Annotated in this window: 210 protein-coding genes and 2 tRNA genes (2 of these 212 cut by a window edge); 112 read left to right on the top strand and 100 right to left on the bottom strand. The window is 62.8% G+C overall.

Features of this window, described 5'->3' with window-relative positions; all coding sequences use genetic code 11:
- The 14 genes from AC19YX_RS12595 to AC19YX_RS12530 form a co-directional block, all read left to right on the top strand.
- Window positions 1-83: the 3' end of an efflux transporter outer membrane subunit gene (locus AC19YX_RS12595; RefSeq protein WP_201128856.1), read on the top strand. Its footprint begins 1,366 nt before the window's first position; 83 of the gene's 1,449 nt are visible here — the last part of the coding sequence; its start codon lies beyond the left edge, outside the window; it ends in the stop codon at window positions 81-83.
- Window positions 84-176: 93 nt separating this feature from the next.
- Complete coding sequence (locus tag AC19YX_RS12590) at window positions 177-809, top strand: NADH:ubiquinone oxidoreductase subunit N (RefSeq protein WP_078469191.1); 633 nt, start codon at window positions 177-179, stop codon at window positions 807-809.
- Between the two features lie 261 nt (window positions 810-1,070).
- Entirely contained in the window at window positions 1,071-2,573 is a 1,503-nt protein-coding gene (locus AC19YX_RS12585; RefSeq protein ID WP_201128857.1) for a YdgA family protein, read from the top strand.
- Window positions 2,574-2,922: 349 nt separating this feature from the next.
- On the top strand, window positions 2,923-5,400 hold the full coding sequence (gene pgaA / locus AC19YX_RS12580; RefSeq protein ID WP_078469193.1) for a poly-beta-1,6 N-acetyl-D-glucosamine export porin PgaA: 2,478 nt from the start codon (window positions 2,923-2,925) through the stop codon (window positions 5,398-5,400).
- A gap of 12 nt (window positions 5,401-5,412) precedes the next feature.
- Window positions 5,413-7,410: a poly-beta-1,6-N-acetyl-D-glucosamine N-deacetylase PgaB gene (gene pgaB / locus AC19YX_RS12575; RefSeq protein ID WP_421549357.1), complete on the top strand. Its 1,998-nt coding sequence runs from the start codon at window positions 5,413-5,415 to the stop codon at window positions 7,408-7,410.
- Between the two features lie 3 nt (window positions 7,411-7,413).
- On the top strand, window positions 7,414-8,760 hold the full coding sequence (gene pgaC, locus AC19YX_RS12570; RefSeq protein WP_421549356.1) for a poly-beta-1,6-N-acetyl-D-glucosamine synthase: 1,347 nt from the start codon (window positions 7,414-7,416) through the stop codon (window positions 8,758-8,760).
- A complete protein-coding gene (gene pgaD / locus AC19YX_RS12565; protein WP_078469196.1) occupies window positions 8,760-9,281 on the top strand; it encodes a poly-beta-1,6-N-acetyl-D-glucosamine biosynthesis protein PgaD in 522 nt (173 codons plus the stop codon). The genes pgaC and pgaD overlap by 1 nt, the downstream gene beginning before the upstream one ends.
- Before the next feature lie 84 nt (window positions 9,282-9,365).
- A complete protein-coding gene (locus tag AC19YX_RS12560; protein ID WP_500606355.1) occupies window positions 9,366-9,896 on the top strand; it encodes a hypothetical protein in 531 nt (176 codons plus the stop codon).
- Between the two features lie 6 nt (window positions 9,897-9,902).
- Window positions 9,903-10,370 (top strand): hypothetical protein, encoded by a 468-nt coding sequence (locus AC19YX_RS12555; protein WP_500606354.1) that lies wholly within the window; start codon window positions 9,903-9,905, stop codon window positions 10,368-10,370.
- A gap of 159 nt (window positions 10,371-10,529) precedes the next feature.
- Window positions 10,530-11,090 carry a YbhB/YbcL family Raf kinase inhibitor-like protein gene (locus tag AC19YX_RS12550; protein WP_020297015.1) on the top strand — a complete coding sequence of 187 codons (561 nt, stop codon included), beginning with the start codon at window positions 10,530-10,532 and terminating at the stop codon, window positions 11,088-11,090.
- 87 nt (window positions 11,091-11,177) lie between these two features.
- Window positions 11,178-12,944: a vWA domain-containing protein gene (locus tag AC19YX_RS12545; RefSeq protein ID WP_500606353.1), complete on the top strand. Its 1,767-nt coding sequence runs from the start codon at window positions 11,178-11,180 to the stop codon at window positions 12,942-12,944.
- A 37-nt stretch (window positions 12,945-12,981) separates the two neighbouring features.
- Window positions 12,982-13,563 carry an RNA polymerase sigma factor gene (locus AC19YX_RS12540; RefSeq protein ID WP_078469682.1) on the top strand — a complete coding sequence of 194 codons (582 nt, stop codon included), beginning with the start codon at window positions 12,982-12,984 and terminating at the stop codon, window positions 13,561-13,563.
- Complete coding sequence (locus AC19YX_RS12535) at window positions 13,560-14,285, top strand: hypothetical protein (protein ID WP_500606352.1); 726 nt, start codon at window positions 13,560-13,562, stop codon at window positions 14,283-14,285. The genes AC19YX_RS12540 and AC19YX_RS12535 overlap by 4 nt, the downstream gene beginning before the upstream one ends.
- Before the next feature lie 82 nt (window positions 14,286-14,367).
- Window positions 14,368-14,556: a hypothetical protein gene (locus tag AC19YX_RS12530; RefSeq protein WP_500606351.1), complete on the top strand. Its 189-nt coding sequence runs from the start codon at window positions 14,368-14,370 to the stop codon at window positions 14,554-14,556.
- Window positions 14,557-14,616: 60 nt separating this feature from the next.
- On the opposite strand, the gene AC19YX_RS12525 is transcribed toward AC19YX_RS12530, so the two are convergent.
- The 9 genes from AC19YX_RS12525 to AC19YX_RS12485 all read right to left on the bottom strand — a co-directional run bounded on the left by AC19YX_RS12525 (window position 14,617) and on the right by AC19YX_RS12485 (window position 23,059).
- Window positions 14,617-15,081: a hypothetical protein gene (locus tag AC19YX_RS12525; protein WP_500606350.1), complete on the bottom strand. Its 465-nt coding sequence runs from the start codon at window positions 15,079-15,081 to the stop codon at window positions 14,617-14,619.
- Complete coding sequence (locus AC19YX_RS12520) at window positions 15,078-15,932, bottom strand: hypothetical protein (RefSeq protein WP_500606349.1); 855 nt, start codon at window positions 15,930-15,932, stop codon at window positions 15,078-15,080. Before AC19YX_RS12520 ends, AC19YX_RS12525 begins: the two co-directional genes overlap by 4 nt.
- Before the next feature lie 155 nt (window positions 15,933-16,087).
- Window positions 16,088-17,419: a carbohydrate porin gene (locus AC19YX_RS12515; protein WP_201128875.1), complete on the bottom strand. Its 1,332-nt coding sequence runs from the start codon at window positions 17,417-17,419 to the stop codon at window positions 16,088-16,090.
- A 146-nt stretch (window positions 17,420-17,565) separates the two neighbouring features.
- Window positions 17,566-18,372 (bottom strand): HpcH/HpaI aldolase family protein, encoded by an 807-nt coding sequence (locus AC19YX_RS12510; RefSeq protein WP_078469205.1) that lies wholly within the window; start codon window positions 18,370-18,372, stop codon window positions 17,566-17,568.
- A gap of 15 nt (window positions 18,373-18,387) precedes the next feature.
- Window positions 18,388-19,158 carry an L-rhamnose 1-dehydrogenase Lra1 gene (gene lra1 / locus AC19YX_RS12505; protein ID WP_078469206.1) on the bottom strand — a complete coding sequence of 257 codons (771 nt, stop codon included), beginning with the start codon at window positions 19,156-19,158 and terminating at the stop codon, window positions 18,388-18,390.
- A 24-nt stretch (window positions 19,159-19,182) separates the two neighbouring features.
- Entirely contained in the window at window positions 19,183-20,241 is a 1,059-nt protein-coding gene (gene rhaT, locus AC19YX_RS12500) for an L-rhamnose/proton symporter RhaT (RefSeq protein WP_500606348.1), read from the bottom strand.
- Window positions 20,242-20,302: 61 nt separating this feature from the next.
- Window positions 20,303-20,623, bottom strand: a complete 321-nt coding sequence (gene rhaM, locus AC19YX_RS12495; RefSeq protein WP_201128879.1) for an L-rhamnose mutarotase — start codon at window positions 20,621-20,623, stop codon at window positions 20,303-20,305.
- Window positions 20,624-20,638: 15 nt separating this feature from the next.
- Window positions 20,639-21,823 (bottom strand): L-rhamnonate dehydratase, encoded by a 1,185-nt coding sequence (gene rhmD, locus AC19YX_RS12490; RefSeq protein ID WP_500606347.1) that lies wholly within the window; start codon window positions 21,821-21,823, stop codon window positions 20,639-20,641.
- 360 nt (window positions 21,824-22,183) lie between these two features.
- On the bottom strand, window positions 22,184-23,059 hold the full coding sequence (locus tag AC19YX_RS12485) for an amidohydrolase family protein (protein WP_500606346.1): 876 nt from the start codon (window positions 23,057-23,059) through the stop codon (window positions 22,184-22,186).
- A 120-nt stretch (window positions 23,060-23,179) separates the two neighbouring features.
- On the opposite strand from AC19YX_RS12485, the gene AC19YX_RS12480 reads away from it, so the two are divergent.
- Window positions 23,180-24,124, top strand: a complete 945-nt coding sequence (locus AC19YX_RS12480) for a LysR family transcriptional regulator (RefSeq protein ID WP_500606345.1) — start codon at window positions 23,180-23,182, stop codon at window positions 24,122-24,124.
- 193 nt (window positions 24,125-24,317) lie between these two features.
- Here the strand turns inward: AC19YX_RS12480 and AC19YX_RS12475 are convergent.
- Window positions 24,318-24,394: transfer RNA gene (locus AC19YX_RS12475), tRNA-Arg, on the bottom strand.
- A gap of 244 nt (window positions 24,395-24,638) precedes the next feature.
- Between AC19YX_RS12475 and AC19YX_RS12470 the strand changes: the two genes are divergently transcribed.
- The 5 genes from AC19YX_RS12470 to AC19YX_RS12450 all read left to right on the top strand — a co-directional run bounded on the left by AC19YX_RS12470 (window position 24,639) and on the right by AC19YX_RS12450 (window position 29,959).
- A complete protein-coding gene (locus AC19YX_RS12470) occupies window positions 24,639-24,878 on the top strand; it encodes a hypothetical protein (protein ID WP_500606344.1) in 240 nt (79 codons plus the stop codon).
- A 50-nt stretch (window positions 24,879-24,928) separates the two neighbouring features.
- Window positions 24,929-25,363, top strand: a complete 435-nt coding sequence (locus AC19YX_RS12465) for a hypothetical protein (RefSeq protein WP_500606343.1) — start codon at window positions 24,929-24,931, stop codon at window positions 25,361-25,363.
- A 348-nt stretch (window positions 25,364-25,711) separates the two neighbouring features.
- Window positions 25,712-27,154, top strand: a complete 1,443-nt coding sequence (gene gabD, locus AC19YX_RS12460; protein WP_500606342.1) for an NADP-dependent succinate-semialdehyde dehydrogenase — start codon at window positions 25,712-25,714, stop codon at window positions 27,152-27,154.
- A gap of 176 nt (window positions 27,155-27,330) precedes the next feature.
- A complete protein-coding gene (gene gabT / locus AC19YX_RS12455) occupies window positions 27,331-28,608 on the top strand; it encodes a 4-aminobutyrate--2-oxoglutarate transaminase (protein ID WP_020296990.1) in 1,278 nt (425 codons plus the stop codon).
- Between the two features lie 136 nt (window positions 28,609-28,744).
- Complete coding sequence (locus tag AC19YX_RS12450) at window positions 28,745-29,959, top strand: HDOD domain-containing protein (RefSeq protein WP_421549343.1); 1,215 nt, start codon at window positions 28,745-28,747, stop codon at window positions 29,957-29,959.
- A 28-nt stretch (window positions 29,960-29,987) separates the two neighbouring features.
- On the opposite strand, the gene AC19YX_RS12445 is transcribed toward AC19YX_RS12450, so the two are convergent.
- From AC19YX_RS12445 to desA, 3 genes are all read right to left on the bottom strand, one after another.
- Window positions 29,988-30,236 carry a hypothetical protein gene (locus AC19YX_RS12445; RefSeq protein WP_078469214.1) on the bottom strand — a complete coding sequence of 83 codons (249 nt, stop codon included), beginning with the start codon at window positions 30,234-30,236 and terminating at the stop codon, window positions 29,988-29,990.
- Window positions 30,237-30,324: 88 nt separating this feature from the next.
- Window positions 30,325-31,314, bottom strand: coding sequence for a GGDEF domain-containing protein (locus AC19YX_RS12440; protein WP_078469215.1), 990 nt, complete (start codon window positions 31,312-31,314; stop codon window positions 30,325-30,327).
- Window positions 31,315-31,642: 328 nt separating this feature from the next.
- Window positions 31,643-32,827 (bottom strand): delta-9 fatty acid desaturase DesA, encoded by a 1,185-nt coding sequence (desA, locus tag AC19YX_RS12435; RefSeq protein WP_020296986.1) that lies wholly within the window; start codon window positions 32,825-32,827, stop codon window positions 31,643-31,645.
- Between the two features lie 146 nt (window positions 32,828-32,973).
- Here desA and dibA point away from each other — a divergent pair, with 146 nt between their 5' ends.
- From dibA to AC19YX_RS12405, 6 genes are all read left to right on the top strand, one after another.
- Window positions 32,974-34,893: a phosphodiesterase DibA gene (dibA, locus tag AC19YX_RS12430; RefSeq protein WP_078469216.1), complete on the top strand. Its 1,920-nt coding sequence runs from the start codon at window positions 32,974-32,976 to the stop codon at window positions 34,891-34,893.
- A gap of 266 nt (window positions 34,894-35,159) precedes the next feature.
- Window positions 35,160-35,342, top strand: a complete 183-nt coding sequence (gene oscA, locus AC19YX_RS12425) for a sulfur starvation response protein OscA (protein WP_007941032.1) — start codon at window positions 35,160-35,162, stop codon at window positions 35,340-35,342.
- 157 nt (window positions 35,343-35,499) lie between these two features.
- A complete protein-coding gene (locus AC19YX_RS12420; protein WP_020296984.1) occupies window positions 35,500-36,510 on the top strand; it encodes a sulfate ABC transporter substrate-binding protein in 1,011 nt (336 codons plus the stop codon).
- Window positions 36,511-36,617: 107 nt separating this feature from the next.
- Complete coding sequence (gene cysT / locus AC19YX_RS12415) at window positions 36,618-37,436, top strand: sulfate ABC transporter permease subunit CysT (protein WP_020296983.1); 819 nt, start codon at window positions 36,618-36,620, stop codon at window positions 37,434-37,436.
- 13 nt (window positions 37,437-37,449) lie between these two features.
- A complete protein-coding gene (gene cysW / locus AC19YX_RS12410) occupies window positions 37,450-38,322 on the top strand; it encodes a sulfate ABC transporter permease subunit CysW (RefSeq protein ID WP_078469217.1) in 873 nt (290 codons plus the stop codon).
- A gap of 3 nt (window positions 38,323-38,325) precedes the next feature.
- Window positions 38,326-39,315: a sulfate/molybdate ABC transporter ATP-binding protein gene (locus AC19YX_RS12405; protein ID WP_078469218.1), complete on the top strand. Its 990-nt coding sequence runs from the start codon at window positions 38,326-38,328 to the stop codon at window positions 39,313-39,315.
- Between the two features lie 64 nt (window positions 39,316-39,379).
- On the opposite strand, the gene AC19YX_RS12400 is transcribed toward AC19YX_RS12405, so the two are convergent.
- Window positions 39,380-39,910: an Mpo1 family 2-hydroxy fatty acid dioxygenase gene (locus AC19YX_RS12400; RefSeq protein ID WP_078469219.1), complete on the bottom strand. Its 531-nt coding sequence runs from the start codon at window positions 39,908-39,910 to the stop codon at window positions 39,380-39,382.
- A 99-nt stretch (window positions 39,911-40,009) separates the two neighbouring features.
- On the opposite strand from AC19YX_RS12400, the gene AC19YX_RS12395 reads away from it, so the two are divergent.
- The gene (locus AC19YX_RS12395) at window positions 40,010-40,696 is read left to right on the top strand and encodes a Crp/Fnr family transcriptional regulator (protein ID WP_500606341.1); all 687 of its coding nucleotides are present in this window, start codon (window positions 40,010-40,012) and stop codon (window positions 40,694-40,696) included.
- A gap of 3 nt (window positions 40,697-40,699) precedes the next feature.
- Here AC19YX_RS12395 and uraH read toward each other — a convergent pair whose 3' ends face one another.
- Together uraH and AC19YX_RS12385 are read right to left on the bottom strand one after the other, a co-directional pair.
- Entirely contained in the window at window positions 40,700-41,110 is a 411-nt protein-coding gene (gene uraH, locus AC19YX_RS12390; protein WP_201128894.1) for a hydroxyisourate hydrolase, read from the bottom strand.
- Between the two features lie 140 nt (window positions 41,111-41,250).
- On the bottom strand, window positions 41,251-41,730 hold the full coding sequence (locus tag AC19YX_RS12385; protein WP_078469222.1) for a GlcG/HbpS family heme-binding protein: 480 nt from the start codon (window positions 41,728-41,730) through the stop codon (window positions 41,251-41,253).
- 136 nt (window positions 41,731-41,866) lie between these two features.
- On the opposite strand from AC19YX_RS12385, the gene AC19YX_RS12380 reads away from it, so the two are divergent.
- From AC19YX_RS12380 to AC19YX_RS12370, 3 genes are all read left to right on the top strand, one after another.
- Window positions 41,867-42,547, top strand: coding sequence for a heavy metal response regulator transcription factor (locus AC19YX_RS12380; RefSeq protein WP_078469223.1), 681 nt, complete (start codon window positions 41,867-41,869; stop codon window positions 42,545-42,547).
- On the top strand, window positions 42,537-43,925 hold the full coding sequence (locus tag AC19YX_RS12375; RefSeq protein ID WP_500606340.1) for a heavy metal sensor histidine kinase: 1,389 nt from the start codon (window positions 42,537-42,539) through the stop codon (window positions 43,923-43,925). The genes AC19YX_RS12380 and AC19YX_RS12375 overlap by 11 nt, the downstream gene beginning before the upstream one ends.
- An 80-nt stretch (window positions 43,926-44,005) precedes the next feature.
- Window positions 44,006-44,254, top strand: coding sequence for a helix-turn-helix domain-containing protein (locus AC19YX_RS12370; RefSeq protein ID WP_078469684.1), 249 nt, complete (start codon window positions 44,006-44,008; stop codon window positions 44,252-44,254).
- A gap of 210 nt (window positions 44,255-44,464) precedes the next feature.
- Here AC19YX_RS12370 and AC19YX_RS12365 read toward each other — a convergent pair whose 3' ends face one another.
- Window positions 44,465-45,469 (bottom strand): AraC family transcriptional regulator, encoded by a 1,005-nt coding sequence (locus AC19YX_RS12365; RefSeq protein ID WP_500606339.1) that lies wholly within the window; start codon window positions 45,467-45,469, stop codon window positions 44,465-44,467.
- Window positions 45,470-45,799: 330 nt separating this feature from the next.
- On the opposite strand from AC19YX_RS12365, the gene AC19YX_RS12360 reads away from it, so the two are divergent.
- Window positions 45,800-46,726: an alpha/beta hydrolase gene (locus AC19YX_RS12360; RefSeq protein WP_500606338.1), complete on the top strand. Its 927-nt coding sequence runs from the start codon at window positions 45,800-45,802 to the stop codon at window positions 46,724-46,726.
- On the opposite strand, the gene AC19YX_RS12355 is transcribed toward AC19YX_RS12360, so the two are convergent.
- Both AC19YX_RS12355 and AC19YX_RS12350 read right to left on the bottom strand, forming a co-directional pair.
- Window positions 46,720-47,535, bottom strand: coding sequence for an ABC transporter ATP-binding protein (locus tag AC19YX_RS12355; protein WP_078469227.1), 816 nt, complete (start codon window positions 47,533-47,535; stop codon window positions 46,720-46,722). The genes AC19YX_RS12360 and AC19YX_RS12355 overlap by 7 nt on opposite strands.
- Window positions 47,532-49,130 (bottom strand): ABC transporter permease, encoded by a 1,599-nt coding sequence (locus tag AC19YX_RS12350; RefSeq protein ID WP_500606337.1) that lies wholly within the window; start codon window positions 49,128-49,130, stop codon window positions 47,532-47,534. Before AC19YX_RS12350 ends, AC19YX_RS12355 begins: the two co-directional genes overlap by 4 nt.
- A gap of 293 nt (window positions 49,131-49,423) precedes the next feature.
- Between AC19YX_RS12350 and AC19YX_RS12345 the strand changes: the two genes are divergently transcribed.
- Complete coding sequence (locus AC19YX_RS12345; RefSeq protein WP_078469229.1) at window positions 49,424-50,446, top strand: ABC transporter substrate-binding protein; 1,023 nt, start codon at window positions 49,424-49,426, stop codon at window positions 50,444-50,446.
- Window positions 50,447-50,570: 124 nt separating this feature from the next.
- Here AC19YX_RS12345 and AC19YX_RS12340 read toward each other — a convergent pair whose 3' ends face one another.
- Window positions 50,571-51,491 carry a LysR family transcriptional regulator gene (locus tag AC19YX_RS12340; protein ID WP_020296968.1) on the bottom strand — a complete coding sequence of 307 codons (921 nt, stop codon included), beginning with the start codon at window positions 51,489-51,491 and terminating at the stop codon, window positions 50,571-50,573.
- A 184-nt stretch (window positions 51,492-51,675) separates the two neighbouring features.
- On the opposite strand from AC19YX_RS12340, the gene AC19YX_RS12335 reads away from it, so the two are divergent.
- Entirely contained in the window at window positions 51,676-52,581 is a 906-nt protein-coding gene (locus AC19YX_RS12335) for a TauD/TfdA dioxygenase family protein (RefSeq protein WP_078469230.1), read from the top strand.
- 252 nt (window positions 52,582-52,833) lie between these two features.
- Here the strand turns inward: AC19YX_RS12335 and AC19YX_RS12330 are convergent, their stop codons facing one another.
- Both AC19YX_RS12330 and AC19YX_RS12325 read right to left on the bottom strand, forming a co-directional pair.
- Window positions 52,834-54,450: an alkaline phosphatase family protein gene (locus tag AC19YX_RS12330; RefSeq protein WP_078469685.1), complete on the bottom strand. Its 1,617-nt coding sequence runs from the start codon at window positions 54,448-54,450 to the stop codon at window positions 52,834-52,836.
- 129 nt (window positions 54,451-54,579) lie between these two features.
- Window positions 54,580-55,524 (bottom strand): LysR family transcriptional regulator, encoded by a 945-nt coding sequence (locus AC19YX_RS12325; RefSeq protein WP_078469231.1) that lies wholly within the window; start codon window positions 55,522-55,524, stop codon window positions 54,580-54,582.
- Between the two features lie 154 nt (window positions 55,525-55,678).
- On the opposite strand from AC19YX_RS12325, the gene AC19YX_RS12320 reads away from it, so the two are divergent.
- Together AC19YX_RS12320 and AC19YX_RS12315 are read left to right on the top strand one after the other, a co-directional pair.
- Window positions 55,679-58,063, top strand: coding sequence for a TonB-dependent receptor (locus AC19YX_RS12320; protein WP_421549334.1), 2,385 nt, complete (start codon window positions 55,679-55,681; stop codon window positions 58,061-58,063).
- Between the two features lie 66 nt (window positions 58,064-58,129).
- A complete protein-coding gene (locus tag AC19YX_RS12315) occupies window positions 58,130-59,437 on the top strand; it encodes an aryl-sulfate sulfotransferase (RefSeq protein WP_078469233.1) in 1,308 nt (435 codons plus the stop codon).
- Between the two features lie 59 nt (window positions 59,438-59,496).
- On the opposite strand, the gene AC19YX_RS12310 is transcribed toward AC19YX_RS12315, so the two are convergent.
- The 6 genes from AC19YX_RS12310 to AC19YX_RS12285 all read right to left on the bottom strand — a co-directional run bounded on the left by AC19YX_RS12310 (window position 59,497) and on the right by AC19YX_RS12285 (window position 63,554).
- Window positions 59,497-59,886 (bottom strand): Imm50 family immunity protein, encoded by a 390-nt coding sequence (locus AC19YX_RS12310; RefSeq protein WP_078469234.1) that lies wholly within the window; start codon window positions 59,884-59,886, stop codon window positions 59,497-59,499.
- A 45-nt stretch (window positions 59,887-59,931) separates the two neighbouring features.
- Window positions 59,932-60,630: a hypothetical protein gene (locus tag AC19YX_RS12305; RefSeq protein WP_500606336.1), complete on the bottom strand. Its 699-nt coding sequence runs from the start codon at window positions 60,628-60,630 to the stop codon at window positions 59,932-59,934.
- 39 nt (window positions 60,631-60,669) lie between these two features.
- A complete protein-coding gene (locus tag AC19YX_RS12300; RefSeq protein ID WP_238596123.1) occupies window positions 60,670-61,086 on the bottom strand; it encodes an SMI1/KNR4 family protein in 417 nt (138 codons plus the stop codon).
- A 124-nt stretch (window positions 61,087-61,210) separates the two neighbouring features.
- Complete coding sequence (locus AC19YX_RS12295) at window positions 61,211-62,422, bottom strand: CynX/NimT family MFS transporter (RefSeq protein WP_421549332.1); 1,212 nt, start codon at window positions 62,420-62,422, stop codon at window positions 61,211-61,213.
- Entirely contained in the window at window positions 62,409-62,870 is a 462-nt protein-coding gene (locus AC19YX_RS12290; protein WP_421549331.1) for a nucleoside deaminase, read from the bottom strand. The genes AC19YX_RS12295 and AC19YX_RS12290 overlap by 14 nt, the downstream gene beginning before the upstream one ends.
- Before the next feature lie 21 nt (window positions 62,871-62,891).
- Window positions 62,892-63,554, bottom strand: a complete 663-nt coding sequence (locus AC19YX_RS12285; RefSeq protein ID WP_500606335.1) for an ankyrin repeat domain-containing protein — start codon at window positions 63,552-63,554, stop codon at window positions 62,892-62,894.
- Between the two features lie 107 nt (window positions 63,555-63,661).
- Here AC19YX_RS12285 and AC19YX_RS12280 point away from each other — a divergent pair, with 107 nt between their 5' ends.
- The 7 genes from AC19YX_RS12280 to AC19YX_RS12250 all read left to right on the top strand — a co-directional run bounded on the left by AC19YX_RS12280 (window position 63,662) and on the right by AC19YX_RS12250 (window position 69,725).
- The gene (locus tag AC19YX_RS12280; protein ID WP_078469241.1) at window positions 63,662-64,519 is read left to right on the top strand and encodes a LysR family transcriptional regulator; all 858 of its coding nucleotides are present in this window, start codon (window positions 63,662-63,664) and stop codon (window positions 64,517-64,519) included.
- 282 nt (window positions 64,520-64,801) lie between these two features.
- Complete coding sequence (locus tag AC19YX_RS12275) at window positions 64,802-65,617, top strand: energy transducer TonB (RefSeq protein ID WP_078469242.1); 816 nt, start codon at window positions 64,802-64,804, stop codon at window positions 65,615-65,617.
- A gap of 81 nt (window positions 65,618-65,698) precedes the next feature.
- On the top strand, window positions 65,699-66,424 hold the full coding sequence (locus AC19YX_RS12270; protein ID WP_078469243.1) for a MotA/TolQ/ExbB proton channel family protein: 726 nt from the start codon (window positions 65,699-65,701) through the stop codon (window positions 66,422-66,424).
- 1 nt (window position 66,425) lies between these two features.
- Window positions 66,426-66,827 (top strand): ExbD/TolR family protein, encoded by a 402-nt coding sequence (locus tag AC19YX_RS12265; protein WP_078469244.1) that lies wholly within the window; start codon window positions 66,426-66,428, stop codon window positions 66,825-66,827.
- A gap of 354 nt (window positions 66,828-67,181) precedes the next feature.
- The gene (locus tag AC19YX_RS12260) at window positions 67,182-67,763 is read left to right on the top strand and encodes an alpha/beta hydrolase (protein WP_078469245.1); all 582 of its coding nucleotides are present in this window, start codon (window positions 67,182-67,184) and stop codon (window positions 67,761-67,763) included.
- A 57-nt stretch (window positions 67,764-67,820) separates the two neighbouring features.
- Window positions 67,821-68,741 carry a sigma 54-interacting transcriptional regulator gene (locus AC19YX_RS12255; protein ID WP_500606334.1) on the top strand — a complete coding sequence of 307 codons (921 nt, stop codon included), beginning with the start codon at window positions 67,821-67,823 and terminating at the stop codon, window positions 68,739-68,741.
- A 201-nt stretch (window positions 68,742-68,942) separates the two neighbouring features.
- A complete protein-coding gene (locus AC19YX_RS12250; protein ID WP_010464830.1) occupies window positions 68,943-69,725 on the top strand; it encodes a MetQ/NlpA family ABC transporter substrate-binding protein in 783 nt (260 codons plus the stop codon).
- Between the two features lie 72 nt (window positions 69,726-69,797).
- On the opposite strand, the gene AC19YX_RS12245 is transcribed toward AC19YX_RS12250, so the two are convergent.
- Window positions 69,798-69,947, bottom strand: a complete 150-nt coding sequence (locus AC19YX_RS12245) for a hypothetical protein (protein WP_178102911.1) — start codon at window positions 69,945-69,947, stop codon at window positions 69,798-69,800.
- 274 nt (window positions 69,948-70,221) lie between these two features.
- On the opposite strand from AC19YX_RS12245, the gene AC19YX_RS12240 reads away from it, so the two are divergent.
- Genes AC19YX_RS12240 through AC19YX_RS12225 form a run of 4 tightly spaced genes read left to right on the top strand, consistent with a single transcriptional unit; the run spans window position 70,222 to window position 73,187 of the window.
- Window positions 70,222-70,887 carry an amino acid ABC transporter permease gene (locus tag AC19YX_RS12240; RefSeq protein ID WP_078469247.1) on the top strand — a complete coding sequence of 222 codons (666 nt, stop codon included), beginning with the start codon at window positions 70,222-70,224 and terminating at the stop codon, window positions 70,885-70,887.
- Window positions 70,868-71,527, top strand: coding sequence for an amino acid ABC transporter permease (locus AC19YX_RS12235; protein WP_078469248.1), 660 nt, complete (start codon window positions 70,868-70,870; stop codon window positions 71,525-71,527). Before AC19YX_RS12240 ends, AC19YX_RS12235 begins: the two co-directional genes overlap by 20 nt.
- Window positions 71,524-72,306 (top strand): amino acid ABC transporter ATP-binding protein, encoded by a 783-nt coding sequence (locus AC19YX_RS12230; RefSeq protein WP_078469249.1) that lies wholly within the window; start codon window positions 71,524-71,526, stop codon window positions 72,304-72,306. Before AC19YX_RS12235 ends, AC19YX_RS12230 begins: the two co-directional genes overlap by 4 nt.
- Window positions 72,303-73,187: a transporter substrate-binding domain-containing protein gene (locus tag AC19YX_RS12225; RefSeq protein WP_078469250.1), complete on the top strand. Its 885-nt coding sequence runs from the start codon at window positions 72,303-72,305 to the stop codon at window positions 73,185-73,187. The genes AC19YX_RS12230 and AC19YX_RS12225 overlap by 4 nt, the downstream gene beginning before the upstream one ends.
- A 159-nt stretch (window positions 73,188-73,346) precedes the next feature.
- Here the strand turns inward: AC19YX_RS12225 and AC19YX_RS12220 are convergent, their stop codons facing one another.
- Window positions 73,347-74,522 (bottom strand): AAA family ATPase, encoded by a 1,176-nt coding sequence (locus AC19YX_RS12220; protein ID WP_500606333.1) that lies wholly within the window; start codon window positions 74,520-74,522, stop codon window positions 73,347-73,349.
- 244 nt (window positions 74,523-74,766) lie between these two features.
- On the opposite strand from AC19YX_RS12220, the gene AC19YX_RS12215 reads away from it, so the two are divergent.
- Genes AC19YX_RS12215 through AC19YX_RS12205 form a run of 3 tightly spaced genes read left to right on the top strand, consistent with a single transcriptional unit; the run spans window position 74,767 to window position 79,987 of the window.
- Window positions 74,767-75,861, top strand: a complete 1,095-nt coding sequence (locus AC19YX_RS12215) for an efflux RND transporter periplasmic adaptor subunit (protein WP_078469252.1) — start codon at window positions 74,767-74,769, stop codon at window positions 75,859-75,861.
- The gene (locus tag AC19YX_RS12210; protein ID WP_078469253.1) at window positions 75,858-76,940 is read left to right on the top strand and encodes an efflux RND transporter periplasmic adaptor subunit; all 1,083 of its coding nucleotides are present in this window, start codon (window positions 75,858-75,860) and stop codon (window positions 76,938-76,940) included. The genes AC19YX_RS12215 and AC19YX_RS12210 overlap by 4 nt, the downstream gene beginning before the upstream one ends.
- Window positions 76,937-79,987, top strand: coding sequence for an efflux RND transporter permease subunit (locus AC19YX_RS12205; RefSeq protein WP_078469254.1), 3,051 nt, complete (start codon window positions 76,937-76,939; stop codon window positions 79,985-79,987). Before AC19YX_RS12210 ends, AC19YX_RS12205 begins: the two co-directional genes overlap by 4 nt.
- A 13-nt stretch (window positions 79,988-80,000) precedes the next feature.
- On the opposite strand, the gene AC19YX_RS12200 is transcribed toward AC19YX_RS12205, so the two are convergent.
- The 12 genes from AC19YX_RS12200 to AC19YX_RS12145 all read right to left on the bottom strand — a co-directional run bounded on the left by AC19YX_RS12200 (window position 80,001) and on the right by AC19YX_RS12145 (window position 91,655).
- Entirely contained in the window at window positions 80,001-80,627 is a 627-nt protein-coding gene (locus AC19YX_RS12200; protein WP_500606332.1) for a class I SAM-dependent methyltransferase, read from the bottom strand.
- A 139-nt stretch (window positions 80,628-80,766) separates the two neighbouring features.
- Window positions 80,767-81,411, bottom strand: a complete 645-nt coding sequence (locus AC19YX_RS12195) for a methionine ABC transporter permease (protein ID WP_078469256.1) — start codon at window positions 81,409-81,411, stop codon at window positions 80,767-80,769.
- Complete coding sequence (locus AC19YX_RS12190; protein ID WP_500606331.1) at window positions 81,401-82,525, bottom strand: methionine ABC transporter ATP-binding protein; 1,125 nt, start codon at window positions 82,523-82,525, stop codon at window positions 81,401-81,403. The genes AC19YX_RS12195 and AC19YX_RS12190 overlap by 11 nt, the downstream gene beginning before the upstream one ends.
- A gap of 1 nt (window position 82,526) precedes the next feature.
- Entirely contained in the window at window positions 82,527-83,336 is an 810-nt protein-coding gene (locus tag AC19YX_RS12185) for a MetQ/NlpA family ABC transporter substrate-binding protein (protein WP_078469258.1), read from the bottom strand.
- Between the two features lie 206 nt (window positions 83,337-83,542).
- Window positions 83,543-84,898 carry an LLM class flavin-dependent oxidoreductase gene (locus AC19YX_RS12180; protein ID WP_078469259.1) on the bottom strand — a complete coding sequence of 452 codons (1,356 nt, stop codon included), beginning with the start codon at window positions 84,896-84,898 and terminating at the stop codon, window positions 83,543-83,545.
- A complete protein-coding gene (locus AC19YX_RS12175; protein ID WP_500606330.1) occupies window positions 84,898-86,091 on the bottom strand; it encodes an SfnB family sulfur acquisition oxidoreductase in 1,194 nt (397 codons plus the stop codon). The genes AC19YX_RS12180 and AC19YX_RS12175 overlap by 1 nt, the downstream gene beginning before the upstream one ends.
- A gap of 23 nt (window positions 86,092-86,114) precedes the next feature.
- Entirely contained in the window at window positions 86,115-87,356 is a 1,242-nt protein-coding gene (locus AC19YX_RS12170; RefSeq protein WP_500606329.1) for an SfnB family sulfur acquisition oxidoreductase, read from the bottom strand.
- Between the two features lie 374 nt (window positions 87,357-87,730).
- Window positions 87,731-88,111, bottom strand: a complete 381-nt coding sequence (locus AC19YX_RS12165; protein WP_500606328.1) for a DUF2750 domain-containing protein — start codon at window positions 88,109-88,111, stop codon at window positions 87,731-87,733.
- A 55-nt stretch (window positions 88,112-88,166) separates the two neighbouring features.
- Window positions 88,167-88,919: an L-cystine ABC transporter ATP-binding protein TcyN gene (gene tcyN / locus AC19YX_RS12160; RefSeq protein WP_078469263.1), complete on the bottom strand. Its 753-nt coding sequence runs from the start codon at window positions 88,917-88,919 to the stop codon at window positions 88,167-88,169.
- Between the two features lie 4 nt (window positions 88,920-88,923).
- Window positions 88,924-89,589 (bottom strand): cystine ABC transporter permease, encoded by a 666-nt coding sequence (tcyL, locus tag AC19YX_RS12155; RefSeq protein ID WP_020299787.1) that lies wholly within the window; start codon window positions 89,587-89,589, stop codon window positions 88,924-88,926.
- On the bottom strand, window positions 89,589-90,386 hold the full coding sequence (gene tcyJ, locus AC19YX_RS12150; RefSeq protein ID WP_043230463.1) for a cystine ABC transporter substrate-binding protein: 798 nt from the start codon (window positions 90,384-90,386) through the stop codon (window positions 89,589-89,591). Before tcyJ ends, tcyL begins: the two co-directional genes overlap by 1 nt.
- 273 nt (window positions 90,387-90,659) lie before the next feature.
- Window positions 90,660-91,655, bottom strand: coding sequence for a D-cysteine desulfhydrase (locus AC19YX_RS12145; protein WP_421549326.1), 996 nt, complete (start codon window positions 91,653-91,655; stop codon window positions 90,660-90,662).
- 191 nt (window positions 91,656-91,846) lie between these two features.
- Here AC19YX_RS12145 and epsC point away from each other — a divergent pair, with 191 nt between their 5' ends.
- Together epsC and betT are read left to right on the top strand one after the other, a co-directional pair.
- Complete coding sequence (gene epsC / locus AC19YX_RS12140; RefSeq protein WP_020299790.1) at window positions 91,847-92,773, top strand: serine O-acetyltransferase EpsC; 927 nt, start codon at window positions 91,847-91,849, stop codon at window positions 92,771-92,773.
- A gap of 409 nt (window positions 92,774-93,182) precedes the next feature.
- On the top strand, window positions 93,183-95,147 hold the full coding sequence (gene betT, locus AC19YX_RS12135) for a choline transporter BetT (RefSeq protein ID WP_020299791.1): 1,965 nt from the start codon (window positions 93,183-93,185) through the stop codon (window positions 95,145-95,147).
- A gap of 43 nt (window positions 95,148-95,190) precedes the next feature.
- Here the strand turns inward: betT and AC19YX_RS12130 are convergent, their stop codons facing one another.
- Together AC19YX_RS12130 and AC19YX_RS12125 are read right to left on the bottom strand one after the other, a co-directional pair.
- The gene (locus AC19YX_RS12130) at window positions 95,191-95,448 is read right to left on the bottom strand and encodes a hypothetical protein (protein WP_500606327.1); all 258 of its coding nucleotides are present in this window, start codon (window positions 95,446-95,448) and stop codon (window positions 95,191-95,193) included.
- A 95-nt stretch (window positions 95,449-95,543) separates the two neighbouring features.
- Window positions 95,544-96,284, bottom strand: a complete 741-nt coding sequence (locus tag AC19YX_RS12125; protein WP_421549324.1) for an SDR family oxidoreductase — start codon at window positions 96,282-96,284, stop codon at window positions 95,544-95,546.
- Window positions 96,285-96,416: 132 nt separating this feature from the next.
- Between AC19YX_RS12125 and AC19YX_RS12120 the strand changes: the two genes are divergently transcribed.
- The 3 genes from AC19YX_RS12120 to AC19YX_RS12110 all read left to right on the top strand — a co-directional run bounded on the left by AC19YX_RS12120 (window position 96,417) and on the right by AC19YX_RS12110 (window position 98,026).
- Window positions 96,417-97,307: a LysR family transcriptional regulator gene (locus tag AC19YX_RS12120; RefSeq protein ID WP_500606326.1), complete on the top strand. Its 891-nt coding sequence runs from the start codon at window positions 96,417-96,419 to the stop codon at window positions 97,305-97,307.
- 105 nt (window positions 97,308-97,412) lie between these two features.
- Entirely contained in the window at window positions 97,413-97,595 is a 183-nt protein-coding gene (locus tag AC19YX_RS12115) for a type II toxin-antitoxin system HicA family toxin (protein WP_201128931.1), read from the top strand.
- A gap of 29 nt (window positions 97,596-97,624) precedes the next feature.
- Complete coding sequence (locus AC19YX_RS12110) at window positions 97,625-98,026, top strand: type II toxin-antitoxin system HicB family antitoxin (RefSeq protein WP_500606325.1); 402 nt, start codon at window positions 97,625-97,627, stop codon at window positions 98,024-98,026.
- A gap of 126 nt (window positions 98,027-98,152) precedes the next feature.
- On the opposite strand, the gene AC19YX_RS12105 is transcribed toward AC19YX_RS12110, so the two are convergent.
- Window positions 98,153-99,199, bottom strand: a complete 1,047-nt coding sequence (locus tag AC19YX_RS12105) for a LacI family DNA-binding transcriptional regulator (RefSeq protein ID WP_500606324.1) — start codon at window positions 99,197-99,199, stop codon at window positions 98,153-98,155.
- A gap of 207 nt (window positions 99,200-99,406) precedes the next feature.
- On the opposite strand from AC19YX_RS12105, the gene AC19YX_RS12100 reads away from it, so the two are divergent.
- The 3 genes from AC19YX_RS12100 to mgrA all read left to right on the top strand — a co-directional run bounded on the left by AC19YX_RS12100 (window position 99,407) and on the right by mgrA (window position 104,195).
- A complete protein-coding gene (locus tag AC19YX_RS12100; RefSeq protein ID WP_201128935.1) occupies window positions 99,407-101,665 on the top strand; it encodes a TonB-dependent receptor in 2,259 nt (752 codons plus the stop codon).
- 85 nt (window positions 101,666-101,750) lie between these two features.
- The gene (locus AC19YX_RS12095; RefSeq protein ID WP_500606323.1) at window positions 101,751-103,085 is read left to right on the top strand and encodes an LLM class flavin-dependent oxidoreductase; all 1,335 of its coding nucleotides are present in this window, start codon (window positions 101,751-101,753) and stop codon (window positions 103,083-103,085) included.
- A gap of 72 nt (window positions 103,086-103,157) precedes the next feature.
- A complete protein-coding gene (gene mgrA / locus AC19YX_RS12090; protein ID WP_078469273.1) occupies window positions 103,158-104,195 on the top strand; it encodes an L-glyceraldehyde 3-phosphate reductase in 1,038 nt (345 codons plus the stop codon).
- Between the two features lie 57 nt (window positions 104,196-104,252).
- Here mgrA and AC19YX_RS12085 read toward each other — a convergent pair whose 3' ends face one another.
- From AC19YX_RS12085 to AC19YX_RS12045, 9 genes are all read right to left on the bottom strand, one after another.
- The gene (locus tag AC19YX_RS12085) at window positions 104,253-104,681 is read right to left on the bottom strand and encodes a type II toxin-antitoxin system VapC family toxin (protein WP_201128940.1); all 429 of its coding nucleotides are present in this window, start codon (window positions 104,679-104,681) and stop codon (window positions 104,253-104,255) included.
- On the bottom strand, window positions 104,678-104,923 hold the full coding sequence (locus AC19YX_RS12080; protein ID WP_500606322.1) for a FitA-like ribbon-helix-helix domain-containing protein: 246 nt from the start codon (window positions 104,921-104,923) through the stop codon (window positions 104,678-104,680). Before AC19YX_RS12080 ends, AC19YX_RS12085 begins: the two co-directional genes overlap by 4 nt.
- Window positions 104,924-105,019: 96 nt before the next feature.
- Entirely contained in the window at window positions 105,020-105,853 is an 834-nt protein-coding gene (gene tauD / locus AC19YX_RS12075) for a taurine dioxygenase (RefSeq protein ID WP_020299803.1), read from the bottom strand.
- A gap of 180 nt (window positions 105,854-106,033) precedes the next feature.
- Window positions 106,034-106,873 (bottom strand): taurine ABC transporter permease TauC, encoded by an 840-nt coding sequence (gene tauC, locus AC19YX_RS12070; protein ID WP_500606321.1) that lies wholly within the window; start codon window positions 106,871-106,873, stop codon window positions 106,034-106,036.
- The gene (tauB, locus tag AC19YX_RS12065; protein ID WP_078469277.1) at window positions 106,870-107,664 is read right to left on the bottom strand and encodes a taurine ABC transporter ATP-binding subunit; all 795 of its coding nucleotides are present in this window, start codon (window positions 107,662-107,664) and stop codon (window positions 106,870-106,872) included. The genes tauC and tauB overlap by 4 nt, the downstream gene beginning before the upstream one ends.
- A 27-nt stretch (window positions 107,665-107,691) precedes the next feature.
- A complete protein-coding gene (tauA, locus tag AC19YX_RS12060) occupies window positions 107,692-108,669 on the bottom strand; it encodes a taurine ABC transporter substrate-binding protein (protein WP_020299806.1) in 978 nt (325 codons plus the stop codon).
- Window positions 108,670-108,830: 161 nt separating this feature from the next.
- Window positions 108,831-110,414 (bottom strand): glutamate--cysteine ligase, encoded by a 1,584-nt coding sequence (gene gshA / locus AC19YX_RS12055; RefSeq protein WP_078469279.1) that lies wholly within the window; start codon window positions 110,412-110,414, stop codon window positions 108,831-108,833.
- A gap of 214 nt (window positions 110,415-110,628) precedes the next feature.
- Window positions 110,629-111,012: a PaaI family thioesterase gene (locus AC19YX_RS12050; protein WP_020299808.1), complete on the bottom strand. Its 384-nt coding sequence runs from the start codon at window positions 111,010-111,012 to the stop codon at window positions 110,629-110,631.
- Window positions 111,012-113,336, bottom strand: coding sequence for a Tex family protein (locus tag AC19YX_RS12045; RefSeq protein ID WP_201128945.1), 2,325 nt, complete (start codon window positions 113,334-113,336; stop codon window positions 111,012-111,014). The genes AC19YX_RS12050 and AC19YX_RS12045 overlap by 1 nt, the downstream gene beginning before the upstream one ends.
- A 358-nt stretch (window positions 113,337-113,694) precedes the next feature.
- Between AC19YX_RS12045 and ompR the strand changes: the two genes are divergently transcribed.
- Together ompR and AC19YX_RS12035 are read left to right on the top strand one after the other, a co-directional pair.
- Window positions 113,695-114,435 (top strand): osmolarity response regulator transcription factor OmpR, encoded by a 741-nt coding sequence (ompR, locus tag AC19YX_RS12040; RefSeq protein ID WP_078469282.1) that lies wholly within the window; start codon window positions 113,695-113,697, stop codon window positions 114,433-114,435.
- 104 nt (window positions 114,436-114,539) lie between these two features.
- Complete coding sequence (locus AC19YX_RS12035) at window positions 114,540-115,853, top strand: ATP-binding protein (protein ID WP_201128946.1); 1,314 nt, start codon at window positions 114,540-114,542, stop codon at window positions 115,851-115,853.
- Window positions 115,854-115,916: 63 nt separating this feature from the next.
- On the opposite strand, the gene rimK is transcribed toward AC19YX_RS12035, so the two are convergent.
- The 3 genes from rimK to rimA are packed head-to-tail and all read right to left on the bottom strand — an operon-like array spanning window position 115,917 to window position 118,096.
- Complete coding sequence (gene rimK, locus AC19YX_RS12030) at window positions 115,917-116,822, bottom strand: 30S ribosomal protein S6--L-glutamate ligase (RefSeq protein WP_007972871.1); 906 nt, start codon at window positions 116,820-116,822, stop codon at window positions 115,917-115,919.
- A complete protein-coding gene (gene rimB, locus AC19YX_RS12025; RefSeq protein ID WP_500606320.1) occupies window positions 116,819-117,301 on the bottom strand; it encodes a retropepsin-like aspartic endopeptidase RimB in 483 nt (160 codons plus the stop codon). Before rimB ends, rimK begins: the two co-directional genes overlap by 4 nt.
- Window positions 117,302-117,316: 15 nt before the next feature.
- Window positions 117,317-118,096, bottom strand: coding sequence for a S6 modification regulatory phosphodiesterase RimA (rimA, locus tag AC19YX_RS12020; protein WP_500606319.1), 780 nt, complete (start codon window positions 118,094-118,096; stop codon window positions 117,317-117,319).
- A gap of 115 nt (window positions 118,097-118,211) precedes the next feature.
- Here rimA and AC19YX_RS12015 point away from each other — a divergent pair, with 115 nt between their 5' ends.
- On the top strand, window positions 118,212-118,616 hold the full coding sequence (locus tag AC19YX_RS12015) for an RNA-binding S4 domain-containing protein (protein WP_020299814.1): 405 nt from the start codon (window positions 118,212-118,214) through the stop codon (window positions 118,614-118,616).
- A gap of 72 nt (window positions 118,617-118,688) precedes the next feature.
- Here the strand turns inward: AC19YX_RS12015 and AC19YX_RS12010 are convergent, their stop codons facing one another.
- A complete protein-coding gene (locus AC19YX_RS12010) occupies window positions 118,689-119,489 on the bottom strand; it encodes a phosphatase PAP2 family protein (protein WP_078469286.1) in 801 nt (266 codons plus the stop codon).
- Between the two features lie 102 nt (window positions 119,490-119,591).
- On the opposite strand from AC19YX_RS12010, the gene hslO reads away from it, so the two are divergent.
- Both hslO and AC19YX_RS12000 read left to right on the top strand, forming a co-directional pair.
- Complete coding sequence (gene hslO, locus AC19YX_RS12005; RefSeq protein ID WP_078469287.1) at window positions 119,592-120,494, top strand: Hsp33 family molecular chaperone HslO; 903 nt, start codon at window positions 119,592-119,594, stop codon at window positions 120,492-120,494.
- 179 nt (window positions 120,495-120,673) lie between these two features.
- The gene (locus AC19YX_RS12000; RefSeq protein ID WP_020299817.1) at window positions 120,674-122,215 is read left to right on the top strand and encodes a phosphoenolpyruvate carboxykinase; all 1,542 of its coding nucleotides are present in this window, start codon (window positions 120,674-120,676) and stop codon (window positions 122,213-122,215) included.
- 159 nt (window positions 122,216-122,374) lie between these two features.
- On the opposite strand, the gene AC19YX_RS11995 is transcribed toward AC19YX_RS12000, so the two are convergent.
- The gene (locus AC19YX_RS11995) at window positions 122,375-122,734 is read right to left on the bottom strand and encodes a DUF1493 family protein (RefSeq protein WP_078469288.1); all 360 of its coding nucleotides are present in this window, start codon (window positions 122,732-122,734) and stop codon (window positions 122,375-122,377) included.
- Between the two features lie 2 nt (window positions 122,735-122,736).
- Entirely contained in the window at window positions 122,737-123,021 is a 285-nt protein-coding gene (locus AC19YX_RS11990) for a hypothetical protein (protein WP_201128952.1), read from the bottom strand.
- Between the two features lie 207 nt (window positions 123,022-123,228).
- Here AC19YX_RS11990 and AC19YX_RS11985 point away from each other — a divergent pair, with 207 nt between their 5' ends.
- The 5 genes from AC19YX_RS11985 (at window position 123,229) to AC19YX_RS11965 (ending at window position 129,743) form a co-directional block, all read left to right on the top strand.
- Complete coding sequence (locus tag AC19YX_RS11985; protein WP_500606318.1) at window positions 123,229-124,404, top strand: tetratricopeptide repeat protein; 1,176 nt, start codon at window positions 123,229-123,231, stop codon at window positions 124,402-124,404.
- Window positions 124,405-124,470: 66 nt separating this feature from the next.
- On the top strand, window positions 124,471-125,601 hold the full coding sequence (locus tag AC19YX_RS11980; protein WP_500606317.1) for a polysaccharide deacetylase family protein: 1,131 nt from the start codon (window positions 124,471-124,473) through the stop codon (window positions 125,599-125,601).
- A gap of 240 nt (window positions 125,602-125,841) precedes the next feature.
- The gene (locus tag AC19YX_RS11975) at window positions 125,842-127,776 is read left to right on the top strand and encodes a RecQ family ATP-dependent DNA helicase (protein WP_500606316.1); all 1,935 of its coding nucleotides are present in this window, start codon (window positions 125,842-125,844) and stop codon (window positions 127,774-127,776) included.
- Window positions 127,777-127,905: 129 nt separating this feature from the next.
- Window positions 127,906-129,132 carry a 3-hydroxyacyl-CoA dehydrogenase gene (locus AC19YX_RS11970; RefSeq protein ID WP_500606315.1) on the top strand — a complete coding sequence of 409 codons (1,227 nt, stop codon included), beginning with the start codon at window positions 127,906-127,908 and terminating at the stop codon, window positions 129,130-129,132.
- Between the two features lie 167 nt (window positions 129,133-129,299).
- Window positions 129,300-129,743 (top strand): acyl-CoA thioesterase, encoded by a 444-nt coding sequence (locus tag AC19YX_RS11965; RefSeq protein WP_078469294.1) that lies wholly within the window; start codon window positions 129,300-129,302, stop codon window positions 129,741-129,743.
- Window positions 129,744-129,810: 67 nt separating this feature from the next.
- On the opposite strand, the gene AC19YX_RS11960 is transcribed toward AC19YX_RS11965, so the two are convergent.
- The 4 genes from AC19YX_RS11960 to AC19YX_RS11945 form a co-directional block, all read right to left on the bottom strand.
- Window positions 129,811-130,284 carry a glycine zipper domain-containing protein gene (locus AC19YX_RS11960; RefSeq protein ID WP_020299825.1) on the bottom strand — a complete coding sequence of 158 codons (474 nt, stop codon included), beginning with the start codon at window positions 130,282-130,284 and terminating at the stop codon, window positions 129,811-129,813.
- Window positions 130,285-130,538: 254 nt separating this feature from the next.
- The gene (locus AC19YX_RS11955; protein WP_201128970.1) at window positions 130,539-132,887 is read right to left on the bottom strand and encodes an FdhF/YdeP family oxidoreductase; all 2,349 of its coding nucleotides are present in this window, start codon (window positions 132,885-132,887) and stop codon (window positions 130,539-130,541) included.
- Window positions 132,884-133,723 carry a formate dehydrogenase accessory sulfurtransferase FdhD gene (gene fdhD, locus AC19YX_RS11950; RefSeq protein ID WP_078469296.1) on the bottom strand — a complete coding sequence of 280 codons (840 nt, stop codon included), beginning with the start codon at window positions 133,721-133,723 and terminating at the stop codon, window positions 132,884-132,886. Before fdhD ends, AC19YX_RS11955 begins: the two co-directional genes overlap by 4 nt.
- A gap of 94 nt (window positions 133,724-133,817) precedes the next feature.
- Complete coding sequence (locus AC19YX_RS11945) at window positions 133,818-134,705, bottom strand: LysR family transcriptional regulator (RefSeq protein WP_201128972.1); 888 nt, start codon at window positions 134,703-134,705, stop codon at window positions 133,818-133,820.
- Between the two features lie 138 nt (window positions 134,706-134,843).
- On the opposite strand from AC19YX_RS11945, the gene lysM reads away from it, so the two are divergent.
- The gene (gene lysM, locus AC19YX_RS11940; protein WP_020299829.1) at window positions 134,844-135,284 is read left to right on the top strand and encodes a peptidoglycan-binding protein LysM; all 441 of its coding nucleotides are present in this window, start codon (window positions 134,844-134,846) and stop codon (window positions 135,282-135,284) included.
- A gap of 108 nt (window positions 135,285-135,392) precedes the next feature.
- Here lysM and yrfG read toward each other — a convergent pair whose 3' ends face one another.
- The gene (gene yrfG / locus AC19YX_RS11935; protein ID WP_020299830.1) at window positions 135,393-136,055 is read right to left on the bottom strand and encodes a GMP/IMP nucleotidase; all 663 of its coding nucleotides are present in this window, start codon (window positions 136,053-136,055) and stop codon (window positions 135,393-135,395) included.
- 89 nt (window positions 136,056-136,144) lie between these two features.
- On the opposite strand from yrfG, the gene nudE reads away from it, so the two are divergent.
- Both nudE and cysQ read left to right on the top strand, forming a co-directional pair.
- The gene (gene nudE, locus AC19YX_RS11930) at window positions 136,145-136,711 is read left to right on the top strand and encodes an ADP compounds hydrolase NudE (RefSeq protein WP_020299831.1); all 567 of its coding nucleotides are present in this window, start codon (window positions 136,145-136,147) and stop codon (window positions 136,709-136,711) included.
- Between the two features lie 11 nt (window positions 136,712-136,722).
- On the top strand, window positions 136,723-137,550 hold the full coding sequence (gene cysQ, locus AC19YX_RS11925) for a 3'(2'),5'-bisphosphate nucleotidase CysQ (protein ID WP_500606380.1): 828 nt from the start codon (window positions 136,723-136,725) through the stop codon (window positions 137,548-137,550).
- An 18-nt stretch (window positions 137,551-137,568) separates the two neighbouring features.
- Here cysQ and AC19YX_RS11920 read toward each other — a convergent pair whose 3' ends face one another.
- The 7 genes from AC19YX_RS11920 to rfbB are packed head-to-tail and all read right to left on the bottom strand — an operon-like array spanning window position 137,569 to window position 144,684.
- Window positions 137,569-138,024, bottom strand: coding sequence for a thioesterase domain-containing protein (locus tag AC19YX_RS11920; protein ID WP_500606314.1), 456 nt, complete (start codon window positions 138,022-138,024; stop codon window positions 137,569-137,571).
- A 44-nt stretch (window positions 138,025-138,068) separates the two neighbouring features.
- Window positions 138,069-139,469 (bottom strand): sigma-54-dependent transcriptional regulator, encoded by a 1,401-nt coding sequence (locus tag AC19YX_RS11915; protein WP_020299834.1) that lies wholly within the window; start codon window positions 139,467-139,469, stop codon window positions 138,069-138,071.
- On the bottom strand, window positions 139,466-141,274 hold the full coding sequence (locus AC19YX_RS11910) for a sensor histidine kinase (RefSeq protein ID WP_078469301.1): 1,809 nt from the start codon (window positions 141,272-141,274) through the stop codon (window positions 139,466-139,468). Before AC19YX_RS11910 ends, AC19YX_RS11915 begins: the two co-directional genes overlap by 4 nt.
- A 35-nt stretch (window positions 141,275-141,309) precedes the next feature.
- Window positions 141,310-142,191, bottom strand: coding sequence for a dTDP-4-dehydrorhamnose reductase (gene rfbD / locus AC19YX_RS11905; protein WP_500606313.1), 882 nt, complete (start codon window positions 142,189-142,191; stop codon window positions 141,310-141,312).
- Window positions 142,188-142,733 (bottom strand): dTDP-4-dehydrorhamnose 3,5-epimerase, encoded by a 546-nt coding sequence (gene rfbC, locus AC19YX_RS11900; protein ID WP_078469303.1) that lies wholly within the window; start codon window positions 142,731-142,733, stop codon window positions 142,188-142,190. The genes rfbD and rfbC overlap by 4 nt, the downstream gene beginning before the upstream one ends.
- Entirely contained in the window at window positions 142,730-143,605 is an 876-nt protein-coding gene (gene rfbA / locus AC19YX_RS11895) for a glucose-1-phosphate thymidylyltransferase RfbA (protein WP_500606312.1), read from the bottom strand. The genes rfbC and rfbA overlap by 4 nt, the downstream gene beginning before the upstream one ends.
- A complete protein-coding gene (gene rfbB / locus AC19YX_RS11890; protein WP_500606311.1) occupies window positions 143,602-144,684 on the bottom strand; it encodes a dTDP-glucose 4,6-dehydratase in 1,083 nt (360 codons plus the stop codon). Before rfbB ends, rfbA begins: the two co-directional genes overlap by 4 nt.
- Before the next feature lie 241 nt (window positions 144,685-144,925).
- Between rfbB and AC19YX_RS11885 the strand changes: the two genes are divergently transcribed.
- From AC19YX_RS11885 to AC19YX_RS11870, 4 genes are all read left to right on the top strand, one after another.
- Complete coding sequence (locus tag AC19YX_RS11885) at window positions 144,926-147,838, top strand: aminotransferase (RefSeq protein WP_500606310.1); 2,913 nt, start codon at window positions 144,926-144,928, stop codon at window positions 147,836-147,838.
- 198 nt (window positions 147,839-148,036) lie between these two features.
- Window positions 148,037-148,915 carry an N-carbamoylputrescine amidase gene (gene aguB / locus AC19YX_RS11880; protein WP_500606309.1) on the top strand — a complete coding sequence of 293 codons (879 nt, stop codon included), beginning with the start codon at window positions 148,037-148,039 and terminating at the stop codon, window positions 148,913-148,915.
- Between the two features lie 5 nt (window positions 148,916-148,920).
- Window positions 148,921-150,027 carry an agmatine deiminase gene (gene aguA, locus AC19YX_RS11875; RefSeq protein ID WP_078469308.1) on the top strand — a complete coding sequence of 369 codons (1,107 nt, stop codon included), beginning with the start codon at window positions 148,921-148,923 and terminating at the stop codon, window positions 150,025-150,027.
- 245 nt (window positions 150,028-150,272) lie between these two features.
- A complete protein-coding gene (locus AC19YX_RS11870) occupies window positions 150,273-150,473 on the top strand; it encodes a hypothetical protein (protein WP_020299843.1) in 201 nt (66 codons plus the stop codon).
- A gap of 91 nt (window positions 150,474-150,564) precedes the next feature.
- Here the strand turns inward: AC19YX_RS11870 and AC19YX_RS11865 are convergent, their stop codons facing one another.
- The gene (locus AC19YX_RS11865; RefSeq protein WP_500606308.1) at window positions 150,565-152,661 is read right to left on the bottom strand and encodes a TonB-dependent receptor; all 2,097 of its coding nucleotides are present in this window, start codon (window positions 152,659-152,661) and stop codon (window positions 150,565-150,567) included.
- Between the two features lie 261 nt (window positions 152,662-152,922).
- On the opposite strand from AC19YX_RS11865, the gene AC19YX_RS11860 reads away from it, so the two are divergent.
- The 3 genes from AC19YX_RS11860 to AC19YX_RS11850 all read left to right on the top strand — a co-directional run bounded on the left by AC19YX_RS11860 (window position 152,923) and on the right by AC19YX_RS11850 (window position 155,658).
- The gene (locus AC19YX_RS11860; protein ID WP_500606307.1) at window positions 152,923-153,618 is read left to right on the top strand and encodes a DsbA family protein; all 696 of its coding nucleotides are present in this window, start codon (window positions 152,923-152,925) and stop codon (window positions 153,616-153,618) included.
- Between the two features lie 29 nt (window positions 153,619-153,647).
- Window positions 153,648-154,052 (top strand): nuclear transport factor 2 family protein, encoded by a 405-nt coding sequence (locus AC19YX_RS11855; protein WP_201128992.1) that lies wholly within the window; start codon window positions 153,648-153,650, stop codon window positions 154,050-154,052.
- Between the two features lie 301 nt (window positions 154,053-154,353).
- Window positions 154,354-155,658: an OprD family porin gene (locus AC19YX_RS11850; RefSeq protein WP_078469312.1), complete on the top strand. Its 1,305-nt coding sequence runs from the start codon at window positions 154,354-154,356 to the stop codon at window positions 155,656-155,658.
- Between the two features lie 78 nt (window positions 155,659-155,736).
- Here the strand turns inward: AC19YX_RS11850 and AC19YX_RS11845 are convergent, their stop codons facing one another.
- Window positions 155,737-156,123 (bottom strand): c-type cytochrome, encoded by a 387-nt coding sequence (locus AC19YX_RS11845; RefSeq protein ID WP_201128994.1) that lies wholly within the window; start codon window positions 156,121-156,123, stop codon window positions 155,737-155,739.
- A 230-nt stretch (window positions 156,124-156,353) separates the two neighbouring features.
- On the opposite strand from AC19YX_RS11845, the gene AC19YX_RS11840 reads away from it, so the two are divergent.
- The 4 genes from AC19YX_RS11840 to AC19YX_RS11825 all read left to right on the top strand — a co-directional run bounded on the left by AC19YX_RS11840 (window position 156,354) and on the right by AC19YX_RS11825 (window position 158,294).
- Window positions 156,354-156,791 (top strand): SMI1/KNR4 family protein, encoded by a 438-nt coding sequence (locus AC19YX_RS11840; protein WP_201128996.1) that lies wholly within the window; start codon window positions 156,354-156,356, stop codon window positions 156,789-156,791.
- Between the two features lie 2 nt (window positions 156,792-156,793).
- A complete protein-coding gene (locus AC19YX_RS11835; protein WP_500606306.1) occupies window positions 156,794-156,982 on the top strand; it encodes a DUF6360 family protein in 189 nt (62 codons plus the stop codon).
- Between the two features lie 20 nt (window positions 156,983-157,002).
- Complete coding sequence (locus tag AC19YX_RS11830) at window positions 157,003-157,371, top strand: hypothetical protein (protein ID WP_500606305.1); 369 nt, start codon at window positions 157,003-157,005, stop codon at window positions 157,369-157,371.
- Window positions 157,372-157,535: 164 nt separating this feature from the next.
- A complete protein-coding gene (locus AC19YX_RS11825; protein WP_078469316.1) occupies window positions 157,536-158,294 on the top strand; it encodes a FadR/GntR family transcriptional regulator in 759 nt (252 codons plus the stop codon).
- 33 nt (window positions 158,295-158,327) lie between these two features.
- On the opposite strand, the gene AC19YX_RS11820 is transcribed toward AC19YX_RS11825, so the two are convergent.
- The 3 genes from AC19YX_RS11820 to AC19YX_RS11810 all read right to left on the bottom strand — a co-directional run bounded on the left by AC19YX_RS11820 (window position 158,328) and on the right by AC19YX_RS11810 (window position 160,928).
- Window positions 158,328-159,221, bottom strand: a complete 894-nt coding sequence (locus tag AC19YX_RS11820) for an SMP-30/gluconolactonase/LRE family protein (RefSeq protein ID WP_500606304.1) — start codon at window positions 159,219-159,221, stop codon at window positions 158,328-158,330.
- 66 nt (window positions 159,222-159,287) lie between these two features.
- Complete coding sequence (locus AC19YX_RS11815) at window positions 159,288-160,112, bottom strand: NAD-dependent epimerase/dehydratase family protein (RefSeq protein WP_078469318.1); 825 nt, start codon at window positions 160,110-160,112, stop codon at window positions 159,288-159,290.
- A gap of 90 nt (window positions 160,113-160,202) precedes the next feature.
- Window positions 160,203-160,928 (bottom strand): oligogalacturonate-specific porin KdgM family protein, encoded by a 726-nt coding sequence (locus tag AC19YX_RS11810; protein ID WP_078469319.1) that lies wholly within the window; start codon window positions 160,926-160,928, stop codon window positions 160,203-160,205.
- 358 nt (window positions 160,929-161,286) lie between these two features.
- On the opposite strand from AC19YX_RS11810, the gene AC19YX_RS11805 reads away from it, so the two are divergent.
- The 13 genes from AC19YX_RS11805 to AC19YX_RS11745 all read left to right on the top strand — a co-directional run bounded on the left by AC19YX_RS11805 (window position 161,287) and on the right by AC19YX_RS11745 (window position 175,354).
- Entirely contained in the window at window positions 161,287-162,441 is a 1,155-nt protein-coding gene (locus AC19YX_RS11805) for a mandelate racemase family protein (protein WP_078469320.1), read from the top strand.
- A 75-nt stretch (window positions 162,442-162,516) separates the two neighbouring features.
- Window positions 162,517-164,127: an ABC transporter substrate-binding protein gene (locus AC19YX_RS11800; protein WP_201129004.1), complete on the top strand. Its 1,611-nt coding sequence runs from the start codon at window positions 162,517-162,519 to the stop codon at window positions 164,125-164,127.
- A gap of 64 nt (window positions 164,128-164,191) precedes the next feature.
- Window positions 164,192-165,229, top strand: coding sequence for an ABC transporter permease (locus tag AC19YX_RS11795; RefSeq protein WP_078469322.1), 1,038 nt, complete (start codon window positions 164,192-164,194; stop codon window positions 165,227-165,229).
- A gap of 50 nt (window positions 165,230-165,279) precedes the next feature.
- Window positions 165,280-166,890 carry an ABC transporter substrate-binding protein gene (locus tag AC19YX_RS11790; protein ID WP_500606303.1) on the top strand — a complete coding sequence of 537 codons (1,611 nt, stop codon included), beginning with the start codon at window positions 165,280-165,282 and terminating at the stop codon, window positions 166,888-166,890.
- Window positions 166,891-166,952: 62 nt separating this feature from the next.
- The gene (locus AC19YX_RS11785; RefSeq protein WP_020299860.1) at window positions 166,953-167,870 is read left to right on the top strand and encodes an ABC transporter permease; all 918 of its coding nucleotides are present in this window, start codon (window positions 166,953-166,955) and stop codon (window positions 167,868-167,870) included.
- A gap of 11 nt (window positions 167,871-167,881) precedes the next feature.
- A complete protein-coding gene (locus tag AC19YX_RS11780; protein ID WP_078469324.1) occupies window positions 167,882-168,721 on the top strand; it encodes an ABC transporter ATP-binding protein in 840 nt (279 codons plus the stop codon).
- 10 nt (window positions 168,722-168,731) lie between these two features.
- Entirely contained in the window at window positions 168,732-169,508 is a 777-nt protein-coding gene (locus tag AC19YX_RS11775; RefSeq protein ID WP_043230485.1) for an ABC transporter ATP-binding protein, read from the top strand.
- Window positions 169,509-169,725: 217 nt separating this feature from the next.
- Entirely contained in the window at window positions 169,726-170,637 is a 912-nt protein-coding gene (kdgD, locus tag AC19YX_RS11770; RefSeq protein ID WP_078469325.1) for a 5-dehydro-4-deoxyglucarate dehydratase, read from the top strand.
- A gap of 85 nt (window positions 170,638-170,722) precedes the next feature.
- Window positions 170,723-172,336, top strand: coding sequence for a methyl-accepting chemotaxis protein (locus AC19YX_RS11765; protein WP_500606302.1), 1,614 nt, complete (start codon window positions 170,723-170,725; stop codon window positions 172,334-172,336).
- Window positions 172,337-172,366: 30 nt separating this feature from the next.
- Window positions 172,367-172,735 carry a 5-carboxymethyl-2-hydroxymuconate Delta-isomerase gene (locus AC19YX_RS11760; RefSeq protein WP_421547688.1) on the top strand — a complete coding sequence of 123 codons (369 nt, stop codon included), beginning with the start codon at window positions 172,367-172,369 and terminating at the stop codon, window positions 172,733-172,735.
- 54 nt (window positions 172,736-172,789) lie between these two features.
- Window positions 172,790-174,607, top strand: coding sequence for a glycosyl hydrolase family 28 protein (locus AC19YX_RS11755; RefSeq protein WP_078469687.1), 1,818 nt, complete (start codon window positions 172,790-172,792; stop codon window positions 174,605-174,607).
- A 154-nt stretch (window positions 174,608-174,761) separates the two neighbouring features.
- Window positions 174,762-175,040, top strand: coding sequence for a ribbon-helix-helix domain-containing protein (locus AC19YX_RS11750; RefSeq protein WP_078469328.1), 279 nt, complete (start codon window positions 174,762-174,764; stop codon window positions 175,038-175,040).
- Window positions 175,040-175,354: a type II toxin-antitoxin system RelE/ParE family toxin gene (locus AC19YX_RS11745; protein WP_078469329.1), complete on the top strand. Its 315-nt coding sequence runs from the start codon at window positions 175,040-175,042 to the stop codon at window positions 175,352-175,354. The genes AC19YX_RS11750 and AC19YX_RS11745 overlap by 1 nt, the downstream gene beginning before the upstream one ends.
- A gap of 128 nt (window positions 175,355-175,482) precedes the next feature.
- On the opposite strand, the gene AC19YX_RS11740 is transcribed toward AC19YX_RS11745, so the two are convergent.
- The 4 genes from AC19YX_RS11740 to AC19YX_RS11725 form a co-directional block, all read right to left on the bottom strand.
- A complete protein-coding gene (locus AC19YX_RS11740; protein WP_421547684.1) occupies window positions 175,483-177,894 on the bottom strand; it encodes a TonB-dependent siderophore receptor in 2,412 nt (803 codons plus the stop codon).
- Between the two features lie 112 nt (window positions 177,895-178,006).
- Entirely contained in the window at window positions 178,007-178,954 is a 948-nt protein-coding gene (locus tag AC19YX_RS11735; protein ID WP_500606301.1) for a FecR domain-containing protein, read from the bottom strand.
- Window positions 178,954-179,454 (bottom strand): sigma-70 family RNA polymerase sigma factor, encoded by a 501-nt coding sequence (locus tag AC19YX_RS11730; RefSeq protein ID WP_078469332.1) that lies wholly within the window; start codon window positions 179,452-179,454, stop codon window positions 178,954-178,956. Before AC19YX_RS11730 ends, AC19YX_RS11735 begins: the two co-directional genes overlap by 1 nt.
- A 210-nt stretch (window positions 179,455-179,664) precedes the next feature.
- Window positions 179,665-180,102, bottom strand: coding sequence for an Lrp/AsnC family transcriptional regulator (locus tag AC19YX_RS11725; protein WP_020299869.1), 438 nt, complete (start codon window positions 180,100-180,102; stop codon window positions 179,665-179,667).
- Between the two features lie 140 nt (window positions 180,103-180,242).
- Here AC19YX_RS11725 and AC19YX_RS11720 point away from each other — a divergent pair, with 140 nt between their 5' ends.
- The 5 genes from AC19YX_RS11720 (at window position 180,243) to AC19YX_RS11700 (ending at window position 186,483) form a co-directional block, all read left to right on the top strand.
- Window positions 180,243-183,290, top strand: a complete 3,048-nt coding sequence (locus AC19YX_RS11720; protein ID WP_500606300.1) for an aminotransferase class III-fold pyridoxal phosphate-dependent enzyme — start codon at window positions 180,243-180,245, stop codon at window positions 183,288-183,290.
- A gap of 260 nt (window positions 183,291-183,550) precedes the next feature.
- Entirely contained in the window at window positions 183,551-184,339 is a 789-nt protein-coding gene (locus AC19YX_RS11715; protein WP_201129011.1) for an ABC transporter substrate-binding protein, read from the top strand.
- 63 nt (window positions 184,340-184,402) lie between these two features.
- A complete protein-coding gene (locus AC19YX_RS11710) occupies window positions 184,403-185,050 on the top strand; it encodes an amino acid ABC transporter permease (RefSeq protein ID WP_078469335.1) in 648 nt (215 codons plus the stop codon).
- Between the two features lie 9 nt (window positions 185,051-185,059).
- A complete protein-coding gene (locus AC19YX_RS11705) occupies window positions 185,060-185,719 on the top strand; it encodes an amino acid ABC transporter permease (protein WP_201129015.1) in 660 nt (219 codons plus the stop codon).
- Window positions 185,716-186,483, top strand: a complete 768-nt coding sequence (locus tag AC19YX_RS11700) for an amino acid ABC transporter ATP-binding protein (RefSeq protein ID WP_500606299.1) — start codon at window positions 185,716-185,718, stop codon at window positions 186,481-186,483. Before AC19YX_RS11705 ends, AC19YX_RS11700 begins: the two co-directional genes overlap by 4 nt.
- Window positions 186,484-186,818: 335 nt before the next feature.
- Here the strand turns inward: AC19YX_RS11700 and AC19YX_RS11695 are convergent.
- Window positions 186,819-186,894: transfer RNA gene (locus tag AC19YX_RS11695), tRNA-Thr, on the bottom strand.
- A gap of 255 nt (window positions 186,895-187,149) precedes the next feature.
- Here AC19YX_RS11695 and AC19YX_RS11690 point away from each other — a divergent pair.
- Window positions 187,150-187,737 (top strand): amidase, encoded by a 588-nt coding sequence (locus tag AC19YX_RS11690; RefSeq protein WP_500606298.1) that lies wholly within the window; start codon window positions 187,150-187,152, stop codon window positions 187,735-187,737.
- A 103-nt stretch (window positions 187,738-187,840) separates the two neighbouring features.
- On the opposite strand, the gene AC19YX_RS11685 is transcribed toward AC19YX_RS11690, so the two are convergent.
- The 13 genes from AC19YX_RS11685 to AC19YX_RS11625 form a co-directional block, all read right to left on the bottom strand.
- Window positions 187,841-188,062: a formate dehydrogenase subunit delta gene (locus AC19YX_RS11685; RefSeq protein WP_020299883.1), complete on the bottom strand. Its 222-nt coding sequence runs from the start codon at window positions 188,060-188,062 to the stop codon at window positions 187,841-187,843.
- A complete protein-coding gene (fdhF, locus tag AC19YX_RS11680) occupies window positions 188,059-190,947 on the bottom strand; it encodes a formate dehydrogenase subunit alpha (protein WP_500606297.1) in 2,889 nt (962 codons plus the stop codon). Before fdhF ends, AC19YX_RS11685 begins: the two co-directional genes overlap by 4 nt.
- Complete coding sequence (locus AC19YX_RS11675) at window positions 190,944-192,503, bottom strand: formate dehydrogenase beta subunit (protein ID WP_500606296.1); 1,560 nt, start codon at window positions 192,501-192,503, stop codon at window positions 190,944-190,946. The genes fdhF and AC19YX_RS11675 overlap by 4 nt, the downstream gene beginning before the upstream one ends.
- On the bottom strand, window positions 192,500-192,979 hold the full coding sequence (locus tag AC19YX_RS11670; protein WP_500606295.1) for a formate dehydrogenase subunit gamma: 480 nt from the start codon (window positions 192,977-192,979) through the stop codon (window positions 192,500-192,502). Before AC19YX_RS11670 ends, AC19YX_RS11675 begins: the two co-directional genes overlap by 4 nt.
- A gap of 521 nt (window positions 192,980-193,500) precedes the next feature.
- The gene (locus tag AC19YX_RS11665) at window positions 193,501-194,316 is read right to left on the bottom strand and encodes an ABC transporter permease (RefSeq protein ID WP_078469352.1); all 816 of its coding nucleotides are present in this window, start codon (window positions 194,314-194,316) and stop codon (window positions 193,501-193,503) included.
- A gap of 7 nt (window positions 194,317-194,323) precedes the next feature.
- Window positions 194,324-195,160: an ABC transporter permease gene (locus AC19YX_RS11660; RefSeq protein WP_078469353.1), complete on the bottom strand. Its 837-nt coding sequence runs from the start codon at window positions 195,158-195,160 to the stop codon at window positions 194,324-194,326.
- A 10-nt stretch (window positions 195,161-195,170) separates the two neighbouring features.
- A complete protein-coding gene (locus tag AC19YX_RS11655) occupies window positions 195,171-196,283 on the bottom strand; it encodes an ABC transporter substrate-binding protein (protein WP_500606294.1) in 1,113 nt (370 codons plus the stop codon).
- 101 nt (window positions 196,284-196,384) lie between these two features.
- Entirely contained in the window at window positions 196,385-197,476 is a 1,092-nt protein-coding gene (locus AC19YX_RS11650) for an ABC transporter ATP-binding protein (RefSeq protein WP_500606293.1), read from the bottom strand.
- A 471-nt stretch (window positions 197,477-197,947) separates the two neighbouring features.
- On the bottom strand, window positions 197,948-199,159 hold the full coding sequence (locus AC19YX_RS11645) for a methyltransferase (protein ID WP_500606292.1): 1,212 nt from the start codon (window positions 199,157-199,159) through the stop codon (window positions 197,948-197,950).
- A gap of 71 nt (window positions 199,160-199,230) precedes the next feature.
- Window positions 199,231-199,920: an ABC transporter permease gene (locus tag AC19YX_RS11640; protein ID WP_078469357.1), complete on the bottom strand. Its 690-nt coding sequence runs from the start codon at window positions 199,918-199,920 to the stop codon at window positions 199,231-199,233.
- Complete coding sequence (locus AC19YX_RS11635; RefSeq protein ID WP_078469358.1) at window positions 199,920-200,612, bottom strand: ABC transporter permease; 693 nt, start codon at window positions 200,610-200,612, stop codon at window positions 199,920-199,922. The genes AC19YX_RS11640 and AC19YX_RS11635 overlap by 1 nt, the downstream gene beginning before the upstream one ends.
- 65 nt (window positions 200,613-200,677) lie before the next feature.
- Window positions 200,678-201,430 carry an ABC transporter substrate-binding protein gene (locus AC19YX_RS11630; protein WP_020299576.1) on the bottom strand — a complete coding sequence of 251 codons (753 nt, stop codon included), beginning with the start codon at window positions 201,428-201,430 and terminating at the stop codon, window positions 200,678-200,680.
- A gap of 13 nt (window positions 201,431-201,443) precedes the next feature.
- Entirely contained in the window at window positions 201,444-202,217 is a 774-nt protein-coding gene (locus AC19YX_RS11625; RefSeq protein ID WP_020299575.1) for an ABC transporter ATP-binding protein, read from the bottom strand.
- A gap of 555 nt (window positions 202,218-202,772) precedes the next feature.
- On the opposite strand from AC19YX_RS11625, the gene gabP reads away from it, so the two are divergent.
- From gabP to AC19YX_RS11610, 3 genes are all read left to right on the top strand, one after another.
- Window positions 202,773-204,164, top strand: coding sequence for a GABA permease (gene gabP, locus AC19YX_RS11620; RefSeq protein WP_500606291.1), 1,392 nt, complete (start codon window positions 202,773-202,775; stop codon window positions 204,162-204,164).
- A gap of 168 nt (window positions 204,165-204,332) precedes the next feature.
- Window positions 204,333-206,354, top strand: coding sequence for a DKNYY domain-containing protein (locus AC19YX_RS11615; RefSeq protein WP_500606290.1), 2,022 nt, complete (start codon window positions 204,333-204,335; stop codon window positions 206,352-206,354).
- Window positions 206,355-206,722: 368 nt separating this feature from the next.
- On the top strand, window positions 206,723-207,043 hold the full coding sequence (locus AC19YX_RS11610) for a hypothetical protein (RefSeq protein ID WP_020299573.1): 321 nt from the start codon (window positions 206,723-206,725) through the stop codon (window positions 207,041-207,043).
- A gap of 79 nt (window positions 207,044-207,122) precedes the next feature.
- Here the strand turns inward: AC19YX_RS11610 and AC19YX_RS11605 are convergent, their stop codons facing one another.
- Window positions 207,123-207,533, bottom strand: coding sequence for a hypothetical protein (locus tag AC19YX_RS11605; RefSeq protein ID WP_078469361.1), 411 nt, complete (start codon window positions 207,531-207,533; stop codon window positions 207,123-207,125).
- Between the two features lie 109 nt (window positions 207,534-207,642).
- Window positions 207,643-208,599: an alpha/beta hydrolase family protein gene (locus tag AC19YX_RS11600; protein WP_421547641.1), complete on the bottom strand. Its 957-nt coding sequence runs from the start codon at window positions 208,597-208,599 to the stop codon at window positions 207,643-207,645.
- Window positions 208,600-208,773: 174 nt separating this feature from the next.
- On the opposite strand from AC19YX_RS11600, the gene AC19YX_RS11595 reads away from it, so the two are divergent.
- From AC19YX_RS11595 to AC19YX_RS11560, 8 genes are all read left to right on the top strand, one after another.
- On the top strand, window positions 208,774-210,798 hold the full coding sequence (locus AC19YX_RS11595) for a DKNYY domain-containing protein (RefSeq protein WP_500606289.1): 2,025 nt from the start codon (window positions 208,774-208,776) through the stop codon (window positions 210,796-210,798).
- Between the two features lie 23 nt (window positions 210,799-210,821).
- Window positions 210,822-211,142, top strand: coding sequence for an isochorismate lyase (locus tag AC19YX_RS11590; RefSeq protein ID WP_078469364.1), 321 nt, complete (start codon window positions 210,822-210,824; stop codon window positions 211,140-211,142).
- A 335-nt stretch (window positions 211,143-211,477) separates the two neighbouring features.
- The gene (locus AC19YX_RS11585) at window positions 211,478-213,196 is read left to right on the top strand and encodes a ShlB/FhaC/HecB family hemolysin secretion/activation protein (protein ID WP_500606288.1); all 1,719 of its coding nucleotides are present in this window, start codon (window positions 211,478-211,480) and stop codon (window positions 213,194-213,196) included.
- Between the two features lie 24 nt (window positions 213,197-213,220).
- Entirely contained in the window at window positions 213,221-220,348 is a 7,128-nt protein-coding gene (locus AC19YX_RS11580; RefSeq protein ID WP_500606287.1) for a two-partner secretion domain-containing protein, read from the top strand.
- Complete coding sequence (locus AC19YX_RS11575; protein WP_500606286.1) at window positions 220,345-220,818, top strand: hypothetical protein; 474 nt, start codon at window positions 220,345-220,347, stop codon at window positions 220,816-220,818. The genes AC19YX_RS11580 and AC19YX_RS11575 overlap by 4 nt, the downstream gene beginning before the upstream one ends.
- A 541-nt stretch (window positions 220,819-221,359) precedes the next feature.
- Entirely contained in the window at window positions 221,360-221,722 is a 363-nt protein-coding gene (locus tag AC19YX_RS11570; protein ID WP_500606285.1) for a hypothetical protein, read from the top strand.
- Window positions 221,715-222,038: a hypothetical protein gene (locus AC19YX_RS11565; RefSeq protein WP_500606284.1), complete on the top strand. Its 324-nt coding sequence runs from the start codon at window positions 221,715-221,717 to the stop codon at window positions 222,036-222,038. The genes AC19YX_RS11570 and AC19YX_RS11565 overlap by 8 nt, the downstream gene beginning before the upstream one ends.
- 767 nt (window positions 222,039-222,805) lie before the next feature.
- Window positions 222,806-223,123, top strand: a complete 318-nt coding sequence (locus AC19YX_RS11560; protein WP_500606283.1) for a hypothetical protein — start codon at window positions 222,806-222,808, stop codon at window positions 223,121-223,123.
- A gap of 368 nt (window positions 223,124-223,491) precedes the next feature.
- Here AC19YX_RS11560 and AC19YX_RS11555 read toward each other — a convergent pair whose 3' ends face one another.
- The 3 genes from AC19YX_RS11555 to AC19YX_RS11545 all read right to left on the bottom strand — a co-directional run bounded on the left by AC19YX_RS11555 (window position 223,492) and on the right by AC19YX_RS11545 (window position 225,000).
- Window positions 223,492-223,734, bottom strand: a complete 243-nt coding sequence (locus AC19YX_RS11555) for a hypothetical protein (protein WP_500606282.1) — start codon at window positions 223,732-223,734, stop codon at window positions 223,492-223,494.
- 65 nt (window positions 223,735-223,799) lie between these two features.
- Window positions 223,800-224,363, bottom strand: coding sequence for a DUF4272 domain-containing protein (locus AC19YX_RS11550; RefSeq protein ID WP_078469375.1), 564 nt, complete (start codon window positions 224,361-224,363; stop codon window positions 223,800-223,802).
- A 70-nt stretch (window positions 224,364-224,433) separates the two neighbouring features.
- Window positions 224,434-225,000, bottom strand: coding sequence for a hypothetical protein (locus tag AC19YX_RS11545; RefSeq protein ID WP_500606281.1), 567 nt, complete (start codon window positions 224,998-225,000; stop codon window positions 224,434-224,436).
- A gap of 125 nt (window positions 225,001-225,125) precedes the next feature.
- On the opposite strand from AC19YX_RS11545, the gene AC19YX_RS11540 reads away from it, so the two are divergent.
- Window positions 225,126-225,276 carry the 5' end (the start) of a hypothetical protein gene (locus AC19YX_RS11540; protein ID WP_500606280.1) on the top strand. Its footprint extends 410 nt past the window's final position, so only the first 151 of its 561 coding nucleotides appear in the window; the start codon lies at window positions 225,126-225,128; its stop codon lies beyond the right edge, outside the window.

The following is a 225,276-nucleotide window of genomic DNA, read 5'->3' as shown; positions in this document are numbered from 1 at the left end:
TGAGCCAGATCGATCTGTTCCTGGCCCTGGGCGGTGGTTGGGAAAGCGGACGAACGCAAGGCTCGCCGCCCAGCAAACCCTGAGCCCGTTGCTATGCTTTGAGCTGTTGGGCGAGCGCCTTTCAAGAGCGCCCCCGTCCACGGCTCAAGCACGTGATGGTCATGGGGATTCCAATAATGAAAAACCCTTATGCTCCCGGCTTCTGGTGCGTTCTGTGCGCGCTGTTGCTGCTCTCTGCGACTTACTTCTACGGCATCATGCTGGCCCACCAGATCGACAAGGCGATGGTCTTCCTCGACAGCGCCAGTGCGCTGATCGCGGTACTGGCAATCGTGGTGGTGGCCTGGGCTTCGCTCGGCAGCCTGCGGCTCAAGAAAAAACAACTGGAACAGAGCAAGACCCTGGTGGTGATCTGGGACACCAAGGTCGCGCTGCGTCGGGTCGAAACCGTGTTCGATCGCTATTTCTGGGGCAGCTACTGGCAGCCGGGGCGCAGTTTCCAGGAAGTCATGGGCGAACTCACCGGCACCCCCCTGGAAAAAAGCCTCGAAGCCCTGAAGAAACAGTGTGTGGTCCTCGACCGCCAATCCTCCGACGGCCGGCACTGGCTGAATAACGCCCGGGAACTCTCCGACGTCGCCGCCGCCATGGCCCGCCAGCGCTACCAATTGGACTTCTGCGACCCGCGAGGGGATTCCCCGGGCGGCGCGGTGATCGATCGCGACTTCGAAGTGCTGGTGTACACCTGGAGCGCCCGCCTCAAAAGCTTCGACCACCAGCTCGACGCCCTGGAAATCGAATACTCCTGAGCCGTTGTAGCCGCCGCCAGGCTGCGCTGGCCTTTGCAGGCCCACAAAAAACCAAGCCAAACCGCCGTGGATGGCCACGCCCGTTCGTCCCATGAATGCGCCCTGGCTCACGGATTAACGAGTTTTCACACGCAAAGGCTGGGTCGCCGGACGCCGCCAATGCTAATCTTCGCCCGCTTTACGCGAAGTCGAGCCGCAACCCGTCATGGGTTCAGGGAAGACGACCACACCTTCAAACAACGGATATTGATCGGGTCAGACATGAATAAATCAGCAGGCGTACTGTTAGGAATCGTCGTCGCAGTAGGTGCAATCAGTGCCGGCGGCGCCTGGTACACCGGCACCAAGCTCGAAGGTGTACTGCAAACCTCGATCGCCGATGCCAACAAGGAACTGCAGGCCGCAATGGTCGGTTCCAACGGCAGCGCGACCCTGGAGCTGGTATCCCTTGATCGCAAGCTGTTCACCAGCACCGCCCATTACCGCCTCAAGGGCGAAGGCGAGCTGTTCAACGGCAACGCCGAGCTGCTGTTCGTCGACCATATCGAACACGGTCCGCTGCCGTTCTCGCGCCTGATCAGCCTGAAGTGGCTGCCGGTCATGGCCACCAGTCACTACGAGCTGGAAAAGAACCCGCAGACCGAAAAATGGTTTGCCGCCGCCAATGGCCAGTCGCCGCTCAAAGGCCTGGTCAACATGGGTTACGACCGCTCCGCCAACGGCACCCTCGAGCTGCTGCCGCTGGATATCGCCCTGGATGACAACACCAAGTTCAAATTTTCCGGCCTGAACCTGAATGTCGACAGTTCTTCCGAGGCCCAGAAGGTCAAGGTCGACGGCTACATGGACAGCCTCACGCTGCTCCTGAGCCCGGCGGACAAGCCACCGGTACTGGTCGAGCTGAACGGCCTGACCCTGGCCAGCAACCTCAACAAAAGCAGTTTCGGTTTCTACCTGGGCCAGAACACCCTGGAGCTGACCAGCACCAAGGCCACCTTTGGCGACAAGAAATCGGTCCTGACCCTGAAGAACTTCGAACAGAAGACCTCCAGCGAAGAAACCGGCACCACCCTGGGCGGCCGCGCCGATTACAAGGTGGGTGAGATCAACTTCGACGGCAAGAACATCGGTTCGGCGCAGATGGCCTGGAGCATGAAGAACCTCGACACCCAGTCCCTGATGGACCTGGTGCAGGTTTATCAGACCAAGCTGCAACCCTACGAAGCTGCTTCCACCGCCGCCGCCGAAAATGGCGAACCGGCACCGGAGCTGCAAATGACCGAGGCCGAAGAGGCCAAGGTGCGCAGCGCGGTGAACAAGGTGCTGGAATCCAAGCCGCAGCTCGCCCTGGAAAACTTCTCGTTCAAGACCGCCAACGGTGAGAGCCGCTTCAACCTCAGCCTGCACCTGGCCAAGCCGCAGAACCTTGAGTTGCCGCCTGCTGAACTGGGCAAGCAATTGATCAGCCTGCTGGACGCCAACCTGCAACTGTCCAAGCCGATGATTGCCGATGTGGCGGCGCTGCAGGCGCAACTGGATGGCCAGACCGACGCCAAGCTGATCGCCGATCAGAGCAACATGGCGGCTGAAATGGTCAGCGGCATGGCCCTGGGGACGCAACTGGCGAAGCTGGAAGGCACCGATATCGTCTCCAAGCTGCACTACGCCGATAACCAGGTGGACTTCAACGGCCAGAAGATGAGCGTTGAGCAGTTCATCGGTTTTGTCATGAGCAAAGCCGGTGGTGCCGGCGCCCTTCGCTAAGCCCGCTTCGGTCGGTCACCGCCGGCCGACAACGTTGTAGCAACCTGACGCCCGACGCCTGTTTTCTAACAGGATCGGGCGTTTTGCTGTGCGCGCGAAAAATGTCTGGAGCCTGATGGCGATCCGCAAACTCCGGGCTTGAGCTCTTGGGGAAAACCCAACGGGTTCAAATTTCCGAAACCTTGGGCGGGAAATGAATCTGAATAAATATTGCGCTGCAAATTCTCGTCTAACCTTGCGTGAAAGAATCCACTCGAAAAGATTTAGCCGGATCTTCTGATTCCGGCTTTCCGGCGCGTAACCAGCAGGGGGCGCAAGACCTCGGCTAGCCATTAAGGATGCTGACGAAATGCCGTTTATTGTTCATCCCGTTCGCCTCTATGGTTTGCGACCGCTGTTTCGCCTGGCGTTGTGCAGCCAGTTGCTCTGGCCGACCCTGGCGTTTGCCGACGCGGCCTATGACCAACTGATTATCCAGGCGCGGGCCGGTACTTTCGCTCCGGCCCTGACCCATCTGCGCGCCGTACCGCCCGATCAGTTGACCAATGGGCTGGTCAGCGACCACCTGCAAATCGCCAGTTGGGCCGGCCTCGATTCAGAGGTGGTAGACGTCTATGAGCATCAGGCGCGCAACCGGGTATTGCCGGTGCAGGCGTTGACCGCCACGGCTCGCGCCTATCGCAACCTCAAACGCTGGGATTCGGCGACCCAGGTCTACCGTAAGGCCCTGGAGCGCGACCCGCAAAACGCCGACCTGCAACTGGGCCTGGCCATGACCCAGGCCGATGCCGGCCAGCCCGCCGAGGCGGTTGCCCGGGCCCGAGCCCTGGTGGCGGCCAAGCCCGATGACCCGGCGCGCCGTCTGGCACTGGGTTACGCGCTGACCCGTTCGGGCGCGCCCTATGATGCTTTGTTCGAATACGACCAGGCGTTTGTCCGCGCCGGCAACAAGCCTGAAGTCGCCCGTGAATACATTGTCGCCCTGCAGCGGGCACGCTTGCCGGAGCCGGCCCTGCGCCTGGCTCGCCAGCGCCCCGGGCTGCTCGATCCGGTGACCCAGCGCCGCCTGGAAGGCGACGTGGCGGCCGAGCGCGTGCGCCTGGCCGAGTTTGCCACCCGCAGTGAAAAAGAACGCTTCGTCATCGCCGACCGTGCCCTGGCCGATTACGACCAGTTGCTCGGCACCTGGACTCCGGACCCGCAAGCCAAGGAAGACGTGACCCGCTGGCGCATCGATCGCCTGGGCGCGCTGCGGTATCGCTCGCGCACCGACGAAGTGATCCGCCAATACCACCAGTTGGTGGCCGAGGGCGTGACCATTCCAACCTACGCCATGCGTTGGGTCGCCGCGTCCTTCCTTGATCAGCGCGAGCCGGAAATCGCCAGCGACCTGTATCGCGAGGTCCTGGCGGCGCCGGATGCCGACAGTGCGAACAAGGTCGAAGACAGCACCGCCTTGTACTACGCGCTGCTGGAAAGCGACCGCCCGGAAGAAGCGCAAAAGGTCGCCAGCGACCTGGCGCAAAGCCAGCGGCCACGGGTTGAGCTCAAGGGGCTGCCGATCGGCAACCCCAACGATGACTGGATGGACGCGCAGCAATTGCTGGCCCAGTCCGGCACCTACAGCGCTGACCTGCCTGACAGTGAACAGCGGCTTGCGGCCCTGGTCGACCAGGCGCCGGGCAACACCGGCCTGCGTCTGGCCCAGGCCGATCTGTACCTGGCCCGGGACTGGCCGCGCCGCGCGGAAAGCCTGCTCAAGGAAACCGAGAGCTTGGTGCCGCGCGATATCGGCCTTGAGGTCGCCCAGGGCCACACCGCGATGGATCTGCAGGAATGGCGGCAGATGGACGCGCTCACCGATGACACCCTGGAGCGCTTCCCGGACAACCGCCAGGTCCAGCGTCTGGCGCGCCAGCGGGACGTCCACGACATGGCCGAACTGCGGGTCGAGACCTACGGCGGCAAGAGCTACGGCGGTGGCAACAATGGTGCCGGGGCCGTGTCCGGGAGCCGGGATTTCGGCATCGAAAGCGTGCTCTACAGCCCGCCCATCAATGAAGACTGGCGCCTGTTCGGCGGCGTCGGTTACGCCACCGGGGATTTCCAGGAAGGCACCGGCCACCATCGCTGGCAGCGCCTGGGCGTAGAGCAACGCACCCGGGACATGACCCTGGAGGCCGAGGTCTCCAACCATTCCTACGGCTACGGCGACAAGCTCGGGGCCCGAGTTTCGCTGGCGCGGGATATCGACGATCACTGGCAATACGGCGGTAGCCTCGAATACCTGTCGGCCAACACCCCACTACGGGCGCTGAACAGCGATGTCACGTCCAACGGCGGCAGTGCATTCCTGCGCTGGCGCGCCAACGAAAGCCGCGAATGGAAGTTGGCCTTGAGCCCCTCGCACTTCAGCGATGGCAACAACCGCCTTGAAGCCTTGCTCACCGGTCGCGAGGGCGTGTACGCCTCGCCCCACGTGCAGGTCGATCTGGGACTGGAAGTCGGCGCCAGCCACAACACCAAGGAAGACACGCCGTACTTCAACCCCAAGTCGGACTTCAGCGTGTTGCCGACGGTCAACGTCAACCACGTGCTCTACCACCGTTACGAAACCTCGTGGAGCCAGCAGTTCCAGGCCGGGGCCGGTACCTACAGCCAGCGTGACTACTCCACTGGTGGCGTCTGGCTGCTGGGTTACGGCCAGCGCGTGACCTGGAATGACGTGTTCGAAGCAGGGGCCAACTTGAGTGTGATCAACCGGCCTTACGACGGCGATCGGGAAACCGACCTGCGGCTGCTTCTCGACCTTACCTATCGCTTCTAGAAGAGTTTGACGATGCCTCTGATCACCCGTTGCATCCTCCTGCTGGGAGTCCTGATTCTCAGCGCCTGCGCCCAAAAAGCCCCGGAGTTCGTGCCGCCGGCCCAACGCCCGCTGCCGGACAATGAGGCCCCATGGCCGAAAAACCATGTCCTGGGCATCGCCTATCACGACGTCGAAGACCGCGACCCCGATCAGGCGGTGGTGGCGGTGCGCACCGAGCGCATGATCGAACAGCTGGCCTGGTTGCGTGAAAACAACTATCGGCCGGTGACCATCGACCAGATCCTGGCGGCGCGCAAAGGCGGCCCCGAGCTGCCGCCCAAGGCCATCCTGCTGAGCTTCGACGACGGCTATGCCAGCTTCTATACCCGGGTGCTGCCGGTACTGCGCAGCTACAACTGGCACGCGTTGCTGGCGCCGGTGGGTGTATGGATCGACACCCCGGCCGACCAGAAGGTGGACTTTGCCGGTGAAATGCGTCCGCGTTCGCAGTTTCTGACCTGGGCGCAAATCCGCGAAATTTCCCAGTCCGGGCTGGTGGAAATCGCCGCCCACACCGACGCCAGCCACAAAGGCGTGCTGGCCAACCCGCAAGGCAACCTGCAACCGGCAGCCGCCACCCGGCGCTACGATGCAACCACCGGCCGCTATGAAAGCGAGGCCGACTTCCAGGCACGCCTGCGCAACGACGTAGCGACCATCTCCAAGAAAATTCGCGCAGTCACCGGCTACAACCCACGGGTCTGGGTCTGGCCCTATGGGGTGGCTGACGGCACGGCGCTGCAAGTCATCGGCGACCAGGGTTACCAGATGGCCCTGACCCTCGACGACGGGCTCGATGCCCTCGACAACCTGATGAGCAGCCCGCGTTTCCTGGTGGCATCCGACCCGGATGGCATGCACTTCTCCAACAGCATCACCGGCGTTCAGGCCGACGCGCCGATGCGCGTGGTGCACGTGGACCTGGATAACGTCTACGACCCCGACCCGGCGCAGCAGGAGATCAACCTCGGCAAGCTGGTGCAGCGCATGTCGGACATGGGGGCCAACACCGTGTTCCTGCAAGCCTTCGCCGACCCCAAGGGTGACGGCCTGGTGCACTCGCTGTACTTCCCCAACCGCCACCTGCCAGTGCGTGCCGACATCTTCGACCGCGTGGCCTGGCAACTGCGGACCCGGGCCCACGTCAAAGTCTTCGCCTGGATGCCGGTGCTGAGCTTTGCCCTGGACTCCAAGCTGCCACGGGTGACCCGCTGGGACCCGGCCACCGGGCAGGTGTCCACCGATCCCAAGCAATACCAGCGGCTGTCGCCGTTCGACCCCGAGGTACGGCGAGTCATTGGCGAGATCTACCAGGACGTGGCGCGCCTGACTTCGGTCGACGGCATCCTCTACCACGACGACGCGGTGCTTTCCGATTTCGAAGACGCCAGCCCCGCCGCCCTGCGGGTGTATACCGCCAACGGCTTGCCCGGCTCGATCGCGGCCCTGCGCGCCGACCCGGCCACGTTGCAGCGCTGGACTCAGTTCAAGACCCGCTACCTGACCGATTTCACCCATGAGCTGACCGCCAAGGTTCGCGCCATTCGCGGTCCGCAGGTGCAGACCGCACGCAACCTGTTCGCCGAGCCGATGCTCAACCCCGACAGTGAGGCCTGGTTCGCGCAGAACCTCGACAACTTCCTGGCCAACTACGACTGGACCGCGCCCATGGCCATGCCGCTGATGGAGGGCAAAAACGTGCACCAGTCGGGGGCCTGGCTCGAAGACCTGGTGGCCACGGTCAAGGCACGGCCGGGCGCCCTCAAGCGCACGGTGTTTGAATTGCAGGCCCGGGATTGGGCGGCAAAACCGGCGGCGGATATCTCCGCTGAACAGATGGCTGACTGGATGGGCCGTCTCAAGCGTCAGGGCGCAACCAGCTTTGGTTACTACCCGGACAACTTCCTTGAGAACTCGCCGGACCTGAAAACAGTTCGGCCCGCGCTCTCCAACAAATGGAACCCTTGAATCATGATCGATCGACTCTTAGCCCTATTGGTGCTGGCGATTGTCCTCGGGGTGCCGCTGGGCCTTATTTTCCTGGTCACGGGCCAGTTCCTGATGGACTTCGTGTTCTTCTACCCGTTGTTCATGTCGGGGCTGTGGATCGCCGGCGGCCTGTACTACTGGCTGCACTGGGAGCGCCACTGGCCGTGGAAGGAAGACACCCTGCCGCCGGTGCTGGAAGGCGAGCCGCTGATCACCATCCTGATCCCTTGCTACAACGAAGGGGATAACGCCGCCGACACCATCCATGCCGCGCTGGGCCAGCACTACCCGAACATCGAAGTGATCGCCATCAACGATGGCTCCAAGGACAACACCGCCCAGGTCCTCGATGCCCTGGCCCTGCAGGACCCACGCCTGCGTGTGCTGCACCTGGCGGAAAACCAAGGCAAGGCCGTGGCCCTGCGCATGGGCGCCGTGGCTGCGCGCAGCGAATACCTGGTGTGCATCGACGGCGATGCGTTGCTGGCGCCCAATACCGCGGCGTACCTGGTGGCGCCGATGCTGCACAACACCCGTCTCGGGGCAGTGACCGGCAACCCACGGATCCGCACCCGTTCGACCCTGGTCGGTCGGGTGCAGGTCGGCGAGTTCTCCTCGATCATCGGCCTGATCAAGCGCACCCAGCGGGTGTTCGGCAAAGTCTTCACCGTCTCCGGGGTGATCGTCGCCTTCCGTCGCACCGCGTTGCACCGGGTGGGCTACTGGAGCCCGGACATGATCACCGAAGACATCGACATCAGCTGGAAGCTGCAACTGGACCACTGGACGATCTTCTACGAGCCCCGGGCGCTGTGCTGGATCCTGATGCCGGAAACCCTGGGCGGCCTGTGGAAGCAGCGCCTGCGCTGGGCCCAGGGCGGCGCCGAGGTGCTGTTCAAGAACATTCGCGGCATCTGGGAATGGCGCCACCGCTACCTGTGGACCCTGCTGTTCGATTACTGCCTGTCCACCGGCTGGGCCTTCACCTTCCTGTTGTCGGTGATCTTCTGGGCCGTGGGCAAATTCATCGAGATGCCCGAGGCCATCGCCGTGCACCACCTGTTGCCGCCGGCCTTTACCGGCCTGGTGCTGGCAATGGTGTGCCTGATGCAGTTCGCGGTCAGCATCCTGATCGACCGACGATATGAAAAGGACCTGTGGAAGACCATGTTCTGGGTGGTCTGGTACCCCCTGGTGTTCTGGTTCATCAGCTTGCTCACCACACTGGTCAGTTTTCCCAAGGTGCTGTTCGGGAGACATCAGAAACGGGCGCGCTGGGTCAGCCCCGACCGCGGCATCAAGCCGATAGATGATGAGGAGGTGAACTGATGAAAATCATCAGAACCCGTCAACGCCCGTTCCTGGTGGTCGTCGATGTGTTTTTCACCGTACTGGCATGGATTGGCCTGCTGTACCTGTTGGTGCGTGGCCTGTTGCCGCTGGTCGGTTCCCATGAAGGCGGGCCGCGCATCGATGTCAGCCTGCTCGACGCCTTGAGCACCCTGGAGATCTACCTCTGGGTCGCGCTGGTCAACGCCGCATTGCTGATCGGCTGGGCGCGCTACCGACAACTGCGAAGCCGCAATTATCCGCCCCGCCTGCCGGCACCGGTGGTGGATGATCAGCGCCTGAGTGAAACCTTCAACCTCAGCGAAGACAATTTCACCCGCATCCGCCTGCCGGGCACCATGGTCGTGCACAACGACGAAGAGGGCGGCATCAGCCACGTTGCCACCCAGTTCTATCGCATCGAGCCGCAGGACCAATTGCATCCGCCGCTGGCCGCCGTTACGCCGACCCGGGTCATCCACCTGCCGGATGAAGACGGCAAGGGCAAAGACAAGGCCTGAGCCCCTTTGGCACAATGCACCGAACGCTGAAAAGCCCCGTTCCCCGGGGCTTTTTATTGCCCGCTAAAACCAGGGATGAAGCAGATGCACGATGAGTTACCGGCGGCCCTTGCGACCCTTGTCAGCCAGTTGCCGTTGCCCTGGATCACCGTTGCGCCGCAAGCCGGCCCGGCCCTGGATTGGTTGCCCATCTTCGCGTTTGCCCAAGGGCGAGTCGGCATCGGCCTTTCGTCTCAGGGGGCCTGGGTGCAAGTGCATGACCAGCGGGTTATGCCCTGCATCGAGGGTGCGGCGCTGGTGGCGCTGCTGCCGCTGCTGGAGATGCCCCTGGAGCAGGTCCGCGCGCTGCTCAGCGAGGGCCTGGATCGGCATGGATTGCCCCAAGCCATTGGCGAACACTTTCCCTTTGCCCGGGTGGTCGCCACCGGCTTGCTAAGTGCGAGCGAATACTGGACGACCCTGGCCCTGCAATGGGCGGCGGACGGCGTCCGCTGCGCCACGGTGCAGGCAGCCCTGCACACCCTGAGCGAGAACGGACCGACACAGAACGTGCGACACCGGGCTCGGAAACTGGCCCGGCATTTACCGGTCAATGCACTCAGGTCAGGAGAGTAATCAGCGATGACAGATCTGTTTATAAGCGAAGCCGATAGCGCGCTGTTGGCCCGCAGGCTGGCGGAGTTTGCCGTATTCAAGGCGGAGCGTTTGCCGGTGCTGCATCAGTTTGTCGAGGCCATTGGCGGTGAGAATGCCTACGAGGTATTGATTGCACCGGCGAAATTCCTGCCGCTGCTGGAACGCTCCTTCAACCACCTGGAGGTGGAAGAACACAATCGGATCTGGTTGATCACGCGCATTGGCTACTTTATCGGCGAATACCTGCTGACGGCCTATGACGGCTGCTGGCAGGTGGATGAGGATCCCCGGTCGACGGCCTTTGCCCGCTATGTGGTCGGTGAGTTCTCCTACCCGCCGCGGCCAGGCTTGAGTGTCGACCCTTTTGATATCGCCCAGCGCTATGTCGATGGAGCGCTTCCCAGGAGCCTGGCCGGGGAGATTGAGCGGGGTGTGCAGGCGCACCAGGGCTGATCGCCCGGCCGCGTTGATGAAATCCCGTGCTTGCCCATTTACAAGCACCCCCCACCTCAAGCTCAATCACCCCCCGTGCGCTGCACGAACGGTCATGGCCGGTCGTGCAAGCTATAGTCTTCAGCTCACCGACCCTCCGCGTAATAAAGGTGCTTGTGTATGTCTCGCTTTGCTTCTCGCACTACTTGGCTGACCGCCAGTGCCCTGTTGCTGTGCCTGCAACTGCCGGTTCAGGCCCAGGAGCGTTTTACCCTGAATATCCCCGGTGTCACCGATGACCGTCTCTTCACCTCTGGCAGTGCCAGCGATGCCAAGGGCTGTGGCGGGCACAACAATTCGCCGGCGCTGAGCTGGACCGCCGGGCCGGAAGGGACCTTGAGCTATGCGATCGTCATGCACGACCCGGATGGCGCCAAAGGCCAGGGCGTGGATCATTGGGTGCATTACGGAATCAAGCCGACTACCCGGCAGATCGCCGCCGGTGCCGGGAGCAAGTCGACCCTGGAAGGTGTGGGCGGTACCAACAGCAAGAAGACCACCACCTATGTCGGCCCTTGCCCTCCGATTGGCGACAGCGCGCACCACTATGTGATCCAGATCTATGCCCTGGACCTGGCGCCCGACGCGTTGCCGGCCGGCCTGACCCGGGCCCAGTTGCTGGAGAAAATCAACGGCCATGTACTGCGCAACAGCAGCGTGGTGCGGCGCTACGTGCGCTGAAAAAATTTTCACGGGGCTTAACCCGAATTGCACAGGGGCTTCGTCTGAAGGGGGGAATGGATCACTTTTCTCCCGAGGTCAGCCCCCATGTCCCTTCCTCTGCACTACCTTCGTCCGGCCGCACAGGGTTTCGCCGCCGGATTGTTGTTGGCGATCGCCGGTTGCGGCGTTTCTTCCAAGCCGGATGTCACCGCGGCCGAACCAGCCTCGCCGAGCGGGGTATTGATCCCGGCTCCGGCCCCGATCCCGGTTGCGCCGCAGGTGCAGAGCGAAGCGTTGAGGGCCGATGCGGTGGTCAGCAAGCGCAGCATGAGCCGGCCGATGATGACGGCGCCGATGATGGCCGCCGATCAGCAGCCTGCCGGCTATCGCGATGAATCGCGCGAGCAGTACCAGACCCTGCCTGACAACCCGATCCACAGCGTGGCGCAGGCACCGGTCTCGACTTTCAGCGCCGACGTCGACACCGGCGGTTATGCCAATGTGCGGCGCCTGCTGAACCAGGGCAGCCTGCCCCCCGAAGGTGCGGTGCGCCTGGAGGAGATGGTCAATTACTTCCCCTACGATTACGCGCTGCCCAGCGATGGCTCGCCCTTTGGCGTGACCACCGAGCTGGCGCCGTCGCCGTGGAACCCCCACACCCGTCTGCTGCGTATCGGCATCAAGGCTTCGGACCGCGCGGTGGCCGAACTGGCGCCGGCCAACCTGGTGTTTTTGGTTGACGTGTCCGGCTCCATGGACCGCCGCGAAGGCCTGCCTCTGGTAAAAAGCACCCTCAAATTGCTGGTGGACCAACTGCGCGACCAGGACCGCGTGTCGCTGGTGGTGTACGCCGGTGAGTCGCGGGTGGTGCTGGAACCGACTTCCGGGCGCGACAAGGCGAAAATCCGCAATGCCATCGAGCAGCTCACCGCCGGCGGCTCCACGGCGGGTGCTTCGGGTATCGAGCTGGCCTACCAGATGGCGCGCCAGGGGTTTATCAAGGACGGCATCAACCGCATCCTGCTGGCCACCGATGGCGACTTCAACGTCGGTATCAGCGACTTCGACAGCCTCAAGCAGATGGCTGCCGATAAGCGCAAAACCGGGGTCTCGCTGACCACCCTGGGCTTTGGTGTGGATAACTACAACGAGCACCTGATGGAGCAACTGGCCGATGCCGGCGATGGCAACTATGCCTACATCGACAACCTGCGCGAGGCCCGCAAGGTGCTGGTGGATCAACTCAGCTCGACCCTGGCGGTGGTGGCCAAGGACGTGAAGCTGCAGGTGGAATTCAACCCGGCCCAGGTCAGCGAGTATCGCTTGCTGGGCTACGAGAACCGCGCGCTCAAGCGTGAGGACTTCAACAACGACAAGGTCGATGCCGGGGAAATTGGCGCCGGGCACACGGTGACTGCGCTCTATGAAATCGTGCCCAAGGGCGAGAAGGGCTGGCTCGAACCCCTGCGCTATGCCTCGGGCAAGGCGGCAGGCGAGAGCAGCAACAACCCGGAACTGGCGATGTTGCGCGTGCGCTACAAGGCGCCCGAAGGCGGTAGCAGCCGCTTGATCGAGCGCCCGATCATGTCGCAGTCCCAGCCTGCCACGCTGGCGGCGGCCAGCACCGACCTGCGTTTTGCCGCGGCCGTGGCGGCGTTCTCGCAGCTGCTCAAGGACGGGCGCTACACCGGCAGTTTCAGCCTCGACGACACCCTGAAGCTGGCGCGTGGCGCCCGGGGCGATGACCATTACGGCCTGCGCGGCGAGTTCGTGCAGCTGGTTGAACTGGCGCAAAGCCTGCAAACTCAGGCCCCACAACCCGGCCTGGCCGCGCAGCGCGACGACAGCCAGATCCAGAGCCGACTTGAATGACACCATGATCCGCAGCGAACAGGAGTTGATCAGCACTATGGCGGCTGCGAACCCACCCTCCGCCGCCAGCAGCGATGAAGCGCTGCTGGCGCGCTACCGCGCCGGTGATCCGGCGGCCTTCGAGGTGCTGTATCAGCGCCATCGCCAGGGGCTGTACCGCTTTCTCCTGGGCCTGTGCAACAAGCCCGAGCTGGCCGAAGAGGTGTACCAGGACACCTGGCTGAGCCTGATCCGCAGCACCAGCCAGCCCCAGGGCCGGGCGACCTTTCGCACCTGGCTGTACCAGATCGCCCGTAACCGGCTGATCGATCACTGGCGCAAGCACGGGCAGCGCAACCCGTTGCACGACAGCTACGACGAGCAAATGCACGGTGAGGTCGATGACGCGCCGGGCCCGGAGCAACAGTTGAGCCTGAGCCGTGACCAGCAGCGCATCGACGCGGCCCTCGAAGACTTGCCGGCCGACCAGCGCGAAGTGTTCCTGCTGCGTGCCCATGGCGACCTGGACTTGCCGGAGATCGCCAGCCTCACCCAAACCCCGCTGGAAACCGTAAAGAGCCGTTTCCGTTATGCGTTGAAAAAACTGCGTCGGCTCCTGGCCGAGGAGGTACTCACATGACTGACGCCCGACAAACGCCACCTTCTGTCGAAGAACAGATGCTCAAGCACATCCGCCAGCACAGCGTGGGCGAGCCCCCGGCCAGCCTCGATGCACTGATTCTGGCCAGCGCCCGGCGTGAACTGCCAAAACCCGCGCCGAGCCTGTGGCAGCGCTGGTTGCAGGCCTGTCAGAAACCGCGCCTGCAGATGGCGTTCGCCAGCCTGTTTGGCGTGGCCTTGATCCTGGTGCTGGTCCAGCGTTCGCCGGATCATTACCCGACGCCGACCATGGCACCCGCGCCGGCTCCCGCTCCCGCCTCCGCGCCCATTGCGCCCATGGCCCGGCAAATGGCCGAGCCAGCCCCCGCCGAGCTGGCCGAGCGCGTGCCGGAGCCGATGGTGCAGGGCGCGATGTCTGCGCCTGCTCCACGCCCGGCGGCGTCCATGGGCGGTTTGTCGGCCAGCCCCGCCGCCCGGGAGTACAGCGACCAAACCCAGATGCTCAGCGACGAGGCCTCGGCCCAGGTAGCCAAGCCCATGGCCGATCAGGCCAAGGGCAAGCCCATGCTCAGCAAGCGGGCGGCGGTCCCGTTGCGGTCGGTGGACGACGAGTTGCGGGAGGTGTTGCGCCTGCGTGAAGCGGGGCAGGTGAAGGAGGCTGACCAGCGTCTGGAGGCTTTGCACAAGCGTTATCCACAGCTGGACGTGCAGGCTCGGTTGCAGGACTTGCAGCGGCCATGATGCAAAAGGCTGCGCAAAAATTGGTCTGCGGCGCTGAAAGCGAGCACTATCGAGCCCAGGTCCGCAAAGTGGGAGATTGGCCATGGCGCCACGTATCGACGGCATCGCCAAACTATTGAATTGCCCGACCAAGGGCAATGACATACGCCAGGCGATCAAGCAGAGCCGCAAGGATTTCGGTCTGGAAGCTGAGGCAGAAGATGACGAAGGGGAGCCATTGCCGGCTCCCGGTAGCGCGGAGCCCCCGGTCCCCGATACCGACACGAAATAACGCCGCGAGCACGCTCGCGGCGTTTTGGTTTGACAGCCCCGCCTGTACTGCCCTCGATGCTTAGTGGTAGGGCGAACTCTTCAAGTCGAGAAACTCGGGCGGGCAGCCGGCCTCCCGCATGCGCTGGCCACGGTTGGGGTACAGCTGCCATTGGGTTTCCAGCTGCCAGCGATACCACGTCAGGTGCTGGACTATCCGCCGCCGGCAAAGCGGCGACAGTTCCGCCAGCCAGTCGGGACCGTCCGGTGCCCGGCGCAGGCGCGTCGCGTAATAACCGAAGAGGTTTTCCCGCAGGCTGAAGCCATCGTCCAGGGTTTCTTCGAGGCTGTGCACATACAGTTCGAAACTCTCGCGCAGTTGCTGCTCGCCTTCGGCATGGTCGCGAACGTAGAGAAAAATATCCGTCCAGTTGATGCTGAACAGGTGGTCGCCCCAGTCGGGATCACGGGTGAAGTACGGGCCCTGTCCGCGAAAGAACTGCGGGATTTCCTGGCGCTGCAGGGCATCTTCGAAATTGTTGCTCATGGGCGGGGTTCCTCGCGTGAACCTTGGACGTTGCTGATGCTGACCGACAGCGCCACGCATTCGATCAGGCAGTCGAAACCGATCTGCAGTTGTAGAAAATACCCGCCCGGCACTGCGGTGATTCGGGTCCGGGCGCGGCCATCGAAGCGGGTGCCGCTGACCGCCAGGTCGCTGATCCCTTGCACCCTCAGGTCCAGGGCGCAATGGCTCGGCGCCTGGCTGTCCGGCCAGGTGGAAGGTCGTGATGTCAGGCGCGTCAGAGCGCCCGCCAGGTGCAGGCTCAGTTGCTCGTCTTGAAACACCGGGCCCCGGGTGGCCAGGTCATAGGGGCTGGCCGCCATGCCGAATACGGCTTTCCAGGCTGCGGGGTTATCGACGGCGAACAGCCAGTCGTAAGTGCCCAGGTCGCGCTCGGGGAGGGTCCGGCAGTGCGCCAGGGACGGCAGGCTGGCGCGGCTCAGATCATCGCGCCAGAGCTCCTGGGCAGCGCTCAGCAGGCGCTGGAAAAAATCCCGGCTGTTTTCGATCCTGGCCGGCCAGGTGGAGGGCCACTGACTGTCTTCGTAGTCGTCTTCGTCGTCCTCCCACACGTGCTGGAAGTCATAGCCAGGGTCGGCCAGGGCTTCTTGCAGCACTTCCACCAACAGCCGCCGATGGCGAAAATTTTCCTCGCCGTGGGTGCGGGCCAGACAATGCTGGCGGATCAGGTAGTCGCGGTCTTCGTCGGCGTTGGGGTTGTAGCGGCTGAGTTCGGCGTCGAGGGCGGGGGGCATGTCATAGCGCATAAAGCAGCTGACCCAATGCCGCAGGCTCGGCTGGTAAGGCTGGTTGGAACCGGGGTGGCACAGCATCGGGACCTCCTGTCCGGGCTCGGCGCGAGGCGCCGCGAACCTGGCCGGGACGCTGGTCATGCAGCGCCCTCTGGCGAAAGGCGCGAATGTAGCAAGTTGCGCCCCGCCACGACAGCTTCGGCAACCGGCTGCCGGCAGGGCGCGATCACTGCACCTCAGAAATCGGCGATAAATTGCACGCCGCCCACCACGGCCGAGTCGGTCTGGGTCACGCCGCCGGGGTATTTCACGTATTGCAGGTTGGGCCGCACCATCAGCCAGCGGGTGGCCTGGTAGCCGTAGTTGATCTCGTAGCTGTATTCGCGCTTTTGCTCCGGCACATAGAGTGCGTCGTCGATGGACGTCACCCCGTGGTCGGCATTGAGCACCTGAGCGTTACGGCTGTAGCGGTCGTTGACCTTGAGCCGCGAGGCGCCCAGACCAATGGTGTCATCCGGGCGCGAGGCGAACGGGCCGCGATAGATCAGGCCGACCTGGATCAGGTTCTCGATCATGCTGCTGTCCGGATCGTTGAAGGTCATGTTGGTGAACACATTCAACCCGCGTTTGTTGTTGCCCTCCACCGTGGTCAACTGCTGCTGGGCCGAGAGCCACCAACCGCTGTTGTCGCGGTACTTTTTGTAGGGCTGGCCGCTGCGGGCGGCATCGTTGCCGTCGGCGTCCTTGAGCATGTCGCGACCGTCGACATCGCTGTAGTAGTAACCCAGGTGGTACTCGGACGAGAGGTCGTTGATCCGGCCTTTCCACACCGCTTCCAGCGGGAAGCTGGTGCCCACCGAACCTGCGATAAACGGCTTGAAGCCATTGCTCAGCTCGGCGTTGCCGGGGTTTTTGTCATAGGCGCCGGCCTGCACGTAGAACTCGGGGGTGAAGTGGTAGCGCACGCGGATCGCCCACTGGCTGATGGGGAAGCTGTTCCAGGTGCCGTTCCAGTTGCCTTCCTGGGAGCCGCACAGGGTCACGTTCTGGAATTCGCAGGGGAACTGGTCGAAGTCTTCGCCATGGCCGAAGCGCCCCAGTTTCACTGCCAGCCTGCGCTCGAAGAACTTCTGCTCGTACCACAGCTGCGACAGGCGCCAGGCATTGCCGCCGCCGTAGACCTCCATGGTCGACGTCATGCCGGTGGCGTCGGGGTGGTGCACCCGGTCATTGGTGATGTCCTTGCCATGGCGTTCGCCGATGCCGATGCGCAAGGTCGCGTCCTGCCAGCCCAGGAGCTTCTGCAGGTCCATGTCGACACCGAGAATGATCTGGTCGCTGAGCCGCGCCGTGGTGCTGCTGTCATAACCGCCGGCGAGGTTGGAGCCCAGCTCGGCGACGTATTTGAGGGTGAAGTCAAAACCCTGCTGCGCCAGTTTTTGCCGCTGGCCGTTCCAGTCTCCCAGCAGCCACGGCGACTCGGCGTCGAGGGCATCGTAGGCGAAGGCACCAGCGGAAAAACCACTGGCCAGCAAGCACAGTACAGCCCCGGATAAGTGTTTGTTCATGAGCGGATTTACCTGTTGTTATTGTTGTGGGCACAGCCCTGCGCGAGGATTTCCGGGCGCAGTGATCCGCGACGTGGTGGCCACGCCGTTCGCGGAATGTTTAAAAAAAGCCCGGGCCTGCTCAGGCAGACCCGTAAAGGTTCGGCTCAGTAAGTGCGGGAGGGGCCTGTCGCCGGGGCGCCGTCCGGCTCGCGATAGCGCGCCAGATTGTTCAGCGCGGCCTGGCGGAACAGGCTGATATCGATGCCCACGGCAATGAACTGGCAACCCCATTCGCGATAGCGGCGGGCGTCCTCTTCAAAGGGCGCGAGGATCCCGGCGATCTTGCCGGCGGCCAGGGTGGCATCGATGGCGGTGCGGATCTGCGCCTGCACCTCGGGGTGTCCGGGGTTGCCAGGAAAGCCCAGACCTGAAGACAGGTCCGCCGGGCCGACAAACACCGCGTGCACGCCTTCGACGGCGGCGATATCGGCGACGTTTTCCACCCCCAGTTTCGATTCCACCTGGACGATCAGGCACAGCTCTTCATGGGCCGTGGCCAGGTAGTCGGGCACCCCGTCCCAGCGCGTTGCCCGGGCCAGGCCGCCACCGACGCCGCGAATGCCGTGGGGCGGATAACGCATGGCGCGCACCAGTTGCCGCGCCTGCTCGGCGGTTTCGACCATGGGCACCATCAGGCTCTGTACACCGATATCCAGCAGTTGCTTGATCAGGCTGCTGTCGCCATTGACCGCCCGTACCACCGGCGCGCTGGCGTAGGGCGCCACTGCCTGGAGCTGGGCGAGGATGCTGGGCACGGTGTTGGGCGCGTGTTCGCCATCGATCAGCAGCCAGTCGTAGCCGGTGCTGGCGGCGATTTCCGCGGCGTAGCCGGTGGCAAAACCGGCCCACAAGCCGTATTGGGTGGTACTGCCGGCCAGGGCAGCCTTGAAGCGGTTAGGGGGCATCTGCATGGCGAGGCTCCTGGGTTATTGCAGGTTGACGAACAGACCGCCGTCCACCAACAGGGCGGCGCCGGTGACGTAGCGGGCCATGTCGGACGCGAGAAATACGATCGGCCCAGCGATGTCATGGGGTTCGCCGAGGCGGCCCAGGGGCGTGCGCTTGACCATGTACTCGCGTTTTTCCGGATCGGCGAAGTCGTCCTTGTTGATGTCGGTGGCGATCGACCCCGGCAGCACCGAGTTGCAGCGAATGCCATAGGGCCCCAGGGCAATGGCGCAGGACTGCATCAGCGAATGCAGGCCGGCCTTGGTCGGCGTGTAGTGGGTTTGCATGCCGCCGCCCACCAGGGCGCTGATGGAGCTGACGGCGATGATCGCGCCGCCGCTGCCCTGGCGTTTCATCTGGTTGGCTGCGGCCTGCACTGCGAAGTAGGCGCCATTGAGGTTGGTGTTCACCGTCTTCAGGTACACCTCCTTGGGCATGTCGAGGAAGGAGTGGAAGGGGCAGATGCCGGCGTTGTTGACGAACACATCGACACTGCCGAAGGCCTCGACGGCGGCATCCACCAGGCGCTCGCCGGTGTCGAGGTCGGCGGCGTCGCTGCCGATCTGGATCGCCTGGCCGCCGAAGGCCTCGATCTCCTTGAGCAGGGACGCGGCGGACTCGTGGCCCTGGGCGCTGCCGCTGTGGGCGACCACCACCCGGCCACCTTGGCGGGCGCATTCGAGGGCCGCAGCGCGGCCGATGCCACGGGAGGCGCCGGTGATGATGACAGTCTTGTCTTTGAGCAACATAAAGAGACTCCTTTGGAAGTGGGATCAGCCCAGGTAATTGTCGTAGCCAACCATGGCGATGGACGCCAGGATCACCGCGATGCCCAGTAGCAGCACCTGTTTGGTTCGAGCGCTGGTGCCCTGCCATTCACGGAAGTACAGGCCCCAGAAGTTGGACACGATGATGATGAACGACATGTGCAACACCCAGGAGCTGGCGTCGTTGTGCATGCGGCTGGCGCCCATGCCGTAGAAGAAAAACTGCAGGAACCACAGGGTGCCGGCCGTGGCCACCAACAGGTAGTTGCGCAGCAGCGGGGTCGAGCGGTCGGTGTAGTTGTGGAAGGTGCGGTTGCGGTAGTTCAGCCACAGGCACCAGAGGCCGTTGGTGGTCAGGCCGCCCCACATGATCACCATAAAGGTCACGTTGTTCTGGAACAGGCTGTTGGCGCCGTGGGCGATGGCGGCTTCGGCCAGGGGTTGGCCGGCAGCGATACCGTAGCTGAAGCAGGCACTGAGCACCCCGGAGATCAGCGCCACCAGGGCGCCCTTGGCCAGGGAGAACTCTTTGACGCTTTCGAACTTGGTGCTGTCCGGTACTTCCCGCTCCTTGACCAGCCCGGCGCGGCCGCACAGGGCGATGCCCAGCAGCGACACCAGAACGCCGATCAGTACCCAATGGCCACCGGGGTTGCCGAGCATTTCGCTGAAGGTGCCGGCCTGGGCATCGGTGAACAGATCGCGGTAGATCGGTGGCATCAGCGCGCCCAGGGCCGAGGTCAGGCCCATGATCAGCGACATGCCCAGGGACAGCCCGAGGTAGCGCATGGTCAGGCCGAACGTCAGCCCGCCGATGCCCCAGAGCACGCCGAAAAAGTAGGTCCAGAACAGGGTGACGCCGTCGGCGTTGCGCAGGATCTCGACAAAGCCCGGCACCGTGAGTTGCGCGGCAATCAGCGGCACCACCAGCCAGGACACCAGGCCGCCGGTGATCCAGTAGCTTTCCCAGGCCCAGCCACCCACTTTCTTGTAGGGGATATAGAAACTGCCGGAGGCGAAGCCGCCGATAAAGTGCAGGATCACTCCCAGAAAAATGATTTCCACGTTGCGCTTTCCTTCTTATTTTTATCAGCGATAAGGGCCGACACCGAGGCGCCGGCACGGTTCAAGGGCGTGGCAGGTCGAACATCGGTTGCAGCTCCACGCTCAGCGGCGAGCCGTCGGGGTGGCTGGGCATGATGTCTTGCATGTATTGCCACCAGCGTTGCATCACCGGGTGTCGGGGCAAGTCGTCCAGGCCGTGGGCGTCCTGGTGGGTCATCACCGCGAACAGGGCGTGGCTCTGGGGGTCGAGGAAGATTCGGTAATCCTCGATCCCGGCCCCGTGCAGCAAGGCCACCAGCTCCGGCCAGATTTGATCGTGGCGGCGCAGGTATTCCTGCGCCTGACCGGGGTTGAGGTTCATCCGAAAAGCACGGGTCTGCATGGCGTGGCTCCTCGATCAGCGTGGGTAAGGGCGGTTCAGCACGCACTCGGGGTTGAGCTCGACGCCGAAGCCGGGCTTGTCCAATGCCGAGGCGCGCATGCGGCCGTTGACCGGCACCGGTTCGCCCAGCAGTTGCGGGGAAAACATCGGCACGATCTGGTCGGCCTTGGGCGACATGTTGAGGAACTCGGCGAACGGGCTGTTGGTGCGAGTGATCACGAAGTGGTAGCTGTACACCGACGAGCCGTGGGGCACGACCATGGCGTTGTGGGCATCGGCCAGGGCCGAGATCTTGATCAGCTCGGTGATCCCGCCGCACCAGCCGACGTCCGGCTGGATGATGTCGCAGCAGCCCATTTCCAGCAGCATGCGAAAGCCCCAGCGCGTGGCCTCATGTTCGCCGGTGGTGACCAGCATGCCGCTCGGCACGTTTTTGCGCAGGGCGGCGTAGCCCCAGTAATCGTCCGGCGGCAGAGCCTCTTCGATCCACTTCAGGCCGAATTCGGCGGCGCCCTTGGCCAGGCGCGTGGCGTAGTTCAGGTCCAGGCTCATCCAGCAGTCGAACATCAGCCAGAAATCATCGCCGACTTTTTCGCGCATATGGGCCAGGTGCTCAAGGTTCTTGCGCAGGCCCTCTTCGCCTTCGGCAGGGCCGTATTGCAGGGGCATCTTGCCGCCGATAAAGCCCATCTCCTTGGCCAGGTCCGGGCGGGCGCCGGTGCAGTAGAACTGCAACTCATCGCGCACCGCCCCGCCCAGCAGTTGGTGCACCGGCTCTTTACGGATCTTGCCGAGCAAGTCCCAGAGCGCCAGGTCGACCCCGGAAATGGTGTTGAGGACGATGCCCTTGCGGCCGTAGTAGAGGGTCGCGTGGTACATCTGGTCCCAGATTTTTTCGATGTCGGTGACCTTGGCCCCTTCAAGGAAGCGCGCCAGGTGCTTCTCGACAATAAAGGCGCCGATCTCACCGCCGGTGGTCACCGCAAAACCGACGGTGCCGTCGCTGGCCTCGATCTCCACCACCAGTGTGCCGAGCACGTTGATGCCGAAGCTCTGGCGGCTCTGGCGATATTCCGGGTAGCGGCCCATGGGGGTGCAGATGTGATCGTCGATCCAGTGGCCGGCCGCCTGGTCGTGGTAGTCGGCGCCGCCTCCGGTGAGGGTGAAGGCGCGAACCTGCTTGATGGTCGGTGTGCTCATAAAGCTCTCCTGCAAGGCAAAGGGGCAAACAGCGGGCGAGTCGAAGACCCGGGCTGAAGGTGTCAGCCGTGGCGGCGTGGAAGTCGGTGGGGGCAAGGCGGACGCGTCTGCAGCGACGGCGCAGCGAAATGTGGGCAAGACCATGTAGGGCTGTTCATCACGCCGGTTTCCTTATTGGAGTTATCGGGGCGTAAAGGGTGGGCAGCGCCTGCGGGGAGCAGGCCGTGCCGAAGTGCATGGGAGGGAGCTTACGGAGGCGGATTGATGCTGACTAATTCAAATAAACTTAATACTGATGCCCTCAAGGTATCGATTGCGCCACCCGCCACCCGCCACCTGTAGCCGCTGCCTCGGCAGCGGCTACAGCTTCAAGCCATACGCCTGCGCCGCATTGCGATAAAAAAACTTCTCCTGGGCCGCCAGGGAGTACTGCGCGATGCAGCGTTTCACCAAGCCAAGGGTGGTGTCGAAATCCGCCACCTGCTCACTGTTCGGCCAGTCGCTGCCAAAGAAACACCGGTCCTCGCCAAATGCCTGCCACAGGCCATCGATCCGCTCCCGGTAAAACCCCGGGTCGAGCCGCAATTGCCCTTCGCGAACCTGCGGAATCTCCGCCAGCTTGGCGAACACATTGGGGCGCTGCGCCAGCTCCTCGATCCGCCGCATAAAAGCTCGCTCCTCGCCGGGCTCGATCGTGGCGTTGGGCAGGTGATCGATGACGATCCGCAGTTGCGGCAGGCGCTCGCTGAGCTTCAACAGGCCATCCAGCAGGCGCCCGTCGGGGTTGGCACTGTCCAGGCTGCGCCCGCTGGCGGCGAGGGCCCGCAGGTTGTCGATAAACCTGGGTTGGTCCTGATCCGCCAACAGGTCGTGGTCCCACAGGTTGCCGTAGCGCAAGCCGAGAAACAGCGGCTCCTGCTCCAGCCATTCCAGCTCCTGGCGAAACTGGCCGTGGGCCGGGTCCAGGTTGCCGACGAAACCCAGCATCCGCGGATCGCCACGCAAGGTTTCGAGCAGCCAGCGGTTGTCCCCGACCCAGGGGCTGGCCTCCACCGCGATCGCGCCGGTGATGCCATGGGCCGGGGCCAGGGTCCAGTAATGTTCGGGCAGATGAGGCGCGTAAATGCTGTCGGCCGGGGTCGGCCACGGGATGCCTTCGGCACGGCGCGGATCGAACAGGTGGATGTGGCAGTCGATGATCGGGCCGGCATAGACGGCGGGGGCGAGGGCGCTCACAGGCGATCTCCATTGTTATTGTCGGGGGCTTCGGAATAACAAACCCGACCCGCAAAAGCTAATAGGGGATTGGGGCATTGCGATACCCTGCGGGTATCAGAACAACAATAGGGTGCCTTTATGTCGACGCCGATCACCGCCCGCAGCCTGTTCAACCGTCTGCGCTACAAGCACCTGCTGATGCTGGTGACCCTGGGCAACAGCCAGAACCTGCACCGCGCCGCCGAAGCCTTGAACATGTCGCAACCGGCCACCACGCGCATGCTCCAGGAAATCGAAGAAGCCTTCGGCTGCACCCTGTTCGAACGCCAATCCCGGGGTATGCGCGCCACGGTCCTCGGCGAAGAATTGCTGCGCTTCGCCCGTGCCGCCCTCAACGGCCTGGAGCGTTGCGCCGAAGACCTCACCGACCGCCAGGCCGGCGGTTACGGTTACTTGTCGGTGGGCGCGATCATGGGCGCGGTGCCGGACCTGGTGGTGCAATCCATCGCCGAGATGAAAGCCAGCCACCCGCTGCTGCGCCTGCGGATCATGGGCGACACCAGCGACCAGCTCAGCGAGTTGCTGGACCAGCGCCGTATCGATGTGGCCGTGGCGCGCCTGTCCCACGCCCAGGACCGTCAGCGCTTCGCCTTCGAACCCCTGGGCAACGAACACCTGGCCGTGGTCGTGCGCGCCGGCCACCCGCTGACCCAGGTCACCGCCCCCAACCTCGCGGAAATGGTCGAAGCCTGGCCCTGGATCCTGCAACCCGACACCAGCCCCGCCCGCGTCGCCCTGGAAAACGCCTTCGCCCGCCTCGACGTCGCCTCCCCCAGTGACGTCATCGAATGCACCTCGGTGTTCGCCATGCTGCAACTGGTGCAAATCACCGACGCGATCCTGGTCCTCACCGACACCGTGGTCCGCGATCACGTGCACACCGGTTTGCTGACGGCCCTGGACCTGGAGATAGAAGAGCAGTTGAGCCCGTTCGGGGTGATGCTGAGGAAGGACGAGCCGCTGAGTCGGGAGTTGGAGATTTTCTTGAACATGCTGCGCGAGAGGGCGCAGCGCAGAGCTTGAAAAGAGGGGGCGGCAAGCGGTTCGGCCTGTTCGCGCAGGCTTTGCTTGAACGATGGCTGGCGCAGCCCAGATGCTCGGTCAAACACGTGCGGTGCAGAGCGAGCGGTAAAAAGACGGCTATCCGTATGCCGCTGGTTTTCCCTGGCCACAAAAAAGCCCCAGGCCATAAGACCTGGGGCTTTTTCGATGTATCTGGTGCACCCGGCGGGATTCGAACCCACGACCCCTGCCTTCGGAGGGCAGTACTCTATCCAGCTGAGCTACGGATGCAGTGCGGGCGACATCATACCCATGTCCGCCCGGGGCGTCCACGCCGGTTTTTGTTTCGCTCGCGGGGCGTGGGGGCGGGGTGTGCAGGCGCTGCTGTTCATCACCTATTGGGCCGACGACCAGCGGTAAAGGCAGATAGCCATCACCGCTTTGACTTTGCGCTAAAGTCGTTGGGCGACTTTTAACCGGCTGTTGCCATTGTGTCTTGGCGCTGTCGCACAGTCCCTTTATCAAGGAGAGAAATATGCCCGATTCCCTGGTCAATCCGCAGGCCGCTGACGTGCTGACCCAGACCACCCACCAGGCCCATGGGCTGGCCTCGCCGTCGCCCGCCGCTTACTTCGATGGCGACAGCAAGCTGGCGCTGGCGGCCCAGGCGGTGTTGCTCAAGCAGATGCCTGGAGGCCCTGGCCAAGAAGCGCCGCTCGCACCCACAGAGGACGCCTTGGTGATCGTGAGCAGCGACGTGCCGCTGGGCGCCTGATTCTTGCGAGTCTTTGTTTCTTTGCACCCCACCCTGGGAGGGAGTATTCGATGGCAGACACCCCTGAAAATGATATGGCCGCCTTCCTGCAAGTTGCCGAAAGGTATCTGAAGCGCCCATTGCAGAGTTATGAACAGGAGCTGTTGGAGCGGTACAGATGGGCGCTGGCGGCCAGTGGCCGGCCATCGCTAAACGCCATACAGGTGATGGAGATGATTATGCAGGGCGTTGACCCGCATGCGTGGCGTAAGGCGAACGAGGCAAACCTCGCACCACTCTTGGCCAGCAAGGAGGTGCCACGGCCACTTCAAGCGACGAACCTCGACGCTCAGTTGTCGGCTCGCACTGCGGCTGTGCAGCCGCTGACGTCGATGGATGATCTGGTGGGTCGACCCGGCGCGGAAGGCACCGAGAAAGTGGCCCAGGCCGGGGCGCCCGACGACCTCAAGAGCCTGCTGGCGCTGCTCAAGTCGTTTCAATCCTAGGGGCCTGGATCTCCAGCGCCGGGCGTCCGGCTTGCCGCCCCTGGGGACTTGTCGGGTCGCAGGGGCATTTTGGCATCAGTGCTGGGAATCACGCTGATCTGAAATTTTCGGCAAATGCGCCGTTTTCGTTCTTTTTTTCGAACGGACTATTGTCCTTTACCCGTGTTGACCCTAGGATCGTTTGAGATTTCAAACGCTCTCGCTTGGGTGCTGCGCTGCGCGCGTTTCTTTTGTGCGCTTTTTCTGTCATCACCCGGTGATTGAATTCCCTGACGGCAGCCACCTGTTGGCGCCTTTCAACAATCACAATTCGCCCCGCGCCTGCGCGGTGCTGTTAAGGAAGCCGACATGCAGCTCAAAGACACCCAATTGTTCCGCCAACAAGCCTTTATCAATGGGGCCTGGGTCGACGCGGACAATGGTCAGACGATCAAAGTGAACAACCCGGCCACCGGTGAAATCATCGGCAGCGTGCCGAAAATGGGCGCCGCTGAAACCCGTCGCGCCATCGAAGCTGCCGACAACGCTCTGCCAGCCTGGCGTGCACTGACCGCCAAGGAGCGCGCCAACAAGCTGCGCCGCTGGTACGAGCTGCTGATCGAAAACCAGGACGACCTCGCGCGCCTGATGACCCTGGAACAGGGCAAGCCACTGGCCGAAGCCAAGGGCGAAATCGTTTACGCCGCCTCGTTCATCGAGTGGTTCGCCGAAGAAGCCAAGCGCATCTACGGTGACGTGATTCCTGGCCACCAGCCCGACAAACGCCTGATCGTGATCAAGCAGCCGATCGGCGTGACCGCTGCCATCACCCCGTGGAACTTCCCGGCGGCGATGATCACCCGTAAAGCCGGCCCGGCCCTGGCCGCCGGTTGCACCATGGTCATCAAACCGGCGTCGCAAACCCCATTCTCGGCCCTGGCCCTGGTTGAACTGGCGCACCGCGCCGGTATCCCGAAAGGCGTACTCAGCGTGGTTACCGGCAGCGCCGGCGACATCGGCGGCGAGCTGACCAGCAACCCGATCGTGCGCAAGCTATCCTTCACCGGCTCCACCGAAATCGGTCGCCAGCTGATGGCCGAATGCGCCAAGGACATCAAGAAAGTCTCCCTGGAACTGGGCGGTAACGCGCCGTTCATCGTGTTCGACGACGCGGACCTGGATAAGGCCGTCGAAGGCGCGATCATTTCCAAGTACCGCAACAACGGCCAGACCTGCGTCTGCGCCAACCGCCTGTACATCCAGGACTCGGTCTACGACGCGTTCGCCGAAAAACTCAAAGTGGCCGTGGCCAAGCTGAAGATCGGCAACGGTCTGGAAGAAGGCACCACCACCGGTCCGCTGATCGATGAAAAGGCCGTGGCCAAGGTTCAGGAACACATCGCCGATGCCCTGAGCAAAGGCGCGACCCTGCTGGCTGGCGGCAAGGTGATGGAAGGCAACTTCTTCGAGCCGACCATCCTCACCAACGTGCCGAAAAACGCGGCCGTGGCCAAGGAAGAAACCTTCGGTCCATTGGCGCCGCTGTTCCGCTTCAAAGACGAAGCCGAAGTCATCGCCATGTCCAACGACACCGAATTCGGCCTGGCGTCCTACTTCTACGCCCGTGACCTGGGCCGTGTGTTCCGTGTGGCTGAAGCCCTGGAATACGGCATGGTCGGTGTCAACACCGGTTTGATCTCCAACGAAGTCGCGCCTTTCGGCGGCATCAAGGCTTCGGGCCTGGGCCGTGAGGGCTCCAAGTACGGGATCGAGGATTACCTGGAAATCAAATACCTCTGCCTGGGTATCTGATCCGGTTTCAAGCGCAAAGGGCACGAGAGCGCTGACCCTTTGCGCAGCTGTAAAAACGCACTTTTCAAGGTGGCCCGGGACCGCTCCGGCAGTCGATCATCGCATGCTGTCGCAGGCGCTTCCCCGCCCCGCAACCCTTGAACCACACCGTTTTAAAGACGGTGAATGAGGACACTATGAGCAAGACCAACGCATCCCTGATGAAACGCCGCGAAGCTGCCGTACCACGCGGTGTTGGCCAGATTCACCCGATCTTCGCCGAGTCGGCGAAGAACGCCACCGTGACCGACGTTGAAGGTCGCGAGTTCATCGATTTCGCCGGCGGTATCGCCGTGCTCAACACCGGTCACGTGCACCCGAAAATCATCGCCGCGGTGACCGAGCAGCTGAACAAGCTGACCCACACCTGCTTCCAGGTCCTGGCCTACGAGCCTTACGTGGAGCTGTGCGAGAAAATCAACGCCAAGGTGCCAGGTGATTTCGCCAAGAAAACCCTGCTGGTGACCACCGGTTCCGAAGCCGTCGAGAACGCCGTGAAAATCGCCCGTGCCGCCACTGGCCGCGCTGGCGTGATCGCCTTCACCGGCGCCTACCACGGTCGCACCATGATGACCCTGGGCCTGACCGGCAAGGTCGTGCCTTACTCGGCCGGCATGGGCCTGATGCCAGGCGGCGTGTTCCGCGCGCTGTTCCCGAACGAATTGCACGGTGTGAGCGATGACGATTCCATCGCCAGCATCGAACGCATCTTCAAGAACGATGCCGAGCCGCGTGATATCGCTGCCATCATCATCGAGCCGGTGCAGGGCGAAGGCGGTTTCTACGTCGCGCCTAAATCCTTTATGAAGCGTCTGCGTGAACTGTGCGACAAGCACGGCATTCTGTTGATCGCCGACGAAGTGCAGACCGGCGCTGGCCGTACCGGCACCTTCTTCGCCATGGAACAGATGGGCGTTACCGCCGACCTGACCACCTTCGCCAAATCCATCGCTGGCGGCTTCCCGCTGGCCGGTGTCTGCGGCAAGGCCGAGTACATGGACGCCATCGCTCCAGGCGGCCTGGGCGGCACCTACGCCGGTAGCCCGATCGCTTGCGCAGCGGCCCTGGCGGTCATGGAAGTGTTCGAGGAAGAGCACCTGCTGGACCGCTGCAAGGCAGTGGGCGAGCGTCTGGTAACCGGTCTGAAAGCCATCCAGGCCAAGTACCCGGTCATCGGTGAAGTGCGTGCCCTGGGCGCGATGATCGCGGTCGAGCTGTTCGAAAACGGCGACAGCCACAAGCCGAACGCTGCAGCGGTGGCATCGGTGGTGGCCAAGGCTCGCGACAAGGGTCTGATCCTGCTGTCGTGCGGCACCTACGGCAACGTGCTGCGGGTTCTGGTACCCCTGACTTCGCCGGACGAGCAACTGGATAAAGGCCTGGCCATCATTGAAGAGTGCTTCTCGGAACTCTGATTGGTTGTGACCTGATCGACAAAAAACCCGCTTCGGCGGGTTTTTTTATGGGTTGAGGGCCGACGGACGGTATTTACGCTGTATGGATGGCGTCCCATTGACTAAGGTGCAAAGGATTGCTTTGGGAGCGTGCTGCATGACTGCTGTGGATTTACCCGCTGTACCGCGTGTGCTGATTGCCGAGGCAGACCCGTGGTCGCGTGATTTGTTGAAGCAGGTTTTATTGAATGTGCGCTGCGACGCTCGGCTGGATGTGTGTGCCAACGGCCAGGAAGCGTTGCAGCTGTTGAGTGAAAAAGCCTACGACCTGGTGATCGCCGACTGGGAGTTGCCCGGTGTCGATGGCCTGAGTGTTTTGCGCAGCGTGCGCCAGCGCCGGCGCAACCCGGTACTGCCGTTCATCCTGCTGAGCAGTCGCAGCGACAGCGCCAGCGTACGTGAAGCCCTGCCCCTGGCGCCCACGGCCTACCTGACCAAACCCCTGAACATGGACGGCCTGACCCAGCGCCTGCAGGACCTGCTGCTCGATGCCGGTCAGGAAGTCTCCTGCGAGGTGCCGGCGCTGGCGCCGGGCATGACCCTGTGGAATTTCCTTGAGCGGCGCCGCGAGATCGCCGATGGCGCGCCCTTGTTGGCCGATGTGCAGTTGGCGGTCAAGCGCAGCCTCAACCCCGGTGGCCTGGACCTGAAGCTGCTGGAAGAAGAGGTCCGCACTGATCCGCAAATCACCGCAGTCTTGATCGCGGCGGCCAACAGCGCCGCGCAGCATCACGGCAGCGCGGTGCAAACCTTGTCCCAGGCCCTGCACCGCCTGGGGACCGGGCAAAGCATGAACCTGATTCTGGGCCTGGCGCTCAAGCGCAGTGCACGGTTGAGCTCCCCGGCCCTGGCCGACTACGCCGAACGTTACTGGGATTTGTCGCTGCACACGGCGGAATACGGCCGGACCCTGGCGCGCCTGCTGGACCTGGACCAGGAGCGCTGCTATTGCGCCGGCATGTTGCATCGCCTCGGCGACCTGGCGTTGCTGCGCTGCCTGCAGGAGTGGAAACAGGCTGGCGGCGAGTTGGACGATCAGGAAGAAATCGGCGACGCCCTGGATGAGTTCGGTGCCAGCTACGGTTCGGCGTTGCGCACTCGCTGGCGCCTGCCCCTTGAGTTGCGTGAGCTGATCGCCTCGGTCTATCAGCTCGGTGGCGGGGTTTATTCCCGTGAAGCCCTGGTGATGAACCTGGCGGCCCAACTGGCCCGTCTGCGGCCGTCAGAAGGCGTCGAAGACATCGCCAAAAGCAAGACCGCGCGCCTGCTGAAGATCGGCCTGCCGGAGTTGATGCGCCTGCGCAAAGGCTGATCAGCACCAGGGTCTGCTGCTGGAGCGCTCAGCGAAAGATTTCGAGAACGCTGAACCAGCTATCGACCGTGTCGTCCGCCGCCAGAATCGCCAGGTACAGCGGCGGCAGCGACAGGATGATCAGCAGTGGCACCGCCAGTTCGAAGCCATTCCTGAACCAGAGCATGACGCCCATCCCCAGTAGAAACGCCCCGAAGCCGAACGCCAGGAAACGCTGCAGGAAGCAGCCGCCGCGTTGCTTGCCGTTGATGCGCTTGAGTAGCTGCTTTTCGTTCATGGGCACAGGGAGGCGGAAGGGGCCGCTACTTTAGCAAATCCCCCGACGCATCGGCGCGAGGCACCGCAAGTCGGGGGCGGCTTGGGCATCAGCCCGAGACAATCCGATTCTTGCCTTCACGCTTGGCCTGGTACATGGCGGCGTCGGCGCGGGCGAACAGGCTGTCGAGGTTTTCATCGTCGTCGCTGAGGTTGCTCAGGCCCTGGCTGACGGTAATGCCGAACGTCTGGCCTTCATGCTCGAAGCTCAGGCGCTGGATTTCCCGTTGCAGGCGTTCCGCGACTTGCCGGGCAATATCCGGCGTGCAGCCCGGAAACACCGCAGCAAATTCCTCGCCGCCGATGCGCCCGAACAGGTCGCCCCGTCGCAGGGCCGCGCGGCCGCTTTCGGCAATGTGCTGCAGGACGATATCGCCCGCCGGATGGCCGTAGGTGTCGTTGATCACCTTGAAGTCATCGATGTCCAGCAACAGAAAGGCCATCTGCGAGCCCTGGCTGCGGGCCTGGTCGAACTCGCGGTTGGCGCATTCGAAGAAGTGCCGGCGGTTGCTGCTCTGGGTCAGGACGTCAGTGGTGGCCAGGCGTTGCAGTTCGTTTTCCAGGTGCTTCTTTTCGGTGATGTCTTCGGCAATGCCGACAATGATCACTCGCTGCCCGGCCTCGGGGTTGCGGTTGATGAAGCACTTGTCGCTGAGCCAGCGAATCTGGCCTTCGGCATCGATGATGCGGTATTCGCGGTCTTCCACCGCGCCCTTTTCCAGCACCTGGGCCAGGCTGCGCTCGGCGTATTCCAGGTCGTCGGGGTAGATGCTGTCGCGCCATTCATTGAAGTCGGCGAGCAACAGGCCGGCAGAGCGTCCGAAAATCCTTTCATAGGCCGGGCTGACGTAAAGCATCTGGCGGCTTTCCCAGTCAAAGGCCCACAGCACGGCATTGACGCTGACCAGCAACGAGCTGAACAGCTGTTCGCGTTCGGTCAGGCGCGCCACTTCACCTTGGGCATGAATCAACGCCATCAGGGTTTGCGCGGCTTCTGGCCATTGCGGGAGGGATGAGTCTTGTAGATTTTTATTGACCATCGGCACAACTCTCAAAGGGCGTGCGCCGCTCGACATTCGAACACGGCCACTGCGTGGGGCCCCTTATCAATTATTTCTTGTGCCACAGCAGGCGCTCACGCTTTGGTGTGGGAATTAATTGATAAAAGGTCTCGGCCCGCCTGGATGGCGAAGTGTCTTTGAGATAGGGGAAACGGAGCTAAGTTCCCGCCGCGTGTGGCGAGGCGGCGTGTGCCCGCCCGGCGGTACGCGGGGGATTTTTCAGTTGAAGCCGGTCGCCAGGGAGGCTATCGACCTGTCCGCGAGGAGAGCGCCTTGCCACAGCAGGTGCTGTGGCAAGGGCCGGGGGTCAGGCCGTGGTGGGGCGCAGCGAGTAGGTTTTCAGCTGGTTGGCGAAGTCGCGCAGCGATTGAATCCCGCTGGCCTCGGCTTCGTGTACCCAGTCCTTGATCGCCGCCAGCATGTCGTGGCCGTTGGAACTGGTCTTGAGCCAGATCTGCTGCAGGGCCAGGCGTTTTTCGTAGATCACCTTCAGTGCCTGGCTGTGTTCGAGCATGTTCTGGATGCGCAGGTGATGGCGGTCGTCCAGCAGGCTGGTTTCCCGCGACAGCAGGCGCTTGGCGCGGTGGAATTGATGACGCACCGAATGATCGACCTTTTCCAGCTCCTGCTTGACCAGGGGCGCAATCACCAACTTGCGGTACTGGGCCATGATCTGGAACCGGTTATTGAGGATCGCCATGGCGGTGTCCATGTCCAGGTGGCCCTTGCCTTCGACCCGGTGGGCGATCGGCGCGACCCGCTGGACCTTGGCCAGGCGCAGGAAGCTGAAGACCTTGATCCAGGCCCAGCCCAGGTCGAACTCCCATTTTTTCACCGAGAGCTTGGCCGAATTGGGGTAGGTGTGGTGGTTGTTGTGCAGTTCTTCGCCGCCAATCAGGATGCCCCAGGGCACCAGGTTGGTCGCGGCATCGCGGCACTCGAAGTTGCGATAGCCGACGGCATGACCCAGGCCGTTGATGACCCCGGCGGCCCAGAATGGGATCCACATCATCTGCACGGCCCAGATGGTGATGCCGGCGGTGCCGAACAGCAGCAGGTCGATAGCAGCCATGAAGGCCACGCCCAGCAGCGGATAACGTGAATAAAGTTTGCGCTCGATCCAGTCATCCGGGCAATTTTTGCCATAAATGCGCAGGGTTTCAGGATTTTCCGCTTCTGCGCGGTATAGTTCCGCGCCTTTACGTAATACGGTGGACAAGCCTTTGATCACCGGGCTGTGCGGGTCATCGACGGTTTCGCATTTTGCGTGGTGCTTGCGGTGGATGGCGGTCCACTCGCGGGTGTTCTGGGCCGTGGTCAGCCACAGCCAGAAGCGGAAGAAATGTTTCAGGCCGGCGTTGAGCTCAAGGGAGCGGTGGGCTGAATAACGATGCAGGTAGACTGTAACCCCGACAATGGTTACGTGGGTCATCAATAGGGTGACTGCCACCAGTTGCCAGGCCGACAAGCCAAGTAAACCTTCGTACCACATAGGCTATAGGGACCTCGATAAAGAAAAAAACAGCCGTCGCATTATCACTCAGCGTGCACAGAAAACCAGTCGCCCTTTCAGATAAGAGTGGCGGGATGTTTCTTCCTCTATAATTCCAAGCTTTTCGTAAGGACATTGACGACCTTATGCCGGTTTCTTATCGCGATGCGATGCGTGCAGCACTGCTCTATCTGTTGCTGTCTGTAGTGTGGCTACAGCTCAGTGGTCATTTATTGAGCAGTTTCTTCGATGAGTCGGCCGATCTCGCTCGATGGCAACGGATCAACGGTTACGCCTGGGTGCTGATCAGCACCGCGCTGATTTTTTTCTCTCGTTCGCGCCTGCTGCGCCTGTTGGGTGCGGACACCTGGCTGCGTCACCAGCAGGAGGATCGCGAGCGCCTGCGCCAGGCGGCGGCGGTGTTCGACTGCACCCGGGAAGGGGTGCTGGTCAGCGACCGCAAGGGCCTGATCGTGCACGTCAATCGGGCCTTTATCGAAATTACCGGCTATCAGCAGGATGAAGTGCTGGGGCACATGCCGAGCATGTTCAAGTCCGGGCACCATTCGGCGGACTTCTACCAGGCGATGTTCGAGTCCCTGAAGAACACCGGCGAGTGGAGCGGCGAGATCTGGAACCGGCGCAAGTGCGGCGAAATCTACCCGCAATGGCAGACCATCCGCGCAATCCACGATGACCATGGCCAGCTCAGCCATTATGTCGCGGTGTTTTCCGACATCAGCGCGATCAAGGATTCCGAGCACGAACTGGCGCACCTGGCCCATCACGACCCCCTCACCGACCTGCCGAACCGCCTGCTGTTCACCGACCGTGCGGAACAGGCCCTGGCTTCGGCGCAGATCCACAAGCGCGGCTGCGCCATGCTGATGATCGATCTGGATCACTTCAAGATGATCAACGACAGCCTGGGCCACAACATCGGCGATCAGTTGCTCAAGGCCGTGTCCACGCGTTTGCTGGACATGTTCGGTCCGGGCATCACCCTGGCGCGCCTGGGGGGCGACGAGTTTGCCGTGCTCGCCGAAAGTTGCCCGCAGCCCGGGCAGGCTGCGGCGCTGGCGCAACGCATCATCGACGGCCTGAAAGAGCCCTTCGAGTTGGCCGATCATCAGTTGTTTATCAATGCCAGCATCGGCATCAGCCTGTTCCCCAGCGACGCCTTGAGCGCCGAACAGCTGCTGCGCAATGCCGACTCGGCCTTGTTCAAGGCCAAAAGTACCGGGCGCGACGGGTATGCCCTGTACACCGAGGAACTGACGGCCCACGCCCAGCAGCGGGTGGAAATCGCCTTCGAACTGCGCCGCGCCCTGGAGCAGCAGGAGCTGCGGGTGTATTACCAGCCGGTGCACGACCTCAAAAGCAGCCGCCTGATCGGGGTCGAGGCGCTGGTGCGCTGGGAGCATCCCCAGCGCGGCCTGGTGTCGCCCGCCGAGTTCATTCCGATTGCCGAGCGTACCGGGCTGATTTCCGAGATCGATGCCTGGGTGATGCAGCAGGCCTGTCGGCAGATGTGCGAATGGCAGGCTGCCGGGGTGGTGCTGTCGTTTATCGCGGTGAACGTTTCGACCCGTTTGTTTGCCCGCCGCGAGTTGTATCAGCAGGTGGCGCAGGTGCTGCACGACACCGGGCTGGATCCGGCCTTTCTGGAGCTGGAAGTCACTGAGAGCGCGGTGATGGATGATCCGGAGGTCGCCCTTGAGCAGATGCATCGCCTGCGCGAGTTGGGCGTGCGCTTGGCCATCGATGACTTCGGCACCGGTTATTCGTCACTGCTGAGGCTCAAGCGCCTGCCGGTGCAAAAGCTCAAGATCGACCAGGGTTTTGTCGCCGGCCTGCCGTGGGATGAGGACGATGCGGCGATCTCGCGGGTGATCATCGCCCTGGCCCAGAGCATGGGCATGCAGGTGCACGCCGAAGGCATCGAGCAGGAGGAGCAGGCGCGTTTCCTGCTCGACCATGGTTGCGACCTGGGCCAGGGCTACTGGTTCGGCCGGCCGGTGCCGGCGGTGCAGCTGGATTGGAACTGCGCCCCTCAAATTCACTGACCCACTCCCTCGCCCTGGTGCCCCGGCCAGCAGCTACACCTCTGTAGCCGCTGCCGCCAGGCGGCGCTGGTGGGCGCGTTGGTGCGGGAGGCCAACGCGGCGTTCGGCAGTGGCCACGGTAAACCCGCGTCGCCACAGGTAATTTCTTTTCGTTATATAAACATTCTTAAATAGTATTTTTAAGAATATCCGCGCCTATCTACTATTGCCCTCACGCCACAAGCAGTGCCGCCACTGCGAGGCACATCCCATTCAGGAGCAGCACCATGAGCGCATCTCTACGTAGCGTTGACGGCCAGGACGAAGCAACCATCTTGCGCGAGATCCAGAGCGCCTTGCGCGACCTGCGCTTTGGTGCGGTGGAAATCACCGTGCATAACGCCCAGGTCGTGCAGATCGAACGCAAAGAAAAATTCCGCCTGCAAAACCCCGGCAACAAACCCAGCTGAACCCCGCGTCACCCTCTCTCCCGATAGAGAGGCCCGACTGGTCAACCGGAGGGCGTCAGCCATGACCCCCAGCAGAATCAAGAGCGTTCAGTCACGAATGCGGGCCTGAAGCGCCAATAAGAAAAGCCAACACACACAAAATTTCAGGAGCTTGATCATGTCGTCAATTCGCCGTTACGCGCTGGCCGCCCTCGCCAGTGCCATTTTTGCCGGTTCCGCAGTCGCCAAGGATTACGAGTTGTTGAACGTGTCTTACGACCCGACTCGTGAGCTGTATCAGGATTACAACGCCGAATTCGTCAGCTTCTGGAAGAAAGAGCACCCAGGCGACAACGTCAAGATCCAGCAATCCCACGGTGGATCGGGCAAACAGGGGCGCGCCGTGATCGATGGCCTGCGTGCCGACGTGGTGACCCTGGCCCTGGCCGGCGACATCGATGAAATCGCCAAGCTCGGCAAGACCCTGCCGGCCGATTGGCAGAAACGCCTGCCGGACGCCAGCACCCCGTACACCTCGACCATCGTGTTCCTGGTGCGCAAGGGCAACCCCAAGGGCATCAAGGACTGGGGCGACCTGATCAAGAAAGACGTATCGGTCATCACCCCCAACCCGAAAACCTCCGGCGGCGCTCGCTGGAACTTCCTCGCCGCCTGGGCCTATGGCCTGAAAGCCGGCGGCAGCGAAGCTAAGGCCCAGGAATACATCACCGAACTGTTCAAGCACGTGCCGGTTCTCGACACCGGTGCCCGTGGCTCGACCATTACCTTCGTCAACAACGGTCAGGGCGACGTGCTGCTGGCCTGGGAGAACGAAGCGTTCCTGGCACTGAAGGAAGACGGCGGCGCCGACAAGTTCGACATCGTGGTGCCTTCGCTGTCCATCCTTGCCGAGCCGCCAGTGGCGGTGGTCGACAAAAATGCCGAGAAAAAGGGCAACACCGAAATCGCCGAGGCCTACCTCAAGCATCTGTACAGCCCGGCTGGCCAGGAAATCGCGGCGAAGAACTTCTACCGCCCGCGTGACGAGAAGGTTGCAGCCAAATATGGCCAGCAGTTCCCTAAACTCGACCTGGTGACTATCGACAAGGACTTCGGCGGCTGGAAAACTGCGCAACCGAAATTCTTTAATGACGGTGGTGTGTTCGACCAGATCTACCAGGCGCAGTAACCTTCAGCGGCGAGCCCTGGCACTGCAAGATGTTCAGGGATCGCTCAATAGCTAGAGCAATGAGCCCGGATCCGTTTCCGGGCTTTGCGCGTAAACCAAGGACTTTTATGTCGCGTCGTATCTCCCCCGTCATACCCGGCTTCGGGCTGACGCTGGGTTACACCTTGGTGTACCTCAGCCTGATTGTGCTCATACCACTGGCGGCGATGTTCGTGCATGCCGCTCAACTCACCTGGGATCAGTTCTGGGCCATCATCTCGGCGCCCCGGGTGCTCGCGGCGTTGAAGCTGAGCTTCAGTACGGCGCTGTATGCCGCGATCATCAACGGCATTATCGGCACGCTGCTGGCCTGGGTGCTGGTGCGCTACACCTTCCCCGGGCGCAAGATCATCGACGCGATGATCGACCTGCCGTTCGCCCTGCCCACGGCCGTCGCCGGTATCGCCCTGACCGCGCTCTACGCGCCGACCGGCCTGGTTGGCCAGTTCGCCACCTACCTGGGCTTCAAGATCGCCTACACCCCGCTCGGCATTACCCTGGCGTTGACCTTCGTCACCCTGCCGTTCGTGGTGCGTACGGTGCAGCCGGTACTGGCCGACATCCCGCGGGAAGTCGAAGAAGCCGCCGCCTGCCTCGGTGCCAAGCCGCTGCAAGTGTTCCGCCATATCCTGGTGCCGGCGCTGCTGCCGGCCTGGCTCACCGGTTTTGCCCTGGCGTTTGCCCGGGGCGTCGGCGAATACGGCTCGGTGATCTTCATCGCCGGCAACATGCCGATGAAAACCGAGATCCTGCCGCTGCTGATCATGGTCAAGCTCGACCAGTACGATTACACCGGCGCCACTTCCATCGGCGTGCTGATGCTGGTGGTTTCCTTTGTCCTGCTGCTGCTGATCAACCTGCTGCAGCGGCGCATCGAACGACCATAAGGAGGCGCGAACCATGTCCCAATCGTCTATTTCCGCTGCCTCTTCTGCCAACGCCGCACGCCGTGGCAGCGCGTCTTCACGGCTGGTGCTGATCGGCCTCGGCTGGCTGATCTTCGCCCTGTTCCTGCTGCTGCCGCTGTTGATCGTGGTGTCCCAGGGCCTGAAGCTGGGCCTGGGGGCGTTCTTCACCGCGATCTTCGAGCCTGACGCCTTGTCCGCCCTGAAACTCACGGTGATCGCCGTGCTGATCTCGGTGCCGCTGAACCTGGTGTTCGGGGTCAGCGCCGCCTGGTGCGTGAGCAAGTACTCGTTCCGTGGCAAGAGCATCCTGGTGACCCTGATCGACCTGCCGTTCTCGGTATCGCCGGTGATCGCGGGCCTGGTCTACGTGCTGATGTTCGGCGCCCAGGGCCTGTTCGGGCCATGGCTGCAGGATCACGACATCCAGATCGTCTTCGCCTTGCCCGGCATCGTCCTGGCCACCATCTTCGTCACCGTGCCCTTCGTCGCCCGGGAACTGATCCCGCTGATGCAGGAGCAGGGGACCCAGGAAGAAGAGGCGGCGCGGTTGCTGGGCGCCAACGGCTGGCAGATGTTCTGGCACGTCACCGTGCCCAATATCAAGTGGGGCCTGATCTACGGCGTGGTGCTGTGTACCGCGCGGGCGATGGGCGAGTTTGGTGCGGTGTCGGTGGTGTCCGGGCACATTCGCGGGGTGACCAACACCCTGCCGTTGCACGTGGAGATCCTCTACAACGAATACAACCACGTCGCCGCGTTTGCCGTTGCGAGCCTGTTGCTGATCATGGCGCTCTTCATCCTGCTGCTTAAGCAGTGGAGCGAAAATCGTATTAACCGCCTGCGCGCCAGCGCCGCGGAGGAATGACACATGTCGATCGAAGTCCGTAATGTCAGCAAGAACTTCAACGCCTTCAAGGCCCTGAACAGCATCAACCTGGATATCCAGAGCGGTGAGCTGGTGGCCCTGCTGGGCCCGTCCGGCTGCGGCAAGACCACCTTGCTGCGGATCATCGCCGGCCTGGAAACCCCGGACGCCGGCAGCATCGTGTTCCACGGTGAAGACGTCTCGGGCCACGACGTGCGTGATCGCAACGTCGGTTTCGTGTTCCAGCACTACGCGCTGTTCCGCCACATGAGCGTGTTCGACAACGTTGCCTTCGGCCTGCGCATGAAGCCGAAGAACCAGCGCCCGAGCGAAAGCAAGATTGCAGAGAAGGTCCATGAACTGCTGAACATGGTGCAGCTCGACTGGCTCTCCGACCGCTACCCCGAGCAACTGTCCGGCGGCCAGCGCCAGCGGATCGCCCTGGCCCGCGCCCTGGCGGTGGAGCCCAAGGTGTTGCTGCTGGACGAACCCTTCGGCGCCCTCGATGCCAAGGTGCGCAAGGAGTTGCGGCGCTGGCTGGCACGGCTGCACGAAGACATCAACCTGACTTCGGTGTTCGTGACCCACGACCAGGAAGAGGCCATGGAAGTCGCCGACCGTATCGTGGTGATGAACAAGGGCGTGATCGAGCAGATCGGCTCGCCGGGCGAGGTCTACGAGAACCCGGCCAGCGACTTCGTCTACCACTTCCTCGGTGATTCCAACCGCCTGCACCTGGGGGACGACAACCACGTGCTGTTCCGCCCGCACGAAGTGTCGCTGTCGCGCTCGGAGCTCGAAGATCACCACGCCGCCGAAGTGCGTGACATTCGTCCGCTGGGCGCGACCACCCGGGTCACGCTCAAGGTCGAAGGCCAGAGTGAACTGATCGAGGCCGAAGTGGTGAAGGACCACGACAGCCTGGTCGGCCTGGCCCGGGGCGAGACGCTGTTCTTCAAGCCCAAGGTCTGGCAGAAAGTCGCCAACGTCTGAACCCGTCAGCGCTACACCGGCCCAGGCGGCGATGTCGCTGCCGGGCCGGTGTGATGAGCGAACGTCAGGCGTGCCCGGAGCCACCGGCAGCCAGGCGGCGTACCGGGCCCGCCCGTTGTTCGATTTCGCGTTTGAGGGGCTGGCGCAGCCCCAGCAGGAACGCCAGCTCAGCCACCACAAACAACGGCCCGACGATCAGCCCCGACAGGTCATCGACGAACGCCGGTTTGCGCCCCTCGTAGTAATGGCCGACAAACTGGATCACCCAGCCCAGCACGAACATCCCCAGGCCGCTGGCCAGCCAGACCAGGGTCTGTTGCGCCGCCAGGGCATGACCCAGCCACACCGACAGGCCCATCAACAGGCTCATCAACAGGCCCAGGCGCCATTCCAGGCGCAGGTAGAACCAGGCCGAAGCCAACGCCAGCAGCACCGCCGGCGACAGGGTGATGCCGGCCACTGCCCATTGCGGCCGCGACAGCAGCACCGCGACCGCCACCACAATCAGCGGAATCCCGATAAAGTGGCTGGCAATGTTGCGCGGGTCGCGATGGTAGGCGGCGTATTGACTGAGATGGTCGACGAGGCTTTTCATTGTTGTTCCTCCTGAAGGTTGCCTGATCATGCCCGGCCCGTGCGCCGGGCTCTGTCGGCTAGGCGACACTCCTCTGCGGTTTTGCCGGATAAGGTGTTCATGGATAAGCAGGCCTGGCGCGAACGCCTCCTGAGTGGCCAGTGGTTCAGTCACTTGCCCCTTGAGTTACAGAGTAGTGTGCTCGACGCCGCGCGCCTGCGCCGTCTGGCACCGGGGCAGGCGTTGTTTCTGCGGGGTGATCCACCTTGTGGGCTGTATGCGGTGCTGGAAGGTTCGGTGCGTATCGGTGCGGTCAGCGAGCAGGGCAAGGAGGCGCTGCTGAGCCTGGTGGAAGCGCCGCACTGGTTTGGCGAAATCTGCCTGTTCGATGGCCAGCCACGCACCCACGATGCCTATGGCCTCGGCCCGTGCACCCTGTTGCAGGTGCCGCAGGCGGCGCTGTTGGCCTTGCTCGACCAGCAGCCGCAGTACTGGCGTCAGTTCGCCCTGCTGATGAGCCACAAGTTGCGCCTGGCCTTTATCAACCTCGAACAATTGAGCCTGCTGCCCGCCCCGGCCCGGGTCGCCCACCGTCTGTTGGCCATGGCCAGCGGCTACGGCGAAATCGAGCAGGCCCGGGCCGTGCTGCAACTGCCCCAGGAGCAGTTGGCGCTGATGCTTTCGCTATCGCGGCAGACCACCAACCAGATCCTCAAGGATTTGCAGAGCCTGGGGATCCTGCGCCTGGGCTACGGCGAGATCGAGATTCTCGACGCCGAGGCTCTGCGCGCCCAGGCCGGGCTCTAGCGGCTACGAACCGCGGTAGGTGGAGAAGCCGTAGGGGCTGAGCAGCAGGGGAATGTGATAGTGCTGATCGGTCTGCTTGACCTCGAAGATCACCGGAATCTCCGGAAAAAACGTCTCGCGCCTGGCCTGCTTGAAATACTCCCCGGTCTTGAACACGACCCGGTATTCACCGGCCGTCAGTGCCTGTCCGGCCGGGAACAACTCGGCGATGCGACCCTGTTCGTTGGTGGTGCCTTCGGCCAGTGGCTTCCAGTCATGGCCCACCTGTTGTTCCAGGGTGACCTTGACCCCGGGCGACGGCAGGCCGTTCTCCAGGTTGAGCACATGCACGCTCAACGGATTCCCCGCCGCCAAGGCCAGGCCCGAAACACCGCAAAGCGCTGCGGCGACTAATGCATTACGCAAAATATTCATTCAAAAATTCCTCATTGGATAAAAAATCAAATTTGTAGCCGCTGCCGAAGGCTGCGCTGGCCCTCACAATCGCCGCGCCGTATCAGCAGTACCCCCGGCGTTGCCTATGGTCAGCGCAGCCTCGCGTTGCTCGGAAGCGGCTACAGGCTGCTGCTCAACCCCACTTTCTGCGCTGCCTGGAGCGCGCAGCTTTCGTCCTGGGCGGCGCCACCGGCGCCGGCGATGCCCATCGCCCCCACCAACTCACTGCCCGCGAACAACGGGATACCGCCCCCGAGCAACAACAGCTCAGGCAAGGTATTGAGGTTGGCTGCCTCCGGGTTGTTGCGGGCGCGCTCGGCGAACAGCCGGGTCGGGGTCTTGGTCGACAGCGCGGTATAGGCCTTGCGCTGGCTGGCGACGGTGTTGTGCGGGCCGACGCCATCGGCGCGCAGGGTCAGCAGCAGGTTGCCGCCACGGTCGAGCACCGAGACCACCGCGTTGCACTGCGCCAGGCTGGCGTCGGCCAATTGCCGTGCAGTGCGCAGGTCGAGGTCGGCGTGTCGGGGCAGTTCCGGGGCGGCCACAGCCAGGCCGCAGAGGCCCAGGCCAAGGCTCAAGACAAGGGGTTTGCAGATCATGGGTAAGGCTCCGAAAGCGAAGGCCGTCACCTTAACAAGCGTCCTTCGTCAGAACCTCGTCAGTTGCATTACAAGTTTGTAATGGGCAAGCGCGAACAACGCGCCTAGCCTGTGCCCATCCATATTGAGGTGTGCCATGCGTTTGCTGGTTGTTGAAGACGAAGCCAAGACCGCCAACTTCCTGGCCAAAGGCCTGGGTGAATCGGGTTTTGCAGTGGATGTGGCGCTCAATGGCCTGGACGGGCGGCACTTTATCGAGCAGCAGGAATACGACCTGATCATCCTCGACGTGATGCTGCCAGGGCTCAACGGCTGGCAGTTGCTGCAACTGATCCGTCAGCGCGGCGCCACGCCGGTGCTGTTCCTGACTGCCAAGGACGCCATCGAAGACCGCGTGCGCGGCCTGGAACTGGGCGCCGACGATTACCTGCTCAAACCCTTCGCCTTTGCCGAACTCCTGGCCCGGGTCCGCACCTTGCTGCGTCGTGGACCGATGCGCGAGGCCGAGTCCTACAGCATTGCCGACCTGGAGATCGACGTGCTGCGGCGCCGGGTCAGCCGAGGAGGCCAGCGCATCGCCCTGACCAACAAGGAGTTCGCCCTGCTGCAATTGCTCGCCAGTCGCCAGGGCGAAGTGCTGTCGCGGACCCTGATCGCCTCCCAGGTGTGGAACCTGAATTTCGACAGCGACACCAACATGGTGGAAGTCGCCGTGCGCCGCTTGCGCTCCAAGGTCGACGACCCCTACATGCCCAAACTGATCCACACCGTGCGCGGCGTCGGTTACCAGCTGGATGCCCCGGACGATGCGCTCTAGGTCGATTGCCTGGCGCCTGGCGCTGGCGTTTGCCGCCGTCTGCGCCCTGGTGCTGAGCGTGATCGGGGTATTCCTGTATCGCTCCCTGGCCTCTGAAATCGCCTTGCGCGACGACCAGGCCCTGCTGGGACGCCTGGAGCAGGTCAGGGCCCTGCTGCAAGACAGCGACAGCCTGGACGCCCTGCAAGCCCGTCCCCGGCTGTACCAGAACATGCTCGGCAACCAGGACAGCCTGCTGCTGGTGGAAGCGGCCGATGGCACGCCGGTGATCCGCATCAACCCGCGCCAGCAGAACCTGCCGACCCTGGCGGCGATCCCTGCGCAACAGCGCCCGCAACGCAGCGACGTGCAGACCTGGCAAGCCACCGACGGCGCCGCCGTGGCCCTGCTCGCCGGTGCTGCCGTGGGCCCGCGCGGCGAAGCGCTGACCGTGATTGCGGGCAAGGTCCTCAGCGAGCGCGAACAGATGCTCGCCAGCTACCGACTGCGCCTGTACCTGGCGGTCGGGTTGGGCGCCGCCCTGGCCTTCGCCCTGGGCCTGTTGCTGCTGCGCCGGGGCCTGTTGCCGCTGCGTCAGTTGAGTGAGTCGGTGCGCGGCATCGATTTGCGCAGCCTGGACAAACGCCTCGAAACCCGCGGCATCCCCGCCGAATTCCACGAACCGGTGCAGGCCCTGAATGCCATGCTGGCGCGCCTCGAAGAAAGCTTTCAGCGCCTGTCGCAGTTTTCCGCCGACCTGGCCCATGAAATCCGCACCCCGCTGCACAACCTCCTGGGCAGCAACGGCCTGGCGCTCAACCAGCCGCGTAGCACGGCGGAGTATCAGGAGGTCCTGGCGTCGAACATGGAAGAGTTCGAGCGCCTGACGCGCATGGCGGAAAACCTGATGTTCCTGGCCCGCGCCGAGCAGGCCGAACGCGCCCTTCAGCTGCGCCAGCTGGAGCTGGCGAGCGTGGGGGAGGAGCTGTGCGACTACTTCGAGGCCCTGGCCGACGACCGCGAGATCCGCCTGGAAAACGCCCTGTGCGGCCAGTTGCTGGCCGATCAGCAACTGCTGCAGCGGGCCCTGGGCAACCTGCTGGCCAACGCGGTGCGTCATGCCGACCCCGGCTCGCCCATCAGCCTGCGGCGGGTGGATACGCCTGGCCTGTGCTGGCTGCAAGTGCACAACCAGGGCCCGCCCATTGCATCCCAGCACCTGGGCAAACTCTTCGACCGCTTCTACCGCGTCGACCCCTCACGGGCCGAACCCGGCGACTCCGGCGGGCTGGGCCTGGCCATCGTGCGCTCGATCATGCTGCTGCACGGCGGGCAGGTGCGGGTCAGCAGCGATGAGGGCGGGACGGTGTTCGAGTTGGGATTCAAACAGGTGCAATAGTCTAAATTTTTGCATCAAATACAGTGCATATTGGCCTTTAATCATAAAATGCACTGTATGCGATGCAATTTGGGGGCGAAATGTACAGACTCGGCGAGCTGATCAAACAGTTGCGTAAAGAGCACAAACTGTCGCAGCAGGCCTTGGCCCAGCAATATGGCATGAGCCGGGCGACCATCTCGGGCATTGAAAACGATACGGTTTCCGAGATCGGAATCCGTAAGGTTGAAGCCATCCTCAATGGCTTCGGTTACGAACTGACGGCTGTGCCCAGATCTCGGCAGCGGCCGACCCTGGATAACCTGAAAGAGCGCGGTTTCCATGACTGATCCCCAGCTCCTGTCGATCGGTGTAGCCCAGGCCACGGTTGGCACGCTCGGCCGTGGTCAAGCCGATGCGGGCTCGGTTTTCGCCTACGCCCCGCAGGCTTTCAGCGCATGGGCTAGGCGATGCTGGCTGCCTGGTCTGCCGGTGTGGCGCGCAGCCTGAACCCGGGTTGATCCGGCACCGACCGCTTTGAACCGTTAAGCCTGGGGTTGTCAGCGCACTCCATCGCGAAACTGCCCCGGGGTCAGCCCGGTCCAGCGTTTGAAGGCGCGGCTGAAGCTGCTGGCGTCGGTGAAACCGAGCAGGCAGCTGATTTCGCTCAGGGAGCATTGCGGGTCGCGCAGGTGGAGCAGGGCGAGGTTTTCCCGGCATTCGTTGAGCAGGGTGTCGAAACGGCAACCCTCGTCCGCCAGGTGCCGTTGCAGGCTGCGCAGGCTCAGGTGCAAGGCCTGGGCGACGCGTTCGGCGGAGGGCTCGCCTTCGGGTAGTTGGGCCTCGATGGCCCCGAGTACCTTGCGCTCCCAGGTCAGGGGTTGCAGTTGCGCCAGGGTGGGTTGGGGCGTGGCCTGGCTGGAGGTGGCCAGTTCCGGTTGGGTGTCGTCGAGGTGGCGCTCGAAATCGTGCAGGCCGAACTCCAGGCAGTCATCTGCGGCGTCGAACACCAGGTCGCAGCGAAACACCTTGTGCCACGGCCCGCAGTCGACGGGCGCCGGACGCCGCAGGTGCACGGCCAATGGCGCATAGTCGCGGCCCAGGCGGTTGCGGCAGGTGCGCACGTAGATCGCGGCAAAGGCGTCGATGGCCTCCACCGCCGGTTGCGGGCTGCCGGGCGGAACCTTGAGTACAAAGCGATAGCGGTCGGCGTTGCGCGTCAGCTCCAGCACCAGGGCGTCGCTGACCATCTGGTGGTAGCGCACGATGCGTTCGAACACCTCGCGCAGGCTGCCGCTGGCCACCAGCGCATAGCCAAGGGCGTGGAAGGTCGTCGGGCTGACAAACCGCGACACCCGCAGGCCGATGGCCGGATCGCCGCTGGCCGTGACCGCCAGCCCCCACAAACGGGTGGTGGCCGACAGCGGATAGCGGGCGTTGGGGTCATCCATCCATTGCGGGTCGAGCCCTGCCTCGCGGCACAAAGCGTTGCCGTCGAGGCCCAGGGCATCGAGTTGTCTGCGCAAGGCGCGGGTCCAGCTGGCAAGGGAGGTGGGTTCACTCATGCTGACGGCGCGTCCGGTCGACTGGTTGGCGTTCGCGGCGAAAGCCCGGGGCAATGGCCCAGGGCAGGAAGCGGGCCGGGATAACCAGAGAATGGAATCAGGCACGCTCTTTGTGCAAGCCCCAGCCGACTGAATACCCGGCCACTGCCGAGCCCTCGAGGCCCTGGAGACCGTCGAGGGGCGTCAGGTGAATGGACGGTGCCCGATGCGGCCAGCGCAGCCTTCGGCAGCGGCTACAGTGGCGCGTTTGCGGTGTCTTCCGGCTCGCAAACTCAAGCACAATGCCGGGCTGCCGTTATTTCTCGACGAGCCTGTATGAGCGCCGCACCTATGTCTCCACCTTGGATTTTCCCGCTTCGCCCCTCGCTGATGGCCTGTGGGCGCGGGTTGCTGGCTGTGCTGGTGCTGGCCTGGCTCAGCGGTTGTGCGCAACTGCCGAGTAACGCCGAGCTGAATCGGCACGCCGACGACATGGCCCGGGCCGCCGGCCTGCAGCGGGCCCAGGTGCAGACCGAGGGTTTTGTGCTGACCAGTTTCTACCGCATTACCCGCCCCGATCAGCCGCTGACGGTGTACATCGAGGGCGATGGGTTTGCCTGGCGTACACGCAGCCAGCCCTCCCTTGACCCTACGCCGCGCAAAGCCCTCGGGTTGGCCCTGGCGACGGCCGACCCGGCGCCCAACGTGCTGTACCTCGCTCGCCCCTGCCAGTTCACCCAGGCCTCGGCCAACCCGCGGTGTGCGGTGGCCTACTGGACCGGCAAGCGCTTCGCCGAAGAGGTGATCGCGGCCATGAACCAGGCCGTGACCCAGTACGCCGTGCGCGTGCCGGGGCAGCCGATCCAACTGGTGGGTTATTCGGGGGGCGGGACCGTTGCCGCGCTGATTGCCGCCCGGCGCGATGATGTTGCCTGGATGCGCAGCGTCGCCGGCAACCTGGACATGGCCGAGGTCAATCGCCTGCACCGGGTCTCGGCCATGCCGGATTCGCTGAATGCCATCGACATCGCTCCGCTGCTCGCAACCCTGGGGCAAATCCACTACGCAGGCCGCGAAGACAAGGTCGTGCCCGCGCCGATTGCCCAACGCTTTGCCAACGCCACCGGTGGCCGCTGCACCCAGGTGCGCATCATCCCCGGCATGAGCCATGACGGTGACTGGGCGCGGCTGTGGCCCGGGCTGCTGGCCGAGCCCGTGCACTGTTCGGCAAGCCCTGGCAGCCGGGGTGAAGGCCTGCCGCAGGCGGTTACTCAGTAGGCAATCGATGCCAGGGGCAGGTCGCGGATCTGTATCGGCGTCGGCGCCTGGTAGTGGTCGTCGCTGGTCAGCTCGTGCAGCAGCTCTTCGCGCAGTTGGTGGAAGTCGAAACTGCTGCGCTGGCGCGGGTGGGGCAGGGCGATCTGCACCACGCGCTTGATGCGCCCGGGGCGCGGTTCCATGACCACCACGCGGTCGGCGAGGAAGATCGCCTCTTCCACATCGTGGGTGACCAGGACAGTGGTGATTTTCGCCCGCTCGCGGATCGCCAGCAGTTCATCCTGCATCTGCTGGCGGGTCAGGGCATCGAGGGCCCCGAAGGGCTCATCCAGCAGCAGAATGCGCGGGCTGGCCACCAACCCCCGGGCGATGGCCACCCGTTGCGCCATGCCCCCCGACAGCTGGTGTGGAAAGGCATGGGTGAAGTCGCGCAGGCCCACCAGTTCGATGAAATCGGCGATGCGTTTTTTGCGCTGGGCCTCGCTCAGAGGCTCGTTGACCAGGCCCAGGCCGATGTTGTCCTCGACGTTGAGCCAGGGAAACAGACGGTGCTCCTGGAACACGATGCCGCGCTCGCTGCCAATGCCGCGGATGGCGTGGTCATCGACCCGGATCTCGCCGCGAAACTCGGTGTCCAGGCCGATCAGCAAGCGCAACAGGGTGGATTTGCCGCAGCCGCTGGAGCCGACGATGGCGACGAATTCGCCTTCGGCGATTTCCAGGTTGAAGTCGCGAATCGCCTCGAACTCGCCGCCGGCGACCTCGAAGGACTTGCCCACATGGTTGAAGCTGACAAGGGGTGCGTTCATGCGTGTCTCCAGCGGGTGGCGCGAATTTCGATCTGTTGGCCAATGAGGTTGAGCAGGGCGCCGGTCAGGCCCACCAGCAGCATGCCGGCCATGATCAGGTCCATGCGCAGCAGCTGTTGCGCGCCGATCATCTGGCTGCCGATGCCGCCGTTGGAGGGCATGAAGTATTCGGCGCCGATGGTGCCGAGCCAGGCGTAGATCAGGCTCAGGCGCAGGCCGGCGAAAATCCCCGGTGCAGCCCCCGGCAATACCAGCCGCCGCAGGCGCTGCCAGAGGCTCAGGCGCAACACCTGGGCGGCTTCGGCCAGTTGCGGTGACAGGTTGGCGACGCTGCGCTGGGTGGCGATAAACAGCGGGAAGAACGCGGCAAGGGCGACGAACACCCACTTGGCCAATTCACCGAGGCCGAACCAGGCGGTCAGCAGCGGCACCCAGGCAAAAATCGCGATCTGACGGATAGCGGCCAGGGTCGGGCCGAGGATGCGTTCGCTGATCCGCGACAGCCCCAGGAGCAAGCCCAGGGCAAACCCCAGGCCGCCGCCCAGGGCCAGGCCGCCAACGGTGCGTCCCAGGCTCAGGCCCATGCCGCCGAGCAGGGTGCCATCGAGCAGCCCGCTGAGGGTGGTTTGCAGCACCGTCAGCGGGCTGACCAGGATTGCCGGGTCGACCCACTGGCGCCAGCACGCGGTTTGCCAGACACCGAACAGGGCCAGCGGCAACAGCCAGGGTTGCAGCCGCTGCCAGCCCTGATAGCGCGGGCCACGGCGAATTTCTGCAGTGGCCGGGTGTGGCCAGTACAGGAGTTTTCGGTCCAGGGCGCCGATGCCGCGATCCATGGCCACGCCGATCACGCCGATCACCAGGATGCAGACGAAGACGATGTCGAGCATGAACAACTGCCGTGCCCAGACCATCAGGTAGCCGATGCCTTCACTGGACGCCAGCAGTTCCACCGCCAGCAGCGAGGTCCAGCCGGCGGCCAGCGCCAGGCGCACCCCGGCCATGAAGGCCGGCAGCGCCGCCGGCAGCACCAGGCGGCGAATCAGCAGGTGCGGCGGCAGGCGCAGGACGGCGGCGGCTTCGCGCAATTTGGGCTGGGCGTCGCGCACCCCGACCAGGGTGTGCAGGGTGACCGGGACCACGATGGCCTTGACCAGCACCACCAGCTTCAGCACTTCGCCGATGCCGAAAAACACCATGAACAGGGGAATCCAGGCCAGGGTCGGGATCTGGGACAGGGCGCTGAAGGTGGGGAACACCAGGCGTTCCAGGCGCTGGCTGAAACCCAACGCGCCCCCCAGGATCGCGCCTGCGCTAATACCGGCCAGCAGGCCCCAGCACAATCGCTGCAGGCTGATCGCCAGATGGCTCCAGAGCTCGCCGCCGGCCAGCTCCACGGCGCTGCTCCAGACCAGAGACGGAGCAGGCAGGATCTGCTCGCTCATCCACTGATTGCGGCTGGCCAGCCACCACAGCAGGAACAGGCCCAGTGGCACGATCCAGGGCAACAGGCGCTGGCTGAGGGTGGGCCAGATCTTCCGCGCGCTGGCGCCGGGTGCCGCGAGCGGCAGACTGAGAAGGGAAACACGGGCCATGGATGACCTCCGTTGTCGGGTTCTGCACGGGCCGAATATTCTTTTGCGATCTATTAAAAAACTTATCAATGCTATTGGGAGATAAGAGGAGCCATTTAAGGCTTCTCGTTGTTCAGCATCCAATGCATTTGAGGAATATTTTCGATGCTGTTCATGCATAAGCCGCGCAGACAGGCGTTCTAAACGAGTTATTCGATTTTGTTATTAAAATGTGAATTTATAGTATTTAAGCGTTGATCCCCTCAGGGCCTACCTTCTGCTCCTCAATGCCCGTGCAACCAGGAGCCGCACCCATGAACCTTCCCTTTAAACGCGTTATCAGTCTGTTCGCCGCGCCGGCCCTGGCGGGGCTCCTGGGGTGCCTGCCGCTGATGGCCCAGGCCGCCGCCGTCACCGAGATCCGCATTGCCGTGCCCGACCTCAGCGCCGGCACCCAGCACAGCGGCGGCGGGGTGGTGGACGTATTGCGCGAGCAGCAGATCTACGAAAAAGCCTTCGCTGACCAGGGCATCAAGATCCAGTGGAATTTCTTCAAGGGCGCCGGGCCGGTGATCAACGAAGCATTCGCCAACGGCCAGGTGGATTTCGCCTACCTGGGTGACCTGGCGGCGATCATCGGCCGCTCCAACGGCCTCGACACCCGGCTGCTCAGCGCCTCGGCGCGCGGGGTCAAACACTACCTGGGGGTGCAGCCGGGCTCCGGGATCAAGACCCTGCAAGACCTCAAAGGCAAGCGCGTGGCGGTGTTTCGTGGCACGGCTACTCAGCTTTCGTTCGACGCCGCCCTGGCCAGCCAGGGCCTGAGCGAGAAGGACCTGAAGGTGATCAACCTCGATTTCAGCGCTGCCGTGGCGGCCCTGGCGGCCAAGCAGATCGACGCCTCGTGGGGCAGCACCGGGCTCTCGGCCCTGCGCATCAAGGGACTCGCCGAGTTGCCGCTGAACACCAAGGACCTGGGCGGCGCCGGCAGCGTGCAGAGCGTGCTGGTGGGGTCCGGCAAGTTTGTCGACGAACACCCGGAAGTGGTGGCCAAGCTGCTCAAGGCGCAACAGCAGGCCGTGCAGTGGCTGACCGACGACAACAACAAGGAAGCCTATATCCAGTTGGTATCGGGCCTGGCCAGCTACCCGCCGGTGATCCTGCAAGAGGACTTGCATGACCAGAAACTCAGCGAACTCTTCCCCTCCAACCTGGATCCGGCGTTCCTCGCCAAATTGCAGGGCTCGGTGGACCTGGCGGCCAAGGAACGTTTGATCCGCAAACCGTTCCAGGTCACCGAATGGGTCGCGCCGCAACTGACGGCTGCAGGCTTGTAATCGCGGCCGAAGGCTCGGGCCGCGTTCGGACGCTGGCCCTTGTGTGCGCCGTGATGTTCCCGATGGATGTGCGGTGCTGCTGAGGGCCAGCCCAGCCTCGCGTTGCTCGGCAGCGGCTACGGGGTCAGACGGCGATGCTGTGTTCCTGTTTGTCCACCGCCACCAGCACTTCGATCAGTTTGCGTGCGGCCGGTGACAGGCGGAACCCGGTGCGGCTGACGATGCCGCAACGCGCGTTCAGCACTTCGATGTTCTGCGGCAGGTTGCGCCAGTGCAGCAGCGCCAGGGAGCCCTGCTCGATGTCCTCGATAAACGACTCCGCCGTGCCGATGCCAATGGCATTGGATTGGCGGACGATTTTCACCAGCGCCGGAAAATGCTCGGTCTGGATGGTCGGCGAAAAATCCATGCGGCCGCTGAGGTTGGCCAGCAGTTTGCGAATCCCTGGCGGAATCAGTGTGGTCGCCAGCGGGTAGTCGAACATGTCGTTGGTCGACAGGCTTTCCTTGGCCAGCAACGGGTGCCCCGGCCGGCAGAAAAACACCCCGCGCTTGGGGGTCAGGGCCTGGGTCTGGAAGTTCGGGTCGGCCTCGAAATGACGGATGTCGGCGATAAAGAATTCGATCTCTTCACGGCTCAGGCTGCGGCTGAGTTTTTCCCAGTTATCCACTTCCAGGCAGATCCGCACCTTGGGGTGCGCCGAGGTGAATTGGGCCAGCGCATCGGGCACCAGTTTCACCGCCGGTGCCGGGCCGCAGCCGAAGCGCAATTCGCCGGCGTCGAGCTTGGTCATCTGGGTCACTTCACTGCTCAACAGCGCCGCACCCTGGACCAGGCTCAGGGCATGTTGCAGCACCACCTGGCCTTCGGGTGTGGGTCGCAGATCCTTGTTGCCACGGTCCACCAGCACGCAGCCGAACTCCTGCTCCAGCCCCTGGATACTGCGGCTGAAGGCCGGTTGAGTGATGCCCATGGCGTCCGCCGCGCGGACAAAACTGCGGTGCTCGTTGAGGGCGATGAAGTAGCGCAGCTGGCGTAGATCCATATGCTTTTGCGGCATCCTAAAAATAGCTCGAAGGCATTTGCGACGAGTGAGGAATGAGGTTTTAAATGCAAGCTCTTATTCCGTCAACGAAGCATGTAGATATCTATTAGATCTAAATTGAATATAGATAGAGCGTTGTTTCGCTGCGGCTCAAACCGTAAGCAGTCAGATGAGGGTGTACCCGATGAGCAATGCCGCATTAGCCGTTAAACCCGCTGTTCATGCGCTTGAGATTCACCCGGTGGCCGGTCGCATCGGCGCCGAGATCCGTGGTGTACAACTTTCCGGCAACCTTGACCCCGCCACCGTGGACGCCATTCAGCAGGCCCTGCTGCAGTACAAGGTGGTGTTCTTCCGCGGCCAGGGTCACCTCGACGACCAGAGCCAGGAGGCCTTCTCCCACCTGCTGGGCGAACCGGTGGCGCACCCGACGGTGCCGGTGCGCGATGGCACCCGTTACCTGCTGGAACTGGACGGCGCCGAGGGCCAGCGCGCCAACTCCTGGCACACCGACGTGACCTTCGTCGAGGCCTACCCCAAGGCGTCGATCCTGCGCTCGGTGATCGCTCCGGCTGCCGGTGGCGACACGGTCTGGGCCAACACTGCCACGGCCTACAACGAGCTCCCGGCGGAACTGCGCGAGCTGGCGGACAAGCTCTGGGCGGTGCACAGCAACGAATACGACTACGCCTCGGCCAAACCGGATGTCTCGGCGGAGAAGCTGGAGCGCTACCGCAAGGTGTTCACCTCCACCGTCTACGAGACCGAACACCCGATCGTGCGCGTGCACCCGGAGAGCGGCGAGAAGAGCCTGGTGCTGGGGCATTTCGTGAAGCGCATCAAGGGTTATTCCCAGGCCGACTCGGCGCACCTGTTCGGTTTGCTGCAAAGCCACGTGACCCGCCTGGAAAACACCGTGCGCTGGCGCTGGACCGCTGGGGACGTGGCGATCTGGGACAACCGCTCGACCCAGCACTACGCCGTGGACGACTACGGTACCCAGGACCGCATCGTGCGCCGCGTGACCCTCAAGGGCGACGTGCCGGTGGGCGTGCATGGACAGCGCAGCCAGACCACCAGAGGGGCGTGACAGGACTGCTCGGCAGCAGCCGGTCCCGTGGCGAGGGAGCTTGCTCCCGCTCGGTCGGCCGGCGCCCCGAGGCGCAGCAGCCGCAACCCTGCTACCCGGTGCTGCCTGACGGGATGCGGTGCCGGTTTTAGGGCCGCTTCGCGGCCCAGCGGGAGCAAGCTCCCTCACCACAGGGGCCAGCCGCTGTGGTGAGGCTGCGCTGGCCTTTAGCGACACCATGATTTCTCAGCCCCCCCTTGGCGCCCCCCGGGTTTACCACACGCCGATCTGCACCAGTTTTTCCGTTTCCGGCTCGCCGTAGCGGAAGCGTTGGCCGCGCAGGTCGATTTCTTCGTGGCTGATGGTGGTGCGGCGTTTCAGGCCGCGCAGCCAGTCGAACAGGTAACCCAAGTGCTCTTCGCGCACAGCAGCGTAGGCCGGGTCGGCGCCGAGGTCGTGCAGCTCCTGCGGGTCGTTCTGCAGGTCGAACAGTTGCGGGCGGAAGCCATCGTAGGCCAGGTATTTCCAGCGCTCGCTGCGAACCATGGTCATCCGGCAGCGGTCGATGGGCTGGGCCAGACGTTCCCGTGCCGGGGCCTGGAAGGCGTAGTCATATTCGCTGATGGCGTAGCGCCGCCAATCCGTCGGCGTGCCGTGCAGCAGCGGGATCAGCGAGCGACCTTCAAGGCGATGTTCGGCGCCGGGCAAGCCCAGGGCCTCGAGGAACGTCGGCAGCGCATCGATGGTTTCCACCAGGCGCTGATCCACGCTGCCCCGGGTGCTGTCCGCCGCCGCGCGCGGGTCACGCACAATCAGCGGCACACCGACCGCCGGCTCCAGCAGAAACTCTTTCTCCCCCAGATAGTGATCGCCCAGGAAGTCGCCATGGTCGCTGGTGAACACGATCAGCGTGTCATCCCAGCGGCCGTTGCTCTGCAGGAAGTCAAACAGCCGCCCGAGTTGATCATCCACTTGCTTGATCAGCCCCATGTAGGTCGGCACCACGTTCAGGCGCACCTCGTCGCGGGAGAAATTGAGGCTCTCTTCATGCTGGCGAAACGCGGCGTACACCGGGTGGTCGCTGGCCTCGCCCGCTGCTGGGCGCACCGCCGGGATCACCTGCTCGGCGCCGTACAGCGCGTGGTAGGGCGCCGGAGCGATATAGGGCCAATGGGGCTTGATGTAGGACAGGTGCAGGCACCAGGGCTGCTCGCCCTGTTCGGCGATAAAGTCGATGGCGCGGTCGGTGGTGTAGACCGTTTCCGAGTGCTGCTCCGGCACCCGCGCCGGGAGATGGGCGTTGCGCATTTTCCAGCCGCTGAGGATCTCGCCGTTCGCGCCTTCGGCCGCATTGGCCCAGTCGTGCCAGGGGTTGCGGCCGTCAAAACCCTGCTCGCGCAGGTAGTGGGTGTAGGGCGCGGATTCGCGCTTGTCGTCGAACAGCGGGTCGTCGGGGAAGATCCCGTCATGCCGGAAATACGCCTCGAAACCGACCTCGTTCAAGGCATCGGCCTGGACGCTTTGCTGTTCGATGGCCAGGCGCTGCAAGGCATCGATATTGGGCGTGGCGTGGGTCTTGCCCACCAGCGCGGTGCGGATGCCGTGGGGCCGCAGGTAGTCGCCGATGGTCAGTTCTTCCAGGGGCAGCGGCACCGCATTCCACGCCACCTGGTGGCTGCTGACGTAGCGCCCGGTGTAGGCCGACATGCGTGACGGGCCGCAGATGGTGCCCTGGGTGTAGGCGCGGCTGAAACGCACCCCGGCGGCGGCCAGGCGGTCGATGTTCGGCGTGTGCAAATGGGGGTGGCCGTAGCACGACAGGTAATCGCGACGCAGTTGGTCGCACATGATGTACAGCACGTTGCGCAAGGGCTGGGCAGGGTTGGACATGGGGTTCACCGAAGGGAAGACAGGCGTCGATTTTTCACCGTTGCGGGGGGCTTTCAGCAAGCGCATTTGCTGAATAGTTTTGATGCACAAACTGCATGCGCCAGTGCCCCATAGCGCCTGGCGGCGGGATCAGACCGCGACGTTGTCCAGGCTGTACACGTCCTCGTCCAGTTCATCGGTGCGCTTGATCTCCTCGATCATCGCCTCGGCCAGGGGCGACAGGCGATAGCCGGCGCGGCTGACGATGCCGTAGCGGGTGTAGAGCTCTTCCAGGTCATCGGCCAGGCCGTCGATTTTCAAGCGCACCAGTTCGCCCTTGGCGTTGTGCAACGCGTCGCTGTAGGAGCCGACGATGCCGATCGCATCCGAACGCAGGACCACGCCGAGCAGGCTGTAGCTGTTTTCGCACTCGACATTGGGCGTGTAGTCCGGCCGGCCGCTCAGGTCGACGATGACCTTGCGCAGGTTCGGCGGGCGGATGGTCACGGCCAGCGGGTAGCTCATCAGTTCGGCGGCGCTGACGCTGTCCCGGCCCGCCAGCGGATGCCCGGCGCGGCAGCAGAAATGCCATTTGCGCGGGCGCAGGCGTTGGGTCAGGTAGTCCGGGTTGGCTTCGAAATGCCGGGTGTCGGCGACAAAAAATTCGAACTCTTCGCTGAGCAGGCGCTTGCTCAGGCTTTGCCAGTCATCGACCTGGAAATGCACCCGGGCCTTGGCGTAGCGCCCGATAAAACTGCCAATCGCCCGGGGTATGAGGCCGGACGCCGGCGCCGGACCACAGCCGAAACGGATCTCGCCGGCCTCCAGGCCATTGAACTGTTCGATCTCATTGGCCAGTTGCTGCGCGCCGCTGACCAGGCGCCGCGCATGTTCCAGCAGGACCTGGCCCTGCTTGGTCGGCGCCAGGTCCTTGCGTCCACGGTCCACCAACTGGCACCCGACGCTGTGTTCCAGGGCCTGGATGCTGCGGCTGAACGCCGATTGCGAGAGGTTCACCGCCGCCGCAGCCGCGACAAAGCTGCGCTGTTCGGCGAGGGCGATGAAGTGGCGGAGCTGGCGCAAGTCGATATGCATTTTTCACATAAAAAATATCGGGGAAATGCATTGGCTATGCATTAGGTCGACTCCTTATAAAGGCAATCTCTTATGCAGTAAATCTTTGTAAAAACATAAATAAATAACTTAAAAGAATATGCAGGCCTGTATATTTTTTCACCAGGAGCCGCCCATGAGCCCGTCGTACCTCGCTTCACCCACTTCGCCCCGGCGGCTCAAGCGCTTGCCGCTGGCCCTGTTGCTGGCCGGCAGCGCCAGTTGGTCCCAGGGCTGGGCGGCCGAGACCCAGGCCCCTGCCGAGAGCCCGGTACAGGCCGTGGACAAGAGCGCCGGCGGCAAGGCCAAGGCCGGCAGCGGCCAGCTGGAAACCGTCACCGTGACTGCGCGCCGCCGTGAAGAAAGCTCGCAAAGCGTGCCCACGCCCATGAGCGTGATCGGGGGCCAGGCCCTGGAGAGCCAGCGGGTGTATCGCATCCAGGATCTGCAGCAACTGGTGCCCAGCGTCAACGTCGCCTATATGCATGCGCGCCAGTCCAGCGTGTCGATCCGCGGCCTGGGCAACAACCCGGCCAGCGATGGCCTGGAAGGCAGCGTCGGGCTGTACATCGATAACGTCTACCTCGGGCGCCCGGGCATGGCGGTGTTCGACCTGATGGACATCGAGCAGCTGGAAGTCCTGCGCGGTCCGCAAGGCACGTTGTTCGGCAAGAACACCACCGCCGGGGTGATCAACATCAGCACCCGCGCGCCGAGTTTCACCCCGGAGCGCAGCATCGAGAGCTCCCTTGGCGAGGACGGCTACTTCCAGACCAAGGGCACGATTTCCGGGCCGCTGACGGATGAGCTGGCGGGGCGTTTTTCCGCTTACCGCACCCGCAGCGACGGCGACATCAAGAACGAACACGACGGCCACGACTTGAACGGTGGATCGCGCCAGGGCTTTCGCGGGCAACTGCTGTACAAGCCCAGCGAGACCTTCAACCTGCGCTGGATCGGTGACTACAACGAAGAGGATTCCAGCGCCGGCACCCGGGTCCTGTACAGCACCGGGCCGACCATCAACGGCACCAATATCTACGAGTCGCGGGCCGCTGCGGCAGGCGCGACCCTGGTCAACGGCTCGCACCGCAAGGTCAACCTGGACAACGACCAGCACGTCACGGTGTTCCAGGGCGGGACCTCGCTGGAAGCCAACTGGACCCTGCCCAGCGACTTCACCCTGACCTCGGTCAGCTCCTACCGCTGGTGGAATTTCACCCCGCGCAACGACGATGGGCTCAACGTTCCGGCCAGCTACAACGCCGGGGTTTCGGTGGAAGACAAACAGTGGTCCCAGGAATTTCGCCTGGCCTCGCCCAGCGGCGGGTTCTTCGACTACGTGCTCGGCGCCTACTACTTCGGTTCCGACCTGGATAACAAATCCTTCAGCTACTACGGGCCTCAGGCGGACATCTGGAACGGCACCGCCAACGGTGCGTTGAGCAACGTCACCAGCATCGGCAACGGGCATATCCAGACCGACAGTTTTGCGTTGTTCGCCCAGGGCACCTGGCACCTCACCGAGCGCCTGGACTTCACCGCCGGTCTGCGGGGCACCTATGAAGAAAAAAGCGCCTGGGTCAGCCGCAATGCGCCGCTCGGCGGTGCCGCCGTCACCGGGGCCGCAGCCACGGCCCGACGCGGACGGGCCGGGGCCTACGACTCGGGCGACTTGAGCCAGTACAGCACCAGCCCCTCGGGGCTGCTCAATCTGAGCTACCGCTTCACCGATGATGTGCTGGGCTACGCCACCCTGTCCCACGGCGAGAAATCCGGCGGAGTCAACCTGGCGGTGGGCTCGGCGCCGACCGCCGGTGCCGACTCGCTGCTGATCGGCACCGAGCGTGCGAACAACGCCGAACTGGGTTTCAAAAGCACACTCTGGGAGCGTCGCCTGCAACTCAACGCCAACCTGTTCTGGACCCAGGTCAACGGCTACCAGACCAACGCCTACGACTATGGCAACCGCGTGCAATACCTGACCAACGCCGGTTCGGTGCGCTCGCGTGGGGTGGAAGTCGAAAGCACGCTGATTCCGGTGCGGGGCCTGACCCTCAACCTCAACGGCTCTTACAACGATGTGCGGTACCTGTCCTACAAGGATGCGCCGTGCCCGCCTGAAGTCAGCCTGCGCCCGGGCGCCCCGGCCTCATGCGACCTCAGCGGCCACCAGGTGGTCGGCGCCTCGAAATGGATCGGCAACGCCAACGGCGAATACAAATGGAACCTGGATAACGGCCTCGAAGAGTACGTCACCGCCAGTTATGCGTTCCGTTCCAAGGCGGTAGGCACCGTCGAGGATTCCGAGTACGGGCAGATCCCCAGTTACGCAGTGGTCAACCTTTCCACCGGCCTGCGCGGCAACTACGAGCAGGGCCAGTGGGACGTTTCACTGTGGCTGAAAAACGCCTTCGACAAGACCTACTACACCACCCTCTGGACCGGCGGTAACGGCGGTTACGAAGGCCTGCTGGGGACGCCGCGGACCTTGGGCGTGACCGGTCGCTACGACTTCTGATTGCCGATTTTCCGCTACGCCGCGCCGGGTGTTCCGGCGCCCATGAACTTGAACAGGAGTTCCACCATGTTGCGTGCCACCGTCGCTTTGCCGCTGTTGTTGATGTTCAGTGCCGGCGCCTTCGCCACCCCCAGCGTCTACCCCACCGGGGTTACTCGCTACGACCCGGCCAAGGCCTATAACCAGTACGTGATTTTCAGCGGCGCCGACAAGCAGACGCACCTGATCGACATGAACGGCAATCAGGTCAAGACCTGGCCCCAGGCCGGCTTTCCCTCGGCGATCATCGACCCGCACCTGGTGGGTGGCGAGCGTGGCCGGGTGCTGCTGCAACTGAGTGACAAGGCTCCGGGCCCGCTCGGCTCGGCCGGCAATGGCCTGGGTAACCAGAGCGTCGGCGAGCTGGACTGGGACGGCAAGGTGGTCTGGCAATGGGGCGACAAGGCGCCCGGCGGCGCGGCCCAGCAGCATCACGATCAGCGGCGGTTGAGCAATGGCAACACCCTGGTGCTGGCGAACAAGGTGCACAAGGTGGCGGGGTTCAAGGTGCCCGAGGTGATCGACGATGTGATCTATGAAGTCAGCCCCGACGGCCAGGTCAAATGGCAGTGGCTGGCTTCCGAACACCTCAAGGAATTTGGCTTCACGCCCGAGCAGTTGAAGCTGGTGCGGGCCAGTAAAGACCCGGACTACCTGCATATCAACAACCTCAGCGTGGTCGGGCCCAATCGCTGGTTCGATGCCGGGGATAAACGCTTTGCTCCGGACAACCTGCTGCTGGATTCTCGCAACGCCAATTTCATCGCCATTATCGACAAGCACAGCGGCAAGGTGGTGTGGCGCCTGGGACCGAACCTGCCGACCCTGAGCCCGAAAACCGCCGGGCAAGTGCCGCGTCCGGTGGACCAGTTTGTCGGCCAGCATGACGCCCATATCATCCCCGCCGGTTTGCCGGGAGCGGGCAACCTGCTGGTGTTCGACAACCAGGGCACGGCCGGTTACCCCTCGGTGCCCCTGGGGCTGATCTCCGGGTCACGGGTGCTGGAGATCGATCCGCTGACGCAGCAGATCGTCTGGCAGTACAGCGCGGCCAGTTCCAGGCAGCCGGGCTGGGCGTTCTACAGCTCGTTCATCAGCAGCGCCCGGCGTTTGCCCAACGGCAATACCTTGATCGATGAGGGCATGAACGGTCGTTTCTTCCAGGTCACCCGCAGCGGGGAAAACGTCTGGGAGTACGTCAGCCCTTACCTGGGCAAGGCCCCGGGCAGCGACGCCGTGAGCAACTGGGTGTACCGCGCATTGCCGGTCAGCTACGACTGGGTGCCCAAGGACACCCCGCGCTCTGAAACCGCCGTCATCGCCCCCACTCTGTAGCCGTTGCCGCTAAGCTCGGGCCGCGTTCCGACGCAGCCCGTCATGGGCGCGGGGATGTTTCAGACAGCGCCGTCGTCGTGGTAGGCCTTGATGTTGATGACCTCCAGGCTTCGGGCGCGGCAGTTGAGTTTGCAGTGGGGGCCGATCTCCAGCTGGACGTAGTGATAGCTATCGTGCCGGGTCACCGTGATGTTCAGTGCGCCGTAGAAGTTGAAGTCGATCATTTCAACGTCGCTGACGGCGCTTAACAACAGGTCGAAGCCGTAGGCGTTGTACTGCCTTTCGTGCCATTTGCTCGGGTAACCGTCGCCGATGATCTGGCCGATCACTTTGATCCAGACCCCGTTGTCCCTGAACATCACGTAGTCCACGCTCAGGTGGCGAAGGGTGTTGGGGTCGGTAAACACGGCTTGCCACTGAGGGTGGTTGGCCAGAAAAGCAGTCCACATGGATGAAGCCTCACAGCGATTGAAGGGGGCAGCGCGCGTCCGCGCTCACCAGGGCCAGGGCTCTTCGCGATAGAACACCGGCGGCGTCAAGAGCGGGCGCACCTGGCCGAGGCAGTGTTCGAGCGCATGCTGGTCCGGGAAGCGCAGCACCAGGCCGATGACGGGTTGGTCCTGGAAAGAAAGCACCAGCATGTGCTGCTTTTGATCGTGGATCACCAGGTTGAACCCACTCCAGGGTGAAACATTGCGTTTGACTTCGTTTTTCCAGCTCAGCAACCGCAACGCTGCCATCGCAGCCATGGCCGCCGGCCCGAGCAGGAACAGCAACGAGCCTGTGAACACGGCGACCGCGAAAAACAACAACAGAACGACCAGTGCCGTGCCACGAAACATCGGCGCCGCCCAGTCCGGGAAGTACAGGTACTGTTCGACCTCGACACCGTCGGTGGTCAGGCGGTAATTGAATACGGTCTTTTGCCGGACCATCATCAGCATCGCGAAAAACAGGCCGTACACGATGCAATAAATCGCGATCAGGCTGTCCAGATTCTCGCGAATGCTGCCCCACATGCTCCAGGTCACGCCCAGGCAGATGGCACTGGCGATGACCATCAGCACGATGGGCCCCAGGACAATGTCTCTCCTGGGTTGTTTGATGGCCTTGATCGACCAGGCTGCCAGCTCACGCCCGGTCAGTACCGGGGGAGCGGGATCAGGTGTTGCTTCGGGTTGGGTCGAGACCATGGACAGTGCTCTTGCGGTGAAAAGGGCGCAGGCCGTGGACTATTCGCGCCACAACTGAACGAACCCCGGAAAATGCGCAGCCACCCAGTGGCTGCGTCGGGCGTCGGTGTCGAACAGCGCGACCGCGACCGAAGGGCTGTTGAAGTCCAGGCAGATCAACCAGCCACCGGCATCGCGAGCGATGGGCAGGTAGCCGGCAGGGAGCCCGGGCACGCGTTGGGCGTACCAGAGGAGGGAGTAGGGCTGGGCTTGGGCGCTGAAGGTGAAGAATTCACTGATGCAGGTTTCGCCGAGGTCGTAACTGAAGCAGGAGACCTCGGGCGAGGCCGCGTCGGCGTACCTGACCAGGTCCAGATACAGCGCCGGCAACAGCACGCCCAACTGCTGTTGCACCTGGGCGATCACCGCGTCGGTGACGGTCGATCCGGGTTCGATCGCAAAACTATTCCAATCCATGGTCAGCACTGGCATCCGCTATTTGATAGGTCGACAGTGCCCGTGCGCTGCGAGCGCGGCGGGTTGCCGGGCGCGGATTGTAGGCGGGGCGCGGGGACTTGGGAAAGCCTCGCGCCTGATCGGGTCAGCGCACGGCGTGCAGTGCCGGCGCCGGTGCCTGCTGCGGCTCCCGGTAGCTCGCGGGGCTGAAGACTCGGGTCAGCAGCAACATGCCGAGCACGGTGGCGGTCAGCACCCACCAGGCGCTGACAAAGCTGCCGGTCAGCTCCCGCAGCCAGCCGGTCATCCACGGCGAGACGGCGTTGATCAGAAAGCCCACGCCCTGGACGAAGGCCGCCAGTTGCCCGGCGGCGCGCGGGTCGCGGCGGTGATCGAGGGTGAGGATCAGGCTCAGGGCAAAACACGCCCCCAGGCCGAAGCCGATCAGGGCCACCCACACCTGTGGCGCCTGCTGCGGCCACAGCACCAAGCCGACGTAGCCCACGGCCTGGGCGCTGAGGCTGATGCCCAACAGCGGACGACGGTCGCTGCTGCGTTGGGCCAGGGCCGGCATCAACAGCGCGGCGAGCACCTGGAAGATCGTCATGAACGCCAGCAATGAACCGCTTTGGGTGGCGCTCCAGCCTTGTTGCAGGTAGTAGGCCGGAAGCCAGGCCACCATGCTCATGTAGCCGCAGTTGATCAGGCCGAAATACAGCGCCAGCAGCCAGGCTCGACGGTTGCCCCAGAGGCGGCTGGCGCTGGCCGCCAACTGCGGATTGCGCGCGGCGCCCAGGGGTACGCACAACCACAGCAGCAACGCGGCCATGGCCGGCAGCAACCACACGCCGAGTCCGGCCTGCCAATGGGCAAAGTGCCCGGCCACCACCGGGCTGAGCAGGGCCGCCAGGCCGCCGCCACCCATCAGCGACGCCGAATACACGCCCATGGCCAGGGCCACCCGCTGCTGGAACTGGCGCTTGATCAGCGCCGGCACCAGGGCCTGGATCAAGGCCACGCCGGCTCCGCCCAACAGCGCGGTGGCCAGGAGCGCCGGCGCCTGACCGATCAACAGCCGGGCCAGGCATGCCAGCAGAATCAGCATCAATCCCAGCGCGACCCCTCGACGTTCCCCCAGGCGTGCTTCGAGGCGGACCCCGAGCAGCGCCACCAGGCCCATGCAAATCACCGGCAGGCTGGTGAGCCAGGCGCTGCTCTGGAAGCTCATGCCGGTGGCTGCGCGGATCTCGCCCAGCAGCGGGCTGATGGAGCTGAGGATCGGCCGCAGGTTCAGGCCCAGGGCGACCAGCAGCGCCCAGCCGCCCAGTTGGTTCAGGCGCGGTTTACTGAGGGTCATGGCGCGCTTTCCAGTCCTGATAAATACCGGCCATCGCGGCCTGTGGCAGGTGCTCGACGGGCAGGCGCTGCTCACTCAAGGGCAGGGCCAGTTCGGCGTAGAGGGCGGCGGTGGACAGGCCAAACGCTTCGGCCTGCTCGTTGGCCGCCGCGAACACCGCCCGCGATACCCCGCACAGGTACATGGCGCTCAGGCACATAGGGCAGGGCTGGCCGCTGGCGTAGATCACGCATCCCTCCAGACGCGGGCCGAGCTGGCGGCTGGCGCTGCGGATGGCCAGGAGTTCGGCGTGGGCGGTGGGGTCCTGGTCGAGGTGGATCCGGTTCACCGTTTCTGCCAGTACCTGGCCGTCGCGCACCAGCACCGCGCCGAACGGCCGGCCGCCTTGTTCGACGTTGCGCCGAGCCAGTTCGACGGCGCGTTGCAGGTAGTGCTGATCGTTATTCATGGTTCGATTCCTTGTGCGGTTTCACGATGCGCCGGCGTCGCGCAGCAGTTTGACGATAGCGCTCTGGCCCCGTTGTTCGGCCAGGCGCAACGGGCGGATGCCGGAGCGGTCCGGCAGGTCAAGGTCGGCGCCGGCGGCGATCAATTGCGCGACGATGTCCTGGTGCGCCGGCCCGCCGTCGGCCAGCACGATGGCTTCGATCAGGCAGGTCCAGCCCAGGCGGTTGACGTGGTTGAGGTCGGTCCCGGCCTTGATCAGCAAGGCCACGGTGGCGGCATGCCCGCGCTCGCAGGCCGGGATAAGGGCGGTGCCGCCGTAGCGGTTGGTGCTCTGCAGGTCGGCGCCGTGGGCCAGGGTCAGTTGCAGGATTTCATTGCGGCCGCTGGCGCCGGCCAACAGGTAGGCGCTGTCCTGGATCAGGTTTTTCTGGTTCACGTCGGCCCCGGCTTCGATCAGGGCCCGGGCGATGTCGATCTGGTTGGCCTGGGTCGCCAGCAGCAGCGCATTGCTGCCGTCCAGTGCCCGGGCGTTGACGTTCACGCCTTGCTCGATCAGGTCCTGCACAGCGTGCAGTTGCCCGCCGCGCACCGCGTCGAGCAGGGCCTGGTCGTTGCCCTGGGCATACCCGGCCAGCAACAGGCCGCCCGCCAGGATGCCGCGCTTGAGCGATACCTTGAGTGCCATGTGAACCTCCGTTGAAGGTCAATAGAGGGGGGAGTATGGTCAGCGCCCAAGGTATTCTGAAATTAAATATAACCATGCCAAGCAGTGGCATCAGGAATGGTTTGGCCATGTTCGATCCCGTGTTGTTGCGCAGTTTTGTCGCGGTTGCTGATTGCCAGAACTTCACCCGCGCTGCCGAACGCCTACACCTGACCCAGTCCACCGTCAGCCAGCAAGTACGGCGGCTGGAGGAGGGCCTGGGTTGCCAGCTGCTCGACCGTGACCAGCGCCGGGTGGTGGCGACTGCCGAAGGTGAGCGGCTGCTGGCCTACGCCCGGCGCATCCTGGCCCTGCATGCGGAAGCCGCCGATGTCTTGATCCATCAACAAAGCGAGGGCGTGTTGCGCCTCGGGGTGCCCGAGGATTTCGCCGCCGAACGCCTGATGCCGCTGTTGTCGAGCTTTGGCCGCGACTATCCGGGGGTGCGCCTGGAGGTGACCAGCGGCCTGGGCCCCGAGTTGCGCCGGCAATACCAGCGCGGCGAGTTCGACCTGTTGCTGGTCAAGCAGATGGGCCACAGCGACGACTGCCTGGCCTCGTGGCCGGAGCCTTTGTGCTGGGTTGACAGCCTCGCCAGCCCGGCGTTCGGTCGCGACCCGCTGCCGCTGGTGGCGTTTCCGGTGGGCGGTTTGTATCGCCAGGAAATGCTCCAGCACCTGGAAGCGGGCGGTTGGCGTTGGCGCATTGGTTATTCCAGCGCGAGCCTGGCCAGTGTCTGTGCGGCGGTGGCCGCCGGTCTTGGCATCAGCCTGCTGCCGGTACGGGTGGTGGGCGCCGGGCATCGGGTTCTGGAAGCGGCCAGCGGCTTGCCGAATATCCAGGGCGTGCGCCTGGCGCTGTATGGCAACAGCGGCCTGAGTCGCGCCGGCAAGGCCCTGCAAAGCCAGTTGCGGGACCTGTGCGAGAGCCACCAGTTGCAGCCCTGAAGGGCTTGGCGCGTCATTCTGGCGCGTGAAAACCATGCCTTTAGCGAATATTTTTCATGCCTGTAAAGCATCGGGTTTTTGCCCCTGGGCGCAAACCCTTGCTGCACGGGGCTTTGCCGAGGGTGGTCGGTTCTTATATTCCTGTTCGGTCTATTCATAACCTTAAAGATTACTTTAAGAGATAAGCCTCAAGCGCCAATCATTCAGCCCTCGACGCCGCCGCGCGGGGGAAACAAGGCGCGGCTGTCGGGTTATTCGCAAAAGACCGTAGGGAGTAAATCAATGGGCAATGTCCAGACCGCCGCCAGTGCTCAAGAGGTGCTTTGGCGCCAGGCACCGAGCGGTGAGTTGGTCGACCTCGGCCGGCCGCACCGCCTGCCCTTGGGCCAACTGCGTCTGCAGAAGACGCCCAAGGGTGTGCTGCGCCGGCGTGAGGCGATCCTGCTCGGGATCTTCGCCCTGGCGCTGCACGGTGCGGTGATCTACTGGGTGAGCCAGAAGCCGACCCCGGTGTTGCCGATCGTGCCGCCGGAAATTCCGCCGATGACCATCGAATTTTCACGCCCGGCACCGCCGGTGGTCGAGCCGCCGCCACCGCAGCCGGTGCAGCCCGTGGTTGAGCCGCCGCCTCCGGTAGAGGACGAATTGGCGGTCAAGCCGCCACCGCCCAAGCCGGTGCCCAAACCCAAGCCGAAACCGGTGCCCAAGCCTGAACCCAAGCCGGCTCCGAAACCGGTCCAGCAACCGCCAGCGCCGGCCCAGCCTGCGGCCCCGGTTGCCGCTCCGGCACCGCCCGCGCCACCGGCTCCGGCCCCCGTGACGCCCGCGTCGGCCAACGCCGCGTACTTGAAGAACCCGGCGCCGGAATACCCGTCGCTGGCCCAGCGTCGCGGTTGGGAAGGCACGGTGTTGCTGCGAGTGCATGTACTGGCCAGCGGCAAGCCGGGGGAAATCCAGATTCAGAAAAGCAGCGGTCGCCAGCAACTCGACGATGCGGCGCTGACCGCGGTGAAGCGCTGGAGCTTCGTCCCGGCCAAGCAGGGTGATGTCGCCCAGGACGGCTGGGTCAGCGTGCCCATCGACTTCAAGATTCATTGATCCGGTGTGCCGCGCACACCGCTATCGCCGGCCAGCCGGCTCCAACATTCGCGCTAAACGCTTACACAGAGGGACTACATCATGACGTTACTGGCATCTCCACTCGAATCCATCGAAAGCGCGGTGATCTGGCTGTTGGTGGTTTTTTCCGTCGCCACCTGGGGCCTGGCTTTGCTCAAGGGCGTGCAGTTCGCCCGCCTCAAGGCCCAGGATCGCAAGTTCCACAAACAGTTCTGGGCCGCCTCCAGCCTGGACTCGGCGGCTGAACTGGCAGAAACCCAGCCCGGCGCGGCGGCCCGCGTGGCCCAGGCCGGTTATGCGGCGATCCAGGTGGGCGAGGCGCCACAGGCCACCGACCTGAGCCAGGCGATCAACCACCAGGACCGCCTGGAACGTGCCTTGCGCCAGCAGATCGTGCGTGAGCGCCGTTCCCTGGAAACCGGCCTGGCCGTGGTTGCCAGTATCGGCAGCACCTCGCCTTTCATCGGCTTGTTCGGCACCGTGTGGGGCATCATGGAAGCCCTCAAAGGCATCAGTGCCGCCGGCTCCGCCAGCCTGGAAACCGTGGCCGGTCCGATCGGCGCGGCACTGGTCGCCACCGGCGTGGGGATCGCGGTCGCGGTGCCTGCGGTGCTGGTCTACAACTACTTCCTGCGCCGCCTGAAACTGACTGCCGCCGACCTCGACGACTTCGCCCATGACTTCTACAGCCTGGCGCAGAAGAGCTCGTTCCGCGTGCTGATCCACCCGGCCGCGCACAAGTCCGTGGCCCAGGGCAGCGCACAGAAAGTGAAGGAGGCGTCCTGATATGGCCTTTTCCACCCAAGACAGCGATGAGGTCCTGAGCGAGATCAACGTCACGCCGCTGGTCGACGTGATGCTGGTGCTGCTGGTGGTGTTTATCGTCACCGCGCCGCTGCTGACTAACGCGATCCCGATCAACCTGCCCAAGACCGAGGCCGTGGCCCCGGTCGAGCAGAAAGACCCGCTGGTGGTGAGCATCGATGGCAGCGGCAAACTCTTTATCAACAAGGATGAGATCCAGCCCGATCTGCTGGAATTCAACCTCCAGGCAGCCAAAGCCAAAGACCCGGAAGTGCGCGTGCAACTGCAGGCGGACGACGGGGTGAACTACGGCGAAGTGGCGCGAGCCATGGCCTCCATCGAGCGTGCGGGCATCACCAAGCTGTCGGTGATCACCGCGCGCTGAACCCGAGCAACACACCACGACTTTTCAGGCCGTCTCCTTGGCAGGGTGCGGCCTTTTTTTATGCCTGGGGGTTTTGGTTGTGAGTCTGGCAGATGCTGCGCGGCGTCCCTGCTGGCCAGCGCAGCCTGCGGCAGCGGCTACAACGCCGGTAGCCGCTGCCGAGCCTGCGCTGGCCCTGTGCGGCACCCATCTTCCACCTGGCTACTGGCCATTCCCCACCCCCGTCACCCGCGGCAATGAATCGGATTTCTCATATTCTTTATAGGTCTTAATAAATAGCTTCTTATTCCTTAACGAATATAAAACTCCTCCCTATACTCGTTCGGGAACAGACACGCAGCAGGAGAGTTCCCCATGCGCAACGAATCAATTCGCTACCTGATTGTGCCGGGCTGGCAAGGATCGCCAGAAGATCATTGGCAAAGCCATTGGCAGAACAGTCTGCCGAACAGTGCGCGGGTGGAGCAGGCCGATTGGCTGACGCCGCGCCGTGAAGATTGGGTCGCGGCCCTGGCCGAGGCGATTGCTGCCGACAGCACGCCGGTGATCCTGATTGCCCACAGCCTGGGTTGCATCACCGTGGCCCACTGGGCGGCCCATGCGCCGGTGGCGGCGCTGCGCCAGGTGCGTGGTGCGCTGCTGGTGGCGCCCGCGGATGTGGAGCGCCCGGCGTGCGCGCCGGCGCTGCGTAATTTTTCACCGATCCCGACCGACCTGCTGCCGTTCCCGAGCCAGGTGGTCAGCTCCGACAACGACAGCGCCGTGAGTGCCCCGCGTGCCCTCGAACTGGCCCGCAACTGGGGCGCCGAGGCCGGGATTTTGTCCGGTGCCGGGCATATCAACGTCAAGTCCGGTCATCTGCGCTGGGAGCAGGGTTTCGCTTACCTGTATCGCCTGCAAAACCGCATGGAACAGCACGCCCTGCGTCGCGCCTGAATTCTTTCTTTTTGTTAAACGCCCCCGCCCCATGGCGGTTTTGGGCGGGAGCCTGCCATGAGTTTGCATGAGTCTTTCGGTCAGCCCCTGCTGACCTTTCCCGACGCTGAAAAGAGCCCGCTGAGCATTCGCGCCAAGGCCCTGGTGTTTGTCGATCCGCGTTCGCGGCAATTGCGTCATGAGCTGGAGCAACTGGCGCCGCGTTCGGTCTCGGTGCTGATCCGGGGTGAAACCGGCAGCGGCAAGGAGCTGCTGGCTCGACACATCCACCGTGCCAGTGATCGCGGTGGCCTGTTTGTGTCGGTCAACTGCGGCGCCATCAGCCCGACCTACGCCGATGCCGAGCTGTTCGGTTATGCCGGCGGCAGTTTCAGCGGATCGGCCAGCAGCCGCGCCGGCTGGTTCGGCTCGGCCAACGGCGGAACCCTGTACCTGGACGAGATCGGCGATTTGCCGCTGCCGATCCAGATCAAGCTGCTGGCGGCCCTGGAGAACCACGAGGTGACCCGGGTGGGCGCCCATCAACCGAGCCCGGTGGATGTTCGCCTGGTGGCGGCCACCAGCATCGACCTGGCCCAGGCAGTGGCGGCCGGCAAGTTCCACGAGCGGCTGTACCGCTACCTCGGCGAAGGCCAGCTGGAACTGCCGGCGCTGCGGGATCGGGTCGGCGATATCGAATCCCTGGCCGAATACTTTCTCGGCATTTACAGCCAGCGCCTGGACCTGCCGGTGCCACTGATCAGCGAGGCCGCCCAGCAGGTACTGGAGCAGCACAGTTGGCCGGGCAATACCCGCGAACTGGAGAACGTCATTCACTTTGCCCTGCTGGTGAGCAGTGGCGACGAGATCCTGCCGGAGCACCTGAACCTGCCGGCGGCGCCATCGCCCCTGGAGCAGGTGCGGCAGTTGGTGCAGCGCATCAGTGAGCGTGGCACGGCGGCTGATCGCGAGGCGCTGAAGAGTCTTCTGCCCCGGTAAAGCCGGCGCCTGCCAGGGTTTGCAGGCGTGCAAGCGTCTGCGCTGAGCCTTCCAGGCTGTATGAACGAAATGGAATAACAACGTGAATAAAAGATATTGTTAGGGAATAAAAAATCTCGGTATCTTCCGCTCCACGCCAGCGATAGCACTTCACTGGCACTCTCATTGAAGCCGTCGTTCACGACACATTAAGGACACTGCATGAAAAAGGTTCTGTTGTTCACCGCACTGGCGGCAGCTCTGACCGCGGGCCTGGCCCAGGCTGGCGAGAAACTGGTCGTCGCCGCAACGCCGGTGCCCCACGCCGAGATTCTCGAGCTGATCAAGCCGACCCTGGCCAAAGAAGGCGTGGACCTGGAAATCAAGGTCTTCACCGACTACGTCCAGCCCAACGTCCAGGTTGACCAGAAGCGTCTGGATGCCAACTACTTCCAGACCCTGCCCTACCTGAAAAGCTTCAACGAAGGCAAAGGCACGAATCTGGTGACCGTGATCGGCGTGCACGTCGAACCGTTCGGCGGTTACTCGAAGAAAGTCAAAACCCTGGCCGAGCTCAAGGACGGCGCGACCATTGCCATCCCTAACGAAGGCAGCAACAGCGGCCGTGCCCTGATCCTGCTGCAGAAAGCCGGCCTGATCGAGCTCAAGGACCCGAAAAACGCCCTGGCCACGCCAAAAGACATCGCCAAGAACCCGCACAACTTCAAGTTCAAGGAACTGGAATCCGCCATGCTGCCGCGGGTGCTGGATCAGGTCGACCTGGACATGATCAACACCAACTACGCGCTGGAAGCTGGCCTGAACCCAGCCAAGGACGCGCTGGTGATTGAAGGCGCCGATTCGCCCTACGTGAACTTCTTGGTAGCGCGTCCGGACAACAAGGACAGCGTTGCGATCCAGAAGCTGGCCAAAGCCCTGACCAGCCCTGAAGTCAAAGCCTTCATCGAGAAGAAATACAGCGGCGCCGTATTGCCGGCGTTCTGATCGACTACGCTGATGGAGTAGCAAACCCCTTCAAGGTTTAAACGCCGACGGCTCCCACAGCGTCGGCGTTTTTTATTGCCCGCTGGAAGGCGTGGTCGCCATCACCGGCTGCGCGGCAAATGAAAGGGTCGGGCAACCGGCCTGCATCGCCCGGCGCAGGGCGGTCAGCCATTTCAGCAGGTCGTGGGGATCGAGGGGCTGTGGGGTGTTGGCATCGGCCATGGTCAACGTCCTTGTGCGGCTGATGGGCAGCCTGGGCTGCGTCTCCTTGAGGCGCACCGGGGCAAAAAACACCCCGGCGTCCACGGCGGAAACGGTAGACCCTCGGCGCCAGCCCGGCAAATTCGCGGGTTAGTTTTTTGGGTGATATCAATATGCTTTAACGGTATTTAAATTCTCGTTTTTATACCTTTAAAGTCGGTGCTTGCCGGGTGGTTATCCACTGCCCATGGACCGCACCGCCGCCGCTGTACCCCAGCGGCGTTCAGGATTCTCAATGACTCTCGATTACGCCTTTATCCTCGGCACCCTGCCGGCGTTTCTCAAAGCCGTGGGCGTGACCTTGCAGGTCGGCCTGATTGCCATCTGCACGTCGCTGCTGGTGGCCTTGATCAACGCCACGATCCTGGTATTTCGCACCCCCTACCTGTGGCGCCTGGTGGCGTTGTATGTGGAGCTGGCGCGCAATACGCCGCTGCTGATTCAGCTGTTCTTCGTGTACTTCGCCTTGCCCGCCCTGGGGATCAAGATTTCCGGGTTTGCGGCGGCAATCATCACCATGACCTTTCTCGGCGGCGCCTACCTCACCGAAGTGCTGCGCGCCGGTGTTGAGGCCGTGCCCCAGGCGCAACTGGAATCGGGGCGCTCCATTGGCCTGTCCCATTGGCAACTGCTGCGCTACGTGATTCTGCCGCAAGCCGGGATCCTCAGCCTGCCGTCGCTGTTCGCCAATTTCATTTTCCTGCTCAAGGAAACCACCGTGGTCTCAGCGGTGGCGGTGCCGGAGATTCTCTACACCACCAAGAGTTACATCGCGCTGTACTACAAGACCTACGAAATGCTCGCCGTGCTGACGCTGATTTGCGTGTTGCTGTTCTTGCCCCTGTCGCTGCTGCTCAGCCGCCTGGAAAGGAGGCTCCAGCATGGCCAGTTCGGGTCTTGAGTTGCTGTGGGTGTCGTTGCCGCAACTGGGCAAGGGCGCGCTGCAAACCCTGTCGATTTCCTTTTTGAGCATCGCCTTCAGCACCCTGGGCGGCGTGTTGTATGGCGTGTTGCGCAACCTGCCGAGCAAGTGGCTGAACGCCGTGCTGCGGGTCTACCTGGAACTGTTCCGGGCGATTCCGGTGCTGGTCTGGCTGTACCTGCTGTTCTTCGGCTTTCCGATCTTTTTCGGCATCAGCATTCCCAGCTTCACCTGCGCGGTACTGGTGCTGTCGCTGTGGGGCGCCAGCGAAGTGGGCGAGGTGGTGCGCGGCGCCCTGCATTCGCTGCCCCGTGGCCAGCGTGAGGCGGGCTTGTCGATCGGGTTGTCCGGCCCGCAACTGTTCATCTATGTCTTGCTGCCCCAGGCCCTGAAACGCATGACGCCGCCGACCATCAATGTCTACACGCGGATCATCAAGACCAGCTCGCTGGCGGTGCTGATCGGCGTGGTGGATGTGATCAAGGTCGGCCAGCAGATCATCGAGCGCACCTATGAGTCGGTGTTGATCTACGGCGCGCTGTTTCTGTTTTTCTTTTTTATCTGCTACCCGCTGTCGGCCGCTTCCCGCGTGCTGGAGCGGCGCTGGACGCAAGCATGAGCGCACTGATCGAGTTCCGGAGTTTCAACAAGTTTTTCGGCGAGCAGCAGGTGCTCGACCAGGTCGACCTGCGGGTCGAGTCGGGTGAAGTGATCGTGATCCTCGGCCCCAGCGGCTGCGGCAAAAGCACCCTGTTGCGCTGCCTCAACGGGCTGGAAGTGGCCCACAGCGGCAGCCTGACCTTCAATGGCCGGGAACTGCTGGACAAGGGCACCGACTGGCGCGACGTGCGGCAGCAGATCGGCATGGTGTTCCAGAGCTATCACCTGTTCCCGCACATGAGCGTGCTCGACAACATTCTGCTCGGCCCGCTCAAGGTGCAAAAACGCGAGCGCCGCGAGGCCCGCGAACAAGCCGAAGCCTTGCTCGCCCGCGTCGGCCTGCTGGACAAGCGTGATGCCTTCCCGCGCCAGCTCTCCGGCGGCCAGCAGCAGCGCATCGCGATCGTTCGTTCGCTGTGCATGAACCCGCAAGTGATGTTGTTCGATGAAGTGACCGCCGCCCTCGACCCGGAAATGGTCAAGGAAGTGCTGCAAGTGATCCAGGGCCTGGCCCGGGACGGCATGACCCTGTTGATCGTGACCCACGAAATGGCCTTCGCCCGTGCCGTGGCCGACCGCGTGGTGTTTATGGACGCCGGGCGCATCGTCGAACAGAACCCTCCCGAGATTTTCTTTACGAACCCGCAGACCGCACGCGCGCAGCAGTTCCTGGAGAAGTTCTCCTTCGTTGAAACACTGCCTAAAAAAGCACCTGAAAAGGAACTGGAGCGCTTATGAAAACTGCCAAGTCTTCGCTGTTGTTACTGCCGTTGTTCGGCCTGGCCCTGCTGGCCGGCTGCGATAAATCCACGGATGCCCCCAAGCCTGCGGCCAGCACGGCCAGCGCTGCGCCTGCGGCCGGCTACCTGGACAAGATCAAGGCTCGCGACAAGCTGATTGTCGGGGTGTTCACCGACAAGCCGCCGTTCGGTTTTGTCGATGAGGCCGGGCGTTATGTGGGGTTCGATACCGACATTGGCCGGCGTTTCGCCAAGGACCTGCTGGGTGATGAGAACAAGGTCGAGTTCGTGGCGGTCGAGCCGGCCAGCCGGATTCCATTCCTGCAAAGTGACAAGGTCGACCTGATCCTGGCCAACATGACCGTGACCCCGGAGCGCAAGGAGGCGGTGGAGTTCACCAACCCCAACCTCAAGGTGGCCGTGCAGGCGCTGGTGCCGAATGGCAGTGAGGTGAAAAAACTCGACGACCTGGCGAGCCGCACCACCATCGTCACCACCGGCACCACCGCCGATATCTGGCTGACCAAGACTCACCCGGACTGGAAACTGCTGAAGTTCGAGAAAAACTCCGAGTCCCTACAAGCCCTGGCCAACGGTCGCGGCGACGCCTATGCCCAGGACAACCTGGTGCTGTTCAGCTGGGCCAAGCAGAACCCGGGCTACCGCGTGCTGGAAGAGAAACTCGGTGACGAAGCCCCCATCGCCCCGGCGGTGAAGAAAGGCAACATCGAACTGCGTGACTGGGTCAACGCCGAACTGGCCAAGCTGGGCGAAGAAAAATACCTGCTCAAGCTCTACGACCAGTACGTGCGCAAGGAACTGAGCGACGACACCAAGCCCGAGAGCGTGATCGTCGAAGGCGGAAAATGGCAGGGCTAATAACCCTGTAGCCGGTGCTGCGCGGTGATTTTCCAGGTGCCCCTGCGGCGCCTGCAAGGGCCAGGGCAGCCTTCGGCAGCGGCTACAGCACCGCCCTGTAGCCGCTGCCGAGCCCGCGAGGCTGCGCTGTGCCGCTATGCCAACTGACACCCATCGGGTCTAATCCGGCCAATGCCACGCCGGTTCGTCAAGCATGCCCTGGCCGACGATTTCGGTTTGACCGAAGTTCTTCTCCAGGACGATGGAGTTGCATTCGGGGTCCTGTTGCAAGGCGGCGATCAGTCGGCTGGCGTGGGACACCACCCACACCTGGCAGTGTTGCGAGGCACGGATGATCAGGCGCGCCAGGGCCGGCAACAGGTCCGGGTGCAGACTGGTTTCCGGCTCGTTGAGCACCATCAGCGTCGGCGGCCGCGGGGTCAGTAACGCGGCGATCAGCAGCAGGTAGCGCAAGGTGCCGTCCGACAACTCGGCGGCTGACAGCGGACGCAGCAATCCTTCCTGATAGAACTCAATGGCGAAGCGCCCCCCTTGCAGCGGCGCGATCTGCAACCGTGCGCCCGGGAATGCATCGCCGATAGCCTGGTGCAACGCCTCGGGGTCGCCAATTTCGAGGATGGTCTGCAGGGCGGCCGCCAGGTCGCGACCGTCGTGGTGCAGCACCGGGGTCCGGGTGCCCAGTTGCGGCTGGCGTGCCGGTGCGTCGGCATCGCTGCGAAAGTGGTCATAAAAACGCCAGCCACGGATGCTTTCCCGCAGCAGCAACACCTCGGGCGAGGAGCGCAGGCTGCCGACTTGATCGAACAGGCTGTCAAAGGTCGCGGTGTGCTGCGCGATCACGTCCCAAGTGCGCCCTTCGCGGGTGCGGATCATCGGCCCGGCGCGACCCACCAGCAGGCTGGACGGGCGATACAGCGGCCCGGCCCAGATGCATTCCTTCTTGATTTCCGGATCGAGGGCGAAGGCCGACAGGTTCAGCGGTGGCGGCGGCTCGGGCAGGCCGAGGGAGATGGCGTAGCTGAAATCCTCCGCGGCGAATCCCAGGCGCAGGCGCGTGACTTTCTTGCGCGGCCCGCCGCCTTCAATCGCCACTTCGCCGCTGCGCATGCGCCGGCTGATGCTTTCCGGCCCGGCCCAGAAGGTCGATTGCAAGCCGCCTTCGCGAGCCAGGGCATTGACCACGCCGCCCTGGGCGGTCTCGGCCAGCAGGCGCAAGGCCCGGTACAGATTGGACTTGCCGCTGCCGTTGGGGCCGGTGATCAGGTTCAGCCGCTCCAGCGGGATCACCAGTTTGTTGATCGAGCGGTAATTGGCCGCCGCCAGGGTCTTGAGCATGCCGGGTCTCCTTTTGCGTGGTGGGGAGTGTGCCTGATTTGGCGCAAAGGGAGGGTTGTGGCGAGGGAGCTTGCTCCCGCTCGCTCGCGCAGCGGACGCAAAACCTGAGGTCGCGGTTTGCTCAAAGGCCGGTATGGGCATGTTCCCTCACCCCGGTGAACACGGTGCGTGCAGCGATGGAACCCTGTTCTAAGCTCACAGTCGTAACGTCACTGGCACGACAGCATCACGCAAAGGAGCCTGCATGGCTGGTCTCGAATCGAAGTGGGTAGTGGCGTTGAGCTTGCTGGCTCTACTCTGCGGCTGTGGTGCGGAAAAGCCCGTGGAAAAGGAGCGCCCGCGCGTGCGGGTGATGGAAGTGCGCAGCAGCGACTTCGCCCCCTCCGTGACCCTTACCGGCGATATCCAGGCCCGGGTGCAGACCGAATTGTCGTTTCGCGTGGGTGGCAAGATCATCCAGCGCGCAGTGGATGTCGGCGACCGGGTTTCAGCCCAACAGGTACTGGCCCGACTCGACCCCAAGGACTTGCAGACCAACGTCGACTCCGCCGCGGCCTCGGTATCGGCCGAGCAGGCGCGGGTCAAGCAGGCCGCCGCCGCTTTTGTGCGCCAGCAAAAACTCCTGCCCAAGGGCTACACCAGCCAAAGTGAATACGACTCGGCCCAGGCCGCCCTGCGCAGCAGCCAGAGCGCCCTGACCGCAGCCCAGGCGCAGTTGGCCAATGCCCGCGAGCAACTGAGCTATACCGCGCTGGTGGCCGAGGCCCCCGGCATCATTACCGCGCGCCAGGCCGAAGTCGGCCAGGTGGTGCAGGCCACGGTGCCGATTTTCAGCCTGGCGCGGGACGGCGAGCGCGACGCGGTGTTCAACGTTTATGAATCGTTGCTGATGGCCCCGCCGGATAACGCGCTGATCGTCATCAGCCTGCTGGACAACCCCCAGGTCAAGACCACCGGCACCATCCGCGAGGTGACCCCGGTGGTTTCGGCCGACAGCGGCACGGTGCAGGTCAAGGTGGCGCTCAAGGAGTTGCCGGCGGGCATGGACCTGGGCTCGGTGGTGAGTGCCACCGCCAGCGCGCCGGGCACCGCCAGCGTCGAGCTGCCCTGGTCGGCGCTGACCAAGAACTTGAGCGAGCCCGCCGTGTGGCTGGTGGGCGAGGACGGCAAGACCGAGCTGCACACGGTCAAGGTCGCGCGCTACCTGACCGGCAAAGTGATCATCGGCGAAGGCCTCAAGGGCGGTGAAAAAGTAGTGGTGGCCGGCGGGCAGTTGCTGCATCCGCAGATGTTCGTCGAGATCGCCGCCGAGGATAAAGCCCAGGGAGCCCAGCCATGATGCGCCTGTCGTTGCCGTTCGCCGCGCTGTTGTGCAGCGTGGCGCTGTTGCCGGGTTGCTCCAGGGAAGAGCCGGCGCCCGAGCCGGTGCGCCCGGTGCTGTCGATTGAAATCAAACCCGAGTCCGAGGAAAGCCTGGGGCGTTTTGCCGGGAGCATCCAGGCCCGCTACGAGACCCACCTGGGGTTTCGTGTGCCGGGGCGGATCGCCAATCGCAACGTGGATGTCGGCGCCGAGGTCGAGCAGGGCGCGCTGCTCGCGACCCTGGACCCCACCGATCAGCAGAACCAGTTGCGCGCGGCCCAGGGTGACCTGGCGCGGATCGAGGCCCAGTGGATCAATGCCCAGGCCAATGCCCGGCGCCAGCAGGAGCTGTTCGATCGCGGGGTAGGCGCCCAGGCCCAGCTGGACATCGCCCTGACCGATCTGCAAACCACCGGCGCCTCCCTGGCCCAGGCCAAGGCCTCGGTGAGCCAGGCCCGGGACCAGCTCACCTACAGCGAGTTGCGCACCGATCACGGCGGCGTGGTCACCGCCTGGAACGCCGAGGCTGGCCAGGTGGTCACCGCCGGCCAGCAAGTGGTGACCCTGGCCCGCCCGGACATCAAGGAAGCGGTGATCGACCTGCCGGCCAGCCTGGTGGATCAACTGCCGGCGGATGTGGTGTTCAAGGTCGCGGCGCAGCTGGACCCGAGCATCAACACCACGGCCATCGTCCGCGAGATCGAACCCCAGGCGCAGAGCGCGACCCGCACCCGCCGCGCACGCCTGACCCTGACCGAGACCCCCGATGGCTTCCGCCTGGGCACGGCGATCAGCGTCAGCCTCAGTTCGGCCATCGAACCGCGCACCGAGCTGCCGCTGTCGGCGGTGCAGGAGGTCGACGGCAAGACCCGGATCTGGGTCATTGATACCCAGAACCAGACCGTGGCCCCACGGGAGGTCACGGTGCTGCGTCGCGACGCGAACTCGGCCCTGATCGGCAAGGGCGTCAAGGCCGGTGAGCGGGTGGTCAGCGCCGGCGTCAACAGCCTCAAACCGGGGCAGAAAGTCAAAATCGACGAGGACGCCCCGCGATGAAAGGGAGCTTCAATTTATCCGAGTGGGCCATCAAGCATCAGTCGTTTGTCTGGTACCTGATGTTCGTCGCGCTGCTGATGGGCGTCTTCTCCTACCTCAACCTGGGCCGCGAGGAAGACCCTTCCTTCACCATCAAGACCATGGTGATTTCCACCCGCTGGCCGGGGGCGACCCAGGAAGAAACCCTGAAGCAGGTCACCGACCGCATCGAGAAAAAACTCGAAGAACTCGATTCCCTCGACTACGTGAAAAGCTACACCCGCCCCGGCGAGTCCACGGTGTTCGTCTACTTGCGCGACACTACCAGTGCCAAGGACATCCCCGAGATCTGGTACCAGGTGCGCAAGAAGATCAACGACATTCGCGGCGACTTCCCCCAGGGCATTCAGGGCCCCGGGTTCAACGACGAGTTCGGCGATGTGTTCGGTTCGATCTACGCCTTTACTGCCGACGGCCTCAGCCTGCGGCAACTGCGCGACTATGTGGAACAGGTGCGCGCCGAGATCCGCCAGGTGCCGAATCTGGGCAAGGTGGAGATGGTCGGCGAGCAGGATGAAGTCATCTACCTGAACTTCTCGACCCGCAAGTTGGCGGCCCTGGGCATCGATCAGCGCCAGGTCCTGCAAAGCCTGCAATCACAGAATGCGGTGACCCCGGCCGGGGTGATCGAGGCCGGGCCGGAGCGGATTTCCGTGCGTACCTCGGGGCAGTTCGCTTCCGAGAAGGACCTGGCCACGGTCAACCTGCGGCTCAATGACCGCTTCTATCGCCTGGCGGATATTGCCGACATCAGCCGCGGCTACGTCGACCCGTCGACGCCGATGTTCCGCTTCAACGGCCAGCCGGCCATCGGCCTGGCGATTGCGATGAAGAAGGGCGGCAACATCCAGGACTTCGGCAAGGCGCTGCACGCGCGCATGAGCGAGCTGACCGCCGACCTGCCGGTGGGGGTCGGGGTGCACAAGGTCTCGGACCAGGCCGAAGTGGTGGAAGAGGCGGTGGGCGGCTTTACCAGCGCGCTGTTCGAGGCGGTGGTGATCGTGCTGGTGGTGAGTTTCATCAGCCTTGGCGTGCGCGCCGGGTTGGTGGTGGCCTGCTCGATTCCGCTGGTGCTGGCCATGGTCTTCGTGTTCATGGAGTACAGCGGCATCACCATGCAGCGCATCTCCCTCGGCGCCCTGATCATCGCCCTGGGGCTGCTGGTGGACGACGCCATGATCACGGTGGAGATGATGGTCACGCGCCTGGAAATGGGCGAGACCAAAGAGCAGGCGGCGACCTTCGCCTACACCTCGACCGCGTTTCCCATGCTCACCGGGACCCTGGTCACGGTGGCCGGTTTTGTGCCCATCGGCCTCAACGCCAGCTCTGCCGGCGAGTACACCTTCACCCTGTTTGCGGTGATCGCGGTGGCGATGCTGGTGTCCTGGGTGGTGGCGGTGCTGTTCGCGCCGGTGATCGGCATTCACATTCTCAGCAGCAAGGTCAAACCCCACTCCAATGAACCGGGGCGGGTTGGCCGGGCCTTCAACGGCGGACTGCTGTGGGCCATGCGCAACCGCTGGTGGGCCATCGGCATCACCGTGCTACTGTTCGCGCTGTCGGTGTTTTGCATGCGTTTCGTGCAGAACCAGTTCTTCCCGTCTTCCGACCGCCCGGAAATCCTGGTCGACCTCAACCTGCCGCAGAACGCCTCGATCAACGAGACGCGCCTGGCCGTGGATCGCCTGGAGGCGACCCTCAAGGACGACCCGGATATCGAGCGCTGGAGCACCTACATCGGCGAAGGCGCGATCCGCTTCTACCTGCCCCTGGACCAGCAACTGCAAAATCCCTATTACGCGCAGCTGGTGATCGTCAGCAAAGGCCTGGAGCAGCGCACGGCCCTGACCCAGCGCCTGCAGAAGCGTCTGCGTGAAGACTTCGTCGGCATCGGCAGCTACGTGCAGGCCCTGGAAATGGGCCCGCCGGTGGGGCGGCCGATCCAGTACCGGGTCAGCGGCAAGGACATCGACCAGGTGCGCAAGCACGCCATCGAACTGGCCACCGAGCTGGATAAGAACAGCCATATCGGCGAGATCATCTACGATTGGAACGAGCCGGGCAAAGTGCTGCGCATCGACATCGCCCAGGACAAGGCGCGGCAGCTGGGGCTGTCTTCCGAAGATGTGGCGCGTTTGATGAACAGCATCGTCAGCGGCTCCACCGTGACCCAGGTGCATGACGATATTTACCTGATCAATGTGGTCGGGCGTGCCGACGATAACGAACGCGGTTCGCCGGAGACCCTGCAGAACCTGCAGATCGTCACCCCCAACGGCACCTCGATTCCGCTGCTGGCCTTCGCCACCGTGCGTTACGAGCTGGAGCAGCCGCTGGTCTGGCGTCGCGACCGCAAGCCGACCATCACCATCAAGGCCGCGGTGCGCGACGAGATCCAGCCCACCGACCTGGTCAAGCAACTCAAGCCGACCATCGACCGGTTCTCGTCGGCGTTGCCGGTGGGTTACTCGGTGGCCACCGGCGGTACGGTGGAGGAGAGCGGCAAGGCCCAGGGGCCGATTGCCAAGGTGGTGCCGCTGATGCTGTTCCTGATGGCGACCTTCCTGATGATCCAGTTGCACAGCGTGCAGAAGATGTTCCTGGTGGCCAGCGTCGCGCCCCTGGGCCTGATCGGCGTGGTCCTGGCCCTGGTGCCGACGGGCACGCCCATGGGCTTTGTGGCGATCCTCGGGATCCTTGCGCTGATCGGCATCATCATCCGCAACTCGGTGATCCTGGTGACCCAGATCGATGCCTTCGAGAAGGACGGTTATTCACCCTGGGATGCGGTGGTGGAAGCCACCCAGCACCGGCGCCGGCCGATCCTGCTGACCGCAGCGGCGGCGAGCCTGGGGATGATCCCCATCGCCCGCGAAGTGTTCTGGGGGCCGATGGCCTACGCCATGATCGGCGGCATTATCGTCGCCACCCTGCTTACCCTGTTGTTCCTGCCGGCGCTCTATGTGGCCTGGTACAAAATCAAGGAACCGCAGCAGCAGGCGTGAGCCGCCGGCCGCGTCAGGCCTTGCGCCAGACGCTGGCCAGCCACGGCTGCTGCTCGCGCGGTAATCCGGCGGGGCGGTAGTAGTGTTCCAGTTCGACGAAGCCGGCGGCGGTCAGCAAAGCCTGCCAGGCCGGCAGATCGTGGTACGAGCCGTAGCGTTCGCCGTTCCAGCCCTCGCGGTTGTCGCCCCGCGGATTGGAGCTGAACAGCACGCCGCCCGGTTTCAGCGTGGCGTGCAGTTGCTTGAGGATCCGAGGCAGCTCCTGCAACGGGATGTGAAACAGCACCGCGTTGGCAAAGATTCCGTCGAAGTGGGCGACGGGCAGCTCGAGCTTGAGAAAGTCCTGTTGCCAGACCTCACAGCCACTGTCGTCGCGGGCCATTTGCGCAAAGCGTTCGGAGCCGTCGAGGCCGACCGCGACATGGCCCATGCGGGTGAAAGTCTGTAAATCGCGGCCCGGGCCGCAGCCGAAATCCAGCACGGTAAACGGAGCCGTGCCCTGGATATGCCGCAGCAGCGCATCGATGTTCTGGCTCACATCATGATCGCGCGTACCTTCGCGAAAGCCTTCGGCAACCTGGTTGTAATGGCCGAGGGTGGTGGCGGTGATCTGGTCGAGGTCGTCGGGGGCGAGTTTCATGGCAGCTGCGCGAAGAAGGGAGAGGGGCCGAATATACCCCAAGTCGCCCAGGGGCAACGTTCAACCAATGACCAACGCGGCGACGAATTGTAGCCGCTGCCGCTGCCGCAGGCTCGGCAGCGGCTACGTGCGGTTACCGTCAGCGTTTGTTGAGGATTCGTGCCAGGCGGTCGCCGCCCAGTTGGATGGCGGCAACCAGGATCACCAGCAGCACGATGACGGTGAGCATCACCTGGCTGTCAAAACGCTGGTAGCCGTAGCGGTAGGCGATGTCGCCCAGGCCGCCGGCACCGATGGCGCCAGCCATGGCCGAGGAGTTGATCATGGTCACCAGGGTAATGGTGAAGCCCCCCACGATCCCCGGCAGTGCCTCGGGCAGCAGCACGTGCCAGACGATGTGCCAGCGCCGGCAGCCCATGGCCTGCGCTGCTTCGATCAACCCATGGTCGACCTCCCGCAGGCTGACTTCGGCGATCCGCGCGAAGAACGGCGTCGCGGCGATGGTCAGCGGCACCACGGCGGCCCAGACGCCATAGGTGGTGCCGACAATCAGCCGGGTAAAGGGGATCAGCGCCACCATCAGGATCAGGAACGGGATCGAGCGAAACAGATTCACAAACGCCCCCAGCGCCCGATTCAGGGCTGGAGCTTCATAGATCCCGCCCTTGGAACTGGTGACCAGGATCACCGCCAGCGGAATCCCCGCCAGCAGGGCGATCAGCGAGGACACGCCGACCATCAAAAAGGTGTCGATGACCCCTTGCAGCAAACGGTCAAACCACATAACCCAGCACCTCCACCTGTTGTGCCCAGTCGCCCGCGCGCTGGCGCAGTTCTTCAGCGCCCAGGGACGAACCGCTCACCGCCAGCAGCAATTGCCCCAGGGCATGCCCCTGGATCCGTTCCACACCGCCCTGCAACAGCCGCACGCGCCCGCCCAGGGCACTGAACAGCGCCGCCAGGTCCGGCTCGTCGCCGCTTGCGCCGGTGAACTGCAAGCGCAGCACCACGGCGGCCTGGGCCGACTCCGGTTGCGCCCGCAGGCGCTGCTGCAGCTCCTGCGGCAAGCCATGCTGCAAGGGTGCGAGCAGGGTTTTGCTGACCTCGTGCTGCGGGTTGCCGAACACTTCCCAGACCGGGCCCTGCTCGACAATGCGCCCGTGTTCAAGCACCACCACCCGGTCACAGATATCGCGGATCACTGCCATCTCGTGGGTGATCAGGACGATGGTCAGGCCCAGGCGCTGGTTGATCTCCTTGAGCAGGCCGAGGATCGACTGGGTGGTCTCCGGGTCCAGGGCCGAGGTGGCCTCGTCGCACAGCAGAATCGCCGGGTCATGCACCAGGGCCCGGGCGATCCCGACCCGCTGCTTCTGCCCGCCCGACAACTGCGCCGGGTAAGCCTTGTGTTTGTCCTGCAGGCCCACCAGCTCCAGCAGCTCGCGGACTTTGTTCTGGCGTTGCTCCTTGGGCACGCCGGCCACCTTCAGCGGCAGCTCGACGTTCTGCCACACGGTCTTGGCCGACATCAGGTTGAAGTGCTGGAAGATCATGCCGATGCGCCGGCGCAGTTCCACCAGGCGGTCTTCGTCGAATTCGCCGATGTCCACCTGGTCGATCAGCACCCGGCCGCTGCTGGGTTGCTCCAGGCGGTTAATGGTGCGGATCAGCGACGACTTGCCGGCGCCGCTGCGGCCAATGATGCCGAACACCTCGCCGTGCTGGATCGCCAGGTCGATGCCCTGCAGGGCCGGCACCGGGCCTTGCGCGCCCTGGTAGGTCTTGCCCAGGCCGATGAAGCGCACGTGGGCGCGGTTGAGCTGCGGGTGCAGCTCAGCCTGCTGGGCGCTGTGGGGCTGTTGTTCGGGCAGCTTGCGCTGGAGGCTGGCGACGCTCATCTCAGCCTTCCCAGCCGGCTTGGTAGAGCTTGCCGTGGGCTTTATCCAGGGCGGCGCGCACAGCCGGCGAATGCTGGTAGATATCGACGAACTTGATCAGCCGCGGGTCGGTCTTGCTCTTGGGCTGGATCACGAACTGGATCACGTACTCCTTGTGGTCCAGGCCGTCGAACAGCAGGGCGGAGCCGGCATCGAAGGTCTTGGCCAGGCGGATGTACGCGGGGTAGCCCTGGACCAGATCGGCATCGTCATAGGCGCGTACCAGTTGCACGGCCTCGACCTGGAGGATCTTGATCTTTTTCGGGTTGGCGATGATGTCGTCTTCGGTGGCCTTGTAGCCCACGCCCGGCTTGAGGGTGATCAAACCGGCCTTGGCCAGCAGTTGCAGGCCGCGCCCGCTGTTGATCGGGTCGTTGGCGATGGCGACGCTGGCGCCTTCGGGCAGTTCGTCGAAGCTTTTGTATTTCTTCGAGTACAGGCCGACGTTGTTGATGATCCCCGGGGCGAAGGGCACCAGGTCAAAACCGGCGGCGGCCTTGGCGTTTTCCAGGAACGGGATGTGCTGGAAGTAGTTCACATCGATGTCGCCGGCCGCGAGGCTGACGTTGGGCGCGATCCAGTCGGTGAACTCCACCAGCTCGACTTTCAGGCCCTGTTTGCCAGCCTCTTCAACGGCGGCTTCCAGGGGGATGGCAAAGGCCGCGGTGGTGCCGACCTTGAGGGGTTTGTCGGCGGCAAACACGGCGCCGCTGAAGAGTCCGAGGGCGAGGACCAGTGCTTTGACTGGGTGGCTCAGGAGTTTGCTTTTCATGGTGGTTATGTCCAGTCAATACGAATGAGTTGAGCAATTTTTGTGGACGCAGCGAAGACCGCTGTCTGTGGCGAGGGAGCGTGCTCCCGCAGGCTTGCGAAGCAAGCCCAAACCCTGATGACTCGGTATTCCTGGAGAAACTGCGTCGCCCGGATTTGGGGCCGCTACGCGACCCAGCGGGAGCAAGCTCCCTCGCCACAAGGGCCTCAGTGGCGGTAGGCCGCGCCGGTGTGTTGTTCAGGCAGCTTGCGGTCCTGGCGGAACAGCTTTTCGCGCAAGGTGCCGTTGTCGTAGGCGGTCTTGTACGAGCCGCGTCGTTGCAGTTCCGGGATCACCAGGTCGATGAAATCGACGTAGCTTTCCGGAGTCACGATGCGGGTCAGGTTGAAGCCGTCGAGGCCGGTTTCGGCGATCCACGATTCCAGTTCATCCGCCACTTGCTGCGCCGAGCCGACCACGGTGATGTAGCGCCCGCCGAGGGCGTGCTGGTCGAGCAATTTGCGTCGGGTCCAGTCGTTGTTCTGCAGGTTCTTGGTGGCCGACTGGATGGCGTTGCTCTTCACGTACTGGATCGGCTCGTCGATTTCATACTGGGCGAAGTCGATGCCGGTCGAGGCCGAGAAGTGCGCGACACCGGCTTCGGCGCTGGCGTGGCTGCGGTACTCGGCGTGCTTGGCCCAGGCGGCTTCCTCGGTCTCGCCGACAATCACGTTGAGGCCCATGAACAGCTTGATGTCCTCGGGATTGCGCCCGGCGGCCACGGCGCTGGCGCGGACCTTGTCCACCTGGGCCTTGGTCGACGGCTTGTTCTGGCCGCTGATGAAGACGCACTCGGCGTGACGCCCGGCGAACAGCAACCCGCGGTCCGAACTGCCGGCCTGGAACAGCACCGGGGTGCGCTGGGGCGAAGGCTCGCAGAGGTGATAACCCTCGACCTGATAGAACTCGCCCTTGTGCTCGACCTTGTGCACTTTGTCCGGCTGGGCGTAGATCCGCTGCACCGGGTCGTTGAGCACCGCGTCGTCTTCCCAGCTGCCTTCCCAGAGTTTGTACAGCACCTCCAGGTACTCATCGGCCTGGTCGTAGCGCCGGTCGTGTTCCACCTGTTCCGACAGGCCCATGGCCTTGGCCGCGCTGTCCAGGTAGCCGGTGACGATGTTCCAGCCGACCCGGCCGCTGCTCAGGTGGTCAAGGGTCGACATGCGCCGGGCGAACAGATACGGCGGCTCGTAGGTGAGGTTGGCGGTCAGGCCGAAACCCAGGTTTTTCGTCACGGCGGCCATGGCCGAAACCAGCAGCAGCGGGTCATTGACCGGCAGCTGGATCGACTCTTTCAGCGTGACGTCCACTGAGTTCTGATAGACGTCGTACACGCCGACGATGTCGGCGATAAACAGTCCGTCGAACAGCCCGCGCTCCAGCAACTGGGCCAGTTCGGTCCAGTAGGCGAGGGTTTTGTATTGGGTCGAGTTGTCCCGTGGGTGAGTCCACAGACCGTGGTTGATATGCCCGATGCAGTTCATGTTGAAAGCATTGAGCAGGATCTTTTTCTTCGCCCCCATCAGATCGTCCCCCGCAGTGGCGGGTTCGTTTCATTCAGGTAGTAATTGCCCACGGCGTGGTACTTCCAGCGCACCGGGTCGTGCAGGGTGTGCACCCGGGCGTTGCGCCAGTGACGGTCAAGGCCGTGCTCGGCCAGGGTTGCCTGGCTGCCGGCCAGCTCGAACAGGGTGCTGCCGGCGGCCAGGGAAATTTCGGTGCTCAGGGCGCGGGCTTCGGCGACCGCGATCGAGGCGGCGGCCACGGTCTCGGCGTTGGTCTGGGCCTGGGCCAGGTCGAGGAACTCCCCTGAGCGTTCCAGCAGCGCCTCGGTGGCGTGCAGGCGGATGCTCAGGTGGCCGAAACTCTTGAGGGTCAGCGGGTCTTCGGTGGCCTTGTCGCTGGTGGCGTCGATCCACGGCCGGGTCTTGGTCCGCACGAAATGCAGCGCGTCCTCATAAGCGGCGCGGGCGATGCCGGTGTCGATGGCGGCGTGGAGGATCTGCGCCAGCGGGCCGACCGTGGTCGGGCGCTCGAAGGCGCTCTGGAACGGGACCACGTCCTGGGCGGCGACGTAGACGTTTTCAAACAGCACCGAGCCGCTGCCGGTGGTGCGCTGGCCAAAGCCTGACCAGTCATCGATCACGCTCAGGCCCTGGCTGTCACGCTGGACGAAGGCCAATTGCTGCACACCCTGTTCATCCACCACCGAGGTCGGGATGCGCTGGGCGTAGATGGCGCCGGTGGCGTAGAACTTGCGGCCATTGATGCGGTAGCCATCGCCGTCACGGGTCAGGGTCGTGGTGCGGTCGTGGGCGGTCTTGGTCCCCAGTTCCGCCAGGGCATTGCCGAAGCGGCGGCCGGCCAGGACTTCGGCGTACAGCCGTTGTTTCTGCTCGGGGCTGCCATTAACCCGCAGCACCTCCAGGGCGTAAAAATGGTTTTGCGGGATCTGCCCGAGGGAGGCATCCGCCTGGGCGATCAGCGCGGTGACCTTGGCCAGGGTGACATTGGATACGCCGGCACCGCCGTACTCCTTGGGCACGCTGATGCCCCACAGGCCCGAGCGGGAAAACACTTCCAGTTCCGGGTGCGGCAGGCGACGTTCGCGATCGCGCAGGGCGCTGTCGCGTTTGAAATCCTCGGCCAAGTCGCTGGCGACAATCAGGGCTTGCTCATCGCTGGTTATGACCGCGACGTGTTGGGAAAGAGTCATGTACTTCTCCAGTGGTCTGGTTGTCAGATCCAGGAATGGCGAGCAGGCAACGTGCCGTTCAGGTGATAAGCGCCTACGGCGTGGTATTTCCAGCGCACCGGGTCGTGCAGGGTGTGTACCCGCGCGTTGCGCCAGTGGCGGTCGAGGTTGAATTCGGCCAGGGTGGCGCGGCTGCCGGCCAGTTCGAACAGCTTCTCGCTGGCCAGCAACGAGATTTCGGTGGTCAGCACTTTGGCTTCGGCCACGGCAATCGAGGCGCGGGCTGCGGACTCGGCGGTGATCGGCGCCGCGTTGACCTGGTCCAGCACCCGGCCGGCCTTGCGCAACAGCGCCTCGGCGGCGTGCAGTTCGATTTTCAGCTTGCCGATATCGGCGATTACATACAGGTCATCGCTGGCGCGCTCGACGTTGGCGTCGACCCAGGGCCGCGCTCGTTCACGGACAAAACTGATGGCGTCGTCGATCGCCGCCCGGGCAATGCCGGCGTCGATGGCGGCCTGGATCAGTTGCGACACCGCGCCCTGGATATTGGGCACCTCGTTGATCCGCCAGTTGTCCACCACCAGGTCGGCGTCAACCCGCACGTTGTTGAGCAGGATGGTGCCGCTGGCGGTGGTGCGCTGGCCGAAGCCCGACCAATCGTCGACGATGCGCAGGCCCGGGGTGCCGCGACGCACGAACGCCAGCACTTGCTTGCCGTCATCGTTGAGGGCCTTGACCGCTACCCAGTGCGCGAACAGCGCGCCGGTGGAGTAGAACTTCTGGCCGTTGATCACGTAGCCGTCACCATCGGCGGTGATGCGTGCCTTGAGTTCCAGGGTATTTTTGGTGCCGCGCTCAGGGCCGGCATTGCCGATACGCCAGCCTTCGAGCACGCTCTGGAACAGGTGTTTTTTCTGCCGTTCGGTGGCGCTGGCCAGTACCAGGTTGAGCACGCCGAACTGGTTTTGCGGGATCTGCCCCAGGGCCGGGTCGGCGGCGGAAACAATGGCGAAGACCTCGGCCAGGGTCACGAATGAAACCTGCGGGCCACCGTATTCGCGGGGGATGGCAATACTGCCCAGGCCGCTGCGGGTGAATTGCTCGATCTGCGCCCAGGGCAGCTTGCGCTGGCGATCGCGCTGCGCGGCCTGCTGGCGCGCGGCAGCGGCCAGTTCATGAGCGGCTTGCAGGGCTTGGGCGTCGTTGAGCAGGACCTGTGCGGGCAGCAACAGGGGGGCGATATCCAGATCGCTCTGGACTTTTGCATCGGCCAGATTGGACATCAGCGCCACTCCTTGGCTGCACGCAATGCCCTGGCGATCTGCACTGGGGTGATTGTGTTCCGGACCATACCTACCTCACATCTCATGGATATGCCGCGGTCGTGCGGCGAAATCAGAATCAAAGAATGTCCGGTGGTCCGGTGCATATACCCTATGCGTGTATAAAAATTAAATAAACTAACTTTTAGGAATATACATAGAAGGGGTTTACGTATACGGCAGGATGGCAGATTGCGGCCCAGCGGCTGCGGGCTGGCGCGGCGTGTGGCTGCCGCCGGCGAGCATTTTTCGTCGGCAGCGAAGAGGACGGGCGGGGGGTGAAAACACCCGATGGCAGGCGATCAGCGGTGGACGTTCAGGCGGCGTCGCAGGCGTTACTGGTACTGATCCAACTCGTCGGTGAGCGATTGCAGCAGCGATTCGGGGGGCAGCAACAGGCCTTGCCCGTGCGCATCTGCAAACACCAGGCAAAGCGTGGCGTTGCGCTGCATGCCGGGCAGCCAGTGGGAGAGGAAATGGGTCAGTTCAATGGGCTTGGGTTGGAAGCCCTGCCATGGGCCATGGGCGCACAAGGCGGCAAAGTCCGCCTCTGGCCAGAATGGTATGGCGCTGGCCTGGGCAGAGCCCGCAGTGGCCCAGCCGTCCGCGAACAGCCCCCAGATGACCTGGAAATCCGCCACCTTGCGAATCAGGTAGTCGCACCGGGCCTGGGGCGAGAGCCGGAGCAGGTTGTGGATTTTCTGCGGGGCCAGCATCAGGCATCCATGGTCTGGAATGGGAGCGGGTGGTCGGCTGTAGAAGTTCGAAGCTTCATGTGCCGGGGTTGAGAAACTTGCTCAGAAACTGCTGAGTGCGTTCTTCCTTGGGGTGGGCGAACAGCTCCTTGGCGTCGCCCTGTTCGACGATCACGCCCTTGTCGAAGAAGATCACCCGGTTGGCCACGTCGCGGGCGAAGCTCATCTCGTGGGTGACGATGACCATGGTGCGTTTTTCTTCAGCCAGGCTGCGGATGGTCGCCAGCACCTCGCCCACCAGTTCCGGGTCCAGGGCTGAAGTGGGCTCGTCGAAGAGGATCACTTCCGGCTCCATGGCCAGTGCCCGGGCAATCGCCACGCGCTGTTGCTGACCACCGGACAGGCGCCGGGGGTAGGCGTCTTCCTTGCCCGCCAGGCCGACCTTGAGCAGCAGCCGACGACCCAGGGCTTCGGCCAGGTGGCGCGGTGTTTTTTTCACCACCAGCGGGCCTTCGATCACGTTCTCCAGCGCGGTGCGATGGGGAAACAGGTTGAAGTTCTGGAACACGAAACCCACCTGCTGGCGCAATTTGCGCACCAGGCCCTGTTGCTGGCTCAGGGGCCGGCTGCCGTCGATTTCGATGTCGCCGACCTTGATCCGGCCGCTGCTGGGTTCTTCGAGAAAATTCAGGCAGCGCAGGAAGGTGGTCTTGCCCGAGCCGCTGGGGCCGATGATGGCGACCACTTCGCCGGCGGCGACGGTCAGGTCGATGCCATTGAGCACAGTCTGACCCTTGAATTGCTTGGTCAGTTTTTCAACCACGATCATGGGTTCAAGACTCCTGGTCATGCCGATTGACCCGCGCTTCCAACCGGTTCTGCAGGTGCGCCAGAGCGCTGGCAAGAATCCAGTAGATCAGGGCGGCGGCAAGATACATGGTGAAAATTTCGAAGGTCCGGGCGGTAATCAGCTGCGCCTGGCGGAACAGTTCCGGCACCTGGATGGTGGCGGCCAGGGCCGTGTCCTTGACCAGTGAAATAAAACTGTTGCCCAGGGGCGGCAGCGCGGTGCGCATGGCTTGGGGCAGGATCGCCCGGCGCAGGGTCTGCGCGCGGGTCATGCCGATGCTGGCGGCGGCTTCCCATTGGCCGCGCTCGATGGAGCTGATGGCGGCCCGCAGGATTTCACAGGCGTAGGCGGCCATGTTCAGCGAGAAGCCGATCAGTGCCGCCGGCAGTGGGTCCAGTTCGATGCCCAATTGCGGCAAGCCGTAATAGATCACGAACAGTTGCACCAGCAGCGGCGTGCCGCGAAAGAACGACACATAGACCCTGGCGGTCCAGCTCAGCAGCTTGAAGCGCGACAGGCGCATCAGCGCCAGGCCGAAGCCCAGCAGCAAGCCGAAAAACATGCCGCCCAGGCTGAGAATGACCGTGTAGTAGGCGCCCTTGAGCAGAAAGGGCGCCGAATCCAGCGCCAGTTGAAGGCCTGCTTCCATTATTGAGTGACGTCAGCGTTGAAGTATTTTTCCGAGAGTTTTTTCAGCGTGCCATCGGCGCGCAGTTCCTCGATGGCCTTGTTCACTGCGGCCAGCAGTTCGGGTTCGCCTTTGCGCAGGGCGATACCGGCTTCCTGACGGGAGAACGGAGCGCCGGAAACGGCCAGGGTGTCATTGGTTTTCTTGATCAGCTCGAAGGCGGCCAGGCGGTCCACCAGGATCGCTTCGATGCGGCCTACGCGCAGGTCCTGATACTTGGTCGGATCATCGTCATAGGTCTTGATGATCGCGGTCGGTACGTTGTCCTTGAGCCATTGCTCGTAGTTGGTGCCCAGGCCGACACCGACCTTGTGGCCACCCAGGTCGGCGGCGGTCTTGAATTTGCCTTCGTCTTTTTTCTGGGTCAGGGCCTGGATCCCGGAGACGGTGTACGGCACCGAGAAGTCGTACTTCTTCTTGCGCTCCTCGGAAATGGTGACCTGGTTGACCACGGCGTCGAGACGCTTGGATTCCAGGGCGGCGAGGATGCCGTCCCACTTGGTCGGCTGCAGCTTGACCTTGACCCCGAGCTTTTGCGCCAGGGCTTCGGAGAATTCCACTTCAAAGCCGGCCAGCTTGCCGTTTTCATCGACGTAACTGAAAGGCGGGTAGGTGCCTTCCAGGCCGACGTTGATCACGCCGGCGTCCTTGATCTTTTGCAGTTGCTCACCGGCAACCGCCTGCCCCAGCATTCCGGCGCCGATGGCCAGACCCAGTGTGCCAATAAGCAGATTTCGACGTAGTGCAGAAAAATTCATGACAAGCCCCTGTGGTTTCTTATGCGCAATGCGGGTGGGAGATGCAGGTCAATCGAGGAACGTGACGAGCGCTCATCCTGCCTTAAATGCAGCCTGCGCGTCTCGCGGCAAATGAGCCTGCGGCGCGACTATAAAGCGCGTTTTATAGGTTTAAAAATAATATAAATTTAGTTTGTTATTCCTTTTGGTTTGGTTGGTTGAGTTGTGTACTCACCTCGCAAACTGTAGCCGCTGCCGAGCGGGCTCGGCAGCGGCTATGGCGGCTACGGAAGCTCAGGCGAAGGCGCCGGCGTAAGCGAATAGGGCTGGGGCGCCGCCGGTGTGGAGGAAGATGATCGGGCCGTCATTGAAACGCTGGCGGCCGACGCCGTCGAGCAGGCCGGCCATGGCTTTGCCGGTGTAGACCGGGTCCAGCAGCAGGCCCTCCTGGCTGGCCAGCAATTTCACCGCGGCCAGGGTGCCGGCATTCGGCTCGCCATAGCGCGGGGCGAAATATTCGTCCCACAGTTCCACCTTGAAACTCGCCGGCAGCTCGACGCCCAGCAATTGGGCAGTGCGTTCGGCCAGGCCTTGGACCTTTGGCCGTTGGGCTTCATCGGTGCGCGACACGGTCACCCCGATCACCGGCAACTGTGGCAACGCCTCGCTCAACGCCAGGGCCAGGCCGCTGTGGGTGCCGGCGCTGCCCGAGGCCAGGACCACGGCGGCGAATTCCAGGCCGCTGTCCTTGATTTGCTCGGCCAGCTCTAGGCCCGCACGCACATAACCCAGGGCGCCGAGGGCGTTGGAACCGCCAATCGGCACCAGATAGGGCTTCTTGCCATTGCTGCGCAGGCGCTCGGCCAGGGCCTGCAATTGCTCGTCGGCGTGGTCCAGGTTGTCCACCAACTCGACCTTGGCGTCGAACAGGTCCAGCAGCAGGCGGTTGCCGCTGTGCAGGTAATGGCTGTCTTCAGTGCCGATGGGGTTTTCCAGCAGGGCGACGCAACCCAGGCCCAGCTTGGCCGCCAGGGCGGCGGTCTGGCGCACGTGGTTGGACTGGATGGCCCCGGCGGTAATCAGGGTGTCGGCGCCCGCCGCCAAGGCATCCGCCGCCAGGTATTCGAGCTTGCGCAATTTATTGCCGCCCATGGCCAGCGGCGTGGTGTCGTCGCGTTTGACGTAGATATCGCGCCCGAGCCAGGTGGACAGGCGTTCGAGTTTTTCCAGGGCGGTGGCGTGGCCAAGCAGGTCGAGTCGGTCGAAGCGGGCTAGCTGTTGTTTGATCATGGGGGAGCACGGGCTGATGGGATGCGGGGACTATAGGCAGCGATATTTGCCCGGGCAACCGTCAATCGCATATGTCAAAAAGTGCTAAGGCCCGCACAATTAGTTCTTAATTTTGCCTGCGGCCCATACCGTAAAGTGGATGCCGTTTCCGTAGCCAGACTGTCCGGCTACCTGAGTGAGGAGTGTTGAGCGTGAGCGAGCGATCCAGCCATTGGCAACTGCAGACCATCGTCGGCCAACTGCGTGATGCCCGCGACCAGTGGCGTACCCGCAATGGTCGTGTCAGTGGCGAACAGGGCGGCCGGGAACTGCCGTCCCGAGCGGCCATGGCCGAGATTCTCGAAGCCTTGTGCGGTGCCTTGTTCCCCATGCGCCTGGGCCCGGTAGACCTGCGCGAGGAAAGCGAAGATTTCTACGTCGGCCACACCCTGGACGCCGCCCTCAATGCGCTGCTGGCCCAGACTCGCCTCGAACTGCGCTACGCGACGCGCCATGGCGGTGAGCAGGCCGAGGACGTCGAGGCCAAGGCCATCCGCATCATCCAGGACTTCGCCCTGGCCCTGCCGGGCCTGCGGGTGCTGCTCGATACCGACGTGCTGGCGGCCTACCACGGCGACCCCGCGGCGCGCAGCGTGGATGAAGTGCTGCTGTGCTACCCGGGGATTCTGGCGGTGATTCACCATCGCCTGGCGCACCACCTGTACCGCGCCGGGTTGCCGCTGCTGGCGCGGATCAGCTCGGAAATTGCCCACTCGGCGACCGGCATCGATATTCACCCGGGGGCGCAGATCGGCCGCAGTTTCTTTATCGACCACGGGACCGGTGTGGTGATCGGTGAAACCGCGATCATCGGCGAGCGGGTGCGGATTTATCAGGCTGTGACCCTGGGCGCCAAACGCTTCCCGGCGGACGAGGACGGGCAGTTGCAGAAGGGCCATCCCCGGCACCCGATCGTCGAGGACGATGTGGTGATCTACGCCGGCGCGACGATTCTGGGGCGCATCACCATCGGCCAGGGTTCGACCATCGGCGGCAACGTCTGGCTGACCCGCAGCGTGCCTGCCGGCTGCAACCTGACCCAGGCCAATCTGCAGCATGACGATGGGACGCAGAAGTAACACTGCGCCCACCTGACGCCACGCGCAGCCCTGTAGCCGCTGCCGAGCCCACGAGGCTGCGCTGGCCCTGTGCAACACCTTGCGCCCACCTGACACCCCTCGGCGCCCTCGCGGCCCAGGGGCAGCGGCCACGGTCGACAATGATTTTTCTGCGGAACGATCCCGTCACGCCTACGTCATACCCTTCCTTGAGCTAGCGTACTGAAGGTACCGCTGAGCCTTGCGATTAGTCCTCGAACCCCCATCCATGTTTAACTTGAACGCTCGTTCAAGTTAAATCGGTAGTTCGCTGCCCGCTCACAACAGGAGGCTTGCCTTTGCTGAGTCCGTTTATTTCAGCCACGTCCAACCCGTTTGAGGTGCACCTTTCATGAGTGCGTCGCCTACTCCCGCCAACAGTCAAATTCGCATGAATCCGCCGGTGTTCTACTTCGCGGCGAGCTTTATCCTGATCTTCGGCCTGGTGGTCATCACCCTGCCGCAACAGGCCGGCGCCTGGCTCCTGGCAGCGCAAAACTGGGCGGCCAACACGGTCGGCTGGTACTACATGCTGGCGATGACCCTGTATCTGGTCTTCGTGGTGGTCACCGCCTTGTCCGGCTACGGCAAGATCAAGCTCGGTGCCGACCACGACGAACCCGAATTCAGTTACCTGTCCTGGGCCGGCATGCTGTTCGCCGCCGGGATCAGCATCACCCTGTTCTTCTTCTGCGTCTCCGAACCTTTGACCCACATGCTGCAACCGCCCCAGGGCGAGGCCGGCACCGCCGACGCCGCGCGCCAGGCCATGCAGTTGCTGTTCCTGCACTGGGGCCTGCACGGCTGGGGCGTGTTCGCTTTCGTCGGCATGGCCCTGGCGTACTTCGCCTACCGGCATAACCTGCCGCTGGCCCTGCGTTCGGCGCTGTACCCGCTGATCGGCAAGCGCATCAACGGCCCCATCGGCTATGCGGTGGATGGCTTCGGCATCATCGCCACGGTGTTCGGCCTGGGCGCCGACATGGGCTTTGGCGTTCTGCACCTCAACTCCGGGCTGGATTACCTGTTCGGCATCGCTCATACCCAGTGGATTCAGGTCGGCCTGATCACCCTGATGATGGGGGCGGCGATCCTGGTCGCGGTGGCCGGGGTCGACAAGGGTGTGCGGGTGATGTCCGACATCAACATGCTGTTGGCGGTGGCGCTGCTGCTGTTCGTGTTGTTCGCCGGGCCGACCCAGCACCTGCTCAACACCTTGATCCAGAACATCGGCGACTACCTCGGCGCGCTGCCGACCAAGAGTTTCGACGTCTACGCCTACGACAAACCCAGCGACTGGCTGGGTGGCTGGACGGTGTTCTACTGGGCCTGGTGGATTGCATGGTCGCCATTCGTGGGCTTGTTCATCGCACGGATTTCACGTGGCCGCACCATCCGTGAGTTCGTCTTCGGCGTGCTGCTGATTCCCCTGGGTTTCACCCTGGCCTGGATGTCGATCTTCGGCAACAGCGCCATCGACCAGGTGCTCAACCACGGCATGAGCGCCCTGGGCATGAGCGCGCTCGACAACCCGTCGATGACCCTCTACCTGCTGCTGGAAACCTACCCCTGGGGCAAGACCGTGATCGCGGTCACGGTGTTTATCAGCTTTGTGTTCTTCGTCACCTCGGCCGACTCCGGCACCGTGGTGCTCTCGACCCTGTCGGCCAAGGGCGGCAGTGCCGATGAAGACGGGCCGAAGTGGCTGCGGGTGTTCTGGGGCGCGATGACCGCGCTGGTGACCAGCGCGCTGTTGTTCGCCGGCAGCATCGATTCGCTCAAGTCAGCGGTGGTGCTGACCTCGTTGCCGTTCTCGCTGATTCTGTTGTTGATGATGTGGGGGCTGCACAAGGCCTTCTACCTCGAATCGCAGAAGCGCATCGCCCAGTTGCATTCCCTGGCACCGGTGGCGGCCTCGTCGCGTCGGGGCAAGGGTGGCTGGCGCCAGCGCCTGAGCCAGGCGGTGCACTTTCCATCGCGTGACGAGGTGTACCGCTTCCTCGACCAGACGGTGCGCCCGGCGATCGAAGAGGTGAGTGCGGTGTTCGTCGAGAAGGGCCTGAATGTGGTGACCCAGCCCGACCCGGCCAACGACAACGTCAGCCTCGAAATCGGCCATGGCGACCAGCATCCGTTCATCTACCAGGTGCAGATGCGCGGCTACTTCACGCCGTCCTTTGCCCGTGGCGGCATGGGCCCGAAAGAGCTGCGCAACCGCCGCTATTACCGGGCCGAGGTGCACCTGAGCGAGGGCAGCCAGGATTACGACCTGATGGGCTACACCAAAGAGCAGATCATCAACGACATCCTCGACCAGTACGAACGCCATATGCAGTTCCTGCACCTGGTGCGTTGATCGGGGGCGCCGTGGCGGGGGGCGCAGGCTCCCCGGCACGGCTTCAGGGCCGGGTCGACAGCAGATACAGGGCCAAGGCCACCACCGGCACCACGAACACCAGGCTGCCGACCACCAGTTCCAAGCGCAGGGGCTGGTTGGCGGTGACCACACCCACCGCCCCGTTGATCACCGTCAGCGCCAGCCACAGGCCGACGAAGCCGTAGGTCAGGGCCTGGCGGTTGATACCGATCTTGTTGCCGATAAACAGCATCAGCGCCAGCAGAAGCAGGCCGAAGGTGATGACGATGGTGGTGTGCATGATGGATACCGCCCTATGGGAAAACCGGCTGGCCAGTGACAGGGCGGCCGTGGCGCACCCTTCAACGAGCATAGGCCCCAGCGCCGCGCTCGACCTCAAACCAGCCCGCCGTTGGTGCGCAAAATCTGCCCGTTCACCCAATCCGCCGCCGGGCTCACCAGGAAGGCAATGACCTGGGCGATGTCTTCCGGCTGGCCGAGGCGTTCCAGGGGCGGCATCTTGGCGAAGGCCTGAATCTGCTCCTCGCTCTTGCCCTGCAGGAACAGCTCGGTCGCCACCGGCCCCGGCGCCACGGCGTTGACCGTGATGTTGCGCCCGCGCAGTTCCTTGGCGAACACCTGGGTCAGGGATTCCACCGCGGCCTTGCTGGCGATGTACACCGCATAGCCCGGCAGGTTGAGACCGACCGTGCTGCTGGAAAAATTGACGATGCGGCCGCCGTCATTCAGGCGCGTGGCGGCTTCGCGCAGGGTATTGAAAGTGCCTCGGGTGTTGATGGCGAAGGTCTGCTCGAACAGCTCGTCGCTGTGTTGCGCCAGGGGCAGGACCTTGAGGATGCCGGCGTTGTTGATCAGTACATCGACCTTGCCCAGCTTGGCTTCGGTCTCATCGAACAGCCGACGCACGTCCTCGCCATTGGCCACGTCGGCCTTGATCGCGATGGCCTGGTGCCCGGCCTGGCGCAGTTCCACCACCAGCCTTGAGGCTTCGTCGGCGCTGTTGGCGTAATTGATCGCGACGGCAAAACCCTGGCTCGCCAACTGCCGGGCGATCACCGCGCCGATACCGCGGGAGGCGCCGGTGACGATGGCTACTTTGCGTTGTTCAGTGGTCATGGTTCAGGTTCCTGTGGCTCAAGGTGGATGTGGGTGTGGCAGCAGATTCACATGGTTGCCCGGATCGATAAATGCAGCGAAGTTGCCTTGACTGTTCAATAATCGCCAACAATCGAAGCTCTGGAGGTGCTGATGGATCAGGTCAAGGCGATGAAGGTTTTTGTGCGCATCTACGAGCGCAGCAGTTTCACTCTAGCCGCCGCGGACCTGAACCTGCCGCGGGCGACCCTGACCCACACCCTCAACCAGTTCGAGGCCTGGCTCGGGACGCGGTTGCTGGAACGCAGCACGCGCCGGGTGCGCCCGACCCTGGATGGCGAGGCCTACTACCGGCGTTGCGTGCAGTTGCTGGCGGAGCTGGAGGAGGCCGAACTGGCGTTTCGCGAGGTGGCGCCCAAGGGGCTGCTGCGGGTCGATCTGCACGGGACCCTGGCCAAGTACTTCGTGATTCCGGCGTTGCCGCAATTCATGGCGCGTTATCCGCAGATCGAGCTATCGCTCAGCGAATCCGATCGTTTTGTCGACCTGATCGCCGAAGGCGTGGACTGCGTGCTGCGGGCGGGCACCCTCGGGGATTCGGCGCTGATCGGCCGGCGGGTCGCCAACCTGCGCCAGGTGACCTGTGCCAGCCCCGATTACCTGCGGCGCTTTGGCGAGCCCGAGCGCCTTGCCGATCTGAGCCACCATCGCGCGGTGAACTACGTATCGCGCACCACGGCCAAGCTGTTCCCTTTCGAATTCATGGTGGCGGGCCAACGGCAGGAAGTGGCCATCGACGGTGCGCTTTCAGTATTTGGCGCCGAGGTCTACAAGGCGTCGGCGGTGGCCGGCCTGGGCATCATCCAGTGCCCGCATTACGGTGTCGCGCAGCAGATGGCCCAGGGCCTGTTGCAGGAAATCCTGGTCGAGACCCCACCGCCGCCGATGCCGGTGTCAGTGCTCTACCCGCACAATCGCCATATGTCGCCCAGGGTCCGGGTGTTTGTCGACTGGCTGGCGCAGGTGTTTGCCCAGGCGGATTGAACGGACGCCCGCCCGGCAAAATTTGATTGCTTAATGTGTATGGTGTGTATTAGCCTCTGGCTGTTGGTTAGAGTGCCTGTTCGATGGGTATCGAAGGGCAGGGATATGCGCAGTCGCGACATGATCAGGATGATCGAGGCCAATGGTTGGTATCGGGTTGCAATCAAGGGCAGTCACCATCAGTACCGGCATCCGTACAGGCCGGGGCGGGTGACGGTTCCGCATCCTGATTCGGATCTGCCCAGGGGCACGATCAACAGCATATTGAGACAGGCGGGCTTGAGATGAGCTGCGACCTGCAAGAGGAGCCCAACGTCATGAAATTCCCAGTCGTACTGCACAAGGACGCCGACTCCGAATACGGCGTGACAGTCCCGGATGTGCCGGGTTGTTTTTCCGCCGGGAAAACCGTGTCCCTGGCGTTCGAGAACATCAAGGAGGCCCTGTCCCTGCACTACGAGGGGTTGGTGGCCGATGGCGAGCCGCTGCCCCAGGTGCATGAAATTGACGACCACCTGCACAACCCCGACTACGCGCGGGGCGTATGGGGCGTGGTGGAGTTTGATGTGGCGCCCTATTTCGGCAAGTCGGTGCGCTTCAACGCCACCTTGCCCGAGCAACTGCTGGAGCGCATCGACCAGACCGTAAAGCGCGACCAGCGCTACCGATCGCGCTCGGGCTTCCTCGCCGCCGCCGCCCTGCGCGAGCTCGCCCTGTAGCCGCCGTACCCGCTGCCGAGCGCGCGAGGCTGCGCTGGTCCTCCAGATCGCCGCTCAAGTGTCAGGTGTACAACCGGCATCCGAACGCCCCCCGAGCCTGCGGCAGCACCCACAGCCCAGCAGAAGTCAGGTGCTTTCGCGCTCGATCACTTGGCACTGCAACAGGTTCAGGCGTTGTACTTCGTCTGCCACCGGCAACACGCCCAGGCTCTGCAGGACGCGGGTGGCGGCGAGTACGCCGATCTCCAGGGCGGGTGGCTTGATGGTGCTCAGGCTGGGCAGCAGCATCTCGGCGAAAGGGTAGTCGCCAAAGCCCAGTACCGCGCAATCGGCGGGGATCTGCAGGCCGGCCCGTTGCGCAGCCAGCGAGCCGCCGGCGGCCAGGTTGTCGTTGGCGAAAATGATTGCGTCAGGTCGCGGGCTGGCCTGCATCAGCGCGTGCATCGCCTGTTTGCCGGCCTCGAACGGCGCGCGGTCGGCGTCCGGGGTAAAGATCCAGGGTTCCAGCCCTAACCCGCGCAGTGTGGCGGCGTAACCCTCGCTGCGCTCCAGGGCGCTGAGGTCGCCGGGCGCGCTGTTGAGCACGAAAGCGATACGTCGATAGCCTTTTCCGTGCAGGTAGTTCGCCGCGCTGACCCCGACCTGATGATGGGAAAATCCGATCTGCACCGGCGCCCGATCCGGCTGGTAATCCCAGGTTTCGATCAGTGGGATATCGGCCTCGGCGAGCATCTTCTCCGTGCCCGGGCTATGAAAGTGGCTGGTCAGCACCAGCGCCGCCGGTGACCAGCCGAGAAAGGCCCGCACGGCGCTTTCTTCCTGGGCCACGTCGAAATAACTGGAGGCCAGCAGCAGTTGATAGCCATGGCGGCTGAGGGTGTCGCTGAAGCCCTGGATGGTGCTGGCAAAGATTGGCCCAGAGATGTTCGGGATCACCATGGCCACGATCCTGCCCCGCGCCGAGGCCAGGCCGCCGGCCACCAGATTGGGCACATAGCCCAATTCCGCCACCACCTGGGCGATGCGTTCGCGAAGCTCGGCGGACACGCTCTCGGGCTGGTTGAAGTAGCGCGATACGGTGATGGCCGAGACCTCGGCGTGCCTGGCCACGGTGTTCAGGGTCACCCGTCCGGCGCCGCGGCGTTTGCGGCCTGGAGTGTTCTCGGTGGTCAAGGGCGTGATCCTTTATTCAAACCAAAAAGCATATAAAAGTAATTTTTCAGTATTGGACGGTCTATGGCCGTCTTGCAGATACTGCCGATGTTAGCGCTAACAAGGCGTCGTGTCTGCTACTCGCTCGAGCGAATGCCCAAGACAGATATTCAGGCGCTGCCGGCGTAGATCGGCAGCGGTTCAGGGCATTTTTCCAGCAGGCAGACCATGCATAACATTCTTGGGGATCAGCAAAAACTGGCGCAATCGATTCGCGCCGCCACACCGCGCCGGCCGCACCTGGGCTGGTTGCTGGCAGGGCTGGCCGCACTGCCGCTGCCGGGGGCATATGCCGCTGACCCCGCGACCGCTGTCGCAGAGCAGGAGCCGACCCTGAAGTCGGTGACCGTCACCGCCACCCGCCGCGAAGAGTCGCTGCAAAAAGTGCCGGTTGCAGTCTCGGTGGTGGATGGCGAACAGCTCGAGCGGGACAACCGCAATGGCGTGGCGAGCATCGTGCAGCAGGTGCCGTCGCTGAATTTCCGCACCGGTGCCTCGAACAAGGACACCTCGCTGTTCATTCGTGGCGTGGGCACCATTTCCACGTCGCCGGGCGTCGAGCCGACCGTGGCCACCGTGATCGACGGCGTGGTCTACGCCCGTCCGGGCCAGGCCACCCTCGACCTGCTGGACCTGGAGCGCATCGAAGTCCTGCGCGGGCCCCAAGGCACCCTGTTCGGCAAGAACGCGTCGGCCGGGGTGCTGAACATCGTGACCAAGGCGCCCACCGCCGAGACCCACGGCTATATCGACCAGGCCTATTACAGCGGCAATGAAAGCCGCACCCGCTTCGGCATCGGCGGCAGCCTGATTCCCGATACGCTCAAGGGCTCGCTGACCACCTTGTTTGGCAGCTACGACGGTAACGTCGACAACCAGCACAACGGTCAGGAGGTCAACGGCTACAACCGCAAAGGCGTGCGCGGCAAGCTGGAATTCACCCCCAGTGACGACCTCAAGCTGACCCTGGCCGCCGACTACATGCAGTCCCATGACGACGCGCCCAATGGCGTGGTGAGCAAGGCGCTGACGCCGGCTTTTGCCGGTGCCCTGAACCCGGTGCGGGCCAGCAGTGACAACCGCGATATCAACACCGACACCCGCAGTCATGTCGAAGACATCAACAAGGGCCTGTCGGCCCAGCTCGACTGGAACCTGGGCGATTACACCCTGACCTCAATCACCGCCTGGCGCGGTTGGAACAACACCCAGTACCAGGATGGCGACCGCCTGGGCACCGTCACCGCAGCCTTCCCCGGCACCGCCGACAAGGGCGACCTGGACTTCAACCAGTACTCGCAAGAGCTGCGCCTGGCTTCACCCAAGGGGCAGTTCCTGGAGTACGTCGGCGGCGTGTTCTACATGCATGGCAAGGATGAAGAAACCTACCAGCGCACCCTGACCACGACCACCAGCGTCAACCGCGGCATTGCCGACTACAGCACCCGCAGCGACAGCTACTCGGCGTTCGGCGAGACCACCCTGAACTTCACCTCCAGCCTGCGGGGCATCGCCGGCCTGCGCTGGACCCATGACCAGCTGGAATACGAGCACCGCCGCAGTTCCACCTCGGCGGTGCAGGTCAGCGGCATCCAGCCGGCCACCAGCAGCTCCGGCTCGGTGGATGAAGACGGCTGGTCCGGGCGCCTGGGTCTGCAATACGACCTGAGCGACACGGTGACCACTTACCTGACCTATTCCCGTGGCTACAAGGGCCCGGCCTACAACGTGTTCTTCAATATGCAGCCGCGTGACACCGATGCGCTGAAGCCGGAAACCTCCAATACCTGGGAGGCCGGGATCAAGGCCACCAGCTGGAACAACCGCCTGACCACCAACCTTGCGGTGTTCCACAGCGCCTACGACAACTATCAGGCCAACTTCTTCGACACCGTGGCCGGGCAAGTCGTGACGCGCCTGATCAACGCCGGCAGCGTCAGCACTGAGGGGGTCGAGTTGGACTACGCGTTGCAGGCCACCCAGCAACTGAAGCTGTCCGGGGCCCTGGCCTACACCCGGGCGCGCATCGATGAGTTCGCCTGCCCCGCAGGTGCGGCGGCCTCGTGCAACGTCAACGGCAAGCCGCTGCCCTTCAGCCCGGACTGGAAAAGCTACGTGCGTGCCGATTACACCATCCCGTTGGATAACGGCCTGGATATCGAATTGGGCACCGACTACAGCTGGCAAAGCGAGGTGCAGTACGACATCAGCCAGAACGTCGACACCAAGCAGGGCGCCTACGGCATCTGGAACGCCAGCGTGGCCCTGGCCGACTACAGCAACGGCTGGCGCGTGGCCCTCTTGGGCAAGAACCTGGCCGACAAGTCCTACTCGCCCTTGCTGGCCAGCGGCGGCAGCTACATTTACCGCGCTGTACCACGGGATGACGAGCGTTACTTCGGTGTACAGCTGCGCAAGGATTTCTAAGGAGCGGCCGGCTTGGCCCGGGAGTGCGTCCTGCTCTCGGGCCCTGGCTGCTGCGCCCCGTTATGCGTGAATCAAGGAGTGCTGCATGACCCAACCTGCTCGCCAACTCAAGCTGGGTGCGTTTTTGATGGCTACAGGCCATCACGTGGCTGCCTGGCGCCACCCGTACGTACCGGCAGACGCCGGACTGGACTTTGCCGCGTACAAGCAGCTGGCGCAGATTGCCGAGAGCGCGTTGTTTGACGCGCTGTTCGTGGCCGACAGCATCGCCGCGCCAACGGGCGCCATCGCCAGTTGTATGGCGCGTTCAGACCACTTCGAGCCCCTGACCCTGCTCTCTGCCTTGAGCGCTGTGACCCAGCATATAGGGCTTATTGCCACGGCTTCGACCAGTTATAACGATCCGTACCACGTAGCACGTAAGTACGCGTCATTGGATCATTTGTCGGGTGGCCGGGCCGGTTGGAACCTGGTGACTTCCGATAATGCCGCCGAAGCGCAGAACTTCGGCCGCGACCAGCACATCGGTCACGCTGAGCGCTACAGCCGGGCCCGGGAGTTTCATCAGGTGGTCACCGGGCTATGGGACAGTTGGCAGGACGATGCCTTTGTCCGCGACAAGGCCAGCGGCCAGTACTACGACCCGGCCAAGCTGCATGTGCTGAACCACCGGGGCGAGCACTTTCGGGTCCAGGGGCCGCTGAACGTGGCGCGCCCGCCCCAGGGCTACCCGGTGATTGTCCAGGCCGGCTCGTCGCCTATCGGCCGCGAGCTGGCGGCGCAGACCGCCGAAGTGGTGTTCACCGCGCAAAGCTCCCTGGCCAGTGCCCAGGCGTTCTATGCCGACCTCAAGGGGCGCCTGGCGCAGTACGGGCGCAGCCCTGAATCACTGAAGATCATGCCGGGAGTGTTTGTGGTGGTAGGGCAAAGCGAGAGCGAAGCCCGGGACAAGTTCGAGTCGTTCCAGGCACTGGTCGAACCTGAGGTGGGCGTGGCTTTGCTCGGCCGGATGCTGGGTAACTTCGACCTGTCGCATTACCCGCTGGATGGCCCGTTGCCTGAGTTGCCGTTGACCGAAAGCGGCCAGCAGAGCCGGCAGAAACTGCTCACCGATCTGGCTGGGAAGGACAACCTGACCCTGGCCGAACTGGGGCGAAAAATCGCCGGCGGCCGGGGTCATTACAGCCTGATCGGCACCCCGTCGCAGATTGCCGACGAGCTGCAAGCCTGGTTCGAAGAGGGCGCCGCCGATGGCTTCAACGTGCTGGTGCCGCACCTGCCGGGAGGGTTGCAGGACTTTGCCGAGGGCGTGGTCCCGGAACTGCAACGCCGTGGCCTGTTCAGAACAGAATACGAAGGCCGCACGCTGCGGGAGAACCTGGGGCTGGCGCGGCCAAACAATCAGTTTCAGCCTCAATGACGCCGGGGTCGCCGCAAGGCGGTGACCGCGGTAAATCCAAGTTTCAGCAACACCCAAACGAGAGAGGATTCGATGACTTACCTGGCTGCCGAAAACCGCTACGACTCCATTCCTTACCGCCGCGTCGGCCGCAGCGGGCTGGTGCTGCCGGCACTGTCCCTGGGCCTGTGGCATAACTTCGGCGACAGCACGCCGATCGACACCCAGCGCGCGCTGCTGCGCACCGCCTTTGACCTTGGCATCAACCATTTCGATCTGGCCAACAACTACGGCCCGCCCTACGGCAGCGCCGAAATCAACTTCGGCCGCCTGCTGCGTGAAGACTTCAAGCAGTACCGCGACGAGCTGATCATTTCCAGCAAGGCCGGCTGGGACATGTGGCCGGGCCCTTACGGCCAGGGCGGCGGTTCGCGCAAATACGTGCTGGCCAGCCTCGACCAGAGCCTGCAGCGCCTCGGGCTGGACTACGTGGATATCTTCTATTCGCACCGCTTCGACCCGGACACCCCGCTGGAAGAAACCGCCAGCGCCCTGGCCACGGCGGTGCAGCAGGGCAAGGCCCTGTACATCGGCATCTCCTCGTATTCCGGGGTCAAGACCCGCGAGATCGCGGCCCTGCTCAAGGAGTGGAAAGTGCCGCTGCTGATCCACCAGCCGGCCTACAACCTGCTCAACCGCTGGGTGGAAAAAGACCTGCTGGACACCACCGAGGAACTGGGTGCGGGCGTGATTGCGTTCACCCCGCTGGCCCAGGGGCTGTTGACCGACAAGTACCTCAACGGCATCCCCGAAGATGCGCGGGTCAACCGCCCGGGGGGTGGCTCGTTGCAGGCGGCTCATCTGTCAGAGGCCAATATCACCCACGTCCGTGCCTTGAATGAAATTGCCAAGCGCCGTGGCCAAAGCCTGGCGCAACTGGCCCTGGCCTGGACCCTGCGCGACCCGCGGGTAACCTCGGCGCTGATCGGCGCGAGCCGCCCGGAGCAGATCATCGAAAACGTCGGGGCGTTGCAGAACCTGAACTTCAGCGCTGAAGAACTGGCGGAAATCGATCGCTTTGCCCTGGAAGGCGGGATCAACCTCTGGGAAAAACCGTCGACCGCCGAATAGGCCTCGATGGGGCTGGCGCCGGCCCGGCGGGTCGGCGTTCAGTGCTGCGGCGGGAGGCTAAATCTCCAGCGGCCGCCAGGGATTGATCAGGTCCACGCCCGACTCTTCGAAATCCCTGATATTGCGTGTGGCCAGAGCGGCGTCGTGGGTGCGGCAGATCGCTGCAATCTGCGCGTCGGCCATGCTCATGGGGCGTCCGGCTTGACCTCGGGTGGTCATCAGGTGGGCGTAGTACAAGGCTGCGGGGGTATCGAAGGGCAGTATCCGTTCGCCGAAATCCTCTTCGAACATGATCATGGCCGACTCGTGGAGGTCCCGTTGACGCTTGCCCTTGGGCAGGCGCGCCACGCCGTGGAGAATCTCGGCCATGGTGATCGAACTTATGCACAGGTCATCGGTGCGTTGCGTGCTTATCCACAGGACAACCGTCGGTTCGGGCTTGGGTCGCATCAGCTCCGAGAGCACGTTGGTATCGAGCAGGATCATTGGCCAAGATCCACCAACCGTCCCGGCTCCTTGCGTTCAGGCAGATCAAGCTCGACCCCGCCAAGACCCGCAAAGCGCGAGCGGATCCGGCTGGCCAGGTCTTGATCGTTCGAGGGTTTTGTCAGCGCCCTGCGCAAAATCAACCGCGCCTCTTCTTCCATGGAATGGCCGTTATGCGCGGCCTCGATGCGCAGGCGCTCTTTGATCTGCTCGTCCAGGTTGCGGATGGTGAGGCTGGCCATGGGCATGCTCCGAGTGCAATCAATGAAATCATTGCGAGCATAATCGTTTTTTTCGCAGAGGACGGGCCGTTGGTCGTACCAGCGGTGGTGGCCGTCCTAGAACGGCACATCCCCGACAATGGTCGCGCGCTGCATCACCCGGCGTTGTGGGCGGTAGTCGTCGACGGCGTAGTGCTGGGTCACGCGGTTGTCCCAGAACGCCACGTCGTTTTTCTGCCAGCGCCAGCGGATGGTGAATTCCGGGCGGGTGGCGTGGGCGAACAGCAGTTTCAGAATGGCTTCGCTTTCGGTCTCCGACAGCTCGTTGATCCGGGTGGTGAAGCCTTCGTTGACGAACAGCGACTTGCGCCCGCTGACCGGGTGGGTGCGGATCACCGGATGGGACAGGGGCGGGTTGTTGCGCCGGGTCTGTTCCCAGCGCGCCAGGTCTTCGGGGGTATTGCCGAAGCGCTCCAGGGGAAAGGACTTGGTGAAGTCGTGGGTCGCGGTCAGGCCCTGCAGCAGCCCTTTGAGCGGTGCCGACAGGGCCTCATAGGCGGCGATGCCGCTGGCCCACAGGGTGTCGCCGCCAAACTCCGGCAGCAGCTTGGCGCTGAGCACGGCGCCCAGGGCCGGGGTCGGCAGGAAGGTGACGTCGGTGTGCCAGATGGCGTTGTCGCGCACGTCGGTTTCGGCGGTGTCGAGGATCAGCACCTCGGGTTGCTCCGGCACATTGGGGTAGATCGGGTGAATGTGCAGATCGCCAAAATTCGCTGCGAACCGCGCCTGCTGCTGCGGGGTGATCGGCTGGTCGCGCAAGAACAGCACCTGGTGCTTGAGCAGCGCCTGCTCGATGGCATCGCGCTGTTCCACATTCAGCGGCTGGCTGAGATCGACGCCACTGATCTGGGCGCCGAGGGCGGAGCTTAAGGGGGTGATGGTCAGGCTCATGGTCATTCTCGAAGTCGGCGCCGAAGGGGTGGCGTGGTCAGATAGCGTGTCATTGCCGGTCTACGGACCCGTAATCGCTGTCGATAGGCTGCGCTGGCCCTGGAGAACGCCCTGTGTACACCTGACACACTCACGGTGTTCTTGGGGGCCAGCGCAGCCTGCGGCAGCGGCTACAGGGGTTCAGTGGGACTGGCCGTGCCAGGGCACGAGTTTGCGTTGCAGGGCGCGCAGGCCCATTTCCATGCTGAAGGCGATCAGGGCGATGACCAGGATCCCCAGCACCACCACGTCGGTGACCAGGAACTGCGCTGCGGACTGCACCATGAATCCCAGGCCGCTGGTGGCGGCGATCAATTCGGCGGCGACCAGGGTCGACCAGCCCACACCCAGGCCAATCCGCACCCCGGTGAGGATATCCGGCAGGGCGCTGGGCAAAATCACATGGCGAATCAGCTGTGCCCGAGTCGCGCCCAGGGACTGCGCTGCGCGCAGTTTGGCCGGATCCACGGTGCGCACGCCGGTGGCGGTAGCGATGGCAATCGGGGCGAAGATCGCCAGATAGATCAGCAGCACCTTGGACAACTCGCCAATGCCGCACCAGATCACGATCAGCGGCAGGTAGGCCAGGGGTGGAATCGGCCGGTAGAACTCGATCAGCGGGTCGAGAACGCCACGGGCGATGCGGTTGGCGCCGATGGCGATGCCCACCGGAATCGCCGTCAGCACGGCAAAGCCCAGGGCCAGGCCGATGCGTTGCAGGCTCGCCGCCAGGTGCTGCCACAGGGTGGAATCCATATAGCCGCTGGTTGCCAGCAACCAGCCTTTTTGCAGCACGGCAGCAGGCGGCGGCAGGAACAGGGGCTCGATCCAGCCGCTGGCGGTCACTGCCCACCACAGGGCGAGCAGGGTGACCAGGGTCAGCAGGCTGATCCAGCGCGTACTCAGGCTGCGGCGCACGGGGATCACCGCGGTGGGCTGAGCAGGGGCGGTCGCGGTGGCGGGAATCTGGTAGCTGCTCATGCGCGCTCCTGGCGCTCGGCGGCGCCGCGTTGGGAAAACACTCTGGACAGCACGTGTTCGCGGGTTTCGATAAAACGCGGATCAGACTTGATGGCCCGCGCCGATTCACCGGCCGCGTAGCGCTGGCCGAAGTCCAGGCTCAGGCGCTCGACGATCTGCCCCGGATTGGGCGCCAGCAGAATCAGATCGGTGGCGAGAAATACCGCCTCTTCGATGTCATGGGTAATCAGGAATGTGGGCTTGGCGGTGCGCTGCCAGACTTGCAGCAGCAGCTCCTGCATCTGTTCGCGGGTAAAGGCATCGAGGGCGCCGAAGGGTTCGTCCATCAGCAGTACCCGTGGGTCGGCCGCCAGGGCGCGGGCCAGGCCGACGCGTTGTTTCTGACCGCCGGAAAGCTGCCAGATACGTCGCGTGTCAAACCCGGCCAGGTCCACCAGGGCAAGCATTTCCCGGGCGCGGGTTTCGCGCTTGTCGCGGGCGATGCCGGCCAGCTCCAGGCCGAAGCCGACGTTGGCCAGCACGTCCTGCCAGGGCAGCAGGGCATCGTCCTGGAACACCACGCCGCGCTCGGCGCTCGGCCCCTTGATGGGCACGCCATCGAGGGTGATGCGCCCGGCACTGGGCTCGACGAACCCGGCAATCAGGTTCAGCAGCGAGGTCTTGCCGCTGCCCGAGGGGCCCAGGGCGACCAGCAGTTGCTGTGGCCCAAGGCTCAGGGAAATATCCGCCAGCACCGGCTCGGCCGCGCCGGGGTACTGTGCGCTGATGCGCTCCAGTTGTAGCAAGGCCATGACGGCTATCTCCTCTCCCGACGGGTTTCAGTTAGTGATGAACTTGGCGCTGACAAAGGGCGCGTAATCCGGCAGCACGGCTTCAACCTTGCCTTGCTCCTTGAGGAACACCGCGGTGTCGGTGATGGCCTTGGTGGTCGGTGCGCCCAGGCTGATGACCTGATCGGCGGCCAGTGGGTAGACGTTGCCTTGCAGCAGCAGCGGAATGTCGCTGGCCTTGGCGCCGGAGAGTTTCACCAGCTTGTCGACATTGCTCTGATTGGCCAGCCAGGCTTGTGGGTCTTTACGGTAATCGGCGTAGGCATCCAGGGTGACTTTGGCGAAAGCCGTGACGATTTCCGGGTGCTTCTCGGCAAAATCCTTACGCACGATCCAGGCATCGAAGGTCGGAGCGCCGAACTTGGCCAGTTCGCCAGAGGTGATCAGCACCTTGCCGTTTTCCTTGGCCACGCCCAGTGCCGGATCCCAGACATAAGTCGCGTCGATGTCGCCGCGTTTCCAGGCCGCGATGATCGCCGGGGGGGCCAGGTTGAGAATCTGTACTTTCGAAGGGTCGATGTTCCAGTGCTTGAGCGCTGCCAGCAGGCTGTAGTGCCCGGTGGAGACGAAGGGCACGGCGATTTTCTTGCCGATCAGGTCCTGCGGGCCTTTGATCCCCGAACCTTCGCGAGCCACCAGGGCTTCGGCCGCGCCGATCTGGGTGGCGATCAGGAAGGTCTGTACCGGCACCTTGCGGGTGATTGCCGCGGTCAGGGGGCTGGAACCGAGGTAGCCGATCTGCACGTCGCCGGAGGCGATGGCGGCAATGATGTCGGCGCCGTTATCGAATTTGCGCCAGTCGATCTTGGCTTGGGTGGCTTTTTCATAAGCGCCGTCGGCCTGGGCGACTTTGGCCGGGTCGACGGTGGTCTGGTAGGCAACGGTAAAGTCGGCCGCCTGGGCGAACAGACTCGCAGCCGCCAGGGAAGCGGCCGCCAGGAGGCGAAGGGGGAAATGCAGTTTCATGGAGGTGCTCCTCATAGGCGGCCGGTGATCGGCGTGGGAGGAGACTAAATGATCTAAGAATGCAGAAATAAATAACTTATTTGCATTAGCTTATGAGGGGAAGTACGCGGACCTGGCCCGGAGGCTGTTGTGGCGAGGGAGCAAGCTCCCTCGCCACGGTTTCAATTGCTGATGGCCAGGATGCTGGCCTGGTAGGAACCCACGAACACATCGAAATCACCGACTTCGTTCTGCTCCAGCTCAGCCTGTTGCGCCAGGGATTTGCGCGCCGCTTCTTCGAACGCGGCCTGTTCTTCCTTGCCCAGCCCTGGGCTGCGGAAGAACTCGGCGTGGGCCTGGCTCTGGCGCAGGGAGAACTGGGTAAAGCTCTCCTTGCGTTCCTGCATGGCCGCCAGCACTTGGGCCGATGGGGTCAGGGACGAATCCTTGACCTTGGCCAGTTGCGCATCCAGGGCCTTGCTATGGGCGTCGCCGCCATGGCTCTGGTCGAGCAGGGCGGCCAGTGGCGCGATCTGCTCCAGCAACTGGGCTGCCCATTCCTTCATGTCCACGGCCTGGCCCTTGCGCTGCAATTGCAGGCCCGGGCGCCGGCCTTCCTTGACCACGCTGAGGAAGTTCGAGGTGGCATTGCCGCATTCGTTGTTCTCGAACAGCGGGCTGTCGCTCAGGGCGCAGTACAGGAGGAAGGCGTCGAGGAAGCGGGCTTCCTGCAGGTCGATGCCCATGGGCAGGAACGGGTTGATATCCAGGCAGCGCACTTCAACGTACTGGATGCCACGGGCCATCAGCGCCTGGATCGGCCGCTCGCCGGTGTAGGTCACGCGCTTGGGGCGGATGTTGGAGTAGTACTCGTTTTCGATCTGCAGGATGTTGGTATTGAGCTGTACCCACTCGCCATCCTTGTGGGTGCCGACTGCCACATAGGGCGCGTAAGGCGTGGCCACGGCCTCGCGCAGGCTGTCGGTGTAGCTGGCCAGATCGTTGTAGCAGGGCGTCAGGCCGGCCTGGGCATTGCTCTGGTAACCCAGGTCGCTCATGCGCAGGCTGGTGGCGTAGGGCAGGTACAGGGTGTCCGGGTCCAGCTGTTCAAGCTGGTGCGAGCGCCCGCGCAGGAAGCCCGCGTCCAGCGCCGGCGAGGCGCCGAACAGGTACATCAGCAGCCAGCTGTAGCGGCGGAAGTTGCGGATCAGCGCGATATAGGCAGTGGACTGGTAATCGCGATCGGTGCCGACAAAACCTTCGGCTTCCTTGAGCAGCGGCCAGAGCTTTTCCGGCAGCGAGAAGTTGTAGTGGATCCCGGCAATGCATTGCATGGTCTTGCCGTAGCGCAGGGCCAGGCCCTTGCGATACACGTACTTGAGCTGGCCGATGTTGGAGGTGCCGTAGTAGGCGATCGGAATATCTTCCTCGGCCGGCAACGGGCACGGCATCGATGGACTCCACAGGTACTCGTTGCCGAGCTTGCTGTAGGCAAAGCGGTGAATCTTGTCGAGGCTGCTGAGGGTGTCTGCCGGATCAGGCAGCGCGGGAGTGATGAACTCCAGCAGCGACTCGGAATAGTCGGTGGTGATCTGTTCGTTGGTCAGCGCGGAACCCAGTTCCTCCGGGTGCGGAGTCTGTGCCAGGCGGCCTTCGCCGGTCACACGCAGGCATTCACGTTCGATGCCGTGCAGGCACTGCTCGAGCAGGGATAGGTTAGCGCGCTCGCCGAGCAGAGCCAGGCGGCGGTTGAGAAGTTCGCTCAAGTTGGATTCCTTCACGCGTCAGTCGCCCCAATATGGGGGTGGGCAGGACGGTCTACAAGGGTGAAGTTAAAACTGGCGTTTTCGCCTTGTTCGTAAGCCCATGGGCTCATCTGGAAACGCCAACACTCCATCCTTGAATCTGGCTCTGGCGCCGGCAAAAAATTCCGACGCCGCTTTCGCAGCGCCGAAATTAACCCAATTTGATGGCGGGCAGCTATAGGACCGCGAAGGTGCCTTGTGCTTTTGCGACCAGTTTGTCGCCTTGCACCACATCCGCCTCGACCACCAGGGTCCGGCGGCCGGGATGGATGACCCGGGCGCGGCACAGCACCTCGCCCTCGGCCACCGCACGGATGTAGTTGATCTTGCACTCGATGGTCGCGCTCTGCTGGTCGAAGCCGTGGGTGCTGGAGCAAGCCAGGCCCATGGCGATGTCCACCAGGCTGAAAATCGCCCCGCCGTGCAGTTTCTGCCCTCGATTGCGCAGTTCTGGCGTCAGCGCCAGGGCAACGTCGGCCTCTCCGACTTCCAGGCGCTGCAAGCGACAGCCCAGCAGTTGGAAGAAGGCGCTTTCGGTCAGGCCGGCGGGGATTTCCATCAGCGTTTCTTCAACTGTTTGGCATTGGCGAACAGAGACGCCATGGCGTTGTTGGCCGGGGCTGCCGTGGCGGTTTCCTTGCGCGGCGCGCTGTTTTGCGACTGGCGCGATGCCGAGCCCGGGCGTGAGCCACGGGCACCGTCGATTTTCTCGCCCGGGGTGTCGCTCATGCGCATCGACAGGCCCACGCGTTTGCGCGGGATGTCGACCTCCATGACCTTGACCTTGACCACATCGCCAGCCTTGACCGCTTCACGCGGGTCCTTGATGAACTTCTCGGACAGCGCGGAGATGTGCACCAGGCCGTCCTGGTGGACGCCGATGTCGACGAAGGCACCGAAGTTGGTGACGTTGGTCACCACGCCTTCGAGGATCATCCCCAGTTGCAGGTCCTTGAGGTCTTCGACGCCTTCCTGGAACTCGGCGGTCTTGAACTCGGGGCGCGGGTCGCGGCCCGGCTTGTCCAGTTCCTGGAGAATGTCGGTGACGGTCGGCAGACCGAAGGTCTCGTCGGTGAACTTCTTCGGGTCCAGGCGCTTGAGGAAGCCGCTGTCGCCGATCAGCGAGCGAATATCGCGGTCGGTCTCGGCAGCGATCCGTTGCACCAGTGGATAGGCCTCAGGGTGCACCGCCGAGGCGTCCAGCGGGTTGTCGCCGTTCATCACGCGCAGGAAGCCGGCGGCCTGTTCGAAGGTTTTTTCGCCCAGGCGTGCGACTTTCTTCAGCGCGGCGCGGGTCTTGAATGCGCCGTTCTCGTCGCGGTGGCTGACGATGTTCTGCGCCAGGGTCGCGTTGAGGCCGGAGATCCGCGCCAGCAGGGCCACGGACGCGGTGTTGACGTCGACGCCCACGGCGTTCACGCAGTCCTCGACCACGGCGTCCAGGCCGCGTGCCAGTTTCAGCTGCGACACATCGTGCTGGTACTGGCCGACACCGATGGATTTCGGATCGATCTTCACCAGTTCGGCCAGTGGATCCTGCAGGCGACGGGCAATCGACACCGCGCCACGGATGGTCACGTCCAGGTCCGGGAACTCGCGGGCGGCCAGTTCCGAGGCCGAGTACACCGAGGCGCCGGCTTCGGACACCATGACCTTGGTCATCTTCATGGCTGGGTATTTTTTGATCAGTTCGGCGGCCAGCTTGTCGGTTTCACGGCTGGCAGTGCCGTTGCCGATGGCGATCAGGTCCACCGAATGCTTGGCGCACAGGGCGGCCAGCACGGCGATGGTCTGGTCCCACTTGTTGTGCGGCACGTGGGGGTAGACCGTGGCGTGGTCCAGCAGCTTGCCGGTGGCGTCCACCACCGCCACCTTGCAGCCGGTACGCAGGCCCGGGTCCAGGCCCAGGGTGGCGCGCGGGCCGGCCGGGGCGGACAGCAGCAGGTCGTGCAGGTTGTGGGCGAACACGTTGATCGCCTCGGTTTCCGCGCCATCGCGCAGCTCGCCCAGGAGGTCGGTTTCGAGGTGGGTGTAGAGCTTGACCTTCCAGGTCCAGCGCACCACTTCGCCGAGCCATTTGTCGGCCGGGCGATTCTGGTTCTGGATGCCGAATTGCTGGCCGATCATGCCTTCGCACGGGTGCATGGTGCCCGGCAGTTCGTCGCCGACTTTCAGCGCGGAGCTGAGGATGCCTTCGTTGCGGCCACGGAAAATCGCCAGGGCGCGGTGCGACGGCATGCTTTTCAGGGGTTCGTCGTGTTCGAAGTAGTCGCGGAACTTGGCGCCTTCCTCTTCCTTGCCGGCGATCACGCGGGCACTGAGGGTGGCTTCCTGCTTGAGGTAGTTGCGCAGTTTGTCCAACAGGCCCGCGTCTTCGGCGAAGCGTTCCATGAGGATGTATTTGGCGCCTTCGAGGGCGGCCTTGACGTCAGCCACGCCTTTTTCGGCGTCGACAAAGCGTGCGGCTTCGGTTTCCGGGGCCAGGCTCGGATCGTTGAACAGACCGTCCGCCAGCTCGCCGAGGCCGGCTTCCAGGGCGATCTGGCCCTTGGTGCGGCGCTTCTGCTTATACGGCAGGTAAAGGTCTTCGAGGCGGGTCTTGGTGTCGGCGAGCTTGATGTCGCGAGCAAGTTCCGGGGTCAGTTTGCCTTGCTCTTCGATGCTGGCCAGGATGCTGATCCGCCGTTCGTCGAGTTCTCGCAGGTAGCGCAGGCGCTCTTCCAGATGACGCAGCTGGGTGTCATCGAGGCTGCCGGTGATTTCTTTCCGGTAGCGGGAGATGAAGGGCACGGTGGAGCCTTCATCCAATAGAGCGACGGCCGCTTCGACCTGCTGTGGGCGTACGCCGAGTTCCTCGGCGATGCGGCTGTTGATGCTGTCCATAAAACCACCTGACAAATTGTGAAAGCAGGCTCGCAGGCGCGGATTGATGGGCCCGGCGAGCCTGGTTGAGCGGCCTGACCAGCGCCGCCACCTGGGTCAACAGGCAGCCTGTTGACCCGCGAAATCGAAAAATTACTGCCGGCCATGAAAAATAAAAAAGCGGCCATTGGCATAACGATCAGATAATGCCCGACACAAAAGGCGGCGCATTATAACCAGCGTTCTGCTGTTCCGGGGTATTGCGCGGCGCCGGCCGACGGCGGGTTTGCTGGCGACCGAGAAAAATCTGCTAACAATGCACACGGTGCGTATAACGGCAGCTACGCCATAATGCGCACCGAGATTAGAGGAGCATCCAATGAGCAGCACTGCACAAACTGCTGAAGGCGAAAAAATTCTTATTGTTGACGACGACCCCGGGCTGAGCAGCCTGCTGGAGCGTTTCTTCGTCAGCAAGGGCTACCGTGCCCGCGCAGTCCCGAACACCGAACAAATGGACCGCCTGCTGGGCCGCGAGGTCTTCAACCTGGTGGTCCTTGACCTGATGCTGCCTGGCGAAGACGGCCTGACCGCTTGCCGCCGCCTGCGCAACGCCAACAACCAGATCCCGATCATCATGCTCACCGCCAAGGGCGACGAGCTGAGCCGCATCAAGGGCCTGGAACTGGGTGCCGACGATTACCTGGCCAAGCCCTTCAACCCGGACGAGCTGATGGCGCGGGTCAAGGCCGTGCTGCGTCGCCAGTCGGCGCCGGTGCCAGGGGCTCCGGGCAGCGAAGACGAAAGCGTGACCTTCGGTGACTACGAACTGTCCCTGGCGACCCGCGAACTCAAGCGCGGCGATGAAGTACACATGCTCACCACCGGTGAGTTCGCGGTACTCAAGGCGCTGGTGATGAACGCCCGCCAACCGCTGACCCGCGACAAGCTGATGAACCTGGCCCGTGGCCGTGAATGGGACGCCCTGGAGCGCTCCATCGACGTGCAGATCTCCCGCCTGCGCCGGATGATCGAGCCTGATCCTTCCAAGCCGCGTTATATCCAGACCGTCTGGGGCGTGGGTTATGTGTTCGTGCCGGATGGCACCGCGACCAAGTGATCGGTGATTTGTAGGAGCGAACGCCCGGGCCATCAACGCCCGGGCGTTCGCATTCCGCAACGCTGCGAGTGCGACTCGCTCCTGCAAAGTGTGTATGGGCTGTTATGAAAACCCCGCTGTGGTTCCCGCAAAGTTTCTTCTCCCGCACCCTGTGGCTGGTGCTGATCGTGGTGCTGTTCTCCAAGGCCCTGACCCTGGTTTATCTGCTGATGAACGAGGACGTGCTGGTGGACCGCCAGTACAGCCACGGCGTGGCCCTGACCCTGCGTGCCTACTGGGCCGCCGATGAGTCCAACCGCGACCAGATCGCCGAAGCCGCCGGGTTGATCAAGGTGGTCGGCAGCGGCGTGCCGGCCGGCGAACAGCACTGGCCCTACAGCGAGATCTACCAGCGGCAGATGCAGGCCGAGCTGGGCGCCGACACCGAAGTGCGGTTGCGCATGCATGCACCCCCCGCCCTCTGGGTCCGGGCACCGAGTCTGGGAGATGGCTGGCTGAAAGTACCGCTGTACCCGCACCCGTTGCGCGGGCAGAAGATCTGGAGCGTGCTGGGCTGGTTCCTTGCCATCGGCCTGTTATCCACTGCGTCGGCCTGGATTTTCGTCAGCCAGCTCAACCAGCCGCTCAAGCGCCTGGTGTATGCCGCCCGGCAACTGGGGCAGGGGCGCAGCGTGCGCCTGCCGATCAGCGATACCCCGAGCGAGATGACCGAGGTCTACCGTGCCTTCAATCAGATGGCCGAGGATGTGGAGCAGGCCGGGCGCGAGCGCGAGCTGATGCTGGCCGGGGTCTCCCATGACCTGCGCACACCGCTGACGCGCTTGCGCCTGTCGCTGGAGCTGATGGGCAACCACAGCGACCTGAGCGACGACATGGTGCGCGACATCGAGGACATGGACGCAATTCTCGATCAGTTCCTGGCGTTTATCCGCGACGGGCGTGACGAGTCGGTGGAAGAGGTCGACCTGAGTGACCTGGTGCGTGAAGTGGCAGCGCCCTACAACCAGAACGAAGAGCGGGTGCATCTGCGCCTGGAGCCGATCCAGCCGTTCCCGCTGCGTCGGGTGTCGATGAAGCGCCTGCTCAATAACCTGATTGGTAACGCGCTGAATCACGCCGGCACCGAAGTGGAAGTGGCGGCCTATGTGTCCGGCGACACCAACGCGCCGTACGTGGTGCTGAGCGTGATGGACCGTGGGGCCGGGATCGACCCTTCGGAGCTGGAGGCGATCTTCAACCCGTTCACCCGCGGCGACCGCGCCCGTGGCGGCAAGGGTACCGGCCTCGGGCTGGCGATCGTCAAGCGCATCGCCTCGATGCACGGCGGCAATGTCGAGCTGCGCAACCGCGCCGGTGGCGGCCTGGAAGCACGAGTACGCCTCCCACTAGGCCTGCTGCTCCCCCGCGACGCCGATTGAATCCGCTGTAAGCGGCAAGCTGTTCTTCCCTTGCCGCTTACAGCTTGAAGCGTGTAGTTGCTCCTATCCCTTGCCTTTGGTACGGGTCATGTTCGGCCCGCCGTTCTTTTCCAGGTGCTCGATGATGATCCCCGCCACGTTCTTGCCGGTGGTGGTCTCGATGCCTTCCAGGCCTGGCGAGGAATTGACTTCCATCACCAGCGGCCCGTGGTTCGAGCGCAGGATGTCCACACCGGCCACCGCCAGCCCCATGACCTTGGCTGCGCGCAGGGCGGTCATGCGTTCCTCGGGGGTGATCTTGATCAGGCTGGCGCTGCCGCCACGGTGCAGGTTGGAGCGGAATTCGCCGGGCTTGGCCTGGCGCTTCATGGCGGCAATCACCTTGTCGCCGACCACGAAGCAGCGAATATCGGCACCGCCGGCTTCCTTGATGTACTCCTGGACCATGATGTTCTGCTTCAGACCCATAAAGGCCTCGATCACCGATTCTGCCGCAGTGGCGGTTTCGCACAGGACCACGCCGATGCCCTGGGTGCCTTCCAGCACCTTGATCACCAGTGGCGCGCCGTTGACCATTTCGATCAGGTCGGGGATGTCGTCCGGTGAGTGAGCAAAGCCGGTCACCGGCAAGCCGATGCCGCGGCGCGACAGCAATTGCAGCGAGCGCAGTTTGTCCCGCGAGCGGGCGATCGCCACCGACTCGTTGAGGGGAAACACCCCCATCATTTCGAACTGGCGCAGCACCGCGCAGCCATAGAACGTCACCGAGGCGCCAATCCGCGGGATCACCGCATCGAAGCCTTCCAGCGGCTTGCCGCGGTAGTGGATCTGCGGCTTGTGGCTGGCGATATTCATGTAGGCGCGCAGGGTATCGACCACCACCATTTCATGGCCACGCTCGGTGCCGGCTTCGACCAGACGACGAGTGGAATACAGACGCGGGTTACGCGACAGCACAGCGATCTTCATGCAACACCTGTGGCAGAGGTAGTGGACACCGGGAACACCGGCTTGTCTTGAACGTATTTGACCCCTGGATTGACCACCAACTGGCCGTCGATCAGGGCTTTGGATCCCAGCAACAAGCGGTAACGCATGGACTTGCGGCAGGCGAGGGTGAACTCGACCCGCCAGACCCGATCGCCCAGGGCCAGGGTGGTGCTGATCACATAACGCACCTGGGCCTGGCCGTTGGAACTCTTGATGGTCTTCATCGCCACCAGCGGCGCTTCACAGCGTCGATGTCGCAGCTGCACCACGCTGCCCAGGTGCGCGGTGAAGCGTACCCAGCGCTCACCGTCGCGCTCGAATGGCTCGATCTCGGTGGCATGCAGGCTGGAGGTGCTGGCGCCGGTGTCGATCTTGGCGCGCAGGCCGGCCACTCCCAAATCGGGAAGCGCCACCCATTCGCGCAAACCCACGACGGTCAAATGGTCAAATGTCTTCAAAATGGTAACCAGCGATTACGCTTTCCAGGCCTCGGGAGGAACCTCGGCCAATGCTTTGAATGCAGGCTTGGCGAACCAGTAGCCCTGCATCAGAAAAATTCCGCAGTCGGCGAGAAAGTCCCGTTCACCGGCACTTTCAATGCCTTCGGCGATGACTGTAATGCCCAATTCCGCACAGATTGTGACAATCCCTCGAACGATGGCCTGCCGGACGCGATCACGGTCGACATCGCGAATCAACGCCATGTCGAGTTTGATCAGGTCAGGTTGGAAATCGGCCAACAGGTTCAGCCCCGAATAGCCGGAGCCGAAGTCGTCGATGGCGGTCTTGAAGCCGAATTCGCGGTATTCACGCAGAATATTGGTCAAATGGCGATAGTTATCTACGTGCTCACTTTCCAGGGTCTCGAAAATCAGCAGATCCAGCGGGAAGTTATGCTGGCGGGCGGCCTCCAGGGTGCTGCGAATACACAACTCGGGACGGTACACCGCGTTGGGCATGAAGTTGATCGACAGGTGACTCTGCATCCCCAGTTGTGCCGCGCCGGCAATTGCCTGGGTGCGGCAGCGCTGGTCGAAGCGATAGCGATTGCTGTCGTTGACCTGGTTCAGCACCGTCAGCGCGCCTTCGCCATGGACCCCGCGTACCAGGGCTTCGTGGGCGAAAATCGAGCGGTCGCGCAGATCGACGATGGGTTGATAGGCGAAGGCAAAGTCAAAGTCCAGCGGCTGGCTTTGTTGGCAACCTTCGCAGCGGGTCTTGGGCGAGGTCAATGATGTGGGGAAATCAGTCACAAGGACTCCTCGCTGTTCAGGTGCAAACCTGGGGTATTTTAGGTGAGGCGCGGGGTTTATGCGCCCCTGCGATCAAGTAGTACAGTTGCGACATCTTTCAGAGAGGGGAATTCCAGTGGCTCAAAAGCAGGAAGAGGACGACAAGGTCCGTCTCGATAAATGGCTGTGGGCGGCGCGGTTCTTCAAGACTCGCGCTCTGGCCAAGGCGGCGATCGAGAGCGGCAAGGTGCATCACCGGGGGGAGCGTTGCAAGCCCGGCAAAGAGCCGCGAATCGGCGATGAATTTCAGATCCGCGCCGGTTTCGACGAGCGCACCGTGGTGGTCCTGGCGTTATCCATCGTGCGCCGTGGCGCGCCCGAGGCGCAGGCCCTGTACGCGGAAACCGAAGCCAGCATCGCCAAGCGCGAAGGCGCGGCCGCCCTGCGCAAGGCTGGCGCCCTGGGCGTCAGCACCGACGGCAAGCCGAGCAAAAAGCAGCGCCGCGACCTGTTCAAGTTTCACGGCAGCAGCCACGAATGATTGTCCAGCGTTCGCAACAGGGCGAGGGAGCTTGCTCCCTCGCCACTCCACCCGCCTGACGCCGTAACAGCCTCAGCGCAGCCGTACCACGCTCAGCCGCGACAGAAGCGGCATCCGCTCCAGCAGGTTGAACAGCGGTGCGGTCAGGCGCAGCAGCAGGTCCGAGGCCTTGGCCGCATACGGCGTGTAGTAGCCCCAGCCCAGGGCCCAGATCGCCAGCAGCACGCCGCCGATGTAATCGTCCTGCCCCCAATGGGCGCCCGCCACCAGACGCGGCATCATGAACAGCAGGGCCAGGCCCCAGACCACCACGAACTGCCCCAGGCTGCGGCTGAACAACCCCATGAACATCGCCCAGATCAGCAGCACCGACGCATGATCGCCCGGGAAGCTCTGGCTGGAACGGTCCTTGAGTTCCCAGGTTCTTTCCAACCCGGGGAAGTACTCGCTCATATGCACCGCGCCGTCGATCACCATCGACGGGCTTTGATGTTGCCAGCCCATGAAGGCGGCGAACTTTGAAAACAGCACGCGAATCACCAGCATCAGCACCAGGATCGAGACAAACCCGAAGAACGCCCGGCGCACGTCGCTGGCCTTGAACACCCAGTCACCGCGAATCAACAGGCTCAGCAGAATCACCCCGACCACCGCATCGAACGGACGCAGGCTGGCCACGGCCCAGATATGCAGCCAGGTCGAGTGCGTCGCCAAGGGGGAATTGAGCAGATGAAACAGCCATTCGTCGAACATCACACAGAGCATTTGCCCGGTCGGCCACAACCAGAAACCCAGCAGGGCCAAAGGGAGTAAATTACACACAGCCAATCTGCCGAGGTTCCACCTTGCTTGGAACAGACCCGGATTGTTCATAAAATGCCTCCAGCAAGCGAAAATACGCGCACCATAAAGGTGCGAAAAAACTGATTTTCGATGCTTGTACACATTTTGTCATCACTTCAGATACCCAGACCTATGACTGATTTGCCGGATACCGACTTCACCCAACGCTTCATCTTCGATGACAGCGACACCCGCGGCGAGCTCGTGGGCCTGGAACTCAGCTATGCCGAAGTCCTTGCCAAACACGCCTATCCCGAGCCTGTTGCACAGTTGCTTGGCGAGCTGATGGCCGCCGCCGCGCTGCTGGTCGGCACCTTGAAGTTCGACGGTTTGCTGATCCTGCAGGCACGCTCCGAGGGCCCGGTTCCGCTGCTGATGATCGAGTGCTCCAGCGACCGTGAAATCCGTGGCCTGGCTCGCTATGACGCGGCGCAAATCGCCCCTGACGCTACCCTGGCCGACCTGATGCCCAACGGCGTCCTGGCGCTGACGGTCGACCCGACCCAGGGCCAGCGCTACCAGGGCATCGTCGACCTGGACGGTGCGACCCTGTCGGAATGCTTCACCAACTATTTCGTGATGTCGCAGCAAGTTGGCACCCGTTTCTGGCTGTACGCCGACGGCCGCCGCGCCCGCGGCCTGCTGCTGCAGCAATTGCCCGCCGACCGCCTGCGTGACCAGGAAGAACGCGACGCCAGCTGGCAGCACATCACCGCCCTGGCCAGCACCCTGACCGCCGACGAGTTGCTCAGCCTGGATAACGAAACCGTGCTGCATCGCCTGTATCACGAAGAGGCCGTGCGCCTGTTCGACGTGCAGTCGCTGCGCTTTCGCTGCAGCTGCTCGCGCGAACGTTCGGGCAATGCACTGGTCAGTCTGGGTCTGGAAGATGCCAAGCAACTGGTCATCGAGCATGGTGGCCGCATCGAGATCGATTGCCAGTTCTGCAACGAACGCTACCTGTTCGATGCCACCGATATCGCTCAATTGTTTGCCGGAGCGGGTGTCGACACGCCGTCAGATACTCGTCACTAAAACGATTCAGCGCAGGTAAATCACCTGGCAAGTGCCGGAATAACGCCGTTCTGACGGGAGGGCCCTACTCTTTTTGGGCTTTTCTGGCATAATCCGGCCCACTTTTTTCGCGGTAGTAGTGCACGACTTTCTACTACAAAACGTTTGGAGCACTCGGCCACTGGCCGACGGGGAACCTCATGACGCAAGCCAATAACGCCGTGTACACCGATCTGAGTGTCGATGATCTGGTCAAAGAAGCCCTGAGTCGCGGTGAAGGCGAGCTTGCCGATACCGGCGCGCTGGTGGTTCGCACCGGTCACCGCACCGGCCGCTCGCCAGTCGATCGTTTCATCGTTGAAGAACCGTCCACCTCGGCTGCCATTGCCTGGGGCCCGATCAACCGCAAGTTCCCGGCCGACAAGTTCGATGCCCTGTGGAACCGCGTCGAGGCATTCAACAACGCGCAGGAACATTTTGTTTCCCATGTTCATGTAGGGGCGTCTGCCGATCACTACCTGGCCGTGAAAATGACCACCCAAACTGCCTGGCAGAACCTGTTCGGTCGTTGCCTGTTCATCAACCCGGCCCAGTACAACCCGGCTGGCCGTGACGAGTGGCAGGTGCTCAACGTTGCCAACTTCGAATGCGTTCCAGAGCGTGACGGCACCAACTCCGATGGTTGCGTGATCCTCAACTTCGCTCAGAAAAAAGTGCTGATCGCCGGCATGCGCTACGCCGGTGAAATGAAGAAAGCCATGTTCTCGGTGCAGAACTTCCTGCTGCCGGCCGCCGACGTGCTGCCAATGCACTGCGCTGCCAACATCGGTGAAGCGGGCGACGTGACCCTGTTCTTCGGTCTGTCCGGCACCGGCAAAACCACTCTGTCCGCCGACGAAAGCCGTTACCTGATCGGTGATGACGAACACGGTTGGGGCGAGGGCGTGGTGTTCAACATCGAAGGCGGTTGCTATGCCAAGTGCATCGACTTGTCCGAGAAGAACGAGCCGGTCATCTGGAAAGCCATCAAGCACGGCGCAGTCCTGGAAAACGTCGTTATCGATGACGCCAAGCACGCCGACTACGCCGATGTCAGCCTGACCCAGAACAGCCGCGCCGCCTACCCGCTGGAGCACGTTGCCAAGCGTTCCGAGAAAAACCTTGGCGGCGAGCCAAACGCGGTGATCTTCCTGACCTGCGACCTGACCGGCGTGCTGCCACCCGTGTCGATCCTCAGCGAAGAGCAAGCCGCTTACCACTTCCTGTCCGGCTACACCGCTCTGGTGGGCTCGACTGAAATGGGTTCGGGCACCGGCATCAAGTCGACCTTCTCCACTTGCTTCGGCGCACCGTTCTTCCCGCGTCCGGCTGGCGAATACGCTGAGCTTTTGATCAAGCGCATCCGTGGCTTCGGCTCCAAGGTCTACCTGGTCAACACCGGCTGGACCGGCGGTGGCTACGGCGTCGGCCAACGCTTCAACATCCCGACCACCCGTGGCGTGATCGCAGCGATCCAGAGCGGCGCGCTGATCGGTGCCGAGACCGAGCACCTGGACACCATCAACCTGGACGTGCCACTGGCCGTTCCAGGCGTCGAAACCGGCCTGCTCAACCCACGCAACACCTGGGCTGACAAAGCCGCCTATGACGAGGCTGCCAAAGCCCTGGCCGGCCTGTTCACCGAGAACTTCAAGAAGTTCGACGTAAGCGACGCGATCAAGGCTGCCGGCCCGAAGCTGTAAGCATCGGTTCAGTGGTTTGAGAAGCCGCCCTTCGGGGCGGCTTTTTTGTGGGCGCAAGGTTTGGGTTCAGTTGCCACCGCCAGGCTTCGACGCCCAGCAGAACGGCGCTGGAAACGAGGCGCAGATCAACCCTGCAACAGGTCCGGGTTCTGCTCTGGTTCAGTGCTGGCGGCTTTCCAGCGTCTGTGTGTCCCAACGCTGTGCCTTGATGGCTCGGTACAGCATGCCGATGGTCAGCGGCAGTTTGTCGCCCCGGCCCTTGGCCCGGCGCTTGAGGAAAACGTCGAAGCCTTCGGGCTGGAAGTAGCGATAGGCGTCGTAGTCGACGAACTCGATGACGAACAGTTCTTCCAGCGCCAGCATCAGCTGTTCGGCATCCGCGCCGTCGCAACCCAGGTCGAAGTTGATGGCGGTATCGAGGCTGATGGTCTTGCGCTCGGGCAGGCCAAGTTCTTCGTGCAGCAACTGCATGAGCTGGCGCATGGCCGGGTCATCGGGGAAGTGCGGGGCCAGGTGCATGCCTAAGAGTCCTTGTGAGAAGAGCCGGTGGCCCGCTCATGGGCTTCGGACAGGTTCAGCAGCAGGTTGAGGCTGTCGATGGCACAACGGATGTCGTCCCGTTGTTCCTCATCGCCTTCGTCGGCCTCCAGGCTCATGGCCTTCAGCGAGTGGATGCGCTGTCTGACTTCTGCTCTTTCCGCCGCGCCACATTGGGTGGCAAGGGCTCGCCATTTTTCGTCGCTGATGGACTGCATGACGCTGAGCCCTTGCCTGGCTTCGGCGAACAGGTGTTGCAGCTTGCTCATGGGCATTGCTTACCAAGGTTGTGGTGCAGGGGTGTGATCACTGCAGGATTCGGTGAAGGAGGATGATGCCAGACTCGGGAGTAGGAAGTACCTGCCTCTGTGGCAGGAGAGGTTCCTCAAGCAGTGTGCGGATAATCTGTGTATCGTGCGCGCCAAATGGCCGGGGGCTGTCAGCCTATGGCGGTTAATACGTAAAGGGATGTGGGTATGCGCAGGTTTCGCATGGCGTGGTGGTTGTCGCTCTGGCTGGTGGCGTGTTCGGTGCAGGCATTGCCCTGGACGATTGAAGTGGTTGATGGCTTGGACCGCCAGCAGACGCTGGCCGAGGTCCAACTGCAGTTGCTTCCCGCACGGCAGCAGGTCGCTGGCGGGCTGACCGATGGCTCAGGCCGGTTCAGCCTCAACACCGAAATGGCGGACGACTCGAGCACCACCCTGACCCTGAAAAAGCATGGACTCGTGGTGATCGAGGCTCCTTGCCCGTGCAATGGCAAAACCTACGCCATGTTGCCGGTAAAGCAGAACTTCGATGGCCTGCGGATCGTGCTGACCTGGGAGGCCGATGGGCTGGATCTGGATGCGCGCCTGATCTATCCCGGCAAGAACCTGTACTTCGAGACACTTAAGGGGCCCGACACTTTGCTGGAAGGGGCTGACAAACCGGGTCATGGCCCGGAAGTCATCACCCTGGAAAAAAAGCATGCCGGCGACAGTTACATCTATGCCGTGCATGACTTCACTCACGGCACTACCGCGCGCGCCCACCAGCTTTCCCTGAGTCAGGCCAAGGTGCAGCTGTACCTGGGTAAAACCCTGCTGCGCACCTACAAGGTGCCACGCCAGCGCGTCGGCAATCTGTGGACGGTGTTCCGCATTACCGGTAACAGCGAGCTGCAGGACATCAATCGCCTCGGCGAAGTGCGTGGCGAACCTGCCGACGCCATGAGCGAGGTCGAGGTGTTGCTGGACGACAAGGTCGCGGTGAGCAGCCTGGAGGTTGGAGCGGTGCCTCAGGGCGATGCGAAAACCCTGAATGAACAGGGCGAAGCGACCTACAAGGCCGGTGATGTGCTGCGCTCACGTGACTTCTTTCGCCAGGCCATCGAGCAGGACCCGGCTTACGCCCAGGCGTACAGCAACCTCGGGCTGACCCACCGCAAGCTCGGCGAGCTGTCCAGGGCCCTCGAGGCCGACAACCAGGCCATCGCCCTGGCCAGCGGCGCGACGGCGGCCACTGTACGTGCCAGCGCCTATTACAACTCGGCGTCTATCTATGAGGCCGCCGGACGGTTTGCCGATGCCCTGGCCCTGTATCAGAAGGCCCGTGAGCAGAAAGCCAGTCCGGTGTATGACCAAGCCATTGAACGGGTCAGAAAACTCTGAGCTTCCTGACGGAGTACTACCCACAACGCGCCTACCTTGGCGCGTTGTGTATTTAAAGAGGTTGTTATGGGGTTAAGACGTTTCCTTTTTCTGTCTGCGTTTTTTCTGGTTCCTGGTGTGACTTGTGCTGCAGGTCCCTCGGTTTTTGCCACCATCGACCGCAGCGGCTGGCCAACTACCCTGAGCAGCGTTAACGGATTTGACACCGCCTCCCGGGCCGAGATTCTGATGTTCGCCAAGGCGTTATTGGCCAGCGAAGCACTGGATGAAAAGGCGCTGCAGCAACAGCTGGGTGTCAAGCGCATCGACCTGGCTGCGGTGAATCGGGTGCGTGAGCGTTTCTGGCAGCGGCTGCTGAACAACTTCCGCCTCGCCAGCCAGCAGTGTGAGGGTGAGGCGTTCTGCCTGAGGGTGCGCAACCTGGGGGAGTTCCGCCAACTGGTGGCCGGCTTCACCGGCCAGAGCAAAGCCACCTATGGCGCCTGGGCTGAGGCGAGCCTGGGTTTTCACCAGCAATACCTGCGTGAGCAACTGCGGCTGGCGGCGTTGTTCCCGATGGTCAGCAGTGAGATTGAACGCTTCTCCGAAGCTGAAATCCTTGGCGATGAACTGGGTGACCGCCAATTTCTGCTGACGTTTGACGATGGTCCGACGGCGCGGAGCGGGTCGACCGACCGCCTGTTGGATGTGGTGCGGGCCGAGGATGTGCATGCTTTTTTCTTCGTGTTGGGCGCGCCATTTCAGAAGCGTCTTGAGCAGTCATCGGCGGACGACATGCGCAATCTTTACAGCGATCAATGCGTTGGCCTACATGGCTGGGAGCACAAATCCCACAGCTCCTGGCGCGATTGGCAGGGTTCGATTACCCGATCGGCAGGCCTGGTCAGTGCCGCCTTGACCGAGGAGTACCAGCCGCTGTTTCGCCCGCCCTATGGCCAGCGTCGCAGCGACAGCGCTGCGTTCTTCAAGGCCCAGGGCGTGCAGTTGATGCTGTGGAACATTGACTCCCAGGACTGGAGCAAGGCCGTTGATAGCCGTGCGGCGAGCCAGCGGGTGCAGACCTTGATGCTGCTGTGGCGCAGCGGCGTGATCCTGTTTCACGACACCCATGACAAAGCCGCCAAGGCCTTGCCCGCGCTGTTCGACACCAATCGGGGCAATGGCGTGCAATGGGTGGATTGCCGCATGGGCCGCTGATTGTCGTCGCTGCCGAGCCTGCAAGGTTGCTCTGGCCGGCTTGGGCGCCGGGGGGTGTCAGGTGAATCTTGGTCGTGGCCCAGGGCCAGCGCAGCCTGGCGGCAGCGGTCAAGGTGGCGGCCACCGATTTAGCCGTGTGCCTGTATCATCCGGTATCCCTTTCCTCTCGACCTTTTCTCGACCTGCTGACGGGCCACGCTAGGCTTCAAGGCATGTCAGCGGTCAATGGAGTGACAGCTTATGCACAACACCCTCGAACAGGTCTTTGGTTATCCACAGTTTCGCCCGGGCCAGGAGGCGGCGGTCAGTGCGGTGCTGGGCGGGCGTTCGGCGGCGGCGATTTTCCCCACCGGTTCCGGCAAGTCCCTGTGTTATCAACTGCCGGCCCTGCTGCTGCCGCACCTGACCCTGGTGGTTTCGCCGTTGCTGGCGCTGATGCAGGATCAGCTCGCGTTCCTGCAACGCCACGGCATCGCCGCAGCCAGCATCGATTCCGCCCAGAGCCGCGACGACGCCAACGCCGTCATGGCCCGCGCGCGTTCCGGCGAGCTGAAGATTCTGATGATTTCCGTGGAGCGCCTGAAGAACGAGCGCTTCCGGAATTTCCTGCAACAGGTGCCGATCTCGTTGCTGGTGGTGGACGAGGCGCACTGCATCTCCGAATGGGGGCACAACTTCCGCCCGGACTACCTGAAGCTGCCGGACTACCAGCGTCAGTTCAACATCCCCCAGGCCTTGTTGCTGACCGCCACCGCGACCCCCAAGGTGATCGCCGACATGCAGGCCAAGTTCGCCATCGCCCCGCAGGATGTGGTCACCACCGGTTTCTACCGGCCCAACCTCAACCTGCTGGTAGAACCGGTGCGTGGGCAGGACAAACGCCGGCGCCTGGTGCAGTGGATGGGCGAACGCCCCGGGCAGCCGAGCATCGTCTATGTCACCCTGCAGAAAACCGCCGAGCAGATTGCCCAACACCTGAGCCAGCACGGCATCCAGGCCCAGGCGTATCACGCCGGCTTGCCCCATGAGCAGCGGGAGGCGATCCAGCGTCAGTTCATGGGCGGTCAGTCCAATTGCATCGTCGCCACCATCGCCTTCGGCATGGGTATCGACAAGAGCGACATCCGCAATGTGGTGCATTTCGACCTGCCCAAATCCATCGAGAACTACAGCCAGGAAATCGGCCGCGCCGGGCGCGATGGGCAGCCCTCGGATTGCCTGGTGCTGGCCAACCGCGACAGCCTCAATGTGCTGGAGAACTTCGTCTACGGCGACACCCCGGAACTGGATGGCATCCGCTGTGTGCTGGACGAACTCCAGGCCGCAGCGCCGGATGGGCAATGGGAGTTTCTGCTGGGGCCGCTGGCGGATCAGAGCAATATTCGCCAGCTGCCACTCAAGACCCTGTTGGTGCAACTGGAGCTGCGCGGCTTGATTGCGCCGCGTTATGCGTATTTTGCCGAGTACCGCTTCAAGTTCCTGCTGGAGCCGCAAGCCCTGCTGGCGCGGTTTGAGGGCGAACGGCGGGATTTCGTCGAGGCCATCATCCAGACCTCAAGCCGCGCCCGCACCTGGGCCACGGTCAATTTCGATGCGCTGTACCTGCAGCATCAGGCCGAGCGCAGCCGCGTGGTCAAGGCCCTGGATTATTTCCAGGAGCGCGGTTGGGTCGAGCTGGAAAGCAAGCAAATGACCGAGGTCTACAGCCTGCTGCAAACCGACTTCGACGCGGCAGAACTGAGTGCGCAATTGCACGGGTATTTCACCCGGCATGAGGGCGCCGAGATTGCGCGGATCCACGCCATGCTCGATCTGTTCGGCACCGAGCAGTGCCTGGGTTACCGCCTGGCGCAGTACTTTGGCGACGATAACGCGCCGCGTCGTTGCGGGCATTGTTCGGTGTGCCATGGCCAGGTGGCGCGTCTGCCGGCGCCGCCTGATTTGCCTGCGCTTGTGGATAAAAACTTTGCCCAGTTGTGCGAGCCCTTTATCCACAGGCATCAGCAGCACACCGAGCGCTTGCCGGGTGCCGAGCGCCTGACGCGGTTTCTGTGCGGCATCAGTGTGCCGCTGTTCACCAAGCTCAAGGCGCGGGCGATTCCCGGATTTGCGGCGCTTGAGGATTACCCCTACGCCGAGGTGCGGGACTGGGCCGACAGCCATCTGCGCGCTTGAGGTTCGGGGGATTGCAGCCGCTGCTGCATCCATCTGCTGAATGGCGCTCATCACAGGAATAAATTTCAAAAATACCCGGTGCCTGACTATGGTGTGGGCTGTCTTCGCATCGCCAACAAGAGAGCCAATATGAGCCAGACAGCCGTCGATATTCAGCACGCCGCCGTGATTGGCGCGGGCACCATGGGCCGCGGAATCGTAATGTGCCTGGCCAATGCCGGGGTGCGGGTGCAGTGGGTGGACAACAACCCGCAGATGCTGGAGCAGGCGCTGCTGGCCGTGGCCGAGACCTACGCGCACAACGTGCGCCAGGGGCGGATCGAGCAGGCCGAAGCCGACGCGCGTATCGCAAGGGTCAGCGCCGCTGCGGACTATCCGGCGATCCGTGAGGTCGACCTGGTGATCGAGGCGGTCTACGAGAACCTTGAGCTCAAGCAACAGATCTTTCGCCAACTCGATGCCCTGCTCAAGCCCGAAGCGATCCTGGCCAGCAACACGTCGGCCCTGGATATCGACGCCATCGCTGCCGTCACCCAGCGTCCGCAGCAGGTGCTGGGCCTGCACTTCTTCAGCCCGGCGCACATCATGAAGCTGCTCGAAGTGGTGCGCGGCGCGCGGACCGCGCCCGAGGTGCTCGAGGCGGCCCTGGCCCTGGGCCGACGCATGGGTAAAGTCAGTGTGGTGGCGGGGAATTGTTTCGGTTTTATCGGCAACCGCATGCTCAATACCTACGTGCTGGAGGCGCGCAAGATGCTGCTCGAGGGCGCTTTTCCCTACCAGGTGGATGCGGCCCTGCAAGGCTTCGGTTTCGCCATGGGGCCATTTCGCATGTACGACGTGGTGGGTATCGACCTGGGCTGGCGGGCCCGGCAGCTGGACGGCGTCGGCCAGGATCAACCCGAGGTGCAGGTCGATAATCGTCTGTGCGAGCTGGGGCGCTTCGGCCAAAAGAGCGGGAACGGCTATTACCACTACGAGCCCGGCAGCCGTCAGGCGGAGTACGACCTGGAGGTGGATGCCCTGGTGCAGCAGGTCAGCGAAGACCTGGGCTATCAGCGCCGGCCGATCGGCCCCGAGGAGATTCTTGAACGCTGCCTGCTGGCCCTGGTCAACGAGGGGGCGAAGATCCTCGAGGAAGGCATTGCCGAGTCGGCCCACGACATCGACCTGGTTTATCTCAATGGCTATGGCTTCCCCAAGGACCAGGGCGGCCCGATGAGCTGGGCCGATCGGCAAGGGCTGGCGGCTGTGCACCAGCGTTTGCTGCGGCTTGAGGCCGAGTTGGGCGAACACTGGCAGCCGGCACGCTTGCTCACTGAGCTGGCGCAAGCCGGTAAAGGGTTTGCCGAACGCTAGGCGCTATTGATGTTTGCTGGCGGCCCTGTCCCTTTGGGCTGCGCGGCAAATTGTGCGAGGCTGCGCTGCGGGATCTGCCAAGGGAACAACCATTGGCGGCATCCCGCGCGATCAATGGATCGACCTCGCGGGCCAACCCGCACCTACCTGGATTGTGAGAGAGCCTTATGACCGAGCGGATGCCGCAACGCAGCGACTATCGCCACTTTCAGCCGATCATCACCCGTTGGCACGACAACGATGTGTATGGGCATGTGAATAACGTCACCTACTACAGCTTCTTCGACACGGCGGTAAACACCTACCTGATCGAAGAGGGTGGGCTGGATATCCATGACGGTGAAGTGGTGGGGTTTGTGGTGAGTTCCGCCTGCGACTACTTCGCCTCGATCGCCTTTCCCGAGCGTATTGAAATCGGCCTGCGGGTCGGCAAGCTGGGCAACAGTTCGGTGCAGTACGAGTTGGCGGTATTCAAGGCGGGGGAGGAGGATGCCTGTGCTGCCGGGCGCTTTGTGCATGTGTTTGTAGAGCGCGCGTCAAACCGGCCGGTGGCGCTGCCGGCCGGATTACGCGAAGCGTTGGAGCGTCTGGTGCTGGAGCCGATCCGCTAAGTCGCGGTCCAGGGCTCCGGCGAGGTGTGCAGAGCCTGCGTTCGGGCGCAGGCCTGAGCCGCGTTGATCAGTCGCGGTGATGGCGATGTTTACGGTGGCCATATGCATGGCCGCGACCGCGGTGATCGTCACGGTAGTAGCGGCGGTTGTCGCGGCCACGGTACTCGCGATCGTCGCGCGCACTTTCATTGCCCATGTAGTTGCCCAGCGCGCCGCCGGCACCACCGCCTGCCGCTGCGCCGATCAGGCTGCCGGTGTTGCCACCCATGCTGCGCCCGACCACGTTGCCGCCCGCTGCGCCCAAGGCGCCACCAATGGCTGCCTGGCCACGGCTGCGTTTGTCGGCACCCACCGCACTGCCGCCCGCGCCGCCCAATGCTGCGCCGATGGCCGAGCCGGTATTGCCGCCGATCGACTGACCGACCACCGAGCCCAGAACCCCGCCCAATGCGCCGCCCACACCTGCTTCAGTGGTGCCTCCGGCAGAGGCGAAGCCGCTGACCAGGCCAAGGGACAACAAGAGAATCGAGGAAAACTTCATAGAGGAACCTCAAAGGGATGACGGCGCGATCCTGAGGCTGTGTCTGGAGGCTTACAATCAAAATCCGACGAATAGCACGAGTTGTACACAATCTCGTAAGTTATTGTTTTAGCTAGGGAACTTAAGTCGTTTTGACGGGTCTTTAGCTACTTCGGACAGGCCGCTTTTGCACAAAGGCGGCTTTTTTTTGCGCGCTGGAAAAGCCCGGGCGAGAGGCCCGGCCCCATCGTGATGGGGCCGGGGCAGCCATCGATTTACGCCGACTTGGCCAGGATCAACCCGCTGTCACTGGCGGCTTCCAGGCGAATCGCCACGAACTTCGAGGTCGGCGTATGGCTGCCGTCGCCGGTGCTTTCCAGCGGCACCAGCGGGTTGACCTCCGGGTAGTAAGCCGCAGCCTGGCCAGCCGGAATATCGAAGGCCAGCAGGGTGAAGCCCTTGACCCGACGTTCGCGGCCGTCGTCCCAGATCGACACGATGTCGGCCTTCTGCCCCGGCTTGAAGCCCAGGCGGATAATGTCCGCTTCGTTGACGAACAGCACGTCGCGCTGGCCCTTGACCCCGCGATAGCGGTCGTCCAGGCCATAGATCGTGGTGTTGTACTGATCGTGGGAGCGCATGGACTGCATGATCAGGTCCGGTACCTGCCCGGTGGCTCGGGTGCGTTCGTGCACCAGGTCCTTGGGCAGCACGTTGGCGCGGAAGTTGGCGCGACCGGACGCAGTGCTCCAGCGCCGCGCGCCAGCCGAGTTGCCCAGGTAGAAGCCCCCCGGGTTTTGCAGGCGCTGGTTGAAGTCCTTGAAGCCTGGGATGGTGTCGGCGATCAGGTCGCGGATGCGCCCGTAGTCGGCCACCAGCCAGTTCCAGTCCACCGGGCGGCTGCCCAGGGCTGCGGCGGCGATGCCGGCGATGATCCACGGCTCCGAGCGCATCTGTTGCGACAGCGGCTGCAACTGGCCGTTGGAGGCGTGCACCATGCTGAACGAGTCTTCCACAGTCACTGCCTGCGGACCTTCGCTCTGCAGGTCGATGTCGGTACGACCCAGGCACGGCAGGATCAGGGCCTGTTTGCCATGGGCCAGGTGGCTGCGGTTGAGCTTGGTGCTGATCTGCACCGTGAGGTCGCAGTTGCTCAGGGCCTGGAAGGTCCGCGGGCTGTCCGGGGTGGCCTGGGCGAAGTTGCCGCCCAGGGCGATAAAGACCTTCGAGCGGCCTTCGGCCATGGCGTGGATCGCCTCGACCACGTTGTGCCCGTCGCTGCGTGGCACCTTGAACTGGAAGCGTCGCTCCAGGGCGTCGAGAAACGCCACCGGAGGCCGTTCGTTGATGCCCATGGTGCGGTCGCCCTGCACGTTACTGTGGCCGCGCACCGGGCACAGGCCGGCGCCTGGACGCCCGATATTGCCGCGCAGCAGCATCAGGTTGGCGATTTCCTGGATGGTCGCCACGGAATGGCGATGCTGGGTGATGCCCATGGCCCAGCACATGATCACGTTCTTGCCCTTGGCGTACATACGCGCCGCTTGCTCGATCTCGACCAGGGTCAGGCCGGACTGCTCGACGATCTGCTCCCACGAGGTGTCATCGATCACCCCCAGGTACTCGAGCACGCTGGCGGTGTGTTCATTGAGGAAGTCGTGGTCGAACACCGACGGGCTGCCGGCTTTCTGCGCCTCGCGTTCCCACAGCAGCAGGAACTTGGCCATGCCGCGCACCACTGCCATGTCGCCACCCAGGGCCGGGCGGAAGTAGGCGGTGTTGGTGGGCTTGTCACCGTTGGTGAGCATTTCCAGCGGATGCTGCGGATGCTGGAAGCGTTCCAGGCCGCGCTCTTTCAGCGGGTTGACGCACACCACCTGGGCACCGCGCTTCACCGCTTCACGCAGCGGTTCGAGCATGCGCGGGTGGTTGGTGCCGGGGTTCTGGCCCCAGACGAAAATCGCATCCGCGTGTTCGAAATCGTCGAAGGTCACCGTGCCTTTGCCGACGCCGACGCTTTGCGCCAGGGCCACGCCGCTGGCTTCGTGGCACATGTTCGAGCAATCGGGGAAGTTGTTGGTGCCATAGGCGCGCACAAACAGCTGGTACAGGTACGCCGCTTCGTTGCTGGCCCGGCCCGAGGTGTAGAACTCGGCCATGTCCGGGCTCGGCAGCGCCTGCAAATGCTGGCCGATCAAGGCGAACGCGGCTTCCCAGCTGATGGGCTGGTAGCGGTCGCTGGCGGCGTCGTAGCTCAGAGGTTCGGTGAGGCGGCCCTGGTATTCGAGCCAGTAGTCGCTCTGTTCCAGCAGCGAGGTAACGCTGTGCTTGGCGAAGAACGCCCCATCCACGCGGCGTTTGGTGGCTTCCCAGTTGACCGCCTTGGCGCCGTTTTCGCAGAACTTGACCATGCCGCTTTCCGGCGAGTCGCCCCAGGCGCAGCCGGGGCAGTCGAAGCCGCCGTTCTGGTTGGTCTTGAGCATCATGCGCAGGTTCTTCAGCGCGTTGTCGCTGGTCAGCCAGGCCTGGGCCACGCTGATCAGCGCTCCCCAGCCGCCTGCTGCGCCTTTGTAAGGCTTGTAGCGCGGGGTTGGGGTCTGGTCGGCTTGGTTGTGGTTGCTCACGCTTGGTTCTCCATCGCGGGGCTATAGACCCGCGGCGCACTTTTCTGCGGCAGGTGGATGAGGTTGAGGTTGTGCCGGCGCGCCCATTGCACGGCCAGGCCGGTGGGAGCCGACAGGCTGACCAGGGTCTGGATGCCCGCGCGCAGGACTTTCTGGATCAGCTCCAGGCTGCAACGGCTGGTGACAATGGCCACGCCGCCGGCCGTGGGGATGTCCTGGCGGATCAGTGCGCCGATCAGCTTGTCCAGGGCGTTGTGTCGGCCGATGTCTTCCCGGCCCAGCAGCAACTCCCCCTGGTGGTTCATGAACACCGCCGCGTGCACCGCGCCGCAATGCTGGCCCAGAGGCTGGAAGCTGCCGATTCGCTGTCGCAGGCCGTCAAGCCATGCCGCCGGTGGCAAAGGGGCGCCGGGCAATACCTTGAGGTCGGGCAGAGCCTGTTCCACGGCCTCGACGCCGCACAGGCCGCAGCCGCTGGTGCCAGCCAACTGACGACGTTGCTGCTTGAGGTTCCAGAACGCGCGGTTGGCGATTTCCACTTGCGCGTACTGCGCCGAGCCCGAACCGCTCAGTTGCAGGTCATAGATCTCGGTCGCGTCGCTGATGATGCCGCTGCCCAGGCTGAAGCCGACGATAAAGTCTTCCAGGTTCGACGGGGTCACGAGCATCACCGCCTGGCTGATGCCGTTGTAGGCGATCGCCAGCGCGACTTCCTCGGCCAGCGCGGTGCTGTCCGATTCGCAGTGTTCAAGGTTGCTGTAGCTGTAGTTCTGACTGGCGGCGGGCGCGGGCGTTTCTAGGGCTGGCGTCGCGCGGGTCGGGCGCTTGGCGGTCATGGGGCAATACCAGCGGAGTATTCAACGCCAAGACTAAGCGCGGCAAAGTGTCACGTCTAATTGCTAGTACTGATGTGTTGATAGATGGCGTCGATCAAGAGGGTTTGGACGATTTCTGGTAAAGCGCGAAACAGGCCTCCGCCAAGGCTGAGCGTGGAGCGCTGCGACGCATGATCAAACCCAGCCGCGCCAGGGTCTGGGCGCCTTCGATGGGTTGCAGGCGCAAGTGCTCGGTGAGGGTCTCCAGGCCGCCTTCCAACGGCATCACCGCGCAGCAGAAACCGCCATGGACCATTTGCACCAACTGATGAACTGCATCGGTCTGCAACAGCGGTTGCGGACTGAGGCCTCGGCTGTGGAAGTTGTGGTCGATGGATTGGCGAAAATGCATGCCGCTGGTGAGCATGCCCAGGGGCAGTTCGATCAGCGCCTCCCAGCTCAGGGGCTGCTCGCCGAAACTGAAAAACCGTTGATCGTAGAGCAAGCCCATGCGGGTCTCGCCCAGGGCCAGGGAATCGAAACGCTCGGTGTCCAGGCGCTCCAGGTAGGACACGCCGAGGTCCAGGCGGTTGCTCGCCAGTTGTTCGAGGATCTGCTCGGAACTCAAGGCCGAGAGCTCGAAACGCAAGTTCGGGTGCTGCTGGTGCAGGGCCTGCATCAAGTGCTGCGGGTCGAAGCTCGACAGCGGCACCACCCCCAGGCGCAGGGTGCCGACCAGGTTACCGCGACAGGCGGCAGCTTCCGCCTGCAGCCCGTCGTAGGCCGCCAGCACGGTGCGTGCCCAGGCCAGCACCCGTTCGCCCGGGGCAGTAAAACCTTCGAAGCGCTGGCCGCGATTGACCAGCGGCAGTTCCAGCTCTTCTTCCAGGCTGCGCAGGCGCATGGACAGGGTCGGCTGGGTGATATGGCAACGGGCGGCGGCCTGGCCGAAATGCCGGGTTTCATCGAGGGCGATGAGGAATTTCAGCTGCTTGATGTCCATCTTCGCTCCAGGGCGCCGGGAAGGTGCCGATTCTAGCCTGCTTGTGCGGCACTGGGTCACTGGTCGTTTTTGAACCTCATTTGCCGATGCTGGTCTAGTCTTTCGCGTCTGGACCCCATAACCCAAGGAGTGTGCACCATGAGTATTTTTAGCTTTGTGAAAGAAGCAGGCGAAAAGCTTATTGATCTGTTGACGCCGGGTAACGCCAATGCGAGCGAGCAGTTGAAGGAACACATTGCCAAGGTCGGCCTGGGCAATCCGAATGTGCAGGCCAGCGTCGACGGCGACAAGGTCACGGTGACCGGTGAGGTCGCGAGCCAGGAAGAGAAAGAAAAAATCCTGCTGGCCGTGGGCAATATCGCCGGCGTCGGCAGTGTCGACGACCAGATCACCGTAACCGGGCCGGTGGCGGTGGCGGCGGTGTTTGTCACCGTGAAGAAGGGCGACACCCTGAGTGCGATTGCCAAGGTGCAGTACGGCGACGCGAACAAGTACAACAAGATCTTTGAGGCCAACAAGCCGCTGCTGTCCCATCCGGACAAGATCTATCCGGGTCAGGTACTGCGAATTCCCGAGTGATGGTGGGTGCCTGACAGGGCCAGCGCATCCTGCGGCAGCGGCTACAGTGTCTCGCCGCTGATGCAGGTTGCGCTGGTCCTGACATCCACCACCTGATTCCGGGCCTCTCTACAGGCCCTCGATCAAGTCTCGATAATCTCCCACCGCCGCGAATTCCGCGGTGTCTTTCGGCCCTTTGCGGCTGTCCGGTTCACGCACTGCCAACAGATGAGCCACACCGAAGTCCCGCGCGCTGCGCAGGATCGGCAGGGTGTCGTCGATAAACAGGCTGCGGCTCGGGTCAAAGCCGATATCGGCCTGCAAGGCATCCCAGAACTGCGGGTTTTCCTTGGCGAAACCGTAGTCATGGGAACTGATCAGGCGTTCGAAGTAAGGCGCCAGTTCGATCCGCTCCAGCTTCAGCGACAGCGAGTCGCGGTGGGCGTTGGTGATCAGTACCACACGTTTACCGGCCTGTTTGATGGCGGCCAGGAAGGTGTCGGCGTCAGGACGCAGGGCGATCAGGTGCGCGGTTTCCAGCTTCAGTTCGCGCACCGGCAGCTTTAGTTCGGCGCTCCAGAAGTCCAGGCAGTACCACTTCAACTGGCCGGCGTTGTTCTCGAACAGGGGCTGCAGCTCCATCTCGGCCATGGCCCGGCTGACTCCGTGCAGCTCGGCGTAGCGCTGGGGCAGGTGCTCCATCCAGAAGTGGTTGTCGTAATGCAGATCGAGCAGGGTGCCGTCCATATCCAGCAGAACGGTGTCGATATCGCGCCAGGGCAGTGAAGGCATGGGAAACGTCTCGAGCGGTAGAAAGATATCCGACACAAACTATCGGGAAAGCCGCGTTATAGTAGCGCGTTCACGCCAAGGAGCCCTTCATGCGCCAGAAACCCACTGTACTCGCCCGCGAGATCGTCGCCACCAGCCGTCTGTTTTGTGTCGAAGAAGTGCAGTTGCGCTTTTCCAATGGCGTGGAACGTACCTATGAACGCCTGGTGGGCAAAGGCGCCGGTTATGGCGCGGTGATGATCGTGGCGATGCTCGACGCCGAGCACGCAGTGCTGGTGGAAGAATACTGCGGCGGTACCGACGCTTATGAACTGTCGTTGCCCAAGGGCCTGATCGAGCCGGGCGAGGATGTGCTGGCCGCGGCCGAGCGGGAACTCAAGGAGGAAGCCGGGTATGGCGCACGGCAGCTGGAGCACCTGACCGAGTTGTCCTTGTCGCCCGGTTACATGAGCCAGAAGATCCAGGTGGTGCTGGCCACCGACCTCTACGAAGAAAGCCTGGAAGGCGACGAGCCCGAGCCGATGGGCGTGGACAAGATCAACCTGCGTGAACTCTCTGGCCTGGCCCAGAACCCCAACTTCACCGAGGGCCGTGCCTTGGCGGCGCTGTACCTGGCCCGTGACCTGCTGACCCAGCGCGGAGTGTTTCCGGCATGAGTCAGGCGTCGATGACCTTTCCCCACCCGTTGCTGGCTCCGGTGATCGAGTTGGCCTTGCAGGCTGGCGAGGCAATTCTGCCGTTCTGGCGCGCCGATGTGGCGGTGACGCAAAAAACCGACGACTCGCCGGTGACCGCCGCGGACCTGGCTGCGCACCATCTGATCCTGGCCGGCCTGACCGCGCTGGACCCTAGCATCCCGGTATTGTCCGAAGAGGACGCGAACATTCCGCAGGCGGTGCGCGCCGGCTGGCAGCGCTGGTGGCTGGTTGACCCGCTGGATGGCACCAAGGAATTCATTTCCGGCAGCGAAGAGTTCACCGTCAACATCGCCCTCATCGAACAGGGTCGCGTGGTGTTTGGCGTGGTCACGATGCCGATCAACGGTCGCAGCTACTGCGGCGGTGCCGGCCTGGGCGCCTGGCGCGCCGACCTTGGCCAGGCGCCGGTGCCGATCCAGGTGCGCGAAGCGCCGGGTGCCGGTCAGGCCTTCACCGTGGTCGCCAGCCGGCGTCATTCCAGCCCGGAGCAGGAGCGCCTGCTGGCCGGGCTCAGCGCCAGCCTGGGCGAACTGCAACTGGCGAATATCGGCAGCTCGCTGAAATTCTGCCTGCTGGCCGAAGGCGCCGCCGATTGTTACCCCCGACTGGCCCCGACCTCGCAATGGGACACTGCCGCCGCCCAGGGCGTGCTTGAGGGTGCCGGTGGTGAAGTGCTGGACTTGAGTGGCGCACCGTTTTGCTACCCGGCGCGTGAATCGCTGCTCAACGAGTTTTTCCTGGCGTTGCCGGCCAAGGCGACCTGGCGCCAGAAGCTGCTGGAGTTGGCGCGCAGCTGATGGTCGCCGTTGCGGCGCTCAGCGGTGCAGCACGTACTGCCCGGTAAAGCGCACCGCGTCGGCATCGCTTCCCTCATTGACGATCCGCGTCTCCAGGCTCAGCCGCGCCCGCCCGTGACGTTCATAGGTGCGCAGGAATTTCGTCCACTGCGCATCGCTGGGCGCGGTGCAGATGGCCGTGGCGTCGCGGGTCACGGGCAGCGGATAACTGATCTGGCCTTCCTGGATCACGATGTGCCCGTCCTCGATCCCTTCTTCCTTGAGCCGCAGGTGCAGCCAGCCCCAGCCCACCAGCACCGCACCGCAATACAGGCTGCCGCCGAACATGGTGCTCTTGTGGTTGACGTTGGCCGCCAGCGGCAGTGACAGGCGCAGTTGCCGCGCCTGCCAGTCGAGCACCTTGAGCCCCATGTCCCGGGTGAGCGGGATGTCGTGATGGAGCACGGATTCCAGGTAACGACTGTCGCTGTTCATGCAGGGGCCCTCTGGCTTGAAAGGTGGGAAGGGGTGGGCGCTGTTCAATCGAGCTCGTCGCTGCCGGTGCTGGCGCCACTGTCGGCGAAGCTCAGGCCGTGTTTGCGCAGCTTGTCGTGCAGGGTCTTGCGCGGGATGCCCAAGGCCTCGGCCAGGCTGCGCACCGAGCTGTGAGCGCGGCTCATTTCGGCGGCGATCAGGCTCTTTTCGAAGTTCTCCACCTGCTCGCTCAACCCGCCCTCGACCAGGGTCGGGGCCGGCTGCGCACTGCCGTCCGGGGCGCTGTTGTCCAGGGCCAGTTCCAGGCCCAGGGCAAAGCGTTCGGCGGCGTTCTGCAGTTCGCGCACGTTGCCCGGCCAGGTGTGGCGCAGCAGCAACGCCCGTTGCCCGGGTTGCAGCTCATGAAGTGGCAGGCCGTGGCGGGTGCTGGCTTCGTCAGCGAAATGCTGGAACAGCATCAGCGCATCTTCGCCCCGCTCGCGCAGCGGCGGAATGCGCAGCGGCGCGACGTTGAGCCGGTAGTACAGGTCGGCGCGAAAGCGCCCCTGATCGGCGGCCTGGCGCAAGTCTTCCTTGGTCGCGGCGATGATCCGGATGTCCAGCGGGATCAGCTGATTGCCCCCCAGGCGCTCCACCACCCGCTCCTGCAACATGCGCAGCAGCTTGACCTGTACATCCAGGCTCATGCTTTCGATTTCATCGAGAAACAGCGTGCCGCCATTGGCGAACTCGAACTTGCCGATGCGGCGCTTTTGCGCACCGGTGAAGGCCCCGGGTTCATGGCCGAACAGTTCGCTTTCCACCACCGATTCCGCCAGGGCCCCGGCATTGATCGCCACGAACGGGCCGTTGCGCCGGTTCGACAGGTCGTGCAGTGCTCGCGCCACCACCTCCTTGCCCGCCCCGGTTTCGCCGAGGATCAGCACGTCGGCCCGGGTCGCCGCCAAGGCGCCGATCTGTTCGCGCAGGCGCAGCATCGGCGCCGAGTGCCCGACCAGGCGCGTGCTCAGTTGCTGGCGATCACTCAGGGCCAGGCGCAGGCTGCGGTTGTCCAGCACCAGCCGGCGCAAGGCCAGGGCGCGGCGCACGCTGTCGAGCAGGGCATCGCTGGCGAACGGTTTTTCCAGGAAGTCATAGGCCCCGGCGCGCATGGCCTGCACTGCCAGCGGCACATCGCCGTGACCGGTAATCAGCAGCACCGGCAGCTCCGGGTCCTGGCCATGGAGTTCGGCCAGCAGCTCCAGGCCATCCATGCCCGGCATGCGGATGTCGCTGACCACCACGCCCGGCCAGTCGCGCTCCAGGCGCGCGGCCAGCCCGCGGGCCTCGGCCAGCGGCAGGATCTGCAGCCCGGCCAGGTCCAGGGTCTGGCTCAAGGCCTGGCGCAGATGGGGATCGTCGTCGATCAACACCACCTGCACCTGGTGGTCGATGGGGGTACTCATACACTGCGGTCCTCGGACGGTTGCAGGCTCACACCCGGTGCGCCGGCGCGCAGTCGCAGGGTGATCAGGGCGCCGCCTTCGCGGTGGTTGGCGAACGACAGCTCACCGCCAAAGGCGCGCATCAGGGTGTCACAGATCGCCAGGCCCAGGCCAAGGCCCTGGGTCCGGGTCTTGGTGGTGTAGAACGGCTCGCCGGCGCGGCCCAGGGCTTCCATGCAAAAGCCTGGGCCATTGTCGCGAATGTACAGATTGACGCCGCTCTCGGTGGATTCGGCACTCAACCACAATTTGCGCGGCGGGCCTTTTTCGGTCAGGGCATCGAGGGCATTGGCCAGCAGGTTGCCCAGTACCTGGCGCAGGCGGGTCTCCCCGGCTTCGACCCACAGCGTGGCGGCCGGCAGGTCGCGAATCAGCTCGACCTCCATCGCTCTGCGGCGCTTGGCCAGCAAGGCCAGGGCATCGTCCAGCGCCGGTTGCAGGGCCACGCTTTCCGGTGCATGGCGGTCGCGGCGGGCAAAGGCTCGCAGGTGGGCGATGATCGAGGCCATGCGCCCGGTCAGCTCGCTGATCAACTTCAGGTTGCCGCGGGCGTCTTCGGTGCGCTGGTGATCGAGCAGCACCTCGGCGTTTTCCGCGTAGCTGCGGATCGCCGCCAGGGGTTGATTGAGCTCGTGGCTGATGCTCGCCGACATGGTACCCAGGGCCGAGAGCTTGCCGGCCTGGACCAGGTCGTCCTGGGCCCGCACCAATTCCTGCTGCGCGGTTTCCCGCTCCAGCACTTCCTGCTTGAGCCGGCGGTTGAGGCCTTCCAGATCACTGGTGCGCTCGGCTACGCGCATTTCCAGCTCGCGGCGCGCCTTGGCCTCGAAGGCAATGCGCTCCAGGTAGTGGCGGCGGCGCTGCATCATCAGCCCCAGCAGCAGCATCAACACCAGCAGCGCAGCACCGCCCACCGCCACCACCGTGCGTACCGGGCGCGCCACCAGGGTCTGCGGAGCGAGGATGCTCACGCTCCAGCCGGTTTCATCGATCTGCACGGTCTGGGTCAGCCAGGCATTGGCGTTGAGCTTCAGGGGCCTGGGTTCGCGAGTCGGGTAGGGCTGGATGGCGCTGATCGCCTGGCGCTCCGCATCGCTCAGGGGCCGGGTGGCACGGAAGCGCCACTCGGGGCGCGAGGTCAGGATCACCACACCGTTGTGGTCGGTCACCAGCAGTTGTTCCGGGGTTTTGCCCCACAGACTTTCGGTGTGGTCGAGATCGACCTTGATCACCAGCACGCCGATGATCCGCTCGCCGTCGTGCACCGCTGCGGCGAAGAAGTAACCACGCTTGGCCGAGGTGGTCCCAAGGCCGAAGAAACGCCCGAGGCGCCCGGCCATGGCTTCGCTGAAATACGGACGGAAGGAAAAATTGCGCCCGACAAAGCTGTCGTGCTTGTCCCAGTTGGAGGCGGCCAGGGTCTTGCCGTTGGTGTCCATCAAGTACATGACTTCGGCGCCGGTCTGGGCACTGATGTTTTTCAGCAGGCGGTTGGCATTGCCTTGGGTGACGCCATCATCCGGGGCATCGAGCACCGAGCGCAGGGCGGGCAGGTCGCCCAGGATCTGCGGCAGCACTTCGTAGCGATGCAGGGTGCCGAGCAGGTTGGCCACGTACAGATCGAGGGTCTGGCGGTTCTGTCCTACCAATTCACTGCGGTAATAGCGCTCGGCCAAATGCTCCAACGGCCACAGCAGCGGCGCCAGGCACAGGGCCAGCAACGCCAGGCTGCGCCAACGGGGTCTGCGGGGGAGGGGTGGAGTCATGAGGGTCGGCGCCTGTGGATACAGGCGCATTATGCCTAGCCCAGCTCGGCAAGACACTCGCGCAATGCAGCTTGCCAGTCGGGCTGGGTCACGCCCCACTCGCGTTCCAGGCGGCTGCAGTCCAGGCGCGAGTTCAGCGGCCGTGGTGCCGGAGTCGGGTAGTCGCTGGAGGGAATCGCCTCCAGTGCGGCGCAGGCCTTGCCTTGGTCCCGCAGGTGCGTGGCGATCGCCTCGGCAAAGCCGAACCACGAGGTGTGGCCTGCAGCGCTCAGGTGATAAGTGCCCCAGGCACCCGCCGTCCCGGCCTGCCAGCGCTCGATCAGCAGGCGGGTGCTGTGGGCGATGGTTCCGGCCCAGGTTGGCGCACCGATCTGATCGGCGACCACCCGCAGCAGGGGTTTTTCCTGCATCAGGCGCTGCATGGTCAGCAGGAAGTTCTTGCCGTGGCTGGAGTAGACCCAGCTGGTGCGCAGGATCAGGTGTTGGCCGCCGACTGCGCCGATCGCGCGCTCCCCGGCCAGTTTGCTCTGGCCGTAGACCCCAAGCGGATTGGGCACGTCGTCCTCGGTATAGGGCGTGGCCTTGCTGCCATCGAACACATAATCGGTGGAGTAGTGAATCAACGGGATGCCCAGGGCCCGGGCCTCTTCGGCGAAGATGCCGGGTGCCGTGGCGTTGATGGCAAAGGCCAGCTCGGGTTCGCTTTGCGCCTGGTCCACCGCGGTGTGGGCGGCAGCGTTGATGATCAGCTGCGGGGCGATGGCCTGGACCTGGCGGCGGATCTGCTCCGGGTGCGCCAGGTCGAGCTGGTCGCGACCCAGTACGATCAGCTCGCCCAAGCCCTTGAGGCGCTGCTGCAGCTCGCGGGACACCTGGCCATGCTGGCCGCTGATAAGGATCTTCATGGGCGTGCTCATGGAAACAGGTCGGCCTCGTTCAGGCGCTTGCCGGCCTGATCCTTGGCCGAGAGGGTCGGCGTGCCCGTGAGTTGCCAGTCGATGGCCAGGTCCGGGTCATCCCAGCGAATGCAGCGCTCGGCGGACGGGGTGTAGTAATCGGTGGTCTTGTAGAGGAACTCGGCGAAGTCGCTGAGGACGACGAAGCCGTGGGCGAAGCCTTCGGGTACCCATAGCTGGCGATGGTTATCGGCGGACAGCCGCACCGCTACCCACTGCCCGAAATGCGCCGAGCTGCGACGGATATCCACCGCCACATCGAGTACTTCACCCACGGTGACGCGCACCAGTTTGCCTTGGGTATTTTCCAGCTGGTAATGCAAGCCGCGCAGTACCCCTTGCTGTGAGCGGGAGTGATTGTCCTGCACGAACTGGGTATCCAGCCCGGTGGCTTCCTGGAAGGCCCTGGCATTGAAGCTTTCGTAGAAGAAACCGCGCTCATCGCCAAAGACCTTGGGCTCAAGGATCAATACGCCAGGAAGGTCGGTAGGGATGACGTTCATCGTTCTTCTCCGGCAAGGGTGAAGAGGTATTGGCCGTAGCCGGTCTTGCCGAAGTATTGAGCTCGTTCGAGCAGTAGTGTGCGGTCAATCCAGCCTTGGTTGTAGGCAATTTCTTCGAGGCAGGCGACCTTTAGACCCTGTCGGTGTTCGATGGTCTGCACGTATTGCGACGCCTCGAGCAGGCTATCGTGAGTGCCAGTATCGAGCCAGGCAAACCCCCTGCCGAAACGTTCCACACGAAGATCACCCCGTTGCAGGTACGCATTATTGATGTCGGTAATTTCCAACTCGCCACGGGCCGAGGGTTGGATCGTTTTAGCTATCTGGATGACAGAGTTGTCGTAAAAGTACAGCCCGGTCACTGCGTAACTGGATTTGGGCGTTTCTGGTTTCTCTTCAATCGACAGCGCGTTGCCGTTCTCATCGAAATCGATAACACCAAAACGTTGTGGGTCCTTGACCCAATATCCAAATACGGTAGCTCCCAACGATTTTTCGGCTGCGGCCTGCAGTTTCTCGGTGAAATGCTGACCATGAAAAATGTTGTCACCCAGGATCAGGCACACCGGGTCCTTGCCAATAAACGCTTCGCCAATCAGAAAGGCCTGGGCCAGACCGTCCGGCGAAGGCTGCTCGGCGTAGCTGAAGCGCACCCCGAACTGGCTGCCATCACCCAGCAGGTTGCGGTACTGCGGCAGGTCCTGGGGGGTGGAAATCAGCAGGATGTCCTTGATCCCCGCGAGCATCAGCACCGAGATCGGGTAGTAGATCATCGGTTTGTCGTAGACCGGCAGCAGTTGCTTCGAAACGCCGAGGGTGATCGGGTGCAGGCGCGTGCCTGAACCGCCTGCCAGAACAATGCCCTTCATCATGCAATCAGATCCTTGGTGTCGGTGAAGCCCAATCGTTGGCCCTGGTAGCTGCCGTCCTGGACGTGCTGGCACCATTCGAGGTTTGCCAGGTACCACTGCACGGTCTTGCGCAGGCCGCTGGCAAAGGTTTCCTCGGGAACCCAACCCAGCTCGCGTTCGATCTTGCTGGCGTCGATGGCGTAGCGCAGGTCGTGTCCGGGGCGGTCCTGGACGAAGGTGATGAGGTCGGCGAACTGCTTGACCCCGGCCGGTTTGTGCGGCGCCAGCTCTTCGAGCAGGGCGCAGATGCCGCGCACCACGTCGATGTTGGTCTGTTCGTTATGGCCGCCGATGTTGTAGGTCTCGCCGACCACACCTTGGGTCACCACTTCGAACAGGGCGCGGGCGTGGTCTTCGACAAACAGCCAGTCGCGCACTTGCAGGCCATTGCCGTAGACCGGCAGCGGCTTGCCCGCGAGGGCATTGAGGATCACCAGTGGAATCAGCTTTTCCGGGAAGTGGAACGGGCCGTAGTTGTTCGAGCAATTGGTGATCAGCACCGGCAGGCCGTAGGTGCGGTGCCAGGCGCGGACCAAGTGGTCGGACGCAGCCTTGCTGGCGGAGTAGGGCGAGCTGGGGGCATAGGGCGTGGTTTCGGTGAACAGGTCATCGACCCCATGCAGGTCGCCGTAAACCTCATCGGTGGAGATATGGTGAAAGCGAAAGGCGCTTCTCTCCGCCACCGGCAGGCCCTGCCAATAGGCGCGGCTGGCTTCCAGCAGGCTGTAGGTGCCGACGATATTGGTCTGGATAAAATCCGAGGGGCCGTCAATGGAGCGGTCGACGTGGGACTCAGCAGCCAGGTGCATGATGGCATGGGGCTGGAAGCGTGCCAGGACGGCACTGACGGTGGCCTGGTCGATGATGTCGGTTTTGACGAATTCGTAGCGGCTGTTACTGGCAACACTGTGCAGCGACTCGAGATTGCCGGCGTAGGTCAGTTTGTCCAGGTTGAGCACTTCGTGTTCGGTGTGCTCGATCAAGTGGCGGACCAGCGCCGACCCAATAAAACCGGCTCCGCCGGTAACGAGAATGCGCATGTTGGGTAGCCTGTTTCCTTAAGTCGGTCGTTGATGCAAACGGAAGCAGCATAGCTTGTCGGCATAGCCCACGCGGTGCAAGGGCCATGGGCGGTCCAATTCAATCTTGATAAGGCTTTCAGACAATGCTCAACCCATAGTGGCGCTTGGCTTGTTCACTGACTGTCACACCTGGGGGGTTGCGTAACGTCGGGCGCGGTGGCGATATAAGCGCCTGATAATAATTGCCTGGGGTCGTTGTATGTTGCTCGCCACGTTGATTCACCGTGCCAGCCTGCCAAGTCCGCAGATTAGCGCGCAGCAGGCGCTGGAGTTGCTGGAAACCCACTACGGGCTGCGCGGCACGGTGCAGTCCCTGGGCAGCCAGCAGGACCTCAACTTTCGCGTCGACACCGATCAGGGTCGGTTTGTCCTGAAAATCTGCCATGGCGATTACGCCGCTCTGGAGTTGCAGGCCCAGCACGCCGGGCTGCGGCATCTGGGCCAGCATCCCGAGTGGCGAGTGCCGCGGGTGATCCCGTCCAACAGCGGTGCCGACCTGCTTTCGCTGGAAATATCCGGACAAACGGTACATGTGCGCCTGCTCGATTTCATCGAAGGCCACTCCCTGACCCACCTGGATTACCTGGGGCCGCAACTGATGGCTGGCTTTGGCCGGTTGTGCGGACAGATGGACCTGGCCCTGGCCGATTTCCAGCATCCGGGCCTTGAGCGCACCTTGCAGTGGGACGCGCGCCACGCCAGCACCCTGATCAGCCATCTGCTGCCGGTGATTGCCGATGCGCACCAGCGCGGGTTGATTGCAGAGGCTGCCGAGCAGGCTGAGCGTCGCTTGCAGCCGCTGCTCGACGAACTCCCGGTGCAGGCGATCCATATGGACATCACCGATGACAACGTGGTCTGGCAGCGTGATTCGCAACGGCACTGGCAATTACAGGGCGTCATCGATTTTGGCGACCTGATCCGCACCTGGCGCATCACCGACCTTTCTGTCACCTGCGCCGCCCTGCTGCACCATGCTGAAGGCGATCCGTTGCGCATCCTGCCGGCAGTTCGGGCCTATCACGCGGTTAACCCGTTGCAGCATGCCGAGTTGCGGGCGCTGTGGCCGCTGATCGTGGCGCGCGCGGCGGTGTTGGTGCTCAGTGGTGAGCAGCAGGTCAGCATCGACCCGGGTAATGCATACAGCCGCGCCAACCTGAGCCATGAATGGGAGATTTTCCGGGTCGCCACGGCCGTGCCCTTCGAGTTGATGGAGGCGGCGATTCTGACAGCGGTTGGCCAGTCCCTGCCGAGCATTGCCAGTGAGGGTTTTGCGCCCCTGCTGCCGAGCCTGGTGGGACGGGAGTTCGCCCTGATCGACCTGGGGGTGCTCAGCCCGCATTTTGAAGCCGGCAACTGGGAACAGCCCGGCATCGATCAGCGGCTGTTGGAAGAGGCGGCCGCTACCCATGGCCTGGCCGCCAGCCGCTATGGCCAGTACCGCTTATCCCGGACCCGCCCTGACAGCGCCGTGGAGCCGGACACCTGCCCGCTGCATGTGCAGTTGCAAGTGCCCAGCGGCACCCCGGTCGAAGCACCTTTTGCCGGTGTACTCAAGGTGGCCGCCGATGGCAGCCTGCGCCTCGACAGCGGGCAATTGAGTGTGCACCTGTGGGGCGTCAGGCCGTCTCTGGACTCGGGTGCGGCGCTGCTCAAGGGGCAGTTGCTGGGGGAGGTGGCCCAGGGCTTGCAGGTACAGTTGTGCCGTGGCCTGGAGCTTGACCCGCCGCTGTTTTGCACGCCGGCCCGAGCGGCGGCCTGGCAGGCGTTGTGCCCGTCACCGGCGGCGCTGCTGGGGCTGGCCTGCGATGCCGAGCCGGAGCTTGACTCCCAACTGCTGCTGGCACGGCGCGATGCCAGCTTTGCCCGCTCGCAAAAACACTATTACGTAGACCCGCCGCGTATCGAGCGCGGCTGGCGCAACCATCTGATCGATATGCAGGGCCGTTCCTACCTCGACATGCTCAACAACGTGGCGGTGCTGGGCCATGGCCACCCGCGCATGGCCGCTGAAGCGAGCCGCCAGTGGTCGTTGCTCAACACCAATTCGCGCTTTCACTACGCTGCGCTGGCGGAGTTTTCCGAACGCCTGCTGGCCCTGGCGCCGGACTCCATGGACCGGGTATTTCTGGTCAACAGCGGCACAGAGGCCAACGACCTGGCGATTCGCCTGGCTTGGGCCTACAGCGGCGGGCGCGACATGCTCAGCGTGCTTGAGGCCTATCACGGGTGGTCGGTGGCGGCGGACGCGGTGTCGACCTCGATCGCCGACAATCCCAAGGCCCTGAGCAGTCGACCGGACTGGGTGCACCCGGTCACCGCGCCCAATACCTACCGTGGCGAGTTCCGCGGTCAGGACAGCGCGCCGGACTACGTGCGCAGTGTCGAGCACAACCTGGCCAAGCTGGCCGCGCAACAACGGCAGCTGGCCGGTTTTATCTGCGAGCCGGTGTACGGCAATGCCGGCGGGATTTCCCTGCCGCCGGGTTATCTGCAGCAGGTCTATGGCCTGGTGCGGGCCCAGGGCGGTGTGTGCATTGCCGATGAGGTGCAGGTCGGCTACGGCCGCATGGGCTCCTTCTTCTGGGGCTTTGAAGAGCAGGGCGTGGTGCCGGACATCATCACCATGGCCAAGGGCATGGGCAACGGCCAGCCACTGGGGGCGGTGATCACCCGGCGCGAAATTGCCGAAGCGCTGGAGGCTGAGGGCTATTTCTTCTCGTCCTCGGGCGGCAGCCCGGTGAGCTGCCGGATCGGCATGGCGGTGTTGGATGTGATGGAGCAAGAACAGCTCTGGGAAAACGCCCAGGTGGTCGGCGGCCATTTCAAGCAACGCTTGCTGGCGCTGATGGATATTCATCCGTTGGTGGGGGCGGTGCATGGTTCCGGCTTCTATCTGGGGGTGGAGCTGGTGCGCGACCGCGAGACCCTGGAGCCGGCCACCGAAGAAACCACCCTGCTGTGTGAACGCCTGCGGGAGTTGGGCATCTTCATGCAGCCCACCGGTGACTACCTGAATATTCTCAAGATCAAGCCACCGATGGTCACCACTCGCCAAAGCGTGGATTTCTTTGTCGACATGCTATCCAAGGTGCTGGGCGAGGGGCTGTGAATAGATAAACTTTAATCGATTGTTATCGGCTTTAGATGCGTATTTTTCAATTTTATGAATTTATATCGCTTTTAAAGTCGATTTTTATCGGATATAAAGTCGGCGTTGCTGAAACGCCCGCAAGTTCGCACGTCGCCCTTTTCTGTCACGGGCCACTGTCACCATTGGCCCAACGCCCGCCAGCCCAGGAGATGCTCCATGAGTCGTATCGTTACCGTCGCCGCTACCCAGATGGCTTGTTCCTGGGATCTGGAAGCCAATATCGAGACCGCTGAAAAGCTGGTCCGCGAGGCCGCAGGCCAAGGCGCGCAGATCATCCTGATCCAGGAGCTGTTCGAGACCCCGTACTTCTGCCAGAAGCCGAATCCGGACTACCTGCAGTTGGCGACGACGGTTGAAGAAAACGTCGCGATCAAGCATTTCCAGAAGGTCGCCAAGGAGCTGCAAGTGGTGTTGCCCATCAGCTTCTTCGAGCTGGCCGGGCGCGCGCGGTTCAACAGCATCGCGATCATCGACGCCGATGGCAGCAACCTCGGGATTTATCGGAAAAGCCATATTCCGGATGGTCCCGGCTACCACGAAAAGTATTACTTCAACCCGGGCGATACCGGTTTCAAGGTATGGAACACACGCTACGCAAAAATCGGCGTCGGTATTTGCTGGGACCAGTGGTTCCCGGAATGCGCGCGGAGCATGGCGCTGCAAGGGGCGGAAATCCTGTTCTACCCCACCGCCATCGGCAGCGAGCCCCATGACCAGAGCATTTCGTCCCGCGATCATTGGCAGCGCGTGCAGCAAGGTCATGCAGGTGCCAACCTGATGCCGCTGGTCGCCAGCAACCGCATCGGCAACGAAGAGCAGGACGGCTACGACATTACCTTCTACGGCTCGTCGTTTATCGCCAATCAATTCGGCGAGAAGGTCCAGGAACTGAACCAGACCGAAGAAGGGGTACTGGTTCAGAGTTTTGACCTCGACCAGCTGGAACACATTCGCAGCGCCTGGGGTTCGTTTCGTGACCGTCGTCCGAACCTGTATGGTGCGATCAAAACACTCGACGGTTCCCTGGAGTCCTAAGCACCATGAGCATTTTGCACAGCACGCCTCGCGCCGACGGCTTTTACATGCCCGCCGAATGGGCAGCGCAGACCCAGACCTGGATGATCTGGCCCGAGCGCCCGGACAACTGGCGCCTGGGCGGCAAGCCGGCGCAGGCCGCGCATGCGGCGGTGGCCCGGGCCATCGCCCGTTTTGAACCGGTGACCGTGGCGGTATCGGCCGGCCAATATGAAAACGCCCGGGCGCGCCTCGACGTCCCCAATATCCGCCTGGTGGAAATGTCCAGCGATGACGCCTGGGTCCGTGATACCGGCCCGACCTTTGTCATCAACAACAGCGGCGAAGTCCGCGGCGTGCACTGGGGGTTCAACTCCTGGGGCGGTTTCGACGGCGGCCTGTATTCGCCGTGGAACCGTGACGAGCAGGTCGCGAGCAAGGTCCTGGAAATCGAACGCTGCCAGCGCTACCGCACTGAAGGTTTTGTGCTCGAAGGCGGCTCGATCCACGTCGATGGCGAAGGCACGGTCATCACCACCGAAGAATGCCTGCTCAACCGCAATCGCAACCCGCACCTGAAGCGCGATGAGATCGAAGCGCTGCTGGGCGAGCACCTGGCGGTGGACAAGGTCATCTGGCTGCCGGATGGCCTGTTCAACGATGAAACCGACGGTCATGTGGATAACTTCTGCTGCTACGTGCGCCCGGGTGAAGTGCTGCTGGCCTGGACCGATGATCCCGAGGACCCGAACTACCCGCGCTGCCAGGCGGCGATGAAAGTGCTGGAAAGCACCCGCGATGCCAAGGGCCGCACCTTCAAGGTGCATAAAATGCCGATCCCGGGACCGCTCTATGCGACCCAGGAAGAGTGCGACGGCGTCGATGCCGTGGAAGGAACCCAGGAGCGCAACCCGTCCGTGCGCCTGGCCGGCTCTTATGTGAACTTCCTGATCGTCAACGGCGGCATCATTGCCCCAAGTTTTGACGATCCCCTGGATGACCAGGCCCGGGAGATCCTCCAGGGGCTGTTCCCGCAGCATGAAGTGGTGATGGTGCCGGGGCGCGAACTGTTACTGGGGGGCGGCAATATCCATTGCCTTACCCAACAGCAGCCTGCACCGCACAAAGGTTGAGTGGGGTTGTAACAGCCCATGTCACCTGAGTACGGGATGGGATGATGAATTTAATCCTGTACTGAGCAGCAAGCCCGCAGCCCTTATGGACTGCGGGCTTTTTTGTATCCGCCAACCCACATTGCCGGCACATTGGCACAGCTCTTGTATCAGTTCAGAGGTGATTCTGAGACCGGTAGAACTGCGATGTTCTGTCATAAACCTTGGATAAGTTAGCCGCTCACGAACCAGGAGAGAGCGCTGGAATGAATATGATCAGCGAGCGGGCATCGCATCCCTTGGCAATGAATAACGAATCGCTTCAGGCTCTGGCCCTGTGGTTGAAATCCAATGGAACGCGCCAGATCAGAGAGCCTGATCCGCGCCGGATGATCACCGAGCGCTACCCTGCCGGCTTGCTCAGCGAGGCAGAACTGCAAGCGTTGTGGGATGTAATGGAAGGATAGTCAGCAACGGATTGATAAAAGCGCTGCCGGGATGGCAGCGCTTTTTTTTGCGCGGATTTTATAGCGGGGCTTCAGCGTCTTCCGTGGGGGGTCAGAAGCTGTAGGTGCCGGTGACCACCAGGCTGCGTGGGTCGCCGAACTGGATCTGCCCGGCACTGGTGGCCGTGGAGTAGTAAGTGCGGTCGCTGATGTTGTTCAGCGAGGCCCGCAGGTTCCAGTCTTTCTGCCGGAAGCCGGCCAGGGCATCCCAACGGCCATAACCGGGCAGCACCACGGTATTGAGGTTGTCGGCGTAGCGATCGCCGACCAGGGTCAGGCCGGTTTCGGCGTACCAGCCCGCTTCCGGTTTCCAGGTGATGAACAGGCTGCCGTTGCGCTTGGCGACGTTGTTGACCCGGTTGTCTTCGTCGCCGTTGTTGCTCTTGACCACGGTCGCGTCCTGCAAGCCGATGCCGCCACGCAGCGACCAGTTGCCGACGATCTTGCCGCTGGCGGTCAGCTCCACGCCACGTGAGCGTTGCAGGCCGGTGAGCAGGATGATGTTCGGATTGTCGACGCTCCGACTGCGGCGGTTGTACAGCTCCAGTTCATAGACCGCGAGGGTGGTGCTGAAACGGTCGTCGAGCCAGTCGCTCTTGACCCCGACTTCCTTCTGCCGGGTGCGCTCGGGGCTCAGGTCATTGGTGTTGCCGTTGGCGTTGGGGGTAATGCCGATCAAGCCGCCGCCCACCGGAGAAAAGCTCTTGCTCCACGAGGCATAGAACGAGTGGTGCTCCAGAGGCGTCCAGACCACCCCCAGGCGCGGGCTGGTGCTGTGGCTGTCGCGGTCGTCCTTGCGGTGGGTGACCTGGTTGTCGGTCTCGATGCTGAAGTTGTCGTAACGCAGGCCGGCGAGCAGTTGCCATTGATCATTCAGGCGCAACTGATCCTGCACATAGACGGCGCGGCTTTCGACTTCGCTCCGGTTGTGGGTGGACATCACCATTTTCCCGGTGTGCCGCAGGTCGCGGTTCGGGTTGAACGGGTCCAGTGCCGGTACGGCCTGGCCGCCAGCGCCGACTGTGGCCGCGGTGTACAGCTTGGGGTCGCGGGTCTGATTGCCCAGCTCAACGCCGGTCAGCAAGCGGTGCTCGAGACCGAAGGTGTCGAAGGTGCCTTCCAGCTCGGTGTTGTTGTAAAGGTTGCGAGTATTGAGGTCCTGCTGCCAGCGCTGGCGGGTCACGGTCCTGTTGGCAGGGTTATAGGTGGTGACGTAGGTGTTGTCGAAATCGCTGTCGAGCTTGAACACCCCCAGGGTGTTGCGCAGCTGCCAGTTGTCGCTGAGCTCGTAGCTGAGCTTGGAACGCAGGGATTGGGATTTGTCGTTGATGTAGTCGCGCTTGTCACCGTAGGTGGTGTCGCGGCTGACATCGGCCGGGCGCCCGTTGATACCGGGAATCCCGCGGTCCGGCGTACGGTCATAACGGCTGTATTCGTATTGCACCAGCCAGTTCAGGTCCGGGGTCAGTTGCCAGCTCATCGACGGTGCGAACAGCTGGCGGTTGCCGCTGACGCCATCGCGGAAACTGTTTCTATCCTCGTTGCCCATGTTCAGGCGCAGGCTGATGTTCTCCGACGGATCGCTGCTGAGGTCGGCGTAGAGGCTGCGCAAATCCTCGCTGCCGCCCCTGAGCTCGACACTGGAGCGACGGCCGAACTGCGGCAGTTTGCTTACGCGGTTGATGATCCCGCCCTGGCTGCCGCGGCCGTAAAGCACGGCGGCAGGGCCCTTGAGCACCTCGATGCGCTCGATGTTGTGCAGGTCGCGCACGTACTGGCTGTCGTCGCGTATACCGTCGAGGTAGAAGTCGTTGCTGGCGTCGAAACCGCGGATGCGCACGCTGTCGAAACGCGTATCGGCGCTGTTGCTGACGTTGGGGATGCCGCTCAGCGCCGTGCCCAGGTCATTGATCCCGTAATCCATGACGTTGGCGGTCTTGATCGAGTCGATGGCCTGGGGCACGTAGCGCAATGGCGTGGCAGTGCGAGTCGCGGTGCTGCTTTCCCTGACCCGGGGATCGTCTTCATCGGCATTGGCTTCGGCGTTGATGGCGGTGACCGGCAGGGTGGTGGCGGCGTAGCTGAACCCGGAAGTCAGCAGGGCGCACAGGCCGATGGAAACGGGCGTGAGGCGAGGGTGGGCAGGCATTTAAAGCGCATCCGAAGGGTGGGTGAGTCGAGGGTGCGAATGGTAATGCTTGCTATTTGCTTTCGTTAATTAATCCTGAAAAGTTCCCTTGGGTTTATGTTTCAAATTGTGTCTTTGTCGTAAGGGGCTGGATACACGGGGCGGGAGGACCCATTCGACCGATTGGCGAAACAGACTGAATGCCATTTCGGGGTTTTTCCGTGGCGGGCCTGGGCATAGGCTGCGGCATCGGTTTTTTTCAATCTTTTGCTGGAGCCCGTCATGTCTGCCGCGACCCTTCATTACATCTACGACCCTCTTTGCGGCTGGTGCTACGGCGCCAAGCCTCTGGTACAGGCCGCCCAGGCGCTAGTGCCGGTGGTGCTCCATGGCGGCGGCATGATGACCGGCCATAACCGCCAGGCCGTCTCGCCACAGTTGCGCGACTACGTGATGCCCCACGACCGGCGTATTGCCGAGTACACCGGGCAGCCGTTTGGCGAGGCGTATTTTGAAGGCCTGCTGCGCGATCACTCGGCGGTCTTCGATTCGGCGCCGCCCATAGCCGCGGTGCTTGCTGCACAAGCGTTGAGCGGGCAAGGCCTGGCGCTGCTCGGGCGATTGCAGACGGCGCACTACCTTGAAGGCCGGCGCATCGCCGACAAGGATGTACTGCAGGAGCTTGCACAAGAGCTGGGGCTGGACGCCGACAGCTTCGACGCGGCGTTCGAGTTGGCCAGCGCGCAGCAGGTACCAGACCACATCAAGGACAGCCGTGCGTTGCTGGCCCAGGTCGGTGGCCAAGGGTTCCCGACCCTGGTGCTGGAGCTGGGTGGCCAGCGGCGGCTGCTGGATATCGGCCCCTGGCTGGGCAAGCCCGAAGCGTTCGCCACCTGGCTCAAGGCAGCGCTGATCGGCGAATCCGCTGTACCCTCTTCCAGCGCCCCGGTCTGTGGCCTGGACGGTTGCACCCCTTGAATGTTCTTCCCCCTGTCGCGGAGTCACCCATGGATAACCTTGCGCTGATCAAAAGCACCTACGAAGGTGCCAATTCCCAGGAAAACGCGAAGAACACCGCCGCCGCCCTGGCCCCCGATGCTCGCTGGACCGAAGCAGCGGGTTTTCCCTATGCCGGCACCTATGTGGGTTTCGAGGCCATTGTCGAGAACGTTTTCAAGCGTCTGGCCACCGAATGGGAGGGGTTCGCCTTCAAGGTCGAGAACTATGTGGCCCAGGGCGACCAGGTGGTTGCCTACGGCAATTACACCGGCGTCTACAAGGCCACCGGCTTGCCGATAAACGTCCGCGTGGTCCATTTATGGACCCTGAAAGACGGCAAGGTCAGCCACTTCGAGCAGTTCGTCGACAGCCACCCGGTGCAGTTGGCGATGCAAGGGGCTGCTGCTCCTTGATGACGGGCCGCACATCCGTCGCGGCCTGTCACTCAAGTGCAATGGCCCCTGCGCAAATGAATTCTTAGAAGATTTTTGCCTATTTCCAGAAGATTCTCGAAATTGACACACTGTTCTGGGCGCGGATAGGATTCGCCCCAACGCCTGTGGCCAAGAGCCATAACTTCTTAAAATAATAAAGGCCCGCCACGTTTTCTCGTGGGGCGGGCCTTTTTATTTTCGGGTCGCAAAAGAGCGCTAAGACGCCATCCGGACCGGGTTCCACAGCGCGTAATCAACCCGTAATAAGGAAAATAAAAGAATGTTGAAACAACGGATCTGCCTGATTGCACTGGGGATTTTGGGCGCTACTCAAGCCATGGCTAACGACCAGGCTGAGTCCAAGGGCTTTGTTGAAGACGCCAGCCTGAAAGTGCTGCTGCGTAACGCTTATATCAATCGCGACAAGAAAGACGGTAATCACGATCAGCGCGAGTGGGGCCAAGCGGCTATCGGTACCTTCTCTTCCGGTTTCACCCAGGGCACGGTCGGTGTGGGCGTTGACGCCTTCGGCCTGTACGGCCTGCGTCTGGACCGTGGTAGCCACGCTGGCGGCGCCGGCATCGACTTCTTCAAGCAAAGCGAAAACGGCAACAAGACGCCGGCTGGCGACCTGGCCAAGGCCGGTGGTGCAGTCAAGTTCCGTGTTTCCAACACCACCCTGGCGTACGGCGACCAGATGCCTGAGCTGCCGGTCCTGAACTACGACAGTTCGCGCCTGCTGCCGGAAAGCTACACCGGTACCCTGATCACTTCCAAAGAGATCAAGGGCCTGGTGCTGAACGCCGGTCGTTTCACCGCTGAGTCGCGCAAGAGCGCCGAAGGCCGTGACAGCGGTGGTCTGAAGTCGATCAACGTTTTGGGCGGTGCCTATCAGTTCACCGAACAGTTCAAGGGCGCGCTGTACGCTTCCGACGTCGAAGACGTGCTGAAGAAGCAATACGTGAACCTGAACTACGTGTTCCCGTTGGCCACCTCCCAGTCCCTAACCCTGGACTTCAATGGCTACCGCACCGAGCTGGACAAGTCCTACGCGCAGAAGACCAACGCTGGCGGCGAAGACAACAAGATCTGGAGCCTGGCCGCTGTCTACGCCGTGGGTCCTCACTCGTTCACCCTGGCCCACCAGCGCAGCACCGGTGACAGCAACCTGGGCTACGCCTATGGCGGCTACCAGAAGCAGCAAGGTCGTGTCGGTGACGGTGGTAACACTATCTACCTGGCCAACTCCTACTGGTCCGACTTCAACGCTGAAGACGAGCGCAGCTGGCAGCTGGGCTACGGCCTGGACTTCGGTACGTTCGGCGTGCCTGGCCTGAGCTACAACCTGGCCTACGTGCGTGGTGACAACATCACTTCGACCAACAGCGCTGGCGCGACCACCACTGGTGGTACCGAGCGTGAAATCTTCAACCAGGTCAAGTACGTGGTGCAGAGCGGCCCGGCCAAAGACCTGAGCGTGAAGGTTCGTAGCTCGATCCTGCGCGTGGCGCAGAAATCCAGCGGCTACAACGACAGCGGCAACGAACTGCGTGTGTTCGTCGACTACCCGATCAACGTGTTCTGATTCTGGCGCACACGGGTAACGCAAAAGGCCTCACAGCGATGTGAGGCCTTTTTTTTGCCTGGGGAATGCCTCCCGGCCTTATGGCTGCTCGGCAAAGGTTTGTAGATAGGCCAGCAGGTTGTCGATTTTTTCTGCATCGCTCAGCCCCCAGAAGATCATCCGCGTGCCGGGCACCACGGCCTTGGGGTCTTCGAGATAGGCCACCAGTTTGTCGCGGGTCCAGACCACGCCGGAGTTCTTCATGGCCTCCGAATACTGGTAGTCGCTGGCACTGCCCGCCGGGCGCCCGATGATGCCGTTGAGCTGGGGCCCAAAAGAGCTGCGTACCGAAGGCCCGATAGTGTGGCAGCCACCGCAGATCCGCTTGAACAGCTTGCCGCCGGCCTCGGCATCGCCTTGCGCGTGGGCGGGACTGCCGAGCAGGGCCAGGGTGAACAGTAGGGCCAGGGCTGCGGTTTTCTTCATGGGGGACTCCAGATCGGCAACGGCTTGCGGCAAAAACGCGCGGCTATTTCAGCATGAAAAACCAGTGGCCGGGGTTCGCAGATCAAAGGTCCGGCGCGTGGGGCTTGAGGGATAGGGATTGGCGCCGATCCGAAACTGCTCATAAACTGCCGCGCGACAGTGGTTGGCAGGCAGATTGCCGCGTTCGGTCGAGCGTCGGCATTATCGGTTTTTTCAAGGAGGAGGCAGCGATGGCTCAGGCACGGGTGATTGGCACGTCGATAGCGGCCATCCAGGCGGCAGAGAGCGAGCTGGGGCGGCGTTTGCCCGAGTCTTTTACGCAATGGCTGCTGGTCAATAACGGCCGCTCGCTAGGCGCGCTGACGGTGTTTCCGGTGTTTGATGCGCGGGATCCGCGCAAGACCTGGGACTCCATTGTTCGGCAGTACCAGGAGGGCTGGCAGGTGTGGCTGGACAACGTGGCCGACACCGCGAGCGACTTCTCGGCATTGCTGCCGTTTGCCGAGTTCGGCACCGGGGATTACTACTGTTTCGACTACGCCGTGGCAGGCGCTGGCGGCGAGCCGGTGGTGGTCCTGTGGTCCCACGAAAGCGGCGTGACCCAGCGGGTGGCGGACAGCTTCATGGCGTTTATGCAGCTGTCCGAGCACCGTGTGAGAGGGGCTTGATGATGATCGACACGTCGCCGCAGGACGTGTTTGAAACCGCAGACGGCGAGGTGCGGGTGGTGCTTGAGCAAGGCTCGTCCATTCATCTCAAGGCGGCCAGCGCCTACAACGATCCTGTCGAGCTTACGGCCACACAGGCCCTGGAAATTGCCGATATCCTCCTTTACTTCGCCAGTCGCCTGGGCGCTTGAACAGGCCAACGGATCTCCCCATGAACATGCCCACACAGCTCCAGGCCTATGCCGCGGCCCAGGCCCTGGTCGACGCCCTTGATCGGCGCGACACCGACACCCTTCAGCAGGGCTTCTGCATCAGCGACGCGGTCCTGGAAGAGGTTTACCAAGCCTTGGATGACTCATTCGATCCGGGCGCCCGCTTGTCTCTCGCGCCTGTTGCCCTGGCCTTCGCCGAGCGCGGAGGGCAACGGCGGTTTATCGACCTCTATCAACAGAACGACCAGGCCGTGGCCCTGGACTGCGTGCTGTTCGCCGATGGCCAGCCCAGCGAGACGGCAGTGTATCTGGCGCTGCATCAGGTCGATGGCCAGTGGTTGGCGCACTACAAGTACATCGGTCACTGAGGCCCCCAGGTAGCGGGCGCGCGGGTGACGGGAAGCGTTCGGTTTAAAGCAATTGCGCTGAGTTCGTATGCAAATCGCCGCACTTGTTGCGTACAAAGGTAGTTGTCGTACAACTGCTTGAGCTATCATGAGCCTTCATCCGTAAACCTGGATACACGCTCTTAATGGACCACCAGAACGTCCAACCCACCGTCCGCCGAAAGCACCGCAGCCTGGCCCAGGAACTGGTCACCGAACTGTCGCGGCGCATTCGTGAAGGTGAGATCGAGCGCGGGGCGAAGCTGCCCACCGAGTCTCAGGTCATGGACGAGCATAAGGTCAGCCGCACCGTGGTCCGCGAGGCCATTTCCCGGCTGCAGGCCGCGGGCCTGGTGGAAACCCGCCACGGTATCGGCACCTTTGTCCGCGATATCCCCAGCCCCAGCGGCTTTTGTATCGACCCCGAGACCATCGTCACCCTGCATGACGTGCTGGCGGTGCTCGAGTTGCGCATCAGCCTGGAAGTGGAGGCGGCAGGCCTGGCCTGTGTGCGGCGTACCGATGAGCAATTGCGCCTGATGCGCGACTCCCTCGATGCCCTGAATTCCCCGGCGGTCAGTGTCGATTACGCGGTGGCGGCGGACTTTCAGTTTCACCAGCAGATCGCCCTGGCTACGGGCAATCGCTACTTCACCGACATCATGTTGCACATGGGGGTCAGCATCATTCCCCGGACCCGCCTGCACTCCAAGCGCCTGGTGAATGATGCCAAGGAGCCCTACCTGGAGCGCTTGAGCCGCGAGCACGAAGACATCTATCAGGCGATTGCCCGACGTGATGCCGACGCCGCACGTGCCGCGATGCGCCTGCACCTGTCCAACAGTCGCGAGCGCATGCGCAAGGCGTACGAAGCCTTCGACGCGGCGGCCGCACTGACTTCCTGAGCGCCGCCGCCAAGGCCTTTCAGCCGAGGTTGTTCAACTGCGCGCCTGGGGCTCGGGCAAGCCTTTGACCCCGGGGTTCAAGGCGAACACGCCACCGGCCAGCGGCTGGTCGCCAAGGTCGATGCCCTGGGGGCGAATCGAGGTCACAAACAAAGTGTCGAGCCCGGCGCCGCCAAAGGCGCACATGGTCGGTTTCTTCACCGGCAGCGGCAGCGAGCGGTCCAGCTTGCCCTCGGGGGTGAAGCGCAGCACCAGGCCGGCATCGATGGCGCAGATCCAGTAGCACCCCTCGGCATCGACCGCCGCGCCGTCCGGCCGGCCGGGGTGGGCGTTCATGTCGACGAAGCTGCGCCGGTTGTGGGGGGTGCCGCTGTCGATGTCGTAGTCGAAGGCCCAGATCTGCTGCACCGTGGGGTGCGAGTCCGACAGGTACAGGGTCTTGCCGTCCGGGCTGAAGGCCAGTCCATTGCCCACCAGCAGGCCGCTCAGTTGTGCGCTCAGTGGTTCGATCAGGCCCGGGGTTCGCCCGTCGTAACGGTACAGCGCCCCCACCGGGTCGGTGCCCATAGCGGGTTGCATGGTGCTGGACCAGAAACGCCCCTGGCGGTCGCAGCGCCCGTCGTTGAAACGCATGTTGGCCCGAGCGTGTTCAACCCCGGCGCGTTTTTCGGCGTGCAGGCGGCCGTCGGCCTGGGGCGTGAGTTGGAAGATGCCGCTTTCCTGGGCCCCGAGCCAGTGGCCCTGGGGGCTGCGGACGATGCAGGCGAGCATCTCGTCGGCCTGCCAGGATTCGGTCTTGCCGTCCGCCTGCCAGCGATGCAGGCGGCCCGCAGGGATATCGACCCAATACAAGGCATTTTCCTGCACGTGCCAGACCGGGCTTTCACCGGTGGCATTGCGGGCATCGACGATGAGTTCGGCGTTCATACCGTGGGCTCCAGAAGGTAGGGGGCGGCGGCGCCCGTGCGCCGCCGCGCAGGGAGAGGGGCAGTCTCAGTCGCCGAACGGCCCGGCTGCGGTAAACGCGCCGCCCTGGAACAGGCTGTTGGGATCATCGGCCGCAGGCTTGGGTTGCTGCTCGATCTGCGGGCGAAATTTTTCCGAGCTGTCCTGCGGGGCAAACTCCAGGTGCGCGGCGTGGCGGTTGTTCCACCACAGGTCGCGGTTGGCGGATACGCCGTAGACCACGCTATGCCCGACATCACTGGCCAGCAGCGCGCGTTCCACCAGGTGGTCGAGGTCCTGGTAACTGAGCCATGTGGACAGCATCCGCAGGTTGCGCGGTTCGGGGAATGACGAACCGATGCGCAGGCTCACGGTTTCGATGCCGTAGCGGTGAAAGTAGAAGGTCGCCAGGTCTTCGCCATAGGACTTGGACAGCGCGTAATAACCGTCCGGGCGGCGCAGGCTGTGGGCGTCGAGTTCTGCGTCCTGCGGGTAGAAGCCGGTGACGTGGTTCGAGCTGGCGAACACCACGCGTTTGATCCCGTGTTTGCGCGCCGCTTCGTAAATATGAAAGGTGCCGCGAATGTTGGCATCGAGAATTTCTTCGAAGGGCCGCTCAACGGAAATCCCGCCGAGGTGGACGATGGCCTCCACGTCCTTGACCAGGGCTTCGACCCCGGCCTTGTCGGCCAGGTTGCAGTTGATCACTTCGTCATGCGCGCCGCGGCTGGGTGCCATGGGGCTGATGTCCGAGGAGCGGACGACGGCGGCGTGGGCCTGCAGGGTTTCCCTGAGTATCTGGCCCAGGCCACCGGCGGCGCCCGTCAGCAGGATGCGGGTGAAGGGTTTGCGCGAAGGGGGCTGTGTGGTCATGGTCGGGTCTTCCATAGAGCTGTGGTTGCGAAGGGGGAGGGGGCGGCCAGGCCTGGTGAACGATGCGCGATCGCCAGGCCGGCTCGACTGTTACATGAAGTTGTACTGGATCCCGAAGCGCCAGCGGGCTTGACGGTCATCACTGGTGGAATTGACTTTGACGTCGCCGATCTCGATGAACGGAACCCACTCCTTGGTGAGTTTGTATTTGACGATCATGTTCTGCTCGTAGTCGCTCTTCTTGTTGTCGTAGCGGATGTAGTCGGTCTTGAAATAGATGAACTGGTACTCATAGGCCCACTTGCTGGCCGGGGTATAGCCCAGCCAGCCTTCGAAACGGTTGGTGTTCTGGTTGTCCTTGGCGCGATCAGGCAAGTCTTCGTTGATCTGATCGCGGTCGAGCTTCTTGGCATCGAGCCGGTAGCGCGTGGCGACGTAGAAGGCATCGTTGATCTTGTAGTTGTACTTGAGCCCGAACTTGTAGCTGGTCGAGTCCTTGGAGCTGTCCATCTGGAACGCCGGGGTCAGGGTCGACTGCGGGCTCAGCTTGTAGTTGTAGCTGACGGTGAACTCGTGACCGTTGTTGACCATGTTGTCGTAGGCGACATCTTCGCGATCGCCGGCCGTGCGGTATTTCATCTCCGCCTCAAACCCCAGACCACTGTCCAGGCGATAGCCGAGCTTGATCCGATCGGCGTGGGCGCTGTCGTCTTCAGTGAACTGGTGGCGGTAGTTGATGTTGGCGGAATCGGCGCTGGCGCAGAAAGGCAGGCTGAGTGTGGCGAGCGTAACGAGGGTACGGAATGTGATGTTCATGGAGTCTTCTTTTATTGTTTTTGTTGGGTTTGTGAACAGTGCGGCTGGCAGCAGAGGTGTTGCGGAGGTCTCATTTCTTGGTGTCGATATACGTTATCGTACGACTATTGGGGTGTCTACGGGTTATGGGCCTGTTTGTAACACCTTGTTACATATATAGCCTGTAGATAGGGCTCTAGAGATCACTATGTTGTCTTTAAGTCATCTTTAAATAGGGGCTTTTGCGGGGCTTACGGGGTAAAATGCGCGGAAATTCGGAGGTTATTTTTCGTCTTTTCAAGTGTTGTACGATGACGTATGATCATTTTCAGCAGGCGACATTCCTGTCATAAATCTAATAAGCAGGCTAAAGACGTCCATGAGAATTACAGCAGTCAACGTCCAGGTTTTTTCCTACCCGACCCGTCGCGCTGTCGACAGTGCGGGCCACGCCCACCCCGGTGATGTCGCCCAGGCCAAGATGGCCCTGCTGCGCATCCAGACCGAAGACGGCAATGAGGGTTATGCCTTCGGCGCCCCTGAATTGATCCGTCCTTATGTGCTCGATGGTTTTGTGCGCAAGGTGCTGATCGGGCAGAACGCCCTCGATCGCGAAAAGATCTGGCACGACCTGGTGCACTGGCAGCGCGGCAGCGCCAGCCAACTCACCGACCGTGCCCTGGCCCTGGTGGAACAGGCGCTGTGGGACTGGGCCGGGCGCAAGTTCAACGTGCCGGTGCACAAACTCATCGGCGGTTTCCGCGACAAGGTGCCGGCGTACGGCTCGACCATGTGTGGCGATGAATTGCCAGGCGGCCTGGCGACCCCGGAAGACTACGGCCGTTTTGCCGAGACCCTGGTCCAGCGCGGCTACAAGGCGATCAAGCTGCACACCTGGATGCCGCCGGTCTCGTTTGCGCCAAGCCCGCGTATCGACGTCAAGGCCTGCGCCGCCGTGCGTGAAGCGGTCGGCCCGGACATCGCCCTGATGCTCGATGGCTACCACTGGTACAACCGCACCGACGCTCTCTACATTGGTCGCGAATTGCAGAAGCTCGACTTCGCCTGGTTCGAAGAACCGATGATGGAAGACTCCGCCGAGTCCTACGCCTGGTTGGCGGGGCAACTGGATATTCCGGTACTCGGCCCGGAAACCCTGGCCGGCAAGCACCTGAGCCGTGCCAGCTGGGTGAAGAACGATGTCTGCGACATCCTGCGCGCCGGTGTCGCCGGTGTCGGCGGTATTGCCCCCTGCCTGAAGGTGGCGCACATGGCCGAATCCTTCGGCATGGATTGCGAGATCCACGGCAACGGCGCGGCCAACCTGGCGGTGGTCGGGGCAATCAAGAACTGCACCTGGTACGAGCGCGGCCTGCTGCACCCGTACCTGGACTACGACGAAGTCCCGGCTTACCTCAAGCGTCTGGTCGACCCGATGGACAGCGACGGTTTCGTCCACTTGTCCGACCTGCCGGGCCTGGGTGAAGAGATCGACTTCGAGTTCATCGAAACCAACACGCTCAACAGTTTCTGATGTGTAACGCGGGCTTCCCGGTCCAGGCCGGGTCGCCCGAGAGCCCTGAATAAATATAAGAAAGGCACTCTCACTATGAGCATTCTCCCCTCGCTTTGGGCGCGGGTATTTGCGGCTACTCTGGCGATCTCCACCTTGCCTGTCGCTTATGCCAAGACCCCGGCCGATCAACTGATTGTCGGCATGAGCATGATCAACCTGTTGTCCCTGGACCCTGCCGCCGCCACCGGGCTGGATGTCTCGGAGATCAACGCCAACCTCTACGACATGCTGCTGGTGCAGGATGTGGCCCAGCCTGATCGCCTGGTTCCGGCCCTGGCCGAACGCTGGCAGGTCAGCGACGACCGCAAGACCCTGACCTTCACCCTGCGTCCCGGGGTCAAGTTCCAGTCTGGCAACCCTCTGAGCGCCGAAGACGTCGCCTGGTCCCTGCAGCGGGTACTCAAGCTCAACCTGGCCCTGGCCTCGACCTGGAAGGCCTACGGTTTCAGCGCGGAAAACGTCGAGCAGTACATGCGCGCCACCGACGCCACTACCTTTGTCATCGAGCTGCCACGGCCGACCGACCCGCTCCTGGTGCTCAACACCCTGGCCACCTCGCCCAGCGCGTTTGTCCTCGACCGCAAGAAGGTGCTGGAGCACCAGAAGAACAACGACCTGGGCGCCGCCTGGCTGGTGACCCACGCCGCCGGCAGTGGCGCCTTTGTGCTCAATGACTGGCGCGCCAACGATGTGATCCTCATGAGCCGTTTCGACGGTTACTGGGGTGGACCGGCCAAGCTCAAGCGCATCGTCATGCGCAACATGACCGAGTCCCAGTCTCTGCGCCTGATGATCGAGCGCGGCGACCTGGACATCGCCAAGGGCATGTCGGCACCGGATATCGAAGCCCTGCAAGGCAGTGACAAGGTGCGCACCCAGACCCTGCAGCGCGGCACCCTGTACTACGTCGCCCTGAGCGTGAAGCAGCCGATGTTCGCCGATGCCCGGGTGCGCAAGGCGGTGCGTTCGCTGATCGATTACCAGGGCATCAACCAGACCGTGATGCCGCACTACGGCCTGATCAACCAGCGGCCGTTGCCCCTGGGCCTGGCGGCGCGCCTGCCGGATCCGGGCTACCGGCTGAATGTCGAGGAAGCGAAAAAACTCCTGGCCGAAGCCGGCTACCCCAATGGCTTCAAGACCAGCATCCGGGTGCTGACCGATCCGCCCTTCATCAACATCGCCTCCAACCTGCAATCGACCCTGGCCCAGGCCGGGATCCAGGCCAGCATCATCACCGGCACCGGTAACCAGATCTACGGTGCGATGCGCGAGCGCAACTTCGACATCATCGTCGGCCGTGGCGGCGGCGGTGCCGAGCGGCATCCGCATTCCAGCCTGCGGACCCTGGTGTACAACCCGGACAACCGCGATGAAGCCAAGCTGAGCAACTTCCAGGGCTGGCGCACTTCGTTCTACAGCCCCGAGCTGAACCAACTGATCGAGAGCGCCGAGGTCGAGCCTGACGCCAGCAAACAACTGGCCCAGTACCGACAGATCCAGGAGCAACTCGACCAGCAGGTGGGCGCCATTCTGCCGGTCTCGCAAATGACCGATACGGTGCTGATCTACGGCGACGTTGCCGACTATCAAGGCCACACGGCCGCGACCACTCGCTACAAAGACGTCTACAAGAATCGCTGAGTGTGGCGCGGGGCCTGGCCCTGCGCCCTTGGTGTACCGGTGACTGTTTTATCAGGAGCTCACTATGTTTGTTTCGACTGCCTCCGTGTTGGGGGCTCGCGCTTCCAATACCGCCCGGCGTGTCAGCACGGTCCTGGTGACCTTGCTCGGCCTGCTGGCGCTGACCTTTATCATCGGTCGGGTCATGCCGCTGGATCCCGTGCTGGCGGTGGTCGGGCCAGACGCCGACAGTTCCACCTACGACCAGGTGTACCGGGCCATGGGCCTGGACAAGCCGATCTGGACCCAGTTCGGGCTGTACCTCAACGACCTGCTCCACGGTGATTTCGGCAACGCCCTGTTGACCGGCCACCCGGTGCTGGAAGACATCAAGCGGGTATTCCCGGCGACCATCGAACTGGCGACCCTGGCGATTCTGTTCGGGGTCCTGATCGGCCTGCCGCTGGGTGTGTGCGCCGCCAGCAACCAGGGGCGCCTGGGGGACCATATCGCCCGGGTCATCACCCTGTTCGGTTACTCCACACCGATTTTCTGGCTGGGCATGATGGGCCTGCTGGTGTTCTACGCCTGGCTCGGGTGGGCCGGCGGCGCCGGACGCATCGACCTGGCCTACGACGGCATGGTGCCGGAAGTGACCGGCCTGCTGCTGATCGACTCGACCCTGGCCCGGGACTGGGACGCCTTTGCCAGCGCCCTGCGCCATATCATCCTGCCGTCGCTGATCCTGGGTCTGAACTCGGTGGCCTACATCAGCCGCATGACCCGCAGTTTCATGCTTGAGCAGCTGTCCCAGGAATACATCATCACCGCCCGGGTCAAGGGGTTGTCCCGCCGCCAGGTGGTCTGGGGCCATGCCTTTCGCAACATTCTCGTGCAACTGCTGACGGTGGTCGCGCTGGCCTACGGCTCGCTCCTCGAAGGCGCGGTGCTGATCGAGACCGTGTTTGCCTGGCCCGGTTTCGGCCAGTACCTGACCAGCAGCCTGATGCTCGGCGACATGAACGCGGTGATGGGCTGTGTGCTGGTGATCGGCCTGATCTTCGTCGCCCTGAACCTGATCAGCGACGCCTTGTACAAGGTGTTCGACCCGCGTACCCGCTGAGCCGTTTTGCCGTTGCGAACCGATAAAAATATAAGAAGAAGGATCCTTGAATGAAAACTGCATTTTCCAAACTGCACCTGGGCCTGCTGGCGGCGGTCCTGGCCCTGGGGCCGATGGCCGCGGTGAACGCCAAGACGCCGAACGACCAACTGATCGTCGGCATGAGCATGGTCAACCTGTTCTCCATCGACCCGGCCAATGCCCCGGGCCTGGATGCCTCGGGGGTCAACGCCAACCTCTACGACACCCTGGTCAAGCGCGACCACGGCAACCCGGAAAAACACCTGCCTCAACTGGCCGAGCGCTGGGACATCAGCGAAGACGGCAAGCAGGTGACGTTCCACCTGCGCCAGGACGTGAAGTTCCACTCCGGCAACCCGTTGACCGCTGAAGACGTGGCCTGGTCGCTGTACCGGGTGATGAAGCTCAACTTCGGCCTGGCCACCACCTGGAAGGCCTACGGCTACAGCGTCGACAATATTCAGTCGCTGATCCGTGCCAGCGATGCCCACACCCTGGTCATCGACCTGCCGCAAGTCATGGACCCACTGTTGCTGATCGACTCCCTGGCGATTTCCCCAAGCGCCGTGGTGGTGGATCGCAAGACTGCCCTGGCCCACGAGAAAAACGGCGACCTAGGCGCCGGCTGGCTGGTGACCAACGAGGCCGGCAGCGGCCCGTTCGTGCTCACCAAATGGAGTGCCAACGACTCGCTGCTGCTGACCCGTTTCGACGGTTACTGGAATGGCGCGGCCAAGCTCAAGCGCGTGGTGGTGCGGCACATGACCGAGTCCCAATCGCTGCGCCTGATGCTTGAGCGCGGCGACCTCGACCTGGCCTATGGCATGGCCGCGCCGGATATCCGCGCCATCGATGGCTCGGAGAAAATCCAGGTCCAGTCCCTGCAGCGCGGCACCATGTACTACGTGGCCATGAGCATGAAGCAGCCCGAGTTCGCCAAGCCCAAGGTGCGCGAAGCGGTGCGCAACCTGATCGACTACAAGGGCCTGGACGAGCAGGTGATGCCTTACTACGGCAAGCTCAACCAGCAGCCGATGCAACTGAGCCTGGAGGCACGCCTGCCGGATCCGGGTTACCACATGGACGTGGCCAAGGCCAAGAAACTGCTGGCCGAAGCCGGTTACCCCGAAGGCTTCAGCACCACCATCCGCACCTTGTCCGAGCCGCCCTTCATCGACATCGCCGCGCGCCTGCAGGCGACCCTGGCCGAAGGCGGGATCAAGGCCAGCATCGTCACCGGCACCGGCAACCAGGTGTATGGCGCGATGCGCGCGCGCAACTTCGACATCATCGTCGCCCGCGGTGCCGAGCGTTACCCGCACCCGTATTTCAGCCTGCGCACCTTTGCCTACAACCCCAACAACAGCGATGACGCCGGCCTGCCCAACTTCCAGGGCTGGCGTGCCTCGTTCTTCAGCCCGGAGCTCAACAGCCTGATCGACAAGGTGGGTATCGAGCGCGATGGTGCCCAGCGCCTGAGCCTGTACCACCAGGCGCAGAAGCTCTACGACCAGCAGGTGGGCCCGATCATGATGATTTCCCAGATGACCGACACCGTGGTCAGCGCTTCCGACGTCAAGGGCTTCGACGGCGATGACGCCGAAGCCACCCGTTACCTGGGTGTCTACAAGCAACGCTGAGTGCCACCCGGGGCGCCTGCGGGCGCATCGGGTGATCCTGATTTCGAACCGAGAACATGCCGATGATTGCCAACATGTCTTCTACCGATTCCACTGCCAAACGCCAGAGCGAGCGAGCCCCCGGGTCCAGCTTCGATGCCTTGTGCAAAAGCGGCCTGCGGGTCCTGCGCCACCTGCTGCGCAACCCCATGACCCTGGCCGGTTTGCTGGTCGCCCTGCTGCTGATCGTGGTCGCGGCCTTCGCCCCCTGGATCGCCACCCATGACCCGGTCGCGCAGAACCTGGCCAGCGCCCTGCAGGCACCGGGCGCCGCCCACTGGTTCGGCACCGATGAGTACGGTCGGGATATCTTCAGCCGGCTGGTCTATGGCTCGCGCATCACGCTGTACATCATCACCCTGGTGACTGTGATCGTCGGCCCGATCGGGCTGTTTATCGGCACCGTCTCGGGCTACTACGGCGGCGTGGTGGACACGGTGTTCATGCGCCTGACCGACATCTTCATTTCCTTCCCCAGCCTGGTGCTGGCGCTGGCCTTTATCGCCGCCCTGGGCCCTGGCCTGGAGCATGCGGTGGTGGCGATTGCCCTGACCTCCTGGCCACCGATTGCACGCCTGGCGCGGGCGGAAACCCTGTCCCTGCGCAACGCCGATTTTGTGGTGGCGGTGGAGCTGCAAGGCGCTTCGTCGTCGCGCATCATCCTGCGGCACATCGTGCCGATGTGCATGTCGTCGGTGATCATCCGCCTGACCATGAACATGGCCGGGATCATCCTGACCGCCGCCGCCCTGGGCTTTCTCGGCTTGGGTGCCCAGGCGCCGTCGCCGGAGTGGGGCGCGATGATTTCCACGGGTCGGCGCTACATGCTCGAGTGCTGGTGGCTGGTGGCTGTACCGGGTGCGGCGATCATGCTGGTCAGCCTGGCATTCAACCTGTTGGGCGATGGCCTGCGGGACATCCTCGATCCGCGTAGCGAGTAACCGGAGGCTCCATGTCCGACATCAAACTGAACGTCGAAGGGCTCAATGTGCGCTTCGTCAGTGGCAAGAAAGAAATGCACGCCGTGCGTGATGTGTCCTTCACCCTGGGCCGGGAAAAACTGGCCATCGTCGGCGAGTCCGGCTCGGGTAAATCCACCGTCGGCCGCAGCCTGCTCAAGCTGCACCCGGCAAGCGCCAAAATCACCGCCCAGACCCTGCGCTTTGGCGATGTCGACCTGCTTTCGGCCAGTGAAAAGGCCATGCAGAAGATCCGCGGCCAGCGCATCTCGATGATCATGCAAGACCCCAAATACTCGCTCAACCCGGTGGTCAAGGTCGGCGACCAGATTGCCGAGGCCTACCTGGCCCACCACAAGGCCAGCCGCAGCGATGCTCGCGAGCGGGTGATGGAGATGCTGGAAAAGGTCCATATCCGCGACCCGAAGCGGGTCTACAACCTGTACCCCCATGAAGTCTCCGGCGGCATGGGGCAGCGCATCATGATCGCGATGATGGTCATCACCCGGCCCGAGGTGATCATCGCCGACGAGCCGACCTCGGCCCTCGATGTCTCGGTGCGCCAGCAGGTGCTCAGCGTGCTCGAAGAGCTGGTGGAGCAGCAGGAGCTGGGGCTGATTTTCGTCAGCCACGACCTGAACCTGGTGCGCAATTACTGTGACCGGGTGCTGGTGATGTACGCCGGGCGCGTGGTCGAGTCCCTGGCGGCCTGCGACCTGCAGTACGCCGAGCATCCCTATACCCGTGGCCTGCTGGCTGCCCTGCCGAGCATGGACAACCGCCGCGAGCGCCTGCCGGTGCTGCAGCGCGATCCGCTCTGGCTGACTTCTTGAGGAACCGACCATGCCCATGATCCAAGCCCATTCGCTGAACCTCAGTTTTGGCGCCGGCCCGGCCCTCAACCAGGTGCTGCATGACGTCAACCTCAGCGTCGCCGATGGTGAATCCTTCGGCCTGGTGGGGGAGTCCGGCTCCGGCAAGACCACCGTCCTGCGCTGCCTGGCCGGTCAGTACCGGCACTGGAGCGGCGAGCTGAGCATTGCCGGCGCGCCGTTGCAGCACAAGATCCCCAAGGAGCACTTTCGCAAGGTGCAGATGGTGTTCCAGGACCCCTACGGTTCCCTGCACCCGCGCCACACCATCGACACCGCGCTGCGTGAGCCGCTGATCATCCATGGCATCGCCGACAAGGACGACCGGATCAACGAAATTCTGCTCAAGGTCGGCCTCAACGAAAGCTTTCGCTATCGCTATCCGCACCAGTTGTCCGGTGGCCAGCGCCAGCGCGTGGCGATTGCCCGGGCGCTGATTCTCGAACCCCGGGTGCTGTTGCTGGATGAGCCAACCTCGGCCCTGGATGTGTCGGTGCAGGCAGAAATCCTCAACCTGCTGGCGGACCTGCGTCAGCGCGAGAAACTCACTTACCTGATGGTGACCCACGACCTGGGGGTGGTGACCCACCTGTGTGATCGGGTGGCGGTGATGCAGCAGGGCAAGATCGTCGAACTGCTCGACAGCCAGGCCCTGAGCCAGGACCTGGCAAGCCATGCCTATACGCGGATGCTGGTGCAGGCCAGTCGCGATTTCAGCCGCGAATCCGAACGGCAACTCGCCGGTTGAGGAGGGCGCTGGCAGCGTTATTGTTATCGTACAACTATAAAAGGGCTCTGCTCCGCTATCCCATGGGTTTTACGGGGTAAGGCCCTTTGTCTACGGGGTTTTTACTTGCAGTTACACAGCCAGGACGTTTTTGTCGTGGCCCTTTTCAAATTTTAGTTGTACGATGACGTACCTCTTAAGGTATTTCATTCACTTTCCGGCTCGAGGTTTGCGAACCATGACTCCACAAGAACTAAAATCCGTCCTGTCTTCCGGCTTGCTGTCGTTCCCCATCACTGACTTCGACGCGAAAGGCGACTTCCGCGCCGACACCTACGCCCGCCGCCTGGAGTGGCTGGCCCCGTACGGTGCCAGTGCTCTGTTCGCCGCGGGCGGCACCGGTGAGTTCTTCTCCCTGGAACCCACCGAGTACACCCAGATCATCAAAACCGCAGTCGACACCTGCAGAGGCCAGGTGCCGATCCTCGCCGGCGCCGGCGGCCCGACTCGCCAAGCCATCGCCTATGCCCAGGAAGCCGAGCGCCTGGGCGCGGCCGGCATCCTGCTGATGCCGCACTACCTCACCGAAGCCAGCCAGAAGGGCCTGGTGGCTCACGTTGAGCAGGTCTGCAACTCGGTGGACTTCGGTGTCGTGGTCTACAACCGCAACCTGTGCCGGCTCAACGCCGAAAGCCTGGAAATCCTCGCAGAGCGTTGCCCGAACCTGATCGGTTTCAAGGACGGTATCGGCGAAGTCGAGTCGATGGTCTCGATCCGTCGCCGCCTGGGCGAGCGCCTGACCTACCTTGGCGGCCTGCCGACCGCAGAGGTCTATGCCGCGGCCTACAAGGCCCTGGGCGTGCCGGTGTATTCCTCGGCGGTGTTCAACTTCATCCCGAAAACCGCCATGGACTTCTACAAGGCGGTAGCCGCTGACGACCACCAAACCGTGGGCCGCCTGATCGATGATTTCTTCCTGCCGTACCTGGCCATTCGCAACCGTTGCGAAGGCTATGGCGTGAGCATCGTCAAGGCCGGCGCACGCCTGGTCGGGCATGACGCGGGCCCGGTGCGCGCACCGCTGACCGACCTGCTGCCGGACGAAGTGGAGCAACTGGGCGCGCTGATCCAGAAACTCGGCGCCCAGTAAGGCGGTTGCCTGCGGCGCTGTCGGGGCGCCGCAGGACCTCGATCAAGCACCGGGTGAGCCGGGTACAACGCAACAGGGACGCGTTATGAAGCTGCATCATCGACTCACGCTTATGGTCATCTGCACCGTGCTCGGCCTGCTGTTGATTGCCGGGTTCGGCTTGAGCGCCCTGCGCTCGAACATGCTGGAAAACAAACGCAGCGAAATCTACACCGTGCTCAATCTGGCCGCGCAGCAAGTGGCGTATTACCAGGAGCAGGAACAACGCGGCATCCTCAGCCGCGACGCCGCGCAGGCCAAGGCCATCGAAGCCCTTTCGAGCCTGCGCGATGGCAAGAAGACCTACCTCTGGGCCCGCACCGTGGACGCCCTGGGCCTGGTCCATCCCAACCCCGAGGTGATCGGCAAGGTCGACGTCGGCGTGACTCTGGCCGACGGTAGAACCAAGTGGCAGGGCTATCTGGACGGTTTGAAAAACACCCGGTTCGCCTACTTCGACGACCTGGCGAAATACCCGGGCGCCGAACAAGCGGTGCCAAAAATCAACGGCATCATCAAAATCGACGGCTGGAACTGGCTGGTGGGTTTCGGCATTTTTGTCGACGACATCGATGCCGCATTCTGGCGCCTGGCCTGGCAGTTTCTCGGGGTCGGCCTATTGGTGGTGCTGGTGACCACGGCGTTGGCCTTGAGCATGTCCCGAGGCATTTATCGCAGCCTTGGCGGCGAGCCGACCTATGCCACCGAGGTGGCGCGGGCGATCGCGGCCGGTGACCTGAGCCGCGCGGTCAGCGGGCGCTTCGGCCCGCAGAGCCTGCTGGCGGCGGTGGCGACCATGCAGACCAGCCTGCGGGAAATGATCGTCGGCATCCACAACGGCTCCGGCCTGCTGGGCGAAGCGGCCAGTGGCCTGACCGGGCAGATGCGCCAGATCGACAGCGCCTCCCAGCAGACCTCGGAAGCCACCACCGCCACGGCGGCGGCCATCGAGCAGATGTCGGTCACCATCGATCATATTTCCTCGAGTGCCCGCGAGACCGAAGCCAACTCCGCGCGCTCGGCGCAACTGGCGGCCGACGGCGAGCAACTGGTGCACCAGGCGGCGGGGGCGATCCAGCAAGTGTCGGCCCAGGTCGAGGACGCCTCGGTGCGCATCGCCGGGCTGGTCAAGCGCACCCATGAGATCGACGGCATCGCCAGCGCCATCAGCGACATCGCCAGCCAGACCAACCTGCTGGCGCTGAATGCCGCCATCGAGGCGGCGCGGGCCGGGGAGCAGGGCCGGGGCTTTGCGGTGGTGGCCGATGAAGTGCGGCACCTGGCCCAGCGCACCGCGCTGGCGACCCAGGACATCACCCGCATGATCAATTCGATCCAGGTCGACACCGGCTCGGTGGTCGAGGGCATGACCGCCGTCACGCCCCAGGTGGCGATTGGCGTGGCCCTGGCCGAGCAGGCCGCCAACGCCCTGCGCGAGATCAATCGCGGGGCCTCGCTGACCCTGGTCCAGGTGCGCGAAGTGGCCAGCTCCACCGCCGAACAAAGCCAGGCCAGCGCCAGCGTGGCGCAGAACATCGAGAGCATCGCCAACCGCGTCGAAGACTCGGCGGCGTCGGTGCGCGCGGCCCACGGCAACGTGCATTCCCTGGAACGCCTGGCAGATGAACTGCGCGAATCCGTGGCGCGCTTTCGGCTTTGACACCCCCTGACTACTGAAAGGAGATCCGCCATGCCCCATTGCATCATCGATTGCCCGGTTGCCCTGGCCCAGCGCGTCGGCGAGCAGACGCTGCTGGCCGCCGTGCATGACGCCCTCGATGCCTTCGGCGTATTCAAGCCGGGGGACATCAAGGTGCGCCTCAACGGCTTCAGCCATTACCGCTGCGGCGCGACCCAGGACGACTTCGTGCACGTGGCGCTGTACCTGTTCGCCGGGCGCAGCGCCGAGCAACAACGCAGCCTCGCCTCGGCGACCCTGGCCGCCCTGGTAGCCTTGCTGCCCGAGGTCGAGGCGCTGTCCATGGATGTGAGGGAAATGCCGCGCGAGACGTTCGTCAACCGCAGCCAATACCTCGAAGAAGCCGGGCGTTCGGCCTGAGCCGACAGGTTCAGCCACCCCGGTGTGATGACTGGCAAAAACAAGGAAAACAACATGCCGTATCAAAACCCTGCTGTCGCTCTGCCCAAACGCCCCCTGGCACGCGCTGTCGTCGCTGCCCTCACGCTGGGCTGCAGCCTGCCGCTGTGGGCCCTGCAAGCACCGAGCAAGGTGCAAGTGCCGACCCTGGCCTTTGATGACCAGCAGATCATCCTGGTCTGGGAAAAGCCCGCGGACCACGCCGCGATCAAGGATTACCGGGTCTACGTCAATGGCACCCTGCTGGGCAGCGCCAATGGCAACAACGACAGCGTATCGCCGGCCAAGCCCTACATCGACCGCTTCTACGAGCAGGACCCGGCCAACTTCCACTACCGCATCGCCATCCACAGCTTCACCGCCCAGGGCCTGAAGCCCGACACCCAGTACCGTTTCACCGTGCGTTCGGTCGACGGCCATGGCAAGGAGTCCGCCGACAGCCCGGCCGTGGTGCAGCGCACCAGCCAAGTCCCGGCCCTGTTTGATGTCAAAAAATACGGCGCCAAGGGCGATGGCAGCAGCCTCGACACCCTGGCAATCCAGAACGCCATCGACGCCTGCACGGCCGGCTGCAAAGTGCTGCTGCCCAAGGGCACCTACAAAAGCGGCGCGCTCTACCTCAAGAGCAACATGACCCTGGAAATCGCCGAGGGCGCGACCCTGCTCGGCTCCGAGCGCGCCGAAGACTATCCGCTGGCGGGTTACATCCAGTATCCGTACTCGACCACCGTGCGCCCGGCCTCGCTGATCAATGCCTTGCCGCGTGATCCGAAACAGCACCAGACCTTCGAAAACATCCGCATCGTCGGCAAGGGCACCATCGACGGCAACGGCTGGAAGCGCCAGGCCGACGTCAAGGACGAACTGGGCCGGCCGCTGCCGTTCTACCTGCCCAGCGACAACACCCGCTACATGCAGGACGGCATCCTGGCCAAGGCCCAGGTCGAGCAAGCCGTGGCCCGGGGCCTGAACGTCAAGGACGCCTACGGCCAGATGCGCTCGTCGCTGATCACCCTGCGCAACGTGAAGAACGTGTTCTACGGCGGCTTCACCGTGCTCAACCCGGCGTACCACGGGATCATGAACCTGGAAACCGAAAACGTGGTCATGGCCAACACCACCCACAAGACCTACGACGCCAATAACGGCGACGGCATCGAATTCGCCAACAGCAAGGGGGCGATGGTGTTCAACAACTTCTTCGACACCGGCGATGACTGCGTCAACTTCGCCGCAGGCACCGGGGCCGAAGCGGTGAAGCAAAAGCCCCAGGAAGATGCGTGGATCTTCAACAACTTCTTCCGCAAGGGCCACGGCATGGTGGTCGCCGGCAGCCATACCGGTGCCTGGATCCAGAACATCCTGGCTGAAGACAACGTCTCCGACGGCACCGATGCCGGCCTGCGCATGAAGAGCACCAACTTCATGGACGGTGGCGCGCGCAACGTGGTCTTCCGCGATTCGGCGATCCGCAACACGGTCAAGCAAGCCTTTATCTTCACCCTCGACTACAACGACCCCAACGCCAAACTCGACTACACCAAATCCACCGTGCCCGGGCAGTTCAAAGACATTCGGGTCAGCGACGTCAGCGTCGAGAACGCCAAACTGGCCGCCATCGAAGTCAAGGGTGAAGGCAAGAACAACGCCTACCACCAAGGCCTGACCTTCGAGCGCGTACGCTTCAGCGGCACCGCCAAAGCCAAGATCGACGGCCTCAAGGACTCCCGCTTCGACACCCTGCGCTTCACCCAGACCGGTGGCGCCAACCCTTGGCAAATCAGCGACAGCCCGGGCTTGACCTTCAAGGATGTGGAGCCTGCGCCGTTGTAGGGCTCAAATCACCCACCCATAAAAAACCGCCTGTGAAGGCGGTTTTTTGTGCTGCTACTTCAGTGAAAAGCCACGTGGCAATTGGTCCGAACGGTCGTGTGCATGTTTTCAGGATCTAGTAGGATTAAATCCTATTCCATCCGGAAACCTCATCATGCGCACCACTCAACAATTTAGTATCACGCTGCCCAGCCAGATGGCCGATGTGGTCAAGGCCAAGGTGGCCTCAGGTGAATACGCCACTGAAAGCGAAGTGATTCGGGACGGCCTGCGGGCGCTGCTGGCTCGCGACCGCGCCTTGGATAACTGGTTGGTTGGCCAGGTTGGTCCGGCTTATGACGCTTTGAAAGCTGACCCTGAAAGTGCACTCAGCGTTGAGCAAGTACGCGCTCGTTTACTGGCCGAGCATCAGGCCACCCTTGCTAAACCGTAATGACCTACACCGTGCAGTTCGCCCCGCAGTCCCTGGAGCAGTTGGCAGCACTCTATGGTTACCTTGCCGCCGAGGCTTCGCCGCAGATTGCCCTGCGCTACACCGACGCTATCGTTAGCCATTGTGAAAAATTACGTACGTTCCCGCGGCGAGGAAACTTGCGCGAGGATATACGCCCAGGCCTGCGTATCACCCACTACCGCAAGCGGGCAGTGATTGCCTTTACGGTGGATGAGGAGAAGGTTTTCATCCTGGGGATTTTTTATGGTGGGCAAGACTTCGAGACGGCGTTGCAAGGGAATGTGGATGAATAGAGCAGCCTGCAAGATTAAGCCCCGCAACGACTACCCACTACTGCCTTGACCCAGAAACAAGAGCTTGGATAGCCGATTTGTGATGCGGCCAGGCAATGCTCAACCCACTGCCTGGCCCATCGCGGCCCTTAGAAATCCCAGCGGGTAGTGACCATCACATTGCGCGGGTCGCCGTAGTAGGCCGAGGTGTAGAAGCCGATGTTGGTGTAGTACACCTTGTCGAACAGGTTGTTGACGTTGAGGGTCGCCGACAGGTTTTCCGTGAGCTGGTAGCGGGCCATCAGGTCCACCAGCCAGTACGGGTCCTGGGTGAACTCTTCGGAGCGTCGCTTGCCGCTGTTGTAGAGCGTCTGCCAGCCAGCGCTCTGCCAGCGTGCGCCGCCGCCGAGGGTGAGTTTGTCCAGGCTGCCCTTGAGCTTGTAGCTGGTGTAGAAGCTGACCTGGTCTTCCGGCTCCCAGGTCGAGACCTTTTCGTTCTCGGCGTCGCGGGCGATCTTGTGGGTGTAGCCCGCCTGCAACTGCCAACCGGGGTTGAGTTCGCCGGAGATTTCCGCTTCATAGCCTTTGGTCTTGGTCTCGGTGCCCACATAGGCGCGGTCGTTGCCCGGAATCGAGTTGAACAGCGTGTCGGCCAGCGGTCGATTTTTTTCATGCACTTCGAAATAGGCGAGGCTGGTATTCAGGCGGCCGTCGAAGAACTCGCCCTTGAGGCCAAACTCATAGTTCTTGCCTTCGTTGGGCTCCAGCATCTTGCCGTTACGGTCCTCGTATTCGGTATGGGGCTGGAAGATCTCGGTGTAGCTGGCATAGGTGGAGAAGTTGTCGTTGAGGTCGTACACCAGGCCGGCATAGGGGATCACCTTGCCGCTTTCCTGGCTGTCACGTGTGCCGGTGACCTGGTAGTTGGCGATCCGCGCGCCGAGCAACAGGTGCAGCTCATCCATCAGGCTGAAGCGCCCGGTGATGTATGAGCCGGTCTGGCGTGTGGTCAGGTCATTGATCTTGGTCGGCTGGTTCCACAGGGGTTCGATGGCTTCGCCGTGCCATTGGTAGAAGTCGTAGGCGTTGTCGATGAAGGTCGGCCTGCCGTAGTCCTTGCCCTTCCACTTGGAAATGGACAGCGACTGGCCTACCACCAACTGGTGCTCGCGGCCGAGCAATTCGAAGGGCCCCGAGGCATAGACATCCAGGCTGTCGGCGGTGGTTTCGCCGGTGTACTTCTGCGCCCAGATCGAACTTTCGGTGGCGCTGTCCTGGGAAATGTAGCCCAGAGGCGAGTCGTAGCCGTTGATCTGATGGTTGTACTGGCCCTTGGTCACCCAGCCGTTGGCAAAGCTGTGTTCGAGGGTGGCGAAGGCGGTGCGGCTGTATTGGGCCCATGAGCTCCATTTCGGGCCGTTGTTGAATGAGCGCGGCAGGTCCAGGCGATTGCCAACGGCATCGTAGACGGTGCGGGAGCCGGTCCAGCTGGAGCCTTTCGGATCGCTGTCCTGATAGTCGGCGCCCAGGGTCAGCAGGGTGTCTTCGTCCAGGTCGACTTCGAGGATGCCGTAGTACACGCCGGTCTTGCGTGAGTAGTGGTCGAGGAAGGATTTCTTGTCCTGGTAGGCCGCCACTGCCCGGCCGCGTACGTTACCGGTTTCGGTCAAGGGACCGCTGACGTCGATCTGGGTGCGGTAGTTGTCCCAGGTGCCGGCACCGAGTTCGATGTTGCCCTGGAACTCGGCGGTCGGCTTCTTGCGAATCAGGTTGATGGTGCCGCCGGCGCCACCCGCGCCGGTGAGCAAGCCGGTGGCGCCCTTGAGCACTTCGACGCGGTCATAAATGGCCATGTCGGTGAGGGTCTGGCCCGCCGAGTACTGGGTGTCACGCAGGGTTGGAATGCCATCGTACTGAAAGTTGACGATGGAGAAACCGCGGGAATAGTAGTTGGTGCGCTCGGAGTCGTAGGTCGAGACGGTGATGCCCGGGGTGTGGCGCATCACGTCATCAATGGCATTGAGCCCGAAATCATCCATGACCTGGCGGGTCACCACCGAAATCGATTGCGGGGTTTCCCGTGGGGTCAACACCAGGCGCGTGGCGGTGGCGATGGTGCCCGGGGTGTAGGACCCGGTGCCTTCGGTCACGGTGCCCAACTGGTTGGCGATAACCTCGGTGGAGCCCAGCTCCAGAGCGCCCTCGGTCTTGATCGCGACCAGCACATAGCCGCCGTTGCTCTGCCGTTGGGCCTGCAATCCGCTGTTGGCAAGCAGGCGCTGCAGACCGTCGTCGACGCTGTACGAGCCTTTGAGGCCGGCGGTGTTGAGGTGGCGGGCCTGTTCGGTGTCGAAGGAAATGGTCACCCCTGCCTGCACGCCAAATTGAGTCAGGGCCTCACCCAGCGGGCCGGCGGCGATCTGGTACGCGGCCTGGCTCTGGGCCAGGGCGGGAACAGGCGTCAGCGCCAGTCCGGACAGGCTCGCGAAGCTCAGGCCAAAGAGGGCCAGGCGCACTGCGCGAGGCAGCGAGGTCCGGGCGTAGAGGGGAAACTGGGACATTAAATGATCCTTCCGTTGTCATGGCAGAAAGGCGCTGTAATCGCGGCTTGTGTCATGGACGGATGAGAATCGAAATCAGCAAGGTCGCCCGCCGGATATTTTCAAATGGCTCTCAGGCCGGCTCGATACTGGCCCAGTAACGGGTCAGGTAGCGCACTTTTACCGGCAGGGTCTTGCTCAGGTTTTGCAGCACGGTATCGGTGTCGTCGATGCGGAAGGCTCCGGAAATGCGCAGGCCCTGAACCGATGCCGCGCAGCGCAATACGCCCGGGCGATAGCGGCTCAGCTCCTGGATAAAATCCCCCAGGCGCCAGTCGTTCACGCTCAGCATGCCCTGGACCCAGGCGGTGGAGGCCGGGGGTAAAAGGTCAGGCGCCTGGACGTGATCACGATCGAACGTGACCTGCTGCCCAGCCTCCAGGCGCAGAGCGCGCTCGACATGCTGACGCGGCCCCACTTCCACCGCCGCCTGCAATACGCCGACTCGCGTCTGCTCGTCCAGTTGGCGCACGCTGAACTGGGTGCCAAGTGCGCGGATGCGACCTTCAGCGGTCTGCACGATAAAGGGCCGTTGGGCGGGGTCCTTGGCGGTCTGCACCAGGATTTCGCCACGGTGCAGCTGGATCAACCGCTGCTCTGGGTCGAAGCGGATATCGATTGCAGTGTCGGCGTTCAGCTCCAGCTGCGAGCCATCGTCCAGGCGCAGCGAACGACGCTCACCCAGGCCGGTGCGTTGCTGAGCGAGCATCGAGCGATACGGCACCTGTTCGACTGCCAGCCAGCTGCACCCGCCGACGGCCAGCAACATGCCGAGCATTTTCAACACGTCCCGGCGCTGCGCCCCGGCCGCACCAAGGCTGGAGAGTGCTGCCTGTCTGGGCATCATCGACCATTGCTGTTGCAGTGTTTCGACGCGCGCCCAAGCCGCCGCGTGCTGCGGGCTGGATTGCAACCAGAGCTGCCAGGCCCGGGTTCGTGCCTCGTTGACCGTGCCGTCATTGAGCTGCACATACCAGGTGGCGGCGGCTTCAAGGGTCTTGAGGTCCGGGGCAGCAGGCATCAGTTTTCGACCAGCAGCAGGCAGCGGGTCATGGCACGTATCAGGTGATTTTTGACCGTGGTCACCGACACCCCAAAACGCTCAGCGGCGGCAATGTAGGTCAGCCCCTCAAGCTGCACCGCGAGGAAAATCTCCCGGGTACGGGTGCCCAGTTCATCGAGCAGGCTATCAACCGCCACCAGCATCTCGATGATCGACAGGCGAACCTCCGGCGACACGTCAACCGGCTCCGGCCTCTGGGCCAGTGCGTACAGATACGCCTGCTCAATGGTGCGGCGACGGGACTTGTCGATCAGCAGCGAACGGGCAATGGCGCTGAGGTAACTGCGCGGCTCGCGGATCGGCGCGTCGTTGCGGGCCGTCATCACCCGCAGGAAGGTGTCCTGCGCCAGGTCCGAAGCATCGGCAGCATTGCCCAGCCGTACGCGCAGCCAGCTTTTCAGCCAACTGTTGTGTTCGCTGTACAGCCGATGAAGAGCTGAATGATCAAGCGCCGACATGAGGGTTTCACCAGTGCGTAAATGGTAATCGCTCGCATTGTCGTGATGGGAGGGTATTTATGCAAGGGGGCGTTCGGGCAGCCGACGATGGGTGGACCAACGCCAGCTCAGGGCACGTGGCGGCGACGTGCCCGGCGCTCATCATGTGAAGGCGGTGTTGGCGGGCTGCGGTGGCGTTCGAAAAAGCGCGGTTGCGGCTTTTGCCGTGAGTCAGGACTGGCGATCAATATCGCGCCGCAGAACGACCGCGGTGGTGATGTCCTCAACGGACTCGTGACTGGCTACGGCATCCCTGACTCGATTCAGGTCATCGATGGTGCGTGATTCGACCTCAATCACCAGGTCGAGCTGGCCACTGACCGAAGAAATGCGCCGCACCTGGGAGTTCTGCGCCAACAGGTCCAGCAGGCCCATGGCAGGGGTGCGTTTGAGACTCACAAGGAGGATGGCGCGAATCACATTGGCATCGATTTCGCCGATATCCGCTCGGTAGCCTCTGATCACGCCATTGCGTTCAAGGTTGATCACCCGCTCGCTGGTAGCGCTTCTTGAAAGCCCGATTCTGGCTGCCAGAGCCTTCAGCGCAATGCGCGCCTCTTTGGACAGAATTTCGAGTATTTCGCGATCTTTCGTGTCCAGGTCGCGCATGAGAACTCCCCCCGTTGTGCTACCGAATTTGTGCCGGTCGATTCCGACAATATGCAGGCCAAAGCCGACCGCATACTTACTGTCCTCCCCTATTTCGCATGCCAAGCTATCTGAAAAAAATGGCTTGGAAAACAATTACTATGACGAACCTTTCCCACCCCGCCCCTCAGTTCTCGATGAGGGATGCCGAAGCGCTGGCTGAACAGCTTTACAACGTTACTGCTACGGCATCGCCTCTGGACGGTGAGCGAGACCGCAACTATCGGTTGAAGACAGGCAGCGATGCGGGGTGGATTCTGAAAGTCGTCAATTCGACCGAGCCACGGGTTGAAAGCGAACTGCAGACGGCCATTCTCAGTCATCTCGCCAGTAACAGCCCCGAGCTTGCGGTGCCCTTGCTCAAGAAAAGCCTCACAGGGGATTTCCTGGCCTCGGCAGTGGCACCCTCTGGCGAAACCCATGCGGTGCGCCTGGTCAGTTGGTTGCACGGAACACCGCTGGCCGAGGTCACGCGCACGTTCGAGCTGATGCGCAGCCTGGGTCGATCGTTCGGTGATATGGATCGGGCCCTTCAGGGTTTCATGCACCCGGGCGCGATACGTGATCTCGACTGGGACTTGCGTCACGCCGCACGGTCCAGATCACGCCTGCATTTCGTGGAAGACCCTGGCAGAAGGGCCATTCTGGAACGCTTCATTGACCGGTTCGAAAACACCGTTCAACCCAGGCTTTCGCGATTGCGCACCCAGGTCATTCACAACGATGGCAATGACTGGAATGTCCTCGTCGATCCCCAGGACCATCAGACAGTCTCCGGCATCATCGATTTTGGCGATGCGGTCCATACGGTGCTGATTGCCGAAGTAGCCATCACCTGCGCCTACTCCATTCTCGACATGGAAGATCCGATCGGCGCGGCCGCCGCGCTCACTGCCGGCTTCCATGAGACATACCCGCTTCAGGCGCAGGAGCTGGACGTCCTCTTCACCCTCATTGCCATGCGCCTGGTCACAAGCGTCACCTTGTCGGCCTCACGCTACGACCGGACCCAAGACAATCCCTACCTTGCCATCAGCGAAGCGCCGGCCTGGCGCCTGCTGGAAAAAATGGACCGCATGAACCCGCGACTGGCAACGGCGATCCTGCGCAAGGCCTGCGGGTTTGACGCGATCGAAGGTGCTGGGGCGGTTCGCCGCTGGGTGGCCGAAAACAGGCAGTCATTCGCGGATATCGTGCGCCCATCGGCGGCGACCCTGAACAAGGTGATTGTTCCGTTCGCAGATGCCTCCCACGTGATGACCATCGCTTCAGCCGAGCAGCGCCCAGCGGAGGCCACCCAGTGGTGGAATGATTTCTCTGCCGAGCACAAGGTGCCGCTGGGTATCGGGCCATGGGGCGAAGAGCGGACCATCTACACCGACACGGCGTTTGAATCGCGATTTATCGAAGGTCAGCGGCGGATCATTCACGTCGGTGTCGACTTGATCATGCCGGCTGGAACGCCTCTGTATACCCCTGTCGCCGGCGTGGTGCAAAGCGTCGAGGTCGAGCTTGAGCCGCTTGGCTACGGCGGTTTGATCATGCTCGAACACGCGCCTGAAGGCTGTCCGCCGTTCCTGACCTTGTGGGGGCACATGGCGCACGAAGCCATGGCGCGCCTGAAACCCGGGGACCGTCTTGAGGCCGGTGCGCTGGTTGGATTCATGGGGGCGGATACGGAGAATGGCGGCTGGATCCCCCATGTGCATTTCCAGATGTCCACCGACACCCAGCTCAAGGCGAGCGAGTTCATTGGCGTAGGCGAGCGGGCTTACCTTGATGTATGGGCCGACGTTTTTCCCGATGCATCGGTTCTGGCCGGCATTCCTCCGGAAACCTACAGCCAGGAGGGACGGACCAAGGCCGAAATCGTGGCGAAGCGTAAGGAATTGTTGCTTCCCAACTTGTCGATTTCCTATTCGGACCCGATCAAGTTCGTGCGCGGTGATGGGGTCTGGTTGATCGACAACTTTGGCCGGGCGTATCTGGATTGCTTCAACAATGTCTGCCATCTCGGCCACTCTCATCCCGATGTGGTGCAGGCGCTTTCGCGTCAGGCTGCGCAACTGAATACCAACACGCGTTACCTCCACGACACCATTGTGGAGTACGCCGAGCGGCTCACCGCGACCCTGCCTGAAGGCTTGGCAGTTGCCTCCTTCGGGTGTTCCGGAAGTGAAGCAAACAGCCTCATGCTGCGCATGGCGCGCAATCACACGGGCCGCAACGATGCCATCGTGCTGGACTGGGCTTACCACGGCACCACACAGGAGCTGATTGATCTCAGCCCCTACAAATACAAACGCAAAGCCGGTAAAGGCCGTGCAGAGCATGTGTTTGAGGCGACTGTCCCTGACACCTACCGTGGCGTCGAACACTGGCCGTTCGAGGAGCTTGGCAAGCGTTTCGCTGAAAGTGTGGCGCAGCAGATCGAGACCATGCGCAAGCAGGGCAGGTCCCCGGCGTTCTTTCTGGCAGAGTCCATCCCCAGTGTCGCCGGGCAACTGTTCTTCCCGGAAAACTACTTGAAAGAAGTCTATGCAATGGTTCGTGCAGAAGGCGGTCTTTGCCTGGCTGACGAAGTCCAGGTTGGCTTTGGTCGAGTGGGCAGCCACTGGTGGGCCTTTGAAACCCAAGGCGTCGTGCCCGATGCAGTGTCCATGGGCAAACCCATTGGCAATGGGCACCCCATGTCGGCGGTGGTCACCACACGCGAGATTGCAGACAGCTTCAACAACGGCATGGAGTACTTCAATACCTTTGCCGGCAGCCCGGTTTCATGTGCCGTAGGGCTCAGCGTGCTCGATGTGATTGAGCGCGATAACTTGAAACTCAACGCCCTGACAGTTGGCAATTATTTGCTCGATGGCTTTCGCAAACTGCAACAGCGATACGACGCCATTGGCGACGTACGCGGCCTGGGGCTGTTCCTGGGGATTGAGCTTGTCACGGATCGAAAAAGCAAATTTCCAGCCACGCAACTGGCGAGGAAAGTCGCCGATGGTGCCCGGGAGCGAGGCATTTTGATCGGCACTGAAGGCCCCCATGACAACGTGCTGAAAATGCGCCCATCGATGATTTTCAGTCAGAAAAATGCGGACTTTTTGCTTGAGGTCCTGGACGAAAGCTTCAAGGCTGCGCTCCAGTAAGTCGTGGAGCCGGTGGGCGTGTGGCAAGAGGCGGAGGTGGAATGGCCTGCTGGGTTTTGTCGCACGCTGTTCGCGCTTTGGCGCAGCACGCAGGACAAGCGCCGTGCCTGGCCGGCATAGTGTCGGCCAACTCCGGCAATGTGTCCGGCAGGCTGACACCTTGCCTGGTGCTTTCCACAATTGCCTATGCAAAGCTTTTCCTGAAGGCTGGGTGAAGAGCCCCAAAAAAATAAATAATAATTCTTCAGAGGTGCCATCCAATGCTAACCAGAACGCTCAAGGGTCTGATTGTCGCATCCACCGTGGCGGCCGCAGCGCTACTTTCCTTCACCGCTGCTCACGCGGACGACTTGAAGTCGATCCAGGAATCCAAAGAGATTCGCATTGCAATGAGCGGTCAATATTCCCCCTTCAGCTTTGCCAACGAGCAGAACCAGATTGTCGGATTCGACGCCTCCATCAGTGAGGCCCTGGCTGAGCGGATGGGCGTGAAAGTGACGATCATCACCACCCCGTTCGACGGAATAATTGCCGGCCTCCTGGCAAAAAAATATGACGCCATCATCGCCTCCATGACCATCACCCCGGAGCGCCTGAGGGCAGTGGATTTCGCGGGGCCCTACTACCACGCCGGCCGCACGATCGTGGTGAAGGAGGATTCGGCGATCCAAAGCCTGGATGATCTGAAAGATGTAACTGTTGGCGTCACGCTGGGGGACGCTCACGACAAATGGGCCAGGGCGCGCGGCAACCTGAAGGTGAGAACCTATAAAGGCCTTCCGGAAATGCTGGTCGACCTGGAAGCCGGGCGTATCAACGCGCTGGTGATGGACAGCGTTCCAGTGCTGGTCGCGGTCAAGGAAACAGGGCAGAAAGTGCGCATCATCACGCCTCCGGAAAGCGATGGCGGCATTGAAGGCATGGGCATTGCGCTACGCAAAAATAACCCCGAGCTCAAGGCGACAGTACAGAAGGCGCTTGACGACATGCTCGCCGATGGCAGCTACGAAAAGATCTCGATGAAGTGGATTGGCAAAGATATCCGCTGATTCATCTTCAGTCTGGCCCGGCTTATTCGCGGGTCAGTCAACCTGACTTTTCCGAGCGTTCCCATGGATCTGACACTCATACAGCGCACACTCCCATTCTTTCTGGAAGCGGCCTGGACTACGGTGCAAATCTCCGTACTTGCACTTCTATTGGGGTTCCTGATCGCAATCGTGCTGGTGGCCATGAGGTTGTCCGGCGTTTTCATAGCTCGATGCCTGGCAAGAGTCTACATAAGCATCTTTCGCGGGACGCCCTGCCTGGTTCAGCTGTTCATCATCTACTTTGGCGGACCCCAGATCGGACTCGAATTGGAGCCGTTTTCGGCGGGGGTGATCGGCCTGGGCCTGAACATCGCGGCGTACATGGCGGAATCGATTCGAGGTGCCATCGTCAACGTCGATCCGGGTCAGGTAGAAGCTGCGCGTTCGATCGGCTTCGGCAAAGGCCAGACCTTATGGCTGGTCACCTTGCCTCAAACGGCAAAGTTGATGATAAGGCCGCTGGGCGTTAATGCAGTCGCGCTTATAAAAGGCTCCGCATTAGTGTCAACCATATCCGTGGTTGAACTCTCCTATACCGCGCAGCGCTTTATCAGCTCAACCTACAAACCTTTTGAAATTTTTGCGGTGTCGGCAGTTCTTTATATTGCGATGGTCTACACGGTCAGATTGATTGTTGACTACCTCGATAATCGCTTCGCGGCAAGGTGAGACTCTTCAATGCAAAGCCTCGATCTAAGCATAGTTGCACCCTACTCTGAACTGCTGGCGACAGGCTTGTGGTGGACCGTTGTATTGTTTCTAAGCTCCAGCGTGTTAAGCCTGATGTTGGGAGTGGTCTTTGCCCTTATCGTTCTTTATGCGCCCAGGGTCGCTGCTCTTCCGGTGCGCTTTATCACCTGGCTGCTGATGGGCACGCCGCTCCTTCTACAGTTGTACGTGATTTATTACGGTCTGGTGCAAGTGGGGATCGATATCCCGGCCTTGGTGGCAGGCATCATAGGCCTGAGCCTGCACTTCGCTGTCTACAATGCTGACGTGATTCGTGCCGGGGTAATGTCCGTGGACCCTGGCCAGATTGAAGGCGCCAGGTCCATTGGCCTCAGCCGCGGTCAGACCCAGCGTTACGTGATTGTGCCGCAAGCACTTCGCAGCACCATTGCGCCCCTTGGAAACAACCTGATCGTGCTGTTAAAGGACACCTCCCTGGTGTCCATCATCGGTATTGCAGAGTTGGTCTATAGCGCTCAGCGTGCAGTCAGCGAGACATACAGCCCCTTTGAGTTTTATCTGACCGTTGGGGTTATTTATTATGCGGTCAATCTTGTTCTGGAAGCCGGTCTGCACCTTCTCGAAAATAAGGTAGAGATGTCACGATGATCACAGAAAAGTCCATGATTGAGGTTAAAGGCGCTCGCAAGTCCTATGGCGCCATTGAAGTTCTCAAAGGCATCGATCTTTCCGTCTCTCGCGGACAAATCATCGCCATTATCGGCCCCAGTGGCTCGGGCAAAAGCACGTTGTTACGTTCAATCAATCAACTTGAAGTGCTGAACGACGGTGAGATTTGGCTAGAGGGTGAACAGGTCAATCGCCCCTTGAAAGGCCGCGCGTTTGAACTGCATATCAATGCAGTGCGCCAGCAAATGGGCATGGTGTTTCAACACTTCAATCTGTTCCCGCATCTGACCGTGTATGAAAACATTGCCCTGGGTCCGATAAAGCTCAAAGGGTTTAGTAAAAAAGCATCGCGTGAGTTGGCGATGGAGTACTTGTCAAAAGTTGGACTGGCCAACAAGTTCGATGAGTACCCCTCTCGGCTATCGGGTGGGCAGAAGCAGCGCGTTGTCATTGCACGGGCACTGGCGATGCAACCCAAAGTCATGCTGTTCGATGAGGCCACATCGGCGCTGGATCCCGAGCTTGTCGAAGAGGTCAACTTGGTCATGAAGCAACTTGCTGCAGAGCACATGACCATGTTGATCGTCACCCATGAAATGCGCTTTGCGGGCGAAGTGGCAGACCGGATCATCTTTATGGACGGTGGCGTAGTGGTGGAGGAGGGCGCGCCGGGAGAGATCCTGAAAAACCCTGTTCACGAACGAACCCGGTCGTTCTTGAAAAAGCATCTGCACGATAGATAAGTCGCGCCGGATACAAGGGGTGTGGCGTATCGATCGGGCAATTGAAGCAGAAGCTGCGGGCAGGCCAGCCACGCGGTTACTGTGAAAACCTCGGAATCGGCCACCGCCGAAATCCGGGCCAGAACTCCCAGCCTTCCAGCGCCGCCCGGCGCCCGCCCAAGTCGCATGGCCAGAGCCAGAAGAACCGTCAGCAACTCCACCATGCAGGCACCAGACACGCACTCCACCCGCGACATCCAATCGAGAAACGGGGAGCGAACAGGGAAAGTTTTGACTTTCAGGGATGAAAAACAAAAAAGGCCCACCTTTCGGTGAGCCTTTTTCGTTGTTCTATATGGTGCCGGCACCAGGAGTCGAACCCGGGACCTACTGATTACAAGTCAGTTGCTCTACCAACTGAGCTATACCGGCGTGTTAGGGCGACGATTATAGCGATTGGCGGGCGTCTGTAAACCCCTGAAAACTGACTATTTTTGCGCAGGCCTCTGGTGCGCGGTTGGCGCTTGGTTGGGAAGCCGTGGGCGCGAGTGTGTCCGGTGTGGCTGAGGGTGTGTCCAAGGTGGCGTGTTTGCGTTTTGTCCCCGTTTATCAGGAATAGCCCCAATGGTCATGGATCTCAGGAAAAACCTCGTTTTCGTCGCGTTGGCTTTGCTCGGTGGGTGCAGTGTGAAACCAGTGCAGCCTTATGCCGAGCCCCCACAGGGTGCTCAGACGGCGCAGTTGCGGGTGATCACCAATGGCGAGGTGCGTGGCGCCGATTACGCCGGGTGTGTCGGCGAAACCCGGGGCTTGGCCAAGGCCGGGCGTTTTGGCGAGGATTTGCAGCCGAGTATCAATTATCCACAGGCGCCGCTGGTGCCGGGCAAGCAGGACATGGCGCCGCGATATGGGCCGAAGATGCAGCAGTACCTGGGGGCGAGTCGCATGGCCGAGGGGTTGTATACCGAGATCGTTGCCGAGTACCGGGTGCCGGCTGGCACGCCTTTCCTGCTGGAAAGCATGGGGCTGGCGGCGGGCAGCTATGGCAGTACTTACCTGACGTGCCCGGCGGCGAAGAAGGTGGTGCAGTTTGAGTCGGGTCGCAGTTATGAGGTTTATGTGGGCTTGAACAACGCCCCGGGTACCGACGGCAAGCTGGCGGCGATCTGTGTGTTTGGGGTTTACGAACTGCTGCCTCTTGGTCAGGCGCAGAAGTCGCTACCGCTGCCGATTGTGGCCACTCCGGCGGTCGAGACGCGCTGCCCAAGCCGTTGAGACGCCGCACCACTGATGCTCTATTGGTGGTACGGCGGCACTGGCAACCAAGCCACTCCAGAGCCCGTCCAGCGACGGGCTCTGTCCTTTCATCTCGTCACTTTCAGGCCTCCCAACCCGCGCCGCTGACGGCGGTTTGCACCAGGGGATGCAGTTGCGCCCCCTGGTGTTCGGTTTGCCAGGCCAGCAGGTCTTTGCGCATGCCGGGGGTCCAGAACATTTTCAGGTGGTTGCGCACGCTGAGCATGGCTTGCTGCTGGTCCGGCTCGTTGGCGAAGTACTGAGCGATCTGGTTGGCCATTTTGATCAGGTTGGCGGTGCTCATCGGCGGACCTCCGCGGCAGCGCCGCCTTTGCGTGCCTGGCGACGTTCGCTGAGCAGGCGCTGCTGTTCGTCACTGAACGCCTGGTAGCGTTTCTGCCATTCGGAAGGGTGGTAGACGCGGCTGACTTCCACCGCCGTGACCTTGTACTCCGGGCAGTTGGTGGCCCAGTCGGAGTTGTCGGTGGTGATCACGTTGGCCCCGGATTCGGGGAAGTGGAAGGTGGTGTACACCACGCCCGCCGCCACCCGTTCGGTGACCCGGGCCCGAAGTACAGTCTGCCCGGCGCGGCTGCCGATGCCGACCCAGTCGCCTTCATTGATGCCCCGGCTTTCGGCGTCGGTGGGGTGGATTTCCAGGCGGTCTTCATCGTGCCAGGCGATGTTGTCGGTGCGGCGAGTCTGGGCGCCGACGTTGTACTGGCTGAGGATGCGCCCGGTGGTCAGCAGCAGTGGGTAGCGGCCGTTGACCTTCTCTTCAGTGGGCACGTAGCCGGTCAGCATGAAGCGCCCCTTGCCGCGCACGAACTGGTCGATGTGCATGGTTGGGGTGCCGTCCGGCGCGTCCTGGTTGCATGGCCATTGCAGGCTGCCGTGGCGGTCCAGTTCGGCATAGCTGACGTTGGTGAAGGTTGGGGTCAGGCTGGCGATTTCATCCATGATTTCTGACGGGTGCTGATAGTGCATGGGGTAGCCCAGGGCGTTGGCCAGGGCCACGGTGCCTTCCCAGTCGGCCTTGCCGCCCAGGGGCTCCATGACTTTGCGCACCCGCGAGATGCGTCGTTCAGCATTGGTGAAGGTGCCGTCTTTTTCCAGGAACGAGCTGCCCGGCAGGAACACGTGGGCGAACTTGGCGGTTTCGTTGAGGAAGATATCCTGCACCACCACGCATTCCATGGCCGACAGCGCGGCGGTCACGTGTTGGGTGTTGGGGTCGCTCTGAGCGATGTCTTCGCCCTGGCAGTACAGGCCCTTGAAGCTGCCGCCCAGGGCTGCTTCGAACATGTTGGGGATGCGCAGGCCCGGGTCCGGTTGCAGGCTGACGTTCCACGCCTGCTCGAACTGCGCCCGCACCAGGTCGTTGGAAATATGCCGGTAGCCTGGCAGCTCGTGGGGGAACGAGCCCATGTCGCACGAGCCCTGGACGTTGTTCTGCCCCCGCAGCGGGTTGACCCCCACGCCTTCGCGGCCGATGTTGCCGGTGGCCATGGCCAGGTTGGCGATGCCCATTACCGCGGTGCTGCCCTGGCTGTGCTCGGTGATGCCCAGGCCGTAGTAGATCGCCGCGTTGCCACCGGTGGCGTAAAGCCGCGCGGCGGCGCGGATGTCGGCGGCGGGTACGCCGCAGATCAGGCCCAGGACCTCCGGCGAGTTCTCGGGGCGGCTGACAAACTCGCTCCAGCGCACGAAATCCGCAGCCTCGCAGCGGGCATCGATAAAGTCCTGCTGGAGCAGGCCCTCGGTGACGATCACGTGGGCCAGGGCATTGAGCATGGCGACGTTGGTGCCGGGGCGCAGGGCCAGGTGCAGCTCGGCGCGGGCGTGCACCGAGTCCACCAGGTCGATGCGCCGCGGGTCGATCACGATCAACCTGGCGCCTTCGCGCAGGCGCCGCTTGAGCTGGGAGGCGAACACCGGGTGCGCATCGCTGGGGTTGGCGCCCATCACCAGGATCACATCGGCCTGCATCACCGAGTCGAAGCTCTGGGTCCCGGCGGATTCGCCCAGGGTTTGCTTGAGGCCGTAGCCGGTGGGCGAGTGGCAGACCCGGGCGCAGGTGTCGACGTTGTTGTTACCGAAGGCGGCGCGCACCAGTTTCTGTACCAGGTAGGTTTCTTCGTTGGTGCAGCGGCTGGAGGTGATGCCGCCGATCGAGTCGCGGCCGTAGGTCTGTTGCAGCCGGCGGAATTCGCTGGCGGCGTAGGTCACGGCTTCATCCCAGCTGACTTCCTGCCACGGGTCGCTGATGTGCTTGCGGATCATCGGCTTGGTGATGCGATCCGGGTGGGTCGCATAGCCCCAGGCGAAGCGCCCTTTGACGCAGGAGTGGCCGTGGTTGGCGTGGCCGTTTTTGTCCGGGACCATGCGCACCAGTTGGTCGCCCTTCATCTCGGCGCGGAATGAGCAGCCGACCCCGCAATAGGCGCAGGTGGTGATGACGCTGCGCTCGGGCTGGCCCAGTTCGACCACGCTTTTTTCCATCAGGGTCGCGGTCGGGCACGCCTGTACACAGGCGCCGCAGGACACGCATTCGGACTCCAGGAAGTTGTCGCCACCGGCGGCGGCCACCCGCGACTCGAAACCGCGTCCGGTGATGGTCAGGGCGAAGGTGCCCTGGGTTTCCTCGCAGGCTCGCACGCAGCGGTTGCAGACGATGCACTTGCTGGGGTCGTAGTCGAAGTAGGGGTTGGAGGTGTCCTTTTTATCACGCAGGTGGTTCTCGCCTTCATAGCCGTAACGCACCTCGCGCAGGCCGACCTGGCCGGCCACGGTTTGCAGTTCGCAGTTGCCGTTGGCCGAGCAGGTCAGGCAGTCCAGTGGGTGGTCGGAGATGTACAGCTCCATCACGTTGCGGCGCAGGGTGGCGAGCTTCGGTGTTTGCGTGTGCACGCTCATGCCTTCGCTGACCGGGGTGGTGCAGGAGGCCGGGTAGCCGCGCATGCCGTCTATTTCCACCAGGCACATGCGGCACGAGCCGAAGGCTTCCAGGCTGTCGGTGGCGCACAGTTTGGGAATGCTGGTGCCCAGCAGCGCGGCGGCGCGCATCACCGAGGTGCCTTGGGGCACGCTGATGCTGCGCCCGTCGATGTTCAGGGTGACCTGCACCTGGCTCTCGCGGGCCGGGGTGCCAAGATCCATGTCTTTGGCGGGGTCGAATTGGATGATCATTGCTCAGCCTCCGCGGCATGCAGACCGAAGTCGGCGGGGAAGTGCTTGAGGGCGCTGGCGACCGGGTAGGAGGTCATGCCCCCGAGGGCGCACAGCGAGCCATATTGCAGGGTGTCGCACAGGTCTTTGAGGATGATGGCCTGCTGTTCGCGATGGTCCTGGTCGGGCGCCGCCAGCAGGCGGTCGATGACCTCCATGCCGCGGGTCGAACCGATCCGGCATGGGGTGCATTTACCGCAGGATTCCTCGGCGCAGAATTGCAGGGCGAAGCGCGCCATGTGCGCCATGTCCAGGCTGTCATCGGCGACCACCACGCCGCCGTGGCCAAGCATCGCGCCCATGGCGGCGAAGGCTTCGTAATCCAGTGGCGTGTCGAATTGCGACGGTGGCACCCAGGCGCCAAGCGGACCGCCGACCTGGGCCGCTTTCAACGGACGGCCGCTGGCGGTGCCGCCGCCGTAGTCTTCCACCAGTTCGCGCAGGGTCAGGCCGAAGGCGCGTTCCACCAGGCCGCCGTGGCGCACATTGCCCGCCAGCTGGAAGGGCATGGTGCCCAGGGAGCGCCCCATGCCGTAGTCGCGATAGAACTGTGCACCCTTGGCCAGGATCAGCGGCACCGAGGCGAGGGTCAGCACGTTGTGCACCAGGGTCGGCAGGCCGAACAGCCCTTGCAGGGCCGGGATCGGCGGCTTGGCGCGGACGATCCCGCGCTTGCCTTCCAGGGAGTCCAGCAGCGCGGTTTCTTCGCCGCAGATGTAGGCCCCGGCGCCGACCCGCACTTCCATATCGAACGCCTGGCCGCTGCCGCCGACATTGGCCCCGAGATAGCCGTTGCTGCGCGCGATCTCCAGCGCTTCGCGCAGGGTGGCCACGGCCTGCGGGTACTCCGAGCGCACGTAGATATAGCCGTAGCTGGCGCCGACGCTGATGCCGGCGATGGCCATGCCTTCGATCAGCAGGAACGGGTCGCCCTCCATCAGCATGCGGTCGGCGAAGGTGCCGGAGTCGCCTTCGTCGGCGTTGCACACGATGTACTTTTGCACCGCCTGGGTGCCGCGCACGGTGCGCCATTTGATCCCCGCCGGAAATGCCGCGCCGCCCCGGCCACGCAGGCCGGAATCGAACACCGCGGTGGCGGTCTGTTCGCCGCCCAGGGTCACGGCCCGGGCCAGACCCTCAAAGCCGCCGTGGGCTCGGTAGTCATCCAGGGACAGTGGCCGGGTGATGCCGGCACGGGCAAACAGCAGGCGTTGCTGGCTGTGCAGATACGGCAGGTGTTCCACCAGGCCCAGGGCCAGTGGATGAGCGCTGGCGTCGCCTTGAAGGGCGTCGAGCAGGGCGGGGACATCGGCGGCGGTCAGCGGGCCGAAGCCGATGCGCCCCTCGGGGGTGTCGACTTCCAGCATGGGCTCGAGCCAGTACAGCCCGCGCGAGCTGGTGCGATGCAGGTCCAGCGGCCAGTGGCGTTGCTCGGCCTGGGTCACCAGGGCGCTGGCCAGGGCATCGGCGCCGACCGCGCGGGCCAGGGAGTCACAGGGCAGGTACAGGCGGTTCATGGCGCATCCTCCCGACAGCCGTCGAGCAGCGCATCGAGGCGCTCGGCGTTCAGGCGCGCGTGAACCTGGCCATCCAGTTCCAGGGCGGGCGAGCAGGCACAGGCGCCCAGGCAATACACCGGGCGCAGGCTGATGCTGCCATCGGCGCTGCTGCCGTAGTCGTCCAGTTGCAGGCGCTCGCGCAGGTGCGCCGCCAGTTGCTCGGCGCCGCGGCTCTGGCATGACTCGGCGCGGCACAGGCGCAGGATATGGCGCGCCGGCGGTGCGGTGCGAAAGTCATGGTAGAAACTGATTACCCCGCGAATCTCGGCCTGACTCTGGTTCAGGGCGTGGGCAATCTCGGGGATGGCGGCATCGGGGATATAGCCGATGCCCTCCTGAATTTCATGAAGGATCGGCAACAGTGCGCCGGGGGAGCCCTGGTGGCGCTCCAGCAGGCTGTTGACCATAGGCAGGTGCAACATCTCATCAGGCATACAGCATTCCTCACGGTCACGGACACGCCCAAAGGCTGTCGGCTGTCCGAAAGTGTCGGCTGCGGCAGTCACGCCACGTCACGGTATCGCGGCATGTTCAGGCCGTTGGCCAGGCACCCTGAGCGGGCATCTTGTTGTACCCGGCGCGGTCTTTGCCGCACCTGTTCAGGGCATAAAGGGCAGCTTGCCACGCCGCCTCCGATTCAATGGCTCGGAAGCGACATGTTCAGTTCCATGCACGACTGCCTATTGAGTCTAGAAGAGTCGATGCAACCTGACGGGCCGCGGGCTGAATATCGGACAAAAGATACGTGTCCAGGTATGACCCCGATCAGTTGAAGGCGTAATAGTCAGTGGCGCCGCCCAAAGAGGAGGGTGGGCACTGTGGCGATGGAGCTTGCTCCCGCTCGGGCGCCCAGCGGCGGTAGAGCCCGCGGTTCGTCGGTTGGAACCGGGACTCAGCCATTGGGCTGGCGTTGCCAGCCAGCGGGAGCAAGCGCCCTCGCCACAAAAAAGGGGGGTTAGGAACGGGCGCGGCGCTGGGCGGCGTACTGCAAGGCCAGGCGGGCCAGCAGCACCAGCAGGGTGACGCCGATGAGCAGCACCGAAATCGCCGCCACGCTGGGGTCGACGTTATCGCGCAGGCCGCCCCAGATCCGTCGCGGCAAGGTGTTGACGTCGACGCTGGTGATAAACAGGGTCACCGCCACTTCTTCCCAGGACAGGGCAAAGCTCAGCAGCGCGGTGGAAAAAATCCCCAGCTTGAGGTTCGGCAGCATCACCAGGAAGGTGGTCTGCATCAGGCTGGCCCCGAGGTTGCGCGAGGCCAGTTCGATGCGCCGGTCGATCTGGCTCAGGGCCACCAGCATGGTCACCACGCCATAGGGCACCACCATCACCACATGGGCGATCACCACCCCGGGCAGGGTGTCGTAGCCCAGGCCTGGGGCGATGCGGCTGAGGTTGGTTTCCATGAAGTACAGAACCAGCGCCGAGATCACCGGCGGGATGGCCATGGGCAGCAGCACCAGGCCGATCAGCAAGGTCGCCAGGCGCGAGCGCAGGTACCAGATGCCGAGGCTGAAACTCACCGCCAGCAGGGTCGCGATCAGGCTGGTGGCGGTGGCGATGGCCAGGCTCTGGCCGATGCTCGACAGCCAGTCGGGGTTGCTCAGCAGCGCTTCGTAGTGACGCAGCGACCAGTTGCCGTCGGGCATCGACAGGTAGCGCTTGGCGGTGAAGGACACCGGGATCACCGTCAGCAACGGGAACAGCATGAAGGCCATGGCGACCACGGCCAGCAGCCGGGTACTCGGGGCAGTGCGATGTGTATTCATAAAGTCCTCAGCTCACCAGTCGGTTGACGCGGGTGATGCGCAGCAGCAGCCAGATCAGCGCGCTGACCAGGGCCAGCAGCACCAGGCTGAGCGCCGCGCCCAGGCCCCAGTTGCTGGTCTGGAACATTTGCAGGAACACGTATTCGGCAATCATCACGGTCTGCCCGCCACCGAGCAGCACCGGGGTGATGAAAAAGCCCAGGCAGAACACAAAGACCATGATGAAGGCCCCCAGCAGCCCGGGCAGGGTCTGCGGCAACAGCACCTGCCAGAAGGTGCGCAAGGCGCTGGCGCCGAGCCCGCGCGAAGCCAGGAGCACGCGCTGGTCGAGCTGGCGCATGCTCGACAGCAGTGGAAACAACGCATAGGGAATCATGAAGTGGAGCATGCCGATCACCACCCCCAGTTCGTTGCGGGTCAGTTGCAGCGGGTGATCCACCAGCCCCAGGGCCATCAGGCTGTCGTTGACCACACCGTTGCTGCGCAGGGCGATCAGCCAGCCAAAGGCCCGCACCAGCACCGAGATCCAGAACGGGATAAACACGCAGATTTCCACCACCCGCTGCCAGAACGGCGGGCTGAACACCCAGCAATAGGCCAGCAGGTAGCCGATCAGCAGCGCCAGCACGCTGACCGTCAGGCACAGGCGCAAGGTGCGCCAGAGCATGTCGTGGATCGCCGGGTCGGTGGCGATGCGCTGGTACTGGTCGAGGCCGGGTTCGGGCAGGGTGAAGCTCCAGCCGACCACGCCGAAAAACGGCAGCAGGTAAAACACCACCAGCAGCAGCGGCAGGGGGAACAGCAGCAGGTTGCGTTCCAGGCGAGCGGTTCGGGTTGCACTCATGGTCGACGGCTCACTTGGACAGGTGGGTCAGGTACTGTTCCAGGGTGCTGGCGTAGTGGTCGGCGTACCACTGGGTGTCGAGGAAGATCTGCTTCTTCAGGTTCTCCTCGGAGGCGCAGTTGCGCTCGCGCTGCTCGGCGTTCATCAACTGCTGGGTGGCCGGGTTGGACGGGCCGTTGCCCAGGCTTTCGAACAGTGTGAGCTGGCCTGCCGGCTGCAACGCGTGCTGGATGAACTGCATGGCCGCCGGCCGCCCGGCCGGGTTGTCCTTGAGCACGCCCCAACTGCTGGCGTTGATAAAGGCGTTGTCGAAGCTCCACTTGATGCGGTTTTCGCTGTCTTCGGCGAGCAGGGTGGCGCGGGTGTGCCAGATGGCGCCGACCGAGGCTTCGCCCTCGATCATCAACTGCTGGCTTTCCGCGCCCGACCCCCAGAACGACAGGACGTGGGGCTTGAGTTCGTCGATTTTGCGCAACGCCCGGGGCACGTCCAGCGGGTACAGCTGATGCGCCGCTACGCCGTCGGCCAGCAGCGCCGCTTCGAGCATGCCGTTCATCCATTTGTAGAGGGTGCGCTTGCCGGGAAATTTTTCCACGTTCCAGAAATCGGCCCAGTTCTTCGGTCCGTTGTCGCCGAATTTCTGGCTGTCCCAGGCAATCACGTAGCTGAACAGATAACCGGCGATCCCGTGTTCGTGGGACAGCTCCGGGGCCACCAGGTCGCGCTGCACCACGCTGTAGTCCAGGGGTTGCAGGACCTGGTCACGGCCCAGGGTCATGGCGCTGTAACTGTCGACATCGACCACGTCCCAGCTGGGGCGGCCGCTGGCCAGTTGCGAGCGGATGGCGCCCTCGGTCGGCCCGGCGCCGTCGATGCGCACCGCGATCCCGGTGTTGCGGGTGAAGCTGTCGGTCCAGGCCTTGCGAAACGCATCCAGCGCATCGCCGCCCCAGTTGACCACCACCAGCGGCTTGTCCGCTGCCCAACTGATGCCGCTGCGCATGGCCAGCGGCAGGGCCGCGAGCAACCCCATGGCCTGGATGAAACTGCGGCGGTCGATCTGCCCGGTGCGGGCTTTGTCGATCAGGATCTGAATGCTGTCGCGCTGATGGTCCTGGCTCATGGGGCAAGTCCTCGCTGGGCCGGCACCCTTCAGCGGGTGCGGCCGATTGTTGTTATGGGGAGAGCTGTGATGGTGCGGCGCTGGGCGAAACCCGCCCTGGTTCAGGCGTCCAGCAGGAACCCGTGCTGCACCGGCCAACTGAGCCACACCGGGGTGCCGCTGGGCAGCCGCGCGCCGGGGTGGTCGCCCGGCACCGACAGGTTGATCGGTGCCTGGTCCGCGCTGACGTTGAGCGCCAGGTGGGTACTGGCGCCCTGGTACACGCGGTCGCCCAGATAGGCGGGTAGCACGTTGCCGCTGCCGGCTTCCGGGCGCTGGGTGTGCAGGGTCATGTGCTCGGGGCGCACGGCCAGCAACTGCGCCTGACTGCCCAGGGGCTGGGGCGCGGCGGCGTGCAGTTGGCTGTCGCCGCAGCGACCACTGGCCTGGCTGCCATGGCGTGCCACGTCCTGCAGCGGGAAGAGGTTCATCTTGCCCAGGAACTCGGCGACGAAGCGGCTGTTGGGCCGGTCATAGATGACTTGCGGGGTATCGACCTGGGCCAGGCGGCCCTGGTTGAAAATGGCGATTCGCGTCGACAGTGCCAGGGCTTCGCCCTGGTCATGGGTGACGAATACGAAGCTGGTGCCGACCTGGCGGTGGATGCGCTGCAACTCGGTTTGCAGCTGTTCGCGCAGGTTTTTATCGAGGGCCGACAGGGGTTCGTCGAGCAGCAGCATGTCCGGTTCGAACACCAGTGCGCGGGCGATGGCGACGCGCTGTTGCTGGCCGCCGGAAAGCTCCGAGGGTTTCTTGTCGAGGTGGGCGCCGAGGCCGACCACTTCAATGATGTGCTTGACCCGGCGCTGGCGCTCCTCGGCCTTGACCCCGCGAATGCGCAGCGGATAGGCGACGTTGTCGGCCACGCTCATGTGCGGGAACAGTGCATAACCCTGGAACACCATGCCGTAGTTGCGCTTCTCGGCCGGCCGCTGGCTGATGTCCACGCCATGCTCCAGCAGCTTGCCGGCGCTGGGGCTGAGAAAGCCGGCGAGGATCATCAGCAGGGTGGTTTTGCCCGAGCCGGAAGGTCCGAGCAGGGTCAGGAATTCGCCTTGGCGAACATTCAGGTTGATCGCATCAAGGGCGGTGAATTTGCCGTAGTACTGGCTGATGCCTTGGGCGCTGAGCTGAATAGAGGGATTGCTGGACACGACGGAGTTCTCCCTTTGGCCTGTCTGGCATCTGAGGTTTTTGTTGTGGGCTCAGGCAGGCGTAGGCCCATTATTGTCAAAAGGATTGCTACATCAATGGAATATTTTTCGCCGCATTGGTGAGGAATATCGAACAAAAAAGCAGGCGCGAGGGGGCTTGCCCCGGTGCCTCGCCGCCGCTGTTCAAAGCCGCAAAAAGCCGGTCGAAGGCCCTGGCTCAAAGCTGCTGCGGGGACCTTGAATGGCTGGCCTTATGCCCTCGGGCCGCTGGGCTTATACACAATCGACGGCTGCCGCGAGCCCCGTCTGCGGGATTTTGTGAAGCCGTTCTCATTAGCTCGCAACTGGCTGTTTTTCCGATATTTTATTGTGTGAACAAAAAATGACCAGCGCTGAGGATGGCCCCTGGGCCATGGTTTTACAGGCGTCGTGGATATTCCATCAACAGAGTTATCCACAGGCTGGGGCGGTTCAGGCGCGCTCGGCAAGCAACATCAAATTGCGGGGCGTCAGCGGCGCCTGGCAGAACAGGCCCAGGCGTACCTGGTAGCCCTGTTCCTGCAGAAACAGTCCGCGATCCAGCACCAGCCACAGTTCCAGTGGCCGCCGAAACAAACCGCGGAGCAATTCCAGGTTGCGCACCTGGGCCAGGCGCTGCCAGCCGGCGGCTTCCAGGGCCGGCCAGTCCGGGTTGCCGGTGATGGCCAAACCCTTGAGCGCCGCCAGGTCGCGGCAATACTCGGCGAAGGGTTTGTCCAGCCAACTGCTGGGCAGCGACGGAGTGGGCAGGTACTGGTCACTGGCGCGCAGGCGGCGTTGCAGCAGGTCGAACCCCAGGCGCCGGGCCATGGAGGTATCACGCTGGCGCCGGACCCGGGCGCCGGCGGTCACGGTTTCACTCATGGGCAGGGCCAGGTCGTCGAGGGACAGGCGCAATGCCGACCCCTGGGCGCTGGTCGACAGCGGCACGTAGTGTGGGGCCTGGATACGGTTGTAGCAGCACGGGGCAATCGCCAGTTGCCGGCAACCGGCGCTGCTGGCCAGTTGCATCAGGCGTACATGCAGTTCGCCGCAGGCATGCAGCGCCACCGGGGTGTGTTCGGGTTCGAGGCGCGAGGCCGCGTCGGCGGCCAATACATCCTGCTGCACATGGGTGGCGCTCAGCTGATGGTGCTGGCTCAGTTGCCGGCCGCTGGCGATCAGCGCCGGGTCGTACTCCAGGCAGGTCAGCTGTTGCCCCGGTTGCAGCAGGCGCCGGCCGAGGTGGCCCTTGCCCGCGCACCAGTCCAGCCAGTGGCTGGGCGTTGCAGAAAACTGCAGGCGGCTGGCAAAGGCTTCCAGTTGCTGCCATTTGCGTCCGGGCACGTCCACGTTCAGGCGTTGCCGGGCCGGCGGCACCGGGTGTTCGGGCAGCTCGCCCAGGTCACTCAGGGCCAGGGCCTCGCCAGCCAGGGCCGGGAAGGGCGCCGGCGCATCCAGGGCCTGCAGGTGGGTATGGCTGGCCTCGGCGTCGACCAGGGAGCGCCCGCGCAGCCAGTGCGCGAGCTCGGGATACTGGGCTTCCCAAGGCAGGTGCAGGTGCGTGAACGGGCGGGGACGCCACAGCGCCTGGTGCGCCAGCAGAAAACGCTCCAGGGCCTGGAAGCGGGGCTGCAGTTCGGGGCCGTGGAGGGCGGTGGGCATGGGCGGCTCGGCGAAGTGGGGCGGGGTATGCGCCCGCTCTGCCGGTAGCGATCAGCAGAGCGGGTGGCGCTTCAGCGACCCTGGCAGGCGTCGACCCGCAGCCAGCGTTCCAGTTGGCGGAATGCCTGGACCAGCATGAACGACATCAACAGGTAGAACACCCCGGCGGTGAAGAACATATCCACCGTCAGGTAGTTGCGGGCAATGATGGTGCGCGCCATGCCGGTCAGTTCCAGCAGGGTCACGGTGCTGGCCAGGGAACTGGCCTTGAGCATCAGGATCACTTCGTTGCTGTAGGCCGGCAGGCCGATGCGCGCGGCACGGGGCAGGATGATATAGAACAGCGCCTTGGGCTTGGACATGCCCAGGGCCCGTGCGGCTTCGATCTCGCCGGGTGGAATGGCCTGGATCGCGCCGCGCAGGATCTCGGCAATATAGGCCGCGGTGTGCAGGGTCATGGTGGCGGTGGCACACCAGAACGGGTCACGCAGGTACGGCCACATGAAGCTCTCGCGCACCGCATCGAACTGCGCCAGGCCGTAATACACCAGAAACAGCTGCACCAGCAGCGGCGTGCCGCGAAAGAAAAAGATGTAGGCATAAGGCAGGGCGCGCACGTACCACAGCTTGGACGAGCGGGCGATGCCCAGGGGGATGGCTAGCAGCAGGCCGAGAATCACGGCGATGCCCACCAGCTCCAGGGTCAGCGTCGCGCCCTGGATGAACTTCGGCAGCCATTTGTAGATGACTTCCCATTCCATTACGTCGTCCTCACAAAGCCGCGGGCGGCGCGTTTTTCCAGGAAGTGCATGCCGGTCATGGCCAGCACGGTCAGGCCCAGATACATGAAGGCCGCGACCATGAAGAAGGTGAACGGGTGCTTGGCGAAGGTCACGGCGTTCTGCGCGTGGCGCATGATTTCTTCAAGGCCGATCACCGACACCAGCGCGGTGTCCTTCATCAGGATCATGAACAGGTTGCCCAGGCCCGGCAGGGCGATGCGCCACATCTGCGGCAGGATCAGCCGGGTGAAAATCCGAAACTTTGAAAGGCCCAGGGCGGTGCCCGCCTCGCGGTGACCCTTGGGGATGGCCAGGATCGCGCCGCGGAACACTTCCGTGGCATAGGCACCAAAGCACAGACCGAGGGCGATGACCCCGGCGAGAAACGGGCTGAGGGCCAGATCGGGGTTGCCGAAATACTCACCCAGCGCGCTCATCATATTCACCGTGCCGTAGTACATCAGCAGCACCCACAGCAGTTCCGGGACGCCGCGCACGATGGTCGAATAGGTTTCGCCAAGCCAGCGCAGCGGCTTGTACGGGGAAGTCTTGGCCAAGGCGCCGAGCAGACCGAGTACCAGCCCCAGGCACAACGCCGAGAGGGCCAGCTTGACGGTCATCAGCGCGCCGGCGGCGAGCGCCGGGCCGAATCCGTAGAGATCGATATTCATGGGTTCTGGATGGCTTTGCTAAGGACCGGCGCCCAGGGGGCGAGCGCCGGTCAGGCAAGTCAGTATCAATAGATGCTGAACGGGAAGTACTTGTCGTTGATCTTCTTGTACGTGCCGTCGGCCACGATTTCCTTCAGGGCGGCGTTCAGCTTCTCGCGCAGTGGATCTTTCTTGCGCACGGCAATCCCGATCTTGTCGCTTTCTTCAACCGGGTCGCCCTTGAACTCGTAAGGCTTGCCGGCATCGCTCTTGAGCCACTCGTAGTTGACGTACTTGTCGGCCAGGATCGCGTCCAGGCGGCCGGAGGTCAGGTCCAGGTAGGCGTTTTCCTGGGTGTCATAGAGCTTGATGGTGATGTCGTCGCCCAGGTTGTCTTCCAGCCAGGTGCCGGCCAGGGTCGCCCGTTGTGCGCCGATGATCTTGCCCTTGAGCGAGGCCTTGTCGGTCTTGAACTCGGTTTTGGCTTTAGGGGCAATGAACTGCAGTTTGTTCGAGTAGTACGGGTCGGTGAAATCCACCGCCTGCTTGCGCTCGTCGGTGATCGACAGCGAGGAGATCAGGAAGTCGAACTTCTTGGCGTTGAGGGCCGGAATGATGCCGTCCCAGTCGGAGGTGACCACGGTGCATTCGACTTTCATCTTGGCGCACAGGGCATCGCCGATGTCTTTGTCGAAGCCGACGACCTGGCCGCTCGCATCTTTATTGTTGAACGGCGGGTAGGCGGCTTCGATCCCCATTTTCAGGGTCTCGGCGGCAGCCGTGGCGCTGAAGGCCAGGGTGACGGCAGCGGCCAGGAGGATTTTTTTATAGCTCTGCATGCGTGTAGCTCCGTTAGCGGTTGCTGGACATGAATTGTTTGCAGCGCGCCGAAAGCGGGTTATCGAAGACCTGCTGTGGCGATCCTTGCTCTTCTACCAGACCCTGGTGCAGGAATACCACTTCACTGGAAACCTGGCGGGCAAAGCCCATCTCATGGGTCACCAGCAGCATGGTACGGCCTTCTTCGGCCAGGGCGCGGATCACGGCCAGCACTTCCTGGACCATTTCCGGGTCCAGGGCCGAGGTCGGTTCATCAAACAGAATGACCTTGGGCGCCATAGCCAGGGTGCGGGCAATGGCCGCGCGTTGCTGCTGGCCACCGGAGAGCTGGGACGGGTAGGCGTGGCGCTTGTCGCCGATGCCGACCTTGGCCAGCAGCGCCTCGGCCACTTCGATGGCTTCGGCCTTGCTCTGGCCGAGGACCCGGCGCGGAGCCTCGATAATGTTGTCGAGCACGCTCATGTGCGGCCAGAGGTTGAAGTTCTGGAACACGAAACCGATTTCGCTGCGCAGGCGGTTGATCTGCTTGCCGTCGGCGGCAACCAGTTCGCCATTTTTGGCGGGCTTGAGCTTGAGTTCTTCACCGGCGACCAGGATCTGGCCCTGGTGCGGGTTTTCCAGCAGGTTGATGCAGCGCAGGAAGGTGGACTTGCCAGAACCGGAGGAGCCCAGGATCGAGATCACGTCGCCGTCGCGTGCGGTCAGCGAGACGCCCTTGAGCACCTCCAGCGAGCCGTAGCGTTTATGCAAGTTGCGGATTTCAAGCGCGGGCGTGGCCTCAGCCATGTGCGGTCCTCATTGGGTTCATTGCGCTCCTGCTGTTGGCCGCCTTCCTGGCGAGGCGCCAAGCTAGCATAGGGTTTCAATCACAGCCAACAGCGCCACGGGGGGTAAACAGAAGGTGTGCGGCAGGTTGTCGCATCAGCACAGCAGACTGTCGCGCCATCAACAACCGAACGCCTGTTTGAACCCGGTTCGTGGTGGGCGTCGCGTAAAAAAAGGCGCGATGGTGCCAGCTTTGGCCGGGTGTTGGAAGCGTCAAGGGGCCAAAGGTCATGGATCCGCACCTTAATTGGGCGCAACGCCGTTTTGGGGTGTGTTTCTGGTGCGCCGTTTCGTCCTACAAAGTGGGTCTCTCGGTAACGCTGTGGCTAATTGCTATCAAACTCAATGACTTGCGATGACCCGCCGGTCGGGCTTGCAGCCCGCGCCGTTGGGGATCCTGTAACATTTTGGCGCAATTCTTGCGTAAGAAATAAACAACGCCCTGTTGGATTCTTTTTACGAGAAGGAATGCAGACCGGGCGCAGTGAATCTATTTTCGTTGCAAAGGTGCTTTAAATGAGCGGTACGCAACTCTCCAATGACCTCGAACAGGGGCTCAAACCGCGGCATGTCACCATGCTGTCGATTGCCGGCGTCATCGGCGCCGGGCTGTTTGTCGGCTCCGGCCATGCCATCGCCGAAGCCGGCCCCGCCGTGCTCCTGGCCTATGCCGCCGCCGGTACCCTGGTGGTGCTGGTCATGCGCATGCTGGCCGAGATGGCCGTGGCCTCACCGGATACCGGTTCCTTTTCGACCTACGCCGACCGCGCCATCGGGCACTGGGCCGGTTTCACCATCGGCTGGTTGTACTGGTGGTTCTGGGTGTTGGTGATTCCGCTGGAAGCCAACGCCGCCGCGACCATCCTCCATGCCTGGTTCCCCGGCATCGCGATCTGGGTCTTTACCCTGGTCATCACCCTGTTGCTGACCGCGACCAACCTGTTCAGCGTGAAGAACTACGGCGAGTTCGAGTTCTGGTTCGCCCTGATCAAGGTCGTGGCCATCATCGGCTTCGTGATCCTGGGCCTGCTGGCGATCTTCGGCTGGTTGCCGGGCAGCCAAGTCAGTGGCGTGTCCCACCTGTTTGACACTCAGGGCTTCCTGCCCAACGGCATGGGCGCGGTATTGGCGGCGATGCTGACCACCATGTTCTCCTTCATGGGCACCGAGATCGTCACCATCGCGGCCGCCGAGTCGAAGAACCCGGGGCAGCAGATCTCCAAGGCCACCAACTCGGTGATCTGGCGGATCGGTCTGTTCTACCTGGTGTCGATCTTTATCGTCGTGGCCCTGGTGCCGTGGAACGATCCGGCCCTGGCCAAGGTGGGTTCCTACCAGACCGTGCTCGACCGCATGGGCATCCCCAACGCCAAGCTGATCGTCGACCTGGTGGTCCTGGTCGCCGTGACCAGCTGCTTGAACTCGGCGCTCTACACCGCCTCGCGCATGCTCTTCTCCCTGGGCAAGCGTGGCGATGCACCGACCGTGGCCAAGCGCACCAATAAAAGCGGCACCCCGTACTGGGCCGTATTGCTGTCGACGGCAGCAGCGTTCCTCGCGGTATTTGCCAACTACGTGGCGCCGGCGGCGGTGTTCGATTTCCTGCTGGCCAGCTCCGGCGCCATCGCCCTGCTGGTGTACCTGGTGATTGCTGTGTCGCAACTGCGCATGCGCCAGAAACGCATGGCTGCGGGTGAGAAAATCGCCTTCCGCATGTGGCTGTTCCCGGGCCTGACCTACGCGGTGATCGTGTTCATCATCGGCGTCCTGGCGATCATGCTGTTCCAGGAAGAGCACCGCGTGGAGATCCTCGCCACCGGCCTGCTGAGCCTGCTGGTGATTGCCGCGGGCCTGCTGGTAGCGCGGCGCCGTCGGATCGAGCGCGCTGGTCCGCCGGTGCTGAGCTGACGGCTGAGCCCACTACCCGCTGAAAAGGCCGCGCTCAGAAATGACCGCGGCCTTTTTCATCTCCGAGCGCAGCGTTGCGCGTTCTTGCCGGTGGTTTGGCAGACAGTCGCTTTACCCACGCAGGAGGCCTGTTGATAATCCCTCGCTCGGTCAGCTTGGGATAGGGCGATGAAGCAACTGGATATGGATTCTGCCGAATGGGAAATGCTCGACCTTGAATGGCATCAAGGGTTTGCCTTCGTGGAGGGGGCGCTGCTGGTGGAGGAGAGGGCCCGGGATGTCTACCTCATGCTCCATGAGGGGCAGACAGCGGCTGAGCAGGCGCGTCAGGCGGCGGCCGAGCAATTCCCGGTTTCACCCCTGGTGGCGGGTGAACCCCTCTGGCGGCACCGTATCCACCGGCATCTGCTACGTGATGCCCGGGCGGACTACTATGCCTTGCCCCGCTACGTCGAGCGTTACGGCTATCACCCTTTGCAAGTCTTGCCGGTGCGGGTGGGCCGTGGCTTGCAGAGCCTGGGCCATGACCATTGGCGCGATCACGACCGCGCCTACTTCTGTCACGACTACGGGCTCGCGGTGATCGAAGGCGCGCAGCATGAGCGCCTGGCGCTTCTGCACCCGGTGCCAGAGAACTGGCCTTCGGGCGCGGTGCTGTTCAGTGACGGGCTCAAGGTCTTCCTCGGCGCCCGGGCGATCGCCAGCGCTGAGCAGCAGGTCCGCGGCACCAACCATCCGGCTTATCAAGTGATCGGCGGCCAGGTCTGCCGGGGCGGCGCCGTGCTGCACCAGAAGGACGGTTCGCCGTTGCCGATTGCCAATCCGCACGGCTTTCAGATGCTGGCCTGGCGCTGGGGCACGGACGGGCACTCGGTGATCGTCCAGGCGCAGCAGGGCTCTAGCGTTGCCTACGAGTATTTCTACCGCATCGATAATGTCGACCTGGCGACGTTCAGTGTGCTCAACGAGCGCTATGCCAAGGACGCACGGCGGGCCTACTACCTGACCGGAAAAACCCTGCGTTATGTCGGCGACTTTCGCCTGCTGAACCGCGTTGAGTCGGTGTTCGATGCCGGTGGTCGAGTCTTGAGCCAGAGTGAAAAGGCGGACCCGTACATCGCCGTGGATGACCAGTTCGTCTACTGCAATGGCACCCGTCTGCGGGGTGCCGATGGTCCGAGCTTTCGCCACCTGGGATTCGACTACTACGCTGACCGGCATCGTGCCTACAGGCGCAGCAAACCGCTGGATGTGGATGTAGATAGCTTTGTGGTGACCCAGCCGGATCGCGGCGAATGCAACTATTCGCCCGTGCTGGTGGGGGACAAGCACGGCCCGCTCGGTTCGGATGGGCTGATCGATGACGCCATGCTGCAAGCGTGGTCCGCGTTCTTCGAGGCTCATCCGCAGTTGCAGGGCTACTGGTGGCACCGCCTGCAGGCGCCATCCGCGTCAACCACCCAAGCCCTGCGTTCCATCGGCTTGGGGTTTGAGCTGGGGCACCAGGTGCACTTTCAGGGTCGCGCCATCAATGGTCTGGATGCCGCCAGTTTCAAATTGCTGGGCACACACCTGTGCGGTGACGCCAACGGCTTGTACCTGATCCCCTTTCATCGTGCCGAAACCAAGGTGCCGGAGCGATTTTCTTCAGCCTCCGCCGATCATTACCGTGACCTGGGTGGGCCCTATCTGACAGATGGGCAGAGGGTTTTTTGCCACCGGATCTTTTATCAGGTGCCTGAGCCGCTGGCTAAAGCGGATCAGGCCAGCTTCGAGTCCTGCGGGCATGGCTGGGCCAGGGATAAGGGCGCGGTGTACTACTACAGCGAAAGAAAAAGGAACCTCGACCCGGCCCACACGCGCTTCATGGGCAGTTACGCCTTCACCGCGACGCAGATGTTTTCCGCAGGCAAGGCGCTGGAGGTGGAATTCAGCCCGGAAGAAGTGAAGGTTCCCCATCCGGATTTCTTGCAGTTGGGCACGCGCAAGCTGTTTTGTGGCCGGCGCCCGGTGAGTGCCAAACGCATCGACCTGGCCAGTCTGGAGTTTCTCGCGGACCGCTATGCCCGGGACAAGCAGCGTTTTTACGAGTACGACGGCTACGCGACGCTCAGTGAGATCAGTGCCGAGCAGTATCGCCACGCAACGATGAAGGCCTCGGCCGGGGACGCTGAAAATCTGGCTGTTTGAGCGGCAAAAGGGCTGCTGTCAGCATTGATGGTGGCCTTTTTTATCGGATAGGTGACTTGTTGCATGGTGTTTCATGGACAGCCCGCTGGCGAAATAGTAGCCTGCGCGCTCTTCGATAAGAGCTCTTGCGTGCCAGCGTGAGAGGAACTATGGAATAGCGCTGTATTGCAAGGGATTGAATGCTTGTCGGGGACATGAATCCGTCTTCTGCCTCTCTCCCTTGATCCCTGCGTACTTGCCATGGCTCCTGAGTGTCAGCGCCTGCCTTCGGCATGCCCGGCAGTCCCGGCTCGAAGAATGAGCATTCAGGGTTCAATGGTGATCGCCCGGCCATTGGTCCCCTAAAAAAGGGCGGCAAGGAGACGCGCATGGCGTTCACTAAAATCATTTTCAAAAACCCGAACACCGGAGCCATCAAGGAAGCGCCAGTTGGTTTCTCCTGGACCGTGTTCTTCTTCGGCTTCATCCCGGCACTGTTCCGCGCCGACTGGAAATGGGCAGCCATCATGTTCCTGCTGGCCATGTTCACGTTCGGCCTGAGCAACCTGGTGTTCATGTTCATCTACAACAAGCTGTACCTCAAAGACCTGATCGGCTCCGGCTTCAAGGCCCAGTCCATCGCCAGCGGCGACCTGAGCTACGCCAGCGCCAACATCGGTATGGAAATCCCGAAGCTGGAAGCGGCATAAGCCACGGGCTTTTAGCCAGACCAAAAAAACGGGCGCCTCCAGTCATGGAAGCGCCCGTTTTTTTTAGGCCTCAGACAGGCTACTGGGCGGCGTCCAGCAGGGCCTGGGAGGCGGCTACGTAGTCGGCCTGGAAGGCCGGTGACTCGATCCAGGCCAGGGCGGCGGCCTCATCGGCTTCAGTGGACCACTGGCGGTACTCGATCAGCGCCGCGAGGATGAAATCGGTGGCGCCGTCTTCGCCTTCCTGCTCGAACACCAGTTCCAGCAGCGGGTCCTGCAAAAAGGCGCTGCACAGGGCCAGTTGGCTGGTCTGCTCGGCGTCGCGCATTTTCTTGAACAGTTCGGTCAGGTCCACCGACTCGAAGTCCAGGCGGTCATCGTTGGGGTCCAGTTCCACCGCGCTGCTGGCGCCGGCGCGCTGGCTGCGGTTCTGCTTGGCCTTGGCTTTGGCCCGGGTGGCACGTTTGTGTTGTTTGTTTGCAGATGCCATGGGCTTCTTACCTGGTGACAAAAGGGGGGAGCGGCGGTTGGAGCCGACAATCAGGCGACACAGGATGCCAGTAAATGAGCGGGCCGGCACCCTTGTCCCCGGGCCCGGGTCAATCGAGCCAGCGTCCCGGCGCGTCGGCCGGCAGCTCGGCGTGCTGCAACCAGGCCAGGGCCAGCGGCCACAACCGGGCCTGGTAGTGGCTGCGAAAAAACGCGAAATGCCCGACCTGCTGTTCGCCGATGTCTTCGGGTGTGAGACGCCGATGGTGACAATCGCCGGCCTCGAAATACGCTAGCAGGCGCTCGATGGCCGGCACCGTGCCGTAGGGGTCATCGCTGATGCTGATGGCCAGGATCTGCGCCGTGACCCGCGCAAAGGGCAGCCCTCCCGTCGTCTCCAGCAGCGCCCGCCCGCTGGGCCGACCCTGGTAGCGAGCGCTGGGGGTGGCCCAGTCGCGCACCACGCCGGAGGGGGTGTCTTCCAGCCAACCCAGGCGCTTGCCGGGGAAGTAACCGCAGACGGCGGTGAGCAGCGGCATCGCCAGGTGCCATTTGAGCAGCATGCGCCAGCGGGTTGCGGCGGCGTAGTCGCGCCAGTAGGCGAACTGCGCGCCAACCGTCACCACGCGCCGGATCAGCGCGCTCGACGCCGCCAGCCCCACCGCGCAGCCGCCGAAGCTGTGGCCGACCACATCGATCGGCTGCCCGGGGAACTCGCGCTGTGCACGTTGCAGCATGGCCTCGAAATCCAGCGCGCCCCAATCCGACCACGACGCCTTGAACCCGCGCAACGAGGCCGGGCGCGACTCGCCGATGCCCCGGTAGTCATAGACGATCACATCCAGGCCGTGGGCGAACAGGTAATCGGCGAAGCGAAAGTAATGTCGACAACGCACCGAGGTCGCGGCGTTGATGATCACCACCGGGCGCTGCGGCTCGTGGCGCGCATGACGCCAGGTAAAGCCACCGAGGCGCACGCCGTCTGCGGCCCGTTCATGGAAGGCTTCGCCACCGGGGCTGGCGGTCTGCCGGGCGATGGGCTCGGGCAAGGGGGACTGCACGGTCATGGCAGGTGTTCCTGGTTGGGGCTGGGTCCGCTGCGGGCCGTCGAAGGGGCGAGTGGCAGCGTTCGGCTCTTTTTAGTGCGCCCATTAATAACCGGGCCGCCCTGCCTCGGGCAACTTTACTCGCCCCCGGTCGATCACGATAATCGGCGCCTCTATCACCTCGGAACGCCGCACATGGAATTGCTGGAAAGGGATCTTGCCGATTGGGAACCACTGGAGCTTGAGTGGCATCAGGGCTTTGCATTTCTGGAGGGGGAGCTGCTGGGTGATGCCCAGGTTCGTGACACCTACACCCTGATCAGCCCCCAGGGCAAGGCGCCCAAAACGGTGGTCGAAGAAGCCATCGCCCAACAGTGTTGGCCGACGCCGCTGATCCCCGGGCAGCCGGTTTGGCGCCATCGCCGCCAGCCCCATCTGCTGGCCGATGCCCGCTGGGTTTTCTACCGGTTGCCGGCATACGACGGACGCCGCGGCTTTCAGGTGTTGCAGGCCTTGCCGTTCCAGTTCCGCGAGCCGCTGCACAGCCTGGGTAATCGCTATTGGCGCGACCGTCTGACCCTCTACTACTTTCACGACTACACCGTGCATGCGGTGCAGGGCGTGCGGCATGCCGAGTTTGCCCTGCTGGAGCAGGACCTGCCTGAAGGCGCCGTGGCGTCGCCGCTGTACAGCGATGGGGTCAACCTCTTCCTCAGTGGCAGTCGTGTAGCCAGTGCTGGCGATCAGGTACGAGCGACCAACAGCGCGGGCTATCGGTTGGTCAATGGCCAGGTCTGCTGTGGTTTCAAGCCCTTGCACCAGAAGGACGGCAGCCTGTTGCCGATTGCCAATCCGGAGGGTTTCCATCGGGTCAATGGCCGCTGGTTCAGCGATGGCCAGTCGATCATCGTCCAGGCGCAGCAAGGGTCGAGTGCGAGCTACGAATACTTCTACAGCATCGATGACGTCGACCTCGAAAGCTTCACCGTGCTCAACGAGCGCTACGCCAAGGACGCCCGGCGCGCCTATTACATCACCGGCAGAACCATCCGCAACGTCGGCGAGTTCCGCCTGGTGAAGGAGCAGTACCCGCAGTTCGACGCCAGCGGGCGACTGGTGGCGAGCACGGAAAGCGACGACCGCTATTTTGCCGTGGACGAGCAACATGTCTACGCTGCCGGCACCCGATTGCGCGGCGCTCACGGCCCGAGTTTTCGCTCCCTGGGCTTCAACCATTACTGCGATCAGCAGCGGGCCTATCTGGGCAAGCAGCCGCTGGAGCTGGAGGTGGATAGCCTGGTGGTGGCCAAGCTGTACCGCGGCGAGGACGAATACGCACCGGTGCTGGTGGGCGACCGGCATGGCCCGCTGAACTCTGGCGGAGTGCTTAATAACGCGATGTTCGAACAGTGGGCGCCGTACTTTACCGCGCACCCCGAGCGACAGGATTACTGGTGGCACCGCATGCAGGCGCAACGTGAACAGCCTGAAGCAGAGGAGGACCCGGCCAACCTGCGGGATATCGGCCAGGGCTTCAGCCTGGGGCGCAGTGTCTACTTCCAGGGGAATAAGATCGAAGGCCTGGACGCGGCCAGCTTCAGATTGTTCAACGAAATCCTGTGCGGCGATGTCAATGGCCTGTACCGCGTTGACTTCTATTCGAAGGCCAACATGACCGCCGAGCGTTTTTCGGCCCAGCCTGTAGAGTGTTTCCGGTTCCTGGATGAGGCGTACATCACCGATGGCAAGGCTGTGTTCAAGTACTGGAATCACTACCACCTGCCGGAACTGCTGCGCAAAGCCGATCTCGCCACCTTCGAAACCTTCAGCCACGGCTGGGCCAGGGACGCGTCGGCGGTGTACTGCTACGGCGAAATAAAAAAGCACCTCAACCCGGCGACTACGCGCTTTTTGGGCAGCTATGCCTTCAGCCCCGACCTGATGTCGTGGGCCGGCAAACCGCTGGATGTGGAATTCACCATGGACGAAGTGTCGGTGCCGCACCCGGAGTTTCTGCAACTGGGGACCCGCAAACTGTTCTGCGGCCGCCGCCCGCAGAGCGCCAAGCGTATCGACCTGCCGACCCTGGAGTTTCTCGACGGCAAATTTGCCCGGGACAAACGAACGTTCTATCGCTACGAGCGCGACCTGGGCCTGACTGAAACCAGCGAAGACGAGTACCGGCAAGCCTTGGCCAAGGCCGGCGAAACGTCGAAATAATCACTCACCAAAGGACTGCACACATGGACGCGACAAACACTCTGCAACCCCAGGAATGCCAGGGCATGGACGATATCCGCCGGGAAATCGACCGCCTGGATCAGAGCGTCATCCAGCTACTGGGCCAGCGCTTTCAGTACGTCCTGGCGGCCTCGAAGTTCAAGACTTCGGCCACCTCGGTGCGCGCTCCGGAACGCTTCAAGGCGATGCTTGCCACCCGCCGCGAATGGGCCCAGGCCGAGGGCCTGAGCCCGGACGCCATCGAGAAAATGTACAGCGACCTGGTCACACATTTTATCGAGCAAGAGCTGCAGCATTGGCAGGCGGCGCAGCCTGCGGTTTGAGTCGATCAGCTTAGGCGCACGCTGAGGTTAAAAGCCCACCGCCCCGCTCCCTGTTTGTTGTCTGCGAGCCCTTCAGGGGCTCGACAGAGCACGCAATAGGGGGTGGAGCGGTGGGCTTTTGCGTTCCCTAAGCAGGCTTTCAGAAGTCTGCAATAAATTAAGAATGGTCTTATGTGCACGTGCGGAGCATGGGCCTAGCATCCTCACGCCTCAAAGAACGCGTGCATGCGCCGCCGGTCGGGAGCCATGCAACGGTTAATTGACGCCAGAATGATGGCCATTTAGCATCACCGTGCTTTCTGCATGGACTGCAGTGCCTTATCAAAGGATTGAACATGTACGGACCCTCCCTCGCGAACCGCTTGCGCGTCGCGTTTGTGTGCCTGCTCTGGTTTTCTGCTGTACCGGATGCGGCCTTGGCCGCGACCAATCCGGGCGATCAGGAGCTGATCCGCGACCGCCAGAACCGCTTGCTGGAAGAGCAGCAACGGCGCCTTGAAGAACTCAGGGAGCTGCCGGGTAAAACGCCAACGCCCGATGCGCCCGAGGTCGCTGGCGACCCTCGTTGTTTTGCCATACGCCAGGTCGATTTGCAGGGCGCCGAGCAGTTGTCCGCCGCCCAGCAGGCGCGCTTGCTGGCGCCCTATAACGGCCAGTGCCTGGGCATGGCGCAGCTCAACCAGTTGCTTCAGGTCATCACCGATCACTACCTCCAACAGGGCTTTGTGACCAGTCGTGCCTATCTGCCGCCGCAGCATCTGGGCAGCGGCATTTTGCGGGTGCAGGTGGTGGAAGGCCGCCTGGAACAGGTGAACCTGGCCCCGGGCAGCCAGCTGTCCCAACGGGAAATAGCCATGGCCTTTCCCGGGCACGAAGGCCAGCTCCTGAATCTGCGGCAGGTCGAACAATTGCTCGACCAACTCAACCGGCTGCCTTCCAACCGCGCCACCATGGAGCTGATGCCTGGCGAGGCGGTGGGTGGCAGCCAGGTGCTGCTGAGCAACCAGCCGCAACAGCCTTGGCGTGCCGCGTTGGCCCGGCATAACAACGGCCAGAAAAGCACCGGTGAACAACAGTGGAACCTTGGGTTGGGCTGGGACAGCCCGCTCGGGCTCGCGGACCAGTTGAACCTGCGGCGCAGCGAGGATGCTGTCAGCGATCACCAGCGCCGTTCCGCCAGCAACTCTCTCAATTACAACCTGCCCTGGGGCTGGTGGAACTTCAGCTACAGCTACAGCGACAGTGAATACCGTACCCGTGGCCAAGGTGCCGGTTTCGATTTCAAGTACAGCGGTGAAAGCCAGACCCACCAAGGACTCGTCGAGCGCGTGATTCACCGTGACGCCCAAGGCAAGACGGCTTTGAGCGCCGGCCTCAGTCATCTGCGAACGGTCAGCTATATCGAAGACAGCCCGCTGCGCAACGGCACCCAGCGCATCACCGAAGCCCAGTTCGGCTTTAGCCATGGTCGGGTGTTGGGCAGCGCCTTCGGCAACCTGGAATTGGGCATGCAGCAAGGCCTCGGCGCCCTGGATGCGATCTCCGACAAGCACGCCGCAAGCACCACGCCAACCGCCCGCTACCGCAAATACACGGCGACCTTGAGTTACCTGCAGCCGTTCAAGTTGTGGGGTGAGGACTGGGCGTTCAGCAGCCTGGCCACCGGTCAGCGCAGTGAAGACCTGCTCTACAACAGCCAGCGCATCAGCCTCACCGGGCAGTCGGCGGTGCGTGGCTACAAAGAGCAATTTCTCTCGGGCGACAGTGGTGGCTACTGGCGCAACGACCTGCGCTGGACCCGCCAGGTCGATAGCACCTGGCTGCGACCGTGGGTTCAGCAATACGGGCTCGGTGTGGCCTACGACCAGGGCGTTGTTCGCCACGACGCCCACAGTGCCGGGCAAAACGGCCAGGTGTCGAGCAATGCCCTGGAGCTCTTTGGCCGGGGTCAGCACATGGGCGCCAGCCTGACGTTTGCCCACTCGCTCAAGCGCCCCACGGCGCTCAGCGAAAGCGAGGCGCCGATCTACTTTCGCCTTGAATTTTTTCTTTGAATGATGTGCCAAGGATTACGTGATATGGACGTTACGCAACAGGCCACCGCGACCTGCAGACCTGCGACCCGACTGCACACTCTCGAGGGTTTTCGAGGCTTGGCCAGGCGCGGCCTGGCACTGATTCTGGCCAACGCGATGGTCTGGCAACCCTTGCTGGTCCAGGCCGAGGGCATTGCCATCAATGGCGGCGGTGGCAGCCTCGGTGCGGCGGCCAACGGCGTCCCGGTCATCAACATTGCCCAGCCCAACAGCAATGGCCTGTCGCATAACACGTTCGAGCACTACAACGTCGGTAGCCAGGGCCTGATCCTCAACAACGCGATCGACCGGACCCAGAGCACCCAGTTGGGCGGAATCATCCTCGGCAACAGCCACCTTCAAGGTCAATCCGCGACCACCATCCTCAACGAGGTCACCAGCAACAACCGCACGCAGCTCAAGGGCTACACCGAAGTGGCCGGGCAGGCCGCACGGGTGATCATCGCCAACCCTTACGGCATTACGTGCGACGGTTGCGGCTTCATCAACACCCCCCAGGCCACACTGACCACGGGCAAGCCGGTCGTCGACCAGGGCCGCCTGGACCGTTTCACGGTCGATGGCGGGGATATCGCCATCGAGGGTGCCGGCGCCAATGCCAGCAACCTCAACCAGTTCGACCTGATCACGCGTTCGGCCAAGATCAACGCCAAGCTCCATGCAAAAAAACTCAACGTCATCGCCGGGCGCAACGAGGTGGACGCCAGCAGCCTGGCCGTCACGGCCCTGGCGCCAGGCGGCTCCCCGGCGCCGCAGTTGGCCATCGACAGCAGTGCCTTGGGCGGCATGTACGCCGGGGCGATCAAGCTGGTGGGCACCGAGCAAGGAGTAGGCGTCAAACTCTCGGGAGAAATGGCCGCCAGCGCCGGCGATATCCACATCGATGTTGACGGTAACCTGACCATGGCCACCACCGCCGCCACGGCGGCGCTGAGCGTCAAGGCCCAGACCCTGCGGGCCGAGGAGGCGTTGTATGCCGGCGGCGACCTGGACATCAACACCCGCGATGAACTGTTCAGCCACAAGAGCATGGCCGCTGGCGGCAAGGTAATGCTGGCCAGTAACGGGCAACTGACCAACCTCGGCGCCATCGAGGCCGGGGTCAATCCCGACAACAGCCGCAATTCGCGCGGCGATGTGCAGATCACCGCGCAGCACCTGCGCAACGCCGGGCAGGTCATCGCCACGCGCCAGCTCGATATCGGCACCGAGCAGACACTGGACAACCGCGACGGCAAGCTGATCGGTGCCCAGGTCCAGCTCAGTGCCACCCACCTCGACAACCGCAATGGCCTGATCGGCGCCAGTACCGGCGAGACCAAGGTGAGCGCCCGCGAGCAACTGGACAACCGTGGCGGCACGCTGCAAGCCGAAAGCAAGCTGCGCCTGGACGGTGGGGCCATGCTCAACCGCAACGGCGTGATGCTCGGCAAGCAGGTCACCCTGGACGCCAAGAGTCTGGACAACAGTGAGCAGGGCCACATCGTGGCCGAGGCCGGTCGCCTGAGTGCGACGGTGGAGCAGGCGCTCGACAATCAACAGGGGCGCCTGCAAGCCTCGGCCGGGGACATGGAGCTCTCGGCGGCCAGCCTCGACAACCGTGGTGGCGTGATGGTTGGCGAGCACGTCCAGGTCACCGCCACCCAGGGAGGCCTGGACAACCAGGGCGGCCAAGTGCTCGGCAGCGGCCTGCAGGTCCAGGCCAAGACCGCGATTGATAACCGCGACGGCGGCCAACTGCTGGCGGGCAGCAACGGCTTGAAACTGGGCAGTGCGTACTTGCACAACCAGCAGGGCCAGGTCATTGCCGGGGGCAGTCATGCGCAGCTCGAGCTGGAGCACCTGGACAATCGGCAGGGCAGTATCAGCGCCAGCAGCCTGAGCCTGACCGCCGACGAAGCCGACAATCGCGCAGGCCACCTCGCCAGCCTGGACGGCCATTTGCAACTGAGCGTGGCGCGACTGAACAACCAGGGCGGATTGATCGAGGCCAGCCAGCACCTGCTGATCGAGGGGCAGCGTCTGGACAACAGTGCCGGCGGCCGGCTGATTGCCTACCTGGGTGAGCTGAGTCGTATCCAGCTCGGCGGCGAACTGGACAACCGCAGCGGACGCATCGCTATTGGCAGCCGCGACTTTGGCCTGCAAGCCGGGACCCTGCACAACGTTGGCGGGCAGATCGAACACGCGGGCAGCGGCTCGTTCGGCCTGCGTTCGGCCAGCCTGTTCGGTGCCCAGGGCCGGGTGATCGGCCAGGGCAGTGGCGCCTGGAATATCGCCCAGGTCGATGGCGCCGGTGTCTGGCACCTCAACGGCGCACTGGATGTCAGTGGCCTGAACAGCATCTCCCTGATGGCCGGCGACCGTATCGCCAGTGCCGGCAACCTCAGCCTGGCAGCCGTCAGCCTGAACAACGCCGGCCAGCTGCTGAGCGATGGCGACCTGGTCCTGACGTTGTCCGGTGACCTTAACAACCAGGGCTTGATCTCGACCCAGAAAGCGTTGCGTATCGACGCCGCCAACCTGACCCAGGAGGGCGGGCGCATCGCCAGTGCCGCCGAGGCCGAAGTCAACCTGACCGGGCTGCTCGACAACCTGGGGCGCCTGACCGCTGGCACTCAACTCAATGTGCGCGCCCATGGCATCGACAACCGCGGCACCTTGGGCGCGCAACAGTTCCTTGGCCTTACCGCCATCCAGGGCATCAGCAACCAGTCCGGCGGCTTGATCTTCAGCGGCGCCGATATGCAATTGCGCGCCGACAGCCTGCTCAATCGCTACGCCGATCTCTACAGCAAAGGCAACCTGAGCTTCGCTGCGGTCGACGGCGGCCGTGCCCGTGAAATGCGCAACCTGTCCGGCAGCATCGAAAGCGAAGGCGACCTGCAACTCAAGGTCGGTGAACTGGAGAACGCCAAGGCCGACTTCGAAGCCGGCGAAAGCGTGGCCAACCGCAACATTCTGATCAACTGCATCGACTGCCGGGGCGATCGCCACTCTGGCTACTACATCGTGCGCACCACCTACGAGGGCTCCGTTCTCAAGGACTCGCCGGCGGCGCGCCTGCTGGCCAATCGCGACCTGTTGCTGGAGGCCGTCACCGTCACCAATGGCCAGAGCCTGCTGGCGGCCAACCGTAACCTCAGCGTCACGGCGGCCAACTTCTACAACCGGGGGCTGACCCTCGACAACCGCGTCGAGACTGTCAATTACTTCCTCAGCGACGTGAGCCAAAGCGCCTACCGCGTGACCGAAGCGGCGACCAATGCCTGGAACGCCTGGAACGCCGGTCTGGCTCCGGAAGACCAGGCGCCGATCCCTGTCTCGATCACCCAATATGGGGTTCACAGCAGCAACAGCACCCTCACCCCCGGCACCAACACCCTTGAAAGTGGCACCGTACAAGCCGGCGCGACCCTGAGCCTGAACATCAGCGGTGAACTGGTCAACGGAACCCTCAGCCCCCAGGGCGACGCTCAACTCCGTGGAACCACCCTGGACAGCCAGGCCTATGGCGCTGGTGGCCAGGAGGTGATTCTCGGCACCCAGGCCGGCGCGCCGGGGCCGTTGAAAGACGTGAAGCGGGTTGAAGTCGTCAATGCCGATGGCAGCGTCCACGTCAGCTTCGTGCCACAGGACTTCAGCGACGCGCCGTTCGTCAGCGTCGACCCGACTTCGCTGCCGACCTTCCGTTTGCCCCAGGGTGAATATGGCCTGTTCACCCAGAGCCGCAACCCGGCGAGTCAGTACCTGATCGAAACCAATCCGGCACTGACCGACCTCAAGCGGTTCATGAGTTCGGACTACCTGCTGGGCCAACTCAATTACGATTTTCGCGAAGCGTCTCGGCGCCTGGGCGATGGGCAATATGAAACCCGCCTGATCGCCGATGCCGTGCGGGCCCAGACCGGCCAGCGCTTCCTTGCCAATGGCCTGAGCAGCGACTACGAGCAGTTCCAGTACCTGATGGATAACGCCATCGGCAGCAAGAGCGCCCTGGGCTTGAGTGTCGGCGTGGGCCTGACGGCTGAGCAGGTGGCGGCCCTGACCCATGACATCGTCTGGATGGAAGAGCGGCTGGTCGACGGCGAATCGGTACTCGCCCCGGTGCTGTACTTGGCCAAGGTCGATTCTCGAAACCTGCGCGGCGCCAGCCTGATTCAAGGGCGTGACGTCAACCTGATCAGCGGGGCTGACCTGAAGAACGTGGGGACCTTGCGCGCCAGCAAAGACCTCACCTTGATCAGCGGTGGCAGCGTCCTTCAGGGAGGGCTGGTCCACGCCAACGACCGCTTGAGCCTGCTGGCGCAGGGCAGCATCCGCAATGCCCTGGCCGGGGAGATTCGTGCCGATAAGGTCGACCTCACCAGCCTGAGCGGCCATATCGTCAACGATCGCACAGCCACCGCCCTGACGGTCGGTGCCGGCAGCGTGACCCATGTGGACGCTGGCAGCCTGATCAGCGCCGGCTCGCAACTGACCCTGAACGCAGCGCAGGATCTGGTGAACGCAGGGCGGATCAGCAGTGGCGGTGACGCCACCCTGAGCGCTGGCAACGACATCAACCTGCTTGCCGTCGAAGACCGCACCCTCAGCGTCGAAGCGTTGGGGCGCGGCATACGCCGCGAAGAGCACATGACCCAGCTGGGCTCCAGCGTCAGTGCCGAGGGCAACCTCACGCTGAAGGCCGGTAACGACATCAACGCCCTGGCCAGCAGCGCCAGCGCCGGACAGGACCTGAGTGTCGAGGCTGCGCGGGACATCAACCTGGCCTCCGCCGCCGACGAGCACACCCTAGAAAGCCGCTACAAAAAGGGTCAGAAAAAAGTCCACAGCATCGACAGCCAGACTCGCCAAGTCGCGAGCGAATTCAGCGCGGGTGGCAACCTCGACCTGCTGGCCGGGCGCGACGCCACCCTGGTGGCCAGCACGCTCGAGGCGGGTGAAGAGGCTTATGTCCATGCCGGCCAGCAACTCAACCTGCTGGCCGCCGAAAACAGCGATTACTCGCTGTACGACATGAAGAAAAAGGGCAGTTGGGGCAGCAAGAAAACCCAGCGCGACGAAGTCACCGACATCACTAACGTGGGCAGCACCATCAAGGCCGGCGGCGACCTGACCCTCAAGAGCGGTGGCGACCAAACCTATCAAGTGGCCAAGCTCGACAGCGGCCGCGACATCCTCCTCGACAGCGGCGGAGCCATCGCCTTTGAAGGGGTGAAGGACCTGCATCAGGAGAGTCACGAGAAGACCAACAACAACGCCTTCTGGGTTTCCTCCAAAGGCAAGGGCAATACCGACGAAACCCTGCGCCAGAGCCAGATGGTGGCGGCCGGCAACATCGTGATCAAGGCCGTTGATGGCCTGCAGATCGACGTGCGGCAGGTCAACCGGCAAAGCGTCAGCCAGACCATCGACGCCATGGTCGCCGCCGATCCGCAGCTGGCGTGGCTCAAGGACGCCGAGCAACGCGGTGATGTCGACTGGCGCCAAGTGAAGGAAATCCACGACTCCTTCAAGTACAGCAACTCGGGGCTTGGGCCGGCGTCGCAGATCATTATTGCGATATTGATGGGCGCGGTAATCGGGCCTATGGCCGGTGGGCTGGTCGGGGGCGGTACGACCGGTGCCGTAGTGGGCGCCGTTGCATCCGGAGCCTCTACCAACGCGACCGTGAGCTTTATCAATAACGGCGGTAACCTCGGGGCCGTGTTCAAGGACGTGACCTCTTCGAATGCCATGAAAGGCTACCTGATCGCTGGTGCGACAGCGGGGCTGACCTCCGGCGTTTTCGACGGGCTGACGGGAACTCAAACCAATCCGTATACCGGCAAAGTCACCGTCCCGAACCTGAGCACCTGGACAGGGGTAGGCCAGTTCGCTGCCAACCAGACCTTGCAGTCGGGTACGTCAATGCTGCTGAGCAAGGCGCTGGGGCAGGGCGGCAGTGCCAGCGATGCGCTGAAAAGCGCGCTGTTCAATACCCTGGCCGCTGCGAGCTTCAATGCCGTGGGTGATTACACCGAAGGCGTGCTGACTGAAGGCATGCCACCCAAGATCCTGGTCCACGCCATGGTCGGCGGCCTGCTGTCAAAAGCCACCGGCGGCGACTTCAAGACCGGCGCCTTGGCGGCAGGAGTGAACGAGGCCCTGGTAGTCCACCTGGACAAGCTGGTGAGCGGTAACAAAACGCTGCTGTCCATGAGCTCGCAAATCGTGGGCGTGCTGACGGCTGCGGCGCAGAAGGATGCGGATGCGCAGTCGATGGAGAAGGGTGGTTGGGTGGCGAAGAATGCTACGCAGTACAACTACTTAGGTCATCAGGAACTAGATGATTTAGAGAAAGAGGCACGTAACTGTAAGGCCCTTGGGAACTGTGACGAGGTCAGGGAGCGATTCAGAAAGCTCAGTGTTCAACTTGATGATGAGCTCGCTGCGGACTGCGGCAGAAATCCGTCAACTTGTCCGACCTTATACGGCGACCTACTGCACGACAGAAATAGTCTGCAGGAGCGCCTGGCGAAGATGTATTTTGATGACAGCATTCCTTCGATGTTCAAGGCGGATCTGCATCGCTATCAGTTGCAGAATACAAGTGCCATAGGCACTCTCACACAGGCTCAAGGTCAATCCTCTCTTGAAAATAAGGGAGTTTCCCCGGAAAAAGCTGAGTGGGGAAGTGCACTTCTCGCCGCAATGGGCGGATTTTTGGGGGCAAAAGGAGAGGCTCATGGTTTATTATCAAAACCTGGTAGTACGTCTGTACCTGCAAGTGGTGTGGGTTCCAGTGCCGTCTTTAAGGTTGACTCGAACCAGGTAGGTACGAAGTTTCGGAAGCATGTTAAAGATTATGGTGGCAATCCGGCCAATCCCGCAGATCGTAAAATGGTTCTTGATCGAATTAATGATATTGGAAATAATCCTGAAAAAGTTATTCCTGGGACTTTTGCTGGGCAAGGAGCGAATGGGTTACGTGGAGATGTATTCTTCAGGATTAAAGGTAATGATGTGGTCGTTACTAAGCCTAACGGAATGTTCGTGACTATCCTGAAAGATGGCGTAACTGAGAACCTCTCTGTAAAGACTGCATTGAAGGGAGGGGTAAGATGATGAGTTCCCCAGAATTCATGATTGCTTGGTTTCAGAAAGTTATCGGAAAGAAGCTGGTTTTAGTAAATGCTCTATTCCATGTTTTGGGTTCTGAAAGAGGCTCATCGCCTCAAGAAATTAGTTTTCAATTCGATGCCTCTGAGCCTGGAAGATTGTATTGTGGAAGTGATGGCGCTTCAATATGTTTTTCGCTGAGTCCAATTGTTGGTTGTGAGTTGGGGGAGTACGGTGAACAAGTTGTCTATTGTATCTCTAGTGAATCTTGCTTCTCCAATGTTGTTGGGGATAGGTTGATTTCGGCTTCATCTATAAGCTCATCTGCAGAAGAAGCAATTGTAGGGATTTCCCTTTCGTTCTATAAAGGCTGTCAGCTATCAGTTTTGAATTTGGGGGATGAGCTTTATGTTTATGGTGAAGTGCCAGAAGAGATAATTATCAGCGAGGGGTTAGAATTTATTTCTGTGAGCTAATGCTGCAAAGGGAGGAACTCTAAAAGCGACAGGAAGCGGAGCGAAGTTTGTCGACCAACCAAAATTTGATGACCACTTTGCACGTCATGGCAGTGACTTTGGCGCAAAAAATAAGCTTGAGTATCAAGCACAAGCTGATAAGTTTTTAACAGCCTCGAAACCTGCGGGCGTGCTTGAAAAAGCAAGACCTAATGGAGATATCGTACGCTACAACCCTGGCACCGATGAATTTGGTGTCGTATCAAGTGGGGGAAGTATACGCACGTACTACAAACCTGATCCAGCAGTGCTTGGTAAGGGGTCAAGCTTGGACTGTTTTAATGCCCAATAGTAATAAAAAATATGTATGTCCGGTATGCAGATATCCTGATCTTAATGAGCCGGCGTATGACAGTTTTGGCTGTGCCTCGTACAATATTTGTCCATGCTGCGGGACGGAATTTGGATATGATGACTCGACAACCGCTCATTCCGATTTACGTGGAAAGTGGGTTTTTGAGGGGATGCAGTGGTGGAGCAAGCATCAACTAAAACCTAATGATTGGGATCCGGTCAGGCAGCTAAAAAACAACTAAATGCTTTGTTTATTGCTGCAAAAGGAACTGCGGCAAAGGAAGGAAAGTTTCCAGACGAGGTGTTTACCGGGAAGAAGCCACATCAGACGACGCCTGGCACAAAGAGTACGACACAAGAGAGGTATAACCCAGCGACTGGGAAGCTTGAAAAATCTGTGATCGAGTACGATCAGTATGGTCGACAGGTTAAGAGAACGGATTACACGAATCATGGATATGGAGACAAAGGAAAGCCTGCGGAATATCATTCCGATCCGCACACGCATACCTACGAATATGGTCCTGGCTATGGAGCCAATGGTAAAGAGACGAGGGTAAATCATGATTAAAGTTCTGCAATTGAATGAGTTACTTGTTGCTCACAATTGCTTGTGCGCCATTAGTATTCAGTTGAATGAAGAAGGGGGGGGCTATGATTTATCTCTATCGATCTCGGTTTCTGAAAAGGCAGAGGCTGATGTTGTGCGTATCAGATTTATTGATATCAGTCATTTTACGTCCCGTGATATTGGCGGCGGGTTGACTCAGCTGATGCATATGAGCGTGAGTAAGCTAGATTCGGGTTTTGACAGGATGCGTTATCAATTGATCGATCTCGAAGATAATAAGTTGTCATTTTACTTCTCGTCAGTTTCGGTTGATTAGATGCTGCAAAAGGAACTGGTGCGGTAGGGAAAGAGATTCCAGCTACTTCCTCGATAGCCAAAGAAGGGCTGAAAAACAACCTTGCTGCTCAGTCTGATATACCCCGCGATATTGTTGGTAAGCCTTCTAGTGTTTGGGGTAAATCGATTGATGATATTAAGCAGTCACTAACTATGGATGGCGCAACTGCAACTGTTTCAATAAAGTCTAAGGCCTCCGGTAATGCTCAAGTATATAAAATTGAAGGCGGTACTACTGGGGTTAAGGGAATTCAACACAGTCCATCAACTATAGGTAGAGATGTGTCCCCATCCACTCATCAAGGTGAGCATTACAAAATAACTTATTCTGACGGTAGTGCTGTGGTTTACGAATGCAAAGGAGTTTTCTAGTTTCGGCGGTAGTGTTAGAGATGGTCTGTCGAAAGCTGGTTACGGAAATGTTGAGCCCATTCTTCAGGGGAGCGCGGTAACAGGTAAAAGTTATCGAACTGGACAGGCGTTTGATGTTGGAAGGACTAGTGACTTTGATATTGCACTGGCAAGTCCGGAGCTTTTGCGAAAAGCAGAATCTTTGGGGATTGGGCTAAGAAGTGGCGGAGCGCGAACTGGCCCACTAAGCACGAGAGACCTAAAAGTGTTAGGTTTAAATGATCTGGCTAGTCAGCTGAGTAAGCAAGCCGGTCGAGATGTTAACTTTATGATTTATGGTTCGACACCCTCGGCAACAAGTCGAGCCCCAAGTCTTATTTTGCCTAAGTGACTAAAATGGCTGCTTATGATTTATATGGTTTCAAGGGTATGGCTATTTTGGAGGCCAAATCAAAAATTGAGGAAAAGTTAAGCTTCTCTCTTGAGGAGAGAGAGAGTTCATATCAAGGAGGGATCTATTATAAGTTTGGTGACGAGGAGTCAGAAAGCTTTGTTTTGAAAGGAAATATTGACCCTTTTGATGGAGAGGCTGTTGAGCAAATGTTCTCTGACTATCCGGTTTTACTTTATGTAGACATGACTTTGCGTTCTGAGGAGATTAAATCGTTGTTAAGCACAGAATTTTGTTTGCTCAGACATGAACTGTTTGACTAGAAATATCCCTGGCCAAGCCAGGGGTGTTTTCTTACTCCGTGATAATCACCAAACATCCCTTTAACGTTCTCGTTCACCTCAAACCCCGCCTGCCGTAACCACAGTCCTCGGAGTCTGATCCAGGACGCGTACCGGGCGGTGGTTAGTGTCCTTGTCGTTGGCCGGGTAGAAGTCGGCGGCGATTTTCAACCGGTGAGCAGTGATGAGAGGAGGCGCTTTTATTGAAGTTATCGCATCACTACCAAGCAACTTTTAGCGTATGAGAGGTGTAATTATTTTATAATTTGGTGTGAGTCTTTCGCTCTTTAATAATTTAATTTTATATAGGCAATAAAGCGGGCGGCTAACGCCGCCCGTTTTTGTTCACCTCAAAGCTGTTTTTGTAACTGTCGCCCGACTACATCCAACAAGTCGCAACCATCACGCAACAGAATGGTGCAAGCAAGTGTCATTTCTTGAAGGGCTATAGAGTTGTGACGACCCTCATCAGAAGTGACGAAGTTTTCCAGCAATTGAGCAACCGCACGAATGCGATAGGGAATCAATTTCGAGCAAAAAAGGGCGACTTTCCAGTCACCCTTTTTTGCTTGTAGGAATACGTGTTCCTTCATCCGCCGTGTTGTCACCTTTATCAAATCACAGTCATCCCGCGGCCAGCGCTGTCCCCGGCTAGCCCTCAAGTATCAGTCGGCACCTCATCCCAATCGTCGCCATAGCCCACCAGCCAGCTCAAGGCATAGCGTCGTTCGTACACCACCCCGGGGTGGAGTTCCTCGGGCATCGGTTTGTTGAACAACTGGGCGTCGCGCACCCGCCAGTGCTGTTGATAGAGCTCGCCTTCGGCGGCTTCGATATCGGCCGCCGGGCGCAGTTGGGCCTGGGCGATAAAGGCTTTAGGGTCGTTCATGGCCTGGGCCAGCAGGCGGATGCTCTTCAGGTCTGCCGTCAGGTTCAGCGCCGGAAGCTGGTCGAGCCCGCCCAGGGCCCAGGCCACTGCGACCAGGCCTTCGGCGCGCCAGCTGAAGTTGACCAACTGCTGCTCGGTGGGCTCCGGTTGCTGGTAAAACGCCCGTTCCTCATCCGAGAAAAACGCCTCGACACCGTGCTGCTTGACCCAGGCCAGTTCCGGCGAGTCCGCTGCCGAGTAGGTGCGCGACACGGTGGCCGTCAGGGCCAGCAGGCGCTGCGCGACCTGTTCCGGGGTGCGTGGGCTCATGGCGTCATCGTCGTGGTCGGTCATCTGCTGCGAAGCTCCATTTCTCTGGCCGAACGGGCCGGGAGGGCGATCCTGGCACAGCCCTCGGCGGCGTTCAACGTGTGGTGTCAGTCGTTTTTGCGTGCAGTTTGATCAGCCCGGCAGGCAGTTGGTCGAGCTCTTCGTAGGCATCGCGCGGGCCGTACACCAGGTAGCGGTGGCTGCTCTCATGGCCGACATTGTTGAAGATGACCCGTGGCCCCTGGGCAGTCACCTGCACCCAGCCGGGGCGGTTTCTTTCGGAAAAATCGATGCGCTGCACCTGACTGCCCTTGGGGTCCCAGTAGAACGCCGCGCCTTGCAGGTAATTGGCGGTGAACTCGCCGGACAGTAGCAGCAGGTGGCTGTTGGTACCGGTGGCCACGCATTGCCATTGCACATTCATGCCCAGTGAATCGTCCTCGCTGTTGTAGAGCAGCCAGGTCTGCGTCCCATGGCGCAGGCGATAGATAAACGAATCGACAAAGGCGGCGCTGCGCAGCAAGGCCAGCCGCTGGGAAGGGCCCGCCAGCTCGCAATCGATCACGGTCCTGGCCGGCGCCGCTGCCCAGGCGTGGGTTGTGAGCAGCAGGGGCAGCAGTCCGAGTAACAGGCGGCGCAGGGTTAGCGACAGGGTGGGCATAAGGGGGGTGGCTTCCATGGCGAGATGTTGAGGCGGTGCGGGTCGTACCTAGTAATATGGCGGCACTTTTTTTACCAGCTGATTTGTGAATGCCTGAGTACAGCCCGTCTGCGAGTGAGCCCATCATGTTGTTTCCCGAGCACATCAGCCTGTGGGCCGATGGGGGGGAACTGCCGGCGCTGGCCACGCCTGTGCCGGGCCCTTTCCGGGTATTGCGTTATGGCTGGCTGGTGCTGGTGCTCGGGTTGCTGGGGGCGGTGGCGCTGGGGCAGCAGG

This window comes from Pseudomonas sp. MF09150 (assembly GCF_059862355.1).
Note: the sequence above shows the minus strand (reverse complement) of the source record. Positions and strands in the feature narration are given on the sequence as shown.

Bases quoted from the DNA above. Each gene is read 5' to 3' on its own strand.
- AC19YX_RS12590 (WP_078469191.1), top strand. From the start codon at position 177: ATGAAAAACCCTTATGCTCCCGGCTTCTGGTGCGTTCTGTGCGCGCTG.
- AC19YX_RS12585 (WP_201128857.1), top strand. From the start codon at position 1,071: ATGAATAAATCAGCAGGCGTACTGTTAGGAATCGTCGTCGCAGTAGGT.
- pgaA (WP_078469193.1), top strand. From the start codon at position 2,923: ATGCCGTTTATTGTTCATCCCGTTCGCCTCTATGGTTTGCGACCGCTG.
- pgaB (WP_421549357.1), top strand. From the start codon at position 5,413: ATGCCTCTGATCACCCGTTGCATCCTCCTGCTGGGAGTCCTGATTCTC.
- pgaC (WP_421549356.1), top strand. From the start codon at position 7,414: ATGATCGATCGACTCTTAGCCCTATTGGTGCTGGCGATTGTCCTCGGG.
- pgaD (WP_078469196.1), top strand. From the start codon at position 8,760: ATGAAAATCATCAGAACCCGTCAACGCCCGTTCCTGGTGGTCGTCGAT.
- AC19YX_RS12560 (WP_500606355.1), top strand. From the start codon at position 9,366: ATGCACGATGAGTTACCGGCGGCCCTTGCGACCCTTGTCAGCCAGTTG.
- AC19YX_RS12555 (WP_500606354.1), top strand. From the start codon at position 9,903: ATGACAGATCTGTTTATAAGCGAAGCCGATAGCGCGCTGTTGGCCCGC.
- AC19YX_RS12550 (WP_020297015.1), top strand. From the start codon at position 10,530: ATGTCTCGCTTTGCTTCTCGCACTACTTGGCTGACCGCCAGTGCCCTG.
- AC19YX_RS12545 (WP_500606353.1), top strand. From the start codon at position 11,178: ATGTCCCTTCCTCTGCACTACCTTCGTCCGGCCGCACAGGGTTTCGCC.
- AC19YX_RS12540 (WP_078469682.1), top strand. From the start codon at position 12,982: ATGGCGGCTGCGAACCCACCCTCCGCCGCCAGCAGCGATGAAGCGCTG.
- AC19YX_RS12535 (WP_500606352.1), top strand. From the start codon at position 13,560: ATGACTGACGCCCGACAAACGCCACCTTCTGTCGAAGAACAGATGCTC.
- AC19YX_RS12530 (WP_500606351.1), top strand. From the start codon at position 14,368: ATGGCGCCACGTATCGACGGCATCGCCAAACTATTGAATTGCCCGACC.
- AC19YX_RS12525 (WP_500606350.1), bottom strand. From the start codon at position 15,081: ATGAGCAACAATTTCGAAGATGCCCTGCAGCGCCAGGAAATCCCGCAG.
- AC19YX_RS12520 (WP_500606349.1), bottom strand. From the start codon at position 15,932: ATGCTGTGCCACCCCGGTTCCAACCAGCCTTACCAGCCGAGCCTGCGG.
- AC19YX_RS12515 (WP_201128875.1), bottom strand. From the start codon at position 17,419: ATGAACAAACACTTATCCGGGGCTGTACTGTGCTTGCTGGCCAGTGGT.
- AC19YX_RS12510 (WP_078469205.1), bottom strand. From the start codon at position 18,372: ATGCAGATGCCCCCTAACCGCTTCAAGGCTGCCCTGGCCGGCAGTACC.
- lra1 (WP_078469206.1), bottom strand. From the start codon at position 19,158: ATGTTGCTCAAAGACAAGACTGTCATCATCACCGGCGCCTCCCGTGGC.
- rhaM (WP_201128879.1), bottom strand. From the start codon at position 20,623: ATGCAGACCCGTGCTTTTCGGATGAACCTCAACCCCGGTCAGGCGCAG.
- rhmD (WP_500606347.1), bottom strand. From the start codon at position 21,823: ATGAGCACACCGACCATCAAGCAGGTTCGCGCCTTCACCCTCACCGGA.
- AC19YX_RS12480 (WP_500606345.1), top strand. From the start codon at position 23,180: ATGTCGACGCCGATCACCGCCCGCAGCCTGTTCAACCGTCTGCGCTAC.
- AC19YX_RS12470 (WP_500606344.1), top strand. From the start codon at position 24,639: ATGCCCGATTCCCTGGTCAATCCGCAGGCCGCTGACGTGCTGACCCAG.
- AC19YX_RS12465 (WP_500606343.1), top strand. From the start codon at position 24,929: ATGGCAGACACCCCTGAAAATGATATGGCCGCCTTCCTGCAAGTTGCC.
- gabD (WP_500606342.1), top strand. From the start codon at position 25,712: ATGCAGCTCAAAGACACCCAATTGTTCCGCCAACAAGCCTTTATCAAT.
- gabT (WP_020296990.1), top strand. From the start codon at position 27,331: ATGAGCAAGACCAACGCATCCCTGATGAAACGCCGCGAAGCTGCCGTA.
- AC19YX_RS12450 (WP_421549343.1), top strand. From the start codon at position 28,745: ATGACTGCTGTGGATTTACCCGCTGTACCGCGTGTGCTGATTGCCGAG.
- AC19YX_RS12445 (WP_078469214.1), bottom strand. From the start codon at position 30,236: ATGAACGAAAAGCAGCTACTCAAGCGCATCAACGGCAAGCAACGCGGC.
- AC19YX_RS12440 (WP_078469215.1), bottom strand. From the start codon at position 31,314: ATGGTCAATAAAAATCTACAAGACTCATCCCTCCCGCAATGGCCAGAA.
- desA (WP_020296986.1), bottom strand. From the start codon at position 32,827: ATGTGGTACGAAGGTTTACTTGGCTTGTCGGCCTGGCAACTGGTGGCA.
- dibA (WP_078469216.1), top strand. From the start codon at position 32,974: ATGCCGGTTTCTTATCGCGATGCGATGCGTGCAGCACTGCTCTATCTG.
- oscA (WP_007941032.1), top strand. From the start codon at position 35,160: ATGAGCGCATCTCTACGTAGCGTTGACGGCCAGGACGAAGCAACCATC.
- AC19YX_RS12420 (WP_020296984.1), top strand. From the start codon at position 35,500: ATGTCGTCAATTCGCCGTTACGCGCTGGCCGCCCTCGCCAGTGCCATT.
- cysT (WP_020296983.1), top strand. From the start codon at position 36,618: ATGTCGCGTCGTATCTCCCCCGTCATACCCGGCTTCGGGCTGACGCTG.
- cysW (WP_078469217.1), top strand. From the start codon at position 37,450: ATGTCCCAATCGTCTATTTCCGCTGCCTCTTCTGCCAACGCCGCACGC.
- AC19YX_RS12405 (WP_078469218.1), top strand. From the start codon at position 38,326: ATGTCGATCGAAGTCCGTAATGTCAGCAAGAACTTCAACGCCTTCAAG.
- AC19YX_RS12400 (WP_078469219.1), bottom strand. From the start codon at position 39,910: ATGAAAAGCCTCGTCGACCATCTCAGTCAATACGCCGCCTACCATCGC.
- AC19YX_RS12395 (WP_500606341.1), top strand. From the start codon at position 40,010: ATGGATAAGCAGGCCTGGCGCGAACGCCTCCTGAGTGGCCAGTGGTTC.
- uraH (WP_201128894.1), bottom strand. From the start codon at position 41,110: ATGAATATTTTGCGTAATGCATTAGTCGCCGCAGCGCTTTGCGGTGTT.
- AC19YX_RS12385 (WP_078469222.1), bottom strand. From the start codon at position 41,730: ATGATCTGCAAACCCCTTGTCTTGAGCCTTGGCCTGGGCCTCTGCGGC.
- AC19YX_RS12380 (WP_078469223.1), top strand. From the start codon at position 41,867: ATGCGTTTGCTGGTTGTTGAAGACGAAGCCAAGACCGCCAACTTCCTG.
- AC19YX_RS12375 (WP_500606340.1), top strand. From the start codon at position 42,537: ATGCGCTCTAGGTCGATTGCCTGGCGCCTGGCGCTGGCGTTTGCCGCC.
- AC19YX_RS12370 (WP_078469684.1), top strand. From the start codon at position 44,006: ATGTACAGACTCGGCGAGCTGATCAAACAGTTGCGTAAAGAGCACAAA.
- AC19YX_RS12365 (WP_500606339.1), bottom strand. From the start codon at position 45,469: ATGAGTGAACCCACCTCCCTTGCCAGCTGGACCCGCGCCTTGCGCAGA.
- AC19YX_RS12360 (WP_500606338.1), top strand. From the start codon at position 45,800: ATGTCTCCACCTTGGATTTTCCCGCTTCGCCCCTCGCTGATGGCCTGT.
- AC19YX_RS12355 (WP_078469227.1), bottom strand. From the start codon at position 47,535: ATGAACGCACCCCTTGTCAGCTTCAACCATGTGGGCAAGTCCTTCGAG.
- AC19YX_RS12350 (WP_500606337.1), bottom strand. From the start codon at position 49,130: ATGGCCCGTGTTTCCCTTCTCAGTCTGCCGCTCGCGGCACCCGGCGCC.
- AC19YX_RS12345 (WP_078469229.1), top strand. From the start codon at position 49,424: ATGAACCTTCCCTTTAAACGCGTTATCAGTCTGTTCGCCGCGCCGGCC.
- AC19YX_RS12340 (WP_020296968.1), bottom strand. From the start codon at position 51,491: ATGGATCTACGCCAGCTGCGCTACTTCATCGCCCTCAACGAGCACCGC.
- AC19YX_RS12335 (WP_078469230.1), top strand. From the start codon at position 51,676: ATGAGCAATGCCGCATTAGCCGTTAAACCCGCTGTTCATGCGCTTGAG.
- AC19YX_RS12330 (WP_078469685.1), bottom strand. From the start codon at position 54,450: ATGTCCAACCCTGCCCAGCCCTTGCGCAACGTGCTGTACATCATGTGC.
- AC19YX_RS12325 (WP_078469231.1), bottom strand. From the start codon at position 55,524: ATGCATATCGACTTGCGCCAGCTCCGCCACTTCATCGCCCTCGCCGAA.
- AC19YX_RS12320 (WP_421549334.1), top strand. From the start codon at position 55,679: ATGAGCCCGTCGTACCTCGCTTCACCCACTTCGCCCCGGCGGCTCAAG.
- AC19YX_RS12315 (WP_078469233.1), top strand. From the start codon at position 58,130: ATGTTGCGTGCCACCGTCGCTTTGCCGCTGTTGTTGATGTTCAGTGCC.
- AC19YX_RS12310 (WP_078469234.1), bottom strand. From the start codon at position 59,886: ATGTGGACTGCTTTTCTGGCCAACCACCCTCAGTGGCAAGCCGTGTTT.
- AC19YX_RS12305 (WP_500606336.1), bottom strand. From the start codon at position 60,630: ATGGTCTCGACCCAACCCGAAGCAACACCTGATCCCGCTCCCCCGGTA.
- AC19YX_RS12300 (WP_238596123.1), bottom strand. From the start codon at position 61,086: ATGGATTGGAATAGTTTTGCGATCGAACCCGGATCGACCGTCACCGAC.
- AC19YX_RS12295 (WP_421549332.1), bottom strand. From the start codon at position 62,422: ATGACCCTCAGTAAACCGCGCCTGAACCAACTGGGCGGCTGGGCGCTG.
- AC19YX_RS12290 (WP_421549331.1), bottom strand. From the start codon at position 62,870: ATGAATAACGATCAGCACTACCTGCAACGCGCCGTCGAACTGGCTCGG.
- AC19YX_RS12285 (WP_500606335.1), bottom strand. From the start codon at position 63,554: ATGGCACTCAAGGTATCGCTCAAGCGCGGCATCCTGGCGGGCGGCCTG.
- AC19YX_RS12280 (WP_078469241.1), top strand. From the start codon at position 63,662: ATGTTCGATCCCGTGTTGTTGCGCAGTTTTGTCGCGGTTGCTGATTGC.
- AC19YX_RS12275 (WP_078469242.1), top strand. From the start codon at position 64,802: ATGGGCAATGTCCAGACCGCCGCCAGTGCTCAAGAGGTGCTTTGGCGC.
- AC19YX_RS12270 (WP_078469243.1), top strand. From the start codon at position 65,699: ATGACGTTACTGGCATCTCCACTCGAATCCATCGAAAGCGCGGTGATC.
- AC19YX_RS12265 (WP_078469244.1), top strand. From the start codon at position 66,426: ATGGCCTTTTCCACCCAAGACAGCGATGAGGTCCTGAGCGAGATCAAC.
- AC19YX_RS12260 (WP_078469245.1), top strand. From the start codon at position 67,182: ATGCGCAACGAATCAATTCGCTACCTGATTGTGCCGGGCTGGCAAGGA.
- AC19YX_RS12255 (WP_500606334.1), top strand. From the start codon at position 67,821: ATGAGTTTGCATGAGTCTTTCGGTCAGCCCCTGCTGACCTTTCCCGAC.
- AC19YX_RS12250 (WP_010464830.1), top strand. From the start codon at position 68,943: ATGAAAAAGGTTCTGTTGTTCACCGCACTGGCGGCAGCTCTGACCGCG.
- AC19YX_RS12245 (WP_178102911.1), bottom strand. From the start codon at position 69,947: ATGGCCGATGCCAACACCCCACAGCCCCTCGATCCCCACGACCTGCTG.
- AC19YX_RS12240 (WP_078469247.1), top strand. From the start codon at position 70,222: ATGACTCTCGATTACGCCTTTATCCTCGGCACCCTGCCGGCGTTTCTC.
- AC19YX_RS12235 (WP_078469248.1), top strand. From the start codon at position 70,868: ATGGCCAGTTCGGGTCTTGAGTTGCTGTGGGTGTCGTTGCCGCAACTG.
- AC19YX_RS12230 (WP_078469249.1), top strand. From the start codon at position 71,524: ATGAGCGCACTGATCGAGTTCCGGAGTTTCAACAAGTTTTTCGGCGAG.
- AC19YX_RS12225 (WP_078469250.1), top strand. From the start codon at position 72,303: ATGAAAACTGCCAAGTCTTCGCTGTTGTTACTGCCGTTGTTCGGCCTG.
- AC19YX_RS12220 (WP_500606333.1), bottom strand. From the start codon at position 74,522: ATGCTCAAGACCCTGGCGGCGGCCAATTACCGCTCGATCAACAAACTG.
- AC19YX_RS12215 (WP_078469252.1), top strand. From the start codon at position 74,767: ATGGCTGGTCTCGAATCGAAGTGGGTAGTGGCGTTGAGCTTGCTGGCT.
- AC19YX_RS12210 (WP_078469253.1), top strand. From the start codon at position 75,858: ATGATGCGCCTGTCGTTGCCGTTCGCCGCGCTGTTGTGCAGCGTGGCG.
- AC19YX_RS12205 (WP_078469254.1), top strand. From the start codon at position 76,937: ATGAAAGGGAGCTTCAATTTATCCGAGTGGGCCATCAAGCATCAGTCG.
- AC19YX_RS12200 (WP_500606332.1), bottom strand. From the start codon at position 80,627: ATGAAACTCGCCCCCGACGACCTCGACCAGATCACCGCCACCACCCTC.
- AC19YX_RS12195 (WP_078469256.1), bottom strand. From the start codon at position 81,411: ATGTGGTTTGACCGTTTGCTGCAAGGGGTCATCGACACCTTTTTGATG.
- AC19YX_RS12190 (WP_500606331.1), bottom strand. From the start codon at position 82,525: ATGAGCGTCGCCAGCCTCCAGCGCAAGCTGCCCGAACAACAGCCCCAC.
- AC19YX_RS12185 (WP_078469258.1), bottom strand. From the start codon at position 83,336: ATGAAAAGCAAACTCCTGAGCCACCCAGTCAAAGCACTGGTCCTCGCC.
- AC19YX_RS12180 (WP_078469259.1), bottom strand. From the start codon at position 84,898: ATGGGGGCGAAGAAAAAGATCCTGCTCAATGCTTTCAACATGAACTGC.
- AC19YX_RS12175 (WP_500606330.1), bottom strand. From the start codon at position 86,091: ATGACTCTTTCCCAACACGTCGCGGTCATAACCAGCGATGAGCAAGCC.
- AC19YX_RS12170 (WP_500606329.1), bottom strand. From the start codon at position 87,356: ATGTCCAATCTGGCCGATGCAAAAGTCCAGAGCGATCTGGATATCGCC.
- AC19YX_RS12165 (WP_500606328.1), bottom strand. From the start codon at position 88,111: ATGCTGGCCCCGCAGAAAATCCACAACCTGCTCCGGCTCTCGCCCCAG.
- tcyN (WP_078469263.1), bottom strand. From the start codon at position 88,919: ATGATCGTGGTTGAAAAACTGACCAAGCAATTCAAGGGTCAGACTGTG.
- tcyL (WP_020299787.1), bottom strand. From the start codon at position 89,589: ATGGAAGCAGGCCTTCAACTGGCGCTGGATTCGGCGCCCTTTCTGCTC.
- tcyJ (WP_043230463.1), bottom strand. From the start codon at position 90,386: ATGAATTTTTCTGCACTACGTCGAAATCTGCTTATTGGCACACTGGGT.
- AC19YX_RS12145 (WP_421549326.1), bottom strand. From the start codon at position 91,655: ATGATCAAACAACAGCTAGCCCGCTTCGACCGACTCGACCTGCTTGGC.
- betT (WP_020299791.1), top strand. From the start codon at position 93,183: ATGAATCCGCCGGTGTTCTACTTCGCGGCGAGCTTTATCCTGATCTTC.
- AC19YX_RS12130 (WP_500606327.1), bottom strand. From the start codon at position 95,448: ATGCACACCACCATCGTCATCACCTTCGGCCTGCTTCTGCTGGCGCTG.
- AC19YX_RS12125 (WP_421549324.1), bottom strand. From the start codon at position 96,284: ATGACCACTGAACAACGCAAAGTAGCCATCGTCACCGGCGCCTCCCGC.
- AC19YX_RS12120 (WP_500606326.1), top strand. From the start codon at position 96,417: ATGGATCAGGTCAAGGCGATGAAGGTTTTTGTGCGCATCTACGAGCGC.
- AC19YX_RS12115 (WP_201128931.1), top strand. From the start codon at position 97,413: ATGCGCAGTCGCGACATGATCAGGATGATCGAGGCCAATGGTTGGTAT.
- AC19YX_RS12110 (WP_500606325.1), top strand. From the start codon at position 97,625: ATGAAATTCCCAGTCGTACTGCACAAGGACGCCGACTCCGAATACGGC.
- AC19YX_RS12100 (WP_201128935.1), top strand. From the start codon at position 99,407: ATGCATAACATTCTTGGGGATCAGCAAAAACTGGCGCAATCGATTCGC.
- AC19YX_RS12095 (WP_500606323.1), top strand. From the start codon at position 101,751: ATGACCCAACCTGCTCGCCAACTCAAGCTGGGTGCGTTTTTGATGGCT.
- mgrA (WP_078469273.1), top strand. From the start codon at position 103,158: ATGACTTACCTGGCTGCCGAAAACCGCTACGACTCCATTCCTTACCGC.
- AC19YX_RS12085 (WP_201128940.1), bottom strand. From the start codon at position 104,681: ATGATCCTGCTCGATACCAACGTGCTCTCGGAGCTGATGCGACCCAAG.
- AC19YX_RS12080 (WP_500606322.1), bottom strand. From the start codon at position 104,923: ATGGCCAGCCTCACCATCCGCAACCTGGACGAGCAGATCAAAGAGCGC.
- tauD (WP_020299803.1), bottom strand. From the start codon at position 105,853: ATGAGCCTGACCATCACCCCCTTAAGCTCCGCCCTCGGCGCCCAGATC.
- tauC (WP_500606321.1), bottom strand. From the start codon at position 106,873: ATGAGCAGCTACCAGATTCCCGCCACCGCGACCGCCCCTGCTCAGCCC.
- tauB (WP_078469277.1), bottom strand. From the start codon at position 107,664: ATGGCCTTGCTACAACTGGAGCGCATCAGCGCACAGTACCCCGGCGCG.
- tauA (WP_020299806.1), bottom strand. From the start codon at position 108,669: ATGAAACTGCATTTCCCCCTTCGCCTCCTGGCGGCCGCTTCCCTGGCG.
- AC19YX_RS12050 (WP_020299808.1), bottom strand. From the start codon at position 111,012: ATGGAAATCCCCGCCGGCCTGACCGAAAGCGCCTTCTTCCAACTGCTG.
- AC19YX_RS12045 (WP_201128945.1), bottom strand. From the start codon at position 113,336: ATGGACAGCATCAACAGCCGCATCGCCGAGGAACTCGGCGTACGCCCA.
- ompR (WP_078469282.1), top strand. From the start codon at position 113,695: ATGAGCAGCACTGCACAAACTGCTGAAGGCGAAAAAATTCTTATTGTT.
- AC19YX_RS12035 (WP_201128946.1), top strand. From the start codon at position 114,540: ATGAAAACCCCGCTGTGGTTCCCGCAAAGTTTCTTCTCCCGCACCCTG.
- rimK (WP_007972871.1), bottom strand. From the start codon at position 116,822: ATGAAGATCGCTGTGCTGTCGCGTAACCCGCGTCTGTATTCCACTCGT.
- AC19YX_RS12010 (WP_078469286.1), bottom strand. From the start codon at position 119,489: ATGAACAATCCGGGTCTGTTCCAAGCAAGGTGGAACCTCGGCAGATTG.
- hslO (WP_078469287.1), top strand. From the start codon at position 119,592: ATGACTGATTTGCCGGATACCGACTTCACCCAACGCTTCATCTTCGAT.
- AC19YX_RS12000 (WP_020299817.1), top strand. From the start codon at position 120,674: ATGACGCAAGCCAATAACGCCGTGTACACCGATCTGAGTGTCGATGAT.
- AC19YX_RS11995 (WP_078469288.1), bottom strand. From the start codon at position 122,734: ATGCACCTGGCCCCGCACTTCCCCGATGACCCGGCCATGCGCCAGCTC.
- AC19YX_RS11990 (WP_201128952.1), bottom strand. From the start codon at position 123,021: ATGAGCAAGCTGCAACACCTGTTCGCCGAAGCCAGGCAAGGGCTCAGC.
- AC19YX_RS11985 (WP_500606318.1), top strand. From the start codon at position 123,229: ATGCGCAGGTTTCGCATGGCGTGGTGGTTGTCGCTCTGGCTGGTGGCG.
- AC19YX_RS11980 (WP_500606317.1), top strand. From the start codon at position 124,471: ATGGGGTTAAGACGTTTCCTTTTTCTGTCTGCGTTTTTTCTGGTTCCT.
- AC19YX_RS11975 (WP_500606316.1), top strand. From the start codon at position 125,842: ATGCACAACACCCTCGAACAGGTCTTTGGTTATCCACAGTTTCGCCCG.
- AC19YX_RS11970 (WP_500606315.1), top strand. From the start codon at position 127,906: ATGAGCCAGACAGCCGTCGATATTCAGCACGCCGCCGTGATTGGCGCG.
- AC19YX_RS11965 (WP_078469294.1), top strand. From the start codon at position 129,300: ATGACCGAGCGGATGCCGCAACGCAGCGACTATCGCCACTTTCAGCCG.
- AC19YX_RS11960 (WP_020299825.1), bottom strand. From the start codon at position 130,284: ATGAAGTTTTCCTCGATTCTCTTGTTGTCCCTTGGCCTGGTCAGCGGC.
- fdhD (WP_078469296.1), bottom strand. From the start codon at position 133,723: ATGACCGCCAAGCGCCCGACCCGCGCGACGCCAGCCCTAGAAACGCCC.
- AC19YX_RS11945 (WP_201128972.1), bottom strand. From the start codon at position 134,705: ATGGACATCAAGCAGCTGAAATTCCTCATCGCCCTCGATGAAACCCGG.
- lysM (WP_020299829.1), top strand. From the start codon at position 134,844: ATGAGTATTTTTAGCTTTGTGAAAGAAGCAGGCGAAAAGCTTATTGAT.
- yrfG (WP_020299830.1), bottom strand. From the start codon at position 136,055: ATGCCTTCACTGCCCTGGCGCGATATCGACACCGTTCTGCTGGATATG.
- nudE (WP_020299831.1), top strand. From the start codon at position 136,145: ATGCGCCAGAAACCCACTGTACTCGCCCGCGAGATCGTCGCCACCAGC.
- cysQ (WP_500606380.1), top strand. From the start codon at position 136,723: ATGACCTTTCCCCACCCGTTGCTGGCTCCGGTGATCGAGTTGGCCTTG.
- AC19YX_RS11920 (WP_500606314.1), bottom strand. From the start codon at position 138,024: ATGAACAGCGACAGTCGTTACCTGGAATCCGTGCTCCATCACGACATC.
- AC19YX_RS11915 (WP_020299834.1), bottom strand. From the start codon at position 139,469: ATGAGTACCCCCATCGACCACCAGGTGCAGGTGGTGTTGATCGACGAC.
- AC19YX_RS11910 (WP_078469301.1), bottom strand. From the start codon at position 141,274: ATGACTCCACCCCTCCCCCGCAGACCCCGTTGGCGCAGCCTGGCGTTG.
- rfbD (WP_500606313.1), bottom strand. From the start codon at position 142,191: ATGAGCACGCCCATGAAGATCCTTATCAGCGGCCAGCATGGCCAGGTG.
- rfbC (WP_078469303.1), bottom strand. From the start codon at position 142,733: ATGAACGTCATCCCTACCGACCTTCCTGGCGTATTGATCCTTGAGCCC.
- rfbA (WP_500606312.1), bottom strand. From the start codon at position 143,605: ATGATGAAGGGCATTGTTCTGGCAGGCGGTTCAGGCACGCGCCTGCAC.
- rfbB (WP_500606311.1), bottom strand. From the start codon at position 144,684: ATGCGCATTCTCGTTACCGGCGGAGCCGGTTTTATTGGGTCGGCGCTG.
- AC19YX_RS11885 (WP_500606310.1), top strand. From the start codon at position 144,926: ATGTTGCTCGCCACGTTGATTCACCGTGCCAGCCTGCCAAGTCCGCAG.
- aguB (WP_500606309.1), top strand. From the start codon at position 148,037: ATGAGTCGTATCGTTACCGTCGCCGCTACCCAGATGGCTTGTTCCTGG.
- aguA (WP_078469308.1), top strand. From the start codon at position 148,921: ATGAGCATTTTGCACAGCACGCCTCGCGCCGACGGCTTTTACATGCCC.
- AC19YX_RS11870 (WP_020299843.1), top strand. From the start codon at position 150,273: ATGAATATGATCAGCGAGCGGGCATCGCATCCCTTGGCAATGAATAAC.
- AC19YX_RS11865 (WP_500606308.1), bottom strand. From the start codon at position 152,661: ATGCCTGCCCACCCTCGCCTCACGCCCGTTTCCATCGGCCTGTGCGCC.
- AC19YX_RS11860 (WP_500606307.1), top strand. From the start codon at position 152,923: ATGTCTGCCGCGACCCTTCATTACATCTACGACCCTCTTTGCGGCTGG.
- AC19YX_RS11855 (WP_201128992.1), top strand. From the start codon at position 153,648: ATGGATAACCTTGCGCTGATCAAAAGCACCTACGAAGGTGCCAATTCC.
- AC19YX_RS11850 (WP_078469312.1), top strand. From the start codon at position 154,354: ATGTTGAAACAACGGATCTGCCTGATTGCACTGGGGATTTTGGGCGCT.
- AC19YX_RS11845 (WP_201128994.1), bottom strand. From the start codon at position 156,123: ATGAAGAAAACCGCAGCCCTGGCCCTACTGTTCACCCTGGCCCTGCTC.
- AC19YX_RS11840 (WP_201128996.1), top strand. From the start codon at position 156,354: ATGGCTCAGGCACGGGTGATTGGCACGTCGATAGCGGCCATCCAGGCG.
- AC19YX_RS11835 (WP_500606306.1), top strand. From the start codon at position 156,794: ATGATCGACACGTCGCCGCAGGACGTGTTTGAAACCGCAGACGGCGAG.
- AC19YX_RS11830 (WP_500606305.1), top strand. From the start codon at position 157,003: ATGAACATGCCCACACAGCTCCAGGCCTATGCCGCGGCCCAGGCCCTG.
- AC19YX_RS11825 (WP_078469316.1), top strand. From the start codon at position 157,536: ATGGACCACCAGAACGTCCAACCCACCGTCCGCCGAAAGCACCGCAGC.
- AC19YX_RS11820 (WP_500606304.1), bottom strand. From the start codon at position 159,221: ATGAACGCCGAACTCATCGTCGATGCCCGCAATGCCACCGGTGAAAGC.
- AC19YX_RS11815 (WP_078469318.1), bottom strand. From the start codon at position 160,112: ATGACCACACAGCCCCCTTCGCGCAAACCCTTCACCCGCATCCTGCTG.
- AC19YX_RS11810 (WP_078469319.1), bottom strand. From the start codon at position 160,928: ATGAACATCACATTCCGTACCCTCGTTACGCTCGCCACACTCAGCCTG.
- AC19YX_RS11805 (WP_078469320.1), top strand. From the start codon at position 161,287: ATGAGAATTACAGCAGTCAACGTCCAGGTTTTTTCCTACCCGACCCGT.
- AC19YX_RS11800 (WP_201129004.1), top strand. From the start codon at position 162,517: ATGAGCATTCTCCCCTCGCTTTGGGCGCGGGTATTTGCGGCTACTCTG.
- AC19YX_RS11795 (WP_078469322.1), top strand. From the start codon at position 164,192: ATGTTTGTTTCGACTGCCTCCGTGTTGGGGGCTCGCGCTTCCAATACC.
- AC19YX_RS11790 (WP_500606303.1), top strand. From the start codon at position 165,280: ATGAAAACTGCATTTTCCAAACTGCACCTGGGCCTGCTGGCGGCGGTC.
- AC19YX_RS11785 (WP_020299860.1), top strand. From the start codon at position 166,953: ATGATTGCCAACATGTCTTCTACCGATTCCACTGCCAAACGCCAGAGC.
- AC19YX_RS11780 (WP_078469324.1), top strand. From the start codon at position 167,882: ATGTCCGACATCAAACTGAACGTCGAAGGGCTCAATGTGCGCTTCGTC.
- AC19YX_RS11775 (WP_043230485.1), top strand. From the start codon at position 168,732: ATGCCCATGATCCAAGCCCATTCGCTGAACCTCAGTTTTGGCGCCGGC.
- kdgD (WP_078469325.1), top strand. From the start codon at position 169,726: ATGACTCCACAAGAACTAAAATCCGTCCTGTCTTCCGGCTTGCTGTCG.
- AC19YX_RS11765 (WP_500606302.1), top strand. From the start codon at position 170,723: ATGAAGCTGCATCATCGACTCACGCTTATGGTCATCTGCACCGTGCTC.
- AC19YX_RS11760 (WP_421547688.1), top strand. From the start codon at position 172,367: ATGCCCCATTGCATCATCGATTGCCCGGTTGCCCTGGCCCAGCGCGTC.
- AC19YX_RS11755 (WP_078469687.1), top strand. From the start codon at position 172,790: ATGCCGTATCAAAACCCTGCTGTCGCTCTGCCCAAACGCCCCCTGGCA.
- AC19YX_RS11750 (WP_078469328.1), top strand. From the start codon at position 174,762: ATGCGCACCACTCAACAATTTAGTATCACGCTGCCCAGCCAGATGGCC.
- AC19YX_RS11745 (WP_078469329.1), top strand. From the start codon at position 175,040: ATGACCTACACCGTGCAGTTCGCCCCGCAGTCCCTGGAGCAGTTGGCA.
- AC19YX_RS11740 (WP_421547684.1), bottom strand. From the start codon at position 177,894: ATGTCCCAGTTTCCCCTCTACGCCCGGACCTCGCTGCCTCGCGCAGTG.
- AC19YX_RS11735 (WP_500606301.1), bottom strand. From the start codon at position 178,954: ATGCCTGCTGCCCCGGACCTCAAGACCCTTGAAGCCGCCGCCACCTGG.
- AC19YX_RS11730 (WP_078469332.1), bottom strand. From the start codon at position 179,454: ATGTCGGCGCTTGATCATTCAGCTCTTCATCGGCTGTACAGCGAACAC.
- AC19YX_RS11725 (WP_020299869.1), bottom strand. From the start codon at position 180,102: ATGCGCGACCTGGACACGAAAGATCGCGAAATACTCGAAATTCTGTCC.
- AC19YX_RS11720 (WP_500606300.1), top strand. From the start codon at position 180,243: ATGACGAACCTTTCCCACCCCGCCCCTCAGTTCTCGATGAGGGATGCC.
- AC19YX_RS11715 (WP_201129011.1), top strand. From the start codon at position 183,551: ATGCTAACCAGAACGCTCAAGGGTCTGATTGTCGCATCCACCGTGGCG.
- AC19YX_RS11710 (WP_078469335.1), top strand. From the start codon at position 184,403: ATGGATCTGACACTCATACAGCGCACACTCCCATTCTTTCTGGAAGCG.
- AC19YX_RS11705 (WP_201129015.1), top strand. From the start codon at position 185,060: ATGCAAAGCCTCGATCTAAGCATAGTTGCACCCTACTCTGAACTGCTG.
- AC19YX_RS11700 (WP_500606299.1), top strand. From the start codon at position 185,716: ATGATCACAGAAAAGTCCATGATTGAGGTTAAAGGCGCTCGCAAGTCC.
- AC19YX_RS11685 (WP_020299883.1), bottom strand. From the start codon at position 188,062: ATGAGCACCGCCAACCTGATCAAAATGGCCAACCAGATCGCTCAGTAC.
- fdhF (WP_500606297.1), bottom strand. From the start codon at position 190,947: ATGATCATCCAATTCGACCCCGCCAAAGACATGGATCTTGGCACCCCG.
- AC19YX_RS11675 (WP_500606296.1), bottom strand. From the start codon at position 192,503: ATGAACCGCCTGTACCTGCCCTGTGACTCCCTGGCCCGCGCGGTCGGC.
- AC19YX_RS11670 (WP_500606295.1), bottom strand. From the start codon at position 192,979: ATGCCTGATGAGATGTTGCACCTGCCTATGGTCAACAGCCTGCTGGAG.
- AC19YX_RS11665 (WP_078469352.1), bottom strand. From the start codon at position 194,316: ATGAATACACATCGCACTGCCCCGAGTACCCGGCTGCTGGCCGTGGTC.
- AC19YX_RS11660 (WP_078469353.1), bottom strand. From the start codon at position 195,160: ATGAGTGCAACCCGAACCGCTCGCCTGGAACGCAACCTGCTGCTGTTC.
- AC19YX_RS11655 (WP_500606294.1), bottom strand. From the start codon at position 196,283: ATGAGCCAGGACCATCAGCGCGACAGCATTCAGATCCTGATCGACAAA.
- AC19YX_RS11645 (WP_500606292.1), bottom strand. From the start codon at position 199,159: ATGCCCACCGCCCTCCACGGCCCCGAACTGCAGCCCCGCTTCCAGGCC.
- AC19YX_RS11640 (WP_078469357.1), bottom strand. From the start codon at position 199,920: ATGGAATGGGAAGTCATCTACAAATGGCTGCCGAAGTTCATCCAGGGC.
- AC19YX_RS11635 (WP_078469358.1), bottom strand. From the start codon at position 200,612: ATGAATATCGATCTCTACGGATTCGGCCCGGCGCTCGCCGCCGGCGCG.
- AC19YX_RS11630 (WP_020299576.1), bottom strand. From the start codon at position 201,430: ATGCAGAGCTATAAAAAAATCCTCCTGGCCGCTGCCGTCACCCTGGCC.
- AC19YX_RS11625 (WP_020299575.1), bottom strand. From the start codon at position 202,217: ATGGCTGAGGCCACGCCCGCGCTTGAAATCCGCAACTTGCATAAACGC.
- gabP (WP_500606291.1), top strand. From the start codon at position 202,773: ATGAGCGGTACGCAACTCTCCAATGACCTCGAACAGGGGCTCAAACCG.
- AC19YX_RS11615 (WP_500606290.1), top strand. From the start codon at position 204,333: ATGAAGCAACTGGATATGGATTCTGCCGAATGGGAAATGCTCGACCTT.
- AC19YX_RS11610 (WP_020299573.1), top strand. From the start codon at position 206,723: ATGGCGTTCACTAAAATCATTTTCAAAAACCCGAACACCGGAGCCATC.
- AC19YX_RS11605 (WP_078469361.1), bottom strand. From the start codon at position 207,533: ATGGCATCTGCAAACAAACAACACAAACGTGCCACCCGGGCCAAAGCC.
- AC19YX_RS11600 (WP_421547641.1), bottom strand. From the start codon at position 208,599: ATGACCGTGCAGTCCCCCTTGCCCGAGCCCATCGCCCGGCAGACCGCC.
- AC19YX_RS11595 (WP_500606289.1), top strand. From the start codon at position 208,774: ATGGAATTGCTGGAAAGGGATCTTGCCGATTGGGAACCACTGGAGCTT.
- AC19YX_RS11590 (WP_078469364.1), top strand. From the start codon at position 210,822: ATGGACGCGACAAACACTCTGCAACCCCAGGAATGCCAGGGCATGGAC.
- AC19YX_RS11585 (WP_500606288.1), top strand. From the start codon at position 211,478: ATGTACGGACCCTCCCTCGCGAACCGCTTGCGCGTCGCGTTTGTGTGC.
- AC19YX_RS11580 (WP_500606287.1), top strand. From the start codon at position 213,221: ATGGACGTTACGCAACAGGCCACCGCGACCTGCAGACCTGCGACCCGA.
- AC19YX_RS11575 (WP_500606286.1), top strand. From the start codon at position 220,345: ATGATGAGTTCCCCAGAATTCATGATTGCTTGGTTTCAGAAAGTTATC.
- AC19YX_RS11565 (WP_500606284.1), top strand. From the start codon at position 221,715: ATGATTAAAGTTCTGCAATTGAATGAGTTACTTGTTGCTCACAATTGC.
- AC19YX_RS11560 (WP_500606283.1), top strand. From the start codon at position 222,806: ATGGCTGCTTATGATTTATATGGTTTCAAGGGTATGGCTATTTTGGAG.
- AC19YX_RS11555 (WP_500606282.1), bottom strand. From the start codon at position 223,734: ATGAAGGAACACGTATTCCTACAAGCAAAAAAGGGTGACTGGAAAGTC.
- AC19YX_RS11550 (WP_078469375.1), bottom strand. From the start codon at position 224,363: ATGACCGACCACGACGATGACGCCATGAGCCCACGCACCCCGGAACAG.
- AC19YX_RS11545 (WP_500606281.1), bottom strand. From the start codon at position 225,000: ATGCCCACCCTGTCGCTAACCCTGCGCCGCCTGTTACTCGGACTGCTG.